This window comes from Collinsella sp. AF28-5AC, from assembly GCF_003457875.1.
Classification (GTDB): Bacteria; Actinomycetota; Coriobacteriia; order Coriobacteriales; family Coriobacteriaceae; genus Collinsella.
Map to the genome: position 1 here is coordinate 57672 of NZ_QRTA01000001.1, position 230686 is coordinate 288357.

Annotated in this window: 197 protein-coding genes, 8 tRNA genes, 1 other RNA gene and 1 pseudogene (2 of these 207 only partly in view); 173 read left to right on the plus strand and 34 right to left on the minus strand. The window is 60.9% G+C overall.

The genetic code is table 11. From position 1 onward, the window contains the following. Together rnpB and DWZ01_RS00260 are read left to right on the plus strand one after the other, a co-directional pair. Positions 1-127, plus strand: an RNA gene (gene rnpB, locus DWZ01_RS00255) — RNase P RNA component class A; it begins 235 nt to the left of the window's first position. A gap of 213 nt (positions 128-340) precedes the next feature. Continuing rightward, positions 341-979, plus strand: coding sequence for a YigZ family protein (locus DWZ01_RS00260; protein WP_199411449.1), 639 nt, complete (start codon positions 341-343; stop codon positions 977-979). A gap of 67 nt (positions 980-1046) precedes the next feature. On the opposite strand, the gene DWZ01_RS00265 is transcribed toward DWZ01_RS00260, so the two are convergent. Further along, a complete protein-coding gene (locus DWZ01_RS00265) occupies positions 1047-1565 on the minus strand; it encodes a C-GCAxxG-C-C family protein (protein ID WP_117847524.1) in 519 nt (172 codons plus the stop codon). A 158-nt stretch (positions 1566-1723) separates the two neighbouring features. Between DWZ01_RS00265 and DWZ01_RS00270 the strand changes: the two genes are divergently transcribed. The 4 genes and pseudogenes from DWZ01_RS00270 to DWZ01_RS11020 form a co-directional block, all read left to right on the plus strand. After that, positions 1724-3007: an O-acetylhomoserine aminocarboxypropyltransferase/cysteine synthase family protein gene (locus DWZ01_RS00270; protein ID WP_117758707.1), complete on the plus strand. Its 1284-nt coding sequence runs from the start codon at positions 1724-1726 to the stop codon at positions 3005-3007. A gap of 141 nt (positions 3008-3148) precedes the next feature. Next, entirely contained in the window at positions 3149-4453 is a 1305-nt protein-coding gene (locus DWZ01_RS00275; RefSeq protein ID WP_117847526.1) for an MFS transporter, read from the plus strand. A 159-nt stretch (positions 4454-4612) separates the two neighbouring features. Beyond that, the gene (locus tag DWZ01_RS00280; RefSeq protein ID WP_117758705.1) at positions 4613-5191 is read left to right on the plus strand and encodes a xanthine phosphoribosyltransferase; all 579 of its coding nucleotides are present in this window, start codon (positions 4613-4615) and stop codon (positions 5189-5191) included. A gap of 152 nt (positions 5192-5343) precedes the next feature. After that, a pseudogene (locus tag DWZ01_RS11020) lies at positions 5344-5544 on the plus strand (peptide chain release factor-like protein); the annotation flags it as partial. Positions 5545-5741: 197 nt separating this feature from the next. Here DWZ01_RS11020 and DWZ01_RS00290 read toward each other — a convergent pair. Both DWZ01_RS00290 and DWZ01_RS00295 read right to left on the minus strand, forming a co-directional pair. Further along, positions 5742-6704: a diacylglycerol kinase family protein gene (locus tag DWZ01_RS00290; RefSeq protein WP_117758704.1), complete on the minus strand. Its 963-nt coding sequence runs from the start codon at positions 6702-6704 to the stop codon at positions 5742-5744. Between the two features lie 87 nt (positions 6705-6791). Further along, complete coding sequence (locus tag DWZ01_RS00295) at positions 6792-8213, minus strand: chloride channel protein (RefSeq protein ID WP_199412352.1); 1422 nt, start codon at positions 8211-8213, stop codon at positions 6792-6794. 210 nt (positions 8214-8423) lie between these two features. Between DWZ01_RS00295 and glp the strand changes: the two genes are divergently transcribed. The 21 genes from glp to DWZ01_RS00400 all read left to right on the plus strand — a co-directional run bounded on the left by glp (position 8424) and on the right by DWZ01_RS00400 (position 29080). Next, positions 8424-9686: a gephyrin-like molybdotransferase Glp gene (glp, locus tag DWZ01_RS00300; protein ID WP_117847528.1), complete on the plus strand. Its 1263-nt coding sequence runs from the start codon at positions 8424-8426 to the stop codon at positions 9684-9686. Positions 9687-9696: 10 nt separating this feature from the next. Continuing rightward, positions 9697-10176: a molybdenum cofactor biosynthesis protein B gene (locus tag DWZ01_RS00305; RefSeq protein WP_117847529.1), complete on the plus strand. Its 480-nt coding sequence runs from the start codon at positions 9697-9699 to the stop codon at positions 10174-10176. A gap of 203 nt (positions 10177-10379) precedes the next feature. Beyond that, complete coding sequence (modA, locus tag DWZ01_RS00310; RefSeq protein ID WP_117847531.1) at positions 10380-11255, plus strand: molybdate ABC transporter substrate-binding protein; 876 nt, start codon at positions 10380-10382, stop codon at positions 11253-11255. Between the two features lie 68 nt (positions 11256-11323). Then, positions 11324-12766 carry a molybdate ABC transporter permease subunit gene (modB, locus tag DWZ01_RS00315; protein WP_233506147.1) on the plus strand — a complete coding sequence of 481 codons (1443 nt, stop codon included), beginning with the start codon at positions 11324-11326 and terminating at the stop codon, positions 12764-12766. Positions 12767-12769: 3 nt separating this feature from the next. After that, positions 12770-13840, plus strand: coding sequence for a sulfate/molybdate ABC transporter ATP-binding protein (locus tag DWZ01_RS00320; protein ID WP_117847535.1), 1071 nt, complete (start codon positions 12770-12772; stop codon positions 13838-13840). 429 nt (positions 13841-14269) lie between these two features. After that, a complete protein-coding gene (locus tag DWZ01_RS00325; protein ID WP_117847537.1) occupies positions 14270-15553 on the plus strand; it encodes a double-cubane-cluster-containing anaerobic reductase in 1284 nt (427 codons plus the stop codon). A 168-nt stretch (positions 15554-15721) separates the two neighbouring features. Further along, positions 15722-17332, plus strand: a complete 1611-nt coding sequence (locus DWZ01_RS00330) for an ABC transporter substrate-binding protein (protein ID WP_117847814.1) — start codon at positions 15722-15724, stop codon at positions 17330-17332. Between the two features lie 88 nt (positions 17333-17420). Next, positions 17421-18374, plus strand: coding sequence for an ABC transporter permease (locus DWZ01_RS00335; protein WP_117847539.1), 954 nt, complete (start codon positions 17421-17423; stop codon positions 18372-18374). After that, complete coding sequence (locus DWZ01_RS00340; protein WP_199412353.1) at positions 18371-19201, plus strand: ABC transporter permease; 831 nt, start codon at positions 18371-18373, stop codon at positions 19199-19201. The genes DWZ01_RS00335 and DWZ01_RS00340 overlap by 4 nt, the downstream gene beginning before the upstream one ends. A 3-nt stretch (positions 19202-19204) precedes the next feature. Further along, a complete protein-coding gene (locus DWZ01_RS00345; protein ID WP_117847543.1) occupies positions 19205-20200 on the plus strand; it encodes an ABC transporter ATP-binding protein in 996 nt (331 codons plus the stop codon). After that, positions 20190-20975 (plus strand): ABC transporter ATP-binding protein, encoded by a 786-nt coding sequence (locus DWZ01_RS00350; RefSeq protein ID WP_158556963.1) that lies wholly within the window; start codon positions 20190-20192, stop codon positions 20973-20975. Before DWZ01_RS00345 ends, DWZ01_RS00350 begins: the two co-directional genes overlap by 11 nt. Before the next feature lie 76 nt (positions 20976-21051). Beyond that, a complete protein-coding gene (locus DWZ01_RS00355) occupies positions 21052-22215 on the plus strand; it encodes a double-cubane-cluster-containing anaerobic reductase (protein ID WP_199412354.1) in 1164 nt (387 codons plus the stop codon). 50 nt (positions 22216-22265) lie between these two features. Then, entirely contained in the window at positions 22266-23030 is a 765-nt protein-coding gene (locus DWZ01_RS00360) for an acyl-CoA dehydratase activase (protein ID WP_117847545.1), read from the plus strand. Between the two features lie 14 nt (positions 23031-23044). Beyond that, positions 23045-24262, plus strand: coding sequence for a glycosyltransferase family 4 protein (locus DWZ01_RS00365; protein WP_117847547.1), 1218 nt, complete (start codon positions 23045-23047; stop codon positions 24260-24262). Then, positions 24255-25304 carry a selenide, water dikinase SelD gene (selD, locus tag DWZ01_RS00370; protein ID WP_117847549.1) on the plus strand — a complete coding sequence of 350 codons (1050 nt, stop codon included), beginning with the start codon at positions 24255-24257 and terminating at the stop codon, positions 25302-25304. Before DWZ01_RS00365 ends, selD begins: the two co-directional genes overlap by 8 nt. A 57-nt stretch (positions 25305-25361) precedes the next feature. Further along, entirely contained in the window at positions 25362-25988 is a 627-nt protein-coding gene (yedF, locus tag DWZ01_RS00375) for a sulfurtransferase-like selenium metabolism protein YedF (protein ID WP_035138030.1), read from the plus strand. A 19-nt stretch (positions 25989-26007) separates the two neighbouring features. After that, entirely contained in the window at positions 26008-26259 is a 252-nt protein-coding gene (locus DWZ01_RS00380) for a DUF3343 domain-containing protein (RefSeq protein ID WP_117847551.1), read from the plus strand. Continuing rightward, complete coding sequence (locus DWZ01_RS00385; protein ID WP_117847553.1) at positions 26256-27395, plus strand: aminotransferase class V-fold PLP-dependent enzyme; 1140 nt, start codon at positions 26256-26258, stop codon at positions 27393-27395. Before DWZ01_RS00380 ends, DWZ01_RS00385 begins: the two co-directional genes overlap by 4 nt. A gap of 78 nt (positions 27396-27473) precedes the next feature. Further along, complete coding sequence (gene brnQ / locus DWZ01_RS00390) at positions 27474-28832, plus strand: branched-chain amino acid transport system II carrier protein (RefSeq protein ID WP_117847555.1); 1359 nt, start codon at positions 27474-27476, stop codon at positions 28830-28832. 91 nt (positions 28833-28923) lie between these two features. After that, a tRNA-Pro gene (locus DWZ01_RS00395) sits at positions 28924-29000 on the plus strand. A gap of 6 nt (positions 29001-29006) precedes the next feature. Then, a tRNA-Gly gene (locus tag DWZ01_RS00400) sits at positions 29007-29080 on the plus strand. A gap of 304 nt (positions 29081-29384) precedes the next feature. Here the strand turns inward: DWZ01_RS00400 and DWZ01_RS00405 are convergent. The 8 genes from DWZ01_RS00405 to DWZ01_RS00440 form a co-directional block, all read right to left on the minus strand. After that, positions 29385-29891 (minus strand): hypothetical protein, encoded by a 507-nt coding sequence (locus DWZ01_RS00405; protein WP_117847557.1) that lies wholly within the window; start codon positions 29889-29891, stop codon positions 29385-29387. A gap of 114 nt (positions 29892-30005) precedes the next feature. Next, positions 30006-31679: a DnaB-like helicase C-terminal domain-containing protein gene (locus tag DWZ01_RS00410; protein WP_117847559.1), complete on the minus strand. Its 1674-nt coding sequence runs from the start codon at positions 31677-31679 to the stop codon at positions 30006-30008. A gap of 326 nt (positions 31680-32005) precedes the next feature. Next, a complete protein-coding gene (locus tag DWZ01_RS00415) occupies positions 32006-32473 on the minus strand; it encodes a hypothetical protein (RefSeq protein WP_117847561.1) in 468 nt (155 codons plus the stop codon). Between the two features lie 12 nt (positions 32474-32485). Continuing rightward, a complete protein-coding gene (locus tag DWZ01_RS00420) occupies positions 32486-32734 on the minus strand; it encodes a helix-turn-helix domain-containing protein (protein WP_117847563.1) in 249 nt (82 codons plus the stop codon). Between the two features lie 293 nt (positions 32735-33027). Then, a complete protein-coding gene (locus DWZ01_RS00425; RefSeq protein WP_117847565.1) occupies positions 33028-33471 on the minus strand; it encodes a hypothetical protein in 444 nt (147 codons plus the stop codon). 206 nt (positions 33472-33677) lie between these two features. Next, positions 33678-34961 carry a tyrosine-type recombinase/integrase gene (locus DWZ01_RS00430; protein WP_117847567.1) on the minus strand — a complete coding sequence of 428 codons (1284 nt, stop codon included), beginning with the start codon at positions 34959-34961 and terminating at the stop codon, positions 33678-33680. Positions 34962-35539: 578 nt separating this feature from the next. Continuing rightward, positions 35540-36016 carry a PIN domain-containing protein gene (locus DWZ01_RS00435; protein WP_199412356.1) on the minus strand — a complete coding sequence of 159 codons (477 nt, stop codon included), beginning with the start codon at positions 36014-36016 and terminating at the stop codon, positions 35540-35542. Then, positions 36009-36332, minus strand: coding sequence for a type II toxin-antitoxin system RelB/DinJ family antitoxin (locus DWZ01_RS00440; RefSeq protein WP_117765829.1), 324 nt, complete (start codon positions 36330-36332; stop codon positions 36009-36011). Before DWZ01_RS00440 ends, DWZ01_RS00435 begins: the two co-directional genes overlap by 8 nt. Before the next feature lie 428 nt (positions 36333-36760). Here DWZ01_RS00440 and DWZ01_RS00445 point away from each other — a divergent pair, with 428 nt between their 5' ends. The 29 genes from DWZ01_RS00445 (at position 36761) to DWZ01_RS00580 (ending at position 73502) form a co-directional block, all read left to right on the plus strand. Then, the gene (locus DWZ01_RS00445) at positions 36761-37279 is read left to right on the plus strand and encodes a 4Fe-4S dicluster domain-containing protein (RefSeq protein ID WP_022095206.1); all 519 of its coding nucleotides are present in this window, start codon (positions 36761-36763) and stop codon (positions 37277-37279) included. Positions 37280-37355: 76 nt separating this feature from the next. Next, positions 37356-39578 (plus strand): formate dehydrogenase subunit alpha, encoded by a 2223-nt coding sequence (fdhF, locus tag DWZ01_RS10975; RefSeq protein WP_117847569.1) that lies wholly within the window; start codon positions 37356-37358, stop codon positions 39576-39578. Positions 39579-39656: 78 nt separating this feature from the next. Further along, positions 39657-40274 carry a 4Fe-4S dicluster domain-containing protein gene (locus DWZ01_RS00455; protein WP_022095203.1) on the plus strand — a complete coding sequence of 206 codons (618 nt, stop codon included), beginning with the start codon at positions 39657-39659 and terminating at the stop codon, positions 40272-40274. After that, a complete protein-coding gene (hyfB, locus tag DWZ01_RS00460) occupies positions 40267-42285 on the plus strand; it encodes a hydrogenase 4 subunit B (RefSeq protein ID WP_117847571.1) in 2019 nt (672 codons plus the stop codon). Before DWZ01_RS00455 ends, hyfB begins: the two co-directional genes overlap by 8 nt. Before the next feature lie 12 nt (positions 42286-42297). Continuing rightward, on the plus strand, positions 42298-43224 hold the full coding sequence (locus DWZ01_RS00465) for a respiratory chain complex I subunit 1 family protein (RefSeq protein ID WP_117847573.1): 927 nt from the start codon (positions 42298-42300) through the stop codon (positions 43222-43224). A 15-nt stretch (positions 43225-43239) separates the two neighbouring features. After that, entirely contained in the window at positions 43240-44697 is a 1458-nt protein-coding gene (locus DWZ01_RS00470; RefSeq protein ID WP_117847575.1) for a hydrogenase 4 subunit D, read from the plus strand. A 13-nt stretch (positions 44698-44710) separates the two neighbouring features. Beyond that, a complete protein-coding gene (gene hyfE / locus DWZ01_RS00475; RefSeq protein ID WP_022095199.1) occupies positions 44711-45364 on the plus strand; it encodes a hydrogenase 4 membrane subunit in 654 nt (217 codons plus the stop codon). Between the two features lie 3 nt (positions 45365-45367). Next, positions 45368-46927 (plus strand): hydrogenase 4 subunit F, encoded by a 1560-nt coding sequence (locus tag DWZ01_RS00480; protein ID WP_117847577.1) that lies wholly within the window; start codon positions 45368-45370, stop codon positions 46925-46927. 3 nt (positions 46928-46930) lie between these two features. Continuing rightward, positions 46931-48703 carry an NADH-quinone oxidoreductase subunit C gene (locus tag DWZ01_RS00485; RefSeq protein WP_022095197.1) on the plus strand — a complete coding sequence of 591 codons (1773 nt, stop codon included), beginning with the start codon at positions 46931-46933 and terminating at the stop codon, positions 48701-48703. 1 nt (position 48704) lies between these two features. Next, positions 48705-49421: a formate hydrogenlyase complex iron-sulfur subunit gene (locus DWZ01_RS00490; protein WP_070097519.1), complete on the plus strand. Its 717-nt coding sequence runs from the start codon at positions 48705-48707 to the stop codon at positions 49419-49421. Positions 49422-49423: 2 nt separating this feature from the next. Further along, positions 49424-50206: an NADH-quinone oxidoreductase subunit B family protein gene (locus tag DWZ01_RS00495; protein WP_022095195.1), complete on the plus strand. Its 783-nt coding sequence runs from the start codon at positions 49424-49426 to the stop codon at positions 50204-50206. Beyond that, positions 50207-50788, plus strand: a complete 582-nt coding sequence (locus tag DWZ01_RS00500) for a formate hydrogenlyase maturation HycH family protein (RefSeq protein ID WP_117847579.1) — start codon at positions 50207-50209, stop codon at positions 50786-50788. Continuing rightward, the gene (gene hycI / locus DWZ01_RS00505; protein WP_117847581.1) at positions 50788-51291 is read left to right on the plus strand and encodes a hydrogenase maturation peptidase HycI; all 504 of its coding nucleotides are present in this window, start codon (positions 50788-50790) and stop codon (positions 51289-51291) included. The genes DWZ01_RS00500 and hycI overlap by 1 nt, the downstream gene beginning before the upstream one ends. Before the next feature lie 39 nt (positions 51292-51330). Then, the gene (locus tag DWZ01_RS00510; RefSeq protein WP_117847820.1) at positions 51331-52170 is read left to right on the plus strand and encodes a formate/nitrite transporter family protein; all 840 of its coding nucleotides are present in this window, start codon (positions 51331-51333) and stop codon (positions 52168-52170) included. A gap of 122 nt (positions 52171-52292) precedes the next feature. Continuing rightward, positions 52293-54410, plus strand: coding sequence for a molybdopterin-dependent oxidoreductase (locus DWZ01_RS00515; protein WP_158556964.1), 2118 nt, complete (start codon positions 52293-52295; stop codon positions 54408-54410). A gap of 52 nt (positions 54411-54462) precedes the next feature. Then, entirely contained in the window at positions 54463-55920 is a 1458-nt protein-coding gene (gene selA, locus DWZ01_RS00520; protein ID WP_199412357.1) for an L-seryl-tRNA(Sec) selenium transferase, read from the plus strand. Further along, positions 55917-57884 (plus strand): selenocysteine-specific translation elongation factor, encoded by a 1968-nt coding sequence (selB, locus tag DWZ01_RS00525; protein ID WP_117847585.1) that lies wholly within the window; start codon positions 55917-55919, stop codon positions 57882-57884. The genes selA and selB overlap by 4 nt, the downstream gene beginning before the upstream one ends. Before the next feature lie 36 nt (positions 57885-57920). Next, a tRNA-Sec gene (locus DWZ01_RS10670) sits at positions 57921-58017 on the plus strand. 155 nt (positions 58018-58172) lie between these two features. Next, a complete protein-coding gene (locus DWZ01_RS00530; RefSeq protein WP_158556965.1) occupies positions 58173-58805 on the plus strand; it encodes a molybdenum cofactor guanylyltransferase in 633 nt (210 codons plus the stop codon). Between the two features lie 15 nt (positions 58806-58820). Continuing rightward, complete coding sequence (locus DWZ01_RS00535) at positions 58821-59216, plus strand: DUF3343 domain-containing protein (RefSeq protein ID WP_117847589.1); 396 nt, start codon at positions 58821-58823, stop codon at positions 59214-59216. Positions 59217-59473: 257 nt separating this feature from the next. Next, a complete protein-coding gene (gene gdhA / locus DWZ01_RS00540; RefSeq protein WP_117847591.1) occupies positions 59474-60829 on the plus strand; it encodes an NADP-specific glutamate dehydrogenase in 1356 nt (451 codons plus the stop codon). 228 nt (positions 60830-61057) lie between these two features. After that, entirely contained in the window at positions 61058-61972 is a 915-nt protein-coding gene (locus DWZ01_RS00545) for a xanthine dehydrogenase family protein subunit M (RefSeq protein ID WP_117847593.1), read from the plus strand. After that, on the plus strand, positions 61972-64803 hold the full coding sequence (locus DWZ01_RS00550) for a molybdopterin cofactor-binding domain-containing protein (RefSeq protein WP_117847595.1): 2832 nt from the start codon (positions 61972-61974) through the stop codon (positions 64801-64803). The genes DWZ01_RS00545 and DWZ01_RS00550 overlap by 1 nt, the downstream gene beginning before the upstream one ends. Positions 64804-65230: 427 nt before the next feature. Further along, positions 65231-65314, plus strand: a tRNA-Leu gene (locus DWZ01_RS00555). Positions 65315-65402: 88 nt separating this feature from the next. Next, positions 65403-66704: a trigger factor gene (gene tig / locus DWZ01_RS00560; protein WP_233506148.1), complete on the plus strand. Its 1302-nt coding sequence runs from the start codon at positions 65403-65405 to the stop codon at positions 66702-66704. A gap of 163 nt (positions 66705-66867) precedes the next feature. After that, the gene (locus tag DWZ01_RS00565) at positions 66868-67488 is read left to right on the plus strand and encodes an ATP-dependent Clp protease proteolytic subunit (protein ID WP_022095182.1); all 621 of its coding nucleotides are present in this window, start codon (positions 66868-66870) and stop codon (positions 67486-67488) included. Position 67489: 1 nt separating this feature from the next. Beyond that, positions 67490-68896 carry an ATP-dependent Clp protease ATP-binding subunit ClpX gene (gene clpX / locus DWZ01_RS00570; RefSeq protein ID WP_117736425.1) on the plus strand — a complete coding sequence of 469 codons (1407 nt, stop codon included), beginning with the start codon at positions 67490-67492 and terminating at the stop codon, positions 68894-68896. Between the two features lie 284 nt (positions 68897-69180). Continuing rightward, entirely contained in the window at positions 69181-71877 is a 2697-nt protein-coding gene (locus DWZ01_RS00575) for a valine--tRNA ligase (RefSeq protein ID WP_117847599.1), read from the plus strand. Positions 71878-72158: 281 nt separating this feature from the next. Then, complete coding sequence (locus DWZ01_RS00580) at positions 72159-73502, plus strand: folylpolyglutamate synthase/dihydrofolate synthase family protein (protein WP_117847601.1); 1344 nt, start codon at positions 72159-72161, stop codon at positions 73500-73502. A gap of 350 nt (positions 73503-73852) precedes the next feature. Here the strand turns inward: DWZ01_RS00580 and DWZ01_RS00585 are convergent, their stop codons facing one another. The 4 genes from DWZ01_RS00585 to DWZ01_RS00600 form a co-directional block, all read right to left on the minus strand. Beyond that, a complete protein-coding gene (locus DWZ01_RS00585; RefSeq protein ID WP_117847603.1) occupies positions 73853-74941 on the minus strand; it encodes a Xaa-Pro peptidase family protein in 1089 nt (362 codons plus the stop codon). 387 nt (positions 74942-75328) lie between these two features. Then, positions 75329-75721, minus strand: coding sequence for a DUF1667 domain-containing protein (locus tag DWZ01_RS00590; protein WP_117847605.1), 393 nt, complete (start codon positions 75719-75721; stop codon positions 75329-75331). A gap of 4 nt (positions 75722-75725) precedes the next feature. Beyond that, a complete protein-coding gene (locus DWZ01_RS00595; RefSeq protein ID WP_117847607.1) occupies positions 75726-77078 on the minus strand; it encodes an NAD(P)/FAD-dependent oxidoreductase in 1353 nt (450 codons plus the stop codon). A 1-nt stretch (position 77079) separates the two neighbouring features. Then, entirely contained in the window at positions 77080-78543 is a 1464-nt protein-coding gene (locus tag DWZ01_RS00600; protein ID WP_117847609.1) for an NAD(P)/FAD-dependent oxidoreductase, read from the minus strand. Positions 78544-79028: 485 nt separating this feature from the next. On the opposite strand from DWZ01_RS00600, the gene DWZ01_RS00605 reads away from it, so the two are divergent. From DWZ01_RS00605 to DWZ01_RS00675, 15 genes are all read left to right on the plus strand, one after another. Next, a complete protein-coding gene (locus DWZ01_RS00605) occupies positions 79029-79460 on the plus strand; it encodes a zinc ribbon domain-containing protein (RefSeq protein WP_055251579.1) in 432 nt (143 codons plus the stop codon). A gap of 226 nt (positions 79461-79686) precedes the next feature. Then, positions 79687-81450, plus strand: coding sequence for a threonine--tRNA ligase (thrS, locus tag DWZ01_RS00610; protein WP_117847611.1), 1764 nt, complete (start codon positions 79687-79689; stop codon positions 81448-81450). Positions 81451-81773: 323 nt separating this feature from the next. Next, positions 81774-82364 (plus strand): hypothetical protein, encoded by a 591-nt coding sequence (locus DWZ01_RS00615; protein WP_117847613.1) that lies wholly within the window; start codon positions 81774-81776, stop codon positions 82362-82364. 88 nt (positions 82365-82452) lie between these two features. Beyond that, positions 82453-83253, plus strand: a complete 801-nt coding sequence (locus DWZ01_RS00620; RefSeq protein WP_199410718.1) for a sugar transferase — start codon at positions 82453-82455, stop codon at positions 83251-83253. 3 nt (positions 83254-83256) lie between these two features. After that, a complete protein-coding gene (locus DWZ01_RS00625) occupies positions 83257-84174 on the plus strand; it encodes a glycosyltransferase family 2 protein (protein ID WP_117564578.1) in 918 nt (305 codons plus the stop codon). A 43-nt stretch (positions 84175-84217) separates the two neighbouring features. Next, entirely contained in the window at positions 84218-85489 is a 1272-nt protein-coding gene (locus DWZ01_RS00630; protein WP_271807643.1) for a nucleotide sugar dehydrogenase, read from the plus strand. 5 nt (positions 85490-85494) lie between these two features. Next, complete coding sequence (locus tag DWZ01_RS00635; protein WP_117638202.1) at positions 85495-86787, plus strand: glycosyltransferase; 1293 nt, start codon at positions 85495-85497, stop codon at positions 86785-86787. Then, positions 86784-87734, plus strand: a complete 951-nt coding sequence (locus DWZ01_RS00640; protein ID WP_117847615.1) for a D-glucuronyl C5-epimerase family protein — start codon at positions 86784-86786, stop codon at positions 87732-87734. The genes DWZ01_RS00635 and DWZ01_RS00640 overlap by 4 nt, the downstream gene beginning before the upstream one ends. Beyond that, the gene (locus DWZ01_RS00645; RefSeq protein ID WP_117564575.1) at positions 87731-88834 is read left to right on the plus strand and encodes a glycosyltransferase family 1 protein; all 1104 of its coding nucleotides are present in this window, start codon (positions 87731-87733) and stop codon (positions 88832-88834) included. Before DWZ01_RS00640 ends, DWZ01_RS00645 begins: the two co-directional genes overlap by 4 nt. Next, a complete protein-coding gene (locus DWZ01_RS00650; RefSeq protein WP_117638204.1) occupies positions 88831-89919 on the plus strand; it encodes an EpsG family protein in 1089 nt (362 codons plus the stop codon). The genes DWZ01_RS00645 and DWZ01_RS00650 overlap by 4 nt, the downstream gene beginning before the upstream one ends. Before the next feature lie 110 nt (positions 89920-90029). After that, positions 90030-91010, plus strand: a complete 981-nt coding sequence (locus DWZ01_RS00655) for an ATP-grasp fold amidoligase family protein (protein WP_117855789.1) — start codon at positions 90030-90032, stop codon at positions 91008-91010. An 84-nt stretch (positions 91011-91094) separates the two neighbouring features. Then, complete coding sequence (locus DWZ01_RS00660; protein WP_117847617.1) at positions 91095-92561, plus strand: lipopolysaccharide biosynthesis protein; 1467 nt, start codon at positions 91095-91097, stop codon at positions 92559-92561. A 66-nt stretch (positions 92562-92627) separates the two neighbouring features. Further along, positions 92628-93668, plus strand: coding sequence for an NAD-dependent epimerase/dehydratase family protein (locus tag DWZ01_RS00665; RefSeq protein ID WP_117638206.1), 1041 nt, complete (start codon positions 92628-92630; stop codon positions 93666-93668). 151 nt (positions 93669-93819) lie between these two features. Beyond that, positions 93820-94191 carry a serine O-acetyltransferase gene (locus tag DWZ01_RS00670; protein WP_117564570.1) on the plus strand — a complete coding sequence of 124 codons (372 nt, stop codon included), beginning with the start codon at positions 93820-93822 and terminating at the stop codon, positions 94189-94191. Positions 94192-94556: 365 nt separating this feature from the next. Further along, on the plus strand, positions 94557-95693 hold the full coding sequence (locus DWZ01_RS00675) for a hypothetical protein (RefSeq protein ID WP_117847618.1): 1137 nt from the start codon (positions 94557-94559) through the stop codon (positions 95691-95693). Positions 95694-95944: 251 nt separating this feature from the next. Here the strand turns inward: DWZ01_RS00675 and DWZ01_RS00680 are convergent, their stop codons facing one another. Beyond that, positions 95945-96586, minus strand: coding sequence for a hypothetical protein (locus tag DWZ01_RS00680; protein WP_117638230.1), 642 nt, complete (start codon positions 96584-96586; stop codon positions 95945-95947). Between the two features lie 857 nt (positions 96587-97443). Between DWZ01_RS00680 and DWZ01_RS00685 the strand changes: the two genes are divergently transcribed. The 4 genes from DWZ01_RS00685 to DWZ01_RS00705 all read left to right on the plus strand — a co-directional run bounded on the left by DWZ01_RS00685 (position 97444) and on the right by DWZ01_RS00705 (position 100963). Further along, positions 97444-97956 (plus strand): hypothetical protein, encoded by a 513-nt coding sequence (locus DWZ01_RS00685; RefSeq protein ID WP_117638229.1) that lies wholly within the window; start codon positions 97444-97446, stop codon positions 97954-97956. Continuing rightward, positions 97943-98842, plus strand: a complete 900-nt coding sequence (locus DWZ01_RS00690; protein ID WP_117638228.1) for a hypothetical protein — start codon at positions 97943-97945, stop codon at positions 98840-98842. Before DWZ01_RS00685 ends, DWZ01_RS00690 begins: the two co-directional genes overlap by 14 nt. A gap of 716 nt (positions 98843-99558) precedes the next feature. Continuing rightward, entirely contained in the window at positions 99559-99759 is a 201-nt protein-coding gene (locus DWZ01_RS11025) for a DUF2188 domain-containing protein (RefSeq protein ID WP_233503229.1), read from the plus strand. Between the two features lie 271 nt (positions 99760-100030). Next, positions 100031-100963 (plus strand): Abi family protein, encoded by a 933-nt coding sequence (locus DWZ01_RS00705; protein WP_117638225.1) that lies wholly within the window; start codon positions 100031-100033, stop codon positions 100961-100963. A gap of 272 nt (positions 100964-101235) precedes the next feature. Here DWZ01_RS00705 and DWZ01_RS10755 read toward each other — a convergent pair whose 3' ends face one another. Then, a complete protein-coding gene (locus tag DWZ01_RS10755) occupies positions 101236-101439 on the minus strand; it encodes a hypothetical protein (protein WP_117638224.1) in 204 nt (67 codons plus the stop codon). A gap of 75 nt (positions 101440-101514) precedes the next feature. Here DWZ01_RS10755 and DWZ01_RS00715 point away from each other — a divergent pair, with 75 nt between their 5' ends. The 12 genes from DWZ01_RS00715 (at position 101515) to DWZ01_RS00770 (ending at position 118817) form a co-directional block, all read left to right on the plus strand. Then, a complete protein-coding gene (locus DWZ01_RS00715; protein WP_117638223.1) occupies positions 101515-102924 on the plus strand; it encodes a hypothetical protein in 1410 nt (469 codons plus the stop codon). 507 nt (positions 102925-103431) lie between these two features. Continuing rightward, entirely contained in the window at positions 103432-105027 is a 1596-nt protein-coding gene (locus DWZ01_RS00720; protein ID WP_117847621.1) for an SIR2 family protein, read from the plus strand. A 1126-nt stretch (positions 105028-106153) separates the two neighbouring features. Then, on the plus strand, positions 106154-106540 hold the full coding sequence (locus tag DWZ01_RS00725) for a helix-turn-helix transcriptional regulator (protein ID WP_117847623.1): 387 nt from the start codon (positions 106154-106156) through the stop codon (positions 106538-106540). A gap of 155 nt (positions 106541-106695) precedes the next feature. Continuing rightward, entirely contained in the window at positions 106696-108834 is a 2139-nt protein-coding gene (locus tag DWZ01_RS00730; RefSeq protein ID WP_117847625.1) for a DUF4118 domain-containing protein, read from the plus strand. Then, complete coding sequence (locus tag DWZ01_RS00735; protein ID WP_117847627.1) at positions 108831-109736, plus strand: hypothetical protein; 906 nt, start codon at positions 108831-108833, stop codon at positions 109734-109736. The genes DWZ01_RS00730 and DWZ01_RS00735 overlap by 4 nt, the downstream gene beginning before the upstream one ends. After that, positions 109733-111613, plus strand: coding sequence for a DUF2194 domain-containing protein (locus DWZ01_RS00740; RefSeq protein ID WP_117847629.1), 1881 nt, complete (start codon positions 109733-109735; stop codon positions 111611-111613). The genes DWZ01_RS00735 and DWZ01_RS00740 overlap by 4 nt, the downstream gene beginning before the upstream one ends. Further along, on the plus strand, positions 111610-113037 hold the full coding sequence (gene pelF / locus DWZ01_RS00745) for a GT4 family glycosyltransferase PelF (RefSeq protein WP_117847631.1): 1428 nt from the start codon (positions 111610-111612) through the stop codon (positions 113035-113037). Before DWZ01_RS00740 ends, pelF begins: the two co-directional genes overlap by 4 nt. Before the next feature lie 3 nt (positions 113038-113040). Further along, positions 113041-114585 (plus strand): exopolysaccharide Pel transporter PelG, encoded by a 1545-nt coding sequence (gene pelG, locus DWZ01_RS00750; RefSeq protein ID WP_117847633.1) that lies wholly within the window; start codon positions 113041-113043, stop codon positions 114583-114585. Beyond that, positions 114575-116344, plus strand: a complete 1770-nt coding sequence (locus DWZ01_RS00755) for a CotH kinase family protein (protein WP_117847635.1) — start codon at positions 114575-114577, stop codon at positions 116342-116344. Before pelG ends, DWZ01_RS00755 begins: the two co-directional genes overlap by 11 nt. Further along, positions 116331-117122 carry a polyphosphate polymerase domain-containing protein gene (locus DWZ01_RS00760; RefSeq protein WP_117847637.1) on the plus strand — a complete coding sequence of 264 codons (792 nt, stop codon included), beginning with the start codon at positions 116331-116333 and terminating at the stop codon, positions 117120-117122. The genes DWZ01_RS00755 and DWZ01_RS00760 overlap by 14 nt, the downstream gene beginning before the upstream one ends. 3 nt (positions 117123-117125) lie before the next feature. Further along, entirely contained in the window at positions 117126-117791 is a 666-nt protein-coding gene (locus DWZ01_RS00765; RefSeq protein WP_117716032.1) for a DUF4956 domain-containing protein, read from the plus strand. 39 nt (positions 117792-117830) lie between these two features. Beyond that, a complete protein-coding gene (locus DWZ01_RS00770) occupies positions 117831-118817 on the plus strand; it encodes a PLP-dependent transferase (RefSeq protein WP_199412358.1) in 987 nt (328 codons plus the stop codon). A 223-nt stretch (positions 118818-119040) separates the two neighbouring features. Here the strand turns inward: DWZ01_RS00770 and DWZ01_RS00775 are convergent, their stop codons facing one another. Further along, positions 119041-119388, minus strand: coding sequence for a winged helix-turn-helix domain-containing protein (locus DWZ01_RS00775; RefSeq protein ID WP_117646599.1), 348 nt, complete (start codon positions 119386-119388; stop codon positions 119041-119043). 193 nt (positions 119389-119581) lie between these two features. Here DWZ01_RS00775 and DWZ01_RS00780 point away from each other — a divergent pair, with 193 nt between their 5' ends. After that, positions 119582-121093 (plus strand): IMP dehydrogenase, encoded by a 1512-nt coding sequence (locus DWZ01_RS00780; RefSeq protein WP_089571691.1) that lies wholly within the window; start codon positions 119582-119584, stop codon positions 121091-121093. Positions 121094-121463: 370 nt separating this feature from the next. Then, entirely contained in the window at positions 121464-124040 is a 2577-nt protein-coding gene (leuS, locus tag DWZ01_RS00785; protein WP_117646598.1) for a leucine--tRNA ligase, read from the plus strand. 104 nt (positions 124041-124144) lie between these two features. On the opposite strand, the gene DWZ01_RS00790 is transcribed toward leuS, so the two are convergent. Beyond that, a complete protein-coding gene (locus DWZ01_RS00790) occupies positions 124145-124717 on the minus strand; it encodes a hypothetical protein (protein WP_117646597.1) in 573 nt (190 codons plus the stop codon). 370 nt (positions 124718-125087) lie between these two features. Between DWZ01_RS00790 and rimP the strand changes: the two genes are divergently transcribed. The 25 genes from rimP (at position 125088) to ffh (ending at position 152068) form a co-directional block, all read left to right on the plus strand. Further along, positions 125088-125582 carry a ribosome maturation factor RimP gene (gene rimP, locus DWZ01_RS00795; protein ID WP_117646596.1) on the plus strand — a complete coding sequence of 165 codons (495 nt, stop codon included), beginning with the start codon at positions 125088-125090 and terminating at the stop codon, positions 125580-125582. 1 nt (position 125583) lies between these two features. Beyond that, a complete protein-coding gene (gene nusA / locus DWZ01_RS00800; protein WP_006234042.1) occupies positions 125584-126831 on the plus strand; it encodes a transcription termination factor NusA in 1248 nt (415 codons plus the stop codon). 91 nt (positions 126832-126922) lie between these two features. Beyond that, positions 126923-129637, plus strand: a complete 2715-nt coding sequence (infB, locus tag DWZ01_RS00805) for a translation initiation factor IF-2 (RefSeq protein WP_117847640.1) — start codon at positions 126923-126925, stop codon at positions 129635-129637. An 11-nt stretch (positions 129638-129648) separates the two neighbouring features. Continuing rightward, the gene (rbfA, locus tag DWZ01_RS00810) at positions 129649-130059 is read left to right on the plus strand and encodes a 30S ribosome-binding factor RbfA (RefSeq protein ID WP_117769586.1); all 411 of its coding nucleotides are present in this window, start codon (positions 129649-129651) and stop codon (positions 130057-130059) included. Further along, positions 130052-131095, plus strand: coding sequence for a bifunctional oligoribonuclease/PAP phosphatase NrnA (locus tag DWZ01_RS00815; RefSeq protein WP_117769587.1), 1044 nt, complete (start codon positions 130052-130054; stop codon positions 131093-131095). The genes rbfA and DWZ01_RS00815 overlap by 8 nt, the downstream gene beginning before the upstream one ends. 15 nt (positions 131096-131110) lie before the next feature. Then, a complete protein-coding gene (gene truB, locus DWZ01_RS00820; protein ID WP_117769588.1) occupies positions 131111-132043 on the plus strand; it encodes a tRNA pseudouridine(55) synthase TruB in 933 nt (310 codons plus the stop codon). Continuing rightward, entirely contained in the window at positions 132040-133044 is a 1005-nt protein-coding gene (ribF, locus tag DWZ01_RS00825) for a riboflavin biosynthesis protein RibF (RefSeq protein ID WP_117847642.1), read from the plus strand. Before truB ends, ribF begins: the two co-directional genes overlap by 4 nt. Beyond that, positions 133037-135151 (plus strand): DNA primase, encoded by a 2115-nt coding sequence (gene dnaG, locus DWZ01_RS00830; RefSeq protein ID WP_117847644.1) that lies wholly within the window; start codon positions 133037-133039, stop codon positions 135149-135151. Before ribF ends, dnaG begins: the two co-directional genes overlap by 8 nt. Before the next feature lie 110 nt (positions 135152-135261). Then, complete coding sequence (gene rpoD, locus DWZ01_RS00835; RefSeq protein WP_117847646.1) at positions 135262-136608, plus strand: RNA polymerase sigma factor RpoD; 1347 nt, start codon at positions 135262-135264, stop codon at positions 136606-136608. 188 nt (positions 136609-136796) lie between these two features. Next, a tRNA-Asn gene (locus DWZ01_RS00840) sits at positions 136797-136871 on the plus strand. A gap of 34 nt (positions 136872-136905) precedes the next feature. Next, a tRNA-Asn gene (locus DWZ01_RS00845) sits at positions 136906-136980 on the plus strand. 161 nt (positions 136981-137141) lie between these two features. Beyond that, a complete protein-coding gene (locus DWZ01_RS00850) occupies positions 137142-137531 on the plus strand; it encodes an Asp23/Gls24 family envelope stress response protein (protein WP_187361832.1) in 390 nt (129 codons plus the stop codon). A 27-nt stretch (positions 137532-137558) separates the two neighbouring features. Continuing rightward, the gene (locus DWZ01_RS00855) at positions 137559-139220 is read left to right on the plus strand and encodes a DAK2 domain-containing protein (RefSeq protein ID WP_117847648.1); all 1662 of its coding nucleotides are present in this window, start codon (positions 137559-137561) and stop codon (positions 139218-139220) included. 10 nt (positions 139221-139230) lie between these two features. After that, positions 139231-141408, plus strand: a complete 2178-nt coding sequence (gene recG / locus DWZ01_RS00860) for an ATP-dependent DNA helicase RecG (RefSeq protein WP_117847650.1) — start codon at positions 139231-139233, stop codon at positions 141406-141408. Continuing rightward, the gene (rsmD, locus tag DWZ01_RS00865) at positions 141405-142061 is read left to right on the plus strand and encodes a 16S rRNA (guanine(966)-N(2))-methyltransferase RsmD (protein WP_117847652.1); all 657 of its coding nucleotides are present in this window, start codon (positions 141405-141407) and stop codon (positions 142059-142061) included. The genes recG and rsmD overlap by 4 nt, the downstream gene beginning before the upstream one ends. Continuing rightward, a complete protein-coding gene (coaD, locus tag DWZ01_RS00870; protein WP_117847654.1) occupies positions 142054-142551 on the plus strand; it encodes a pantetheine-phosphate adenylyltransferase in 498 nt (165 codons plus the stop codon). The genes rsmD and coaD overlap by 8 nt, the downstream gene beginning before the upstream one ends. A gap of 68 nt (positions 142552-142619) precedes the next feature. Beyond that, positions 142620-143117, plus strand: a complete 498-nt coding sequence (locus tag DWZ01_RS00875) for an ATPase (protein ID WP_040358176.1) — start codon at positions 142620-142622, stop codon at positions 143115-143117. Then, on the plus strand, positions 143117-143671 hold the full coding sequence (locus DWZ01_RS00880; RefSeq protein ID WP_117847656.1) for a DUF177 domain-containing protein: 555 nt from the start codon (positions 143117-143119) through the stop codon (positions 143669-143671). The genes DWZ01_RS00875 and DWZ01_RS00880 overlap by 1 nt, the downstream gene beginning before the upstream one ends. A 64-nt stretch (positions 143672-143735) precedes the next feature. Beyond that, positions 143736-143915, plus strand: coding sequence for a 50S ribosomal protein L32 (rpmF, locus tag DWZ01_RS00885; protein ID WP_022094017.1), 180 nt, complete (start codon positions 143736-143738; stop codon positions 143913-143915). An 87-nt stretch (positions 143916-144002) separates the two neighbouring features. Continuing rightward, positions 144003-145022: a phosphate acyltransferase PlsX gene (gene plsX, locus DWZ01_RS00890; RefSeq protein ID WP_117847658.1), complete on the plus strand. Its 1020-nt coding sequence runs from the start codon at positions 144003-144005 to the stop codon at positions 145020-145022. A 124-nt stretch (positions 145023-145146) separates the two neighbouring features. After that, the gene (locus DWZ01_RS00895) at positions 145147-145389 is read left to right on the plus strand and encodes an acyl carrier protein (RefSeq protein WP_117847660.1); all 243 of its coding nucleotides are present in this window, start codon (positions 145147-145149) and stop codon (positions 145387-145389) included. A gap of 3 nt (positions 145390-145392) precedes the next feature. Then, the gene (gene rnc, locus DWZ01_RS00900) at positions 145393-146118 is read left to right on the plus strand and encodes a ribonuclease III (RefSeq protein WP_117847662.1); all 726 of its coding nucleotides are present in this window, start codon (positions 145393-145395) and stop codon (positions 146116-146118) included. Positions 146119-146128: 10 nt separating this feature from the next. After that, entirely contained in the window at positions 146129-149665 is a 3537-nt protein-coding gene (smc, locus tag DWZ01_RS00905; RefSeq protein ID WP_117847664.1) for a chromosome segregation protein SMC, read from the plus strand. Further along, positions 149665-150582: a signal recognition particle-docking protein FtsY gene (gene ftsY, locus DWZ01_RS00910; RefSeq protein WP_117769597.1), complete on the plus strand. Its 918-nt coding sequence runs from the start codon at positions 149665-149667 to the stop codon at positions 150580-150582. Before smc ends, ftsY begins: the two co-directional genes overlap by 1 nt. A gap of 10 nt (positions 150583-150592) precedes the next feature. Continuing rightward, positions 150593-152068 carry a signal recognition particle protein gene (ffh, locus tag DWZ01_RS00915; protein WP_117769598.1) on the plus strand — a complete coding sequence of 492 codons (1476 nt, stop codon included), beginning with the start codon at positions 150593-150595 and terminating at the stop codon, positions 152066-152068. Between the two features lie 120 nt (positions 152069-152188). Here ffh and DWZ01_RS00920 read toward each other — a convergent pair whose 3' ends face one another. Then, on the minus strand, positions 152189-152953 hold the full coding sequence (locus tag DWZ01_RS00920) for a DUF134 domain-containing protein (protein WP_117769599.1): 765 nt from the start codon (positions 152951-152953) through the stop codon (positions 152189-152191). 166 nt (positions 152954-153119) lie between these two features. Between DWZ01_RS00920 and thyA the strand changes: the two genes are divergently transcribed. The 4 genes from thyA (at position 153120) to DWZ01_RS00940 (ending at position 156995) form a co-directional block, all read left to right on the plus strand. Further along, a complete protein-coding gene (thyA, locus tag DWZ01_RS00925) occupies positions 153120-153968 on the plus strand; it encodes a thymidylate synthase (RefSeq protein WP_006234017.1) in 849 nt (282 codons plus the stop codon). A gap of 9 nt (positions 153969-153977) precedes the next feature. Continuing rightward, the gene (locus tag DWZ01_RS00930) at positions 153978-154496 is read left to right on the plus strand and encodes a dihydrofolate reductase (protein ID WP_117769600.1); all 519 of its coding nucleotides are present in this window, start codon (positions 153978-153980) and stop codon (positions 154494-154496) included. A 109-nt stretch (positions 154497-154605) separates the two neighbouring features. Then, positions 154606-155520 (plus strand): RNA methyltransferase, encoded by a 915-nt coding sequence (locus DWZ01_RS00935; RefSeq protein WP_117769601.1) that lies wholly within the window; start codon positions 154606-154608, stop codon positions 155518-155520. Between the two features lie 125 nt (positions 155521-155645). After that, positions 155646-156995, plus strand: coding sequence for an MATE family efflux transporter (locus DWZ01_RS00940; RefSeq protein WP_117769602.1), 1350 nt, complete (start codon positions 155646-155648; stop codon positions 156993-156995). An 83-nt stretch (positions 156996-157078) separates the two neighbouring features. Here the strand turns inward: DWZ01_RS00940 and DWZ01_RS00945 are convergent, their stop codons facing one another. Further along, entirely contained in the window at positions 157079-157564 is a 486-nt protein-coding gene (locus tag DWZ01_RS00945) for a cob(I)yrinic acid a,c-diamide adenosyltransferase (RefSeq protein ID WP_117847666.1), read from the minus strand. 92 nt (positions 157565-157656) lie between these two features. Between DWZ01_RS00945 and ftsH the strand changes: the two genes are divergently transcribed. Together ftsH and DWZ01_RS00955 are read left to right on the plus strand one after the other, a co-directional pair. Beyond that, positions 157657-159549: an ATP-dependent zinc metalloprotease FtsH gene (ftsH, locus tag DWZ01_RS00950; protein ID WP_171021520.1), complete on the plus strand. Its 1893-nt coding sequence runs from the start codon at positions 157657-157659 to the stop codon at positions 159547-159549. 81 nt (positions 159550-159630) lie between these two features. After that, positions 159631-160086 carry a DUF523 domain-containing protein gene (locus tag DWZ01_RS00955; protein WP_117769604.1) on the plus strand — a complete coding sequence of 152 codons (456 nt, stop codon included), beginning with the start codon at positions 159631-159633 and terminating at the stop codon, positions 160084-160086. 48 nt (positions 160087-160134) lie between these two features. Here DWZ01_RS00955 and DWZ01_RS00960 read toward each other — a convergent pair whose 3' ends face one another. Further along, complete coding sequence (locus DWZ01_RS00960; protein WP_117847668.1) at positions 160135-161217, minus strand: iron-containing alcohol dehydrogenase family protein; 1083 nt, start codon at positions 161215-161217, stop codon at positions 160135-160137. Between the two features lie 510 nt (positions 161218-161727). Here DWZ01_RS00960 and ileS point away from each other — a divergent pair. The 25 genes from ileS (at position 161728) to DWZ01_RS01085 (ending at position 187598) form a co-directional block, all read left to right on the plus strand. Next, entirely contained in the window at positions 161728-164505 is a 2778-nt protein-coding gene (ileS, locus tag DWZ01_RS00965; protein ID WP_369831643.1) for an isoleucine--tRNA ligase, read from the plus strand. A 433-nt stretch (positions 164506-164938) separates the two neighbouring features. After that, entirely contained in the window at positions 164939-165478 is a 540-nt protein-coding gene (gene lspA / locus DWZ01_RS00970) for a signal peptidase II (RefSeq protein ID WP_233504582.1), read from the plus strand. Beyond that, complete coding sequence (locus DWZ01_RS00975; protein ID WP_117769608.1) at positions 165478-166491, plus strand: RluA family pseudouridine synthase; 1014 nt, start codon at positions 165478-165480, stop codon at positions 166489-166491. Before lspA ends, DWZ01_RS00975 begins: the two co-directional genes overlap by 1 nt. A gap of 82 nt (positions 166492-166573) precedes the next feature. Next, the gene (locus DWZ01_RS00980; protein WP_022094595.1) at positions 166574-167869 is read left to right on the plus strand and encodes a glycosyltransferase family 2 protein; all 1296 of its coding nucleotides are present in this window, start codon (positions 166574-166576) and stop codon (positions 167867-167869) included. Positions 167870-167937: 68 nt separating this feature from the next. Further along, the gene (locus DWZ01_RS00985; RefSeq protein WP_117769609.1) at positions 167938-168360 is read left to right on the plus strand and encodes a prepilin peptidase; all 423 of its coding nucleotides are present in this window, start codon (positions 167938-167940) and stop codon (positions 168358-168360) included. Between the two features lie 31 nt (positions 168361-168391). After that, positions 168392-169639 carry a deoxyguanosinetriphosphate triphosphohydrolase family protein gene (locus DWZ01_RS00990; RefSeq protein WP_117769610.1) on the plus strand — a complete coding sequence of 416 codons (1248 nt, stop codon included), beginning with the start codon at positions 168392-168394 and terminating at the stop codon, positions 169637-169639. A 61-nt stretch (positions 169640-169700) separates the two neighbouring features. Then, on the plus strand, positions 169701-171050 hold the full coding sequence (locus DWZ01_RS00995) for a replication-associated recombination protein A (protein WP_199411340.1): 1350 nt from the start codon (positions 169701-169703) through the stop codon (positions 171048-171050). A gap of 95 nt (positions 171051-171145) precedes the next feature. Next, complete coding sequence (locus DWZ01_RS01000) at positions 171146-171736, plus strand: hypothetical protein (RefSeq protein WP_117769612.1); 591 nt, start codon at positions 171146-171148, stop codon at positions 171734-171736. Beyond that, complete coding sequence (locus tag DWZ01_RS01005) at positions 171729-172106, plus strand: hypothetical protein (protein ID WP_022094590.1); 378 nt, start codon at positions 171729-171731, stop codon at positions 172104-172106. The genes DWZ01_RS01000 and DWZ01_RS01005 overlap by 8 nt, the downstream gene beginning before the upstream one ends. Position 172107: 1 nt before the next feature. After that, complete coding sequence (locus tag DWZ01_RS01010) at positions 172108-172899, plus strand: RNA polymerase sigma factor SigF (RefSeq protein ID WP_117564127.1); 792 nt, start codon at positions 172108-172110, stop codon at positions 172897-172899. Next, positions 172896-174302, plus strand: a complete 1407-nt coding sequence (locus DWZ01_RS01015; RefSeq protein ID WP_117847670.1) for an AI-2E family transporter — start codon at positions 172896-172898, stop codon at positions 174300-174302. The genes DWZ01_RS01010 and DWZ01_RS01015 overlap by 4 nt, the downstream gene beginning before the upstream one ends. A gap of 152 nt (positions 174303-174454) precedes the next feature. Further along, the gene (alaS, locus tag DWZ01_RS01020) at positions 174455-177112 is read left to right on the plus strand and encodes an alanine--tRNA ligase (RefSeq protein ID WP_117847672.1); all 2658 of its coding nucleotides are present in this window, start codon (positions 174455-174457) and stop codon (positions 177110-177112) included. A gap of 9 nt (positions 177113-177121) precedes the next feature. Continuing rightward, entirely contained in the window at positions 177122-177550 is a 429-nt protein-coding gene (gene ruvX / locus DWZ01_RS01025; RefSeq protein WP_117583450.1) for a Holliday junction resolvase RuvX, read from the plus strand. Further along, positions 177543-178934: an endolytic transglycosylase MltG gene (gene mltG, locus DWZ01_RS01030; RefSeq protein WP_233506149.1), complete on the plus strand. Its 1392-nt coding sequence runs from the start codon at positions 177543-177545 to the stop codon at positions 178932-178934. The genes ruvX and mltG overlap by 8 nt, the downstream gene beginning before the upstream one ends. 2 nt (positions 178935-178936) lie before the next feature. Next, positions 178937-179434, plus strand: a complete 498-nt coding sequence (locus DWZ01_RS01035) for a YqeG family HAD IIIA-type phosphatase (protein WP_117847676.1) — start codon at positions 178937-178939, stop codon at positions 179432-179434. 8 nt (positions 179435-179442) lie between these two features. Further along, positions 179443-179976 carry a shikimate kinase gene (locus DWZ01_RS01040; protein WP_099431675.1) on the plus strand — a complete coding sequence of 178 codons (534 nt, stop codon included), beginning with the start codon at positions 179443-179445 and terminating at the stop codon, positions 179974-179976. Then, the gene (locus DWZ01_RS01045) at positions 179973-181082 is read left to right on the plus strand and encodes a hypothetical protein (protein ID WP_117847678.1); all 1110 of its coding nucleotides are present in this window, start codon (positions 179973-179975) and stop codon (positions 181080-181082) included. The genes DWZ01_RS01040 and DWZ01_RS01045 overlap by 4 nt, the downstream gene beginning before the upstream one ends. Positions 181083-181213: 131 nt before the next feature. Continuing rightward, the gene (locus DWZ01_RS01050) at positions 181214-182344 is read left to right on the plus strand and encodes a Xaa-Pro peptidase family protein (RefSeq protein WP_117842478.1); all 1131 of its coding nucleotides are present in this window, start codon (positions 181214-181216) and stop codon (positions 182342-182344) included. A gap of 159 nt (positions 182345-182503) precedes the next feature. Further along, entirely contained in the window at positions 182504-183067 is a 564-nt protein-coding gene (gene efp / locus DWZ01_RS01055) for an elongation factor P (RefSeq protein ID WP_006233983.1), read from the plus strand. Positions 183068-183091: 24 nt separating this feature from the next. Continuing rightward, positions 183092-183454 (plus strand): Asp23/Gls24 family envelope stress response protein, encoded by a 363-nt coding sequence (locus DWZ01_RS01060; RefSeq protein WP_117842477.1) that lies wholly within the window; start codon positions 183092-183094, stop codon positions 183452-183454. Between the two features lie 3 nt (positions 183455-183457). Further along, on the plus strand, positions 183458-184042 hold the full coding sequence (gene nusB, locus DWZ01_RS01065) for a transcription antitermination factor NusB (protein ID WP_117847680.1): 585 nt from the start codon (positions 183458-183460) through the stop codon (positions 184040-184042). Between the two features lie 2 nt (positions 184043-184044). Then, positions 184045-184284: an exodeoxyribonuclease VII small subunit gene (locus DWZ01_RS01070; RefSeq protein ID WP_006233978.1), complete on the plus strand. Its 240-nt coding sequence runs from the start codon at positions 184045-184047 to the stop codon at positions 184282-184284. Positions 184285-184319: 35 nt separating this feature from the next. After that, positions 184320-185123, plus strand: coding sequence for a TlyA family RNA methyltransferase (locus DWZ01_RS01075; protein ID WP_117847823.1), 804 nt, complete (start codon positions 184320-184322; stop codon positions 185121-185123). Beyond that, on the plus strand, positions 185120-185980 hold the full coding sequence (locus DWZ01_RS01080; protein WP_035138200.1) for an NAD(+)/NADH kinase: 861 nt from the start codon (positions 185120-185122) through the stop codon (positions 185978-185980). The genes DWZ01_RS01075 and DWZ01_RS01080 overlap by 4 nt, the downstream gene beginning before the upstream one ends. Continuing rightward, positions 185970-187598, plus strand: a complete 1629-nt coding sequence (locus tag DWZ01_RS01085) for a DNA repair protein RecN (RefSeq protein ID WP_117847682.1) — start codon at positions 185970-185972, stop codon at positions 187596-187598. The genes DWZ01_RS01080 and DWZ01_RS01085 overlap by 11 nt, the downstream gene beginning before the upstream one ends. Before the next feature lie 59 nt (positions 187599-187657). Here the strand turns inward: DWZ01_RS01085 and DWZ01_RS01090 are convergent, their stop codons facing one another. Then, positions 187658-188515, minus strand: a complete 858-nt coding sequence (locus tag DWZ01_RS01090) for a MurR/RpiR family transcriptional regulator (RefSeq protein WP_117806188.1) — start codon at positions 188513-188515, stop codon at positions 187658-187660. A gap of 272 nt (positions 188516-188787) precedes the next feature. Here DWZ01_RS01090 and DWZ01_RS01095 point away from each other — a divergent pair, with 272 nt between their 5' ends. From DWZ01_RS01095 to DWZ01_RS01140, 10 genes are all read left to right on the plus strand, one after another. Beyond that, positions 188788-190791: a fructose-specific PTS transporter subunit EIIC gene (locus DWZ01_RS01095; RefSeq protein WP_117847684.1), complete on the plus strand. Its 2004-nt coding sequence runs from the start codon at positions 188788-188790 to the stop codon at positions 190789-190791. A 505-nt stretch (positions 190792-191296) separates the two neighbouring features. Then, the gene (locus DWZ01_RS01100; RefSeq protein WP_022094575.1) at positions 191297-191560 is read left to right on the plus strand and encodes an HPr family phosphocarrier protein; all 264 of its coding nucleotides are present in this window, start codon (positions 191297-191299) and stop codon (positions 191558-191560) included. A gap of 133 nt (positions 191561-191693) precedes the next feature. Then, positions 191694-193397: a phosphoenolpyruvate--protein phosphotransferase gene (ptsP, locus tag DWZ01_RS01105; protein WP_117847687.1), complete on the plus strand. Its 1704-nt coding sequence runs from the start codon at positions 191694-191696 to the stop codon at positions 193395-193397. Positions 193398-193471: 74 nt separating this feature from the next. Further along, complete coding sequence (locus DWZ01_RS01110) at positions 193472-194404, plus strand: 1-phosphofructokinase family hexose kinase (protein WP_006233969.1); 933 nt, start codon at positions 193472-193474, stop codon at positions 194402-194404. Between the two features lie 188 nt (positions 194405-194592). Then, the gene (locus DWZ01_RS01115) at positions 194593-195525 is read left to right on the plus strand and encodes a 1-phosphofructokinase family hexose kinase (RefSeq protein ID WP_117847689.1); all 933 of its coding nucleotides are present in this window, start codon (positions 194593-194595) and stop codon (positions 195523-195525) included. A 164-nt stretch (positions 195526-195689) separates the two neighbouring features. Next, entirely contained in the window at positions 195690-197084 is a 1395-nt protein-coding gene (locus tag DWZ01_RS01120) for a CCA tRNA nucleotidyltransferase (RefSeq protein ID WP_117847691.1), read from the plus strand. Between the two features lie 127 nt (positions 197085-197211). Then, a tRNA-Glu gene (locus tag DWZ01_RS01125) sits at positions 197212-197288 on the plus strand. Positions 197289-197310: 22 nt separating this feature from the next. Further along, positions 197311-197387: transfer RNA gene (locus DWZ01_RS01130), tRNA-Glu, on the plus strand. Between the two features lie 150 nt (positions 197388-197537). After that, complete coding sequence (locus DWZ01_RS01135) at positions 197538-198845, plus strand: lysylphosphatidylglycerol synthase transmembrane domain-containing protein (RefSeq protein ID WP_117842470.1); 1308 nt, start codon at positions 197538-197540, stop codon at positions 198843-198845. Between the two features lie 116 nt (positions 198846-198961). Beyond that, on the plus strand, positions 198962-199573 hold the full coding sequence (locus DWZ01_RS01140) for a TetR/AcrR family transcriptional regulator (RefSeq protein WP_158556966.1): 612 nt from the start codon (positions 198962-198964) through the stop codon (positions 199571-199573). Positions 199574-199685: 112 nt separating this feature from the next. Here DWZ01_RS01140 and DWZ01_RS01145 read toward each other — a convergent pair whose 3' ends face one another. The 5 genes from DWZ01_RS01145 to DWZ01_RS01165 form a co-directional block, all read right to left on the minus strand. Further along, on the minus strand, positions 199686-200951 hold the full coding sequence (locus DWZ01_RS01145; protein ID WP_233504584.1) for an ABC transporter ATP-binding protein: 1266 nt from the start codon (positions 200949-200951) through the stop codon (positions 199686-199688). 51 nt (positions 200952-201002) lie between these two features. Beyond that, positions 201003-202025 (minus strand): iron ABC transporter permease, encoded by a 1023-nt coding sequence (locus DWZ01_RS01150; RefSeq protein ID WP_117769627.1) that lies wholly within the window; start codon positions 202023-202025, stop codon positions 201003-201005. A gap of 22 nt (positions 202026-202047) precedes the next feature. Then, complete coding sequence (locus tag DWZ01_RS01155) at positions 202048-203619, minus strand: ABC transporter substrate-binding protein (protein ID WP_147332602.1); 1572 nt, start codon at positions 203617-203619, stop codon at positions 202048-202050. Between the two features lie 4 nt (positions 203620-203623). Further along, positions 203624-204157, minus strand: a complete 534-nt coding sequence (locus DWZ01_RS01160; RefSeq protein ID WP_117769629.1) for a hypothetical protein — start codon at positions 204155-204157, stop codon at positions 203624-203626. 145 nt (positions 204158-204302) lie between these two features. Further along, entirely contained in the window at positions 204303-205229 is a 927-nt protein-coding gene (locus DWZ01_RS01165; RefSeq protein ID WP_117847695.1) for a sirohydrochlorin cobaltochelatase, read from the minus strand. A gap of 458 nt (positions 205230-205687) precedes the next feature. On the opposite strand from DWZ01_RS01165, the gene cobM reads away from it, so the two are divergent. From cobM to cobK, 17 genes are read left to right on the plus strand one after another with little or no spacing between them, the layout of a single operon-like run. Then, on the plus strand, positions 205688-206479 hold the full coding sequence (gene cobM / locus DWZ01_RS01170) for a precorrin-4 C(11)-methyltransferase (protein WP_117769631.1): 792 nt from the start codon (positions 205688-205690) through the stop codon (positions 206477-206479). 1 nt (position 206480) lies between these two features. Further along, the gene (gene cbiD, locus DWZ01_RS01175) at positions 206481-207665 is read left to right on the plus strand and encodes a cobalt-precorrin-5B (C(1))-methyltransferase CbiD (protein ID WP_233504585.1); all 1185 of its coding nucleotides are present in this window, start codon (positions 206481-206483) and stop codon (positions 207663-207665) included. Between the two features lie 55 nt (positions 207666-207720). Continuing rightward, positions 207721-207891 carry a hypothetical protein gene (locus DWZ01_RS01180; RefSeq protein WP_199411341.1) on the plus strand — a complete coding sequence of 57 codons (171 nt, stop codon included), beginning with the start codon at positions 207721-207723 and terminating at the stop codon, positions 207889-207891. 42 nt (positions 207892-207933) lie between these two features. Further along, the gene (locus DWZ01_RS01185) at positions 207934-209025 is read left to right on the plus strand and encodes a cobalt-precorrin 5A hydrolase (protein WP_233506150.1); all 1092 of its coding nucleotides are present in this window, start codon (positions 207934-207936) and stop codon (positions 209023-209025) included. Continuing rightward, on the plus strand, positions 209025-209768 hold the full coding sequence (cobJ, locus tag DWZ01_RS01190) for a precorrin-3B C(17)-methyltransferase (RefSeq protein ID WP_117769633.1): 744 nt from the start codon (positions 209025-209027) through the stop codon (positions 209766-209768). Before DWZ01_RS01185 ends, cobJ begins: the two co-directional genes overlap by 1 nt. After that, entirely contained in the window at positions 209756-211105 is a 1350-nt protein-coding gene (gene cbiE / locus DWZ01_RS01195; protein WP_117769634.1) for a precorrin-6y C5,15-methyltransferase (decarboxylating) subunit CbiE, read from the plus strand. Before cobJ ends, cbiE begins: the two co-directional genes overlap by 13 nt. Further along, positions 211102-212484, plus strand: a complete 1383-nt coding sequence (locus DWZ01_RS01200; protein WP_233504586.1) for a cobyrinate a,c-diamide synthase — start codon at positions 211102-211104, stop codon at positions 212482-212484. Before cbiE ends, DWZ01_RS01200 begins: the two co-directional genes overlap by 4 nt. Next, positions 212477-213619 carry a nicotinate-nucleotide--dimethylbenzimidazole phosphoribosyltransferase gene (locus DWZ01_RS01205; RefSeq protein ID WP_084591835.1) on the plus strand — a complete coding sequence of 381 codons (1143 nt, stop codon included), beginning with the start codon at positions 212477-212479 and terminating at the stop codon, positions 213617-213619. The genes DWZ01_RS01200 and DWZ01_RS01205 overlap by 8 nt, the downstream gene beginning before the upstream one ends. After that, positions 213616-214164, plus strand: coding sequence for a bifunctional adenosylcobinamide kinase/adenosylcobinamide-phosphate guanylyltransferase (locus DWZ01_RS01210; RefSeq protein ID WP_035138231.1), 549 nt, complete (start codon positions 213616-213618; stop codon positions 214162-214164). The genes DWZ01_RS01205 and DWZ01_RS01210 overlap by 4 nt, the downstream gene beginning before the upstream one ends. Continuing rightward, a complete protein-coding gene (locus DWZ01_RS01215) occupies positions 214119-214928 on the plus strand; it encodes an adenosylcobinamide-GDP ribazoletransferase (RefSeq protein WP_233506151.1) in 810 nt (269 codons plus the stop codon). Before DWZ01_RS01210 ends, DWZ01_RS01215 begins: the two co-directional genes overlap by 46 nt. Then, positions 214925-215926: a histidine phosphatase family protein gene (locus DWZ01_RS01220; protein WP_117769635.1), complete on the plus strand. Its 1002-nt coding sequence runs from the start codon at positions 214925-214927 to the stop codon at positions 215924-215926. The genes DWZ01_RS01215 and DWZ01_RS01220 overlap by 4 nt, the downstream gene beginning before the upstream one ends. Continuing rightward, positions 215926-216900 (plus strand): adenosylcobinamide-phosphate synthase CbiB, encoded by a 975-nt coding sequence (gene cbiB / locus DWZ01_RS01225; RefSeq protein ID WP_117769636.1) that lies wholly within the window; start codon positions 215926-215928, stop codon positions 216898-216900. Before DWZ01_RS01220 ends, cbiB begins: the two co-directional genes overlap by 1 nt. Beyond that, on the plus strand, positions 216897-218120 hold the full coding sequence (locus DWZ01_RS01230; protein WP_158556967.1) for a histidinol-phosphate transaminase: 1224 nt from the start codon (positions 216897-216899) through the stop codon (positions 218118-218120). The genes cbiB and DWZ01_RS01230 overlap by 4 nt, the downstream gene beginning before the upstream one ends. Next, entirely contained in the window at positions 218113-219612 is a 1500-nt protein-coding gene (locus tag DWZ01_RS01235; RefSeq protein ID WP_233504587.1) for a cobyric acid synthase, read from the plus strand. The genes DWZ01_RS01230 and DWZ01_RS01235 overlap by 8 nt, the downstream gene beginning before the upstream one ends. Further along, entirely contained in the window at positions 219609-220124 is a 516-nt protein-coding gene (locus DWZ01_RS01240) for a cob(I)yrinic acid a,c-diamide adenosyltransferase (protein ID WP_117769639.1), read from the plus strand. Before DWZ01_RS01235 ends, DWZ01_RS01240 begins: the two co-directional genes overlap by 4 nt. Beyond that, positions 220125-220766, plus strand: a complete 642-nt coding sequence (locus DWZ01_RS01245) for a precorrin-8X methylmutase (protein WP_117769640.1) — start codon at positions 220125-220127, stop codon at positions 220764-220766. It abuts the gene before it with no gap. Beyond that, positions 220763-221536, plus strand: coding sequence for a precorrin-6A reductase (gene cobK / locus DWZ01_RS01250; RefSeq protein ID WP_117769641.1), 774 nt, complete (start codon positions 220763-220765; stop codon positions 221534-221536). Before DWZ01_RS01245 ends, cobK begins: the two co-directional genes overlap by 4 nt. A 211-nt stretch (positions 221537-221747) precedes the next feature. Here the strand turns inward: cobK and DWZ01_RS01255 are convergent, their stop codons facing one another. From DWZ01_RS01255 to metK, 6 genes are all read right to left on the minus strand, one after another. Beyond that, the gene (locus DWZ01_RS01255; RefSeq protein WP_117769642.1) at positions 221748-222962 is read right to left on the minus strand and encodes an ABC transporter permease; all 1215 of its coding nucleotides are present in this window, start codon (positions 222960-222962) and stop codon (positions 221748-221750) included. Beyond that, entirely contained in the window at positions 222959-223732 is a 774-nt protein-coding gene (locus DWZ01_RS01260; RefSeq protein ID WP_117769643.1) for an ABC transporter ATP-binding protein, read from the minus strand. Before DWZ01_RS01260 ends, DWZ01_RS01255 begins: the two co-directional genes overlap by 4 nt. Next, positions 223732-225168: an efflux RND transporter periplasmic adaptor subunit gene (locus DWZ01_RS01265; protein WP_158556886.1), complete on the minus strand. Its 1437-nt coding sequence runs from the start codon at positions 225166-225168 to the stop codon at positions 223732-223734. Before DWZ01_RS01265 ends, DWZ01_RS01260 begins: the two co-directional genes overlap by 1 nt. 132 nt (positions 225169-225300) lie before the next feature. Further along, the gene (locus DWZ01_RS01270) at positions 225301-227016 is read right to left on the minus strand and encodes a L,D-transpeptidase (RefSeq protein WP_158556968.1); all 1716 of its coding nucleotides are present in this window, start codon (positions 227014-227016) and stop codon (positions 225301-225303) included. 149 nt (positions 227017-227165) lie between these two features. After that, on the minus strand, positions 227166-228773 hold the full coding sequence (gene sdaAA, locus DWZ01_RS01275) for an L-serine ammonia-lyase, iron-sulfur-dependent, subunit alpha (protein WP_117629348.1): 1608 nt from the start codon (positions 228771-228773) through the stop codon (positions 227166-227168). Positions 228774-229084: 311 nt separating this feature from the next. Next, entirely contained in the window at positions 229085-230365 is a 1281-nt protein-coding gene (gene metK, locus DWZ01_RS01280) for a methionine adenosyltransferase (RefSeq protein WP_117629349.1), read from the minus strand. A gap of 220 nt (positions 230366-230585) precedes the next feature. Between metK and gltX the strand changes: the two genes are divergently transcribed. Then, positions 230586-230686, plus strand: partial view of a glutamate--tRNA ligase gene (gltX, locus tag DWZ01_RS01285; RefSeq protein WP_117847701.1) — the 5' end (the start) only. It continues 1375 nt past the right edge of the window; 101 of the gene's 1476 nt are visible here — the first part of the coding sequence; the start codon lies at positions 230586-230588; its stop codon lies beyond the right edge, outside the window.

The window sequence follows — 230686 nt, forward strand, 5'->3', positions numbered from 1 at the left end:
CGCGAATAGGAACGCTATGGGCCGGCCCGGTCCGCGTTCGGGTAGCGTGCGTGGAGCTGCATGGTAACGTGCAGACAAGATAAATGACCGTTCACGACAGAACCCGGCTTATCGGCCCACTCGGCACTTTGTTGACGCTGCGAACCCGTCAGCGCGGCAATCTGCCTTTCAAGCCTTCGGGCATGACCATAAGGTCAATGCCCTCGGCTTTCAAGGCACCTTGCTCGCGCTGACGGGTTCTCGCTTTCGTTGACGGAATCATCGGCGTTGTCATTCTTTTTACTAGGGTTATCGTATTATTGAGGCTGTTTGTTGCTGCGCTTTATTTTGTTGAGGGGCTTTGTTGGACAGCTATTTTACTTTGCAATCGAATATTGAGGCTACGGGCGAGTTCGTTGACCGCAAGAGCCGGTTTATTGCCCAGCTGGTCCATATTGAGTCCGAGGATGAGGCGAATGCCTTTATCGAGATGGTTCGCAAGCGTCATTATGACGCTCGGCATAATGTTCCCGCGTGGATTTTGGTCGATGGACGCGAGCGCCAGAGCGATGATGGTGAGCCGAGCCGCACGAGCGGTATGCCGACGCTCGAGGTGCTGCGTGGCGCGGGGCTCAAAAATGTTTGCTGCGTAGTGACGCGCTATTTTGGTGGCACGCTGTTGGGGCCTGGTGGCTTGGTGCGCGCCTATACCGCGGCGACGCAGACGGCGGTGGCCGCGGCTCAGGAGGCCGGGCAGATCGTCGAGATGACAAGCGTCGTGCCGGTTGACGTGTATGTGGCCTATCCACAGTATGAGCAGGTGCTTCGCTTGGCCCAGGATTCGGGTGCCAAGGTTTCGGATACCGATTACGCGGATACCGTTACACTTCACTTGGTGTTTAAGGCGGGGGAGCAGGAGCCATTTTGCGCCAAGATGCGCGAGCTTATGGCGGGACGCGAGGAGATCGAGGTCGGCGCTCCCGAATTTGCCGAGTTCTGACGGCGACGGCCGGCGTGCTTTTGGATGGATCCCAAGCGCGCCGGCCGTCGTTTTATGTTGATGCCGTCTACTCGGCGAGCTGCTTTAGCACATCGCAGGCGATCTCGATGGCATCGTCGATGCAACCGGGGCAGCTGCGGAGCGGACCCTTATCCGATCCGATGCCCTTGAGCGTGCCGCAGACGGTCGTCGTGTTCTTCTCGCCAAAACGCTTGGCGATTTCGCGCGACAGCTTGTAGGTCTGGCCCTTGGTCTTGGGGTTTTCCATGCCGTCGCTCATCACGAAGCCCATGATGGCCACGGCGCCCGAGATGGCGCCGCAGGTTTCGGTCATGCCGCCCATGCCGGCGCCAAAGCCCTCGGTGAGGGTAAAGGCGATCTGAGGGTCGAGTCCGACGGCAGGTGCGAGCGTGCAGGCGACGGCCTGCGCGCAGTTAAAGCCACGGGCGTGGTATTCGGCAGCTTGAGCCTGACAGGCGGTGATGTCGAGCTGGGCCGTATCGATTTGCTTCATCGTTGTCTCCTTGGTCACGGTGTACCCGCTTATGGTACCCGTGACGGTGCGTGTAATCATCGAGAGCTTCATGGATGCCTCATTTTTATCTATCGAGCAAATGTCCAAGGCTTGAGATAAATGCCCCGGATCAATTTGTCCCATAACCTACCTTGTGGATGGGTTGAGAGGGGTGCGGGGTAGCGGTATCGTGAACCGAATAAAACGTAACCCAGGCAAGGGAGCAAGATATGAGCGAGCAGACCATCGGTACCACATGTGTTCAGGGCGGCTATCACCCGGGAGATGCGGAGCCGCGCCAGGTGCCCATCTACCAGTCCACCACGTGGAAGTACGACACGTCGGAGCACATGGGCAAGCTGTTTGACCTAGAGGAGTCGGGCTATTTCTACAGCCGTCTGCAGAACCCTACGTGCGATTTGGTTGCCGCCAAGATCTGCGAGATGGAGGGCGGCACTGCCGCGATGCTCACGAGCTCGGGCATGGCGGCGAATTTCCTCGCGATCTTTAACGTAGCCGGTGCCGGCGATCACGTGGTCGCGAGCTCTGCCATCTACGGCGGTACCTACAACCTGCTCGCCCATACTATGGAGCGCATGGGTCTGACCTGCACGTTTGTTGCTCCCGACTGCACCGACGAGGAGCTCGAGGCAGCCTTTGAACCCAATACTAAGCTCGTCTTTGGCGAGACGATCGCCAACCCCGCCCTTGCCGTGCTCGATATTGAGCGCTTTGCCAAGGCCGCGCACGACCACGGCGTACCGCTGATGGTCGACAACACCTTCCCGACGCCCGTGATGTGCCGTCCCTTTGAGTGGGGCGCCGACATCGTCACGCACTCCACTACTAAGTACATGGATGGCCATGCGGCCTACCTGGGTGGCGTGATCGTCGATCATGGCCAGTTTGACTGGATGGCCCATGCGGACAAGTTCCCGGGTCTTACCACGCCCGATGAGAGCTACCACGGCGTGACCTATGCCGAGAAGTTCGGTCGCGAGGGTGCCTTCATTACCAAGGCAACCGCTCAGCTTATGCGCGATCTTGGTCCCATGCAGAACCCGCATGCGGCGTTTTTCTTGAACAGCTCGCTCGAGAGCCTGCATGTGCGCATGCCGCGTCATTGTGAGAACGGCCTGGCCGTTGCCAAGTTCCTGCAGAGTCATCCCAAGGTACGCTTCGTGAGCTATCCGGGCCTGGAGGGCGACAAGTACTATGATCTCGCTCAGAAGTACATGCCCAACGGTACCTGCGGCGTTGTGAGCTTTGGCTTTAACGGTGGCCGTGCGGCGGCCGAGACCTTTATGAAGAGCCTCAAGCTCGCCCAGATCGCCACGCACGTGGCCGACGCCCGCACTTGCTGCCTGCATCCCGCTAATGCCACGCATCGCCAGATGAACGATGAGGAACTCATTGCCTGTGGCATTTCCGCCGACATGGTGCGCTTGTCGTGCGGCCTCGAGGACACGGCCGATCTGATTGCCGACCTTGAGCAGGCACTCGAGCAGTGCTAGGCTAGCGTGCGTGCGAGGCGTGGGATGGCTTTTCGGCTGACGACGTCCTCATAGTTCCGATTCCGTAGGCGGGACCCCGATCGTGTCCGTTTGTAGGCGATTGGGGTCCCGTTTTTGCGTTGCACGATAGAAAGGATATACATGGAGAAAACTGCCGAGCAGCTGCGCCGCGAACACATTGCCCTAGAGGGCGACACCCACGGTAAGAATAAATGGGCGATTCTGTTCACCGTGCTCGTCATGACCTTTATGGCGTGTCTGGATGCGAGCATCGTGACGGTGGCGCTCCCAGTGATGCAAAAGGAGCTGGGGGTGGGTCTCGACCGCATTCAGCTCGTGAGCTCGGTGTATCTGCTCGCGACGTGCGTCGCCATGCTGCCGTTTGGCCGCTTGGGTGATGTGCGCGGCAAGGTGAATGTGTTCCAGCTTGGTGTAATCGTCTTTACGGGTGGCTCGTTGCTTTGCGGGCTTTCGGCTTCGCTCGAGGTGCTTATCTTGGCGCGTTTCGTGCAGGGCATTGGCTGTGCCGCCGCGATGGCCAACAATATGGGCATCATCACCGAGTCGTTTCCGGCGCGTGAGCGCGGCCGTGCCATGGGCATTCTGGCGACCTTTGTGGCTCTTGGCATGATGTGCGGCCCCGTGCTCGGCGGCGTGCTGGTGGCGAGCTTTCCCTGGGAGAGCATCTTCCTTATCAATCTGCCCATTGGCGTAATCTCGTTTATCGTGGGACTCTATACGCTGCCGCATGTGAAGCCGGAGGCTGGCGAACGCCCTATGCCGTTGACAGAGGCGGCGCGTCGCTGCTTTGCGAGCTCGGCTTTCACGATTAACCTGGCTTGCATGCTTATCGTGTTCGTGGGTATCGGTGCCTCCGAGTTTGTGCTGCCGTTCTACTTTCAGGATGCCCACGGCTTTAGCTCCGATATCTCCGGCCTGTTGTTTTTGGCGATGCCGGTCGTGAATGCCTTTGTGGGCCCGCTTTCGGGCTCGGTGTCCGACCGTGTTGGTTGTGAAGCGCCCACGGCCGTTGGCCTGGGCGTGTACGTGTGCGGTCTCTTTGCGGTGAGCACGCTTGACGAGCACTCTTCCGTCTTGATGATTGTGTGCTGCGTCGCGTTTATGTCGTGCGGCACGTCGATCTTCCAGAGTCCCAATAATTCGCTGTATATGGGTTCGGCTCCGCGTGAGGCGCTTGGCTTTGCGGGCAGCTTGAGCAGCTTGGCGCGCTATGCGGGCATAGCGCTGGGTATTACGGCGGCGTCGCGCATCCTGTATGGACAGACGAGCGCGGCGATGGGCAAGACGGTCACGAGCTATGTGGCGGGTCGTCCGGACGTGTTCCTCTTTGGCTTCCGTTTGGTATTCTACGTGCTGATGGCCGTTGCTACCGTGGGCTTTGCGCTCACATTGGTACGTTTGGTGAGGATGCGCGCCCGTCATTAGCGTGTAGTGGCAGGCTTGCCACGAATCGGACCTATCTACTGGTCTTGCAGCTTTATGGTGCGATGTGGCTTGTGGGGCGGGCGGGGGTCGGTCCGTGGTAGACTATCGAACAACGTTTATTAATCGCGCGGTATCGTTGCCGCGAGAAGGGGTTGCGCCATGCAGGAGCTTGAGGATCGTATTCGCCATGACGGCATCGTAAAGGCCGGTAATGTCCTTAAGGTTGATGCCTTCCTCAACCACCAGTGCGACGTTGAGCTGTTCGACCACATGGGTGCCGAGTGGGCCCGTCTGTTCGAGGGTGTCGAGATCAACAAGATCCTGACGATCGAGGCTTCGGGCATTGGCATGGCTTGCATCGCAGCTCAGCATTTTGGCGGCGTGCCGGTGGTCTTTGCCAAGAAGGCACAGTCCATCAACCTCGACGGCGAGCAGTATGCCACGACCATCTACTCCTTTACCAAGCAGAAGGAGTACCCGGTTATCGTGGGCAAGCGCTTCTTGTCCGAGGGCGACAAGGTCCTGATTATCGACGACTTTTTGGCCAACGGCTGCGCGCTTGAGGGTCTCATCAAGATCTGTGAGGCTGCGGGCGCCGAGGTTGCCGGCATAGGCATTGCCGTGGAGAAGGGCTTCCAGGGCGGTGGCGATAAGCTCCGCGAGCGCGGCTTCCGCGTTGAGAGCCTGGCCCGTATCGCCGAAATGGACTGCGAGAACGGCGAGATCACGTTCGCCTAGGCGCGCAGCACAAGCGATTGGTATGCGATGTGACAAAGGGACTGTCCCTTTGTCACATTTTTTGTATGAGGGGAGGTTTTGATATGGATGAGAACAAGATGGGATGGCGCGAGTATGCGCGCTATGCCGAGATGTCGGTCGAGGAGTTGGCACGCGATTGCGCGGTACAGGTGTTTCGCGCGACGGGTCCGGGCGGACAGGGCGTGAACACGACGGACTCGGCGGTACGCATGAAGCATGGGCCCACGGGGATTGTCGTGACGGCGCGTGAGAGCCGCAGTCAGTTTCAGAATCGCAGCTGCTGTCTGCGTAAGCTGAGGGCAGAGCTTGAGCGTCGCGGGCGTCCACCGCGCCGACGCGTCAAGACCAAGGTGCCTCAGCGATCGCGCCAGCGCAGGCTTAACGACAAGCACTTCAACGCGATTAAAAAGCCAACCGTCGCAAGCCGGGCGGGGAGGAATGATCCCCTCAATACGTTGCGGTGAAATAGGGACTGTTTTGGGGGTGCGGCTGCATAAACAGTCCCTATTTCACCGCAACTTAGGGATGGCTAGTGGGTGGGGCGCCAGACGTGGAGGGCTCCGCCGAGGACGTCGACCTCGATGCGCGAGGCGACGATGGGCTCGCCGTCGGCCTGAATGGGGTAGTCGGGCTCCTCAAAGGTGAGCGCGGCGTGACGGCAACGACGCATGCGAACCGGCGGCAACTTGGTATGGTGGCCGTCCTTGGCCGAAAGGAACATAGGCAGGGCTACCGCGCGAGGGACGGGGCCGCAGGCGTAGCAGACGTCGAGCATGCCGTCGCAGGGGTCGGCGTCGGGACAGATGCGATAGCCCGAACCATAGGTGGGTCCCAGCTGGATGGCCATGATAATCGCGCGCACGCGCTCGGCGGGCGCGCCATCAAAGCTGATGGTCATGGGGTAGTTGCGGTAGCGCAGACCAAACTGCTCAAGTCCCGAGAGGGTGTAGAGCGGAGCGCCCGTCAAGCCGGTCTTTTTGCGCAGCTCGGTGGTGCCCAGGCCAATGGCGGCATCGATGCCGACCGAAAGCGTCTGATCGTAGTACTCAACGGCAGCCTCGCCGCTGCCGCTCGCAGGGCTCCACGAGCGAATGCGCCCGATGTCCTGACGCTGCAGCTCGCAGGTGAGCAGCGCGCCAAAATCTTTGCCGGAGAAATCGTCGATGCCGAGCGTCTGGGCAAAATCGTTGCCGGAGCCCACGGGCAGGACGGCAAGAGCGGGGCGTGCGTCCTCCTTTTGCGTCATAAGCCCGTTGACGACCTCGTGGATTACGCCGTCACCGCCAAGCGCGATAACGGTGCGATAGCCCTGAGCCTGGGCGGCCAGCTCCTTGGCGTGTCCCATGCGCTCGGTCAGCACCAGGTCAAACTGGGATGCGCGTGCAGTCATGTCCAAAAAGCGCTGCAGGCGCTCAGCGACTTCGCGCGCCGCACCCGACTGGGCGGTGGGGTTGGCGATGATGAGCGTGCGACCAAAATCAGTTGCGTGCATGGGGCGACTCCTGGCGTATGACGTGACGGTGCGGTCGCGCTCAGGTCGAATTGCCCCCGATTGTGGCTGCACGGCGAATACTAACGTCTACTCTATCAGGTCGTTGTGACGCTCGATAGCCTCTGCCACCGTGCCGCCCTCGTCCACAATAAGCGAGCGGCGCTTGGGTGAGATGATGCGCTGGGCGGGATACACGCCGCGGTGGCCGCCGGCGAGATAGCTGATAAACGCCACGATGACAAAGAACCCGGCGGCCGTGCCGTGGAACAGGTCGATGGCCATCATACAGGTGGTGATGGGCACGTTAAGGCCGGCGCAGAAGACGCCGAGCATGCCCAGCGCCGCCAGAAAGCTGGGGTCGATTCCGACGAGGCGGCCGATCCAGCCACCGAGTGCCGCACCGATGCCAAACAGGGGCGTGACCTCGCCGCCTTGGAAGCCCGCGCCCAGGGTAAGCGCTGTGACGACCAACTTGATGGCTGCGTCCGCCAGGGTGGTGTTGCCCGCAAATCCGGCGCCGGAAAGCCACGTGGAAAGGCCGGCGTAGTTCCAGGCGTCGAGGAGGGCATAGGCGGCCAAAACCACGAGCGCGCCCACGAGTGCGCGAGCAAGGTAATTGGTGATAAAGCGACCGTACAGGCTCTTGACGGTTCGAACCGACCAGGCAAAGAGGCGTGCCGTCAGACCGAAGATAATGGCGCTGATAACAACGATGACGACCGTTTTGGGCGTCATGGTGGGAACGCTGGCGATGACATTCGCCTCGTACTCGGTACCCAGGGCAAGCGATGTAAAGTAGCCGGTAAACGAGGCGACCAGGCAGTAGATCCCCGCGGTGTAGTCGATTTTGCCGATAAAGCACATCTCCATGCCAAAGAACGCGCCGGCAAGGGGCGAGCCGAACACGGCGCCAAAGGCCGACGAGATGCCGGCGAGCATGAGGTCGTGGTGGTCATGCTTTTTGAGGTGGGCGAGGCTCGAGATGTTGCTGGCGATGGTGCCGCCAATCTGCACCGCGGCTCCCTCGCGACCGGCCGATCCGCCCGTTAGGTGCGTGAGAGTGGAGCAGACGAAGGTGAGGACGGCCATGCGCATATGGATGAGGCGGGTGCCCAAGGCGGAATCGATGACCAGGTTGTTGCCGCGTTTGGCGGCAAGGCCGTGGTTTTTGTACACCCATGCGGTGGCCACACCCACAACGGGAAGCAGCGCGTAAATCCATGCATGGTGCTCGCGATAGTCGGTCGCGATATTCAACGAGGCCAAAAACGCCCAAGCGGCAACGCCCATGGCGAGCGAGACGATGACGACGAGCACGAGCAACTTGGCGCTCGCGAGTAGGTTACGGGCGTTGCGGCGCGTGTCGGCAGCCAAGAGATGCTCGGAGCGGGTGAGCTGTTGCCTGCCGGCCGTGATCACGTCGTTAAGGGAGAAAAAGCCGCCGTCGTCGAGCGGTTGGGAATGATCCTGCGCCTCGTTTGCGCTTTCGGGTTTGTCGTTATGAGCCATACGTTCCTCTTTTAGGTTGCAACGCAAGCATTATAAAACGCGGTAAACGCGACGAGCCGGTGGGTTGGTTTCTATTCTGTTTCGCGGCCTGCAACCGACAGGTGTATTTGCGGGTACAGGCCGAGTCGCGGTCGTGCGTCGGGGGATTATACTGAGACAAGCATAAAGAACCGGCGCCACTGTTGTACGCCGTAGCATTAAGAGGTGCACATGGCAGAGAAACTCATTCCGCTGGAGGACGCGCAGTCGATTGTTCTGTCGCACGTTGCTCCGACCGATCTCGTCGAGATTCCCGTGTGGCAGGCCGCCGGTCTTCCTTTGGCCGAGGACGCGGTGGCCGATATCGACATTTCGCCATTTGCTAACAGCGCCATGGACGGGTATGCCGTGCGCGCGGCGGACTTGGCGCAGGCATCTGGCGAGGCGCCGGTGACGCTCGACGTTATCGGACACGAGGCCGCGGGCCATGTGTTTGAGGGCACAATCGGCACGGGCGAGACAGTCCGCATCATGACGGGCGCGCCGGTACCCGAAGGTGCCGATGCCGTGGTGAAGTACGAGATCGTCGACGTGCTTGATGGCGACGGCAACGAGGGCTCGCACGTTCGCTTCTCGGCGCCGGCCAAGGTAGGGGAGAACGTTCGCTCTGCCGCCGAGGAGGCCCATGCCGGCGACGTCGTGATGCGCGCTGGCGAGGTTGTGGCTCCGGCGGGCGCGGGCCTGCTGGCAAGCGCCGGATACGCGAGCGTGAAGGTGCACGCTGCCCCACGTGTGGGCATTATCTCCCTGGGGACGGAACTGGTCGCACCGAGGAACGTGCCGGCGCGCGGGCAGATTCGCGACTCCAATTCGTCGGCGTTGATGGCCGAAGCGCTCGATGCCGGCGCCGAGCCCGTGTTCTACGGCATCGCGCCCGACGATGAGCAGGCGATTGCCGAGCTGGTTCATCGTGCCGTGCAGGAGTGCGATTTTGTCATTACGAGCGGTGGCGCCTCGGCGGGCGACTACGACTACGTGACGGCACTGGTTAAGCGCGAGGGCGAGGTGCTGTTTGACCGCATCTCGATGCGTCCGGGCAAGGCCATCACGTTTGGCTTGCTCGGAGGTAAGCCCTACCTGGGGCTTTCAGGTAATCCGGCCGCGGCGTATGTGGGCTTTGAGATGCTCGCCCGTCCGGCGATCCGCAAGATGCGCGGCTTTGCCGAGGGTGCGCGTCCCGTGCAGCAGGCGACGCTCACGCACGGCGTGAAAAAGCGACAGCCCCGCCGCTTCTTCGATCGCGCCACGGTTTTGCGCGACCCCGAGACCGGTGAGCTGTTGGTGACCGAGGCCAAGTCGCAGAATTCGGCGCTGCTCGGCACGATGCAGCGGGCCAACTGCCTGCTGCGTATTGACGAAGGACCGTGCGACCTTGCGGCGGGCGATGTCGTGGACGTTGTGCGCGTCGACCTGCCCGAGGGCGCCGTGTTGTAGGAGGAATGCTATGGAGCTGAAGATATCGATCGTGACGTGCTCGGATACGCGCGATCTTGCCCAGGACGAGGCTGGAGCCGCACTCGAGGAACTTATCGAGACGCAGGGCTGGACGGTCGCCTCACATGTGGTCGTGCGCGACGACGCCAGCGAGATCGGTGATGCCATTGTGGAAGCCGCCGATGAGTGCCACGCCAATGTCGTGCTCACCTGCGGTGGCACGGGGCTTTCGATGCGCGATGTGACGCCCGAGGCGACGCGTGCCGTCTGCGACCGCGATGTGCCGGGTATTGCAGAGGCAATTCGTGCGTACTCGATGACCAAGACGCGCCGCGCTATGCTCTCGCGTGCTATTTGCATGCAACGAGGTCATACACTTGTCGTAAACTTTCCCGGTTCTACGAAGGCCGCCCGCGAAAGCTGGGAGGCCATAGCAGACCAGCTGGAGCACGCGGCTCAGATGACAGCGGGCGGCGGACATACCAACTAAGCTATTTACCTGCGGTGGGGCGACCTTATCGGTCGCTCCGCTTTTGTTTTCCGCCGAATCGACGCCGAGGTGTACGGTAACTCGAAACTATATTCTCAGGCGAGAATAATTTCTCACTAACATTATTCGCGCATAAGTATAATCTGATTGCAGATTAAAGCCCGCGGTGGGGTACCCGGGCACAAGGTCCGAAAGGGTTGAATATGTTCGATATGGTTTCTCGCCGCGGATTCGTCTCGCTTTCTGCTGTCGCCGCCGCCGGCCTTGGCCTTGTTGGCTGCTCGGGCAACAAGACGTCCGACCCCGCTGGTTCCGATGCCGGCTCCGCCAAGTCTTCCTCTAAGAAGAAAGCTGTCGAGCTGCAGGTCTTTGCCGCCAACTCGCTCGAGAAGGCTCTGCCCGAGGTTCAGGAGCTTTACACCGAGCAGACCGGCACCACGTTTGCCGACACGCAGTTTAAGGCGTCTGGCGACCTTGTCGAGCAAATGCGCGCCGGTGCCGCCGTCGACGTGCTTATCACGGCCTCCAAGGGCACCATGGACGACGCCGAGGCCGCCGAGCTCGTCGACACCGACACGCGTGAGGACATGTTCGTCAACGACCTCGTGATTATTCGCGCCGAGGGCTCCGACACCAAGGTCCAGGCCATCGCCGACGTCGCGAATCTGGACGGCAAGATCGCCATCGGCGACGCCAAGACCGTTCCCGCCGGCAAGTACGCCAACCAGGCCCTGGCCTCCGTGTGCCTCTACACCGGCACCGAGGGCGACGACGGCGAGTATGCTCCCGAGATCGCCGACAAGGTCGCACTGGCCGACAAGGTCGGCACTGCTGCCGCCTATGTGTCCACAGGCGACTGCGTGGCCGGTTTTGTCTACAGCTCCGATATCTTCCGCTACGACGGCATCGAGGAGGCCTTCGTGTGCCCCGAGGACTCGCACAAGCCCATCGTGTATCCCGGCGTTGTCGCCGATAGCTCCGAGCATGCCGACGAGGCCAAGGCGTTCATCGACTTCTGCCTGACCAACAAGAAAGCCCAGAAGATTTGGGCCAAGTACGGCTTTGAGCTTTCCGAGTAGTGCGGCTTGGCGCGATAATTCCATCGTTTTGTGTTTCACTCCGTCCTTGTATTCGCTTGGAGCTTTTCGTGCTTAATAGATTCCGCATGCTTGTCGCCTGTGCTTTGACCTTCGCGCTTTGCTGGGTGCCGGGATTTGCGTTTGCTGGGGACGCCGAGGACGGGGCCCAGGTTGCCGCGACCGCTCATGGGCTTTCCTATGGGATCGAGGGTTTTGAGCGGTTGGCCAAGGGGACCGCTCGTTCCATGGAGGGCCAGCCTGAGGGCTACCGGTTTCCCGTTGACGAGGACGTGGACCTTGTAGTGGTGCCCGCTGCCGATCGCGTTGTGGTGTGGATATCGCCCAAGGCGGTCGAGAAGTATGGATTGGATCCGCAGGATAACGAGTGCGTATCGGGTCTCAAGGCCCTCGTCTGTAAGTTCGACAGCGCAAACTGCATGGGAGGTGCGCAGCTAGGGGACGTGGATCTTCCTTGGTATGTCACGGCGGAAACAACGTTTGATGCCGGCGGGTATACCTATGGCTTTGACGAGCGCGGTGCGGATGGGGACCGCTATGTGGTGATTGCATCAGCCTCGGGTGATGCCAAGGGCGGCGCGCGTTGGCTTGATAGCGCTCAAATGGTAGAGGCATCGTCTGTCGTGTTGCGGGATGAGCAGGGCCCCTTGGCCTCTCTGGCCTCCTTATTGGGCGGCATCGACTATCGCCCGTTTTGGGTGTCCATAAAAACGAGCGGCCTTGCCCTGGTGATCGCGTTTGCGCTGGGCCTGTTTGCCGCGTGGAAGACCATGGGTACCACGAGCCGCGTGAAGGGTTTGCTCGATTCGGTCTTTACCATCCCTATGGTGCTGCCGCCCACGGTCTGCGGCTTTTTGCTCCTCATGCTGTTTGGCCGCTCGACCGGGGTGGGCCAGTGGCTGATCGCACACGGCATCTCGATCGTCTTTACCTGGCCCGCGGCGGTCATTTCGGCCGTCGTTGTGTCGTTTCCGCTGGTCTACCGCACGGCGCTCGGAGCCTTCGAGAGCCTCGACACGCAGATGCTCGATGCGGCGCGAACCCTGGGATGGTCCGAACGTCGCATCTTTGCCAAGCTTATGATGCCGCTTGGCTGGCCCTCGATTGCCGCCGGCACGGTGCTCGCCTTTGCCCGCGCGATGGGCGAGTTTGGCTGCACCCTGTTCTTTGCGGGCAACTACGCCGGTATTACGCAGACCATTCCCATTGCGATTTACTTTAAGTGGATGGGTGGCAATACGTCGGTGGCGCTCTTTTGGGTCGTGGTCGTAATTGCGTTCAGCTTCCTGGTCATCCTGTTCATCAATATGTACACGGCGCATTCGCAAAAGTACCGCGAGCGCGGCCTGTCCCGCGCGGAGCGCAAGCAGGCCAAGCAGCTGGGCGGCCAGACCGATTCGCTCGACCCAGTCGGCGGCGATGCACTGCGTATCGATCGCGAGGCGTTGGCCGAGCTTATGCGCGATGACACGGTCGCAAAGGGAGGTCGATAAGCCATGTCGCTTGTTCTGGATATCAAAACGCGCTATCCGGGGTTCACTCTCGACATGCAGCTTGAGGCCGGCGAGGAGCGCGTGGCCCTGCTGGGCGCCTCGGGTTGTGGCAAGAGCTGTACGCTGCGCTGCATTGCCGGCGTGGAGACGCCCGACGAGGGCAAGATCGTCGTCAACGGCGTGACCTTTTTTGACTCGTCGGCGGGCATCAACCTGTCGCCCCAGGAGCGCAAATGCGCCCTGCTGTTCCAAAACTATCAGCTCTTTCCCAACATGACGGTGGCCGATAACGTGTGCGCCGGCGTAAAGGATGCGGGCGACGCCGCGGCGCGTAAAAAACTTGCCGAGCGCTACCTGGGCATTTTCGGTCTGGCCGACTTTGCCGACCGCTATCCCGCGCGACTCTCGGGCGGTCAGCAGCAACGTGTGGCGCTTGCCCGTATGGTGGCGGCGCATCCGGGCATCTTTATGTTCGACGAGCCCATGAGCGCGCTCGATTCCTATCTTAAGAGCGCACTCGAGCAGAACATGCTCGACCTGTTCGACGTCTGTAACCGCACCGTGCTCTACGTGAGCCACGACATCGACGAGGCGTGCCGCCTGTGCGGGCGCATCTGCGTGATGCACGACGGGCATGTTGAGGAGATCGGCTCCATCGAGGACGTGGTCCGCCGTCCGCAGACGCTGGCGGCACTGCGCCTGACGGGCTGCAAGAACACAAGCCGGGCGCGCAAGATCGGCGATGAAGAAGTTGAGGCCCTCGACTGGGGCATGACCTTTAACGTGGGTCGCGAGGTTCCCGATGACGTGGCATATCTGGGTATTCGTGCGAGCTACTTCCATGTGGACAACCGTGCCGAGCGGGGTCGCAATAGCTACGATTTGCACGTGGCGCGCGTGAGCGATTCGCGTTTTGAGCGGCTGGTGCTGTTGGATGCGCCGCGGGCCGATGCGCCCACGCGTCTGCAGTGGAAGGTCAACAAAGTGGGCGTGCCTGTCGACGAGCTGCCGCAAGCAGACGAGACGCTTCGCATGCATTTTGATGCCAGCAGGATCCATTTGGTTTGTCGATAGCGCCGGGTAATGCCGTCGGGGATATAAGCCTCGGCGGCTGTGTCTTGCCGCTCGCCGAATGAGGAATGACAAACTCTTATCAATCAAGATAATTATTTATTAAACGACGGCACACGAGGCTGTCGTACGAATGTCAACGGTGTTCGTCTGGACGATGACCGCTGATATAGTTGACCTTGACTGGTTAAGGAGGGTGCGCACATGCCGCAGACGACATACATTCGCCGCGTTGCCGCGCGCGCCCTGTATATGGCTCGGAGTCGCATATGAGCAGGTATGTTCACGGCTCCGGGAGAGACGACGCACAACTAAATAATCGACCGCAAAGCAGGTTCCCTAAAATTCCGGGTTTGAGCACGGCCGGGCAATCGCCGTCCGTCGTGCATCGATACCGCTGTTATCCATTTTTGGTTCGAGAGGGGAACCGTCATGGCTGAAGAATTCGATTTTCATCCGATGTGGGAGAGCCTCGGCATGAATCTTGCCGATCACGACATGCTGCTGGGCGCCGTGGGCCAGATGTACGGCGATATGTTCCTGACGCAGAACAACCGTCCCAAGTCCACGTCCTACCTGGACTTTGTGGCCACCAACATCCACAGCGGCCGTATTAAGGAGATGCTCGATAAGAAGGAGGCCGGCGAGGCCACCAAGATCGTCGGTTCGTTCTGCGTGTACGTGCCCGAGGAGATCGTACTTGCCTGCGACGGCATCCCCGTGGGCCTGTGCTCGGGTGCCGACTGGGCAACGGACAAGGTCGAGGAGCACCTGCCGCGCAACACCTGTCCGCTTATCAAGAGCTTTGCCGGCTTTAAGCTGGGCGAGGTCTGCCCCTACATTGAGTCGAGTGACTTGGTGGTGGGCGAGAACACCTGCGATGGCAAGAAGAAGGCCTACGAGTTCTTTGCCACGCAAAAGAACATGTACGTCATGGATATTCCCAACGTGCACGATGAGTCCGCACTCGTGACCTGGAAGGCCGAGGTCAAGAAGCTCGCCGCCAAGATCGAGGAAGAGTGTGGCGTCAAGATTACGCCCGAGCGTCTGAAGGCCGCCATCCACGCCGTCAATGAGAAGCGTCGCGCCCTGCAGCGCCTCGCTGCCACGCGCGCTGCCGACCCGGCGCCCATCAGCGGTCTCGACAGCCTGCTGACCGTTCAGGCCGCCTTTATGGACGACACGCCGCGTCTGACCGGAGCCATTAACGATATGGCGGCTGAGTGCGAGCAGCGTGTCGAGGCCGGCGAGGGCGTGGCGCCCAAGGGGACTAAGCGCATCCTGTACACCGGTACGCCCATGGCCGTGCCCAACTGGAAGCTGTTCAACCTCATCGAAAAGGCCGGCGGCGTCGTGGTGGGCGAGGAGTCCTGCACGGGCTCGCGCTACTACAAGGACCTGGTCGACGAGTCCGGCGAGACGGTCGACGAGATGCTTGACGCCATCGCCGAGCGCTACTTTAAGATCAACTGCGCCGTCTTTACGCCCAACGACCAGCGTATGAAGGACATTGTCCAGATGGCCAAGGACCTGCATGCCGATGGCATCGTCGACGTGGCCCTGCAGTTCTGCACGCTCTACGAGATGGAGTCCTTCACCGTGGAGAAGGCCGCCGAGGAGGCAGGCATTCCGTTTATGCACATCACGACCGACTACGCCGGTGAGGACGCCGGTCAGCTCCAGACCCGCATCGAGGCCTTCCTCGAGACGATTTAGCCGCACCGCCGGGTGTTCCTATCCACGCGATAGGGATTTCTCTGCTGCCATGCCGGTCGGTGTCCGGATGCACCGCAGGGCGCCGATCGGCTTCGCATAACTGCCGGGGCGGGGATTTTCGCCGTCCCGGCAGATTCTGTCCGTTTGTTCAGACACGAAAGGAACTCAATGAATAACGACCTTTTCAAGGCGGGCGTTTCCCGTCGCGGTTTTCTGACCGGCTCCGCTGCCCTGTGCGTCATGGCGGGCCTCGGCCTCACCGGCTGCGGCGGTTCGGGCGCCGAGAGCGGTAGCGCCGCTGCCTCCGGCCAGGATGTGGAGTATCGCGACGAGCTGCAGATCGCGCTCCCGGCGAGCCCGGACGGTCTCGATCCGCACACCACGTCGTCGCTTGTGACCATGGACATCATCTGCAACGTCGTCGAGCCGCTCTTTGGCCTCGATAGCGACTACGAGCCCCAGCCCGTGCTGGCCAAGGGCTATGAGGTCTCCGACGACGGCCTGACCTACACCATCAAGCTGCGCGAGGGCGTCACCTTCCACAACGGCAAGGAGTTTGGCTCCGAGGACGTCGTGGCTTCGATGAACCGCTGGCTCACCGTCAACGACCGCGCCGCGAGCCTGCTGCCCGGCGCCACCTTCGCCGCCACGGGCGACCACGAGGTCACCTGCACGCTGACCGAGCCCGCCATCGACTTTCTGATCATCTTGGGCAACCACTCCCAGTATCCGGGCATCTTCCCCTCCGAGGTCATCGAGGCCGCGGGCGATACCGGCGTGACCGAGTACGTGGGTACCGGTGCCTACAAGCTTGTGGAGTGGAAGCAGGACCAGTACATCCATCTCACCCGCTACGAGGACTATGTCGCCGCCCACGGCAAGGCTTCGGGCTACACCGGCAAGGTCTCCGCGCCCACCAAGGACATCTACTATCAGTTCGTGACCGAGGCCTCCACGCGCGTGAGCGGGTTTGAGACCGGCGAGTACGATATCGCCGGCGAGATTCCCACCGAGAACTACCACGACTTCGACGGCAACGACGACGTTAAGCTCTACACCCATAACGCCGGCGTTCTGACCGCCTTCCTCAACATGAACGAGGGCGTCTTCGCCGACGAGGAGATCCGCAAGTGCGCCCTCATGGCTATCGACTGCGAGGCGGCCGCTCTTGCCGCCTATGGCGAGAAGGAGCTCTTCAACATCGATCCCAACCTTGGCAACCCCGAGAACGCTCAGTGGGCGACCGACGCGGGCAAGAAGTACTTTAACCAGGCCGACGCCAAGGCCGCCAAGAAGGCCCTGGCCAAGACCTCCTATGCCGGTGAGACGGTCAAGCTGCTGACCACCCCCGACTACAAGGATATGTACAACGCCACCGTCGCGCTGCAGGAGCAGCTCGAGAAGGCCGGCTTCACCGCCGAGGTCGACAGTTACGAGTTCGCGACCTTCATGGACATCCGCTCCGGCAAGCCCGAGCAGTGGGACCTTTTTGTGGCCTCCACCAACTACAAGCCCATCCCGGCCCAGTCCCTCTCGGTCTCCAAGGCCTTCTATGGCCTGTCCGACGAGAAGGCGCTCAAGCTCGTGGCCGAGACCCGCACCGCCAAGGACACCGACGCCGCGGCCAAGAAGTGGGCCGAGGCTCAGGAGCGCCTCTATGAGATCGCCGTCATCGAGCCGCTTTGCCACTACGCTTCCATCACGGGCACCCAGGCAGACGTCGAGGATGTCGAGGTGCTCGACGGCGCCATCATCTGGAACGCCAAGCGTCCGGAGTAATGCAATAGATGGCGTGGCGGCTTGAGGGGTCTGGTCCCCTGTGGCCGCCATGCCCTGTCCACGTTCAGAGGGGAAATAGACGCCTCGCATGTTGAAGTACACGCTCAAACGTATAGGCGCGATGGTTCCGGTGATGCTCATCATCTCGGTCGTCGTGTTTTTGATTATCTATCTCACACCGGGTGACCCGGCCTCTTCGATGCTCGGCATGGAGGCTTCGGCCGACCAGATCGAGCGCGTCAACGATAGCCTGGGACTCAACGAGCCGCTGCCGCAGCGCTACGTTGAGTGGATGGGCGGCGTGCTTACCGGCGACCTGGGCAATTCGTATTTTATGCGCCAGCCCGTCACGCAGGCGATCGCCGAGCACTTTGGCCCCACGCTATCGCTCGCGCTTCTGGCACAGCTCATCGCGCTGTTGATTGCACTGCCCTGCGGCGTCGTCGCTGCCCTCAAACATGGGTCGCGCACCGACGCGGTCTTGCGTGTCGTTGCTCTTTTGGGCGTGGCGATACCCGGCTTTTTGATGGCGCTCATGCTTATGTGGCTGTTTGCCGTCACGTTGCGTGTGTTCCCGGTGGCCGGCTATGCGCCGCTATCGAAGGGCTGGTTCAGCCATTTACGCTATCTTGCGTTGCCGGCCATATCGCTTGGATGCGTGCAGGCGGCCCTGCTCATGCGCATGACCCGTTCGAGCGTGATCGAGGCCATGCAGCTCGACTGCGTCAAGACGGCGCGTGCCAAGGGCGTCTCCGAGGCTCGCGTGGTGCTGGCCCATGCCCTGCGCAACGCAGCGCTGCCGATTCTCACCTCGGTCGGCTATTCTTTTGGCGCCCTGATTACGGGTGCCGTGGTGACTGAGGCCATTTTTAACATCCCCGGTTTGGGCCAGCTGGTCACGAGCTCTATCGAGCGTCGCGACTATCCGGTGATTCAGGGCGTGCTTCTGGTCATCGCCTTGTTGAATTCGGTGATCAATTTGGCCGTCGACCTTGCCTATGGCGCTTTTGACCCGCGCGCTCGCAAATGGGGCGATGCATGATGGCAAACTTTAAGAAGGCTCTTGCCAACAAGGGGTTTGTGGTCGGCGGCTGCATTTTCCTGGCGATTGCGCTGATCGCGCTCGTCGGTCCGCTGGTGTGGACGGTTGATCCCAATGCACAGGAGATGACGTTGCGACTTTCGGCACCTTCGCCCGCGCATCCCTTTGGCTGCGATGACTTTGGCCGCGACCTGCTTGCCCGCGTCATCGCGGGCGCGCGCGTGTCGCTTGGCGTTGGCATTGCCGTCACGCTCGCGACGAGTGCGCTCGGCTTGGTGATCGGCGCCTATGCGTGCTACAACGAAAGGCTCGATCATATTCTCATGCGCATCTGCGATGGCCTTATGTCCATTCCGGGCGTGCTTTTGGCCATCGCGCTCATGGCGATGATGGGGGCGAGCGCGTGGAACGTTATCATCGCGCTCTCCATCGTCTATACGCCCAGCATGGCGCGCATCGTGCGCTCGCGTGCGATGGTGGTCAAGGAGGAGCCCTTTGTGGAGGCCCTGCGCGTGCAGGGCGCCTCGACCGCGCGCATCGTGTGGCTGCATATCGTGCCCAACGTTATGGCGCCCTTCCTGGTGCAGGCGACCTTCGTCTTTGCCGAGGCCGTGCTCTCGGAGGCCGCCCTCTCGTTTCTGGGCCTGGGTATCAAGGCACCCGATGCCAGCTGGGGAAACATCCTTCAGGCGGGCAAGAACGTGATGCGCAAAGCCTGGTGGATGATTTTCTTCCCGGCAGCGGCCATCATCGCAAGCGTGCTTTCGCTCAATCTGGCCGGCGACGGCCTGCGCGACGCCCTCGACCCCAAGACCAAGGAGGGCTAGCCCATGGCTCAGCATCTTTTGGACGTGCGCGACCTCTGCATCTCGTTTGTGGGCCGCGATGGCAACGCGTTGGAAGCCGTCAACAAACTCAACCTACATATCGATGCCGGCGAGATCGTTGGTGTTGTCGGCGAGTCCGGCTGCGGTAAGTCGGTGTTTGCCCAGAGTGTCATGCGCCTATTGGAGCATGAACAGAAGATGGCCTATGAGGGCCAGATTGTGTTTGATGGCGAGGATCTGCTGGCACGTCCGCTCAAGACGATACGCAAGGTGCGCGGCTGCGACATCGCCATGATTTTCCAGGACCCTTTGAGCTCGCTTAACCCCGTCATGACGGTCGGGGCCCAGGTCGTCGAGGCCGTGCGGGCCCACCGTAAGGTGAGCCGACGCGAAGCCCGCAACGAGGCTCTATCGCTGTTGGAGCGTGTGGGAATTCGAGATGCCGCGGCCCGCTTCGACATGTATCCGAGCGATTTTAGCGGCGGCATGCGCCAGCGCGTGATGATCGCCATGGCGCTCGCCGGACACCCGCGCCTGCTGATCGCCGATGAGCCCACCACGGCACTCGACACGACGACTCAAAAACAGATTTTGGACCTTCTGCGCGACCTCAACAGTTCCGAGGGCATGGCGGTGCTTTTTATCAGCCATGATTTGGGTGTCGTCACGAGTATCTGCTCGCGCGTACACGTCATGTATCTGGGCCAAATCGTAGAAGAGATCGACGCCTGCGGCCTTATGAAGCGCCCGAGCCACCCGTATGCCCAGGGGCTCATCGCGAGCATTCCGCCGCTCGAAGGCGAGCGAGTTGACACGCTGGCGGATATTCCGGGCACAGTGCCGCCGCTTACGGCAATACCCTGTGGATGCCGCTTTGCGCCTCGTTGCGCCCGGGCGGACGAGCGTTGCCGCGCGCAGGAGCCCCCGCTGTTTGCCGTGAATGCGTGCGACCGGTCTAAATGCTGGCTTGTCGAGAAAGGGGAGTGCCATGGCTGTTGATAGCGAAGCCCTGCTTTGCGTCTCACATCTGACTAAAACGTATCCCATGCCGGGCTCAGGTTTTAAGCGTCAGGCCTTTACCGCCGTGGACGATCTGTCGTTTGAGATCGCGCCGGGCGAGGTCTATGGCCTGGTTGGCGAATCCGGATCGGGCAAGTCGACGACTGGACGCCTGATCTGTGGTCTCGAGCGTGCGGATTCCGGCTCGATTGTCTATCGCGGGCACGACCTCGCCACGATGTCGGAGCGCGAACGCAAGCCGTTTCGCCGCGAGATCCAGCTGGTATTCCAGGATAGCTCCACGGCTTTTGACCCACGTAACCGTGTCGGCCGCATTTTGGAGGAGCCGCTGATTATCGCCGGCGTGCGCGATGCGGATGAGCGCCATGAGCGCGCGCTCTCGGCCCTGGCCTCGGTCGGTCTTCTGGCAGAGCATTATGACCGCTATCCGCATGACCTTTCGGGGGGACAGCGTCAGCGACTCAATCTGGCGCGGGCGCTTATTTGCGAGCCGCGTCTTGTGGTATGCGACGAGCCGGTCTCGGCGCTTGACGTGTCCGTGCAGGCCCAAGTGCTCAACTTGCTTCGCGACCTGCAGCGCACGACGGGCGTGGCGCTGCTGTTTATCACGCATGATATGCGTGTGGTTCGGCATATGTCCGACCGGATTGGCGTGCTCTACCACGGTCGTCTTGTCGAGGAAGGCGCGGCCGAGGACGTGATCGCGCACCCGAGCGATCCGTATACGCAGGAGCTTATCGACGCCATTCCCTAGAGGATGCTTCCTTTTGGGTATGGCGTGGGTTTGTTGTTTAATTGTCGGTATATCGGTGCAAGAGAGGGGAACTACTATGGTCGATATCGAGGAGCAGCCGTTGCCGCGCACGTTTGAGGAGTTCAACGAGCAACGCAAGGCGGCGTTTATTCGCGTCAAGGATTACAAACAGGCGGGCAATCGCCTGATCGGTTTTCTGTGCAGCTACACGCCGCTCGAGATTATCGATGCCGCGGGGGCTGCGAGCGTGGCGCTGTGCGGCACGTCCGACGAGGTGATTCCCGAGGCCGAGAAGGTGCTGCCGGCAAATCTCTGCCCGCTCATCAAGTCGACGTACGGCTTTGCCTTCTCGCAAAAGTGCCCGTTTACGTACTTTAGCGACATGATCATCGGCGAGACCACCTGCGACGGCAAGAAGAAGATGTACGAGCTACTCAACGAGCTCAAGCGCACGCACATTCTGCACCTGCCGCAGGGTCGCGACCGCGCCTACGAGCGTGAAGGCTGGTACGAGGAGTGCCGCCTGCTCAAGGAAGAGCTCGAGAACTTCTACGACATCACGATCACCGATGACGACCTGCGCGCCGCTGTCCGTCGTCGCAATCGCTTGCGTGCGGCCCAGCTCGAGATGTTCGCACTGCAGGCCAACCAGCCGGCGGTCATGAGCGGCGTCGACCTGATGAGCACCATGTTCGCCGGTACGTTCAGCTTTGATATCGAGGCCTATACGCAGCAGCTGGAGCAAAAGGTTGCCAAGCTGCGCGAGGCCTACGACGCGGGCGAGCGCCCGGTTGCGGCGGATGCCAAGCGCATTCTGATCACCGGCTGTCCGGTGGGCGGTGTGATCAACAAGATCGGCCGTACTATCGAGTCCAACGGCGGTGTGGTCGTGTGCATGGACGACTGCTCGGGCGAGCGCACGGCGGCCATGATGATCGACCCGGAGGCTCCCGATATCCTGCACGCCATCGCCGACCGCTACCTGGACATCAACTGCTCGGTCATGACGCCCAACGACAGCCGCATGGGGAACACGCTTGCCATGTGCGAGAAGTATCATGTCGATGGCGTGGTAGAGAGCGTGCTACAGGCCTGCCACACCTTTAACGTGGAGAGTGCGCGCATGCAGGAAGCTGTCGAGGGTGCGGGTATTCCGTATATGAAGATCGAGACCGACTACAGCAACGGTGACATGGGCCAGATCGAGACTCGCATCGCCGCCTTTATCGAGACCCTGTAGGACAAATGCGGCAAAGGGATAGCTGCTTTGCCGCATAGAAGGAGGATGCCGTGGTTGGCATTGGTATCGACATCGGTTCGACGGCCGCGAAGGCTGCGGTGGTGGACACGGATGGCGCCATTGCGTGGACCTGCGTCATACCGACGGGATATTCGTCGGTTGATGCGGCCGAGCGCCTGCGCGTGGAACTCGCGGCCGCCGGCTATGACGTGGCTGCCGACGACGTGCGTGTGATCGCGACCGGCTACGGCCGTGTCGCCGTGCCCTATGCGCATAAGGTCGTGACCGAGATCACCTGCCACGGTACCGGTGCCGTGCGTCTGTTTGGCGACCACGGTACCGTAATCGATGTTGGTGGTCAGGACACCAAGGTCATCCAGCTTAAAGGTGGTCGCGTGGCCAAGTTCGCCATGAACGACAAGTGCGCTGCCGGCACGGGGCGCTTTTTGGAGATCATGGCCGACCGTCTGGGCATTTCCCAGCAGCAGATGGCCGACCTGGCGCGTTCCGGCGAGCCCACCAAGATTTCCAGCATGTGCACGGTGTTTGCCGAAAGCGAGGTCATAAGCCTGATCGGTCGCGGTGAGCCGCGCGAGAACATTGCGCGTGGCGTGATCGACAGCGTGGTCTCGCGTGTGGCGACCATGGCCGGGCAGGCCGCGGGCGCCCCGTACTACCTGACCGGTGGCCTGTGCGAGAACGCCTTCGTAGTGGAGCGGTTGGGCGAGCTACTGGGGTCGCCGGTGACCACCTCGCCCCAGGCTCGCTTTGCCGGAGCGATCGGCGCGGCTGTCCGCGCCGCCGCCTTGGCCTAGGGGTGTACCGCGACATGCGCATCCTCAATATCTCGGCACAAAAACCAGATAGCACCGGTAGCGGCACCTACCTTGCCGCGCTCGTGCGCGAACAGATCGAGACGGGTCATCGCGCCGCCGTGCTTTGCGGCGCGGCACCGGGTGATACCCAAGGCGAGCTGGACCGGCGTGCTGCCGTGTTTGCCGTACCGTTCGAGTCGCCCGAGCTGCCGTTTCCCATCTGCGGTATGTCCGATGTCATGCCCTATCCCTCCACACGCTATCGTGACCTGACGCCTTCGATGCTCAAGGCGTTTGAGCGGGCATTTGCTGCTGCAATCGATCGGGCGGTGGCTGAGTTTCGGCCCGATCTGGTGCTCTGCCATCACCTGTATCTGGTGACCGCATTGGCGCGCGAGTGCGTCCGGGGCGTGCCGGTTGTTGCCGTGTGCCATTCGACCGACCTGCGGCAGCTGCGTTCGCATGCGCTCGAGCGCGATCGCATCGTACGTGCGGTTCGTCGGCTCGATGCCGTCTTTGCGCTCCATGCTGAGCAGGCTGAGCAGATTGGCCTGGTGTGCGGCGTCGATGCCGATCGCATCCACGTGATTGGGACGGGCTACGACCATCGCGTCTTCTGCCGCGACGCAAGCGTGGCGAGGCAGCCGGGATCGCTTGTGTACGTGGGCAAGATTTGCTTTAAAAAGGGCGTCGAGTCGCTGGTTCGAGCCGTGTCATTGCCGATTGACGATGACGTCCGCCCATCTGGCTTGGTACTTGTGGGCGGCCGCGGGGACGATGCCGAGTACGCGCGTATCGAGCGCTTGGCCGCGGCCTCGGATGTGCCGGTGACGCTGGCGGGGCGCCTGGATAGCGATGGGCTCGTGCGTGCCTACCGCAGTTCCGACGTCTTTGTGCTGCCTTCGTTTTACGAGGGTCTGCCGCTCGTGACGATCGAGGCCCTCGCGTGCGGCTGCAAAGTTGTGGCGACCGATTTGCCCGGCGTTCGTCCCTGGATGGAGGCGATGCTTCCCGGTGCTCCCGTGACGTGGGTGGCGTCGCCGCGTATGACGGATGTCGACACGCCCGTGGCGGCCGATCTTCCGTTGTTTGAGCGCGCACTGGCAGATGCTATCGCGCGGGCGCTTGCGGCGCCGCCTTCGACGTTCGAGCCGTCGGCGGTCTCTTGGAAAGCGTGCCTGGCGCGTATACTTAAAGTCGTTGATTTGTTGGAAGGGGGTTCGTATGGCTAAGGACACCATGAGGCTCACGTCCATGACGGCCGCGAGCGGTTGAGCCGCTAAGTTGGCTCCTGGAGCCCTCGCCCAGGTCCTGGGCGATTTACCCAATGTGCATAACGACAACTTGCTCGTGGGGTTCGATACCTCCGACGATGCGAGCGTCTTCCGCGTAGGGGAGAACCTGGGGCTCGTGCAGTCCATTGACTTCTTCCCGCCGATGGTCGACGACCCGTTCCTGTTTGGCCAGATTGCCGCGGCAAACTCGCTGTCGGATATCTACGCCATGGGCGGGCGGCCGAGCCATGCCATGAACCTGCTGTGCATTCCCAGTTGCCTGGGCGTTGAGGTTGCCGGTCAGATTCTGGCGGGCGGCGCCGACAAGTGCGTCGAGGCGGGTTGCTCCATCGCGGGCGGCCACACCATCAACGACGACGAGCCCAAGTACGGCCTGTCCGTGAGCGGTTTTGTGCCACTCGACCGCATGCTCGCCAACAGCGGCGCACACGTGGGCGATGTTCTGCTGCTGACCAAGGCGATCGGCTCGGGCATCATCACCACGGCCATTAAGGGCGAGCTCATCGAGCAGGACGAGGCCGCAGCCATGTTTGACTCGATGCGCACCCTCAACGAGGCCCCGATTCGTCTGGCCGAGGGACTCGAGCTTCACGGCTGTACCGATGTCACGGGCTTTGGCCTGATCGGGCACGCGTGCGAGATGGCCGAGGGCTCGGGTGTGCAGATTGAGCTTACGTCGGGAGCGGTACCGCTCTTTGACCAGGTGCTCGACATGGCGCGCCTGGGCATTATTCCCGCGGGCTCCTACCGCAACCAGGACTTCTTTGACCCGCGTGCGGCTGCCGACGAGGACCTGGAGCCGGGCATGTTGGATGCGCTGTACGATCCGCAGACCTCGGGCGGCTTGCTTATTGCGGCGCCCGCGGTGGACGTGGATGAGCTTGCGCGTCGTTTGCATGCCGAGGGGCGCGTTGCCGCCGTTGTCGGGCGCGTGTGCGAGGCGGAGCCGGGCGGTCCTGCGGTCCGCGTTGTCCGTTAACGACACGTTTATTGAGCCATGTACCGTTCTAAAACGATTTATTCGAAAGGAAAAGCTATGTCTACCAAAATTGAAGTCAATGCCATGGGCGATGCCTGCCCGCTGCCCGTCGTCAAGACGCTCAAAGCCCTGAAGCAGCTCGATGGCGAGGGCACCGTCGTGACCTCGGTCGATAACGAGACCGCCGTCAAGAACATCTCCAAGATGGCGCAGGAGAAGGGCTGCACGGCCTCGGTCGAGAAGGTTTCTGACGCCGAGTGGCACGTGACCGTGGCGACCTCTGGCGCCGTTGCCGTGGCCGATCCCGAGCAGGATGGCGCTGCCTTCTGTGATGCCAGCGCCGGCAAGGGCAAGCTCGTCATTTCCGTCTACACCGATTGCATGGGCCGTGGCGACGACGAGCTGGGCCACAAGCTCATGAAGGCCTTCATCTTTGCCGTGACGCAGCAGGAGGAGCTGCCCGCGACCATGCTGTTCTACAACGGCGGCGCCAAGCTCACCGTCGAGGGCTCGCCGGTGCTCGATGACCTGAAGGGTCTGGCCGAGCAGGGTGTCGAGATTCTCACCTGTGGCACCTGCCTCGACCACTATGGCATTAAGGACCAGCTTGCAGTAGGCGAGGTCACAAACATGTACGTGATCGTGGAGAAGATGGAGCAGGCCGTGCGCGTCGTGCGCCCGTAGCGTTTTGGTTGGAGTTGCCATGAGGGAGAAGCGCCCGGCGCTTGTCATCACGTTTCCCACCACGGCGGCCGCCATGGGCTGCGAGTCCCTATGCATCGAGCGCGGCCTTCCCGGGCGAACGATTCCCGTGCCCGGGGAGGTCGCTGCCGGCTGCGGTCTTGCGTGGAAGGCGTTGCCTGCCGATGAAGAACTGCTGCGCGGCGAGCTTGCCGCGGCGGGCGTTCCCACCGAGGGCTTTACCGTGATCGATATGTGGGAGGTCGTGCGATGATCTACCTGGATAACGCGGCGACGACCATGCATAAGCCGCAGACAGTCATCGATGCCGTGACGCAGGCGATGTGCTCGCTCGGTAATGCCGGGCGCGGCGCCACGTCGGGTGCGCTCGACGCGGCGCGTACCATCCACGGCTGCCGTGCCAAGCTCGCGCGCCTTTTGGGTTGCCCGAGGGCGGACCATGTGTGCTTTACGCCCAACTCCACGGCGGCGCTCAACACCGCCATCAACGGGGTGGTGTGCCCCGGCGACCGCGTGGTCACGACGGTGCTCGAGCACAACTCGGTGCTACGTCCGCTCAACCGCCTTGCGGCAGAGCAGGGCGTGACCGTTGAGCATGCGGGCTGCGACGCGAACGGCGTGCTCGACTACGACGAGCTCGAGCAGCTGGTCACGCCGGGCACGCGTGCCGTGGTGGTGACGCACGCCTCCAATGTGACCGGCAACGCGATCGACATCGCGCGCGTGGCCGCCATGGCCCATGTGGCCGGCGCGCTCGTGATCGTCGATGCCTCGCAGTCTGCCGGTACGGCGAAGATTGACATGGATACCATGGGGCTCGACGTCGTGTGCTTTACCGGCCACAAGGGGCTCATGGGACCCCAAGGCACCGGCGGCCTGGCCGTGGCGGAGGGCATTGACGTGGCTCCGTGGGCCATGGGCGGCACGGGCGTGCGCAGCTTCGACCCACTGCAGCCGCTCGAGTGGCCCACGCGCCTTGAGGCGGGCACGCTCAACGGTCACGGCATCGCGGGACTTTCCGCAGGCCTCGACTTTATCGAGGCCCAGGGTGGGGTCGAGGCGATTGCTGCCCACGAGCGTGCGCTCGCTAATCGCTTCCTTGTCGGTGTGCGCGAGATTCCGGGGATTAAGCTCTACGGTGCCTTTGACCAGCCGACGCGCTCTGCGATTGTGTCGCTCAACGTGGGCGATATCGATTCTGCCGAGATCTCGGATGCGCTCATGCAAGGGTGGGGGATTGCGACGCGCCCCGGCGCCCATTGCGCCCCGCTCATGCACCGTGCGCTGGGAACCGAGCGCCAGGGCGTCGTCCGCTTCTCATTTGGGTATTTCAACACGACCGAAGAAGTCGACACGGCTATCGATGCTCTGTGCGATTTAGCCTGCTAAAGCTGCTAGAGCGTATATACTTGCGGGACGGGTGTTTTTGCCCGTCCCATTTTATGTTTCAACCCGAAAGGTGTGTCTATGGTCTCATCCGCCCCGCGCGGTCTGCGCTCCGACCATGTCGTTACCGTCGGCATTGCGCTGTTCTCGATGCTCTTTGGCGCCGGTAACCTCATTATTCCGCCGCTGCTGGCGCTGCAGGCAGGTTCTGCCACGCCGGTTGCCATGATCGGCTTTTTGATTGCCGCTATCGGTCTGCCCGTCATGGGCTTTATCGCCGTCGCGCTCGCCGGAACGGCGCGCGAGCTTGCCGGCCGCGTGCACCCCAAGTTTGGTGAATTCTTTGTCGCGGCGGTCTACCTTGCCATCGGTCCGTGCCTGGCCATTCCGCGCACAAGCTCTACGGCGTTCGAAATGCTGGTGCCGCTGCTACCCGAGGGCGTTTCGCTCGGCACAGCACGTCTGGTGTTTGCCATCGGGTTCTTCGTCGTCGCGTTTGTGCTCACGCTGCGCCCGGGTGTCATCACACGCGTGCTCGGCCGCATTACGGGCCCCGCGCTCATTGCGCTTATCGTGCTGGTCGTGGGTGCTGCCGTGATCTCGCCGCTGGGACCGGCTGCCGCGCCTCAGGCTCCCTACGATGCAGGCGCCGCCGTGCAGGGCTTTCTGACTGGCTATCAGACCATGGACCTGCTCGCGTCGCTCGCCTTCGGCATCATCATCGCCGAGACCATCCACGAGTTGGGTGTTACCGATGACAAGCGCGTGGCCTTCGAGATTTCGCGTTCCGGTGTGATCGCCGGCGTGCTCATGGCCATCATCTACTGCGGCTTGGGCCTTGCCGGTATGCAGCTCGGTACCGTGATGCCCGACGCTACCAACGGCGCAGCCATCCTCGCTCGTTCGGCCTCCATGCACTTTGGGCTTGCCGGCACGGTCGTGGTCTTCGCCATCTTCTTCCTCGCCTGCATGAACGTGTGCATCGGCCTCATCAGCTGCTGCTCGCGTTACTTCTGCGAGACGTATGTGGTCGAAGGGGGAGCGGAGGCCTCCGAGGAGGACATGCGCCGTCCCTTTGCGGTTCTCGCCTTTGTGTTCGCGGCATTTTCGTGCGTGCTCTCCAACGTGGGCCTCGACGTCATTCTTATGTTCTCGGTACCTATGCTCAACGCCCTGTATCCCGTTGCCATCGTGCTGGTACTGATGGGCCTGGTGCACGGCTTTTGCGACGCTCATCCGCAGGTGTGGGTCTGGGTCGGCGGCGTGGTCGCGGTGCAGAGTGTGATCACCTCGGTCCGCGACGCATTCTTTGCGGGCGCGTGGTTGCCGTTCGATGCGCTGCCGCTGGCAGATATCGGCGCTGCGTGGGCGCCGGTTGCTGTGGTCGCGTTTGTGATTGGTCTGGTTCATAGCCAGTTTGTCGCACATTCGAGGAGCTAGGGTTTCTGCGCTTGCACAGGCGGGGAGTCTCCCCTATAATTTCCTTCGCTTTGGGACACGCAAGGTTTAGACCTTAGCTGCTCAACACCTTCGGGACGTGGCGCAGTTTGGTAGCGCGCCTGCTTTGGGAGCAGGATGTCGCAGGTTCAAATCCTGTCGTCCCGACCATATCTTGCGGGCGTAGTTCAATGGTAGAACCCCAGCCTTCCAAGCTGATGACGCGGGTTCGATTCCCGTCGCCCGCTCCAGAAAAACAGCAGGTCAGAGGTATTAAAGCTTCTGGCCTGCTTTTTTAGTCGCAATGAATAGTCGCAAAATAGTCGCAAAATACTATTTGATTGCGCTTTGATTGCGACCGTTCCAGCCCTGTCCAAGCGCCCCCTTTTTCGCTTGCCCGTGCGCCCTGCGGTGCTGTCGGTTTCGCCTTTTCCGTGCCATGAAAAAAGCCGCCCACGGTGATTGTGGACGGCTCTGAGCGCCTTGTTTCGGTCTTGTGCTGTCGTGGTCGCTGGTCGGCGCTGTGCGCCGTTTTGGGGCTTCTGGTTGGCTCTGCTAGCGCTCGCGGTTCAGCTTCCGCGCCCGCTCCTTCTCCCTTTGGCATTCCCTCTTTTCTGCCGTGTAGCGCCTGCGGGCTTTCATAAAGTCCACGCGCTCCGTCATAGCGTCAGCCTTGGCGATCTCGTAGCACGTTGGGCACAGCCCCATGTTGTACGCGCGTGTGCTGGTTTCCCTTAGCCTGTGCCGCCCACAGTTGGGGCACAGACCGCCCAGCCTTGGGCGCATGGTCATGTATACGCCCATCTCATCGGCTTTCGACCTTATCGCGCCCTCCGTCCTGCCCATCGCCATTGCTAGGAAAACGTACCCGTCTGCGGCGTGGGCTATCAGGTAGCGCTTATCTTCGTCCGTCCACGCCTTGCCGCTCTTTTGCGCGTCACTGCGCTTGTTTTCCCGCTTCACAATGTCGTATACGGTCGGGTTGTCGGTCGTGCCGCCCTTGTTTTGGCGCTTCTTGCTTTTTGGCGGGCTTCCAGCGTCCTTTTTGGCGTTTCCTTCCATCCCGCTACCTCCTTGGGCGTTTCATCCGCAGGGCTACAGCCCCGCTAGTATGGTCGGGGAGAGAGGAATGGGGCACACGCGGATGGTAGTCCGTGGGCGGTTCGATGCGATCCGTTACCGCCCCTCCCTTACCTTGCCCGCGTCCTCTTGTTTCGCTTCCTTCACCTCGGCAAAGCAGTTGTACGCGGGCAAATATTTGAGTTCCAAAGTGCACGGTTTATAGCTCTTGTTCTTCACTATGTGCAGCGTGACCGATTTAACGCTTTTCTCGCCTTGCTCCGCTCTCATCTCGGTTATCGTCTCCACATCGTACGAAAGCCGCGTGCTGCCGTTTACGTTCATCATGTCTGGTTTGTTGGTTCGTACGGCTTCCTTGCTCATGCTGCTGATCACTATTATGGGTATCTTCAATTCCATTGCCGCGTTAGATAGCAGATCAAGTATTTGGACGGTTTTCTGTTGTTCATCGCCGCTGCCGTTTTTCGGTGCGATTTTCAGCCTTTGCAAGAAGTCGACCACGCACAGACGCACGTTGCCCAATGCGTACAGATAGGTAAGCAACAGTTCGACCTCATCGCCCTGCGGGTGGTTGCCTATAAGGTGGTTCTTTTCCAGCTCTTCATAGGAATAATAGCCTTTGAGCATTTCGCGGGCTTCGTCCATGTCTTTGTATCCGTACTCGTCTACGTACGGTCTTAGATCCAGCAGGTTCTCTAGCATCTGGGAATGGTTTTCACAGGCATTGGGCCTACAGTCCTCGCCCAGTATTTCGCTAATCTCATTGCGCGTTCTGTCGGTCGGTTTCATGAATCTAAACCGTGGAACGCTCTCAAACATCGTCCTTTTAACCTCATCGGCTGCTTTCAGGTAATCGCCCACAGTGCCGTCCATGATCTCTTTGATAGCTTTCAGGCACTCCTTTAATTCGCGTTTATGGCTAGCGGGGTTCTTCCTGTAGCGCTTAACGGCGTTCATGAGCTGGTTTAGCCGTATAAGTTTGTCGTTCGGAACGTCATTGTATGCAAACCGCTCTATGCCAAGCTCCTTTTCCTTTAGCAGGGATACGCAACTTGCCAAGCGTGCCCGCACGTCTGGTTCGCTCGTGTCCAAGCCCCAGTAGAGAACTTGCTCGTCTCCCCAGTCGTTTGCTTTATCACTGATAGCCTTTTGGCATATGAACAGGGATTGCGCCGTCTTTCCCGTACTGGGCGGTGCCATGATTATGTGCACGCCCGCAGCTAGACCGCCGCCCAGCTTTTCATCCAGCGATGCTATGCCCGTCTTGAATCTGGGTATGGCGTTTTTCGCCGCCGTTCTGATAATGCCTGTCGCGTCCGATAACATTTCGTCAATTTCCCGTAGCAGTTCGAGCGATTCGGTCGTTTCGCTTTCGGGTTCATCCTCATCGCCCTCGGTCGCGCCCGTCTCCTGTTCTGTCCCTCCATCGCTCTGCTTCTCGTCCTCGGGTTGCTGGTCGTGTTCGGTGGCGCTCTCCTGCTTCTCATCGTGGTCGGCGTTGGGCGTTTCGACCTGCCGCGCGGCTTCTTCTTCGTCTATCAACCGCAAACACTCCCTTTCGATTTCCCTCTGCTGTTCCCGCTCTCCACTCCTTTTCAATCTTTCTTGTTCGTAGTCCTCGCAATTCAGGGTGAACAGGTACCATTCCTGCTCGGCTATATCCACTCGCGTTTTAAGGTCGGTAATCCCCATAGCCGTGAGCCGTTCGCCCATATCATCGTAAAACGCGTATTTTTCTCTACGTGATCGCTCCCTTTCCGTTTCATCCATTCGGGCATATCGCCCCCTCTCGTGCCATGCGCTGATACCTTCAGACCGTCCACGTGATTCGCCGTCATGAGTGGTCGGTAGTGGTCGCGCGGTTTTTTATTTTTGAAAGTAGGAGTAGGGGTGCTATCGTCCCACCGCGAATAAAGCGGTGGGCGTATAGCAGCCCCCTTCTTCTCTTCTTATGGGTTGGTTGCAGTGAATAACCTACAAACGGCTGCAAAGGTAACCTTTGCGTGAATAACCTTTGATTTGTAGGTTGTTCGGGTTGAATAACCTATATGGGGCGTTAGGTTATTTGCATTGAATAACCTATAGACCTAGCGTTATCACGCTTGACCGTTTTGTATCCGCTCTATCAGTTCTTCAACTGCGGTCTGCTCTTGGTCTGATCTGCCCGTGCCGCTGTCCTGTTTGTGTATGCACCGCTTCTTGCCTTTGGGCTTGCCCTTGCCTTGCTGCGGTAGCGGCGTGTCGGGCATTAGGTAGTATTCGCTCGCCCTGCCCTTGTGTCCTGCGCTCTTTAGCTCCAAGCCGCGAACATTGCGCCCCTTGGCTGGGTCTGTTTTCTTCAATCTGGTTATCGCTGACGTTACGCCGCCCTCTGAGCAGTTGGCGAACGCTGCCAACTCACTGCGGCTGCGCCACGCGTATTTTCTGCCGTTCTCGTCAGTTTTCGCCCATTGGGCTAGCGCTATGAGTATCAGTATCTCCTTGGCTGAGAAATTGTTGTGTGCCCACGCCCTCGCCCATGCTTCAAATACCTTTGAAAACGGCTCATTTGTATTTGCCGCCATAGATCTGACCCATTAGGCGGCTGTGTCGATGCCGATATATTCGAGCAGCGCCGCCTTGTTGATGCGCCACATTTTCATGACCTTGGCTGCTTTGATCTGTCCACGGTCGCATGCTCGGCAAACCGAGCGCTCGCTGCAATCCAGCAGGGTTGCCGCCTGCTTGACGGTCAGAACGAGCGCGTCAGAGTTCAAGATTTCCTCTAGCGTCTCGGCGCTGCGGGCTTTCTCTTGGCTGGTTGTGGTCTTGGTATCCGCGTCCATCTCTTTAACCTCTTTCGTTTGTGGACGGTCTTACAAGTCGAAAGATACCCGTAGGGGAGAAGCGCCGCCGCGCACGTCTGGGCGGCTTCCGTTGCGCTTTCGGTGCAATGGCTGAGCGCCTTATTTTCCATAGGGGCGTATAGCTCTCTGTAGAAGCGATGCGAATTGTATAAGGCGGCTGTAGCCCTGCGGCTGCTGCCACGTTGCGCGAATTGTGCAATGGCAGTTATTTTCGCTTTGGTCGGAAGATGCACAGACTGTTCATATTTTCAGCTATGGAGAGCTAATGGGTGCTATGAGCCGTCGCCATGCTCCTGCAACCTCTCGACCATCCGCTCTACAAGCTCTAGGTCGCTGTCGGTCAGACTGTCGAGCATTTGAGCGATATTCATAACGGCTATCTCGCGCGGGGTGGTCGGTGACCCCAACGTGTTCGCTTCTTCCAGCTCGCCAATGAACCGCTCGGTAACTTCGTTGGGCGATCTGGGCGGCGTGGCGCTAATCTCGGCTACGGCTTCCAGTATTCGGTAGATATGTTCTCGGTCTTTCTCTGATAGCCCCTGTAGCCTGCCTAGCCGCCTGCTTAGCGTTGAGCCGTCTTTGCCAATACAATCCGCTACAGCGGTTTGCGATACGCCGTAATGCTTGAATAGAGCCTGTAGCGCTGTCTTGACCGCGCCGTTGGGCAGAAAAGCCATTGCATCTGCCATTTGCTCTTTCAGGCGCTCGTCAATCATGGGCGCTAGACCTCCAAGTGCCGCGCGTGTCCCAGCGATGCGCTAGAATGGCGGCGTATACATTTCCCGTTTGCAGTGCGGGGAGTTACGAAAAAGGGGCGTTCGGCTTTCGAGCGCCCCGACCTGTCTATATTCTATTCCCGCTCGGCGATAGCGCTAGATGGTTGGTGTGGCTGGGCTATCGCTTTCAAATTTCTCTTACCTTCCTAGTCCTCGGTTCCCGTCCTGTTCAGCTCGATAACTGAGCCGTCCTTGGCGTGCTGGGCAACGTCTGCCATGTATGCCTGCTCAACCACAGCCGCGCCGCGCTTCTTGGCTTCTCTGTCGGCGCTCGCGTATATGTTCAGCGTCATAGCTGCGTTGGCGTGTCCCATCATGCTCGCCACGGTCTTAATATCCGTGCCTGCCGTAACCGCCGCCGTTGCGAACGTGTGGCGCAAGTCATGGAACGTTGGGCGGTTGCCCTCCGTGCCTATAAGCTCCAGAGCGTCAGCCGCGATCCTCCACCTATGCGAAAGATAGTGGGGCTGCATAAACGAGCCGTCAGCGCCGCCCGTCACGTACATGTTTTCATCGAACGGAACGCCCAACTCTAGGCACTCGGCTTTGGCGTTGGCTAGGCGTGCCGTGAGCATGTCGGCGATGATAGAGGGGGCGTACAGCTCGCGCCTGCTGCCGCCCGTCTTGGGTTCCTTTACGTACCACTTTGAGCCGTCACGCCCTATGGTGCGCTCGATGCTTACGGTTCCCTCGTCCAGATCAACGCACTTCCACGTCAGTCCGCATATCTCGCCCTCGCGCAATCCCATATACATTGCAAGGGCGAACCCAACGTTTAAGGGCTTGTCGGGGTCTAGGGCGATGAACTGCGCTACCTTGGCGCGTCCCTTTGCGTCTAGCGCGTTGGGGTTCCTATGTGCCTGCTTGGGGTTCTTAACGCCGCGTGTGGGGTCTTTAACGAGCCTGTCGCGGTCTACCGCCTGCCGCATAGCAGAGCGCAGGTTGGTTAGGCACTTCTTCACCGTGGCGGGTGAGTACTTCTTGCCCAGTTTCGTAACCCATGCCGCCACATCGTCTGGGGTCAGCTCGTCCAGCTCGATTTTCCCGATGCTGGGCGCGATATAGCTTTTGAGTATGCGCCTTAGCTCGTTGGCTGATGAACGCTCGATGCTGTTCGCTCGTTCCTCCACGTACTTCCCGAAATACTCGGCTACCGTCTCGCCGCTGTGGGGGTCTTTTACAGTCTGCTCGTTGAGCTGTTGGCGGATTGCTTCGGCTTCTTGGTTCGCCGCCTTTTCGACCTGCTTAGAGCGCCCGTTGTCGCGTCCCTCGGTTTTGAGCGTGACGGTCTTTTTCTTCCATTTGCCGTTTTCGTCCTTGTAAGGGTACTGGGCTTTCCATTTGTAGTCGGTCGTGCCGTCTTTGCGCACATAGTCGTGTTTGATTAGCGAATAGGTGGCGAACGTTTCCGCAGGTAGCAGGGTATCCATGTCTCTCCTTTTTGGTCGCAATATTGGTCGCAAAATAGTCGCAAAATGGCGTTGACTGAACTATAAAACATAGACTTTTTAGACGCAATAGACGGAAAAACAGCAGGTAGAGCATCCGCGTTTTCGCAGGTAGACAGCACAGTGCAAAATGTCGCAACACTTCCAAGCTGATGACGCGGGTTCGATTCCCGTCGCCCGCTCCACAAGATAGCTTAACGGCTCTGATTCCCTTTGGGATCAGAGCCGTTTTCGTAAACGTGCCGGGCGACGGGAATCGAACCCGGCAGGGTGCGAAGCTGAGAAAATGCGTGAGCATTTTCCAGCGCAGCACGCAAGGGCCAATGGCCCGCAGCGAAACAAGGGTTTGCGAAGCAAGCCCTTGGACTTCCCGTCGCCCGCTCCATAGGATAGATGAATGGCTCTGGTTCCTTTTTGGGACCAGAGCTATTTTCGTAAGTGCGCGTGGTGACGGGAATCGATGCCGCCCCACGCCCACAAATCCGCGATGAAATAGTTCCTGTTTAGGCTTTTGATGGCCATTCAAGAACTATTTCACCGCAACTTAGGAGGGGGTGGGGTTAGCTGCGGGGGCGGTGGCGGAGCTTGTCGATGGTGGAGTCGGTGCTGTGACTGCGGGCTTCGGCGGCGCGGTCGCGAGCGTCGGCCGCGGTTTGGCGCTTGCGGCGGTAATCGATCATGCCTTGGATGATGGGCTTGCCAAAGCTCACGACATCATCGTTGTAGATGGCAGTTCGGGCTGCGAGGAGGCAGTCGGTAAAGTCCATATGGGTCTTGCCAAAGAGTTTGATGGCAAGGGCGACAACGGTGGGCTCGTCGACCATGACGTCATCGAGCAGCCTTTTCATGGCCGCAGCAATCTCAACGCGGGGAACCTTATAGACGTCACGCAGCGTGACCACGACGCGCGTGATGATTTCGGGGTAGACGCGAGCGGTGCGCGTGGCGATGACCTTGGCGGCACGCGGTGACAGAACTTCGTCGTCGTCAAGTAGGTAGCGCAGGATGACGGTCTCGTCGATGATGGTGCTACTCATGGATATCTACTTCCTCGGGACCCAAAATCGAATCGTCGCTTTCTGTAGCAAGGTACTCAATCCAGGCATTGCGCTCCTCGGAGCGGCGATTGGGATCTCCATATGCTTTGAGCGATCCATAGGCGGCGGTGCCGTCCTTTGAGCGCACGGCGACCGGCTGAAAGGGGAGCTTGCGCATCAAAATACTCTGCGCGACAAAAAGGCGAACGGCCTCGGCAAGCGATGTGCCCATGGCGTCGTAGAGGCGCTCGGCATGCTGTTTGTCCTCTTCGCGAATGCGCACCTGCAGGATGGCTCGTTTTTGCGTCGATGACATCACTGGCCTCCCTTAATGAGCATGCAATATGAATGGTCAAATACAGTATTGGCTATAATAGCCAATCTTATAACCACTACTTTATTGCACTAGAGTAATCGATTGTGAACAACATTACAAACGTACAACATTCACCAGAAACGAGCGTGAAATCTTTCTTGGGCGTACGCATGTAATACACTCACCTTTATAGCTTCTAGAGAATAATTCCAACCTGCCAAAACCCCTGCAATACACCCGTATTGCAGGGCCTATGCTCAAGTTTGCCCCCTGCAACTGCGTATATTTAACCTGTATATCGTTGGAGGAATTCTATCGAAGTGCCTGTTTCGCCGCATGCACTCGATACGCCGATGCCGGACCACGGGCGGTCCGGGGCTACGTCGACAGGATCTCTCCGACATGGGATTCAGGAGGGAGTGAACAACATGGGCAATAAACGAGTCGTGGCTGATTCTTCACGCTGCATTGGGTGCCAAACCTGTATGGCGGCGTGCATCGAAGCACACGATATTCCCGGCAACATCGCCGCACCTCGCTTGCGCGTAACGCGCACCTACGAGATTTCCGCGCCGGTGGCATGTCACCACTGCGAGGATGCCCCGTGCGCCAAGGCCTGCCCCACGGGCGCCTTGTTCTTTGATCCAAAGAACCATCGCATCGGCGTCAACGAGGACAACTGCATCGGCTGCAAGAGCTGCGTCATGGCCTGCCCCTTTGGCGCCGTGAGCGTGGCGACCACGCAGGTCCCCGTCTTGATGGGCGACGTGCGCGTGGGTTCGCAGACTAAGAGTTTCGTGCTCAAGTGCGACCTGTGCGTGGACCGTCCCGGCGGTCCGGCGTGTGCCGAGGCGTGTCCGACCAAGGGCCTCACCCTGGTAGACGAGGAGCGTCTGGCGGAGCTGACTGCCGAGCGTGCCCGCGCCACCATCGAAAACGAGGCGTAGGCGGGCGGCCATACAAGCCCAACGATTGTCAAATACGTACCGATTAATCGGTAGCAGAGAAAGGAAGGAGGGTGTCATGGAGAAGCATAAAGTGATCTGCCCGTATTGCGGCGCCGGTTGCCAGTTTAACCTCTTGGTCCAAAACGGCCAGGTCGTGGGTACCGAACCGCTCAACGGCATCACCAATCAGGGCGAGCTGTGTCTTAAGGGCATGAGCGGCTACGACTTCATCAACGACACCAAGATCTTGACTCCTCGCGTACTGCACCCGATGATCCGCCGCACTAAGGGCGCGGATCTTGAGCGCGTAAGCTGGGACGAGGCACTGGATTTCACCGCATCTAAGATGCAGGCCATAATTGACGAATATGGTCCTAACGCTGTCATGACCACCGGCTCTTCGCGAGGCGGCGGCAATGAGGCGAACTACGTCATGCAGAAGTTTACGCGTGCGTGCATCGGCACCCACAGCGTGGACAACTGCGCCCGTACTTGACACGGCCCTACTGTCCTCGGTCTGATGGACACGGTTGGTTCAGGTTGCATGTCATGCTCCATCCCCGGTATGGAGGATGCGGGCTGCATTTTCCTCTTCGGCTATAACCCTGCCGATTCGCACCCCATCGTCGCAAGGCGTATCGTGCGAGCCAAAGAAAAGGGTTGCAAGATCATCGTCGCCGACCCGCGCCATATCGAAACCGCGCGTATCGCCGATCTCTACCTTCCGATCAAGAACGGTTGCAATGTTGCGTTCCTCAACGCCTTTGCCAACTGCTTGGTCAACGATGGCCTCTACGACAAGGAATTCGTCGCCGAGCACACGAACGGCTTTGACGAGTGGTGGGAGACCATCAAGAACTACACTCCCGAATCCGTACAGGACATCACGGGTGTCGAGCCCGCGTTGATCCACCAAGCTGCCGAGATGTACGCCACGGCGAAGCCCTCTGCCATCATTGGCTGGGGCATGGGCGTATGCCAGCAGAAGCAGAACCTGAAGACGGTGCACACCATCGCCTCCATCGCCTGCGTTGCCGGCCAGATCGGCAAACCCAACTCCGGCCTCGCGCCCGTGCGTGGCCAGAATAACGTCCAGGGCTCCTGCGATATGGGCATGCTGCCCAACCTGTACCCTGGCTACCAGAAGGTCACCGACCCGGCAGTGCGTGCCAAGTTTGCCAAGGCTTGGGGCGTGCCCGAGGAAAAGCTCCCGCTCGAGGAGGGCTACAAGCTCACCGACCTGGGCCACCTGGTCGACGAGGGCAAGGTGCACTGCTTCTACAACTACGGCGAGGACCCGGTGCAGACCGAGCCCGATTCGGCCGGCATGCGCAAGACGCTCTCCGAGCTGGATCTGTTCATTTGCCAGGACATCTTTATGACGCAGACGACCATGCTCGCCGACGTCATCCTGCCCGCTACCTCTTGGGGCGAGCACGAGGGTGTCTTTACCGCATCCGACCGTAGCTTCCAGCACTTTGACGCGGCCGTTCCGCCCAAGGGCGAGTGCCGTCACGACTGGGAGATCTTCGCGGACCTGTCCACGCGTATGGGCTATCCCATGCACTACGACAACACCGAGCAGATCTGGAACGAGTGCATTAGCCTGTGCCCCAACTTTGTGGGCGCGACCTACGAGAAGATGGCTCCCGAGGGCGGCTACGCCCAGTGGCCCGTCAAGAGCACCGATGTGGACGACCACGGTACGCCTGACATGTTCGCTGGTGGCAAGTTCACCACCAAGGACGGCCGCGCCAACCTGATGGCGCACGACTGGGAGGCGCCCTCCGAGCTTCCCGACGATGAGTACCCGCTCATCCTGTGCACCGTCCGCGAGGTCGGCCACTACAGCTGCCGCTCGATGACCGGCAACTGCAAGACGCTGGCGCTGCTTGCCGACGAGCCCGGTTTTGTCCGCATGAATCCCGCGGACGCCCAGGCGCGCGGCATCAAGAACGGCGACATCGTCTCGATTCACAGCCGCCGCGGCCAGGTATACAGCCGCGCCGACGTGAGCGACCGTATCAACAAGGGCACGGTCTATATGACCTATCAGTGGTGGATCGGCAAGTGCAACGAGCTGACCATGCACAAGGTCGACCCGGTCTCGCATACGCCCGAGGACAAGTTCTCCGCCTGCCAGGTCGACGCCATTGCCGACCAGGTCTGGGCAGAGGGCGAGGTCGAGCGTCAGTACACCGAGCTCAAGCAGGCTCTGGTGGACGCTGCCGCTCCCCAGGACGTTGAGCCCGGCGCCGCCAAGTTCGACGACGAGACGCACGTGAATCAAATCGTGTAGTCCCGTTCTCGTTGGCTTTTTGGGCCGGGCGTCCCGTACGTTCGGGTGCCCGGCCCGTTATTTTGAAAGGAAGTGGGGATGAACCGCTTCATCGACATCAACCCGGAGAGGTGCATCGGCTGCGGAACATGCCAGTCCGCCTGTGCCGACGCCCACCGGATGCAGGGTCTTCAGGATACGCCGCGCCTGGCGCTCGTGAAGACCGGCGGTATTTCGGCCGCCCTTGCCTGCCACCATTGCGAGGGTGCCCCCTGCGCCGAGGTTTGCCCGGTGAATGCCATCGAGCACGATGGCGATCGCATCCACGTCAAGGAGCAGGAGTGCATCGGGTGCAGGCTGTGCGCCATCGCGTGCCCCTTCGGAGCCATCCATCCCGATGGCACGTCTATCGCCGGTGTCGCAGGCATGTGCGACCCGACGCCTTCGTATCCTAAGTCCCTGAGCAGCCTGCTTACGTGGGCTCCCGGCCAGTACACCTGCGCTGTCAAGTGCGACCTGTGCGCCTTCGATCCGGACGGCCCGCATTGTGTGGCGGCGTGCCCCACCAAGGCGCTGACCGTCATGGGCGGCGCGGCCGATCGCGAGCTCGACGAGGCCAAGCGCCTGCGCTCGATCGAAAACGGTCCGGTCGTCGACGTTACCGCTGTGGCCCAGGGCCTGTCCGAGAAAGCAGAAGGGAGCGTAAACAATGGATAGCATGACGCTGTTTATCGCATCGCTTGCCGTCTCGTGCATCGGTGCGCTCGCCTCGGTTCTGCTGATCAAGGCCGATAACGCCGCCAAGACCGCCGGCTGCCTTATCGGCGCCGTCGCCGCGGTGCTTTCGTTTGTTGCCGGTATCCAGGCCGTGCTGGGCGATGTCACGTCGGTCGACACCATCGTGTTCTTCCCGTTTGCCCATTTCCAGCTGCTGCTCAATCAACTGTCCGGCCTGTTCGTGGCGCTCATCTCGGTGCTCGCGTTTGCCGGTTCGATCTACGGTCTCAACTACTTTGATGAGTACCCGGGCAAAAAGGGCCGCGCCGGCTTCTTCTTTAACACCTTCGTGGCGTCCATGATGCTCGTCATCACCGCCGACAACGTGTTTTGGTTCTTGGTCGCCTTTGAGCTCATGTCGCTGACCTCGTACTTCCTGGTCGTGATCGAGGAGAACGAGAACTCCATCCACGGCGGTTGGCTCTACTTTGTGATCGCGCATGTGGGCTTTGTGCTCATCATGGCGAGCTTCCTCACCATGACCAACTTCGCCGGTGGCTCGTTTGCCTTTGCGGATTTCCGCGCCACGCAGTTTAGCCCCGCGGTCGCATCCGTGTGCTTCGTGCTCGCCTTCTTTGGCTTTGGCGCCAAGGCCGGTATCATCCCGCTGCACGGCTGGCTGCCCAAGGCACATCCCGAGGCGCCGTCCAACGTGTCTGCCCTCATGTCCGGCGGCATGATCAAGATCGGTATCTTCGGCATCCTCAAGGTTGGTCTCGACCTGCTCTCCGCCTCGGGCGTTCAGGTCTGGTGGGGCCTTATGGTCATGGTCTTCGGTGCGATCTCGTCGGTCCTCGGCGTGGCCTTCGCCCTGCAGGAGCATGACATCAAGCGCCTGCTGGCCTATCACTCCGTCGAGAACATCGGCATCATTCTGCTCGGCGTCGGCGCTTCCATGGCCGCCATGGCGCTCAACTCGGTCGGCATCGCCGTCCTGGCTCTGATGGCCGCCCTCTACCACACGTTTAACCACGCGATGTTTAAGGGCGAGCTGTTCTTGGGCGCCGGTGCGCTGCTGTACTCCACGGGTACGCGCAATATGGAGAAGATGGGCGGCCTGTTCCGTCGTATGCCGGCAACGGCCATCTGCTTCCTCATTGGCGCGCTTGCCATTTCGGCTATCCCGCCCTTCAACGGCTTTGTGTCCGAGTGGTTTACCTACCAGTCGCTCTTTAATGCCGCCATGCAGGGCGACAAGGCCGTCATGATCGTGGCCGTGTTCGCTGCCGTCGCGCTTGCCATTACCGGCGCGCTGGCTGTCACGTGCTTTGTCAAGGCCTATGGCGTCTCCTTTGCCTCCGCACCCCGCTCCGAGGCCGCGGCCAATGCCAAGGAGGTTCCCGCCCCCATGGTGTTTGCGCAGGGCCTGCTCGCGGCCATCTGCGTCGTGCTGGGCATTGGCGCTCCCGTGATCGCGCCCGTGCTGGTCGATGTCGCCGCGTCCGTGCTGCATCCGTACGGTGGCGTGTTTGCCGCCGAGGGCATGGAGCTCATGAACCAGTACTCCGGCGCTGCCACCTCCACGCCCGCGATCGCCATTGCGCTCGTGGTGCTCGTCGGCCTTGCCTGCGGTTATCGCAAGCTCAAGACCGTCGGCAAGGTGCAGAAGTCCCAGCCGTGGGCATGCGGCTATGCTCCCAACGAGCATATGCCCGTCGTGGCCACGACCTTTGCCTCCGAGGTGTCCTGGTTTATGCAGCCGCTCTACACGCTGCGTGACCGTTGCACGGCCGTCTGCTGGTCCATCGCGCACTTCTTCCAGAAGCTCACCGGTGTGGCCGAGGCTGTGGAGCCCGTACCCGACAAGGTTCTCGTCGATGCCCCGCATAAGGGTGTCGAGAAGCTCGCCGACCTCGCGACTAAGCTCGAGGGCGGCAACTACAGCATCTATATCTGCTACATCGTCGCGGCACTCGTGGTGTTCCTCGTGCTCGCCGTGCAAATGGGTTAAGGAGGGGAGAGCATGAACAACATCGTACTTGCCGTTCTGCAGGGCGTGGTCGTCATGGCCGTCGCGCCGTTCTTCTCCGGTCTCGGCCGCGTGATCCGCGCCAAGATGCACAACCGTCGCGGCCCCAGCATCATGCAGGACTACCGCGACCTGGCCAAGCTCTTTGCGCGCCCCGAGTCCCAGTGCGAGGACGCGAGCTTTGCGCTGCGCATTATGCCGCCGCTGTTCTTCGCCGTCGCCTTTATGCTCGCGATGGGCCTGCCACTCTTTACGGCACAAAGCCCCATCCCGGTCTTTGGTGACGCCATCACCATCATGTACAGCCTGGCGCTCGCCCGCTTCTTCTTCGCCCTCTGCGGCGTGGATTCGTCCAACGCCTACGCCGGTATCGGTGGCGTTCGCGAGCTGCTCATGAGCGTGCTCATCGAGCCGTCCATGCTACTGGCGCTGTTTGCCGCCGCCCTGGTGTGCGGCTCCACCGACATCGCCACCATGGGTCAGCACATCATGACGGGCGCCGTCGACGCGCCGGTCGCCGTGATCCTCGCCGGCATCGCCTTTGCGATTGCCTGCTACATGGAACTCGGCAAGCTGCCGTTTGATCAGGCCGAGGCCGAGCAAGAGCTTCAGGAAGGACCGCTCGCCGAGCTTTCCGGCCCGTCGCTCGCCATGGCCAAGCTTGCCATGTCCATGAAACAGGTCCTGGTCGTCGCCTGGTTCTGCGCGATCTTCATCCCCTGGGGCGAGCCTGCGACCGTGGGCGTCGCCGCCGTTCTGGGCGCGGTCATCTTCCTTGTTAAGTGCCTGATCGACTTTGTCGTGTGCGGCGTGATCGAGAACTCTTGCTCGCGTTCGCGCTTTAAGGTGCTTGGCAATCAGACCTGGGCTGTCGTGGGCATCGCCGTTCTGGCGTTTGTCTTCGTGGTCGTCGGCGTGTAGGAGAAGGGAGAAACAATGTCATTTGCAGTCAGTCTGTCCCTTCTCGGCTTGGTCGCTATCGCGGCCCCGATGGTGGCCTCGGTGCTCGTCGCCCTGTTCCCCCGTCCGTACGCCAAGTGGTTCAGCGTTTTGGGTGCCGCCGTCTCGACGGTCTGCACCATCGCCCTCGCCGCGAATTTCGCTGGCGCCGGCATGCCCGACACGCAGGTCCCCCTGATCTCGTTTGGGCAGACCCTCGTTATGGGATTCACCTTCGATCGCATGAGCACGCTGCTCGCGCCCGCCTTTGTGGGTATCGGCCTGCTTGTCGTGATCTATTCGATTCCCTATATGAGCGAGAATAACCGTGAGCATCCCGACGCACCGCGTCGTCGCTTCTACGCGTACCTCGCGACCTTTATCGGCGCCATGGCCGGCCTCGTGTACAGCTCGACCCTCTTGGGCCAGCTCGTGTTCTTTGAGATCACGGGTGCGTGCTCTTGGGGCCTCATTAGCTACTACATGACGCCTACGGCCAAGAAGGCCGGCATGAAGGCCCTCATCATCACGCATATCGGTGCGCTCGGCCTGTATCTGGGCGCCGCCATCGTGTTTGCCCACACCGGCACCTTCGCCATCACCGCGATTGCCGGCCTCGACACCAAGCTCAAGGCTATCGTCCTTTTGCTCGTGCTGTTTGCGGCCTGGGCCAAGTCCGCACAGGTCCCCATGTACATGTGGCTGCCTTCGGCCATGGAAGCGCCGACGCCTGTTTCGGCCTACCTGCATGGTGCCTCGATGGTTAAGGTCGGCGTGTGCGTGTTCGCGCGTGCACTCGTCTCTGCCGGCGAGATCCCCGAGATTGTGGGTTGGGTCGCCATTATCGACGCCATGGTCACCATGCTCTTTGGCTTCCTTATGTACCTGCCGCAAAAGGACATGAAGCGTCTGCTGGCCTTCTCCACGATCGCCCAGCTCTCCTATGTGTTCTTTGGTCTGGGCCTTTCGGTCTTTGGCAGCCAGCTGGCCTTCGATGGCGCCGTCTGCCACATCTTTAACCACGCTTTCGCCAAGACGCTGTTCTTCCTGATCGCCGGTTCGTTCTCCTTTACGCTCGGCACGCGTATGCTGCCCAAGCTTCGCGGCATCGTAAAGAAGTACCCGATCTCAGGCGTGGGCTTCGGTGTCGCGGCACTCGCTATTGCCGGCGTGCCGCCCATGAACACGTTCTTCTCGAAGTTCCAGATCATCGCCGGCGGCTTTTCTGTAGGTGCCGGCAACGTCGCGATCCTGGTGCTCGTGTGCATCATGGTCGCCGAGACCGTCGCTACCTTCGCCTGGTTCCTCAAGTGGATGGGCTATTGCCTGCCCGGCGAGCCGAGCGAAGAGGTCGCTGCGGGAGCCCCGCTTCCCCGTGCGATGGCGTTCGTGTTCATCGTGCTCATCATCATGGTCATCGTCAGCGGCCCGCTTTCGGCCAGCTGGATCGGTTAGGAGGTAGAACGACATGGGTTATTCGATCGTCAACATCCTTGGCGGCCTTCTGATCGTCACGTCCACCATGGTGGTCGTCTCCAAGAACATCAAACATGCCATCAACTGGTATGCGGTGCAGTCGCTGGTGCTCGTGGGGCTGCTCGCTACGCTCGGTGCCACCACCGGTGCGCAGGAGCTGCTTATGTGGGCCGGATCTGCCTTTATCACCAAGGTCGTCCTGGTCCCTTATATCCTCAACCGCGCATACAAGAAGATGGGCGAGCCGAGCGACGCATCACTCAAGGCCGGCCTTAAGCCCGCGTGGGCCATCTGCATCATCGCCGTGGAGGTCGCGATTTGCTTTGCCGTCGTGACGCAGATCAGCCTTCCCACGGCCGAGGTCGCAACGCCTGCGCTCGCTATTAGCTTCGCTCACTTCTTTGTGGGCCTCACCTGCATCATCTCGCAGCGCAACATCATGAAGCAGATCTTTGGTTACTGCCTTATGGAAAACGGCAGCCACGTGACGCTCGCGCTTTTGGCCCCCACCGCTCCCGAGATCATCGAGATCGGTATCGCCACCGACGCCATCTTTGCCGTCATCATCATGTCCATCGTCGTGCGTCGCATTTGGGACGACTCCCACTCGCTCGATGCGCGCGACCTGTCCGAGCTGAGGGGGTAGTCCATGGAAACGTTGATTCTCGCCCTGCTCGCGACTCCTTTGGTGTTCTCGCTGGTTATGGCGTTTTTGCCCAAGAACACGTCCTATAACGTGTTTGCCGGTCTCAACCTGGTCTCCGTCGCAGCCGTCCTGGTGCTGTCGATTATGACGGCCGGTGACGTCCTTATGAGCGGCGAAACCGCGAGCGCTCTTGGCCTGTGGTTCCACCTCGATTCGCTGGGCGCCATCTTTGTGCTGCTCATCGGCTTTATCGGTTTTCTTACGGGGCTGTTCTCGCTGCCCTATGTAAAGGCCGATATCGAGGAGGGCTCCATGCCCGCCGAGCGCGCCAAGCAGTATTTTGCACTGTTTAGTCTGTTCGTGTTTACCATGCTGCTCGCGTGCCTGTCCAACAACATGATCCTCACGTGGGCCGCCGTGGAAGCAACCACGCTTTCCACCGTGTTCCTGGTGGGTATCTACAAGAACAAGACGGCCCTCGAGGCTTCTTGGAAGTATGCGATGGTCTGCACCGCCGGCGTGGCCTTCGGCCTGTTCGGTACGCTGCTGATCTACGCCAACGCCGCCGACGTGATTCCCAACGCCCACGAGGCCGCATTCCTGTCGTGCGTGCTGCCGTATGCCGACCAGTTCGACCCGACGCTCATGCGCCTCGCCTTTGCGTTTATCGTGATCGGCTTTGGCACCAAGGCCGGCCTGTTCCCCATGCACACTTGGCTGCCCGATGCCCACTCCCAGGCCCCGAGCCCTGTCTCGGCCCTGCTCTCGGGCGTGCTGCTTAAGTGCGCCATGCTTGTGATCATGCGCTTCTACGGCTTTACTATCCAGGCCGTGGGCGCCGAGTATCCGCAGCTTTTGCTGTTGATCGTCGGCACGCTGTCCATTTTGGTGGCGGCACTTTCTATGTTCCGCCAGGACGACCTCAAGCGCCGCTTTGCGTATTCGTCTGTGGAGAACGTGGGCGTTATCGCCCTGTGCCTGGGTATCGGCGGCCCGCTGGGTATCGCCGCGGCCCTGCTGCACTGCGTGTTCCACGGCTTTACCAAGACGCTTGCCTTCTGCGTGTCCGGCAACATCCAGCACGCCTTTGGCACGCGTAGCCTGGCCAAGATCCAGGGCGTCGTCGAGGTTGCCCCCGCAACCGCCGCGCTCGCCATCCTGGCGCTGCTCGGTCTTGGCGCCTTCCCGCCCTTTGGCATGTTTATCTCCGAGTTCCTGACTTTTGTCGCCGGTGTTACCGCCGGTCCCATGTGGCTGGTCGTCGTGGTCGCCCTCGGTCTTACCGTGGCCATCTCCGCGCTCACCCGCATCGCACTCAAGTCGGTATTCGGTCATGCGCCCCAGGGCATGGGCAAGCATGAGGCCCCGGCGCTCATGCTTATCCCCGAAATCATCCTGGCTGTCATGATCTTGTGGTTTGGCATCGCCACCCCGCTGCCTCTCGTGCACGGTGTGGAGACCGCGACCGGCATCGTGCTCGAGCAGAGCACCGAGGAACTTCACGCGACGCCGATGTACCGCGCTGTGTTCGGTACCGAGACCGCTCAGAGCGAGGTGGAGTAACGAATGATTGAAACTGAGAACAAGGTGTATGCCCGTCGCTGCGAGAGCCATGTCGAGGCCCTGCGCCGCGCCGTTCCGGGCTGCATCGAGAAGGTCGAGTGGCAGTGCGAGGACCAGCTGACGATTACCGTCAAGCAGGACAAGCTGCCCGAGGCCGTCCACTACCTGTATTACGAGCGCTACGGCTGGATTCCCGTGATCATCGGCAACGATGAGCGCAGTCTGTGCGGCCGTTACGCCGTGTACTACGTCATCTCCATGGAGGGGGAGGACCCCGGCTGGGTGACCGTGCGTACCGAGGTCGATCCCGCCAAGATGACGTTCCCGTCCGTGACGCCGTTCGTCCCCGCCTGCGTGTGGGGCGAGCGCGAGCTTCGCGACATGTTCGGCCTGATTCCCGAGGGTCTGCCCGACCGTCGCCGCCTAGTGCTTCCCGACGATTGGCCCAGCGGCCTGTACCCGCTGCGCAAGGACTCCATGGACTACCGCTTCCGTCCCGCTCCCGCGAGCGACATGGAAAATTACGAGTTTTTGGCCGACACCAAGGGCAAGGAGACCACGCTCGTCCCCATGGGCCCGCTGCACATTACCTCCGATGAGCCCGGCCACTTCCGCCTGTTCGTCGAGGGCGAGACGATCGTCGACGCCGACTACCGTCTGTTCTACGTGCACCGCGGCATGGAGAAGGTCGCCGAGACGCGCCTGAACTATGACGCCGTGACGTTCCTCGCCGACCGCATCTGCGGCATCTGCGGCTGCGCCCACTCGGTGGCCTATGCCGAGGCCGTCGAGCGCGCCCAGGGCATTCATGTCCCGCCGCGCGCCCAGTACATCCGCGCTATCATGCTCGAGGTCGAGCGCCTGCACTCGCATCTGCTCAACATCGGCCTGGCGTCGCACTACACAGGCTTCGACTCCGGCTTCCAGCAGTTCTTCCGCGTCCGCGAGAAGTCCATGGACCTGGCCGAGAAGCTCTCCGGTCACCGCAAGACCTACGGCCTCAACGTGATCGGCGGCGTGCGTCGCGACATTTTGGCCGAGCAGAAGCTCTCCACGCTCACGACCATCCACCAGCTGCGCTCCGAGGTTCAGGAGCTCGTCGACGTCTTGCTCTCCACGCCCAACTTTATTGAGCGTACGAGTGGCATCGGCATCTTGGACCGCAAGATCGCACGCGACTTCTCGCCGGTCGGTCCGCTCATGCGTGGCTCGGGCTATGCCCGCGACGTGCGTTTTGACCATCCCTTCGACGGCTACGCCGATCCGGACGTTCAAAAGATGCACGCCGCCACGGCCGACACCTGCGATGCCTTCGGCCGTACCGCCGTTCGCATCCAGGAGGTCTACGATTCGATCGACATGATCGAGACCATGCTCGAGAACTGCCCGTCGGGCCCCATCCTCACCACGGATTGGGAGTACACCCCGCACAAGTACGCCATCGGCGCCACCGAGGCGCCGCGCGGCGAGGACGTGCACTGGGCCATGCTCGGCAACAACCAGAAGTGCTACCGCTGGCGCGCCAAGGCCGCCACGTACAGCAACTGGCCGGTCCTGCGCTACATGTTCCGCGGCAACACCGTGGGCGACGCGGCGCTGATCGTCGGCTCGCTCGACCCGTGCTACTCCTGCACCGACCGCGTGACGGTGACCGATGTCGCCGCCAAGCGCGACCACGTGCTCGACAAGGAGCAGTTCGAGAACGTCTGGCGCGACAAGTCGCCGCTTGCGGGCGAGGGCACCATGGCCGCTCCGCTCGATGAGGAGGCGCTCTAATATGCTGAAGCTTTGGAAGGTTAACGCCAAGGCCGGCGACGCGACGGTCAAGTACCCGTTTGCGCCGTTCCCCACCAACAAGGACATGCGCGGCAAGCCCGAGCACAATGCCGAGCTCTGCATCGCCTGCGGTGCCTGCGGCGTGGCGTGCCCGGCCGATGCCATTCGCATGGACACCGACCTTGCGGCCGATACCATCACCTGGTCGATCGACTACGGCCGCTGCATCTTTTGCGGCCGCTGCGAGGAAGCCTGCCCCATGGAGGCCATCAAGCTCACCGAGGAGTTTGAGCTTGCCGTCATGAGCAAGGACGACCTCACCAGCAAGAGCGTCTATACGCTCGAGCACTGCTCGCGCTGCGGCAAGCCGTTTGCCCCGCACAAGGAGATCGACTACGCAAAGCGCCTGCTGCAAAAGGCCGGCGGCATGGAGGCCGAGCAGGCTGCCCGTACCGTCGGTATGTGCCAGGAGTGCAAGCGCGAGCTCGACGCCCTGCGCGCCGCCTCGGCCGTAAAGACCGGCAACGCTGCCGGCATGGCTGCCAACGAGACGCTTGCGTCCGGTGAGCCCCAGGGCCCCGGCATGGAGTATCTGGGCGGCCACGGCGTGAACCCGGAGTATATCGACCGCGAGCTCAACCCCGATGCGCCCGAGATTCCCGCCGGTCCGGCGCCGGTCGAGGGCATCATCATGGATTTTGAAACGAAGGAGGAGTAACCATGGCCGAACCCACGCTTTTGCCCGAGCGGCTCCAGTACCGCCCGACCAAGATCGAGCTCGACGAGAGCATCGAGAAGGCCAAGGCGACCCTTCTTAAGAAGATCAAGCGCTCGGTGTACGTCTACCGTGTTGACTGCGGCGGCTGCAACGGCTGCGAGATCGAGATCTTCGGTTCCATCACGCCCGTCTTCGACGTCGAGCGCTTTGGCATCAAGGTCGTGCCCTCGCCCCGTCACGCCGATGTGCTGCTGTACACCGGCGCCGTAACGCGTGCCATGCGCATGCCGGCCCTGCGCGCCTTTGAGGCCGCACCCGATCCCAAGATCGTGGTGTCCTATGGCGCGTGCGGCTGCACCGGCGGCATCTTCTACGACAACTACTGCGTCTGGGGTGGCACGGACAAGATCTTGCCGGTCGATGTCTATATCCCCGGCTGCCCGCCCAGCCCCGCGCAGACCATCTACGGCTTTGCCATGGCACTTGGCCTGCTGGACCAAAAGCTCCATGCCGAGACCACGGTGGAGGCCGCCGGCGAGCAGGCCGATATCCTGCACCCCGGCGTGCCGTACAAGCTGCGCGTTGCCATCGAGCGCGAGGCTCGCGCCATGAGCGGCTACCGTTACGGCCGCGACTTGGCCAACGAGTTTATGGATACGCTCGAGGGCGCGCCCAAGGGCGATATCCGCGGTGCCATGGCGCTGCTCATCGACAAGCAGGATGATCCTCGCCGCGTTGAGGTGTACTCGGCGTTACAGGATCTGGTACTGGCCGGAGGTCGCTAGATGGAGCTCACGGACCGCTCTGGTTACTTTGCGGGCCCCGGCATGCTCGGCGGCTCTTTTGGCGATGCCTCGCGCGCAAGCGACGAGGCCGCCGAGGGCGTCGCCGACCCCTGCCTGGGCCATACGCCCGACCAGGTGGTCTTCTATGAGCTCACGCGTAAGTTTGTGGAGACCGAGGAAGACGTTCCCCAGGAGGCCTGCGACGTGCTGTACTACACGCTCGCCGTGGGCCACCACACCGGCGTGCTCGACTGCTTTGAGCCGCGCCTGTCGGTGCCGGTGAACGTGTTCTATACGCTTATCGACGCGCTGCCGGAGGGGGAGGCCAAGACCAAGTTCGAGGCCATCCGCTCCTTTGGCGAGTGCCAGCTCGACAAGGCGGCGGTGCCGTCGCTGCTCGAGGCCTGTGACACGCTGCTCGACGATCGCGGTTTTCGCGGTTCGGCCAAGGCCGGCATCTCGGTGTTCGATGACGACTTTGGCCTGCATGCCCAGCAGGTTGCGTTCTTAATGAAGTTTCGCGATCTGGTTGAGCGCGTGCGCGATGTGTCGGGCGTGTATCTGACGGGGAGGTTGCAGTAATGGGTCGCGTTGTGGATGGCCGTGTGAACGACGCCCCGTTTGCGGGCATTGTGCTCACGGCGGGAAGCGTGCTGCGCGCCGACGATGCCGCTGGCCCCGTGCTCTCCAAAAAGATGGAGGACACGCCCATCGCCGGTTGGTACACCATCGACGGTGGTCAGACGCCCGAGGACGACATCATCGAGGTCAAGCGCGAGCGTCCGCCGCGCCTAGTGTTGGTCGATGCCGCCGACATGGCGCTGCCCGTCGGTGCCATCCGCCTGCTCGATAAGACCGACGTCGCGCGCAAGTCGATGTTCACCACGCATTCGCTTCCCTTGTCGATTCTGATCGAAGAGATTGAGCAATCGTGCGAAGATATCGTCTTCATAGGGATTCAGCCGGGCGACACGGAGTTCTACAACCCCATGTCCCCGGAAGTCTTTGACGCCGTCGACGCCGTGTACGACGCCGTGGCCGCCAACGACTTTTCCCACTTTGTCCGCTTGGGACAAGAGCAATAGGTGCGCTTGTCCCTGCTGATTAGGAAAGAAGTGATTGACATGGCAGATTCCAAGGCAGAATATCCCGCTCCCGATTGCCTGGCGCCCGCCGCGATCGAGGCCAAGACCGAGGCCGCCGGCGTGACCAAGGCCAACCTGCCGGTCGCAAAGGCCTTTCTGTTGGCAATGTTCGCCGGTGCGTTTATTGCCTTCGGTGGCCTGTTCTTTACCGTGTTCTTGAGCGACAGCACGCTGGGCTGGGGTGCCCAGCGCGTCGTGGGCGGTCTGTGCTTTTGCCTGGGCCTGGTGCTGGTACTGGTGTGCGGCGCCGAGCTGTTTACCGGTAATTCGCTTATGGTCTGCGCGCTCAAGAGCAAAAAGATCACCCTGGCTCAGATGCTCAAGGCATGGGTCGTCGTGTGGGTCGGCAATTTTGTCGGTGCCCTGTTCATCGTCTTTTTGGTGTATATGGCCGGCATTTACAAGCTCAACGGCGAGGCGGTCGCCAATTCCATGGTGAGCGTCGCCGCCGGCAAGGTGACGATCGACTGGGTGACGATCTTCTTCCGTGGCATCCTGTGCAACATCTTTGTGTGCCTGGCCGTGTGGATCGGTACCGCCGGCAAGACCGTGGTCGATAAGGTTGTGGGCATTCTGCTGCCCATCGCCGCTTTTGTGGCCTGCGGTTTTGAGCACTGCGTCGCCAACATGTACTTTTTGCCCATGGGTGCCGTGATGCACGCGTTCGGCTATGGTGCCGACGTCGCCGGCGCCGATGCACTCAACGCTGCGGGCATTGCGTTTAACTTGTCCGCCGCCACGCTGGGCAACATCGTGGGCGGCGCGGTTCTGATCGCGCTCGGCTACTGGTTTATCTACGCTAAGAAGTCCGAGGCGTAAGGTACCGTCTGTTTGACGTTGGGCCTCCCGCGGGGCGTTGCCGTGCGGGAGGCTATTTGGGTCTGGGGCTCGTTGTCGGGCTGTTGGCCTGTTGTGTTTGGCTGATGAAAGGGGTAATCGAGATGGCATCTGCTGTGAAGCGTGACGGTCGCGCCGTGGTGACCACATGCGGGGGATGCTATGCCGATTGCGCCTTTGCGGCACGCGTTGAGGACGGTCGTGTGGTGGCTGAGTTGCCGGTTGTGGGGCATCCGTGCGCGGCGCGTGCCCTGTGCGCCCGCGGGCGCCATCGCCTGGCAATGCCGTTTGACGAGCGCGACCGCATTGTGCACCCCATGCGACGCCGCCGGGATGGCTCGGGGTTCGATGCGATTACCTTGGACGAGGCGTTTGCTCAGATTGCCGAGCGCCTTTTGGGGATTGTTGACGGGCATGGTCCGCGCGCGCTGGGCATGACGCTCGGCGTTCCCTCGTTCGACCGCTACTGGGCGTATCGCTTTATGCATGCGTTGGGCTCGCCCAACGTGTACGGTGCCGATGGCGCCTGCGAGGTAAGCCGACTTACCGGTTGGGAGCACAGCCTGGGCTATAGCCCCGCCTCCGACCTGGCACATACCGACTGCATCATGTACCTGGGGCGTTCCATCGTCGATTCATCGACGATGGGGGCCGTCGATGCGCTCAACGATGCGCGCCGGCGCGGGGCGAAGATTATCGTGGTCGACCCCCGGCGCAGCGGCTCCGCCGCGCTTGCCGACCGCTGGCTGCGCGTGCGCCCGGGCTGCGATTTGGCACTACTGCTGGGCATCGCCCACGTGCTGATTGCCGAGGACTTGTACGACCACGAGTTCGTTGCCCGCTATACCACGGGTTTTGACGAGCTGGCGCAGGCGGCCCGTCCTTGGACGCCCGAGTGGGCCGAGTCGATGTGCGACGTGCCGGCCGCAGAGATTGTCGCCACGGCGCGCGATCTCGCTGCCGCCGCGCCTGCCGCTGTGGTGGATGCGGGCTTTCATGGTGGCATCGGTATCGCGTATGCCAATAGCACCCAGACCGCGCGCGCTATCTGCTTGGTCGATGTGCTGCTGGGCTGCATCGGGCATGCGGGCGGCGCGCTCAATCCGCCCACGCCGCTTGTGTTGGGCGACCTCGATCCCGCGCGCTTTGCGACGCCGCCGGTGCCGCGTGGGACCAAGCTGGGGTCCCAGCGCTATCCGCTCGTCGATCCCGAGCGCGGCCTGTGCACGACCATCGGTCAGTCGATTCTTGCCGGCGATTTGCGTGGACTCATCGTCTATGCCAGTAACCCTGGTGCGGGCTATGGCAATGCTGGGGCGTGGCTATCGATTCTGGAACAGCTTGACCTGCTCGTGACCGTTGATATTCGATGGTCCGAGACGGCGCGTGTGTCAGATTTCGTGCTGCCCGATGTGACGTATCTGGAGGCCGACCGCGGCGTGGGTACGGTCGTGGGCGCCAACGATGCGCGTGTGTTCTACCGCAACGCCGTGCTGCCTGTGCAGCATGACGACACACGTCCCGGTCGGGAGATTTTTGCCGGTCTGGCGCAGGCGTGTGGTGTGGGCGAGTACTTCCAGTTTGCGTCTGACGATCTGGCGGCTGCCCAGGTGGCGCCGTTTGGGATCGATCTGGACGAGCTCAAGGAGCGCGGCTGGGCCGATACGGGCATGGCGCTGCCGTCGCGTACGGGCGAGCCGGCGATCCCCTTGGATGGCGGCAAAATTGCGCTGGCAAGTGACGTATGGGAGCGTGCCGGCCTGGGACGCGTGCCAGGCTGGATCGCGCCGATGGTGGAACCCAGCCCGGGGATGTTTCGCCTCATTAGCGGTAACCGGCCCTTTGAGTCGCATACCTCGCGCAGACTCGCGGCGGCCGGTGCCGCCGAGGTGGGGTCGGACTTGGACGCCGTGCAGATGAACGCCGATGTCGCCGCTCGCATGGGTATCGTCGATGGCGAGGTCGTCGAGCTGGTGAGCGACATGGGCCGTGACCGCGTGCGCGTGGAGACGACGCCCTATCTGCATCCGGCGTGCATCTTCACCTCGGCCGCCCCCGGCGGGCGTTCGTCTGGCGCCGATACCGGTGGCGCTCAGGCCTTGGGCGTAGGCCCGCTCGACCATACGCCGTTGCGTTGGGACCCGTTGACGGGCGCCGCGCTCACTCAGGAAAACGCCGTTCGCGTGGAAAAGATCACGGAGCGCGAGGATAATAACGAGTAATTGACTCAGCTGATGCATTCGACTGATCCACGTTTCTTTTGAAAGGCCGTACATGAGCGATAGCCAGAACATGTCCGATGAGGTACGCGCCCGCCTGCGCGCCATTCCTTCCGTCAACGAGCTGCTTGCCGAGTGGCCGGTAGTGAAGGCGGCGGGGGAGACCTGCGACGCGGTGGTGCATGCCGCCGTGACGGCCGAGCTCGACGAGGAGCGCGCAGCCATTCGCGCCGGTGCTGCCCCGCGCTCTAAGCGCGACCTTGCCTCGGCCATCGAGTGGCGTGCGCACCGCTCCGCGTTGCCGAGCCTGCGCCCTGCCGTCAACGCCACGGGTGTGGTTATCCATACCAACCTGGGTCGAGCCCCGCTCGCGGAGTCAGCCGCCAAGGCGGTGGCCGAGGTCGCGCGCGGCTACAGCACGCTTGAGTACAGCGTGGACACCTGCTCTCGCGGGTCGCGCAAGGAACATGCCGCGCAGCTGATCCGCTCACTCACCGGTGCCGAGGACGCGCTCGTGGTCAACAACAATGCCGCCGCGGTGCTGCTGGTGCTTGCCACCCATGCCGCGGGTAAAGAGGTCATCGTCAGCCGCGGCGAGCTTGTCGAGATTGGCGGCAGCTTCCGCATCCCCGATGTCATGGCGGCTTCGGGCGCCAAACTCGTCGAGGTCGGCGCCACCAACCGCACACACCTGGCAGATTATGAGCAAGCCATTACGCCCGATACGGCCATGATCCTCAAGGTCCATCCTTCCAACTATCGCATCGAGGGCTTTCACGAGGAAGTGGGCTCTCGGGAGCTTGCCGCCCTGGCCCACAAGCATGGTCTGCTGTTCTACGAGGACCAGGGTTCGGGCGCGCTTTTGCCCGATGACATTCTGGTGCGCGGCGGTGAGGAGCCCACGCCGGCTTCGGTCGCGGCAGGGCTCGATCTGGTGTCGTGCTCGGGCGATAAGCTGCTCGGTGCCGCGCAGGCAGGCATTATCATGGGCCGTCGCGATCTGGTCCAGGCTTGCGGGTCGCATCCGCTTATGCGTGCCCTGCGCCCGGGCAAGCTCGCGCTGGCGGCGCTCGAGGCCACACTGCGCATTTACATGGACGGGGCGGATGTTGCCCATCGCGAGGTGCCGGTTCTCAACATGCTCACGCTTCCGCAGGCTCATCTGGAGCGTCGCGCACGCAAGCTGCGCGAGCTGATGGTGGCGGGCCTCGATAAGGCTGGCTGCCCGTGTGCCGTGCAGGTGGAAATCGTCGAGGAGTCGTCGACTCCCGGCGGCGGCTCGCTTCCTACCGTCGAGCTGCCTACCATGTGCGTTGCCGTGCGCCTCGTCGATGAGCGTCTTTCCGTTGACGCACTCAAGCGCTCGCTCGTCCAAGATTTCGACACGCCGGTCGTCACACGCGCCTCGCACGATCGCGTCCTGTTTGACATGCGTACACTCGTGGGCGACCGCGATATCGAGACGGCGGCATCGACGCTCGTCGCGTGCGTTGAGAAGGCGATTGCTCGATGAGTGAGGTTCAGGCGCTGGTGGAGTGTCCCGTTATCGTTGGCACGGCGGGTCACGTTGACCATGGTAAGTCGGCATTGATCGAGGCACTGACCGGCAAGAATCCCGATCGTCTGGAGGTTGAGCGCCGTCGCGGTATGACCGTGGAGCTGGGCTTTGGCGAGTTGGCGCTGCCGAGTGGCAAGATCGTCGGCCTGGTCGACGTGCCGGGCCACGCGCATTACCTGCGCGCCATGGTGCAGGGCGCCACGGGCATCGACGTTGCCGTGCTGGTGGTCTCTGCCGTCGAGGGCGTGATGCCGCAGACGCGCGAGCACGTGCACGTGCTGGAGCTGCTGGGCGTTACGCATATGGTGGTCGCGCTGACGATGTGCGACCTTGCCGATGCCGAGATGACCGAGCTTGCCGAGCTCGATGTCGATGACTTTTTGTCGGGTACCGTGTTTGCGGACGCGCCGATCGTGCCTGTGTCGTCCAAGACAGGCGAGGGGATCGAAAGGCTGCTCGCCGTGCTCGACGAGCAGGTTGCCGCTTGCTGGGATGCCTGCCGTGCCCGTGCCGAGCTCACTGATGCCGCGCCGCGTCTGCCGATTGACCGCTGCTTTACGATCAAGGGCGTCGGCACTGTCGTGACGGGAACGTTGCACGATGCGCCGGTTGCGGTGGGCGACGAGTTGATGGCTTTGCCGTCGCGTACGGTCTGTCGCGTGCGTGGGATCCAGGTGCATGGCGATACGCCGCGCGCGCTGCCTGGTCAGCGTGTGGCGCTCAACCTGGTTGGTGACGGTGTCGCGGCGCTTGACCGTGGCGAGATGCTGGGCGTGGCGGACCGCTTTGGCCAGACGTTGCGCTTTATGATGACGTTCACCTACCTGGGCCGCGAGGGCACCAAGCCGCGCGTGCTCGAGTCGGGCGCGCGTGTGCATGTGATGGCCGGCACGGCCGAGGTCATCGGCCGCATCATGCTTTTGGAGGGCGAGGCCCCCATGGCGGTGGGCGAGACCCGTACCGTGCAGGTGCGCCTGGAGGAGCCGCTGCCGCTGTGTGCCGGAGACCATGCCGTGGTGCTGTCGTATTCGCCCGTTATGCTCATCGGCGGCGGGCGCGTGCTGCTTTCGCGCTGCCGTCGCTCGCGCGAGCTTTCGACGGGGGAGCGCACGCTGCTTGCAGCGCTTGAGGCCGGCGATGCCGTCGCTGGTGTTGAGGCGTGGTTGGCGCTGCAGACGTTGCCGGTCGTGGCTGCCGACGTTGCCGCGGCGCTAGACCTTGTTTCCGGTGGGGCCGATGCCGCGCTGAACGAGTTGGTGGCGCGAGGTGCTGTGCGCGAGCTTGCGGGCTCGGGCTGTAGGCTGTATGTGAATGCTGCCGTGTTCGATGCCGCCATGGACGTGCTGGCGGCGACCCTGTCAGCCATGCATGCGGCGTCTCCCAAGGAGACGGGCTTTACGCCCGGCGCCGTTGCCCATGCTGCGTGGCCTGCCGCTGATGATGGCGTTGCCGCGGCTCTGATTGCCGAGGGCTGCTCGCGTGGTGTGTGTGCCTCGGAGGGCGCCGAGGTATTCGATCCGCATTCGGCCGCCGCGGCGGCACGCGTGGTTCGCGAAGCCTGCGAACGTATCGTTGCTTTGCTGGACGAAGCCGGCCTCGATGCGCCGACGTTGCCCGAGGCGGGCGAGCAACTGCAGCTCGATCGCGACACCATGACGCGTGCCCTGCGCGAGCTTTCGCTCAATCGCTCGATCGTTAAGGTTGAGCGCGACGTTGCCCTGTCTGCCGCCGCCGAGGCCCATGCGCGCGAGCTCGTCGCCGCCGCCATCGCCGATGCCGGTGGCGCAGCCACCACGAGCGTGCTGCGTGAGGCTCTGGGCGTGTCGCGCAAACGTGCCATCAGCATCTTGGAGCACCTGGATGCCGTACGCTTTACGGTGCTCGACAAGGATGCCGGCGGCCTGCGCTCCCTGCGCTAGATTGGCTGCTCGGTTTGGTAAAATACCGCCGCACTTGGGAACGGATGGGCTCCGGTGGGCTCCGCGGTCCTCAAAACCGTTGCGAGGCGTGCAAAACGTCTTGGATGTGTTCGATTCACATACGTTCCCGCCATACGCTACCAGCGCTTTTGTGCTCGCGGTCTTGCTGCGTGCCGCAAAGGCGCTGTTTTGTTTTTGCACGGGTTTGCCGTGCCGCCCGCTTTATCGGCGACGGTATTTGGCTTCGTGTGCCGGGTTTTGAGCATACCGATGGGGGTGGTTTGCCGTATGACTACCGTAAGACGGGCCGATCTTTCTTGTGTCGTCCAGGCGGGCGGGTTGTCGTCGCGCATGGGTTGCGATAAGGCGCGCATGGCGTTTTGCGGTGAGCCGCTCATCGAGCGCGTGCTGGGTCGGCTGGCGCCAGTTGCCGGCGAGTTGGTCGTGACGACGTCGCGTTCCAGCGAGCTTGCCTATCTTGAGGAGCGCGCGTTTGGCGGCCTGGTGCCGCGTGTGGTGGCGGACCTTGAAGGCTCGGCGGGCGCAATGCGCGGCATCGCGAGCTCGTTGGCTGCGGCTCGGCTGCCTCTCGTGGCGATAGTTGCCTGCGATATGCCGTTTGTCTCGCCGGAACTCATTGGCGCGCTTGCCAATCGTGTTGAGGCCGAGGCACTCGACGTGTGCGTGCCGTGCGAGGAGCGGGGGATTGAGCCGCTTTGTGCCGTCTGGCGCCGTGCCGCATGTGCGCCGGTTGCCCAAGAGCTGCTCTCCTGCGACCGACAGCGCATTCGCTGCCTGATCAATCGCGTTCAGGCCGGTTATATGGATGAGCCGCAGATCGTTAAGGCCGCGGGGTCGACGCTCTGCTTCGAGAACGTCAATACGCCCGAGGAGTTTGCGGCGGCCGAGTTACTCGCCTAGAGGATTGGAGTTGCGATGTCTCACGATATTTGTCCCGACACGGGGGAACCTTGTACTTGCGACGGGTCCGAACCCTGTACCTGCGGTTGCGGTGGCTGTGGACATACCGCGGAAGAGGAAGCGGCCGCCGCGGCGTATCGTGAGGCACACCGTGAAGGCCCGACCGGTGATGCCCTCGATCGCGAACGCAAAATCATCGTTTCGTTCGACAGCACCTTCGATGTGATGGAATGCGAACAGCTGTGTCTTGCCGCCGGCGTGCCTGGGCGCATCATGCCGCTGCCCGGCTCCATCACCGCCGGCTGCGGGCTGTGCTGGGCCATGCCGTTCTCGGGCGATGCCCTCGCCGCCTTCCGCGCCGCCACCGAGGGCCGCGTAACCCCCGCCGACTACCACCAGCTCGTCCTCTAATCGCCAACACCACCACAAAGGTGCCTGTCCCCAATGTGGTGGTTTGGAACACGTGGACGAAACAGCTTCGAAACACGCGATTTGTACGTCGAGTGCTCAAAAACGCTTCTACCTGCATCGTAATCAAAACGAAACATCCGCCCGTCGGCTTATGCGAAACTTTGCTGCAACAGTGCGATATTATCCATACTCGATAAAGCTCGCGGCGCATGGGGCGCCTCGAACGACACTTTTCTTTTCCATCAATTGGAGGAAGCATGAGCTACACGCAGAAAGTTCTCGACGAGCTCAAGGCCCGCTATCCCGAGCAGCCTGAGTTCATCCAGGCCGCGACCGAGATCCTCGGCACCATCCAGCCGGCGCTCGACGCCCATCCCGAGTACGAGGAGGCCGCTCTGCTTGAGCGCCTCGTCGAGCCCGAGCGCATCGTTATGTTCCGTGTCCCCTGGGTCGACGACCAGGGTAAGGTCCAGGTCAACCGCGGCTACCGCGTCGAGTTCAACTCTGCCATTGGACCCTACAAGGGCGGCCTGCGCTTTAACCCGACGGTCACCCTGGGCATGCTTAAGTTCCTGGGCCTGGAGCAGATCCTCAAGAACAGCCTGACCACCCTTCCCATGGGCGGCGGCAAGGGCGGCTCCGACTTTGACCCCAAGGGCAAGTCCAACAACGAGATCATGCACTTCTGCCAGTCCTTCATGACCGAACTCTATCGCCACATTGGCCCCAACACCGACGTTCCCGCCGGCGACCTGGGCGTTGGCGGCCGCGAGGTTGCCTACCTGTTCGGTCAGTACAAGCGCCTGACCAACGAGTGGACCGGCGTCCTTACCGGCAAGGGCCTCTCCTTTGGCGGTTCGCTCGCCCGTACCGAGGCCACCGGCTACGGCTTGGTCTACTTTGTGGACGAGTACCTCAAGAGCCGCGGCGACTCCTTCGAGGGCAAGAACGTCGTCGTTCACGGCTCCGGTAACGTCGCCATCTACGCGGTCCAGAAGGTCGCCCAGCTCGGCGGCAAGGTACTGGCCTGCTCCGACACCCACGGCTGGGTCGAGGATCCCGACGGCATCGACTACACCGTGCTCGAGCATGTCTACAACAAGAAGCGCTCCGGCCACGACAAGGGCGTTACGCTCGCTATGTACGTCGACGAGAAGCCCAATGCCACGTGGCACGAGGGCGACGGCCGCGGCGTGTGGCAGCTTCCCTGCGATATCGCGCTGCCCTGCGCTCGCGAGAACACGCTGCTGCTCGAGGACGCCCAGGCACTCGTCGCCAACGGCTGCAAGGTGGTCGGCGAGGGCGCGAACATGCCCACGACCATCGAGGCCACGACCTACTTCCAGGAGCACGGCGTCGCCTTTATGCCCGGTAAGGCTGCCAACGCCGGCGGCGTGCTCGTGTCCGGCTTGGAGATGAGCCAGAACGCCGAGCACCTGTCCTGGACCTTCGAGGAGGTCGACGGCAAGCTCGAGCAGCTCATGCGCGGCATGTTCCACAACGTGGACGACACCGCCAAGGAGTACGGCGAGGAGGGCAACTTCGTCATGGGCGCCAACATCGCCGGCTTCCTGAAGGTCGCTGACGCCATGCTCGCCCAGGGCGTCTGCTAAACCCTGCCTGACATAGCATTGATAAGGCTCCCAGTCATCTTGGCTGGGAGCCTTTTCTATCTCGGAGGACTCCTCATAACTTGCGGTGATATACGGACTGTTTTGCGTTCCAGAACGGCTAATCAGTCCGTATATCACCGCAAGTTATGTATGGGTGGGTGGATTTTGTCCTAAAACGGTGTGCGGCCCCTCGTTTGGTACACTTAAACGTACTGGACAAGTGGAGAGATGGGGGAGAACGTGCTCAAGTTCGGTACCTACGTCCGTGTTGGAAACGCGGCCGAAGCCTATGAGCTCTTACAGAAGAACCGCAACAACAAGATTGTGGGCGGCGGCATCTGGATGCGCCTTGGTTCGCGTCGCGTGGCGACGGCGATTGACCTTTCGGCCTGCGGACTCGATCAGATCGAGGAGACCGAGACCGAGTTTCGCATCGGTGCCATGTGTACCCTGCGCCAGCTCGAGCGCCATGCCAAGCTCAACGCGCTTGTCAACCATGTCTTTGAGTTCGCCGTCCACGATATCGTGGGCGTGCAGCTGCGCAATACCGCTACGGTGGGCGGCAGCATCTACGGTCGCTTTGGCTTCTCGGACGTTCTCTCCGCCTTTCTCGCGCTCGATTCCTATGTTGAGCTGACGGGGGCAGGCCGCGTGCCGCTCGCCGAGTTCGTGAACATGGGTTACGTTCGCGACGTGATCGAGCACATCGTAGTCGTTAAGCACGATTACCGTGCAAGCTACGAGGCCGTGCGCAAGGCCGCGACCGACTTCCCCTCCTTAAACGTCACTGCCGCCTGGTGGGACAACAGCTGGCATGTCACCGTGGGCGCCCGCCCGCTGCGCGCGACCCTGCTGCAGGGCGAGGCATGTGGCCTTACTGCCGAGCAGCCTTCCGAGGACGAGCTGCGCGTCCTGGCTGCATCCGTGCGTGCGCTGAGCTACGGCACCAACCTGTGGGGCTCGGCAGACTACCGCCGCTGCATCTCGGCCCCGTTGGCGATTCAGGCCGTGCGCCGCGCCGCCGGCATCGAGCTTTCGGCCGCGCTTGCCCGCGAGCTCGAGGGCGTGCAGATTCCTAAGTTCGCCACGGACGAGTATTCCTGCCGCCGCGTGCCCGGCGTCGATTCTAGCGAGGTGCGCTAATGGCTGCCAAACTCATCGATCTTTCCTTTACGCTCAACGGCCGTAAGGTCAAGGTCCAGATTGCCCCCGACACCATGCTCTTTGCACTTTTGCGCGAGCAGGGTTGCGAGTCGGTGCGCTGTGCCTGCGAAACCACCAACTGCGGCCTGTGCACGGTGTGGCTCGACGGCGACCCGGTGCTGAGTTGCTCGGTTCCCGCCGCTCGCGTCGAGGGCCACACCATCACCACGCTCGAGGGCCTCAAAGCCGAGTCCGAGGCGCTTGCCCGCGCGATGGCTGCCGAAGGCGCCGAGCAGTGCGGTTTTTGCGCCCCCGGCCTCATCATGAACGTGCTGGCGCTCGCCCGCGCCGCCAAGGAGGACCCGAGCCTCGTCGCCACGCGTGAGGAGCTCTCGCGTCAGCTTGCCGGTAACCTCTGTCGTTGCAGCGGCTACGAGAGCCAGCTGCGCGCCATCGTGCGCTTCCTCAACGAGTCTGGCGTGCAGGTGGGCTTCGAGATGCCCGAGCTGCCCGTCAACGACACGAGCTCCGACGGTGTCTCCTACAAGCAGATCACCCATAAGCAGCCCAAGAAGGACTCGAAGGCCCTGCTCGAGGGTCGTCCCGTCTACACCGGCGATATGGTGCCCGCCGGTGCGCTCATCGTCAAACTCAAGCGCAGCCCCTATGCCCGCGCCAAGATCCGCTCCATCGATACGTCGCGCGCCCTGAAAGTGCCCGGTGTGGTGGGCGTCTACACCTACGAGGACGTGCCCAAGCGCCGCTTTACCATCGCCGGCCAGAGCTATCCGCAGCCGAGTCCCTACGACCGCCTGATCCTCGAGAACCTCGTGCGCTACCAAAACGAGGAGGTGGCGATCGTCGCCGCCGAGACCGAGGAGGCCGCCGACAAGGCGCTCAAGCTCATCAAGGTCGACTACGAGGTACTCGAGCCCCTGCTCGACTTTACCCAGGCGCTCGATAACGACATCGTGGTCCACCCCGAGGGCGACGTGACCTTTATGTTCCCGCAGGGCGGCGATGTCCCGCGCAACCTGGTGTGCAGCGGTACCAGCGATTATGGCGACCTGGACGAGGCCTTTGCCCAGAGCGACATCGTCTTCACCCGCACCTACACCAGCCAGGCCACGCAGACCGCGCCCATGGAAACCTTCCGCGCCTTCGCGACGACCGACGCGTTCGGGCGTATCTCGGTGACCACCTCCACGCAGGTGCCCTTCCACGTGCGCCGCATGGTCGCGCAGTCGCTCGACATTCCGCAGTCGCAGGTGCAGGTCATTAAGCCGCGCATCGGCGGCGGCTTTGGCTCCAAGCAGACGGGCTGCTGCGAGATCTTTGTTGCGTTTGTGACCCAGCAGACCGGCCGTCCGAGTTACTGCTGCTACACCCGTGAGGAGACCATCACCGCGGGCAACTCGCGTCACCAGATGCAGATGACCGTTAAGCTGGGCGCCATGAACGACGGCACTATCACGGCCATCGACCTGCACACGCTGTCCAACGCCGGCGCCTATGGCGAGCACGCCACCACGACGATCGGCCTCTCGGGCCACAAGAGCCTGCCCATCTACAACCACGTGAAGGCGAGCCGCTTTAGCTGGGACGCCGTCTACACCAACACCAACCGCGGCGGCGCGTATCGCGGCTACGGTGCCACCCAGGGCCAGTTTGCCGTGGAGAGCGCCGTCAACGAGCTCGCCGACATGCTGCACATGGATCCCGCCGACCTGCGCCTTAAGAACATCGTGCGCGAGGGCGAGATCATGCCGCAGTACTACAACGAGAAGCTCAACGCCTGCGCGCTCGACCGCTGCCTGCTACGCGCGATGGACATGATCGGCTGGCGCGACAAGCCGCTGGCCGTCGACCTGGGCGACCGCGTGCGCGCCCTGGGCTGCGCGCTCACCATGCAGGGCTCGGGCATCTCCAACGTGGACATCGCCGGCATCGACATGCGCCTGGAAGAGGATGGCTTCATTACCATTGGCACCGGCGCCACCGATAACGGCATGGGCGTCGACACGATCCTGGCGCAGATTGCCGCCGAGGAGCTGGGCGTGGAGAGCTCGCTCATTGTGGTGCGCGGTGTGGATACCGATGTGTCGCCGTTCGACGCCGGCTCGTACGCGAGCTCGGGCACGTACGTGACGGGTCTGGCAGCCAAGAACGCCGCGACGGAGCTGCGCGAGAAAATTTGCGCCAAGGCCGCCCAGATGTGGGACGTGGACGCCGCCGACGTGGTCTTTGATGGTCAGTACGTGCGCCTGTCTGACGAGCGTGCCGCGCGCGAGCAGAACCGCTACCTCACGCTGCGTGACTTTGCCAACCTGTGCGTCAAGAACATTGCGGGCGGCGACGCGCTCACCTCGCATGCCTCTGCCTGCCTGCCCGTTTCGCCTCCGCCGTTTATGGCCGGTATTGCCGAGGTCGAGGTCGACAAGGCCACTGGCAAGGTGACTGTGGTGGACTATGCGGCGGCCGTTGACTGCGGCACCGTGATCAACGAGGCGCTCGCGCGCGTCCAGGCCGAGGGCGGCATTGCCCAGGGTATCGGTCACGCGCTCTACGAGATCGTCGAGCACGATGAGCGCGGTCGTCTGCGCACCGGCAACTTTATGAGCTACAAGCTGCCCACACGTCTGGATATCGGCAGCATCCGCGTGGCCTTTGAGCCGAGCTACGAGCCGACGGGTCCGTTTGGTGCCAAGTCGATCGGCGAGGTCGTCATCAACACGCCGCTCGCCGCCGTTGCCTCGGCCGTGGCACACGCTACCGGACATCAGGTTCGCTCGCTGCCGATCACGCCCGAGAAGGCCCTGCTGGGGGAGTAGGCGAGGAGGCGCTGTACCCGCTCATTGCCTAGCCCGGGGAAACTGCAGCCCACTTTTCAACTGAATTGTGGGCTGCAGTTTCCGTTTGAGGGCCTTGGCGGAAAGTGCATCCCGGAATAGGGGCTCAAAACGGATTGCAGTTTCCGGTTGATGGCTATAGCGGAAATTGCATCCCATTCCGAGGCCCCAAACCGGGACACGCTTTCCGGCGCATGGCCAGCATCGCCAGGCTGCCGAGTCCTACCGAAGTTGCGGTGGAATAGGGACTGTTTTGGAGGACTGGAGCCCCAAACAGTCCCTATTCCACCGCAACTTCGATGGGGCGGCGGGGGATCCGATGCGTACTCGTGGTGAGGTCGTGAGCTTGTAAAAGGTGTGCGTGCGCTTGTCGTTCGTATCTGCTATCATTCCTAGTCTGTGCGCTCATGCGGGCGTGGCGGAATTGGTAGACGCGCCAGATTTAGGTTCTGGTGGGATTCCCGTGAAGGTTCGAGTCCTTTCGCCCGCACCAACGCATCTGCGTCGGCTTCGGCCGTCGCGACTCTTTGTTGCATAAAGGTACCAGCACCTCAGATAAGCTGGGCAGTATGAGGAGGAACGTGTTGAACATCACCGCTTCTGACGTCAAGGACGCCAAGCTCACCGCTACGGTCACCATCCCGGCCGCCGACGTCGACGCCGCGATCAAGAAGGCCTACAAGGACACCGCCAAGAAGTACCGCTTCCCGGGCTTCCGCGCCGGTAAGGCTCCCCGTCCGGTCATCGACTCCGCACTTGGCGCCGAGGCTACCCTCGCTCAGGCCACCAACGACCTGATCGCTGCCAACGAGCCCGCCGTCCTCAACGAGCTGGACATCGTCCCCACCAAGAACGGTGACTACAAGGACCTCGACCTCGCCAAGGATCACGAGGACTACACCTACACCGTCGAGTTCTCCCTGCGTCCCGCCGCTGAGCTCTCCTCCTTCGACGCCGTCGAGATCGAGATGCCCCCTGCGGAGGTCACCGAGTCCGAGATCAACAACCAGGTCGAGATGCTCCTCAACTACCGTGCCACCTTCGAGGACGTCGAGGGTCGCGCCGTCGAGGCCGAGGACTACGTCACCGTCGACCTCAAGGCCGTCGAGAACGCTGACAACTTTGCCGCCGAGGGCCGCATGCTCATCGCCGGTAGCGACAGCAACCCCAAGGAGTTCAACGAGGCCCTGATCGGCGCCAACGTTGACGACGTCAAGTCCGTTACCTGGACCGACGAGGTCGAGGAGGGCGAGGAGGCCGAGACCCACACCGTCGAGGTCGCCGTCAAGGGCATCAAGGTCCGCAACACCCCCGAGCTCACCGACGAGCTCGTCAAGTCCGACTTTGGCTTCGACAGCATCGACGCCATGCGCGACGCCATCAAGATCGAGATCGAGCAGGACAAGGCTTCCCGCCTCCCGGCCGAGAAGGAGAACCGTTGCGTCTCCGCTCTCGCCGAGCGTCTGCAGCTCGAGGAGATGGACGCCGACTACGAGCAGTCCGTCTTTGAGGAGCTTGGCCAGAACTTCCTGTCCAACCTCGCTGCCCGCGGCATGACGCTGGACACCTGGCTGCCCGCTTCCGGTCTGACCATGGAGCAGTTCATCGGCGACCTGCACAAGCAGGCCAACGACGTTGCCCGTGAGTCCCTGGCCCTCGACGCCCTCGCCCGCGAGCTCAAGATTGAGGTCACCGAGGACGACATCAACGCCGAGTTCGAGAAGGCCGGTGTCAAGGACGTCGAGGCTTCCAAGGCCGAGTTCATCGCCGATGGCCGCATGCCTGCTGTCCGCGAGTCCATCCGTCGCTCTAAGGCCGTCGACCACCTGGTCGAGAACGCCAAGGTGACCGAGGTCGACGAGACTGCCAAGGACGCTGAGTAATTCTCGCCACCTTGCTCGCGAGCGCATGCGTGCGCCCGTGATGGGGTAAAGTTATACACCGGTTATCCGGTTGCTTCGTACGGTGCCAGCCAATGCATAGCATGCGGGCACCGTACGTTTATCTAGAACCAATTTGGTCCGCAAGAGAGAAATGGAGATGCGTATGATCGCTAAGTTCGATTCCGCCCTCGTGCCATACGTTATCGAGCAGACGCCGCGCGGCGAGCGCAGCTACGATATCTATTCGCGCCTGCTCAACGACCGCATCATCTTTTTGGGCGAGGAGATCAACTCCGTCAGCGCCAACCTGGTCGTTGCCCAGCTGCTGCATCTTGAGAGCCAGGATGCCGAGAAGGATATCTCGCTCTACATCAATTCGCCCGGTGGCGAGGTTTACTCCGGCCTGGCGATTCTTGACACCATGAACTTCATCAAGCCGCAGGTCTCCACCATCTGCGTGGGCATGGCCGCGTCCATGGCCGCCGTGCTGCTTTCGGCCGGCGCCAAGGGCAAGCGTTTCTGCCTGCCGCACTCCAAGGTCATGATTCACCAGCCCAGCGGCGGCGCCCAGGGCCAGCAGACCGAGATCGAGATCGTGGCCGAGGAGATTAAGAAGACCCGTCGCGAGCTCAACCAGATCCTGTCCGACGCCTCGGGCCAGCCCATCGAGAAGGTCCAGGCCGACACCGAGCGCGACAACTACCTGACCGCTGCCGAGGCCCTCGACTACGGCCTGATCGACCGTATCGTCACCTCGCGCGACCTCGCCGCGAAGGACGCCTAGGATGGCAGGAAACATGCAGGACAACTTTGACGAGAACGGCAACCCCATCCGCTGCTCCTTCTGCGGAAAAGAGCAGGGTCAGGTCCGTCGCCTCGTAAAGGGTCCGACCAACATCTTTATCTGTGACGAGTGCGTCGCCGCTTGCTCTGAGATCTTGGAGGAGTCGCTGGCTTCGGACTTTATGGACGCTGCCCGCAACGGCAAGCTGCCGGGCTTCCTCAACGATCACGGCCAGGCTGCTGGGCAGCCCGCCGTGGACCCCGAGGCCGAGGGCTTTGAGCTCGAGGACGACCGCCAGGTCATCACGCACGTGCCGACGCCGCACGAGATCTATGACGAGCTTTCGGCTTATGTCATGGGCCAAGAGGACGCCAAGCGCGCCATGTCAGTTGCCGTGTACAACCATTACCGCCGCGTCATCGAGGGCGGCGCTGCGCTTTCGGCCTTTGACGACGGTTTGGACTCGCAGCTTGACGATGACATGGACGAGGTGGAGCTCGCCAAGTCCAACATCCTGCTGCTCGGTCCCACCGGTACCGGCAAGACCCTGTTGGCCCAGACGCTCGCGCGCATCCTCGAGGTGCCGTTTGCCATCGCCGATGCCACCGCGCTCACCGAGGCTGGTTACGTTGGCGAGGACGTGGAGAACATCCTGCTCAAGCTCATCAATGCTGCCGATGGCGACATTGAGCGCGCTCAGGTGGGCATTATCTACGTGGACGAGATTGACAAGATTGCCCGCAAGGCCGAGAACCTCTCCATTACCCGCGATGTCTCGGGCGAGGGTGTGCAGCAGGCGCTGCTTAAGATTCTTGAGGGCACGGTGGCCAGCGTTCCGCCTACCGGTGGCCGCAAGCATCCCCAGCAGGAGCTGCTGCAGATCGACACGACTAACATCCTGTTTATCTGCGGCGGTGCCTTTGTGGGTCTGGACAAGATCATCGCCGACCGCGTGGGCAACAAGGGCGTGGGCTTTAACTCCGAGATCGCCGGCCCCACCTCTGTCGACGAGAACGACCTGCTGCGTCAGGTGCTCCCGCAGGACCTCAACGCCTTTGGCATGATCCCCGAGTTCGTGGGCCGTACGCCCGTTGTCACCCAGACGCAGGCGCTCGACGAGGACGACCTGGTGTCGATTCTGACCGAGCCCAAGAACGCCGTGGTGCGTCAGTACCGCAAGATGTTCCAGCTCGAGGACGTTGAGCTTGAGTTTGAGGCCGCGGCCCTGCACGAGATCGCCCGTATGGCGCTCGCCCGCAAGACCGGCGCCCGCGGCCTGCGTTCCATCTGCGAGGACGTGCTTCAGCAGACGATGTTCGACCTCCCCAGCGAGGAGGGTGTCGCCAAGGTCATCGTGACCGAAGCGGCGGTTAAGGGCGAAGAACAGCCCCAACGCATCTACGGGTAAACCTGCCAAAAACGTGCTTGCAAATAGCCTCCGACCATCCGCGGTCGGAGGCTATTTTATATATACGCAAAACACCCAACTACCTGTGTTATTCTGTGTGTTTGTTTAAGCCTCAGCGAAGTCATATCAGACTGAAGTAATCGATACCTAAGGCGCGTCCGCCTGCTTGGTTTTCGTAGATTCCGCACGAGCCGAAGAGCACTTAATGTGCTCTTCGTGCGAGCCAGGACCTGACCGAGCGAAAACCAAGCAGGCGGACACGCCGGCGGGACAGGGAGAGATATATGGAAGAGATGCCCAAGAACTACGATCCGTCGACCAACGAGCCGGCGATCCTGCAGAAGTGGCTCGACGGCGGCTACTACAAGCGCCGCGAGGGCGTGGGCGACTGCACCGTCACCATTCCGCCTCCCAACGTGACCGGCAAGCTCCACATGGGTCACGCCACCGACGACTCCATCCAGGACGCCATCATCCGTATGGCCCGCATGCGCGGCAAGTCCACGCGCTGGGTGCTCGGCACCGACCACGCCGGTATCGCTACGCAGACCAAGGTCGACAAGAAGCTCAAGAGCGAGGGTATCAGCCGCCTGGAGATCGGTCGCGACAAGTTTGTCGACGCTTGCTGGGATTGGACCCACGAGTACGGCGGCATCATCGTCGAGCAGATCAAGCGCATGGGCTGCTCCGTCGACTTCGACAACGAGCGCTTCACCATGGACGAGGACTATGCCCAGGCTGTGCGTAAGGTCTTCTGCGACTGGTACCACGACGGCCTGATCTACCGCGGCAAGCGCATCGTCAACTGGTGCCCCAACTGCACTACCGCTATCTCGGACGACGAGGCTGAGTACAAGGACGAGAAGGGCCATCTGTGGCACCTGCGCTACCCGCTGACCGAGCCGGTCAACGGCCAGGACTACATCGTCGTCGCTACCACCCGTCCCGAGACCATGCTCGGCGACACGGGCGTTGCCGTCTCCCCGAAGGACCCCGAGAAGGCCGCCTTTGTGGGCAAGACCGTCATGCTGCCGATCGTCAACCGCGAGATTCCCATCTTTGAGGATTGGCATGTCGACGCCAACTTTGGCTCCGGCTTCGTCAAGGTCACCCCGGCCCACGACCCCAACGACTACGCCATGGGTCAGGCCCACGACCTGCCGCAGATCAACATCTTCGACGAGCACGCGGTGGTCGTCGAGGGCTACGGCGAGTTCACCGGCATGAACCGCGACGAGTGCCGCGAGGCCGTCATCAAGTGGTTCGACGAGCACGGCCTGCTCGACCACGTCGAAGAGCTCGACCACTCCGTCATGCACTGCTACCGTTGCGACTCCGCACTGGAGCCGTGGCTGTCCGAGCAGTGGTTCGTGGCCGTCGATAAGCTCAAGGGGCCGGCGCTCGACGCCGTCAACTCCGGCAAGGTCACCTTCCACCCCGCGCGCTGGACGCAGACCTACACCACCTGGATGGAGAACCTCAAGGACTGGTGCATCAGCCGCCAGCTGTGGTGGGGCCACCGCATCCCCGTGTTCTACTGCGAGGACTGCGGCTGGGAGGACGCCCTCACCGAGGACACCGACGTGTGCCCCAAGTGCGGCGGTCATCACGTGCATCAGGACGAGAACGTGCTGGACACCTGGTTCAGCTCGCAGCTGTGGACCTTCGCCACGCAGGGCTGGCCGCAAAAGCCGGAGCTGCTCGAGGGGCATCACCCCACGACGGCGCTGGTCACCGCGCGCGACATCATCGCGCTGTGGGTCGCCCGCATGGTCATGAGCTCGCTGTACTTCCTGGATGAGGTGCCGTTTAAGGACGTCGTCATCTACCCGACGATCCTTGCCAAGGACGGCAGCCGCATGTCCAAGTCCAAGGGCAACGGCGTTGACCCCATGGACCTCATCGGTATGTACGGTGCTGACGCCATGCGCTACAACCTGCTCACGCTGTGCACTAACAACCAGGACGTCAAGTTCGACGCGAACATCGATAAGAAGACCAAGAAGCTCATCGACAGCCCGCGCACCGAGCAGGCCAAGAGCTTTGTGACCAAGATCTGGAACGCCAGCCGCTTCCTGCTTATGAACATGGAGGGCTACACGCCCGGCGAGCCCGTCGTTGAGACGCCGGCCGACGCCTGGATGTTCAGCCGCCTGGCCAAGGCCGTGAAGATGGTCACCGAGGGTATTGAGAACTACACCTTTGGCGACATGGCGCGCGGCGTGCAGCAGTTCTTCTGGAACGAGGTCTGTGACTGGTACGTCGAGGTCACCAAGGCTCGCCTGAAGGGCGAGGGCCGTCTGCAGGCGCAGCGCAACCTGATCTTTGTGCTTGACACGTCCATTCGCCTGATGCACCCGCTCATGCCGTTCGTGACCGAGGAGATCTGGGACAACATGCCGGCGAGCGTGCTCGATCTGGACGCCGAGGGCAACGTGGACCGCGCCGAGGCGCTCATGATCGCCAAGTGGCCCGAGCCCGCCGACTACGCCAAGTATGTTGACGAGGACGCCGAGCGCGCGTTTGAGCTGTGCCGTACCGTCGTGTCTGCCGCCCGCGCCACGCGTTCGCGTTATCGCTTGAGCCCCAAGGCCGAGCTCGACGTGGTCGTGCGCGCCGGTGCCGAGGACATCGAGAAGCTCGAGAGCTTGCGCTCCACGATTGAGCCGCTGGCAAACACTGCCTCGCTGGTCATGGGTACCGACGTCGAGAAGCCGGCTGCGAGCATTGCCGTGGTCGATAGCGGTGTCGAGGTCTTTGTGGTGCTCGAGGGCAAGGTTGACCTTTCGGCCGAGAAGGCACGCCTGGAGAAGGAGATCGCCGCGGCCCAGAAGGAGCTTGCTGGCTGCGAGAAGACCCTTGCCAACGAGGGCTTTGTGGCCAAGGCCGCGCCTGCGGTGGTCCAGAAGAAGAGGGACCGTGCAGCTGAGCTCAAGGAGATCCTGGTGGCGCTGACTGCTCAGGTTGCTGACTTCTCGTAGGTGTTACTGGGGGACGCGTCCCGATGCTTTGCTCTCCGCTGCGGACAGTCCTGCGCAAGACGGACAGCACATTAAGTGCTGTCCTTTGCGTGCGGAACTTGCGGCGAGCAAAGCATCGGGCCGCTCCTAGTTCGTTTACGTGGTTTTTTTGCATCTGGCGTGTTAGGGCCACTGGGTTGTGGCCTTGATCTTGCTGCAACCGGGTAAAGGCTGATATTGTCAACGTGACGGGCTCATTCATTTTGGTGGGCCTCTTTTTCTGTTATGGGGGACTATGGGTTATGGCTAAGCGTTCGGGGTCGTATGTCGTTCCTTTCTCGTTTGAGCTGCTTTCATTTGATGAGGCTGTTGGGCTTGCTGCTGATACGGGGCGGATTTCTGGGGATGCTGGGCCTCTGCTTGAGACGGTTGTCGATATGCTCGATGAGCTGGGGCGTCCGGATGAGTATTTCGATTGCATCCAGGTTGCCGGTACCAATGGCAAGACTTCGACCACGCGTTTTTCGGCTGCCATCTTGCGTGGTGAGGGGCTTAAGACGGCGCTGTATACGTCGCCGCAGCTTGTGCGTTACCCCGAGCGCATGGAGGTTGACGGGCGCGTTGTGAGCGACGAGGCCTTTGCCCGTGGCGTTTCTGCCGCCGTCGAGGCAGGTCGTCGTGTGAATGCGTGTCGTATTGCGGCGGGGGAGCGTGCCTATGCCATCACGCCGTTTGACCTGCTGACGGCTGCCGCACTTGTCGTGTTTGCCGAGGCCGCGGTGGATGTTGCCGTGCTCGAGGTTGGTATGGGCGGACGTTGGGACGCCACGAGTGCGACAGATCCCGTTGCCGTTGCCATTACGGGCATCGGGCTCGATCACACGCGCATTCTGGGCGACACGCTCGAGGCCATTGCGGGGGAGAAGGCCGCGGTCATCAAGCCCGGACGCCTGGTTGTTCTGGGCGAGGGCACGCATGAGCCGAGCGTTCAGCGCGTGATGGATGCGCGTTGTCGCGAGTGCGGCATTGTGCCGCTGGTGGTGAACCATGCCACGACCAAGGTGCCGGCACATGTGGGCGACACGGTTGAGTTTAGCTGTACCACGCCGCGTGCGATCTATACGTCGAGCATGGTCAAGCCGGCGTATCAGCCGCAGAATGCCGCGTGCGCGATTATGCTGTGCGAGGGGTATCTGGGTCGCGAGCTTGACCACGATGCGCTTGATGCGTCGCTTATGGGTTGCCCCACACCGGGTCGCTTTGATGTGCTGGGGACCGATCCGCTCAAGCTGATTGACGCCTGCCATAACCCCCAGAGCTGCGAGAACTTTGTGAGCGCGCTGGACGAGATCGATCCGTGCGTAGAGAATCGCCCCACGCTGCTGTGCGCTGCGCTGGCCGACAAGGACGTGGCGGGTATCGTTGACCTTTTGGTTCCGGCGTTCCCCCGTGTGGTCGTGACACAGACCGATTCCGATCGCGCCCTGCCGGCGGAGGAGCTCGCCGGCCTCGTTGATGCCGATAAGCTCGCGGGCGTATACCCGAGCGTGCCCGAGGCCCTCGCTGCCTTCGATGCCGCGGGCGAGTCCTTCGTTGCCGCCGGTACCATCACCCTAGCCGGCGAAGTAGCAGGCCTGTTGCGCTAACCCATCCCCTCATCAGTTGCGGTGAAATACGGACTGTTTTACAAGCCAGAAGCCTCAAACGGTCCGTATATCACTGCAGCTCAAAAGCAGTCAATTTGGGACGGGGCTTTTTGGCTGCCCTGTGCCCCGAGTTGACTCGCTTGCCACGAAATGGGCCTATCTACTACGTTTTAGCGAATACCCCCGACCACACCGAGAATTGCAAAATTAAAACCGCAGGTAGACGGCTTGCGGATTTTGCGAAAACGCGGGTATGGTCGCCCTATGCGGGTTAAACGTAGTAGATAGGCCGTTTTTGTGGCGCGGTATTGGTGGGATGCGGCAAAGGGACAGCGCCTTTGCCGCATTGCCTAGTCCAGACGGACCGGATCGTGGGGGTAGGCGTTGAGAATCTCGACGTCGTTCTCGGTCACCAGGGCCAGGTCCTCGATGCGGACGCCGGTGCGGCCGGGGAGGTAGATGCCCGGTTCGATGGAGAACGTCATGCCAGGCTCTACGACCTGCTCGTTGACGAGCGAGACGTCGCCCGGCTCGTGGTCCTGCAGACCAATCGAGTGGCCCAGGCGATGTGTGAAGTATTTGCCATAGCCTGCGTCCTCAATCACGTCGCGCGCGGCACGGTCCAGGTCGCACATGCGCACGCCCGGTGCGATGAGTGCTTCGGCGGCCTCGTTGGCACGGCGTACGATATCGTAGATGTGTGTTGTCTCCTCGTCCGGCTCGCCCCAAAAGAACGTGCGCGTCATGTCCGAGCAGTAGTTGCGATGCCGTCCGCCAATGTCGAACAGCACCACGTCGCCACGCTTGAGCACGGTATCGTCGGGTTCGTGATGCGGGTCGCCGGCGTTGGCACCAAAGCTCACGATCGGCGGAAAGCTAAAGCCCTCGCAGCCGTGCTTGCGATACAGGCCGAGCATTTGGTCAGCAATTTCGCGTTCCGTCACACCCCCGTGGACGAGCTTAATCGCGTCGGCCATCACGGCGTCGTTGGCGGCAGAGGACACGCGCATGAGCTCCTGTTCGGCGGCGTCTTTGTAGGTGCGCGCGGCAGTGACGGCAAAGTCACCCAGGAAAAACTCGCTTGCGGCGTGGCGCTCCATGAGCGGCATCAAAAAGCCGGAGCGCATGACGGTGTCGATGCCGAGCGGTTTGGTCGGATCGACCTCGCGAGCGATGGCGTCGGCCACGACATCGGTATCGGTGTGATAGGCGACGCGGGCATTGTCGTACTCGGGCAGTTGATGCAGTGCGTTGACCAGGATCACCGGCTCGGCATCGCGCACGAGCAGCACGCCGCAAAAACGCTCGAACATATCGGCATAAAAGCCGGTCAGGTAATAGATCGACCATGGGTCGTTTACGAGCAGCTGTGCGCCGGGGTGCTGAGCCTCGAGCGCATCGAGCACGCGCGCCACACGCTGGTCATCGACATGTGCCATGAAACATCCTTTCGCTAGGTTGCCACCATGGTATCCCCAATGCCAGGGTAGTCAATTTGCGACGGGCTATTTTAGCTGCGTCCAACATGCGGAATGATAGGTAAAAGTAGCCATAAGAGGTCCGTCCCAAATGGGCTGGTTTCAAAACTATGGCGGATTACGGGGCTGGACCTGTATTGCTTGACCATGGGAAAAATTGCGAAATTAAAACCGCAGGTAGACGGCTTATCAAAAATCGAAAAATGCCTGTATGGATGGGGGTCTCCGAATCAGCCCCGTAAACCGGGGTAGTTTTGAAATGGCACAAATCCGATAGCAGCCAAGAGGGCGCTTTTGCAACCGAAAAGAAGGGAGCGGGGTAGCTAAAAGAGCCCCGTCCCAAATTAGCTAGTCGATGTCCATGCTGGCGATGAGGTCGATGTTGGTGTTGAGGAGGTTCTCTAGCACGACGTCGCCCATGCGGATGGGGGCCTCGACGACAACGCCGCGGATGAGGTCCATGGCTTGGGCGTGGAGTGCCAGCGGGATGGCTTCGGCCGTGCGCACGGGGAGCAGGGCTTCGTCGCCGCCGGAGACGGCCACGGTCGTCGTGAGCACGCGCATGGGGCAGGTTAGCTCCTGATGTGCGAACGTATCACCGCGCGGGCAGTTGTTGCCGGTCACGGAGCGAACTTCCACCACAGCGCCTTTGGCGTCGCGCTCAACCTCTACGGTTAGGAGGCACTCGGATGGGCATGTCGTGCAGTTGAACTGCAGCGTTTCAATCGCGTTTGTGCTCATGACTCTACGCCTCCTCAACGGGGTCGACGGACAGGACAATCTCGTTAACACCCAGGTCGAGTGCGCGCTGAATTACCTTTGCCGGTAGTGGGAAGCTCTCCATTACGCTCGGTTTAAACGGGCGGACCTTGCCTGCAAACATCTCCTCGTCGCCTGCCAGAATGCGCACGCGGGCGGCGTCGACCGGCCGGCGCACGCGGAAGCTGAGCTTGGTGAGCGCCACGGCCGTAATGCGTCCCGGCAGCGCGTATCCCGCAATGCCGGCAGGGGAGACGGTGAGCTCGCAGTCCGCAGCGACGCCCGCGCCGGTTTCCAGCGCGTGCGCCGCTGCAGCTGCGCCAGCCCTCTCGGACTCGGTCGTCACGTTGTCGGCCAGGTCGTGCACGTGCAGCACGTTGCCGCAGGCAAAGATGCCTGGTACGCCCGTCTGCAGGCTCTGGTCCACCACGGCGCCTCGCGTGCGCGGGTCAAGCTCTACACCCGCGGCAACCGAAAGCTCGTTCTCGGGAATCAGGCCCACCGAGAGCAGCAGTGTGTCGCACGAAACGATGCGCTCGGTTCCCGGAATGGGTGCCAGGTGCTCATCGACCTGACTTACCTCGACGGCCTCCACGCGGTCGTGCCCGATCACGCGCGTGACCGTGGTAGACAGATGCAGCGGAATGCCAAAGTCGTCCAGACAATTTTTCACATTGCGGCGCAGGCCGTTGGCGTACGGCATGAGCTCGTACACGCCCTCGACCGAAATCCCCTCGAGCGTGCAGCGGCGCGCCATGATCAGCCCGATGTCACCCGAGCCCAAAATGACGGCGCGCGAGCCGGGTTTGAGGTTCTCGATATTGATGTATCGCTGCGCCAGGCCGGCCGTAAACACGCCGGCGGGTCGGCTGCCGGGAATCTTGATCTCGCTACGGGTGCGCTCGCGGCAACCCATGGCAAGGACGACCGCGCGCCCGGTGAGCTGCAGCATGCCGGTGGGGCTCATGAGCGTGACGGTGTGGGCCGCGGCGTCTTCCGTGGACTCGTCCGAATCAATCCCAAGCACCATGCTATTCAAGAACAGCGCGATGTCGATCGCGCGCACCTGGTCGATAAAGCGCTGTGCGTACTCGGGGCCGGTGAGCTCCTGCTTAAAGTGCGAAAGGCCAAAGCCGGGGTGGATGCACTGGCGCAGGATGCCGCCTAAGTGCTGCTCACGCTCCACGATGGCCACGCGCGCGCCGGCCTTATGCGCCGAAAGCGCGGCCGCCATGCCGGCGGGCCCGCCGCCGATAACGACCACGTCGAATGCCTGCGTCGACACCGACGCTACGGCTCCTGCCTCTGCGCGTTCGTCGCGCATATCAAGCGTCGCCATCCTAGCGCACCCCCTTCAGCGGTCCCTCAACCAGCCACGAGCCAGTGTCCTCCAGCAGCACCTCGCTGGGGTCGCAGCCCAGCTCGCGGGCTAGAATCGCCACCACGCGGCTCTGGCAAAAGCCGCTCTGGCAGCGGCCCATGCCGGCGCGGCAGCGGCGCTTGACGCCCTCGACCGAAACCGCGCCCGGGCGGCGCCTGATCGCGGCTACAATCTCGGCCTCGGGCACCGTCTCGCAGCGGCAGACAATCTGCCCCCACGCGGGGTCGGAATCAATAAGTTCTTCCTTGCGCGCAAGCGGCGCGCGGTCAAAGTCGTCCAGCGCTTGGCGAATCGGGTTCCAGTCGTCCCGTTCGCGCAGGTCCACGCCAGCATCGCGCAGGACCTGCTCCATGCGCTCGGCAATGGCCGGCGCGCTCGCCACGCCCGGCGACTGAATGCCTGCGGCCTGGAACAGCCCCGGCACCACGGCCGACTGCCCAATAAAAAAGTCGTTCGTCCCCTTAATGACGGGGCGCCCGCCGGCAAATGCACGCACCACGCGACGCGTGTCCAGATCGGGCACCAGCTTGCGCGCACCGGTCAGGAGCGCGTTGACGTCATCCGCATAGGTCTGCGTGTCGCCCGGCTCGCGCACGGCGGCGGTCGCGGTAATCACGGTGTTGCCGTGTACGGTACCCGTGACGATAACGCCCTTGGACACCGGCGTGGGCACGGGGTAGAGCGGCATGAGCGCACGCGGTTCCTTGTCCAGCACCACGATGTTGCCCTGGCGCCAGACCATCTGGAACTCCTCGGCACCGGCCATATGCGAGATGTCCGCGGCTCCGTTGCCTGCGGCGTTGATCAGGTAACGGCAGTGCACGTCTCCAGCGGGCGTTGCCAGCGTAAAGCGCACGGCCCCGTCGGTAGCCTCGCCGCCAGCAACCTCAATCGCTTCCACCGGCGCAGACCGCATAAATGTCACGCCGCTGGCGACGGCGTTCTCCAGCGCGGCAATGGCGACCTCAAAGGGATCGACAAAGCTAGTCGAGGGGCACCATAGCGCGCACGTGGCCAGGGCACTCGCGCGCGGTTCCAGCTCGTGGATGCGCTCGGGGCCGATAATCGACAGCTCGGGCACGCCGTTGGCTATGCCATTCTGGCGCAGCTTCTCCAGATGCGTGCGGTCCTCGTCGCTAAACCCCAGCACCATCGAACCGGTGCGGCGGAACAAAAAGCCGAGCTCCTGGGCCCACGTGCTATACAGCTCGCAGCCGCGGGCGTTGACCTGCGCCTTTACGGTGCCCGGGGCCGGATCGTAGCCGGCGTGCACCAGACCGCCGTTGGCCTTCGATGCGCCCAGTGCGATATCGTTTGCTGCCTCGACCACGCAAATGGATAGGTCATAACGCGCGAGCTGCCTCGCGATGGCGCACCCGGTAATGCCCGCGCCCACAATTGCGATATCAAACGCTTCTGCCACGGTGCCTCCCAGACAAGTTGACAGGCTGTCAATAAAACCATCCTACGGTCTGCGCGCCCCCAGCGCGGCGGCAATGCGGCGAACAGCCCGGCAACACCCGCCAACGGCAGGCGAGGGGAGACTCAGTAACGTCGATAACCTCGTCTGCCGCCCCTGGTGTCAGAGTTTTGTCTCGTTCTGTAACATCTGGGACTGTTTTTGCCGAGTAACTGTTACAGATTGAGACATTCGGTTTGAACGGTTTTCTTTGTCTCGATCTGTAACAGCAAGAGGGGTTTTGGGGCCTAAGATGTTACAGATCGAGATTGAAGTCGGGGAGGGACCCCTGTGTCTCGATCTGTAACACCTAGACCCGGATTCCGCTCCCACCTGTTACAGATTGAGATGTTTGTGTCCGCGCCAGCCCCGCCACTAGCCGTGGTCCCATATAAACAAACCCCGTGGTAAACTTGACCGGACTGTTAATATCCCGAAAGGTACCCGTAATGTCCAAGTACATCTCCGAGCTCATGTCGCCGCAGCTTATGGGCGTCGTCTATGCCTTCGTTGGCTTTATCATCGCCCTGTATGTGCTGTCGGTCGTCTATGTGTTCATCGACGCTCGTCGCCGCGGCGCCAGCGCCTACGTGGCATGGGGCATCATCGCCCTCATCCCGTTTGTAGGCCTCATCGCCTACCTGGTCTTGCGCCCGCACTCCTACGCGTCCGACCGCGAGGAGCAGGAGCTGGACATGGCCCTGCGCGAGCGCCAGCTTGCCCAGTACGGCACCTGCCCGCAGTGCGGCGCGCCCATCGAGAAGGACTTCGTCGTCTGCCCGGTGTGCGATACCCAGGTTCGCAACGTATGCCCCAGCTGCCATCGCCCGCTCGATGCGCACTGGAAGGTCTGCCCCTACTGCCGAACTCGCATCCAGTAACGCATCCATCGCTGGGCCGGCCGCAAGCCACGGGCACACCGCAAGCCATGCGCGCCCCACACCCCGCCCCCACACGATGAAGCATGCGTAGAAAATCGCCCGCCGTGCCATTAAGGTGCGGCGGGCGCTTGTATACCAAGGCAACCTGCCTATAATGATGCAAGTCAAAAACGCCGAGCGCATCGCACGCACTTGCATCAGGCATCCGAGAGGAGAAAACATACCCATGAAGGCACTCTACAATGACGGTTCGGTGGCCGAGCTCCCGCAGGACGAGGTCACGCACGTCATCCGCCACTCCGCCGCGCACATCATGGCGCAGGCCATCAAGCGCCTGTACCCCGAGGCCGACTTTGCCTACGGTCCCGCGACCGACAACGGCTTCTATTACGACGTCGACCTGCCCGAGGGCGTCAAGATCAGCGAGGACGATTTCCCCGCGATCGAGGCCGAGATGAAAAAGATTGTCAAGGAGAACCTCAAGTTCTCCGTGTACGAGAAGCCCCGCGCCGAGGCCATCGCCCTTATGGAGGAGCGCGGCGAGAAGTACAAGGTCGAGCACATCGGCGACCTGGACGACGACGCCCGCATTACCTTCTACCAGCAGGGCGACTACATCGACATGTGCGTCGGCCCCCACATCTGCTACACCAAGGCCCTCAAGGCCTTTAAGCTCACCGGCGTCTCGGGCGCCTACTGGAAGGGCGACAAGGACAACAAGATGCTCACCCGCATCAACGGCGTCGCCTTTGCCACCAAGGAAGAGCTCGACGAGCACATGCACATGCTGGAGGAGGCCAGGAAGCGCGACCACCGCAAGATCGGTCGCGAGATGGACCTCTTTATGATGCGCGACGAGGCCCCCGGCTTCCCGTTCTTCCTGCCCAACGGCATGATCCTTAAGAACGCGCTGCTGGACTACTGGCGCGAGATCCACCACAAGGCCGGCTACGTGGAGATCTCCACGCCGCTCATCATGAACAAGCAGCTGTGGAAGACCTCGGGTCACTGGGACCACTACAAGGACAACATGTACTCCACCGTCATCGACGACGAAGAGTACTGCATTAAGCCCATGAACTGCCCGGGCGGCGTGCTGGTGTACGCCTCCAAGCCGCATTCCTATCGCGAGCTGCCCATTCGCGCCGGCGAGATTGGCCTGGTGCACCGCCACGAGCTGCGCGGCGCCCTGCACGGCCTGTTCCGCGTGCGCTGCTTTAACCAGGACGACGCCCACCTGTTTGTGCGTCCCGACCAGCTGACCGACGAGATCGTGGGTGTGGTCAACCTCATTGACTCCGTGTACCAGAAGTTTGGCTTTAAGTACCACGTTGAGCTTTCCACCCGCCCCGAGGACTCCATGGGTTCGGACGAGGACTGGGCTCGCGCCGAGGAGGGCCTGCGCACCGCTCTGGAGAAGCTGGGCATGGACTACGAGGTCAACGAGGGCGACGGCGCCTTCTACGGCCCCAAGATCGACTTCCACCTGGAGGACTCGCTCGGCCGCACTTGGCAGTGCGGTACCGTCCAGCTCGACTTTCAGATGCCGCTCAACTTTGACCTGGAGTACGTAGACGCCGACGGCACCAAGAAGCGCCCCATCATGCTGCACCGCGTGTGCTTTGGCTCCATCGAGCGCTTCATCGGTATTCTGATTGAGCACTTTGCTGGCAAGTTCCCCACCTGGCTGGCCCCCGTGCAGGTCAAGGCGCTTCCGGTTTCCGAGAAGAGCCGCGACTACGCCCACGAGGTGTGCGCCAAGCTGGAGGAGGCCGGCATCCGCGTGGTCTGCGACGACCGTGACGAGAAGATTGGCTACAAGATCCGCGAGGCCCGCAGCATCGACCGCGTGCCCTACATGCTTATCCTGGGCGAGAAGGAGGTCGAGGCCGGCAACATCTCCGTCCGCGATCGCTCCAACGAGACCGTTCAGATGAGCGTTGACGAGTTTGTTGCCAAGGTACTCGAGGAGATTAAAACCCGCGCCTAAGGCAACCCAACAGAAACAACGAAAGGCGACCGTCCACAAAGGGCGGTCGCCTTTTTTAATGCCAAAACGAGAAAAAGTCGCTGGTAGAGCGCCTTTTTTGTTGTGCAAAAAGGTACAGGTTTTTGTAGAGGGCTATGGAGATGTGTCCTTTCGCGCCGCAATTTGTGCAATCTGGGAAAACAGTCCGAATTAACTTGTATAATGGCTAGCGTCGAAAGATACAAAAACCTGTACTTTTGCGACTGCGCCTAGCTGCGAGCGAGAAGATGTTCTAAACGCCCCGGTATTTGCGTGCGTCGCAAAGCCAGAAAAGGGGGCGAGAGATGGAGCAGACAACGCGGCGCCAAGAGCAACTGCCGGGCGCATTCAACGGCGCAACTACCAACAGCCAGCATGGCCGCGTCCGCTGGTATCTGGTCCACACCCCCAACGGTAAAGAGCGCGAGACCTGCGAAAAGGTCCGCCGTATTATCCCGCACGATCTGATGCAGGACGCTTTTGTGATGCAAAAGGAGTTCTGGTTTAAGCGGGACGGCGCCTGGTCGCTCCAAACCAAACCCATGTACAAGGAATATTTCTTCGTCGCCACGCACGATGCCGCAGCGCTCGATAGGGCTTTGGCTCAACTGAGCTTTGGCTGCCGCATTGCCGGCAGCAGGGAGCGGGCCTATGCGCCTATGCCGGACGATGCGCAGGAGTGGTACCGCAGCGTGCTGGACGACGACGGAGTGGTGCGCAACAGCGTGGCGCGCATAGAAGATGGCGTGCTGCACATAGAGCAGGGTCCACTTGTGGGGCAAGAGGCCCGCGTTAAAAAGGTCGACCGTCATAAGCGCTGGTGCCTGGTGGACGTGGGCGAAGGCGTCTCCGCTTTTAGGGAGCTGCTTCCGCTGGACGTTCCCAGCAAAACGTAAGGGATACGTTGCACCGGCAATTTATTTGGTTTTTGAATTTGTGGATTTGGGGGGGGGGGTTCCTGGGGACAGGAACGAAAGTTTTATTGTGACTGCTAAAGAAGTAACAGAGAATAATGCGCCCGTGGGGGCGACGCTCATTGCTCGGGCCATGGACCGGCGCAAGGGCACGGCGGGTGCTGGGGTCGGCTCCGCTGCAAACACGGGTGCGGTGAGCCTCCCGGGCTCGCCCGAGTTCGCTGCAGAGTCCCGTGCGCTCGACACGCGATCGCTTGGCTACCGCTTCGTGAAGCGCACGTTCGACATCGCGTTCAGTGCGTGCGTCTGCGTCGTGGCTCTTATCCCTGGCACGGTTCTTTGCGCGTTCATTGCGGCCGACACCAAGGGTGCTCCCATCTATGCGCACGAGCGGGCTGGGCGCTTCGGTCGCCCCATCCGCGTGCTCAAGTTCCGCTCCATGGTCGCCGACGCCAACGACGTGGAGAAGTACCTCAGCCCCGAGCAGATCGAGGAGTGGCACCGCGAGCGGAAGGTCACAAACGATCCCCGCATCACCAAGCTAGGCCGCGTCCTGCGCAAGACTTCCCTGGACGAGCTGCCCCAGTTCTTCAACGTGCTCGCGGGCCAGCTCTCCGTCATCGGCCCTCGCGCCATCACCTACGAGGAGCTCGGGAACTTTACGCACGAGCAACAGGTGCAGGTGCTTGCCGTCCCGCAGGGCATTACCGGTGCCTGGCAGTCGGGCCCGCGCAACCTCGCGACCTTCGAGAACGGCCTGCGCCAGGAGTTCGAGCTTGCCTACGCGAAGGGTGCCAGCCTCAAGGCAGACTGGAAGGTCTTCTTCAAGACCTTTGGCGTCATGTTCGGCAAGAAGAAGACGGGGAGGTAGCGCATGAGTGCTGACAAACCCCTCGTCTCGATCGTGGTGCCGACCTACAAGCGCTCTGACAGGATTCGCGTGGCCCTGGACTCAATCGCCGCGCAGGACTACGGCGCGGAGAACATCGAACTGATTGTAGTGAGCGACAATCGGCCGGAGTGGCCGGAAAGCGCCGAGACCGACGCGGCGGTCGCCCCCTATGCCGCGAGCCTTCCGCACTTTAGGCTGCTGCACACCTCCGGCCAGACCGGCGGCGGGGCGGCGCGCAACTACGCCTGCCGCCAGGCGACGGGCGAGTACCTCACGTTCCTCGACGATGACGACGAGTTCCTGCCTGACAAGGTGTCCACCCAGGTCGCCTTCATGCAGGAAAACTCCCTCGACATGAGCTGGCAGGATGTCTCGTGGTATGACGAACGTGGCCGGCTTGTGGAGCACCGCAGGCTCGACCATTGCGAGGACTTCTCCACCGAGGGTCTGCTGCGCGCGCACCTCCTAACGCCGATAAGCCCAACGGCCATCTATATGCTCAGGCGCGACCTGTTCGACCGCACTGAGGGTTTCGGCGAGGTGGCGACCGGCCAAGACTGGTGGCTGATGCTGCGCTGCATAGAGGCTGGCGCCCACATGGGCTACATGCCCGAGGTGCACGTGAGGCAGTACCTCCATTCCGGCGAGAGGCTCTCGCTTGGCAAGAACAAGGTAAACGGCGAGGTCGCAAGGCACGAGGTGGTGCGCGGCTACTACCCGCGCCTCAGCAAGAAGGATGTGCGCTACATCGAATTTCGCCACAACGCCGTGCTCGCCTTCGCTATGAAGCGCAGCAACCAGCCAGGCCAGGCTGTGATTTACGCCTTAAAGGCCATTGCCTCATCGCCCGCCGCCTGCGTCTCTGAGGCGCTGAAGTTCTTCGGCAAGGCGAAATCCTAACTATTTCATATGTGTGCCTGCTCTTAACGAAAGGTTGAATGATATGTCCGAAAAAATGAAGATAGCAGTCGCCGGCACCGGCTATGTGGGGCTCTCGTTGGCCGTTCTGCTCTCGCAGCACAACGAGGTGCGCGCGCTCGACATCGTCTCCGAGAAGGTAGAGAAGATTAACGCTTTTCAGTCGCCCATCCAGGACGACGAGATTGAGCTCTTCCTGGCCGAGGCTAAGGCGGGCACGAGGAAGCTCGACCTGCATGCAACCGTGGACGTCGCCGAGGCCTATACAGGCGCGGATTTCGCCATCGTGGCCACGCCAACGAACTACGACTCGGACCGCAACTTTTTCGACACCTCGTCTGTTGAAGCCGCAATTTCGGCAATCCGCTCGGTGAACCCGACGGCCTGGATTGTCATCAAGTCGACCATCCCTGTGGGTTACACTTCGTCGCTTCGCGAGACGCTTGGCGACAGCCGCATCATCTTCAGCCCCGAGTTCCTTCGAGAGAGCAAGGCGCTCTACGATAATTTGCACCCTAGCCGCATCGTTGTGGGCGCGCCCAAGGACGACGAGGAAGCTGTGAAGGCCGCAAAGACGTTTGCTGGGCTGCTCGCCCAAGGCGTCGGCCCCGCCGAGCTTGAGCGCACCAACCCTGATGGCACGACGGGCATCCCGCAGCTCGTTCTTGGTACCACCGAGGCGGAGGCCGTGAAGCTGTTCGCCAACACCTACCTGGCACTTCGCGTGGCGTACTTCAATGAGCTGGACACTTACTGCGAGATGAGGGGACTCAACACCAAGGACGTCATCGATGGCGTGTGCCTAGAGCCCCGCATTGGCTCCCACTACAACAACCCCTCCTTCGGCTACGGCGGCTACTGCCTGCCCAAGGACACCAAGCAGTTGCTGGCCAACTATAAGGACGTGCCTCAGAACCTTATCGAGGCCATCGTCGATGCCAACCGCACTCGCAAGGACTACATTGCAGACGAGGTACTGCAACTGCTGTGGGACAAGGTATACGAAGGCAAGGAGAAGCCCGTGGCGGGCGTGTACCGCCTGACCATGAAGTCGAACTCCGACAATTTCCGCGCCAGTTCCATCCAGGGCGTTATGAAGCGCGTGAAGGCCAAGGGAGTGCCGGTCGTTGTCTACGAGCCAACGCTGGACGCGCCGGAATTCTTCGGTTCCGAGGTGACGCATGACCTTGAGAAGTTCAAGGCCGAGTGCGACGTGATCATTGCCAACCGGTGGAGCGACGATCTGGCCGATGTTGCCGGCAAGGTGTATACCCGCGACCTATTCAAGAGGGATTAGTATTTGTGGCGATTACTGCTGATAAAAAAAAGAGACGGCTGCTCCTTCTGACGAGGAGGTTCCCCTTTAACCGCGGCGAGGTCGCCGCTGAGTCCTATCTCGAGAACGAGATAGGCGTTCTTTCGACCTATTTCGACGAGGTGCTCGCCGTGGGGACCGAGGCGCAGCCGGGTGACGCGCCCACCTGCGCGCTGCCGGGCAATGTGACGCCCCTGGCCTTGGGTTGCGGTAATACCTCCAAGGACAAGGCTTTGCTTGCAGTCAAAGGGATCGCGTTTCCCCTTTTGGGCGGTGCGGACGTTCGTGAGGCCTATGCCACAGAATCCGTTCATGGAATCGGAAAGCGCGTGTTTCGGGGCTACTTTGCCGCGAGGGCGAAGGCAAAGGCGGACGTGCTTGCGGAGGAACTGGTCCGCTTTGGCTTTGAGCCCACGCACATATACAGCTTTTGGCTTTACGACACCGCTTTGGTCGCTGCTTGGCTGACCGGCACGTACCCATGTGCACGCGCCGTTGCGCGTGCACATGGGTACGATCTGTATGCAGATCGTACCGATGTGCATTATTTGCCCTTCCGGGGATACCTCCTATCCAAGCTTTCCGGAGTGCTTCCCTGCTCGAAAGACGGGGAGGAATACATAAACGCGAACTGGCCGGGCCATGAGGGCAAGGTGACGACCTCCTATCTCGGAACGCGGGAGATGCCAGACAAGTCCGGCGAGCCGTTGACCTGCCCGTTGCGGGTCGTCTCGTGCTCGCGTATTGTCGACGTTAAGCGCGTGCCTCTTCTTGCTAAGGCTGTCACCCTTCTTGATGCCGAAGGGCTTCGCGTCGAATGGACCCATTACGGCGACGGCCCACAGCTCGAGGAGGCGAGGGCCGCCTGCTCGTTGCTGACGCACTCCACCGCGAAGTTCGCGGGGGCTTTGCCGAACGACGCGCTTTTGGGGGAGTACGCAGCGAAGCATTTCGACGTCTTCGTGAACGTCTCGTCAAGCGAGGGCCTGCCGCTTTCGATCATGGAGGCCTGCGGATTCGGCATTCCCGTCATCGCCACGGACGTTGGCGGAACCCACGAGATAGTAAGCGATGGCGTCAACGGCTTTCTCCTACCTAGCGACTGTGGACCGGAAGATGTCGCCGCGGCCATAAAGCGATTCGTCTTTTTGGGCAAGGCCGAAGGGTCTTCTATGAGGCGCGCTGCAAGGGCCGTTTGGGAGAGGGACTTCCGTTTGGAGGCCAACGTGGAGGGGCTTGTGCGCTCGCTCGGAGTCGATTACAGAAACGAAGGTGAATGATGGGCCAGATTGCGCAGAAGATGACCATGCTCAAAAGGTGGAGCAAAATGCTCACTGGCAAGACGGCTGTGGCCGTAGAGCAGAGCATGGGCAGGGCCTATAATGTCGGACAGTTGTCCGGGTACTACAACGATTTGACCGGCAAGGTCACTGGCAGTACTCTGCTCGACGAGGGCGGTGTCCCTGTTAGCGTCATCGCCGGTGGGGCGCGGGTGCATTTCCCCATCGCCATTTTCCAATACGGTTTGGGCTGTTACGACTTGAGCATTCTCAGGTCGGATGAAGTTGAGCGCTTTCTCGACGCACTAAGGGTATGCTCGGATTGGGCGATCGGCGCCCAGCGGGATGACGGCTCTTGGGACGCATTTGGTCCGATAGGCAGCGCTAAGTACTCCGTCTCCTCGATGGCCCAAGGCGAGGGGTGCTCGATGCTGCTGAGGGCCCATGCGGCTTTCGGGGACGAGTGCTATAGAGTTGCGGCGCTGAAAGCTGCCGTGTTCATGCTTATCGACATGGACAATGGCGGCGTGTCGTCGCATGACGGGGGAGAACTGTTCCTGGAGGAGTACCCTCAACGCCCCAGGCGCAGTGTCATGAACGGTTGGGTGTTTAGCCTTTTCGGTCTCTATGACGCATCGTTGGTCGACGCGCGCTTCGCCGGGCCATTCAAGCACTCTGCGGAGACGTTGGCTTGCCATTTGGATGACTACGACGCCGGCTTCTGGTCTTATTACGACATGGAAAAGCGTATCGCCTCTCCCGCCTACCATCATCTACATATAGCGCAGCTCCGCGCAATGGCGGATCTTTCAGGCGACGCAAGGTTCGCGGTGAAGGCCGAGGTATACGAGCGCTATCAGGAATCTCCGGCCAACCGCAGGAAGGCGATTGCTAAAAAGGCGCTGCAGAAGCTGATCGAGAAATCCGATGCGGTGATCGTCCAATGAAGAAGGCCCTCTATATCGTGACCTCGATGGACACCGGCGGGGCCGAGACGGTATTCATGAAGTATTACCGGGCTTTGGACAAGTCGCGCTATCAGCTCGACTTCTGTGTGTCGTCCGACGTGCCGGGCTTTTACGACGCCGAAATCGAGTCGATGGGCGGCAGAATTGTGCACACAGTCAAGAAGACCGAGGCCGGGCCGGTCGCTTCGTTCAAGCGGCTCATGCAGATAGCCCGGGACGGCGGTTATTGCTGTGCTGTCAGGTCGTCTCAGCACAGTCTTTCCTGTCTTGATTTGCTCGCCATGAGATTCGGAGGCGTGTCCAGAACCATATTCAGGTCAAGCAACACGGGTACAGTTTCGAACAGCAAAAAGGAGACCCTGCTGCACAATCTTTTCAAGCCCCTTGTCAGGGTTGCGGCGACCGACTTCGCCGCCCCGTCTACCGAGGCGGGCGTCTACATGTTCGGCAAGGCGGGGGTATCGGGGCCGCGTTTCCATCTCATGAAGAACGCGCTCAACCTCGAGGACTACGCCTATGACGCTTCGACACGGGACGATGTTAAGCGCGAACTGGGCGTTCCTGCCGAGTCCTATGTCGTCGGGCACGTCGGGAGGTTCAGTGAGCAGAAGAACCACCTCTTCCTTGTCGATGTTTTTGCTGAAATCGCCCGGAGAAGGCCAGACGCCGTCCTCATTCTCGTCGGCAAAGGCGAGACACGCACGGCCGTTGAGAGGCGCGTTGCCGAGCTCGGATTGACCGATAGGGTGGTGTTTGCCGGGGTTAGGAGCGATGTCCGCCGTCTCTATTCGGCTATGGACGTCTTCATCTTCCCCTCTGTCTACGAAGGCCTGCCGAACGTCGTCGTCGAGGCGCAGGCAAACGGACTCCCTTGCGTGATTAGCGACTCCATCACGCGGGAGGTTGGCATTTGCGAGAACGTCGTTTACAAAAGTCTGGGCGACGCTCTGGACGAATGGGCCGACGCCGCGCTCTCCGCGGATCGCATAGGGTCAAGCGCCAGTGCGAGGGATTTGAAAGGCTCGGGCTATGAAATCAATTCGGAGCTTCCCGGTTTCGTGAGGCTGGTATTCGGATGAACTTTATCGAAACATCGCTTTTCTACTTTCTTGTCGTTTTGCTTTCAGCGGCGCTTGCGCGCATGTCGGAAAACGGCAAAAGTAAGGCTGGGCTGGTCGCTGCCGTGGTTCTTCTTACCGCCGTCGGGGGCTTGAGGTCGTATGCGGTTGGGCAGGATACCCTGGGTTATAAAGAGGGAATCGAGTACTTCTACGCGTATGGGACCACGATGTGGAACCATACGTTCAGCGTTCCGTACGGTGTCTTCACAAGTGCGGTGCTCCATATCTGTAACAATTACTCGTTCTTGCTCGTCGTCGAGTCGCTGATCACCAACGCCTTTTTTGCTTTCAGGCTTTGGGATTTTAGACGAACGGCATCGCTCTCGTTTGCGATGTTCGTCTATACGGCAACGGTGTTCCCGCTGTCTATGTGTCTGACGTGCCAGATGATTGCAGTCTCGCTGGTTTTCTACGCAACCAGGTTTTTAGAACAGAATAAGCCGTTGCTTTTTTGCGCTTGGTGGGCTGTTGGCGCTCTTTTGCACGCGTCCGCCCTGATAGGGGTCCTATTCCTCATCTACTACCTATTTTCCAACAAAAGCAAGAGCCGATCGCAGTTCGCCGCGAAGATGCTTGCATCGGTTGCCCTGCTGTTCCTGGCAGCTTATGCGGGCTCTAAGCTCGTCGACCGGTATGCGCGTTACTCCGTGAACGAATCGAGCATCGGGTTGATGGTTTTTGCGCAGGCGACCGTCCTCGCGATCGCATATTTCGTCAGCCGCGAAACTGCGAATGTTGCCCCGGTTGAGAGCGACGGAACGTCGCGGCTCAAAGCCAACCGGATGCCGCTCGTGTTTTACGCTTTAGGCATTTTGGCTTCGGCGTCCTCTTATGTGATTGCCAACGCCGGCCGCATAGCCTATTACTTCACCGTATTAGGCCCCGTGATTTTCGGAGGCTTCGTGAAGGACGCTCGGAAAATAAAAGCCCGTTTTTGTCTTGGCTGTTTTCTAGTTGTCTGGTTCCTTTTCTACGCCTTTTATGCCTATCTGCTTCATACCGGGCTTGGTATCGAGTCTTATTCGTTCGTCTGGATGGGGTAAATAGTGCCCGAAACCGTTTCGGGCATATACGAGCAAAGTCTACGTTGGTGGTTTGCATACGCCCAGGGCTTGTTCCATGTGTAGCGCAGAGAATTAAAAAGTAAAACGCTTTGTTTAAGCTCGGACTTAAGGAAATTGTATATATGGAAAGCAAAATTAAAAAATACCTAAGTGACCCGTGGATGGCCTACTGTGCCTTTACGTCGAAGGGTCTAACGAAATGGGTTTCCGACAGGACGCACCTTCGATTGATGCATCGCGCCAAGTTGGGCATGTGGCCTAGCATAGACTCGCCGGTGACCTTCACTGAGAAGATGCAGTGGCTGAAGCTTAACGATCACAACCCTGCGTACACGACCATGGTCGACAAGTACCGCGCTAAGGACCTCATTGCCTCGCGTGTGGGCTCCGAGCACGTGGTCAAGACGTTGGGCGCCTGGAATTCCGCTGATGACATCGATGTGAGTGGGCTACCGGAGAAGTTCGTACTCAAAACGAATCACGACTGCGGCGGCGTGCTCATCTGCACTGACAAGGGACACTTCGATCTCAACAGTGCCAAGGACTTTTTTCGGGGTCATTTGAAGCAGAATTATTTTTACGGGTGCAGGGAATGGCCTTACAAGAACGTGAAGCCCGTCGTGTTCGCCGAGGAGTTCTTGGAGAGCGAGGGCGATAATGCCCGTGATGAAGACGATAACTGGGAAGGCATCGACGAGTTCGACTTCTTCTGCTTTGACGGGGAACCCCGGCTGATTTCTTATTGCCACGGGGACAAGAACGATTCTGAGAAGAGGTACAACGATTTCTACGACACTGAGTGGAATCTGCTGCCTTTGGCGATGGGATACGCGAGTTCCGAAGAGACGATCCCTGCCCCGGAGCAGCTCAGCGAGATGCTCGAGCTATCAAGGAAACTGAGTGACGGTGTACCTTTCTTGAGGGTCGACCTCTTCATCTGCAAGGGGCGCGTTCTCGTCGGCGAGCTGACTTTCTACCCGTGGGGCGGGTTTACGCCTTTCAGCCCCGCTGAGGCGGAGAGGACGTTGGGGCAAATGGTTTCTTTGCCCCAACGTGAAAACGAGGAATGATGGCAAACGAAAGCTGCATTCAGTGCGTGCGCATGGATAATCAGCCAGTAAGCGCGCTCCGGCGTTTCTTCATGGAGGTTTAGTATGTCCGACACAAAAGACCTCCGGGCGAGGTCGGCAAGCGCGGCAAAGTGGTCTCTGGCAACCGAGATTATCGCCAAAATCATCTCGCCTATCTCGCAGCTCGTCTTAGCGAGGCTGCTGGCGCCAGAGGCGTTTGGCATGGTGGCGACCGTCACCATGGTAGTGAGCTTTGTCGACATGTTCGCGGACGCCGGGTTCCAGAAGTACCTGGTGCAACACAGCTTCCGAGACAAAAAAGACCTGCATGCCAACGCTAACGTGGCCTTTTGGACGAACTTCGGCATATCGGTGGTCCTGTGGTGTCTCATTGCCATATTCAACGATCCGGTGGCCACCTTCGTGGGCAATCCGTCGCTGGGCTTTCCCTTGGCCGTGGCCTGCCTCTCTCTCCCGTTGACGTCGTTTTCGAGCATTCAGATGGCGTTGTTCCACCGTAATCTCGATTTCAAGTCGCTTATGCCGGTGAGACTGACGTCGACCTTACTTAACTTCGGCTCGACGCTTGTACTGGCGTTTATGGGATTTGGTTACTGGTCACTTATCGTTGGCACTTTGGCGGCGAATATTGTAAATGCAGTGGGGCTGACTCTGCTGTCTGAGTGGAAGCCGCGTTTTTTCTACTCCTTCAACATGCTGAAGGCTATGTTCTCATTCAGCGGATGGACGCTTTTGGAGTCGTTCACCATATGGCTTTCCTCTTGGGCGGGCACCTTTATCGTGGGGCATTTCCTGGGTGCGGCTGAGTTGGGATATTACAAGACGCCAGTCACCTTTGTGAGCGGGTGCTTCGGGATTATCACGAACGCTACGACGCCCATCTTGTTCTCGTCACTTTCGCGCCTTCAGTTTGATCGGGAAGAATACGTTGCTTATCTGCGACGCTTCCAGTTCATGGTGGCATTGTTCCTGTTGCCGTTGTCTGCGGGTATCTTCGTATTCCGCGAGCCTTTGGTGGCCCTGTTGCTCGGCGATCAGTGGGGCGAGGCGACGCTCATGTTCGGGTTGTATGGGCTGGTGCAGGGGCCGATGGTGCTGCTCTCATACTACAGCAGCGAGATGTATCGCTCTCTTGGTAAACCGCGCGTGTCTACGCTTGTGCAGGTGATGTACCTCGTGTTGATGACGCCGCTTATGACCGTGGCGGCTATGCAAGGGTTCGATGCCGTCGTGTGGGCTGATGCGGGATTGAGAATCCTTTTGATTGCTATCAACCAAGTGGTCACATATTTCGTGGTTGGCCTTTCGTTTGGGCGCACTATGTTGTCGCTCAAGGAGCCCATTTTCTGCACATCGATGATGTGCGCATTTGCATGGGTGACGTATGGACTCGCATCTAGCAACTGGCTTGGCGTCGGGTTGGACATTGTAGGGTGCGTCGTTGTCTATTTCGCGATTTGCTTTGCTTTGCCCAAGAGTAGGAGGGTGCTGCTGAAGCTGGTCAAGGGCGGCGGCTTTAAAACGTTTTGAGGTCTGTAATTAACTTGTTGGGAGTTCCATCTCAGGACTTCCTTAAAACGAAAGAGTGGGGTATATATGCAGGATAGAAAAGTCCTCGTCACTGGCGCCGCCGGCTTCATCGGGGCGTTTCTGGTGAAGCGGCTGCTCGAAACCACCGACGACGCGATCATCGGTCTGGACAACGTGAACAGCTACTACGACCCTGGCATCAAGGAGGCTCGCCTGCGAATGCTGGCGGAGGTGGACAAGGCGGGGCGTTTCGCCTTCGTGCGCGGCGACCTGTGCGATGCCGCGTTGATAGAGCGCCTGTTCGCTGAGAACGGCTTCGACGTTGTGGTGAACTTGGCCGCCCAGGCCGGTGTGCGATACTCCATCGAGAACCCCAAGGCCTACATAGACAGCAACCTGGTAGGGTTCTTCAATATATTGGAGGCTTGCAGGCGCCACCCGGTGAAGCATCTTGTCTACGCGAGCTCTTCCTCCGTCTACGGCGGCAACGAGAAAGTGCCTTTCTCGGAGGACGACCGTGTAGACTCTCCGGTGAGCCTGTACGCCGCCACAAAGAAGTCCAACGAGCTAATGGCCGCGGCCTACTCCAAGCTTTACTCCATCCCAGCCACGGGCCTGCGCTTCTTTACGGTGTATGGGCCCATGGGAAGGCCCGACATGGCATACTTCGGCTTCACCGAGAAGTTGCGTCGTGGCGATACGATTAAGATTTTCAACATGGGCGATTGTAAGCGCGACTTTACGTACGTGGACGATATTGTGGAGGGCGTGCGCAGGGTCATGGACGGCGCTCCTGAGGTCAAGATCGGTGTTGATGGTTTGCCAATGGCCGCTCATCGCGTGTATAACATCGGCAATTCGAATCCCGAGAACTTGCTGATCTTCGTTGATACGCTGCAGCGTGTGCTGGTTGAGGAGGGCGTGCTCCCCGCCGATTACGATTTCGAGGCGCATAAGCAGCTCGTTCCTATGCAGCCTGGTGACGTGCCTGTAACCTATGCGGATACTGGCGCCTTGGAGCGCGATTTTGGTTACAAACCCGCAACGCCGCTCGAGGACGGTCTTCGTGAATTCGCGAAGTGGTATCGCGAGTTCTACGGGAATTAGCTGGGTGATAGCAATGTCGAATGTATACAGCAGTGACCGTATTCGCTTTGGGGGGGGGTCTATTCTCTCAAACCATGCTTTGAGGTTTGTTTGGCTACTTCGAAAGTGCCAGAATTCGCACAATCCTTTATGGCATCTTTTTCGAAAGAGGATGGCTTGCAAATATGGTCTCGAGATCGCGCCTGCCACCTCGATTGGCGAAGGCTTGTATCTGGGTCACGCTTTTGGCATTACGGTAAACCCGAATGCCGTTATCGGTCGCAACTGCAATATGCACAAAGGTGTGACAATTGGTCGGGAAAACCGCGGCAAACGAAAAGGTGCGCCTGTTCTTGGCGATTGCGTTTGGCTTGGTGTCAACTCAACTATTGTTGGTGGCGTTCGTTTAGGCAACGACGTTCTCGTTGCACCGAACACTTATGTTAACTGCGACGTACCAAGCCATTCGATTGTGATTGGGCACCCATGCAAAATCATTTCTCGAGATGGGGCAACAGACGAATATATAAACAACAGGGTCTGAATAATAAAATCGGTTTTACATGTCTTATCCAGGATAGAGGGGGGGGATCGTCTTCGCTAATTACAGCGAGTTAGCGACTCAGTGAGCTTTGGCGCGCTCTGATGCGAGCGGAAGGTGAAGCAAACTGGAACGGGTAGTAGATTCCCAGAAGCTATATGCAACGTGAGTGTCAAAGATAGCGCGTCTTAACGCATAACCCTGCATTCCTCCTTTCACCGACTGGCAAAACGATTTACACCTAATTGTCGACATTACCCACGCGATTTATCTTTGCCCCCGCATCGATCTCGCTAAACTAATAACTGCTGCTACCAGGGCATTTTCTGGTGCACATTCTATTGGCTCCTGCGAAGATCGGAGCGGGTATGTTTGCTGCCAAGTCCCACACCAGCCGTCATCACATCGCGATCGCTGCCATGGCCTGCCTATGCGTTTTGCTGGGCGGGCCTTCTTATGCCGCGGGCGCGGAGAGCCTCATCATCGCGGGCGCGACGTACTGCGAGCCGGGCGCGTCGGGCCCCGGCTGGGCCTGGACCGATGCCGACCACCTGGAGCTTGACGGCTACGCGGGTGGGGCCATCGGCGCCGACGGCGACCTGGTGCTGACGCTTGCCGGGCAAAACTCCGTGACGGAGTCGCATGCGCCCGATGCGGACATCACGCTGTGCGGCATGGAGGTGTGGGGCAACCTGACGCTTCGCGGTACCGGGACCCTGACGGCGACGGGCTCGCAGTGCGGGATCCACGTCTCGCAGGCGCTCGTGGTGGACGGCTGCGCCGTCGATGTCCGGGCGGACGGGGCCGATATTACGGACGAGGCGTTCGCCGGCGTGATCGCAGGCGACATGGCCGTGCGCGGCGGCGGGCGCATCGTTGCCGCGGGCGCCGGGTCCGGAGCGGGCGTGCGCGCCTACGGCGTGTATCTGCAGGATGCGGGCCTTGGCGCTGGCGCGGCCGGCTGTCGGCTTTCCGTCGATGCCTCGTGGCTCGATGCGACCGGTGCCGACGGCGGTGTTGCGTGCACGGGCGGGTCGCTTGTGTCTGCGCGGTTCGTGGCGCCTGCGGGAGGGGCCTTCGGTGCCGGCGGCGTGGCGAATGCTTCCGGCGACATGGCGCCGCATGTGGTGATCGAGCCCCAGGGCGCCACGGCGCCGCCGGGGGAGACCGACGGGCGCGAGGTGCCCGGCGGCGCGGGCGAGCCGGCCGGCGGTGCCGGTCCTGCCGTTGAGCGGCCCGGTGCCGGGTCCGCGACGGATCCCGTCCTAAAGCCCGCGGCTGCGACGCCCAAGACAATCACGACAACCAAAACGACCGTGACCAAGACCATGGCGTCCACGCCATCCAAGGCCAAGACTGCTGGCGTCTCCACCGTCACGCTCCCCAAGACCGCCGACGGCAACTGGATCGCCGCCTCCCTGGCGCTATTCCTGCTGGGAACAGCGCTTGTGTTTGTTAACGTCGTGATTGCGGTTCTAGGTAGGCCAAAGCGTAACGGCGATTGACCGAAGTGCCATACACTTTCTAGGTAGGGGCAATTGCAACGTGTATGACGCATAGCAGGGGCGCGCCGGCTATTCAAAGAAGCTCGGAAGCCTCTATGCGTCTGTGCAAAAGCGCGTGAACGAGCTCATCTCTTGAGCCCCCAAGAAATTCGCGAGCGCATCAACTCGGGCGTGGTCACTCTGCTGGCCGCGCCCCTCTGCATCGCGCTGCTGCTGGTTTTACCATTTCTGATTTGGGATAGGCACCTTCGCTAGCTCCATGCAAGTGAATTGTGGTCCCACGTGGATTCTTTGGGCCCGATCGCGAGCGCGGGCCCGAAGGCTGTAGTAGCTGGCCCATGCCTGGCGCGACGGATCGCAGACGCTTTCCTGGCTGCCGCCGTCCCATAGGTGGACACGTCCATGCGCGCCTTGGCCTGGGACGAGGCGCTGGTCTGGGTTACGTGGAAGGTCGTCGCGGTGCCCGCGGGGGCGTCGTTCCACGAGACGGTGAAGGTGACGCCGTTTTGGCTTGCGGTTGCGGAGTGGGCGTAGCCGGTTTGTGACGTGGTGGAGATTGCGGCGGGTGTGGGGTTGGTCTGGGTGCTGAGGGATGGGGCGGGGGTGCCGGTTGCGGCGGTGGTGCCGGTATTGGTGGCGTAAGCGCTTTCCGTGTTGGCTGCGCTGGTGCCGGTGGATGTTGCGGTGCTGTCCTCTACGGTATCTGCTGTCGTGCTTGTGTTGGTGCCGTCTTCGGCCTTGCCTGCGTCGCTGCTCGTTGCGTCGGCTTGCGCCTGCTGCCCGGCGGTTTCTTGAGGCTGCATAGCTTCTGCGATGGCTGCCATAGGCAACGTCGCGCCGACCATGGACGTGCACGCGATCGCGCAGAGCAGGTAGTAAAGGGATCGTTTCATAGCGGAGCCTCTCGGTGAGCAGCCAATAGGGTCCGAAGGCAGCTCCAGGCCAGCACTCCGCACATATTTTGTTGGGGATTATTTTACGGGAACCCCAGTCAACATCAGCGAACTTTCTGGGGAATGTTGGGGAGGGGAGAGGGCTGTGGATCCGCTTTAGTCCTCGGCGGGGCTGTTGCTCGTGTTGGGTTGGCTATACGCGATGCGGTAGCTTCAACATGATGTCGTCTTGCGATTCTTCGAGACTCGACACCGAGACCTTCCAGGAAAAGTCCGTGAGGTTGCTGCCTAGGTTGATTGCGGCTGACGACCGGGCAATAAGCGAGTGTCTCAACATGTTGGTCAAGCAAAATCTTTTGTTAATTTAGAACTGACATTCGATATGAATTCGTTTTGTCAGGCGATAAAGTGCGGAGCCCCATTTGTATTTATGCAGGTCAAAAGGTCTGGCTCTAGGGGGATTTGGTGGCCCGCAAGTTGCCGATTATTTTTACTGAAAAAATTGCTGCATCTACCTGTTAAAACACAACATCTTGTGATCTCGATCAAAAAACAATACAGGATATGGAATGAGTGAAGGGCTAAAATTGAAACAACGTGAAACGTCGTTTCCCCATTACAACTTAATTGTACGGAAGGAGCCGGATGGTATAGCTGTCAAAAATGAGGCCATGTAGATGGTCGGTTTAGTTTCTTTAGGGGCGTGTGCGCCTGTCGGTCAATGGCAGTATGCGCCCCCTTTTGCCCAAATCATTTACAAATAGCTTTTCTTCAGCAACCTGACACTTGCGTGGCAGGACGGTTAAGTTTGCCAAAAATTGCGAAGGATGGCTTTGATTCTTGGAGGTGCGTAATTATTGGTCAGTAACTGTTTTGATGATTTGCTCGGGAAGATCTCTGCTTACGATTTCTTTAACGTGCTCATACCGGGTGCGCTCGTAACATACTCCATAAGCGAGATGCCGTTGGGTTGTTATGTTGACAGCTCCGATTGGCTGGCGTTGTTTGTGATGAGTTATGTTCTCGGCCTCATTGCTTCGCGAATTGGTTCTCTCTGTATTGAGCCGTTGGTTCGCAACCTGAAACCTATCAGAAAACGGGACTATTCTGCCTTTGCGTATGCTCAGAAAAACGACCCAAAGGTCGAGCAACTCTTAATGATTTCAAACATGTATCGCAGCCTGGCGGGGGCCGGTGTCCTGCTCGTCATTATTCTGCTTGCATCATTGTTGCCGGAATCTCATCGGCTTCCAGCGGCGCTGTGCTCTTTTATCGCCTTATTTATTGCCTCCTGGATCAAACAGGAGCGGTATGTAGAAAAGCGAATCAACTTCAATCTTGAGGAACGTGATAAGCATGAGCGAGATTAAGTCCCTGTCCGTTGGCAACGGCGACATGTTTTATGTCAACCACAATTCTGATAACTTCAGCATGATCGATTGCAATATTACCGATGAGCGTAAGTCGGAAATCCTTGATGAGGTCAAAAAGCTCGCAGGGAAAAAGGGCGTCGTTCGTTTTATCAGTACGCACCCGGACCAAGATCATATTCAGGGTATTGAGTATCTTGATGAGCTTAAGCTCATTCCGAATTTTTATTGCGTCGACAATAATGTCTCCAAGTCCACGGAGACCGAGAGTTTTAAAAAGTACAAAGAGCTGAAGGGCTCGCCGTGCGCTTACAAAATATACAAGGGGTGTAAGCGCAAATGGATGAACGTTTCTGATGGTGAGCGCGGTTCTGCTGGGATTAGCGTCCTCTGGCCCGATGTGAATAATGAGACCTTCCGGGATGCTTTGCGGGATGCCGAAAGCTCTGATAAACCCAATAATATTAGTCCTGCGATTGTCTACTCTCTTGAGGAAGGAGTCCGTGCGCTTTGGCTTGGTGACATGGAGAATGACTACATGGTGGCGATTGAAGACGACATCGCACTTTCGCCTGTGGACATTCTTTTTGCACCGCATCATGGACGGAAGTCTGGTCGCGTCCCTAAGACATGGCTGGATAAGTTGGAGCCTCGGTTGATTGTTGTAGGAGAAGCCCCGTCAGACGAGCTTGATTATTACTCGAATTACAACACTCTGACACAGAACAGCGCTGGCGACATTTTGTTCTGTTGCGAGGCCGGTAAGACTCACGTTTACGTTGGATCTCCTTCTTATAGCGTCAATTTCTTGGGTGAAGACCCTAATGCTCCGCGAGTGAAGGGTGCGCTGCGTTATTTGGGCTCTTTTGATTGTGGTGATCGTTAGTCCTGCTGTCGTTTCGTTCATTCGTGGCCTGCCCACGCTTTTACCGGACAGGCCTAGATGTGTCCTTTCATCTCATTGAGATGGTGCAGGATATTGTCCTGTGATACAAAAGCTCTACGGGAGCTTTAAGGGTGACGCTTTCGACAAGAGAGTGTTGCCCTTTTTTCATGAGTGTAATGATGTGTATTTAGGCGTTTTGTTAACAAGGTTACGCGGGATGCCCTGGAATGCCTCGGCGGTCGAGCTTAGATTTGAGGCACCGTAAAAGACGTTGCCGTGCGGGGAATGTCAGGTGCTGTCAACGATGTCGCTCTCTCGCGCCGTGAGCATGCGGAAAAACAGCAAGAGCCAGCTGGCGTAGATGCCCGTCCCGTACGCTAAAGACTCTTCCAATGAATTGCCCTGCTCGCCGGGTAGATCATGGTAGTAGCTGGCTGCGTTTATATAGAGGCGTCCGTTTACCAGGTTTCCGATGTACGCCTCTTTGGGTGCGAACTTCAGTGCCCCAAAGCTCTTTCGCCAGGGTGTGAAGGGCGACCAGAAAGCCAGGTGGATCAACGGTCCTGCTGTGTGCGCTTCGTTTTATGTCCGCACCAGTGCTTACACTTTTGAAAACGGCACGAGGGCGTCTGTCACATATCTCATGCTGTAGACGCATCGGCAAGTTCAGAGTTAAAGGCGAGGTAAGTATGAAAGGCAGAAATCAGCACGTTACGATGCGCTCGGATGGCAATTGGCAGATTAAGGGCGAGGGGGCATGTCGCGCTTCCTTCGTTACGACGACCCAGAGCGAGGCAATAAAGCTCGGTCGGCGCATTTGCTCCAATCAAGAGTCGGAGTTGATCGTCCATCGTCGCGATGGCAGAATCCGCGCAAGGGATTCCCATGGCCACGACCCCTTCCCACCGAGGGGATAAGGGGTCGGCTCCATGCCGACAACGGCCCGTAATATCGCGTCCGTTGTCGCTAAATGACTTCTTCATTGTGGCGAAATAGGAGCTTGGGGCTATTTTACCTGAATTGGTTGTTTGGTCTCTTCAAAGGGTTGATTTGGGGGATTCGTGGTATTGGATTGACGGACCCCGAGTTCTCCCTTAAAGTAATCGTTGTGATGAGGCCTTGCGACGGTACGTCCGGCTTGGTCCGTGGGAACCGCCGAAAGGCGGTTTTCGCGTTTAAGGGGTCCAAATGGATAAACCATTTAAATCTATTGATGAGCAGATTGCTATTCTTGAAGGCCGTGGACTCGAATGCGATAACAATACTCGTTTAGTTTTGGAGCGCGAGGGATACTATCCGGTTATTAACGGCTACAAGGATTTATTTCTCGACCAGCGCGGAGATTCTTGCCACGAGCTATTCGTAAAAGGTACGAAGTTTTCTGATATCTATCGTTTATTCGAATTCGATCGAACGTTGCGCCTGCTGATGTTTGAGTATTTTAACAAGGCGGAAGCAGTTCTTAAAACCGTCTGCTCTTATCGATTTGCCATGGCTCATAAAGATAGCCCAGAAGCATACCTTGATAGAGATTCCTATCGTGCTGATGCCGGCTATCGAAAAAAGATCGACACGCTTATCGGTGATTTCGAGAAGGTGCTATGTAGGTCTAAAAAATGGAACAGTGATTATAAAAGGGACTACATTCGTCATTATGAAAATAATCACGACAATACGCCGGTATGGATTCTTATGAATTACCTAATGCTTGGCCAAGCATTCAAGTTTTTCGAGTTTCAACCAGAAAGCATGAGAAATTCCATTGCCAAGTCGTTTTCTGACCTTTATTTCGAGACACATGAAGTCCATAAGCGCATCAGCCCACGAAGGCTAAGACTTGCGTACGATCATATTAAAGATTTTCGAAATATCTGTGCGCATGACGAGCGTCTATTCTGCGCCAGGGTATCTCCGTCTCACGATGTCAATCTAGTAGGGGTTTTAAGCGATCTTGAGCTAGTGCTGACTGAGGATGACTATAAGATTTTACGCCGAAATATACTGCTTGATGCACTTAAGTTGAGCGACGAGCTCAGCAACGATGCCAGCGCAAAAGTGCTTTTCGCTATGGGCGTTAACGATTTGCCGAGCGTGTTTCCTAAGGAAATATTGGGGTCGTAATCGACGCGAGCGATGAATTTACCCTACAAGTTGGATGCGCATGAGATCGCGCAGAGCAGGTAGTAAAGGGGTCGTTTCATAGCGGAGCCTCTCGGTGAGCAGCCAATAGGGTCCAAAGGCAGCTCCAGGCCAGCACTCCGCACATATTTTGTTGAGGTTTATTTTACGGGAACACCAGTCAACATCAGCGAGCTTTCTGGGGAATGTTGGGGAGGGGACGGATGGTGGGCCCGCTTTGGTCCCCGGCGGCGCTCTGACCCGTGCTGGGTTGACTATACGCGATGCGGCAGCTTCAACATGAGGCCGTCTTGCGCCTCTTCGAGACTTGTTACCGAGACCTTCCAGGAAAAGCCAGTGAGGCTGCTGCTCAGGTCAAGCTCTGCATGGGCGTATTCTTCGATTTTGTAGTCTTGGTTTTTCGCCGGGTTTCTTAATTGAAGGCATTTGATCCGGGGAGCGTAAAACAACAGTTTCAAATATTGTCGCTTCCTGTTCAATTTTGTCTATCTACAATTAATCGCAAGCGTATGACTTGAGGAGATTGTTTACAGGTGGAATCGGTCACTATTCTTTGGATTGTCTTTTATGTCTTTACCGGTTTGGTGAGCGTTCAGCTTGTCCGCTTTGCTGGGCCCTTGGCGATTGGAGGGCAATACACCGTCGAAGAACTGTACCCCTCCGATGAGTCGGGCAGGTTGAACGTTGCCTACCGAATTCTCGCTCCAACAATTTGTTGCCAGCTCCCCGTGTTTATTGTGGCTGCGATTTGCGATGCGTTTTCAGTTCCAGGTCCTTCGCTGCGATACATGCCCACCCTTTTCTATTGGTTGTTTCTTGGGGTAATCAAGCATGCAAGGGGTAAATTGCGGTACCGGACCCTTCCTTTCTCATTCGAGGCGTTCATGTCTCTTTTGCTGTCCGTCGCATTCGATCACTTTGTTATCGATGGCTATCTCGGAGGACAGGGGCTAGATGTGCTTGATACTTCGAGTATTGCCTTTGAGTTTGAGCTGGCATTATTTGGTGTTGTGACCTTTTGGATTTCCACCTTTTTTAAGCGTTATCAAATTAAGCGTAGCCGTGTGCGCTCATATGTCATTCCGTCATATGTTGTTCCGTCGTACTCCGTATTTAATTACTCTTCAATTGATACGGGCGAAGCCAGGCTATTCGCATACGAGCGTGAATATGGTGATCTTTTACCTCAGCGTTTTTCGAATGATCTCCTGTTGAGAAGTGTTTTCTTCGCAATTATGGCTATAGAGGATGGGAATCGTCCTGAGTTCATCCGAACGATCGAGCGTATGGCCGCTCATTTCCATTTGGCAAATACTACGGGGATAATGCAGCAGAAGAGCGAGACTCCTCTGTCTGATAGGGATAGCGTTAAACTCGCAATTCCCTATATTGAGAGCATGTGGGACCAGTTCCTTGTTGAATTCGGTCGTTCTGCTGAGGGATCCGGGGGAGACGGTCTGCGAATTTTCATGGGCTATTACACCTACGACTACTTGATGTTGTCGCGGACTATCCGCAATCACTTTGCGCCATTTTATGGGGACTATTGTGGAACGAGATTACTTAATGCTAATCACGTATTTTGCGATGTTCTGGAATTTGAGGAAAGGCAACGTTACGGATTGCTTCCAAAGACGGTTTCTGCGACTGGATCGATATGCGCCACTGAGCTTGGATGGCTTTCTGGGGAGTACTGTTATTGGGCCGATTACAATACGGTTGTATCCTGCCTGAATGAAAATGATGGCAATGGCGTTAAACTGGTCAGCAAAAATGATGTGAATAAAACCCAGATAACCGAGACGACCTTAAGGCTTAAGGAGCAAGGTGTTTCCGTTCTTGAGGCCAAGTATGTGCCCGGCGCTTCGGCGACCATCGTGTGCATCGGCGATTCCTCGAAGATTTCGAGTACTGTCGGTAGTGACTGGATGGTTGTTAGCTAGGTGAATCATCTTTGCCTTTCCGCATATTGATTGCGCATTCTCGTGCACGGACGCGAAAATGCTTCGCATTAGTTTCAACGCGAAGAGTATTTGCTACATGATTAACTTTTTTGGATGCGCAATTACTGCGCATCTAGGTTAACATCCAGTTAGTGATGCAGTTGTCGTGGGCTCTACGTGAGGCGATGACAAAGGAGGGTCGTTGTTTGGTTGTTATCGGCAACGGCCCTTTGATTTTAGGAGTTACTTTGGCGATGGAATTATAGACTTTCGCTCAACTTATCGAACTCCTAGAGAGTCATGGCGTTCTAACTGATGCCGCTGCGCTAGATTGCCTGAGGCGCGAAATGAATATTTGCTCGTCGGAACACTGCTGAATATTGGGTCACCTGTGCGGTTCGAATTTTCAATTGTCGAGCAGCTTTGTCTCCGATGAAGTCTTGCAATTCTAGTAAAATCCAAACATATGTTCTATACTTATGGAAGTAGCTTGTTTGGAGGCGCTAGATGGAAGTCGGAAGAGATGACATTGTAGAAAGCGTTGTACGTTTGATAAATGGGGTGGGGCGTAGCCCATATTTATTCGTCGGCTCGGGCTTTTCCCGTAGATACATGGGTACCGACGATTGGGTTGGTTTGTTAAGGCACCTCTGTTCCCGTCTTTCCGATGATCCCTTTCGGCTTGACTCGTACCTGGCACGTTGTCCAGATGAGTCTGACAATAGCGCATTGCCCTCTGCCGCGACGATGCTTGATAAGGATATGCGCATAGCTGTTCTTGAGGACCCTCGCTTCGCTTCTTTTAGAAACGATCATGTGGAGGACATTCGTCAGCGTAAATCTATTTTAAAGATCATGGCGGCCGAGAGGTTATCCTCGTTCAAACCTGAATATATGACGCATGAGCTTGATATCTTGAGAGAGGTTGGCAGGCGGCGTATCTCTGGAGTTATAACAACCAACTATGACTGTCTCCTGGAGTCGCTATTTCCCGAGTTTAAAGTTTTTGTTGGCCAAGACGATCTCGTCTTTCACAGAACTTTTGAAATGGGTGAAATCTATAAGATCCACGGTTCTATGGATAATCCTGAATCTATGGTTCTTGAGGAGGCAGATTACGTAAAACTCGCCGAAACACAGGATTACTTGGCTGCCAAGTTGTTAACTATTTTTATGGAATACCCAATTATTTTTATCGGTTATTCCCTTAACGACCCCGATATCCAAGCTATCCTCATGTCGATTTCGCGCTGCCTCGGTTCTAACAATCTTGCGTTGCTTAGAAAGCGCTTTATCTTCCTTACTAGGGGAGAAAACGCAACCTCAACTCATTCGTTTACCTTTCCAGGTATTGGCGAGATAAGCATGACCGAGATTAGGACGAACGATTTTGGTGCAGTGTATGAAGCAATTGGACAATCCAAATGCTCCTTCTCGCCCAGGATCATTCGTGAGCTTCGCAGGAGCATCTACGCCTTGGCTGATGAGGGCGATCCGAATGACTCTCTGGTAGTTGAAGCGAGTTTTAGCGACCTCGAGAGACTTCCGGAGGGACAGCATCTTGTGCTGGGTATCGGTGTTGCGAATGCTTCTTTAGGGCACGGGCATATGGTCAAAGCCGAACTTCTATATCGTGATGTTGTGTTTGATGACGAACATGTTGCTCCTAAGCTTGCCGTCGAGGAATACCTTCCTTCGCTGCTTGCTTCTAACTCGGGTGGTTTGCCCATGTATAAGTATTTAAGCGCGTATTCAGGGGAAGTTCTTAATCCAAGGATGCTAAAGGAAATAGATGAGAAGAAGGATTTAGATGCTTTTCTAAACAACAGCCTACGAAAGGCAAAAGGTAGCTATCATCATTCGGGAATTAGACACTCGGTTCAGTCTGTTATAGCTAACGAAGGCTTTGAGGAAGCATTTAAAAAGCTTGTGCTACTTGAAGAAGATGAGATCGATCTAAATAAGTTGCTTGAATATCTGAGGGCGCTCATCACGGACGATCGCAAGATAATCCACGGTAATAGCGAGCTGAAACGGCTTATTAGAATGTATGATTTCCTTAAGTACAAGAAGGCCTTCGACATATCGGCTACTAGTGAGTAATCCCACCTAGCGTCTATGAAGAAGGCCATCTTTGTAAACTATGGCATCTGAGCGTATAGTGCGAACACCACGTGCAAATGCATACTTAATATAACGCTTTCTGCTTGAAATCACAATGGTGTCTGTTTCGACCCGCCAATCAAGGGAAGATAGTGTAGAGTATCTTCCTGCAATACAAAAGCTCTTTGGGAGCTTTAAGGGTGACGCTTTCAAATTGAGAGTGTTGCCCTTTTTTCATGTATGCAATGTGTGACGTACTAGCCAAGCACCATCCCGGCAATGGAATGATCGAGCATGGGCGGCTTCTACTGGTTGACGTGATCGTGGTCAAACAAGTGATATCGATTAGAATTAAATCAATTGCGCTGGAAGCCTTCGGGCGACACCTGAAGAGGGTTGATGCGTCGGTCCTCTTTTTTTGTTTGGATGTAAGATTCGGCCAGGCAAAACAAGGATCTCATTTGGGGAGAACAAATATCCGGCGGTTTTCCGCTTCGGGACGCGCGGTTTAAGGGTGCTTTTCGGAAGTGCGGGGAAAAATCGGAAACCTCCGAGCATAAACCGAATTTCGGCAACAAAACCGCAGGTCGCGGAAGGCTAAAACAGGGGTCTGGTCTGTCGATCTCGGTTTTTCACCGCACTTCCGGAAACGCCCGACGGAAGCATGCGGCAAATTTTGGAACCCTCGAGCACATCGTCCTTTTCATGAAAAGAACCCGCAGGTAGAAGCGTTGCCACTATCCAGTGTGGTTGACGTGTCTAGAATATGCCGCACACTTCCGGATTTTGCATAAGCTCGACTGGTTTGTTTATCGATTGGGGCAGAGGAATCTTGTCTGGACCTCGTTATATGTATTTAAATGGATGAACTTAACCTATAAGTTAAGTTCATCTAGAAATGGGAGGTGCCCTTTGGCAGAAGGATATGATCTTGTCGAATATAGAGACCTCAAGGGTCGACCGTTTTGGGAATTGACGGCTTCTCCCGACAACTCTCAATTCCAGAAAATGTTGTCAGACCCTAAGCGGAAATTAACCGCTCGAACAATGATCGGCCAGAATAGCACGTCAACTTCTGGAATCTGAGCCTTGACTTTTATACTTGGCTTTCGAAACGGAGAACACAATGAATAAAGTAGATTTATCTGATTTTTACGCCGAGACAGAAACTAGTGAAGCACGCGCTTATGAACATGCACTAGATATTGAGTTTATTGTTCATCGCGAAATGAAACGTTTGGGATTGAGTAAAAGTGAGCTGGCAAATCGTATGGGCATAAGCCTTCAGTCGCTTTCTAAGCTCTTGAATTCTCAACCTAATATGACTCTAAAGACGATTGCAAAGTTCGAACTTGCTTTGGGCATTAAGATCGTTCCGCAGGTTATCGTCAGCTATTCCAAAGAACTGCCGTTTCTTTCATCCAACTATTCCGTGCGAGAGCAATGTACATCGCCTGGCATTCTCCCCGCAGAGCTGTCAGCAGATTGCGATGTGCCTTTTCAGAGCGAATAGCAGCCTCTCAATGAGCCTGGGTCGGACGAGTTGCCACTCCCACATTCCCTAAAAAAGTTCTTAAAACAGCCTTAAAGGCGCTCCAGCTCGTGTTGACAGCGTAAAATACGCATGTTTGACTATGACAAAAGTGGATTTTAGGGGAGGGGTGCGCCATGGAAGTGCTGGTTGTTGGCAACACCGCATATGTTGACGATGACTTTTGTGCCAAGGCGTTCCCCGGGGACCATGTGCAGGTTGTAGCCGCGCAGGACACGCGCCGCGACGAGTCGTCGCCCCATGCCTCGTGGAAAGAGCTGCTCCAGCACTTGGAGCAGGCCTATGAGTTCGACCGCGTGGTCTACCTTTCTAATTACCTTACCCCGCATATCGATAGCGTGGGCGATATCGAGCTGCTGCGTTCGGTCTTTCGCGCGTGCATGGGTCGCCGGATCCAGCTGTTGTATATAGCAGGGCCCGCAGGTGCCGAGGGTGCCGCCGATGCCGCGGGGCGAACGGGCAAGGGCATTATCGCGCGCGCAGCCAACGACCTGTGCCGCTACTACGCTGCTCGCGAGGGCGTTCAGACCAAGATCCTGCGCGTGCCCTTCCTGTATACCGCGTCTGCCGCGCTGGAGGACCCGTTTTTGGTGCCGCTGTTCGACGCGTGCTCAACCGGATCGGTCGCTCTACAGGGCGCGGAGGATGCGGCGTTTCCTCTGCTGTGTGCCGAGGAGCTTGCGGTGCTGGTGCGCCGTATCTTCGACAGCTGGGATGGTAACTTTGAGACGCTCGACGTTGCCGATGCCTTCCATCACACGGCGGGTGAAGTGGGCGAGGCTCTTCAGGCGCTGTTCCCAGGGCTTTCAGCTGCCTATGGCGATTCTGCTGGTTACGTCCTGCCCGTCAGCGACGTCGCTCGCGTGCGCTATGGCTGGTTTCAGCGCTACGACTTGCTGCGCGATCTTTCGACCATTCAAGCGCGTTGGGATGCTGGCCGCGCAAAGAAGGTCAACCCCTTGCGCGCGGCCATCGACCGCATTCAAATGCGCACGCTGCCTGTCAAATGCCTGGAGACGGCAGCCGCCTGGGTGCTCTTTGAAGTGCTGGAGCGCTTGTTCTCCCAATCGACCCAGCTCAACGTGCTCGATTATCGCCTGCTCTACGTGGTGCTGATCGGCACGCTGTATGGCTTGGACTTTGGCCTGGTTGCGGCGCTGCTGGCGTCGGTGGGTTTGGCTGCGAGTTACTTTACTCTGTACGGCTATACCTTCCAGGGCCTGTTCTACGAGCCGTCCAACTGGCTGCCGTTTATTGCGTACTTTGTTGTGGGTGCCGTGTGCGGCTATGTGCAGCTGCGCAACAGCGAAGCCATTAGGGCGGAGCGCGATCAAAACGAGCTCGTGCGCAACCGCAATACGTTCCTTACGCAGCTCTATCACGACGCGATCGAGGACAAGCGTGCGTACAGGCGCCAGATCGTGGGTCGCCACGACAGCTTTGGCAAGATCTTTGCCGTGACGCAGGAGCTCGACGTGCTCAACCCTCGCGACATCTATCGCAAGTGCTGCGAGCTTCTGGGCGAGATCCTCGAGAACGATTCGGTGGCGATCTACCATGTTTCGGGCGGGGCATTTGCACGCCTGGTGGCGGCAAGTCCCGCGATTGCCGAAGATGCCGCACGTTCGCTCACGCTTGAGCAGCTTGCACCTCTTTTGAGCGACGGGGGTCGTTCGAACCTGTGGGTGAACCGCGAACTGATGCCGGGGCTTCCCATGTTTGGATATACGATCGAGCGCGATGGGGCACCCGCCGTGTTGATCTTTGTGCGTCGCGCGGCCGAAAACCAAATGACCCTCTATTACCAAAACCTGTTCCGCATCTTGTGTGGCCTGGTCGAAAGCGCGCTGGGCCGTGCCTTTGACTATGAGGCGGTGGCACAGGATAAACGCTGCGTTGACGGCACTTGCGTGCTCAAGCAGGCTGCCTTTGGCCAAGAGCTCGCGGCCGAGCAGGCGCTGGCAGATGGCAAGATGGGGAGTTTTTTGCTCCTGCGCGTGGTACCAGGCATGGAGCCTATCGGCGAGCTGGTGGGCGCGATTGGGTCGGCGATCCGCGAGAGCGATGCGGCGGGCCTGATCGACGGCGACGTGCTCTACCTGCTTATGCGCCAGGCAAAGGCATGCGATCTGCCCATTATCCGCGAGCGCCTGAGCGAAAAGCAGATTGAGGTGGAGCCCGTCGACGGCGAGGATATCGTGGCGCTGTTGCAGCACATCTCTTACACCGGTGACGGTGAGGGGGGTGCCGCTTGATCTCGCTTGTCGTTGCTGCCGTCTTGCTGCTGATTCATGCGCTGGTTTGCCTGGTGCTGTGGACGCTCATGAAGTTGGGCCTGCTGCCGGTGCGCGGGCACATGCTGCCTGTGATAGTGCTGGTGCCGCTGTGGGGCCCGTTGCTGGTGGTTCTGCTATCGGTCTGCAGCGCGGTGTTTGGCGAGGGACTGAATGAGTCTGCGCTGGAGTCGCTGCGCTTCAACGACGACCTGCATCGCAGCATCTTAGTGCACGAACGTGATGCCGATGCAGGCGTGATCCCGCTCGAGGAGGCGCTCATCGTCAACGACCCGGCAGACCGGCGCCGCCTAATGCTCTCCATGCTCACCGAGGAGCCCGACGCGTACCTGGCGCAGCTGCAGGCGGCTAAGCTTAACGACGACGTTGAGGTGGCTCACTATGCCGCGACGGCGGTGGCGCAGATCTCCAAGGAGTCCGACCTTAAACTGCAGCAGCTGGAGCGTGCCTTTAAGACGGACCCGAGCGCGCAAAACCTCAACGAATACTGCGATTTTCTTGGTGAATACTTGGGCTCGGGCTTGGCTGAGGGGCGCGTGGCTCAGATTCAACGCCAACAGTACGCGCGCTTGCTTGCGCGTCGCTGCGAGCGCGAGGACACCCTTGAGCTTCGCATTCGATACGCGACGGCGCTGGCCGATGTCGGACAGATCGACGAGGCGCAGGCCGTGACCGACCAGCTGGTGCTCGACGTGCCCGAGGAGCAGGAGGTTTGGATGCTTTGCCTGCGCCTGGCGGTGATGCGCCGCGACGGTGACGAGGTCCACCGCGTGATCGATGCGATTGACAAACAGCATGTATACTTGAGCGCCGCCAACCGCGAGGAACTGGCGTTTTGGCGCAACGGAGAGGAGGCCCGATGAGCGTGGTGCAGCATATCCGCGACCGTGCGGGCCATTTTCGCTGGATGGGGCTGCTTGTGGTGTGGGCGGTCTTTATTGCCATGGCGGCCGTGCTGCTGGTGGAGCGCGCCGGCGTGCAGTACAGTGCGGGCCAGCATAAGCTGGGGATGCTTGCCGCCAACGATGCGGTGCCGGCTTCCTCCGCAATATTTGGCCAAAAGCCCACGTGCCTGGTCATTACCGATTCCGACCAAGCTGGCGTCGAGGACGTAAAGGAGCAGTTTGACCAGATCCTGCTCGACATGAAGATCGCGCACCGCGACGTGGACCTTGCCCTGGACGGCGTGGATGCCATTCCCTCGCTGACCTCCTTCGATCGCGTGATTTTGCTCATGCCGTCGCTCGATGGGCTCGGTACGCACCTGAGTGACATTATGAGTTGGGTGAGTGCCGGTGGTTCGCTTATGCTCGCCATGCCTCCGGATAACTCGAGCTATCTGCAAGTAATTGCCCCCAAGCTTGGCATTGAATCGGCCGGATATGACTATGTAAAAGCCGAAAGCATTGTGCCGAGCGAGGACTTTATGCTGGGCGGGGGAGAGCGCTACGAGCTCTCGGACCCCTTCGATTCGTCGCTTTCGGTTTCGCTGCGCGAGACGGCTCGTGTGTGGGCTAAGACCGGCGATGCGGGCGCCCCGCTCATTTGGTCGAATGACTGCGGTAGCGGGCGCACCGTGGTATGCAATATCGGTATCTATGACAAGGTTATGCGCGGTTTTTACGCCGCGGCGATCAGCCTGCTGGGCGATGCCACGGCCTATCCGGTCATCAACAGTGCCGTTTTCTACCTAGACGACTTTCCCAGCCCCGTGCCCTCGGGCGATGGCACCTACATCAAGCGCGACTACGGGCTTTCCATTGCCGATTTTTACACCAAGGTTTGGTGGCCCGATCTGCAAAAGCTCGCGCAAAAATATGGCATTCGCTTTACCGGCGTGATGATCGAAAACTACGAGGACGCGGTCAACCAGACCGAGCCCGCGCGCCAGGCCGATACCACGCAGTTCCGCTACTTTGGCGGCATGCTGCTGCAGATGGGCGGAGAGCTGGGCTTTCACGGCTACAACCATCAGCCTCTGGCGCTCTGGGATACCGACTATGGCAAGCTGTACGACTACAAGACGTGGAAGAACGAGGAAACGCTCGTCGCGTCGCTCAACGAGCTCATCGCCTTTCAGGACGAGGTGCTGCCCAACGCGCACGGCTCGGTCTATGTGCCACCGTCGAATATCCTTTCGGCCCGTGCGCGCAAGCTTATTGGCACCGACGTTCCGCGCATTAAGACCATCGCCAGTACGTATTTTGAGGATGGCACCGTCTTGCCCTATGTGCAGGAGTTTGGCGTGGCGAGCGATGGCATTGTGGAGCAGCCACGTATTGTCTCGGGCGGCATGGTCAACGATTCCTATATGCGTCTGGCAGCCGTGTCCGAGCTCAACATGCACTACGTGAGTACGCACTTTATGCACCCGGATGATCTGCTCGATCCCGATCGCGGCGCCAAGGAGGGCTGGGAGGTCTACAAGGGCGGTCTGACCAACTACCTGGAGTGGCTTACCAAGTCTGCGCCCGACCTGCGGCGCCAGACCGGTTCGGAATGCTCGGGCGCCATCCAGCGCTTTTCGTCCGTGACGGTGAGCGTGGATACAAGTGCGGATGCCTGGACGCTCAGCCTGGGCAATTTCCACGACGAGGCGTGGCTCGTGTTCCGCGCCAACAACGGTGAGCCCGGTGCAGTCACGGGTGGCGAGATTACGCATCTGACGGGCGACCTGTACCTGGTCAAAGCCACGGACAAGACGGTGACCATTGCACGCAAGGAGGGTGGCGACAAATGAGAATCTGCTTGGTACTCGAGGGTTGCTACCCCTATGTGCACGGCGGCGTGTCCACCTGGATGCACGGCTACATACAGGCCATGCCCGAGCACGAGTTTGTGCTGTGGGTGATTGGCGCGCATGCTGTCGACCGCGGCAAGTTTGTCTACGAGCTGCCCGGCAACGTGGTCGAGGTGCACGAGGTGTTTCTGGACGACGCCCTGCGCCTATCGGGCGAGCAAGAAGAGGCCGACTTTAACGCCCGCGAGCGCGAGGCGCTGCGCCGCCTGGTGTCGCTCTCCAATCCGGACTGGGACGTGCTATTCGATATCTTCCAGCGCCGTCGCGTGCATCCGCTCTCGTTTTTGCAGAGTCGCGCCTTTATGGATATCTTTCGCGACGTGTGCCTGGCCGAGTACCCATACACGCCCTTTGCCGATGCATTCCACACCATGCGCTCCATGCTGCTGCCCGTGCTCTACCTTCTGGGCAGCGAGGTGCCGGTGGCCGATGTGTACCACGCCATCTCGACCGGCTACGGTGGCCTGCTCGCCTGCCTGGGCTCAAGCGTTCACCATGCGCCGGTGCTGCTGACCGAGCATGGCATCTATACTCGCGAACGCGAGGAAGAGATCATTCGCGCTGACTGGGTGGTGCCGTCGTTTAAGGACCGCTGGATCCGCTTTTTCTACCTGCTTTCGGAGGAGATCTACCGTCGCGCCTTCCGCGTGACCAGTTTGTTCCATAACGCCCGTAAGACGCAGATCGACATGGGCTGCGATGCGGACAAGTGCCTGGTCATCCCCAACGGCATCCAGTTCGATCGCTTTAAGGACATTCCCTTAAAGCCCGATGACGGCTGGGTGGACATTGGCGCGGTGGTGCGCCTGGCGCCCATCAAGGACGTCAAGACCATGATCTATGCCTTCTTTGAGCTGCACGAGCGCCTGCCCCGCGTGCGCCTGCACATCATGGGTGGCGTGGATGACGAGGAGTACGGCGCCGAGTGTCACGCGCTGGTCGATACCCTGGGCGTGCGCGACTTGATCTTTACCGGCCGCGTCAACGTGGTTGAGTACATGGAAAAGCTTGACTTTACCATTTTGACGAGCATCTCCGAGGGCCAGCCGCTCAGCGTGCTGGAGTCGCTTGCAGCGCGCCGTCCCTGCGTGACGACCGAGGTGGGCTGCTGCCGCGAGCTGCTCGAAGGCGCCCCGGGCGACGACTTTGGCGTGGCGGGTTTTGTGACGCCGCCTATGTATCGCAAGGGCTTGGCTGATGCCATGGAGCGCATGTGCGTGAGCCGGGCCCGTCGTATTGAGATGGGGGAGCGTGGCCAGCGTCGCGTTGCCACGTACTTTTTGCACGAGCAGATGCTCGCCAACTATCGCGCGCTGTACGACGAGACGGCGCAAGCGTTTGACCTGCCCAGAGAGGGGGAGTAGCCGGTGGCCGGAATCGGTTTTGAGCTCAAACGCCTGTTTAGGCGCAAGGGTCTGTTTGCCACGATGCGCGCCTATGGCTACGCTGGCATTGTGTGCACGGGCCCCATGCTGCTGGGCGTGCTGCTCCAGGTGGGTATCTTGGTGCTGTGCGGTCTGTGGGGTGTGGGCCGCGCCAACCAGGATCTGCTGGTGTGCATGGTGACCTATACGCTGCTGGCATCGCTCACGCTCACAAGCTTTTTCTCCATGCCGGTCACGCGCTTTTTGGCCGACATGCTCTTTGCCGAGCGCGAGGATGAGATCCTGCCTTCGTTTTGGGGGTCTAATGCCATCATGCTCGTTGCGGGCACGGTGCTCTACGGCGTCTTTTTGCTGTTCTCGGGCGCCACGCTGCTGCAGGGGCTGCTGTGCCTGTGGCTGTTCAACATTATGATCGTCAACTGGAATGGCATGAGCTACCTCACGGCCATCAAAGATTACCGCGGTATCCTGTGCAGCTTTGCGGCTGCCATTGGTGTGGCGTGCCTGTGCGCCCTGGCCGCGCTGGCACTGGGGCTGCCGCCGGTCGAGGGCCTGTTGGCGTCAATCGCCCTAGGCTACGGCGTCATTCTCGCCTGGGATGTGGTACTGCTGTACCGGTATTTTCCGCAGAACGACCGCAGCCCCTGGCTCTTTTTGCGCTGGCTCGATCAGTTTATGCCGCTGGCGCTCACGGGCCTGTTTACCAACCTGGGGCTCTTTGCGCACCTGGTGATTATTTGGGCAGGGCCCATTGGCGTGTGGGTCAAAGGCCTGTTTTACGGCGCGCCCTATCATGATGTGCCGGCGTTGCTTGCGTTTTTGACCATTCTGGTCACGACCGTCAACTTTGTGGTGTCGGTCGAGGTCAATTTCTATCCGCGCTACCGTGACTACTACAGCCTGTTTAACGACGGCGGCGTGGTGGGCGATATTGTGGTGGCCGAGGAGGAGATGCTCTCCACGCTCAACAGCGAACTGCGCTTTTGCGCGCTCAAGCAGCTGTTTGTGACCGCGGCGGTCATCTCGCTCGAGACCACAGTGCTCTCGGCCCTGCCGCTGGGCTTTAACAATCTTATGCACGGGTATTTTCGCACGTTATGCGTAGGCTACGGCCTGTATGCCGTGGGCAACACGATCCTGCTTATCTTGCTGTACTTTACCGACTACAAGGGAGCCGTTCTGGCCTCGGGCCTGTTTGCCGGTGTGGCAGGGCTGGCGACCGCCGTGTCGTTGCTTTTGCCGCAGCAGTTTTACGGCTTTGGCTTTTTGTTGGGTGCGGTGGTGTTTTTTATCGTGGCGCTGCTGCGGCTCGATACCTATACCGCCAACTTACCGTATCGTATCCTGAGTCAGCAGCCCATTGTGGCGACCGACAAAACGGGTCGTTTTACACAGCTGGGCCGCTTGCTCGACCGTGCCGAGCAGCGCTATGAGGAGTGCCGCTGCAAGGGCGTGCCGCACGGCGCGTTTCAGCGCGCAGTAGTTCGCGTGTATCGCAACCATTGGGGAGGTTCTGATGATCGATAAGTTGATGTCTCGCCGCTGTCTGATCGAGGCGGCTGCCGGCGCGCTGCTGCTTTCGGGCTGCTCATCTCAGGACGAATCCTCGACAAATAAGGTAAAAAAGCAGGACAAGATTAAAAAGGCCGAGGCCTCCGACCAGTCCAAGCATCTGCGCGATAAGGACGAGCTGTACGAGGTCTATGATGACTCGGGCATTGTGACCATGTATCTGACGGTCTCTCGCGGCAACAGCTCCGAGAACACGGACCATAGCTGGGCCGAGATCAACACGTACTCGGTGTATGACTATGCCGACATGGGCGTGACGCGCTATCAGGTTATGGGCCTGCTGCAGGCGGGCGACGAAGACGGCCCGGTGGCCGGCGAGGTTGGCTATGGCGAGGAAGCGCCCAATGCCACCGTGCAGGTGCGCGGCCAGACATCGAGCTCCTACACGCAAAAGAATTACAAGGTGGAGCTCAAAAAGGGCAAGGGCACCTGGCGCCAACAGCGCGCGATTGCGCTCAACAAGCACATGGGCGAGGGTATGCGTTTTCGCAACAAGATGGCCTACGACCTTATCCGCGGGATTCCCCAGATGATGGGCCTGCGTACGCAGTTTGTGCATCTGTGGGTGTGCGACCAGACCGAAAAGTCCAACGATACCTTTGAGGACTACGGCCTGTTTACGCAGGTGGAGCAGCTCAACAAGACGGCGCTTAAGGCACATGGCCTGGATAAGAGCGGGTACCTGTACAAGGTGAACAGCTTTGATTTCCATCGCTACGAGGACACCATTAAGCTTGCCGACGATCCCGACTACAACCAGGCAAACTTCGAGGGCATGCTCGAGATTAAGGGCGATTCGGACCACACCAAGCTCATCGAGATGCTCGATGCGCTCAACGACGAATCGCAAAAGATCGATAACGTGCTCGACACCTACTTTGATACCGAGAATCTGGTCTATTGGCTGGCGTTTCAGATCCTGACGGGCAACTGCGATACGCAGAACCGTAACTGCTATCTGTACAGCCCGCTTAACTCCAAGGTCTGGTATATCCTGGATTGGGATAACGACGGCATGCTGCGTAAGCTGGAGCTTTCTCTTACCGGGTTCTCGGACTATGCGAGCTGGGAGCGCGGCGTAAGCAACTACTGGGGCAACGTGCTATTCAATCGTGCGCTGCGCAGTAAGGCGTTTCGCAGTGAGCTCGACCGCGCCGTAAAGGACCTGCGCTCGTATATGACCGAGGCGCGCCTGGCCAAGATGATCAAACATTATCGCGAGGTTACCGAATCGCTGGTCTTTGCTTCGCCCGATACCGACAATCTGCCTGTCACCAAGGACCAATACGAGCAGATCGCCGCGGCGATTCCCTCCGAGATCGAGGAGAACTATAAGAGCTACTGCGAGAGCTATAAAAAGCCCATGCCGTTCTACATTGGCGTGCCGCAGATCGATAACGGTAAGCTGCGTATGAACTGGGATGCGTCCTACGACTTTAAAGCGCGTGACATTCGCTATACCGTGGAGCTGGCGCGCGACTATGCCATAAGCGACGTGCTTTTTAAGGCCGAGGACGTGCTACTTCCCGAGGTGACCTGTGATGCGCCCGATGCCGGCCAGTATTTTGTGCGCGTGCGCGCCACCAACTCCGACGGCTATACGCAAGATGCGTTTGACTACTATGTGACCGACGACGGCAAGCACTACGGCATGAAGTGTTTTTACGTGCAGGACGGCGGTAAGGTCGTGGAGGATACGTATGAGGAGGGCTAGCGCGCTGCTTGAGCGCTTGGCAGCTCCGCCTGTGCGTGCCACGCAGGAGCGTTACCGCCACGAGCTCAAATATCTCATTAACGAGGGCGAGCACGCCGCGCTTGCCTGTCGCATGGCGCCTGTGTTTAAGCTGGACAAGCATGCGCAGGCGGGCGGTTATACCATTCGCAGCCTGTACTTTGACGACTACTGCAACTCGGCCTACGAGGAAAAAGACGCCGGTATTCTCATGCGCAAAAAGTATCGCGTGCGCATCTATAACGGCAGCGACAAGGTGATTAAGCTCGAGCGCAAAAAGAAGTACGGCAGCTGGATCTACAAGGAGGACGCGCCGCTCACGCGTGACGAGTTCGAGCAGATTCTGGCTGGCGACTACGACTTTTTGCTGAGGAGCCCCTATCCGCTCTGTCGCGAGTTCTACATCGAGTGCATCTGTAATATGATGCGCCCGCGGACCATCGTGGACTACGAGCGCGAGCCGTGGGTGATGGACGAGGGCACCGTGCGCATTACCTTTGATAGCAACGTGCGTGCGGCGGTGGGGAGCTTTGACATCTTTGACGCGACGTTGCCCGCGTTGCCCGTGCTGGAGCCCGGCAAGCTGGTGATGGAGGTCAAGTTTACCGAGTTTTGCCCGCAGCTGGTGCGCGATATGGTGCCGCCGGGTGCGGCCGAACTCACGGCGGTCTCTAAGTACTGCCTGTGTTATGACAAGACCGCCTACCTGCGCGGTTTTAACTACTGGGAATCGGATTTTGGGAACCGAGGGGATATTTAGACCATGAGCACCAGGGACTTTTTTAAGAACTCCGTCTTGGAGGCGTTTGGCCAGGTCGACCCTGCCAAGATCGGCCTTTCGCTGCTCGTGGCGCTCGCCATGGGCATCCTGATCTACTACGTGTACAAGCGCTTTTTTACTGGCGTGGTCTATTCGCGCAGTTTTGCCGTGACGCTCGTGGGCATGTGCGTGCTCACCTGCATGGTCACGCTCGCGATCTCGACAAACGTGGTCATCTCGCTTGGTATGGTCGGTGCTCTGTCTATCGTCCGCTACCGTACGGCGGTCAAGGACCCGCTCGACCTGCTGTATCTGTTTTGGTCCATTACCACGGGCATTACGGCGGGAGCCGGTATGTATGCGCTCGTGGGGCTCACGGCGGTGGTGATCGTGGTGATGATTGCCGGCTTTGCGAGCCATCAGGACAAGGCGCGCGTGTACATGATGGTCATTCACTACACGGGGCAGACCACCGGCGATGATATCGTGCGTGCATTTGGGCGCACCAAGTTCACCGTCAAATCCAAGACGATGCGCGGTGACAAGGTCGAAATGGCCGTCGAGGTGTTCTCGGACGGTGTGGATATGCCCTATGCCGACGCCATCCGCGCACTCGATGGCGTGGAAGATCTAACGCTCATCCAATACAACGGCGAATATCACGGCTAGTTTGGTTCAGTTTTATTTAAGGGGCGGTGTCGCTTGGACGTGCGGCAGCTTGAAGAGACCTGGGCCGTGAGGGCCGGCGCACGTGAAACGTGTCTTGTTGCGGCCTCGCATGTGCCGGCGGCGCTGTCGATGCTGGGGATTGTGCAGCCCGGCGATCGCTTGGTGGCCTTTGCGGACGACTTTGCCGATGCATTTGCCTGCGGCTTTGATGGCTGCGATGTTGCGCTGGTGGGGGAGCCCGCGGCTGCGGCGTTTGCTGCTGCGTCCGAAGGCTTTGATGCTTCGTTTGATGCCGAGGGGCCGCACCTGTGGTGGTTCGTCAACTCCATCGGCGGGTTTGGTCTGCGTGTGCCCGACCTTCGCGCTCTGGGCCGCGCCGCTCGTGAGCCGCATGCGCTGCTCGTGGTTGATAACACTGTGTCAGGCGTCTTTGGGTGCAACCCGCTGCGTCTGGGCGCCGTGCTTTCGCTCGAGGCGCTCGACCGTGTGTGTGCCGGCGTTGCGCCGCGCAAACTCGTCGCCGCTTCGGTGGCGCGCTCGCAGCTTAAGCGCCATCGCGTGGATGCCGCCGCCGAGTGTGCGTATGCGCTTCTTGCGGATTGCGGTGCGTCTGCACTCGACCTTTCTGTTAATGAGGCTTGCATGCTGGAGCGGGGGCTGTCTTCGCTCGACGCTCGCATGCAGGCCCACTTCGACCGCGCCCGTGCGCTGGCCGAGTATCTGGCCGCCAACGAGATGGTACGCAACGTGCGCTATCCCGGGCTGACCTCGCATCCCGACCATGCCATCGCGACCGGCATCCTGGAGCACGGTTTTGGCCCGGCAGTAGAGTTTGACCTGATGGACTGCATCGCGGGTGAATTTTTTAGCATACTGCCGGACGAATTCCGCACATCACCCGCCGGCGGCTCAACAACGCGCCTTTCGGCCCCGCGCGGTAAGCAGGGGAGCGCCATCCGCCTCTTCGCCGGTACAGACGACCCTCTGCAGGTGGCTGCCACTCTCGATAACGCCCTTAGCAAGTAGCTAATCGGGGTCTGTGTCACGAAAACGGCCTATTTACTACGTTTAAGCAATAGGGGTCGACCGCACCCGCCTATTTTGAAAATTACCAAGCTGTTTACCAGCGGTTTTATTTTCATAATGTCCGGTATGGTCGTGGGTATTCAACTAAACGTAGTAGATGGGCCCGTTTTGTGGCGCGAGCCTCGACCCGAGGGCGCTGTGGGCTAAAAACGGCCTAAAAGGACTACTCTGCATTGATGCTGGCGATGAGGTCGTTGGCCTTTGCGGCAATTACTTGGTTGATGTCGGCCTGCAGCTCCTCGTAGACCGCTATGGCTCGCTCGCCGGCGGGGGTGAGCGATGATCCGCGGGCGCCGTCGCGCTCGATGAGCTTGCAGCCCAGCTGTCCTTCCGCCTCGTTCACAATGCGCCAGGCTTTGGAATACGCCATGCCCATGCTCTTGGCGGCGCGGTTGAGCGAGTGCTCGCGGGCGATGCCCTGCAGCAGCAAGACACAGCCATGGCCGAACACGCCCGGCAGGTCTTTGTCGCACGCTTGAATGACCAGCTTTGCCGTCGTCTTGTACTCCATGTGCTCCACGTCTCCCCACTAAAGTGTTTGCTGGGTAAACGCAAAGCCTGCGTCAAACCCTCGTGTGCTCTTCTTAAATCATGCATTGTAGCAGTCAAAGTGCGTTAAGATACTTCCCCAGTATTGGGCGCCCAAGGTTGGGCTGGGTCCTACGAGGCCTGCAGCCGACCGGTCGCATGGAAAAAGGAGAAACATGGCTACGTTCTTTCCCGGTGAGTCCCACACGTTTTCGGAGTATCTGCTGGTCCCTGGCTACTCGTCCTCGCAGTGCATCCCCAACAACGTCTCTCTTAAGACGCCGCTAACCCGCTTTAAGCGCGGTGAGAAGCCGGCAATCACCCTGAACATCCCCATGGTTTCCGCCATCATGCAGTCCGTCTCGGGCGTCGACATGGGTGTCGCGCTCGCTACCGAGGGTGGCCTGTCCTTCATTTACGGTTCTCAGACCCCTGAGTCCGAGGCTGCTATGGTTAAGGCCGTTAAGGATCACAAGGCTGGTTTCGTTCAGTCCGATTCCACGCTGACCCCCGACATGACCATGGAGCAGGTCATCGAGCTCAAGGAGAAGACCGGCCACTCCACCATGCCGGTCACCGACGATGGCACTCCCAAGGGCAAGCTCCTGGGCATCGTCACCAGCCGTGACTATCGCCCCAGCCGCGATGACCACCAGAAGAAGGTCTCCGAGTTCATGACCCCGCGTGAGCAGCTTATCGTGGGCGACAAGAACATCAGCCTCAAGGTTGCCAACGACGTCATCTGGGACAACAAGCTCAACGCTCTGCCTATCGTCGACGACAACGATCACCTTATGGGCATCGTCTTCCGCAAGGACTACGACAGCCACAAGACCAACCCCAACGAGCTGCTCGATAACGACAAGCGCTATATGGTCGGCGCCGGTATCAACACCCGCGACTATGCCGAGCGCGTGCCGCTGCTCATCGAGGCTGGCGCCGATGTCCTGTGCATCGACTCCTCCGAGGGCTTCAGTGAGTGGCAGAAGCGCACCATCGAGTGGATTCGCGCCAACTACGGCGAGGACGTCAAGGTCGGTGCCGGTAACGTCGTCGACGCCGAGGGCTTCCGCTTCTTGGCCGACTGCGGTGCCGACTTCATCAAGGTCGGTATCGGCGGCGGTTCCATCTGCATCACTCGCGAGACCAAGGGTATCGGTCGTGGCCAGGCCACCGCGCTGATCGACGTCTGCCGCGCCCGTGACGAGTACTACGAGGAGACCGGTGTTTACGTGCCCGTGTGCTCCGACGGCGGTATCGTATACGACTACCACATGACGCTCGCCCTTGCTATGGGTGCCGACTTTATGATGCTGGGTCGCTACTTCGCCCGCTTCGATGAGAGCCCGACCGAGCGCGTCAACGTCAACGGCCAGTACATGAAGGAGTACTGGGGCGAGGGTTCTGCGCGTGCTCGCAACTGGCAGCGCTACGACCTGGGCGGCGCGGCGAAGCTCAGCTTCGTCGAGGGCGTTGACTCCTACGTTCCCTATGCCGGTTCCCTCAAGGACGGCGTGGGCGGCACGCTCTACAAGGTCAAGTCCACGATGTGCAACTGCGGCGCCCTCTCGATCCCCGAGCTCCAGGAAAAGGCACGCCTGACCCTGGTCAGCTCCACCTCCATCGTCGAAGGCGGCGCCCACGACGTTGTGGTTAAGGACTCCCAGCAGTCCGTATCTTATCGATAAGCGGCTTTCCCAGGCACCGCACCTTGCCGTTCAAACCGTCGCTCGCGTACCAAAGTACGCCTCGCTCCTCTTTCACGGCAATCTGCGGCACTTGGAAAACCCGTTCGTTCTAGAACGGGTTGCACATAAAGGTTGAGTATCAACCACGTTATTTAGATAAAGCGAGATGCCTGCAAGTCGCAGACATCTCGCTTGTTGTATTTGCTATCATCAGTCAAGTTAACCTTAGGGTCGGGCGGCTTAGCTTTGTTCGCTACAAGTTCCGCACGCAAAGAAGAGCACTTAATGTGCTCTTCGTCTTGCGCAGGACTGTCCGCAGTAGCGAATAAAGCTAAGCCGACCGACCCCATTAAAGATTAAAGGAGCTGATATGTGCGATTGCACAGATCATAAGGATGAGATCCCTGCCTACGACGCGCAGGCCATTGAGTCCAAGTGGATGAAGGCCTGGGAGGACTCCAACCTTTTTGCCGTCGACACCGACGCCAGCAAGCCCAAGAAGTACGTGCTCGAGATGTTCCCGTATCCGTCGGGCGATCTGCACATGGGCCACGCGCGCAACTATACCATCGGCGATGCCATGGCCCGTCAGGCCCGCATGCGCGGCTACGATGTTCTGCACCCCATCGGCTTTGACGCCTTTGGCCTGCCTGCCGAGAACGCCGCCATCAAGCACAACACGCAGGCTGCCGCCTGGACGTATAAGAACATGGACCAGGCGCTCGCCACGATGAAGCGCATGGGCTTCTCCTACGATCTGGATCGCATGGTCAAGACCTGCAGCCCCGATTATTACCGTTGGGGTCAGTGGATCTTTGAGAAGTTGTGGGAAAAGGGCCTGGTCTACCGTAAGAAGAACCCGGTCAACTGGTGCCCCACCTGCAAGACCGTTCTGGCCAACGAGCAGGTCACCGAGGGCAAGTGCTGGCGCTGCGGCACCGAGCCCGAGAAGCGCGACCTTGAGCAGTGGTACTTCAAGATCACTGAGTACTCCCAGGAGCTGCTCGATGATCTGGAGAAGCTCCCCGGCTGGCCCGAGCGCGTCAAGCAGATGCAGGCCAACTGGATCGGTCGCTCCGAGGGCGCCGAGGTCGACTTTACCCTGTGCGACAAGGATGGCGAGCCCATCGAGGGCGACGAGGGCAAGATCACCGTCTTCACCACGCGTGCCGATACGCTCTTCGGTGTCTCCTTCTTTGTCCTGGCCCCCGAGTACGCTCGTCTGCACGAGCTCGTCGAGGGTACGGAGTACGAGGAGGCCGTGACCAAGATCGTCGAGGACTCCAAGCATATCTCCGCCGTCGAGCGTGCCCAGGGCACCCTCGAGAAGCACGGTGCCTTTACCGGCCGATACGTGGTGAACCCGGTCAACGGCGAGAAGGTCCCCGTGTGGGTTGCCGACTACGTCGTTGCCGACTACGGCACCGGCGCCGTCATGGCCGTTCCCTGCGGCGACCAGCGCGACTTTGAGTTCGCCCGCAAGTACGACCTGCCTATTGTGCCGATTATCCTGGACGATGACGACCGCGCTGCCGTCGAGGCCAGCGGCGAGACCATTGATACCTTCCATGCCGAGACCGTCGACTGGGATTGCGCCCATGCTGCCGAGGGCACGCTCGTTCAGTCCGGCAAGTACACCGGCATGCGTGGCGGCAAGCACTCCGAGGGCGAGGCTGCGATTGTGGCCGACCTTGAGGCCATGGGCTGCGGCCGTCGCAAGGTCGAGTTCCGTCTGCGCGACTGGCTCATCAGCCGCCAGCGCTATTGGGGCAACCCCATCCCGGCTATCCACTGCGAGCACTGCGGCATCGTGCCCGTGCCCGAGGATCAGCTGCCGGTAACGCTGCCCGAGAACCTGGACCTGGGCGCCGGCGAGACCCTCGCCGAGTGCAAGGAGTTCTACGAGACCACCTGCCCGGTCTGCGGCCGCCCGGCCAAGCGCGAGACCGATACCATGGACACCTTCACTTGCTCCAGCTGGTATTACCTGCGCTATACGGACCCGCACAACACCGAGCTGCCCTTCTCCCGCGAGGCTGCCGATCGTTGGATGCCTGTCGATAACTACATCGGCGGCATCGAGCACGCCATTCTGCACCTGCTCTACAGCCGCTTCTTTACCAAGGCACTGCGCGACCTGGGCCTGCTGAGTGTGGACGAGCCCTTCACCAACCTGCTGTGCCAGGGCATGGTCAAGGACGAGAACGGCGACACCATGTCCAAGTCCAAGGGCAACGTCGTGCCCCCGAGCTCGGTCATCGAGCCCTACGGCGCCGACACCATGCGTCTGGCGATCCTGTTTATCGCCCCGCCCGAGAAGGACTTCGACTGGGACCCCAAGGCCGTTGAGGGCGCCAACCGCTTCATCAAGCGCGCCTGGCGTATCGTTTGGCAGCTCGTCCAGTCCGGCGACGCCAACGTGGCCTTCGACAAGTCCGCGCTCGACGAGGTCGCGATGAAGCTCTATCGCGAGCGTCACCGCACCATCGCCAAGTGCACCGAGGACTTCGATCGCGGCCAGTTCAACACCGCCATCTCGGCCGTCATGGAGCTCGTCAACGCGGCGAGCGCCTACCTCAACGCCACCGAGGGTGCCGCCCGCGACAAGGCGCTGTGCTACGGCGTGGCTAAGGATATCGTGAGCGTCCTTGCCCCCATCTGCCCGTTCTGGGCCGATGAACTGTGGCACGAGGCCCTCGGCTGCGAGGGCAACGCCTACACCGCCGCCTGGCCCGAGTTCGACTTGGCCGAGTCCATCGAGGACACGGTGCAGATCGTCGTCCAGGTGCTCGGCAAGGTCCGTGGCCGCATCGACGTCGCCCGCGACGCCTCCAACGAGGAGATGCAGGCTGCCGCCGAGGCCGCCGTCGCCAAGTGGCTCGAGGGTAAGACGGTCGTCAAGGCCATCTGCGTGCCCGGCAAGCTGGTCAACCTGGTGGTCAAGTAAGCACTGCGCACTTAACTGACGCATAAAAGACGAGGGGCGATCCGGTTGGGTCGTCCCTCGTTTTGTGTTGTATGACCTGCTTAGTCAGTGCGTCGCACCGTCTTCTACGGGATGTGTACCAGGTCCCTAAAGTAAACATTGCCCGTTTGCTCCTCGATCATCCAAATGTTGAGGTAGATGTCGTTGAGGTCGTTGTTCACATTAAAGTCCGGGTCGTCGAAGGTGCCTACAAAGGTGAGCATGGCGCGCGTTTCCTCGCCTGCTGCGACCTGCTGGCGCATGCGCACATCGCGGACCACGCCGTTGACGTAGGCATAGGAGTCCACATCGCCAAACATCATGTCGACACCGGTGTTGTTGGTTACCGTAAAGACGAGCGCGGCGTCGCCGTAGCCGTCGGTGTCCTTGCCCACGCAGGTAACATGGACGTTCTCGTCTGCCTCAAGGTCGATAGGGAACTGTTCTTGAGGGTCGGGACCTAAGCCCTGGGGATCGTCGATGTCTTCGTCTATTTTGTCGAAGCTTACCGGGGGTTCGGTTTTCTCGATGGCTTTGGTGCTGCCACGATCCGGTTCGCATGTTCCGGTTTTGCCATCGATGTTGTTGCAGCCCGTCAGAGCGAACGAGCAGGCAGCGACGACGAGCGCGGTCGCGCAGAGGGTGCCTAGGCGTTCCATGGATCCTCCTTGCCGTAGAGATGCTGGAAGGTTGTGCGGTCAATGCGTGCGGCAGGCTTTCTCGCTACAGAATGCCTCTCGGCTCTAGTCTGGCCGATGTGCGCCCAGGGATGGAATGCCCATAGGGCCCGATTCGGTCGGCACGCTGGGACGCATGGCCCGTTTTGGGGCTGTTGAGGTTGCTCCGCATGGGGCTCTTCGGTCAATTGTCCTCTTCTTGTGGAGAACCTGTGCGCACGCTGACCTGCAGATTCGTACTGTGCTTGCGCGTTTCCGCAGCTATTGGTATAGTTTGCTTGCAAATGAAGTTGTAATTGAAAGAAGTGGGGTTTCGGCCCCGCTTCTTTTTTGTATGGATGGAGGTGCCGCAATGGTCAAGACCAAGACCGAGCAGGCGATCATCGACGCGCTCGAGGCCGTCGCTCCCCAGCACGATGTCGACATCGTCGACGTCGAGCTCGTGGGCGCCACCAAGGCCCCCTGCGTGCGCGTGCGTATCGAGGGTGCCGAGGGCCAGAGCCTGTCGCTCAACGACGTCACGGCCAACACCAAGTGGGTCGGCGATGTGATTGAGGAGCTCGACCCTATCTCTTCGAGCTATACGCTTGAGGTGTCGAGCCCGGGCATGGCGCGCCCGCTGCGCCGCCCGTGCGACTTTGTCCGCTTTGTTGGCGAGAACTGTGAGCTCACCTCCACCGCTACCGAGGGCCGTCGCAAGTACGCCGGCAAGATTGCCGCCGCCACCGAGACGAACGTGACCCTCGAGCTCGAGGACGGCGAGTCCGTTACCCTCGATTTCTCTGATGTTAAAAAGTGCAAGTTGAAGCCCACCTATGACTTCAAGCCCGCGAAGGAAGGAAAGTAAGATGGCAGCATCCGACATGATGTCCGCCCTGATGGAGCTTTGCCAGGAGAAGCACATCGACCAGCTCTACCTGATCGACCGCCTGGAGCAGTCGCTTGCCAAGAGCTATGCCGAGATCCTGCATCTTGAGTGGGGCGCCAAGGTGACCATCGACCGCACCACCGGCAAGATCTACGTCTACCGCCTGGAGCCGATCGACGATTCCATGGACGAGGAGGGCAACTTCACCGAGTTCGAGGAGATCGACGTCACCCCCAAGAACACGAGCCGCATCGCCGCCCAGCACGCTAAGGCCGAGATCAACGCCATCGTGCGCAACTCCGCCCGCGAGCAGATCTACGAGGAGTTCTCCGGCCGCATCGGTGACCTCATCAGCGGTACCGTGCTGCAGTCCACGCCCGACTTCACGATCGTCAAGATCCGCGAGGGCGTCGAGGCCGAGCTGCCGCACTTCGATCAGCGTCGCTACGAGAACGAGCGCAACGAGCGTCCGATGGGCGAGCGCTACCTGCACAACCAGCATATCAAGGCCGTGATCATCGACGTTCGCGACCCCAACTCCAACCTGCAGCCGGTTCGTGGCGAGCACAGCCGTCCGCCGATTGTCATCTCCCGTACCCACCCCGAGCTCATGCGTCGTCTGTTTGAGCAGGAGGTGCCCGAGATCTATGAGGGCACCGTCCAGATCAAGTCGATCGCCCGCGAGCCCGGCCAGCGCTCCAAGGTCGCCGTCCACTCGCTCGACGACCGTCTGGATCCCGTGGGCGCCTGTGTCGGCCCCAAGGGCAGCCGTGTTCGCGCTGTCGTGGGCGAGCTCCGTGGCGAGCGCGTCGACGTCATCCTTTGGGATGCCGATCCTGCCGTCTACGTCGCCAACGCCCTGTCGCCCGCCAAGGTCACCCGCGTCCTCATCGACGAGGAGAAGGCCTACGCCGGCGTCATCGTGCCCGACGACCAGCTGTCCCTCGCCATCGGCAAGGAGGGCCAGAACGCCCGCCTCGCCGCGCGCCTGACCGGCTGGCACATCGACATCAAGTCCGAGACGCTTGCCGCCGACATCCTCAAGAACGTTCCCGTTCACGAGGAGCCCGCCGCCGACCTGATCGGTGACGAGGAGGACGAGGACGTCCGCCGCTGCGAGTACGTGTCCGAGGACGGCATCCAGTGCCGCAACCAGGCTCGTCCCGGCTCCCGTTTCTGCGGTGTCCACGACACCGACGCCTTCGATGATGCGGAGGACCTGATCTAGCGCGCGGTTGCGCCGGGCGGGTCCCGGCGCGTCTCCCACGCTCGTTCAGTCTCTAGGCACTCAAGGTGCCAGAAAGGGTAGGTGAAGTCATATGGCAAAAGTCCGTGTGTCCACCCTGGCCAAAGAGTTCGGCATGACCTCCAAGGAATTGATGGGTCATCTCGCCGATATGAAGATTCCCGCTAAGTCCGCTTCCTCCACCTTGGAGGACGCTTATGTCGCCATGGTCCGCAAGCAGCTCGCCTCGGTGATCGAGGCCCGCGCTCAGGAAGTCGAGGCCGCCAAGCAGGCCGAGGAGCAGGCAGCTGCTGCCGAGGAGGCCGCACGCGCCGCCGAGGCCGAGCGCGAGCGCATCGCCGCCGAGAAGGCACGCGAGGAGGAGCGCCGCCAGTTTGCCGCAGCCCAGGCTGCCGAGGAGGCTGCCCGCGCCGAGGCCGAGGCCAAGAAGAAGGCCGAGCAGGAGCGCCTTGCTCGCGAGAAGGAGGAGGCTGCCCGCGAGGCCCAGCGCCGCGCCGTTCCCGCTTCCGACTCCGGTTCGCGCTTCCGTTCGCTGCTCGACCAGATCGCCGCACAGGAGACCGTGCTCAAGGAGAAGAAGGACGCCGAGGACAAGGCCAAGGCCGAGCGCGCCGCAGAGCGCGGTAACCGTCGTGGCGGCAACAACGACCGCCGCGGTGGCCGTCGTAACGATCGCAACGCCTCAGACAACAACTCCGAGCGCAACGCCTCCGAGAGCCGTCCGCACAGCCATCGCACCAACGCCAGCAACAACGTCGCTGCCGGCATGGACTTCCCCAACCCCGATAAGCAGGGCAAGGGCAAGAAGCGCAAGGGCGGTCACAACAACGAAGAGGACCACTACAGCCGCATGGCTCGCGAGGCCGAGGAGTACAGCCGCGAGAAGGTGCTCGAGGAGGCTCGAGCTGCCGTCGAGGAGGCCTCTCGTGAGTCCACCGGTCGCCGCAAGAAGCGCAAGGAGAAGCGCGAGCGCGAGGCTGCCAAGGCTCAGGAGGAGCGCAAGATAGAGGAGGCGCTGGCCCAGGGCGTGAACCCCGAGGACCTCGACGCCATCAAGGTCTCCCAGGGCGTTACCGTCCAGGAGCTTGCCGAGGCGCTCGACGTTCCGGCCAACGACATCATTAAGCGCCTGTTCCTGCTGGGTACGCCGCTCACGATGACGCAGTCCATGTCCGACGACCTCGTCGAGCTCGTTGCCGACGACCTGGGCCGTCAGATCAAGATCATCACCCCCGAGGAGGAGAACACCTTCTCGTTCTACGACGATCCCGCCGACCTTAAGCCGCGTGCCCCGGTCGTCACCGTCATGGGCCACGTCGACCACGGCAAGACGAGCCTCCTCGACGCCATCCGTCACACCGGCGTTGCTGCCGGCGAGGCGGGCGGCATTACGCAGGCCATCGGCGCTTCGCAGGTCATGATCAACGACCGCAAGATCACCTTCATCGATACCCCGGGTCACGCTACCTTTACGGCCATGCGTGCCCGTGGCGCCAAGGTGACCGACATCGTCATCCTGATCGTCGCCGCCGACGACGGCGTCATGCCCCAGACGGTCGAGTCGATCAACCACGCCAAGGCCGCCGGCGTACCCATCGTCGTTGCCGTCAACAAGATCGATAAGCCGGGCGCCAACCCCGACCGCGTGCGCCAGGAGCTCACCGAGTACGGCGTCATCCCCGAGGAGTGGGGCGGACAGAACATGTTCGTCAACATCTCGGCCAAGCAGAAGATCGGTATCGATGACCTTCTGGAGACCGTGCTGCTCCAGGCCGACGTGCTCGAGCTTAAGGCCAACCCGGACACCTTTGCCTCCGGCAATGTCCTCGAGGCCAAGCTCGACAAGGGCCGCGGCTCGGTCGCTACCGTGCTCGTGACCCGCGGTACCTTGCACGTGGGCGATATGCTGGTCGCCGGCCTTACCTACGGCCGCGTCCGTGCTATGCTCGACCCCAAGGGTCGCGCCGTCACCGAGGCCGGTCCCTCCGACGCCGTCGAGATTTTGGGCCTGCAGTCTGTGCCCAACGCCGGCGACGAGTTCCGCGTGTTCGAGGACGAGCGCGAGGCTCGCGCCCTTGCCGACGAGCGTTCGCTCAAGGCCCGTATCGAGGAGCAGAGCCGCGTCAAGCACGTCACGCTCGAGAACCTCTTCGAGACCATTGCCGACGCCGAGGTCAAGGAGCTCAACCTGATCATCAAGGCCGACGTCCAGGGTTCCATCGAGGCCCTTCAGGACTCGCTCGACAAGATGGATCAGTCCGAGGTTCGCATCAACACGATCCACTCCGCCGTTGGCGCCATCAACGAGACCGACGTCGTCCTGGCCGACGCCTCTAACGCCATCATCATCGGCTTTGGCGTCCGTCCCGACGGTAAGGCCCGCTCCGCCGCCGAGCGCGAGGGCGTCGAGATCCGTTGCTACGACGTCATCTACAAGTGCCTCGAGGAGCTCGACGCCGCCCGTATCGGCATGCTCAAGCCCACCGAGGTCGAGGTCTCCACGGGTACCGCGACCGTCCTGGACACCTTCAAGGTGCCCAAAGTCGGTATCGCCGCCGGTGTCCGCGTGGAGGAGGGCGAGATCGCCGCGACCGATTCCGTGCGCCTGGTGCGTGACGGCATTGTGGTCTTCAACGGCAAGATTGCCTCGATGCGCCACTACAAGGACGAGGCCAAGAGCCTCAAGAGCGGTTCCGAGGGCGGCATTGGCCTGGAGAACTTCCAGGACATCAAGCCCGGCGACCAGATCGAGGGTTACCGCATCGACCAGGTTGCCCGTACCGAGTAGGGGGTAGCGCTATGAAGCAAACGCAGGCAACCCGCCGTTTGGGCGAGCAGCTCCGCGAGAAGCTCGGTTATATCCTGCTCTTTGAGGTTTCCGATCCGCGACTCGACCTGGTCACCCTGACCGCGGTCGAGGTCGCGGTGGACCGTTCGTTCGCGCGCGTGTACGTGTCGTGCGATGCGAGCCGCTACGATGAGGTCATGGAGGCGCTCGCCAGCGCCAAGGGCCGCATCCGCAGTCTGTTGGCTCGCTCGCTTGATTGGCGCGTCACGCCCGAGCTCGATTTTCGTATCGATCGCTCGACCGACGAGGCCGAGCGCATCACGCGTGCGCTGGAAAACGTTCCGGCCACGCTTGCGATCGAAAAGGATGAGGACGGCTACCCGATAGCGGATGTCGCCCAGGAGGCAGCTTTAGATGACTAATTCCGCCGACCTCGCCTCGTGCGAGTCTGCAGATATTAAACGACGCATCCTCGAGCTCATCGAGGATGCGTCCTCCATTGCGATCTCGGGTCACACCTCTCCCGACGGCGATGCCCTGGGCTCCGTGTTGGGCCTGGGCCTTTCGCTTATGAAGGTGTTCCCCGACAAGGACATCGCCCTGCTGCTGGCAGACGACGATCCCGTTCCGCGCATCTACCGTTTTATGGAGGGTGCCGATCTGCTGGTGCCGGCCTCTGCCTACACCGGCAACCCGGACCTGTTCATCTCGGTGGACGTGCCGGTCGTCGAGCGCCTCAATAATTCTGCCGAGGTGCTGCGTCGTTCGGCCCACGTGGCGTGTTTTGACCATCACCCGGCGCGTGAGGAGTTTGCCGAGGTCAGCCTTAGGTGTGTCAATGCCGCTGCTTGCGCCATGATCATCGACCGCTTTTTGGCCGATTGTGGCATTACCGCAAGCGACAGCATCGCGACTTGCCTGCTGTGTGGCCTGGTCACCGACACCGGTCGTTTTCAGTATCAGAACGCCGATGCTGCCGCGTTTCATGCTGCCTCTCGCCTGGTGGCGCACGGTGCCGATCCGGCACGCGTCGCGCTCGAGGTCTATCAGAGCATGCGTGTCGAGTTCTTGCACCTCAAGTCCATCGTCATGGGTCGCATCAAGACGGTCGCGCACGGGCGCGTGGCGTATAGCTATGCGTACGAAAGTGACCTTAAGGAATGCGGCGTCACCTCTGATGAGTGCGACGGCCTGGTCGATGTGGTGCGCTCAGTGATGGGCGTCGAGGTCTGCCTGTTCCTTAAGGGCATCGAGGGCGATACCAAGGTGCGCGGTAACCTGCGCTCCAAGGGCGAACTTGATGTTTCCGAGATTGCGGCCAATTTTGGCGGAGGTGGGCACCACGCTGCCGCCGGCTTTACCAACGCCGGAACGATTTCCGAGACGCTCACCGCGGCACTTCCCATGCTGGCCGAGCTGGTAGGGGAGGATCCCGCTTCGGTGACCGTCGAGCTCTAACTTTTTGGATGGTACATGGCTCGTCGTACACCTTCTCAACTTAATATGCTGCTCGCCGTCGATAAGCCGGTGGGCTGCACGTCCCACGACGTGGTTTCGCAATGCCGACGCGCCCTCCATGAGCGGCGCGTCGGTCATGCCGGAACGCTCGACCCCATGGCATCGGGTGTCATGGTGGTGGGCGTGGGGCAGGCCACGCGTCTGCTGGGCATGCTCACGCTCGATACCAAAAGCTACGTCGCCGACATCTCGTTTGGCGTCGAGACCAATACCGATGATGCGGAGGGCGAGGCCGTCCGCACGGTGCCCGTTGCCGACGACTTGCGCGATCCGGCCTATGCCCGCGAGCGTCTGTGTGCCATGTTGGGTCCGCAGATGCAGGTGCCGCCGGCGTTTTCGGCCATTTCGGTCAACGGCGTGCGCGCCTATAAGGCTGCGCGCGAGGGCAATGCCGTGTCGCTGCCCCCGCGTCCGGTCGAGGTATACTCCGCCGATCTGATTGCCGTGAGCGGTGATGCCGACGCTTGCGTTTGGACCGTGGCGTTTTCGGTGAGCAAGGGCACCTATATCCGTGCGCTCGCTCGCGACCTGGGTCGTGCCTGCGACAACGCGGCGCACATTTCCGCGCTGCGCCGTACGGCCTCCGGCGTTGTTTCCATTGGCGCCTGTCATACGGTCGAGGAGCTTTCTGCCGAGTCCGCTGACGGTTTTGCCCTGGATCCCATTGCGGCACTGGGTGCCACGCGCGTCGACTTGCCGGGCGACCTTGCCGACGATCTGCTGTGCGGACGTCGTATTCCTATTGAGCGTGCGCTTGCGGGCTTCGATGCATCGAAGGCGCCGTTTGCGCTGGTGCTCGATGGCGGGCTCAAGGCGCTCGCCCGTATCGAGGGTGGTCGCTTTGTAATGGAGCACGTCTTTCCGCAGGCGATTGGCGGTGTTCGATGATGCTGACCTCCCACGAGCTCGCGCGTATTTTTTTCGCGGGCGAGTCGGATGAGGCCCGCATCGTCGCCGATGCATTTGATGATTGCGCGTGCCTGGGCGCCGCGTCGATCGCCATCGGCGTGTTCGATGGCGTGCATAGGGGGCATCGCGAACTGATCGACGCGGTCGTTCGCGATGCGCGTAACCATGGCTGCAAGGCTGTCGTGGTCACCTTCGATCCCGACCCGGACGTGGTGCTGAGCCCCTCGCCTGCTCAAAAACTGATGACGACGGCCGACCGTCTGCATGCCCTGGCTCTCACCGGGGTCGATGCGGTCGTGGCTGTTCCCTTTACGCCTTCGGTGGCGGCACTCGACCACGCGGGCTTTCTTAAACTGCTGTCGCATGTGGTCGATATCCGCTCGATTCGCGTGGGCAGCGACTTTAGGCTGGGCCGCGGCGGTGCCTCGGGCGTTGCCGAGATGAAAGAATGGGGAGCCGAGCGCGACGTTGACGTCTATGGCCACGAGTTGCTGTGCGTCGATGGACAGACGGTCTGCGCCACCCGTATTCGCCAGGAGCTTCGCCAGGGACATGTTGAGCTTGCCGCCGAGCTGCTCGGCCGCCCGTACATGCTGCGAGGTGTTGTTGCCGGAGGTCGTCACCAGGGCTCCGACATGGGTTTTCCCACGGCAAATATTCAGGTGCCCGAGGGCATCCAGGTTCCTGCCGATGGCGTCTACGAGGGCCTGGTGCTGGTCGACGATACCGTGTGGCCTGCTGCCGTCAATGTGGGCCTGCCGCCGACGTATGCCGACGATGCCGCCTCGGCTCATCTCGAGGCCAACTTGATCGGGTATACAGGCGACCTGTACGGCGCCTCGGTGTCGCTGGCTTTTACGCGCTGGCTGCGCCCGTCGCGCGTGTTCGATTCGCTGGACGAGCTTATCGCGACCGTCGAGGGTAATATTGACGATATCCGTCATCATTTGGGTGATCAGGGGGTGAGCATCTGTGATTAGCGATGAGGAAAAAGACCAGGTACGCGCTGCGTCCGATCTGGTTGCCATCGTGCAGGAAACGGTTGAGCTCAAGCCCCGCGGCCATGAGTTTTGGGGTTGCTGCCCCTTCCATGGCGAAAAGACCCCTTCGTTTCACATTATCCCTGCCACGCAGGTGTGGCACTGCTTTGGCTGTGGCGAGGGCGGCGACGTCTTCACCTACATCATGAAGCGCGAGAACCTGAGCTTTCCCGAGTCGATTCGCTACCTGGCCGACCGTGCCGGCATTGAGCTGCACGATACCGGCGCTTATCGCGAGCGCGGCACCAAGCGCGCCCGCATCTACGACCTATGTGCGGAAACCGCCCAGTTCTATCACACCATGCTTATGCGCGGTAAGGACAGCCGTCCGCGCGAGTACTTCGCCAGTCGCGGTATGGGCGGCGATGTCTGCCGCCGCTACTGCCTGGGCTTTGCACCGGGTCGCAATGCGCTGGTGTCGCATCTGTCGCAGGCGGGCTTTACCCCGCAGGAGATGATCGACGCCAATGTGGCCGTGAGCCGTGGTCGCGGGCAGCTTGCCGACCGTTTTTACGACCGCGTGATGTTTCCCATTTTTGACGAGCAGGGTCATAACATCGCCTTTGGCGGGCGCATTATGGGCGACGGCCAGCCTAAGTACCTCAACACCGCCGAGACGAGCGTGTTCCATAAAAAGCGAAACCTCTATGGCTTTAACTGGGCCAAGGAGTTTATCGTCGCGCAGGATACCGCCATCGTGGTGGAGGGATATACCGACTGTATCGCCTGCTGGGAGGCGGGGATTAAAAACGTCGTCGCCACGCTGGGCACGGCGCTGACGGAACATCACGTCAAGACGCTCACCCGCTTTGCCAAGCGCATTGTATATATGTTCGATGGCGACGCCGCCGGTCAAAAGGCCGCACGCCGCGCGATTCAGTTTATCGAGCAGGATTCGATGGACCTGCGCTGCGTGGTGCTTCCCGACGGCAACGACCCCATGGAGTTCATCACCGCGCATGGTGGCGAGGCTCTGCAGGCGCGCATCGATGCCGCCGAACCCCTCATGGACTTTGTGTACCGCTCACTGCAGGAGTCGAGCGACATTACCACGCCGGGCGGTCGTGCCAAGGCGCTCGAGGATGCACTGACGCTCATCTATCCGCTGCGCGATAGCTACATGATCGATACGTACTTTATCCAGATTGCCGACCTGCTGGGTTTGGATCTGGAGACGGTGCGCTCGAGCTCGGGCCGTGTGTTTCGCGATGTTGCCAAGCGCGAGGACGCCGAGCGTCGTCGCGAGCAGAACTACGAGCGCCAGCGGGCGCAGGCCGAGCGTGCAGGCAGCGCGGGCGGTCGGGCGTCTGGTTCGCAGGGGGCGCCTCGCGGCGCTTGGGCGTCGGGGGCGACGCCGCCGGTGTCCGCACCGGTCGAGGAAGAACCGTACGACTATGTGCCGCTCGAGGCCTACGGGGCCGCGCCGGTCGAGGCTGTCGACGATATGCCGCCGATTGATGTGCCGGTTGGTATGGATGGCGCGGCACCGGTCGCCGATATAATGGGCGCACCCGCGTCGCCGACGATGCCGATCGTGCTGACCGACCTAGAGCGAAAGTCTTTGGCGGGGGAGCGCGAGCTGCTGACGATGCTCACGAGCTACCCCGACCTGTTCCGCACGTATGCCGATCGCATCTGCTCGATCGAGTGGGTGGATCCGCGTCACGAGTCCATCGCGTGGGCCGTGCTCGCGACGCCGCCGGGCACCGACCCCACGGCGTGCATGGATGCGGCGCGCGCCGTGTGTCCCGAGGCAGCGTCGCTTGTTAGTGCCGGGCGCATTTCGTCGACGAGTAAGCACCCCACCGAGACGAACATCGTGTTTATGCTCGACACCCTCGAGCTCTACACCATCAAGCGCCGCATGCGCGCCGCACAGGCCAAGCTTCGCCAGGACCGGTCGCTCGACGATGAGGCACGCCGTGTGCTGACGATGCAGGCGATGCAAGATTCTCAGCGCCAGCGTGAGCTCCAAAAGTCGATCGGCGGCGTGGCGGATCCGTTCCGTTTGATCGGTTTGGAGACTGCGGGCGCCGAGCAGGCCTAGATGTTGTGGTCAACCAGCGTATTTGCGCCTATATCCAGTCTGAATTTTGGGTATAGACGTGTAGGTGTGTGCTAAAGTAATGAGTCCTGTGGACTATGAAGGGAGAATCTGTGCCAAATAAGAGTGAGAGCACGGGTACTGGGCTGGAATCCTACGTTGCAAAGCTCATGGGCAGCGGCTCAAACAGGACTTCGGTAACCGAGGACGAGATTCAGGTCGCCCTGAAGGATATCGATGTATCTGACGAGCAACTCAACGCGGTGTATTCCGCGCTGCGCAACAGCGGCATCCAGATTATCTCCGCGAGCGGAAACGACGACGCTCCCATGGGCGTCGAAGATGACGATAACGATAGCGATACCGATGATTTCGATGACGACGAGCACGATTCCGGTTCACTCGACGATCACGAGCTTAAGATGGCCCGTCAGGCCGACGCCGAGATGGGTTCTTCCAAGAGCAAGAAGAAGCGCACCGTGCGTACGTCCCGTTCGCGCTCGCGCGTGCGCGGCATCGATGCCTCCACGGTGATGCTGACCGGCGACCCGGTTCGTATGTACCTTAAGGAGATCGGTAAGGTCGACCTGCTGACCGCCTCCGAAGAGGTCGATCTGGCCATGAAGATCGAGGCCGGTCTCGATGCCACCGAGAAGCTCGAGGCCGCCGAGGCGGGCGAGATCGAGCTTACCCGCGCCGAGATGCGTCGCCTGACCCGTATCGAGAACGTGGGTCTCGAGGCCAAGCAGGCGCTCATCAGCGCCAACCTGCGTCTGGTCGTCTCCATCGCCAAGCGCTACGTCGGTCGCGGCATGCTGTTCTTGGACCTGATCCAGGAGGGCAACCTCGGTCTGATCCGCGCCGTCGAGAAGTTCGACTACCAGAAGGGCTTTAAGTTCTCCACGTACGCCACGTGGTGGATCCGTCAGGCCATCACGCGCGCTATCGCCGACCAGGCCCGTACCATCCGTATTCCCGTGCACATGGTCGAGACCATCAACAAACTCGTTCGCGTGCAGCGCCAGCTTCTCCAGGACCTGGGTCGCGATCCGACCCCCGAGGAGATCGGTGCCGAGATGGACATGAGTGCCGACCGCGTCCGCGAGATCCAGAAGATTTCGCAGGAGCCCGTGTCGCTCGAGACCCCTATCGGCGAGGAAGAGGATTCCCAGCTGGGCGACTTCATCGAGGACTCCCAGGCTATCGTTCCGCCCGATGCCGCCAGCTTCTCCATGCTGCAGGAGCAGCTCACCCAGGTGCTCGACTCGCTTGCCGATCGTGAGCGCAAGGTTATCGAGCTGCGCTTTGGCCTTGTTGACGGACATCCCCGTACGCTCGAGGAAGTCGGCCGCGAGTTTGGCGTCACGCGTGAGCGCATCCGCCAGATCGAGTCCAAGACTCTGGCCAAGCTTCGCCACCCGAGCCGTAGCAGTAAGCTGAAGGACTATATCGAGAGCTAGTCAAGCAAGAGGCGCCCTCAAGCACATCCGCTTGGGGGCGCTTTCATGTAGACATTGGGGACGTTCTTGAATGACTGGTCGTTTAAGAACGTCCCCAATGACTGGGTCGGAAAAATTCTCAAAAAAGCTCTTGCCCTAAGCTGATTCGTCCGTATAATAAACTTCGTTGCTTGAGAGCACGCACCTATTCCTCGGTAGCTCAATGGTAGAGCACGCGGCTGTTAACCGCGCTGTTGTAGGTTCGAGTCCTACCCGGGGAGCCAGAATTTTCCAGCCCTTTCCGTTGGGCTTTTTAATTCCTCGGTAGCTCAATGGTAGAGCACGCGGCTGTTAACCGCGCTGTTGTAGGTTCGAGTCCTACCCGGGGAGCCAGGTTGTAAAACCCGTCGCTTATGTGGCGGGTTTTTTCATGCCGCGATCGCCTGGCGCGAACGTTACCGTATCAACATTTCGTGTCGAGGATGTAATCCCGTGACCCGCCACCTCAACATGGCGCGGTCGTTGTAGAATATTGCAATGATTGCTCCCACGACATGGTGCCGCGAGCACCAGATAAGGAGATTCTTGTGTCTGAGACCATTAACGGCAGCCTGAGCGTCTCGAACGACGTTATTGCCGATATTGCCGGTTATGCCGCGATGACGTGCTATGGCGTCGTCGGCATGGCTGAGCAGCTCCAGGGCGCCGAGAGCGTGCGCCTGCTTGCCGGTCAGCGCCTCCGCAAGGGCGTGCTTGTCTCCGCCGACGAGAACGGCCTTACGGTCGATCTTCACGTCGTGCTCGAGAACGGCGTCAACATGAAGTCCGTCTGCCACAATCTTTCGAGCTCCGTTGCCTTCACCCTGCAGGAGATCGCCCAGATCGATCCCGCCAGCCTTAAGATCGGCATCCACATCGACGCGCTCAAGAGCCGTCTGAACTAGCATCCGAAAACGGAGATTCAAATACCCATGATTGCAAAGACCATTCGCACCTGTTTTCCGATCGCTGCGGCTGCCGTTTCCGACAAGGCCGAGGAGATCAACAAGCTCAACGTCTTCCCCGTGCCCGACGGCGACACCGGTACCAACATGTCGCTCACGCTCGCCTCGGTGACCAAGGAGCTTTCCGCCCTTCCCGCCGATGCCGATATGGAGGCCATCGCCGGCGCCATCACCCACGGCTCCCTGATGGGCGCTCGCGGCAACTCCGGCGTCATCACCTCGCAGATTCTGCGCGGCGTGGCCGAGGGTCTCGTCTCCGCCGATGAGCCTATCACGTCCGCCAACATCGCCTTCGCCTTCCGCCGCGCCGTCAAGGTCGCCTTCCAGGCTGTCCGTAAGCCCATCGAGGGCACGATTCTCACGGTCCTGCGAGATGTTTCGACCAAGGCCGACGAGTGCGAAAAGAAGAAGTTCTCGGCCGAGGACGCGCTCGATGCCATCGTCGTCGAGGCCTACCAGTCCGTCGCCCGCACGCCCGACCTGCTGCCCGTTCTGAAGGAGAACGGCGTGGTCGACTCCGGCGCCTTTGGCTTTGCCATCTTCCTGGAGAACTTTGTTGCCGCCGCGCTTGGCCGCAGCACCGTTGTCGAGGATTTCTCCGCCACGTTTGATTCAGCCGGCTCTGCCCGCGACGCGGCCCTTGGTCGCGTTGAGATTGAGGCCAACGACGACTGGGAGGGCTCGGAGTTCCGCTACTGCAATGAGTTCCTCTTTAAGGCCGACGCCCCGTTTGACGAGGACGAGTGCCTTAAGTTCCTGGGCTCCATGGGCGACTGCGAGCTGCTCGTGGGTGCCTACCCCGACTACAAGATTCACGTGCACTCCAACACGCCTAACCTGGTGCTCGAGCACATGCTGCAGCTTGGTCAGATCTACGAGGTCTTTATCCACAACATGGAGATGGAGGCCCACGACCGTACCGCCAAGATTCATGAGGACCAGGAAAAGGCCGCTGAGCCTGCCAAGGCGTTGGGCTTTGTCGCCGTTGCCGCCGGTTCGGGCGAGGCCGACATCCTCAAGTCCCTCGGCGTTGACGTGATTGTCTCCGGTGGCCAGACCATGAACCCCTCGACTGCCGACCTGCTGGGCGCCGTCGACCAGGTCAACGCGACCTCGGTCATCATCCTGCCCAATAACGGCAACATCCGCATGGCTGCCGAGGCTGCCGCTTCTGCTTGCACCGACAAGAAGGTCTCCGTCGTTCCCACCAAGACCGTCCCGCAGGCGTTCTCTGCGCTGTTCGCAGTCCTGCCCGATTCCGAGCTCGAGGACGCCGTCGCCGCCATGGTCGACGCCATCAGCGAGGTTCGGGATGGCGAGGTCACCCGTGCCGTGCGCGATTCCAGCGCCTCTGACGGCTCTCCAATTCACTCCGGTGACGTCATGGGTATCATTGCCGGCTCCATCGACGTGGTCGGCTCCGATGTGAAACAGGTCACGCTCGACTGCATCAACCGCATGCAGGAGGAAGAGGAGGGCGACGCGCTGACGATTCTGGCCGGCGAGGAGCTGTCCGATGAGGCCTTCCAGGAGATCGTCGACGCCATCGAGGAGGCTCAGCCCGACCTGGAGATTGACGCCCATCGTGGTGAGCAGCCGCTCTATCCCGTGATCTTCTCGATCGAGTAGGCATCTACCCATGTCCGAGCCGTGCTCCGTGCCGCGCGTCTCGGAGCGCTTTGCCCAGAGCAATGCGCTCGACGAGGATATCGCGCGACTCAAATATGTTTCGGGTAAACGTGAGGAGGCCCTTCGCCGTCTGGGAATTCGGACGGTGGGGGACCTCCTCCTCCATATCCCTCACCGATATCTCGACTTTACGCGCTCCTGGTCCATCGAGATGGCGCCCATCGGTACCGTGTGCACGATTGTCGCCACGGTCGATCGTATCGTTCAAAAGCAGCCCCGCCCGCGTATGCAGGTGACCGAGGTCTCGCTGGTGGACGAGACGGGCGTGCTGCAGGTCGCCTTTTTCCGTCAGCCCTGGATTGCCCAGCAGTTTAAGCAGGGCGACCGCCTGGCCGTGATGGGTAAGGTCGAGTTTGCCTACGGCTTTAAGCAGATGGCCTCGCCGCATTTCGAAAAGCTCGAGGATGGGCGTGCCGCGGGCACCATACTGCCGGTCCATTATGTGAGCGATGGCGTGAGCCAGGCGTGGATGCGCCGCATCGTAAGCGGCGCGCTCGAGGTTGTCGGCAATCCCTTCGACCCGATTCCCGCACGCTTACGCGTCAAGCGCCACCTGATGAGCAATGCTCGTGCGCTGCGCTCAATTCACTTTCCATCGAGCATGGCCGAGCGCGATATCGCGCGCGCACGGCTTGCCTACGAGGAGTGCCTCTACCTTCAGCTGGCGCTGCGTCTGCGCAACGACGGTGGCATGGTCGAGGTCGTTCCCTACGCCCACACCGCGGGCGAGCATCTGGCCGCGCTTAAGCAGGCCCTCCCGTTTTCGCTGAGCGACGAGCAGGAGGCCGCGTTCCAAGACATCCTGCACGACATGTGCGATGGCGGGCGCGTGATGAACCGCCTGCTGCTGGGCGACGTCGGAACCGGCAAGACCGCCGTCGCCGCCTGCGCGCTGGCCGTTGCGGCCGATAGCGGCACCCAGTCCTGCGTTATGGCGCCAACGGGTGTGCTAGCGCGCCAATATGCCGATAAGACCGGCCCCTTGCTCTCGCAGGCCGGCATGTCCTGGGCGCTCCTGACGGGTGCCACGCCGGCGGCAGAGCGTGAGCAGATCCATGTGCAGCTGGAATCGGGCGAGCTCGACGTCCTCTTTGGAACCCACGCGGTCCTTTCGGATAACGTGGCGTTTAAGCATCTGTCGCTTGTCGTTATCGACGAGCAGCACCGCTTTGGTGTGGGCCAGCGCAATGCCCTGCGTGCCAAGGGCCCGGGTGCCGACCTGCTCGTTATGACGGCGACGCCGATTCCGCGCACGCTGGCGCTCTCGGTCTACGGCGACCTTGACACGAGCATCATCCGCCATCGGCCTGTTCCGGGGGCGGGCGTTACGACGCGTGTGCTCACCGAGTCGAGCCGCGACCTGGCCTACGGCGCCATTCGCGAGGCGCATGAAAAGGGCCAGCAGGCTTACGTGATCTGCCCGCTTGTGGAGCCGAGCGACTCGGCCGATGAGCTTGAGGATGTCCCCGGTATCGCCCGCGACGATGAGGGCCGCGTGACCGTCCCCGTGCCGCTGCACGATACGGCAACCGAGCTCGACCGGCTGCGCCTGGCGTTGCCGGGACTTACTATCGAGCGCCTTCATGGCCGCATGCCGGCGGGGGAGAAGGACCGCGTGATCGATGCCTTCAAGCGCGGTGAGATCGACGTGCTCGTTTCGACCACGGTGGTCGAGGTGGGCGTCGACGTGCCCAACGCCACCGTCATGGTCATCGAGAACGGTGAGCGCTTTGGCTTGGCGGCCCTGCACCAGTTGCGCGGCCGTGTGGGCCGCGGCAGCGTGTCGGGCACCTGCCTGGTCATGACGCACTCCAAGGGCAACGGCGGCGCGTCGGCGGCACAAGACCGCCTCCAGTCGCTCGAAAAGACCTCAGACGGCTTTACGCTCGCCCAGATGGACCTGCGTTTGCGCCATGAGGGCGAAATCCTGGGCTACCGTCAGCATGGCGGCGTGACCCTGCGCTTTGTGGACCTGGACGCCGACGAGGATCTTATCGAATGGGCCCATTTGGACGCGGTCGAGCTCTTGCGGTATGCTTGCAACCTTTACTCTGTGGCGACGCGTCCCTTGCGCGAGGCGGTCGCCATGCGTTATCGACATATCTTTAAGGAGGTCAGCGGAGGATGAGAATCATCGGCGGCGAATGGCGCGGTCGTAAGATCGAGGAGCCCCGTGGTCGCGATGTCACCCGCCCCACGACTGATCGCGTGCGCGAGGCGTGCGCATCTATGGTCATGTCGGCATTCGATTTCGATTTGGACGAGGTTCGTGTGCTGGACGCCTTTGGCGGCTCCGGTGCCTTAGGGTTAGAGATGCTCTCTCGTGGGGCCCGCTCGCTCACGACGTTTGAGATCGATCGCAACGCCGCGCGGCTCATTACCAAGAATATCGAGTCGCTCTGCCGTGACCGTGCGCGTTGGCGTGTGGTCACGGGCGACATGCTGGCAAGTGCCTCGCGCGGTCGTGTACCGGGCGGCCCCTTTGATTTGGTCCTGCTCGACCCGCCCTATGCTTTTGGTGCCGAGCCGGTCGAGGAAATGCTGCAGAACCTGGCTCAGCAGGGTCTGCTTGCGCCTGGCGCTTATGCCCTGTTTGAGCATGCCTCCGCCGATGCGGGCGCGCATCCGGCAGGCTTTGAGACTGTACGTGAGAAGCGCTACGGCATTACCTCGGTCGACCTGCTTCGTTGGGTCGGCGATGACGACGGTGAGGACGATAGTGCCGTCACCGATGCCGATAACAACGATGCCACGACGTTTCAGGAGGACGCCCATGAATGACACCATCAACCGCGTGATCGTCCCGGGCACCTTCGATCCCATCACGTTTGGCCATATCGATGTGATCCGCCGCGCCCGCCGCATCTTTCCCAGTGTGATCGTCGCTGTTGCAGAGTCGCAGGGTAAAAACGGTGTGGGCACCACGTTTATGCTCGATGAGCGCGTGGCGCTGGCCCGCGAGGCGCTCGGTGATATCGACGGCGTCGAAGTCCTGCCCTTTACCGGCCTCTTGGTCGACTTCGCTCGTGAGCAGGGGGCGGGGGCCGTGGTCAAGGGCCTGCGCGCCATGACCGACTTTGAGTATGAGCTGCAGCAGGCCGACCTCAATTATCGCTTGGATAGCGAGCTGGAGTCCATCTTTGTCATGAGTGCTCCGCAGTACGGTTACATCTCGAGCTCGGTCGTTCGCCAGATCGCCTCGCTCGGCAGCGATGTATCGACGTTTGTGCCGCCCAACGTGGTCGAAGCGCTCAGACATCGCTTTTCGTGACGTTTTTTATTGCCTGGTGGCATGTGGTAAACTAGCACGATGATATGTTACCTATGAAAGGAGACCGGATGCCGGGCGAGAATTTTCCTGGCGATAGGATCGTCAGCTTGGTCGATGAGCTCGAAGGGCTGATCGAGGAAGCCAAGCCGCCTTTCGGCAAGAACGCTCAGTTCAAGGTCATCGACGCCGACGTGTTCTTCAATATCCTCGACGAGATCCGCATGAGCTATCCCGAGGAGTGGCAGAAGTCCCGCCGTATCCTTAAGGAGCGCGAGGAGCTTATGGCTTCCGCCGCCGCTCAGGCCGATTCCATCATCGCCGACGCTCAGCAGCAGGCCCTCACCATTGCCGGTGAGCAGGAGATCGTCCGCCTTGCGCAGCAGCAGGCCGACGACATCCGCGATCGTGCCCAGCAGTACGAGCGCGAGACGCGTTATGCTGCCGAGGACTACGCGGAGCAGGTCTTTACGCACCTGGAGGAGAACCTCAAGAGCCTGACTGGCACCGTTACCCGTTGCCGTCAGCAGCTCAACGAGGGTGCCGCCCAACAGAATGGTCAGTGGTAATGGCTGAGTTCCCGAGCGTTACCGTCGATCTTTCCGAGCAGCTCGAGTTTCCTGGAGATTCGTATCCGCTGACCGGTAAGGTCGATGTCGCCACCTACACGGTGGGCGAGAAGGAGTACCAGCTTCAGGACGGCATCGACTACGACGTTGTCTTTACCAATGCCGGTACCGGTGTCTTGCTCACGGGCATGGTCCGCGCGCACGCCACCGGCGAGTGCGACCGTTGCCTGGAGCCCGCCTCGTTTGATATCGCCGGCGAGATCGAGGAGTTCTACCTCTTTGAGGAGCCCGAGGATCCCGAGGCCTACGAGGACGGCTACGAGCTCCTGTGTGAGGACCGCATCGTCGATCTGGGTGAGCCCATCAACGACGCGGTCGTCATGGACACGCCGTTTGTGGTGCTCTGCAAGCCCGATTGCCGCGGTCTGTGCCCCACATGCGGTTGCAATCTCAACGTCGAGCAATGCGATTGCGCCGCCCAGGCAGAGGCAGAATGGGCCGCTGCCACGGAAAATCCATTTGCAGCATTGAAGAATCTCAAGCTTGATGAGTAAAACTGTGGTAGTATCGCTACTTGCGCGTAATCGCCACACTGGATAGTTCATAAGGAAGGTCACTATGCCCGTACCTAAACAAAAGCAGGGTCGTATCCGCACTCACACCCGCCGTTCCGCCAACATGAAGATCTCGGCTGCGGCTCAGTCCACGTGCCCCCGTTGCGGCGCTGTCAAGCTTCCGCACCACGTGTGCCCCAGCTGCGGTTTCTACAAGGACCGCGAGGTTATCGTTACCGAGTAACGGTATACTCTGGATGCGATGCCGTTCCAAATGGAACCACAATGGCCGGCTCAATGAGTCGGCCATTTTTGTATAAGGAGCATGTATATGAGTAACGTTCGCGTTTGTGTAGACGTTGTGGGCGGAGACGAGAAACCTCAGGTTGTTCTCGATGGTATCGAGGCTGCACTTGCCGCCGATCCCGATATCGAGGTCTTGGCAGCTGGCCCCGCCGAAATCGTCAATCCCTTTGCCGCTTCCCATGCACGTGTTGAGGCCCTTGAAGCACCTGACGTTATCGCCATGGATGACGATCCCATTCGCGCCGTGATGACCAAGCGTAAGTCGTCGATCGTGCTTTCTTGCCGCGCCATTAAGAAGGGCAACGCGGATGCGTTCTTCTCCGCCGGCTCGACCGGTGCCATGACCGCCGCTGCCACCGCCTACGTGACGCCGTTTAGGTATCAGGCCGAAGGCAAGAAGCAGCCGGTGCGCCCCTGTCTGACCAATGCGCTGCCCAATCGCGCCGGCGGTCTGACGGTGCTGTGCGATATGGGCGCCAACCCCGATGTCGAGGTCGATGACATGGTGCGTTTTGCTCAGATGGGTAGCGCCTATGCTCGCGTCGTCCTGGGCATCGAGCATCCCCGCGTGGGCCTGCTTGCCAACGGCACCGAGGACGAGAAGGGCTCCAACTTTACCAAGGCCTGCTTCCCGGCCATGAAAGCCGCCGTTCCCGGCTTTGTTGGTAACTGCGAGGGCACTGACCTCACCTCAGGCAACTTCGATGTCGTCGTTGCCGATGGTATGTCGGGCAATATCGCTCTCAAAGCTACCGAGGGCGCTGCCAAGTTTTTGCTGCAGGAGCTCAAGGGCGCCTTTATGGCCTCGCTCGGCACCAAGATCGCCGCACTGCTCATTAAAAAGCAGATGCGCGAGATAAAGGCCAAGCTCTCTGGCGACGCCAAGGGCGGCGCGATTCTTTTGGGCCTGCGTGGCGTGGTCCTGATCGGCCATGGCGCTACCTCGGTCGAGGCTGTTAAAAACGGTACGCTCGCGGCGGCCGAAGCCGTTCGCGCCGGGCTGGTCGAGAATGTCGCCAACTCTATGGACGGTATCGTTTTATAAGAGCGAGTTAGAGCGCTGTTATGTGCTTCGCGGCGCACGTCGTGGGGTAGAATCAGAACCGTGTCTTGGTACCGCCCGGGCGGTACCATTCTTTTGGTATTCATGCACTATGAGAGGAAGCGCTATGGACCGCTCCGAAATCTTCGACAAGATCGCCGAGGTCGCTGCTGACGTTCTGGGCGTCGATGTTGCCGAAATTAGCGAGGAGACCACCTTTGACGACCTCGATGCCAACTCGCTCGAGCGCCTGCAGCTGGTTACGGCTATCGAGGACGAGTTCAACCTCGAGATCGATGACGAGACTCTGCTCTCGCTCAACTCTGTCGCCGACGCCGTCGACGCGATCGAAAACGCCAGGGAGGCCTAGGTCTTGGCTTTATCCGAACGACTTACGCGTGCCCAGGAAATCCTGGGCCACGAGTTCAACAATAAGGTGCTGCTGCGCGCGGCCCTTACGCATCCCTCGGCAGTCGAGGGCCAGCCGGTTTCTGCCAGCTATGAGCGCCTTGAGTTCTTGGGCGATTCCATTTTGGGTGCTGTGGTCGCACGCTCCCTGTTTGAGTCCTATCCGGAGTTTGACGAGGGCAAGCTCACGCGCCTGAAGGTGTCGCTTGTCTCGGGCGCTACGCTGTCCGAGGTTTCTCACGAGCTGGGCATTGACGACATCATCATCTTTGGTGCCTCCGAGACCGGTACCGGTGCGCGCGGCCTGCATTCGGCGCTCGAGAACGTCTATGAGTCGCTCGTGGGCGCGCTGTACCTGGATGCCGGCTGGGATGCGGCGGCGGAGTTCATTCACCGTACGCTTAAGCCGCATTTGGCTTCCGAGCGTGCCGAGCATCCTGCGAACCCCAAGTCGTTTTTGCAGGAGTGCGTGCAAGCCGACGGTCACGAGCCCCCGGCGTATAAGCTCGTTGGCTCCGAGGGCCCGGCGCATGCGCCCACCTTTACCGCCGTGGTGTTGATCGATGGTATTCGTCAGGGTCGCGGCTCCGGCTCCTCAAAGAAGGAAGCCGAGGGAGCCGCTGCACTCGATGCACTTGACCGCATGGGCTACACCACCAACGGCGTGATTCTCAACAAGAAGCCTGTTTAAGCGAGGAACCGTGTATCTCAAGTCCCTCACGCTCAAGGGGTTCAAGTCGTTTGCCGACCGCGCCCATATGACGTTTGAGCCGGGCCTGACCGTCATCGTCGGTCCAAACGGCTCGGGAAAATCGAACATCTCTGACTCGATTCTGTGGGTCCTGGGCGAGCAGAGCGCCAAGCAGCTGCGCGGCCAGGCCATGGAGGATGTCATCTTCTCGGGCTCATCAGCGCGCAGGCCGGTGGGTGTCGCCGAGGTCACGCTGGTGCTCGATAACTCGGACCATATGCTGCCCGTCGATTTTGAGGAGGTCGCCATCACCCGTCGCATGTATCGCTCGGGCGAAAGCGAGTACCTCATCAACTCGAGTCCGTGCCGCCTGATGGACATTCAGGACATCCTGCACGATTCGGGCCTGGGCAAGGATACGCATTCCATCATCAGCCAGGGCAAGCTCGACGCCATTTTGCAGAGCCGCCCCGAGGAGCGTCGCGCCCTCATCGAGGAGGCCGCCGGCATCTCCAAGCACAAGCGCCGCAAGGAGCGTGCGCTCAAAAAGATTAAGTCAATGGACGAGCACCTGACGCGTGCCCGCGACATCAATAAGGAAATCGCCCGTCAGCTGCGACCGCTGGAGCGTCAGGTCGACCGCGCGCGCAAGTACAAAGAGCTGTCCTCGCGCGCGAACGAGCTTACGCAGATGCTGGCCGTCGACGAGCTGCGTTCGCTGCAATCGCAGTGGAACGACCTGGAGAGCCGCTCTAAGGAGGGCGCCGCCGAGCTGGAGCTCGCGCAGTACCGCCTAGGCGAAAAGGAGCGCGAGCTCGAGAAGCTCCAGGTTATGCTCGAGGAAAAGGGCCTGTTTGTGGGCGACCTGGGCGAGCAACGCCGTCACATGCAAGATGTGGTCGGTCGCATTAACTCCGACATGCGCCTGCTCGAGGAAAAGGGCCACAACATGGTGTCGCGCCTGTCTGACATGCGCGGGCAGATCTCGAGCTCCGAGCATCAGCGTCGTCGCGTGGTCGAGGAGCTCGAGGACGCGCGTGCCCAGCTTGAGGAAGTGACCGGTGCGCACATGCTGGCCCAGGAGGACGTTGACGCCGCTGGTCCTGCCGCCGCTGAGCTCCACGAGCGGCGCGTGGCGCTCGACAATCAGATTTCGCAGTTTACGCGTGAGCAACGCGATGTGCAACGCGTGGCCGATAACGCCGCGCTCGAGCTCGCCAAGGTGAAGGATTCCTTGAGCAATGCCGAGGTCGAGGACAACATGTATGCCTCGCGCCTGGAGCAGATTGACGAGCAGCTCGAGGAGGTCACGGCCTCGCTCGAGAGTCGTCGCGACCGCGCAGAGGAGCTTGAGGGTGCTCTTGAGGAAGCGCGCCAGGCCCAGGCCGATGCGCGTGAGGCCACCGAGACGGCACGCGCGGCTCTGAAGGACCTGCGTGCCCGCGAGAGCGATGCGCGCAACAAGTTATCCGAGGTGCGCTCGGAGCTTTCCAGCCAAAAGAAACTCGATGCCCGCATGGCCGACAGCTCGCCGCTCGTGAGCCGTCTGGTGGGTGCGCTGGGCGATGATGTCACGGGTCGTCTGGGCGACGTGCTCGAGGCCCCGCGCGAGCTTGAGGGCTTGGTTGAGCAATTGCTCGCCGGCGATATCGATGCACTGCTGTTCGACGATACGTCCGCGCTTGAGCGTGCCGGTCGTGCCGCTCTGGACCAGAAGAAGGCCTCGGGCGAGGCGCTGCTGGTGGCGCGCGGCGTGAGCGGCTCTACCGCCGCTGAGGGCGCTGCCGGTACCCGTCTGGTTGATCATCTGTCCGTGCGCGCAGGCTACGGTCCCGTCGTCGAGGCGTTGCTCGGCGGATATTACGTAGTGGACGATCTTGCTGCCGCGCTGTCGGCGCCGGTCGTTGACGGCGTGACTTACGTGACCCCCGATGGCGCCCGCGTCGCCTGCGGCGGCCTGGTGCGCGTGGGCCTCGATGCCGGCGAGGCTTCGGGTGCGCTGGAGCGCAAGCGTCGCATTCGCGAGCTGGAGGGCCTGGAGCCCGATCTGGCTGCCGTGTTTGAGCATGTGTCGGATCAAGTCGTCGAGGCCAATGCGGCCGTTGAGGAAGCGCGTGCCGCTGAGGGCGATGCCGCCGGCGAGATCGCCCGTCTTGAGGGCGAGCGCCGCTCGCTGCTCTCCGAGATCGGCCGCTTGGAGCAAAGCGCCAACAATGCCGAGGTCGAGCGCGTGCGCATCTCCAAGCGCCGCGAGCAGGCCTCCGAAGCCGTTCGCGCTGCGCGCCCGCGCGTTGACGAGCTCACCCGTTCGCGTGACGAGGCTCGCGCGCAGGCAAGCAATCTGGGGTTGCAGATTGCCGAGGCCAACGACGAACTCGACCGCGTTCGCCGTGACGATTCCGAGGCTGCCGGCAAGCTCGCCGACGCCAAGGTTCGCCTAGCCCAGACGAGCGAACGCCTGCGTTCGCTGAAGGGCCGCGTGCCCGATCTGGAGCATCGTCTTGAGGGCATCGACCGCCGTATCCGCGGAACACGCCAGGCCTCGCGCTCGCTCGAATTGCTGCGCCTGCGCGTCGATCCCATGCACGAACGCTATTCGGCCCTGCTGGAGCGCGCGTCGGATTGGGCCTCGCGTCTGCGTGACCAGGCTTCGCTCGAGGAGGCTGACTCGGCCTCGCTTAAGAAGACCATTGAGGACGCCAAGGCCGAGGTCTCCCGCGCCAAGGAGCGGGTCGATGCCGCCACCGCGACGCAAAACGAGTTCAAGGTCGCTCGCGGCAAGCTTGAGGTGCAGGTAGAGGCGGCTATCAAGGCCATTACCGCCGATGGCACCACGGTGCTCGAGGAGGCGCTCATGCTTCCTGCGCCCACCGACCGTGACGCTGCCGAGCGTGAGCTCAACCAGCTCGTGCGCCAGATCAACAACCTGGGCCCTGTGAACCAGGTTGCCATGGAGGAGTACGAGCAGCTCAAGCGCCGCGCCGATTACATCGAGGAGCAGCTGGCCGATCTGGAGAGCGCGCGCAAGGCGCTCACCAAGATCACCGTGGCCATTGACCGTAAGATGCGCAAGGCCTTCCTGGTGACCTTCGAGAAGGTCGATGCGAACTTCCGCGAGATCTTCGCCATGCTGTTTCCGGGTGGCCAGGCACATCTGGAGATGACCGACCCTGAGCATCCGGCCGAGACGGGCATCGAGGTCGTGGCGCAGCCGCGTGGCAAGCGCATCACCAAGATGATGCTCATGTCGGGCGGCGAGAAGAGCCTGACGGCGCTCGCCTTGCTCTTTGCTGTCTATCGCACGCGTACGGTGCCGTTCTATGTGCTGGACGAGGTCGAGGCGGCGCTCGATGACGCCAACCTGTCCAAGCTCATCGGCGCACTCGACGTGTTGCGTTCCGATACGCAGCTCTTGGTTATCTCGCATCAGCGCCGTACTATGGAGGACGCTGACGTCCTCTACGGCGTCTCGATGCAAGCCGACGGCGTCAGTCGCGTCGTCTCGCAAAAACTCGATCGCGAAACCGGAAAGGTCGTGAATGCATAATGGGATTCTTCGATGCTCTCTCGCGCGGACTTGAGCGCAGCCGCGAGGCCCTCAACGAGGTCTTCTACTTTGGCGGCGAGGTCGACGAGGATTTTTGGGAGGACCTAGAGGACACCCTCGTCATGGGTGACATGGGTGCCGAGGTCGCGATCCAGGTGTCCGATGACCTGCGCGATGCCGCGGCCAAGAAGAACCTTAAGACCGCCCCGCAGCTCCGTCGCGCCCTGGCCGAGCAGCTCGAGCAGCATTTTGTGCCCGTCGAGCGCGATCCGTTCGCCGACACGCCGAGTTGCGTGCTGTTTGTGGGCATTAACGGTGCCGGCAAGACCACGACGGTCGGCAAGATCGCGAGCGCCATGTCTGCCCGCGGCAAGAACGTCGTGATCGGCTCAGCCGACACCTTCCGCGCCGCCGCCATTGAGCAGCTCGATGTGTGGGGCCAGCGCGCCGGCGTTCCCGTCATCAAGCGCGACCGCGGCTCCGACCCGGCGAGCGTTTGCTACGACGTGCTCGACGAGGCCGACAAGCGCGGCAGCGACCTGGTGCTTATCGACACCGCCGGTCGTCTGCACACGAGCCCCGAGCTCATGCGCGAGCTTGCCAAGGTGGTCAACGTGACGCGTAAGCGCGCCGCCAATATGGCCGCCGGCCCCATGCCCGTCTCGGTCGTCCTCGTAATCGATGCCGCAACAGGCCAAAACGGCCTGAACCAGGCGCTCGAGTTTAACGAGGCGCTGGGCCTGGACGGTATTATCATGACAAAGCTCGACGGCACGGCAAAGGGCGGTATCGCCATGGCCGTGGCCGAGAAGCTCAAGCTTCCCATCCTGCGCATCGGCGTGGGCGAGCAGGTCGATGACCTGCAGGAGTTTAATGCCAAAGATTTCTGCCGCGCCCTGGTGGGCGAGTCCAATTAAGGAGTGACTAGTGTTTGATTCCCTGAGCGATCGCCTCAACGACACATTTGACCGCCTGCGCGGCAAGGGCAAGCTGACCGAGGCCGATATCACCTCGGCCATGCGCGACATTCGCATGGCGCTGCTCGAGGCCGACGTCAACTTCAAGGTCGTCAAGGAGTTCGTCGCCAAGACCAAGGAGCGCTGCATGACCGCCGAGGTCATGGAGTCGCTGTCGCCGGCGCAAAACGTCGTCAAGATCGTGCTCGATGAGCTCACCGATATGCTCGGTTCCACCGAGAGCAAGCTCGTCTTTAGCAACCGCATCCCCAATGTCATCATGCTCGTGGGCCTGCAGGGCTCCGGTAAGACCACGGCGGCCGTAAAGCTGGCATACCTGCTCAAGAAGCAGGGTCGCTCGCCGCTGCTCGCCGCGTGCGACGTCTATCGTCCCGCCGCTGCCGACCAGCTTGCCACGCTCGGTGGCGAGATCGGCGTGCCGGTCTTCCGCGGTGACGGCGCGCACCCGGTCGATATCGCCAAGGGCGCCATCCAGGAGGCCGTTGACCACCTGCGCGACGTGGTTATCGTCGATACCGCCGGTCGCCTGCAGATCGACGAGCAGATGATGCAGGAGGCCGTGGACATCAAGAAGGCCGTCAAGCCCGATCAGGTGCTGATGGTTGTCGATGCCATGACCGGTCAGGATATCGTCAACGTCGTCTCGACCTTCGCCGAGCGCACCGACTTTGACGGCGTGATCATCTCCAAGCTCGACGGCGATGCCCGTGGCGGCGGTGCGCTTTCCGTGCGCCAGGTGACCGGCAAGCCCATCAAGTTCGTGAGCATGGGCGAGAAGCCCGATTCGCTGGAGCCGTTCTATCCCGATCGTATGGCCAAGCGCATTCTTGGCATGGGCGACGTTGTCGGCATTATCGAGAAGGCCCAGGAGGCGGCCGACGCCGAGCAGCTCGAGGCTGCCGAGCGAATGCTGCGCGAGGGCTTCACCATGAACGATATGCTCGACCAGATGAAGGCCGTCAAGAAGATGGGCGGCATGAAGGGCATCCTGGGCATGCTCCCCGGCGGCCAGCGTGCGCTCAACCAGATGGGTGGCAACCTGGACGAGGGCATCTTCGATAAGAACGAGGCCATTATCATGTCGATGACCAAGGAGGAGCGCCTGCGTCCCTCCATAATCAACGGTCAACGTCGCGCGCGTATCGCCAAGGGCGCCGGCGTAACCCCCACCGAAGTCAATACCCTTATGAAGCAGTGGGGCGAGATGAATAAGATGATGGGCCGCATGCGCACGATAGCCAATCAGGCACAGGCCGGCGGCAAGAAGGGCAAAAAGGGTAGGAAGGGCAAGAAAATGCGCATGCCCAATATCCCTGGCCTGGACGCTATGGGTCTGGGCGGCATGGGCGGCCTGGGTACGGGCGGTCCCAAGTCCGATATGGAGCTGCTGCGCCAGATGGAAGCGCAGATGCGCAATAAGAAATAGGGCTGTAATTCCAGCTTGATATGGCAAAGGCCACTCGGAAGCTACCGGGTGGCCTTTGTTGTTGGCTTTGATTGTTGGGTTGCGTTCGGCGTCGCGCCCCGAGCTCGCGGTGTCGTGCCGTTAGTGGCAGCTGCAGCCCTCGTGGCCCTCGTGCTCGTGATGGTCGTGGCAGCTGCAGGACTCGCCGTGTTCGTGGGCGTGGTCGTGGTCATGGCCGTGGCAGCCGCACGTGGCCTCGCCGTTCTGTGCGAGCGTGCCGGCGATAAGGGCCTCGACGCAAGCGTCGCAGCTGCCCTGGGCACCTGCGTATACCGTGATGCAGGCTTGGGCAAGCGCATTGATAGCGCCGCCGCCGATGCCGCCGCAGATGAGCGTGTCCACGCCACCGTTGGCGAGCAGGCCCGCAAGGGCACCGTGGCCGGTGCCGCCGGTGCCCACGACCTGTTCGTTGAGCACCTTGCCGTCCTGAATGTCGTAGATCTTGAACTGCTCGCTGCGGCCAAAGTGCATAAAGATGTTGCCGTTGTCGTACGTGGTTGCCACCCTCATGGTGTCGACCTCCTTTGCTGGCCATGCGGCCGTCGCTGTGGTGATGGGGGAGTACGCGATATTGCCGCCCTCGATGATGAGCGCTCGTCCGTTGACCAGCGCGTTTGCCACCTTGCGATGCGCGCGGCTGCAGATTGCCGCCACCGTGGCGCGAGCAATGCCCATCTGCTGTGCGACGGCCTCTTGGTTAAGGCCTTCCAGGTCGCACAGGCGCAGCGCCTCGAGTTCGTCGACCGTCATGTCGATGGCATCGCCGCTCGCCAGGCCATCGGGGGTAAAACCGCGATATTCGGGGATGATTCCGACGCGGCGCAGTTTTTCGCGTCTTCCTGCCATGCGCACTCCTTATCTGACATATGTCAACAATAGGATAACTCGATGCTCATTGAGCGCAAGGAATTTCTGGCATATGTCAGAAAATGAGGGCTTATGTTAGGGCTGTGGGGCCGCGTGCGCCTGGGCTACAATGAATCTCGCTTGTAGGCGACTGACAGGAGGGTCAATGAGCAAGGCTGATCAACAGTTTGTAGCCATGTGCCGCGATATTCTGGACCATGGCACCACCACCGAGGGCCAAAAGGTCCGCCCGGTGTGGGAGGACGGCACCCCTGCCTATACCATTAAAAACTTTGGTGTCACGGCGCGCTATGACCTGCGCGAAGAGTTCCCGGCACTTACCCTGCGCCGTACGGCGCTTAAGTCTGCTATGGACGAGATCCTATGGATCTATCAAAAGAAGTCCAATAACGTGCATGACCTCAACAGTCATATTTGGGATGAGTGGGCTGACGAGACCGGCTCTATCGGCAAGGCCTACGGCTACCAGATTGGCCAGAAGAGCCATTACGCCGAGGGCGACTTCGATCAGATGGACCGCGTGCTGTACGACCTCAAGCATACGCCGTACAGCCGTCGTATTATGACGAACACGTACGTGTTCAGCGATCTATCCGAGATGCATCTGTATCCGTGCGCCTACAGCGTGACCTATAACGTCACTCAGCGTCCGCAGGACGACAAACCGACGCTCAACATGATTCTCAACCAGCGTAGCCAGGACATTTTGGCCGCGAACAATTGGAATGTGTGCCAGTACGCAATTCTGTTGATGATGGTTGCGCAGTCGGTCGATATGATTCCCGGCGAGCTGCTGCACGTGATCGCCGATGCCCACATTTACGACCGCCATGTCGATATCGTCCGCGAGCTTATCGAGCGTCCGCAGTTTGCCGCGCCCAAGGTAACGCTCAACCCCGATGTGCATGACTTCTATGCGTTTACGACCGATGACCTGATCGTCGAGGGCTACGAGCACGGCCCGCAGGTCAAGAACATTCCCATTGCGGTGTAGGTGGCGCTCATGACGTGTAAGCTTTCTGCCATCGTCGCCGTGTGCGATGACTGGGGTATTGGGTGCGAGGGCGACATGGTGGTGTCCAACCGTGCCGACATGCGTCATTTTGTGGCGCGCACCAAAGGTTGCCCGGTCATTATGGGACGCAAGACGCTGTTGAGTTTTCCCGGCGGACGACCGCTCAAGAATCGCCGCAACATTGTGCTCACGCGCGACCAAGGCTTTGCGCCCGAGGGCGTCGACGTGGTGCATAGCGTTGATGAAGCGCTCGCCGTGGTAGCCGATGAACCCGTTGCGTGGGTGATTGGCGGCGGCGAGGTGTATCGGCAGTTTTTGCCGTATTGCGTGGAGGCCGAGGTCACGCACAACCATTGCATCCATGCCGTGGACACGTACTTTCCCGATCTGGATGCCGATCCCGCGTGGGAGATTGCGCGACGTGGTGGTGTTGCTACGATTGCCGCGGGCGAGGGTGACGAGGGTCTCGATTATGAGTTCGTGACGTATCGTCGCGTTGATGTGTAAACCCGTTTATCCCTTCGGTATTATCGGGTTGGAATGAGTGGCGGGGTAGCGCATGGCGTTGCCCCGATATTTGTATAGGTGCTGCAAAGAAAGGTGCGGGCTGGCTGCTATGACTGATGCCGTTGAGGTGCTGCAAATCGATTCGCTCGAGGACGAGCGGCTCGATGCCTACGTGCGACTGACCGAGCGCGAGCTGCGCTGCGTGTTGGAGCCGCAAAAGGGCATCTTTATCGCCGAGAGTGCCAAGGTTATCGAGCGCGCGGTTCGCGCCGGATACGAGCCGGTGAGCTTTCTTTTGGGCGAACGCTGGCTCGACCAGATGATGCCGCTGTTTGAGCGCCTGGTTGTGCGCGAGGGCGCGGGCCCGGTTCCCGTGTTCGTGGCCTCGATGGAGCTTATGGAGCAGCTGACGGGCTTTAACGTGACACGCGGTGCGCTCGCGGCATTCCGCCGTCCACGTCAGATTCCGGTAGCCGAGTTCTTGGGTGGCGTCGTCGAGGCGGCGGGGGAGCGCCCGGTGCGCGTGTGCGTGCTCGAGGGCATTGTCGACCACACCAACGTCGGCGCGATTTTCCGCTCGGCGGCTGCGCTGAACGTCGATGGCATTTTGGTGAGCCCTACGTGCTGCGATCCGCTGTACCGTCGCTCGGCCCGTGTGAGCATGGGCACGGTGTTCCAGGTGCCCTGGACACGCATTGGCAGCGAGGCGCGCGTATGGCCGCATGATGGGCTGGCGGCGCTACACGATGCCGGCTTTTCGTGTGCCGCCATGGCATTGACGGATGATTCGGTGTCGTTGGACGATTCCGCGCTGCAGGAGATTGACCGCCTGGCAATCTTTATGGGCACCGAGGGTGCTGGCTTGGGCGCCAAGACCATTGCGGGCTGTGACCGAGCCGTGCGAATTCCGATGGCGCACGGGGTCGATTCGCTCAACGTGGCCGCGGCAAGTGCTGTCGCCTTTTGGCAGCTGTGTCCGCATGTGAGCAATGAGTATCACTACCAGCCGGGTTTGTATCACTAAACAGATATTTCGCACCGGGCTGTGGTTCGGGGCGTTTCGGCCGACGCTGGTCGGTGCTAAGCTGGTGTCGGCTTTGGTCTTAAATTGCCGTTTTGTTGTATGACGTACGCTAGTGGGGAGGGCGTGTGGCTAAGAAATCTACGGCTATCGATGTAACGCAGGGTGTCATTTGGCAGCAGCTGCTGTCGCTGTGCGTTCCCATTTTCTTTAGTTCGTTCTTTCAGCAGGCATACACGCTTATCGGTACCTATATCGTCGGTCAGTTTGGCGGCAAGCTCGCGCTGGGTGGCATTCAGGCCACGATGGTGCTCACCGAGCTCTGCATTGGTTTTTGCGTCGGTGTGGGTGCTGGCTGTGCCGTTATTACCGGTCAGTTTTTTGGCCAGCACGATGACGAGCGCCTGAGCCGATCGGTCCACACGGCCATGACGCTCGCGCTGGTGGGCGGTATCGCTTTCTCGATTCTTGGCATAGTGTTCGTTGAGCCCATGCTGGTGCTTATGAATACGCCGCATGAACTATTGGCCGAGGGCGTGGCCTATGCCCGTTGCTATTTTGCCGCCATGGTTGCGGCGCTGCTGCTCAATATGGGAACGGCATTGCTGCGCGCCGTGGGCGACACGCGCGGGCCCGCTGTGATCATCGCTTCCGGCTGCCTTGTTAATGCGGTGCTGGATGTCATCTTCGTTGCCGTACTTCATATGGAGGCTCTGGGCTGCGGCATCGCGGTGGCGCTGACCATTTGCTCCAATGCCACGATGATCGTGATTCGTATGATGCACGCACCGGGTGCGTGGCGGCTTTCACTGTCCAAACTCGGCATTGATCCTGGTATTTGTAAGAGCATGATTTCGTGTGGTCTGCCGCTTGGCTTTCAGTCTGCTGCGTATTCGATTTCCAACGTTTTGATTCAGGTGTCGGTCAACTCGTTTGGTGCCGATGTCACCACGGCTTGGGGTCTTTCGGGCCGCCTGGATGGCATTGTCTGGATGGTTACCGAGGCGCTTGGCGTGTCGATTACCACGTTCTCGGCACAGAACTTTGGCGCGCGCAACTACGAGCGTATGCGAAAGGGCTACCATACGTCGCTCGTGCTGTCGTTTATGCTCATTGGTGGCCTGTCTGCCGTGCTGCTGGTGTTCTCGGGTCCGTTGTCGCGCCTGTTTGTCGACGATGCTTCGATTTCGGCGTACACCACGACGATTCTTCACTTTATCGCGCCGTTCTACGCGATCTTCTCGATTATCGAAAACGCGTCGGGCTCCATTCGCGGCGCCGGCGTGAGTCTGCAGCCTATGATGCTCACCATCTTTGGCACCGTTGTCTTGAGGGTGATTTGGGTGTTTGCGATCATGCCCTTCGATCCGTCGCTCGAGCATCTACTGCTGGTCTACCCCGTAACCTGGCTCATTACGGCCACGATGTTCACCATCTACCACCACAGCGGCAACTGGCTAGGCCGCGCCATCGCCTAATGATCCCTTGGGGCGGAGGGAAACGGATCATTGCTCTCCGTCGTGATGTCGATGTCCGTTTTCCTCCGTCCCCTTCGGTTTCATTAGTATTTAATGCCTTGGCGGGCCAGGAGGCCTTCGTCGAAGTAGTGTTTGACGGGGCGCATTTCTGTGACCAGGTCGGCGAGGTCCGCGAGGGGCAGCAGGCCGCGGCAGGTCAGTATGAGCTCTGTGGTGTCGGGTTTCATCGCGATTAGTTCCTCGACATCCTCTCGCGCCACAAAGCCGCGGCGCATGGCCTCGCCGAGTTCGTCCAAAATCAGAACGTCGACCTGTGAGATCTGCTCGCGTGCGAGCTCCATGATCTGTGCGGCGCAAGCCTCGGGCGTGTCGCGGTCGGCCTGTGCAATTCGTAACCCTAGGCGTGGTGCCGCATCATGCTCGGCGCAGTGCAGCTTCTTGGCAATCTGCAGCATGAGTACGTCGAGCCCATAACCTGTGGCGCGCATCGCCAATCCCAGCGCAGCCGTGGTTTTGCCCTTGCCATCGCCCGTATAGATCTGAACCTTGCCGACTTCGAGTGATGCCATCTCTATCCTTTCGTGCCCGGCGTCGGTTTATCGCCGGCCGGGTTGGGTATTCTAGTTAGCATTATCAACCCCAGTAGATGGAGTTCAAGCAGATGGAGATGGATGACAACAAGCGTAGACGGAATATGATCCTCTACGTGCTCATCGCCTTCGTCGTCTACCTCGTGCTCTCGACCGTTCTGTTCCCTAACATCGGTCACACGCAGCAGATTACGAAGACCGATTACTCGACGTTTGTCAAAGCGCTCGATAAGAAGAGTGTCGACAAGGTCGAGTACAACACGGACGATTACTCGATTTATTACACCAAGAAGGGCGAGGACGAGAACATCGCCTATAAGACGACCGGTGTGCCGAACGATGCGGGCTTTACCGATCGCGTGCTTGAGTCTGGCGCTTCGCTGGAGTCGGTCGTTCCCGATAAAAACTCGGGTTTGATGACCTACTACCTGCTCACGCTCATTCTTCCCATGGCGATTTTCTTCCTCATCGGTTGGTGGCTCAACCGCCGCATGAAGAAGGCTATGGGCGATGACGGCCCGTCGATGAACTTTGGCGGCGGCGGTTTTGGCGGCGGCGGACTGGGTAAGTCCGGCGCGCGCGTGATCGCCTCCAAGGACGTGGGCGTGACCTTTAAGGACGTCGCCGGCCAGGAAGAGGCCAAGGAGTCCCTCAAGGAGGTCGTCGACTTTCTGGAGAAGCCGCAGCGCTACGAGGAGATTGGCGCCAAGCTGCCGCGCGGTGCTCTCCTTGTTGGCCCTCCGGGTACCGGTAAGACCCTGCTAGCCAAGGCTGTTGCCGGCGAGGCTGGTGTTCCGTTCTTTAGCATTTCGGGTTCTGAGTTCGTCGAGATGTTCGTCGGCCGTGGCGCCGCCAAGGTGCGTGACCTTTTTAAGCAGGCCAAGGAAAAGGCCCCGTGCATCGTGTTTATCGACGAGATCGATACCATCGGTAAGAAGCGCGATGGCGGCGGTTTTAGCGGCAACGACGAGCGTGAGCAGACGCTCAATCAGTTGCTGACCGAGATGGATGGCTTCGATAACCACAAGGGTATCGTTGTCCTTGCCGCAACCAATCGCCCCGACAGTCTCGATCCGGCGCTGCTGCGCCCCGGTCGTTTTGACCGCCGCATCCCCGTCGAGTTGCCCGATCTGACCGGCCGTAAGAACATCCTTGAGCTTCACGCCAAGAGTGTGAAGACCGAGCCGCCGATTGACCTGACCGCGATTGCCCGCGCCACGCCCGGTGCCTCGGGCGCCGACCTGGCCAATATCATCAACGAGGGCGCCCTGCGCGCCGTTCGCGAGGGTCGCAAGCGTGCAACCCAGGACGACTTCGAGGAGTCGGTGGAGGTCGTCATTGCCGGCCAACAGCGTAAGTCCACGGTGCTTTCCGACCACGAGAAGCAGGTCGTTTCCTACCACGAGATCGGCCATGCTATCGTCGCTGCCCGCCAAAAGGGTTCCGCGCCGGTTACCAAGATCACCATCGTGCCGCGCACGAGCGGTGCTCTTGGCTATACCATGCAGGTCGAGGAGGACGAGCGCTTCCTGACGACACGCCAGGAGGTCTTGGACAAGCTCGCCGTCTACTGCGGCGGCCGTGCGGCCGAGGAACTCATCTTTGGCGAGATGACGACCGGTGCCGCCAACGATATCGAACAGGCCACCAAGCTTGCCCGTAATATGGTGACGCGCTTTGGTATGTCCGACGAGTTTGGCATGATGGCGCTCGGTACCGTGCAGAACGCGTATCTCAATCAGGACACGTCGCTCACCTGCGCCCCTGGTACGGCCGAGCGTGTGGACGCGATTGTCGCTAAGCTGATCGAGGACGCGCACGATCGCGCCCTGCAGATCCTCAAGGAAAACAAGTTCAAGCTCCATGAGCTGGCTCGTTATCTGTACAAGAAGGAGACCATCACGGGTGAGGAGTTCATGAACCTCCTCACGCGCGAGAATCCGCTGATGCCCAAGCAACAGTAAAGCCGCGGTCGAGCCAGTAAACGTCGACGCCCCATTTGAGCAGCTTTCTCAAATGGGGCGTTTTGCTTGAGAGGGATGGAAATGAAGATCGTGGTGAGTGCCTGTTTGATGGGCGAGAGCTGCAAGTATAATGGGCTCGACAACTATCATCGCGAGTTGGTCGAGGCCTGCGAGCGTACAGGGACCGAGGTCCTCTTGGTGTGCCCTGAGGTCTTTGGGGGCCTGCCCACGCCGCGCAAGCCGTCCGAGATTGTGAACGGCGAGGTCTGTACCTGCGAGGGCGTGTCCGTTGACCTGGAATTTCGCCTAGGCGCCCAACGTGCGCTCGACATGTGCGAGCAGGCGGGTGGGCCGGAAGAGATCGTCGCGTGCATCCTGCAGGACCGTAGTCCCTCGTGCGGCGCGAGCCTCATCTACGACGGAACATTCAGTGGCACCCTCACGGCGGGCAACGGCGTCTTCGTTGATTTACTGCTCCGCCACGGTTATCGCGTGATCCCGGTTAGCGAGTTCGACCCCAGCATGCTGGAGCAATAAAAAACCACCACAAGGGCACTGCTCCCTTGTGGTGGTTTTGGGCTAGACCTAGAGCGTGTGGCCGTAGGCGTTGGCGGCCTTGATGGCAGCGGCGAACTTCTTGTCGGTGAAGGGCTCCGGGTTGCCCTGCTTCCACTCGTTGGTGGCGTGTGCGTACTTGCACAGAGCAGGGATATCGGCCTCGGAAAGCCCGACCTGCTCAAGCGTCACGGGCAGGCCCATCTGCTTGTTAAAGGCGGCGTAGCGCTCAAGGTTCTCGGTGTCGCCCGTGTAGGCGAACAACACCAGCACGCCCAGGCTTACGACTTCGCCGTGCAGGTAGGTGCCCTCACGCGGAATGCTGCAGGTGGCGTTGTAGAACGCGTGCGCCACGCTCGAGTTGTAGTAGTAATCGTTCTGGTTGGTCAGGTTCGAGACATAGCCCGTGTTGACCACGATGTCGAGCGCGATCTGCTTGACGGCCTCGCTCGACAGATTCTGACGAACGTCCTCAAGACCCTGAACACCGTAGGTAAACAGCGGCTCGGAACAGGTGTGGGCAAGAGCCAGGCCAAGGCCGGCGGTGTGCTCCAGGTCGCCGGCGCTCGTGGCGTACTCGACTTCGGGCTGCTTGGACAGGGCGTCGCCCACGCCGGCCCAGAAGTACTCCGCCGGAGCCTCGGCGATGATCCTGGGATTGATGAAGATGTGCGCCGGTCGGTTGGGGTACGAATAGCCCTCGAGCGATCCATCGTCGTTGTAGACGACGGCAATGGCGGTCGCGGCGGAACAGTTAGAGCAAATCGTCGGCACCGTAAAGACAATCTTCTTGAGCTCGATTGCCGCTGTCTTGACGGTGTCGAGTGCCTTGCCGCCGCCACAGGCGATAAGCACGTCTGCCTGCTGGCAAGCGGGGGAGTTCACGACCTTGGCGATATTGGCGCGCGTACTGTTGGTGCCGTAGACGCGCGTCTCCAGAATCTCGACGTCGGTACCTTCAAGCGCCGCCTCGATGCCCGGCAGCGCCGCAGCTAGGGCTCGCTTGCCGCCAATGATGGCGACCTTGGTCGCTCCGTACTCTGCCAGTGCGGCGGGCAGCTCGGTAAAGCAATCCTCGCCGACGGTATAATCACTCATTCCAATCGTGCGCATGGCAACCTTCTTTCTTTCGATAAAGTGCTTTCAGGTATTTTGCTCCTAGAGAAGGTCCACAGCCGCGAGAAATTTCGAACGTATAAAACCAGTGTTGAGGGTTTTTCGCCGGCGCGGAACGTGCTAGCATACTCCGCATAAGCGTTGATGGGGACGAGTAGTCGGCCGTCCGCATGTTACAGAGAGCGGGGAGCGCTGAGAACCCGTGCATGCGACCGATGAAAATCACCCCGGAGCTGCGGTCCCAACGGACGCGTCGCACAGGCTCGTCTTAGTAGATATCGCCGAGATGGTCGTCGATACAGGCCAGCCGAGTAACGGATGCGAGCGCGCGAATACGCGGGCGAGGGCATCTAAGCTGGGTGGTTAAACGAAGAGCTTTTGCGGGCGTACAGTCCGTTTTGTGGCGCTTCGTCCCAGCTTGTAGGGACGGGCGCTTTTTTGGTGCCCAACGGGCGTGCGCGCCCACGACATGAAAGGGGTACCGTGGCAAACGAGTACAAGCAGACGATGAATCTGCCCAAGACCGGTTTTCCCATGCGTGCCGGTCTTTCCAAGTCCGAGCCCAAGCGACTCAAGGACTGGCAGGACAACAAGGTCTACGAGCAGGTTCTGAAGAAGAACGAGGGTCACAAGAAGTTCGTGCTGCACGACGGCCCTCCGTACGCCAACGGCCCGATCCACATCGGCCACGCCATGAACAAGATCTCCAAGGACATGATCAACCGTTACTGGATGATGCAGGGCTATGAGGTTCCCTATGTCCCCGGTTGGGACTGCCATGGCCAGCCGATCGAGCATAAGGTCGAGGAGAAGCTCGGCACCGAGAAGTTCAACCAGACCTCCACGGCTAAGATCCGCGAGCTTTGCAACAAGTTCGCTGTCGAGAACATCGAGCTGCAGAAGGCCGGCTTCCGTCGCCTGGGCGTGCTCGGCGATTGGGACAACCCCTATCTGACGCTCTATCACCAGCATGACGCCGCCGACATCGAGGTTTTCAAGGCCATGTTCGACAAGGGCATGATCTATCGCGGTCACAAGCCCGTCCACTGGTGCAAGCACTGCCATACCGCACTTGCTGAGGCCGAGATTGAGTACTCCGACGAGACGAGCCCGTCCATCTTCGTGCGCTTTGAGATGACCTCCAAGCCCGCCGGCCTCGAGAACTTCGACGGCCCGGTTGACTTTATCATCTGGACGACCACGCCGTGGACCATCCCCTCCGACCAGGCAGTTTCTCTCAAGCCCGGTGCCGCCTACGTCGCCGTTGAGCACGACGGCCGCGCCGAGGTCATGCTCGAGGACCTGGCTCCCAAGTGCTGCGAGGAGTTTGGCTGGGAGTACACCCCGGTTGTGGTCGACGGCAAGCCCTATGTGGTTCCCGCCGAGACCTTCCATCACATTCACTATAAGCAGCCGATCTTTGACGGTGTTGAGGGCGTGGCACTGTTGGCCGATTACGTCGGTGTCGATGACGGTACCGGTATCGTCCACAACTCGCCCGGTCACGGCGTCGACGACTACTTCGCCTGCCTCAAGGAGGGCATCACCGACATTTGCATGCCGGTCGATGACGACGGCAAGTTCTACACCGGCGAGGAGTTTGGCACCGGCGGCCCCTTCAGCGGCATGGATACCGACGAGGCCAACCCGCACATCATCGAGTTCCTGCGCGAGCGCGGCACCCTGGTCCTCGAGAAGAAGATCACGCACAGCTATCCGCACTGCTGGCGCTGCAAGCACCCGGTGCTCTTCCGTGCTACCGACCAGTGGTTCGTCTCGATGGACAAGACCGGTCTGCGCGAGCAGGCTGGCAAAGAGGTCCGCGAGAACGTCAAGTGGTATCCGGCTCACGCCGCCAACCGCATCGGCGCCATGGTCGAGCAGCGTCCCGACTGGTGCATCAGCCGTCAGCGCAACTGGGGCGTGCCTATCCCCAGCTACACTTGCGCCGACTGCGGCGAGAAGGTCATGAACGACGCCACGCTCGACGCCGTCATCAAGCTCTTCCACGAGAAGGGCTCCGACGCCTGGTTCACCGACGCTCCCGAGAGTTACCTGGGCGAGGCTTGCGTTTGCCCCAAGTGTGGCGGCCATCACCTCAAGGCTGATAAGGACATTCTCGACGTGTGGTGGGACTCCGGCGTGTCCTGGAAGGCCGTCTGCGAGTATCGACCCGAGCTTGAGTACCCGGCTGACGTGTATCTCGAGGGCTCCGACCAGCATCGCGGTTGGTTCCAGAGCTCGCTGCTCACCTCGGTGGGTGCCAACGGCCATGCTCCGTACAAGGCGGTCGTCTCGCAGGGCTTCACGCTCGATGGCCAGGGCCGCAAGATGTCCAAGTCGCTCGGCAACGTCATCGACCCCAACAAGGTCTGCGACGAGATGGGCGCTGACATCATCCGTCTGTGGGTTGCCTCCGTCGACACCAGCTCCGACGTCTCCATCGACCATGAGATTCTCGCTCGTACGTCCGATGCCTACCGTCGTTTCCGCAACACGCTGCGCTTCCTGCTCTCTGAGCTCGAGGGTCAGTTTGAGCCCGAGACCGACGGCGTCGCCTTTGCCGACTTGCTGCCGCTCGACAAGCTCATGGTTGCCCGCCTGACTCAGGTCCAGGCCGAGGTCGACGATGCTTACGCCAGCTACGAGTTCCCGCGCGCCTACCGTGCGCTCTACGACTTCGTGGTTACTGAGCTCTCCAACGTGTACCTCGACGCCCTGAAGGACCGTCTGTACTGCGACAAGCCCGGCTCGCTCGAGCGCCGCAGCGCCCAGACCGTGCTGGCCGAGCTCTTCTCGATGCTCATGCGCGACCTGCAGCCGATCCTGTCCTACACGGTCGACGAGGCCATGGCCTATGCGCCCGCCGGCTGCGTCGATCACCAGAAGTACGCCGCGCTACTCGATTGGTACAAGTCGCCCATCACGGTCGACGAGGCCAATGAGTTCGAGGGCGTGCTCGAGGCTTCGCTCGAGCTCCGTAGCGCCGTGACCAAGGCCCTTGAGGATGCCCGTTCTGCCGGCACCTTCACTAAGAGCCAGCAGGTCCGCGTCAAGGCGGTCGTTCCTGCCGAGATGTACGCGCTGCTGACCGGCGACAAGGCCGTCGACCTGGCTGAGTTCTACATCGTTTCCGATGTTGAGCTGACCCCGGGCGAGGAACTCTCCGTTGCCATCGAGGCAGCCGAGGGCGAGTGCTGCGACCGTTGCTGGAACTACCGCACCACCGTCGGCGAGTACAACGGCCACGCACATATTTGCAAGCGCTGCGCCGATGTTTTGTAGGTTACGGCGTTCGTAGAACGCCGTAACCTACCGACGCTGCAAACGCCCCTAAGCGGCAATCTGACGTTCAATCGTCGGTCGCGTACCAAAGTACGCTTCCCTCCTCTTTGACGTCACCTTGCTCGCTTAGGGACGTTTTCGCTGTTGGTGACGATAACGCGGCGTTTCCATTGCTGGAGCTAGAGGCTTTCTTTCGACTTGCGTTTTTAGTCGAAAGCTATTAAGCGACATTCCGTTATTCGGAATGTCGCTTTCGTTTTTAGCTGGTTATTTCGCTTGCGTTGGTGGATATGTCGTGCGTTCTGCGTATGGCAATATAAGATAGTTCTTTGTATTAAACGTAATTCGATGTTCTTGAGGGTAGGGGATTGATTTGGGTCGTGCTGGGGGTATGACGCCGCCTTTGCGTTGGCGGTTGGGTGTTGCTGGTGGTGTGGCACTGGTTGTGCTGCTCGTTGACCAGCTGACCAAGCTTGCGGTTCGTGCCGTGGGCGACGCTTTACATGTGACCGTCATCCCCGGTGTCATCGACTTTATTTTTGTCCGCAATATCGGTGCTGCCTTTAGCATGGGCGAGGGGCATGGCATCGCGTTTGCCGTGCTGGCGTTGGCGGTTATTATCGCTATCGCCGTGTACCTCGTTCGTGCATCCCAGCTCGCCCATCTTGAGGTTGTGGGCATGGCTATGGTCGCGGGCGGCGCTATCGGCAACGCGATCGATCGCCTTGTCTTTGGCTTCGTGACCGATTTTATTGCCACCACCTTCATCGACTTCCCCGTCTTTAACGTGGCCGATATCGGCATCACCTTAGGTGTCGTGCTTGCCCTCATCGGCTACATGTTCTTGAGCCCTGCGGCCCGCGAAGTCGATGCGACTGCCGAGCTCAATGCTCGTGATGAGGCCCGCGCCAAGCGCAAAGCCAAGCAGCGTGGGGAGCGTGCCCGCAAGATTCGTGAAAGGAATGAGCGTTAATGGCCGACATCCATATTCTTGTTGCCAACGATTGCTCTGGCCAGCGTCTTGACGCCTTTCTGGGTGCCAACGACGGCTGCCCCACGCGCTCTGCCTGCGCGCATCTGATCGAGGGCGGCGCCGTAATCGTGAACGGCGAGACCTGCCTATCAAAAAAATATGCTGTGCGCTCCGGTGACCGCATCTCGGTCGACCTGCCCGAGCCGCATGATCCCACTGATGTGATTCCCGAGGCCATCCCCCTCGATATCCGTTACGAGGACGACTACCTCATCGTGCTCTCCAAGCAGCGCGGCCTGGTGTGCCATCCCGCCCATGGCCACGAGAGCGGCACGCTTGCGAACGCTCTGGTCTACCACTGCGGCATTGACCATCTGGGTACCGTGCAGGGTGAGGACCGCCCCGGCATCGTGCATCGTTTAGATCGCGATACCTCGGGCCTCATGCTTGCGGCAAAAGACGACGACACGCAGCGCGCACTCCAAAATCTCATTCGCACGCGCACGCTCGATCGTCGCTATATCACGCTCGTTCACGGACATATCGCTATGGATGAGGGCACCATTAACACCGGCATTGCCCGTTCTACGCGTGACCGTGTCAAGATGGCGGTTTCGGACGATCCTTTCGCGCGCCAGGCCATTACGACCTTTAAGGTCCTCGAGCGCTTCGATTCCACGCGTTTTGACGACGGCTATACGCTCGTCGAGTGCCACCTGTTTACGGGCCGCACACATCAGATTCGCGTGCATATGCGCCATATCAACCACGCCTGCGTGGGCGATCCGCTCTACGGCAAGTGCGATGCACGCGCCGATCAGGGTCTGACCAGGCAATTCCTTCATTCCTGGCGTGTTGCATTCGACCATCCCGTGACGGGGGAGCGCATTGAGTGCCGCGACGAGCTGCCGTGGGATCTCGCCGCGGTTCTTGACGACCTGGCCCCGCGCTCGCTTGGCCGCACCGCTGCCGGCGACGAAATCGTTCCGCAGCTCGGTCTGCTCGAAGCCTAGCCAGTATTAGGTGGTTTCTTGAACTCGGTAAGCCTGCGGTAAGATATACGGTTGTTTACGTAACGCGTTCTCGGGAGCCTGCATGCTCGCCTTTTTACAAACCAACACACCCATCGTGATCTTCAACCAGATTGTTGTCACGCTGCTCACGGTCTGCTTTCTGTACCAGGTGGTCTTCTTTGTCATTGGCGCTCTTCGTGGCGAGGTCGCGCCTCCCAAGGCCAAAAAACTTCACCGCTATGCCTTCTTCATTGCTGCGCATAACGAGGAAGCCGTAATTGCCAATCTCGTACGCTCCATCAAGGACCAGGACTATCCGTCCGAGCTTATCGAGGTCTTTGTCGTTGCCGACGCCTGCACCGACAACACCGCGCAGCTCGCACGCGAGGCCGGTGCCATTGTTTACGAGCGCAATGACCTGGCCCGAAAGGGCAAGAGCTGGGTCATGGACTTTGGTTTCGATCGCATTCTCAACGAGTATCCCGACACGTTTGAGGGCTACTTTATCTTCGATGCCGATAACGTCATCTCCCGCGATTATGTCTCCAAGATGAACGATGCCTTTGACCAGGGCTTCCATGTGGTCACGAGCTATCGTAACTCCAAGAATTTTGGCAGCTCGTGGATCTCGGCAGCTAATGCTACTTGGTACCTGCGCGAGGCGCGCTTTCTCAATAACGCGCGCAACATCTGCAAGACTTCTTGCGCTGTCTCTGGTTCGGGCTACCTCATCTCCGCCAGCGTTATCGAGGGCATGCACGGTTGGCAGTTCCATACGCTGACCGAGGATATTCAGTTCACCACGTTCTGCGCCATTCACGGCATTCGCATCGGTTATGCGCCTGCGGAGTTCTTTGACGAGCAACCCGTGACGTTCAAGGCATCCTGGAAGCAGCGTATGCGCTGGACCAAGGGCTTTTACCAGGTGTTCTTTACCTACGGCAAACATCTGGTCAAGTCGACGTTCCGCTATCATCGATTTGCCGCCTACGACATGTTCATGACGATCGCCCCGGGTATGCTGCTATCGCTGATCTCGATGCTCGCTAATGCGACGTTCTTGATTGTGGGTGGCCTTTCGCATGGTTTCTTGGCTACCGAAGTCGAGATGCAGGCGTGCGCCGCTTCGCTCATTATGACCTTCGCCATGATGTATCAGACCTTCTTTATCCTGGCGCTGCTCACGACTATCTTTGAGTACAAGCACATTCACTGCGCGCAAAAGTGGCGTCTGGTGACTAACCTGTTTACCTTCCCGATCTTTATGTTCAGCTATATCCCCATCACGGTGGCCGCGTTGTTCCTGAAGGTCGACTGGGTGCCGACGCAGCACGCCGTCAACGTTACCCTTGACGAGGTCATGCAAGGCGCCAAATAACCACCACCAAAACCACCGCAAAGGTGTGGTGGTTTTTGCTTTTGCGATGCAGCTCGAGGAGGCGTCCGATGGTCTATATCCCGTTTTGGATTTGCATCTTTGCCGGCATGGCAATTGATGCCCGAGAGCGACGGTTTCCCAATGGGCTTGCCGGCGCATGTGCCGTGGCGGCGTTGGCGGGTGTTTTGCTCGACCTCGGTTTGAACACAGCGCTTGACCACGCGGGTCTTGCCGTCATTGTGTATCTTGCTCTCGTGCTGACTGAGTCCCTCTGGCGTCGTCTTCGCCAAATCCCGGGCATCGGCATGGGGGATGCCAAGGCGCTCTTCGCGCTTTGCACGCTCGACCCTATGGGTGGCATCGTTGCATTTGCCGTCGCACTCCTGGCCCTGGCCCTCTCCTGTCTCTTCACAAAATCGCGCTCCCTGCCATTGCTCCCGTTTTTAGTGCCGATTTTTGCCATAATCGAGGTCGTGGGCTGCACTTTGTAACCGATTGCGCATCCTTCTTAAGGAGCATGCCATGGCAACTATTCAAGAAACGGCCGTCATTAAGGCGCGCATGGACCGTATTCCCTCGGCGTTGTCGCCCGAACTTGTCGAGCGCATTGCCACCGATCGTGCTTCGGGCTATGTTAACCCGTATCGTTGCAACGACGATCAGGTCATTCGTCGTATTGATCGCGCTGCCGACAAAGGCACGCTTATGCGTCCGGCATTTATGCGCGATACCGAAAAGATTCTTCATCTTCCTGCGTACACGCGTTATGCAGGCAAAACGCAGGTCTTTAGCTTCCGTAGCAATGATGATCTGTCGCGCCGCGGTTTGCACGTGCAGCTTGTCTCGCGCATTGCGCGCGATATCGGTCGCGCCCTGGGGCTCAACTGCGATCTGATCGAGGCGATTGGCCTGGGCCACGACTTGGGACACACGCCCTTTGGCCATGCCGGTGAGCGATTCCTCAATGATATTTACCTCGAGCGCACGGGTCGTTACTTTTTCCATAACGTGCAGTCGGTCCGTGTGCTCGATGCGCTGTACGGCCGTAACGTGTCGCTTCAGACGCTCGATGGCGTGCTATGCCACAACGGCGAATATGAGCAGCGTGTGTTTGAGCTTTCGGACATGGGCTCCTTTGACCAGTTCGATCAGACGGTTGAGGACTGTATCGCCACGGGCTATAGCGCGATTGAGCACCTGCGTCCCATGACGCTCGAGGGCTGCGTGGTTCGCATCTCGGATATCCTTGCCTACGTTGGGCGCGATCGACAAGACGCCATTGCGGCAGGCCTTCTGTCGCCCGACGCTTTTGACGACGGTCGGGGCGGGGCCTATAACAGCTGGATCCTCACGCACGCTTCCATCGACATCGTTGAGCATAGCTACGGTAAACCGCGTATCGAGATGAGTGAGGACCTGTTTGAGGAGATCCGCCGGGCCAAGCGCGAGAACTACGAGAAGATCTACAGCAAGGGCGGTATCGAGGGCGATTCCGAGGCGGAGCTGCGTGAGGCATTCGAAAAGCTTTACGACCGTTGCCTGCAGGATATAAACGAAGGCGACGAGTCTTCGTATATCTTTAAGCACCACATTTCGCGCATTGAGCAGCAGCTTTCCTACTACGATCGCACCTATGCCTGGCAGGACGACAAGGATCAAGCCGTGGTGGATTATATCGCGAGTATGACGGACGGTTATTTCTGCGAGCTGACGAGTAAGCTGTTCCCTGGTTTAAAGTTTCCGCACCGTACCTATATTAACGAACGGTAGTTCGTATCCTTTCGGTATACTGGTTAGTTGAAAACGTTTTTGATTGATGCACGGGATGGCTATGGACGACCTTTTTTCTGCCTCGACGCGCGAGCGTTCCTTTAAAAATGCGCCGCTCGCGGTGCGCATGCGGCCCAATTCGCTCGACGAGTATGTGGGCCAGCAAAAGGCCGTCGGTAAGGGCTCGTGGTTGCGTGCCGCAATTGAGCACGACGTGCTGTCGAGTGTGATTCTGTACGGGCCGGCCGGTACGGGCAAGACGACGCTGGCACATATTATCGCCAACCATACCAAGAGTGAGTTTGTCGAAGTCAGCGCCGTGACGGGCACCGTAAAGGATCTTCGCCGCGTGATTGACGAGGCCAAGACGCGTCTGAATACGTACGACCGTCGCACCATCCTGTTTATCGACGAGATTCATCGCTTTTCGAAGTCACAACAGGATGCATTGCTGCATGCGGTTGAGAACCGTACCGTTATTATGATTGGCGCCACGACGGAGAATCCGTACTTCGAGGTCAACTCGGCATTGCTCTCGCGCGGTCGCGTGGTGGAGCTTGAGCATCTTAAAGACGAGGACATTGCCACGCTGATCGAGCGTGCACTCGAGGCTCCGCAGGGTTTGAACGGCAAGTTCTTGGTCGATGAGGATACGGTTAAGACCATCTGCACGCTGGCAGCGGGTGACGCTCGCTCGGCGCTCACGACGCTCGAACTGGCGAGCGAGATTGCCGTCACGCGTCCCGATACCGAGGGAACGCCGGCGCCGGCGGCGGGGGAGCGCTATCCCATCACCGTGGATGACGTAAAAATTGCCAACCCGCGTCGTGGCTTTTCGTACGACAAAAACGGCGACATGCACTACGACATTATCAGTGCGTTTATTAAGTCTATGCGCGGTAGCGACCCCGATGCCACGATCTATTGGCTCGCGCGCATGATTGATGCGGGTGAAGATCCCAAGTTTATCGCTCGCCGTATTATGATTCAGGCTTCTGAGGACGTTGGCAACGCCGATCCGCAGGCGCTTTTGGTGGCGCATGCCGCGTTTAAGTCTGCCGAGGTCATTGGCTATCCCGAGTGCCGTATTAACCTGGCTCAGGCTGCGCTCTATGTGTGCTTGGCTCCTAAATCCAACGCGTGTGAGGCTTCGATCGATGCGGCGCTGGCCGATATCCACTCTAGTGGGCTTCGCGAGGTGCCGAGTTATCTGCGCGATCGCCATCGCCCAGGCAGCGACGACTACGGTGTGTATAAATACCCGCACGATTATCCCGAAGGCTGGGTCGATCAGCGCTATTTGCCCGAAGGGCTGGAGCGTGGCGCGTTCTGGCAGCCTGCGGGCCGCGGCTGGGAAGAGTGGCGCGTAGAGCAAAGCGAACGCGACCGTAGCGGTAACGCGCCCAAGTAGGTCCTTGGCACCTCGCACATTCCCTTTGGGTATCTTCCCCCTTCTTTGGGGTACCATGAAAGGCGTCTGTATTTCGATTCCTTCGGGAGGCTTGTATGAGTCCCATTCAAATCGCCCTGCTGGTGCTTGCCTTTGCCGGCGTGTGGGCTATTGTTGAGCTCGCGCTTACCCTGCGCAAGACCCGCAACGTTGTCGACTCGCTCGATAAGACCGTGAACGACCTCAATAACACCATCGCCGAGGCGCAGCCGGTGGTGGCAAAACTCGACGGCGCTGTCGACGAGCTTACGCCGGCACTTGCCCAGATGGAGCCGCTGCTTAAGTCGAGTAAGACGGCAGTTGATGCCCTTACCTCCAACCTCGTAGAAGTCGAGGCGGTCGTCCGCGATATTTCCGAGGTCACCGGCAGCATGGCCGAGGCCAGCAATGCCGTGTCGAGTGTGACCGACTCCGCTGCCGGTGCCGTGCAGAAACTCTTTAACAAGGTGAAGACTCCCGCGGCCGACGCCGAGCGCAAGCTTTCCGCTGCCGAAGAAGCCGAGCAGCCGACCGAGCGTGTCCTGATTGGCGAAGCCGGGGACGATGTCGCTGCTGGTGACAATGATGCACAGAAGCCTGCTGCTAAAGCAGCCCAGTATTACACCTACACGCCCGCCGAGACCTCTGAGGAGTCCTGCGATGAGTAGCGAAGCAACCTGCCCCATCACGCTGACCGTTGCCGGCGACCCGCGTCTCGCTCGCCTTGTGCGCATGACGGCAGCCAACGTTGGTGCCCTGTGTTCCATGTCTGTCGATCGCATCGAGGACATCCGCATGGCTGCCGAGGAAGCCTTTATTTTTGGCTGCACGGCTGTTGATTCCGATGACATCTCAATCAAATTCGATGTCGATGAATCTCACGTTGGCATGACCTTTACCTTTGGCGATCAGGCCACTGTCGACGAGGATGACCAGGCTGCTGTTTATGCCGAGCTTATTTTGGCGAGCGTGTGCGACTCCTACGAAAAGACTGCGGCGCCCCTGACGCTTTCCCTCGATCTCAAGGCGGATATCTAATATGACCGAACGTTCCCGGAGCGGCAAGACCGCTTGGGACAAGGAGAAAACCCGCGAGCTGTTTCGTCGCTACAAGGAGACCGGTGATCCGGACGCCCGCGAGCAGCTCGTCATGTCCCATATGAACCTGGTAAGGTTCCTTGCCAACAAATTTAAGAATCGCGGCGAGCCGCTCGACGACCTGATGCAGGTTGGCTATTTGGGCCTGCTCAAGGCAATCGACCGCTTTGACCCTGAGCGCGGACTCGAGTTCACCACGTTTGCCACGCCCACCATCTTGGGCGAGATCAAGCGTCACTTCCGTGACAAGGGCTGGAGCGTGCGCGTGCCTCGTCGCCTGCAGGAGCTTTCTGCCAAGGTTAACCAGGCTACCGACAAGCTTACCAACGAGTTGCAGCGCTCGCCCAAGGTCGAAGAAATCGCTGAGTACCTGGACGTGACCGTCGACGAGGTCCTGGAGGCCATGGAATCGTCGTCGGCCTATACGTCGGTGCCCATCGAGGCTCCCGGAGCGTCCGATTCCGACGATGCGCCCTCGATTCTTGACCGTTACGCCGACGACGACAACGAGCTCGACTTTACCGATGACCGCCTGGTGATCGAGGAAGCCATCCGCGATTTCTCGCCGCGCGAGCGTGAGGTTATCGAGCTGCGCTTTGTGAAGGGCATGACCCAGATCGAGATCGCCAAGAAGCTGGGCATCTCGCAGGTGCAGGTCTCGCGCCTGCTGCGCCGCACCCTCAAGAAGATTCAGGATAAGATCGACCCCGACGGAGTGATGGTTCGTTCATGAGTGAGCATCCCCAACAAACCGATCGCGCGCTGCGCGACACCCGCATTCTGACGCTGCGCATTTGGGCTGTTGTCGGCTGCATTGTTATTGCTGCTGTCATCTTTAACCTTATGGGCATCCTGGCACCGGTTATTGAGTTCCTTGCCGTTGGCTCCATCATTGCTTTTGTGATGTCCCCGATCACCAACTGGCTCGAGCACCATGGCGTGAATCGCGGCATCGGTTCGCTTATCGCGCTTATTGTTGTTGTTGCCGTACTCGTCGGTGTCGTTTGCATCTTGTCGCCGATCCTCTTTGGTCAGATCATGGAAGTCCTGAGCCGTCTGCCTGAGCAGCTTCGTGTTGCGGGTGGCGACCTCAACGAGATGGTCTCGCATGTCAAGACGCTCAACAACACGCCGCTCATGGAGTATTTGGACGATAATCTTTCGTCGCTGGTCGCCGTGGCATCGAAGTATGTGTCTCAGATCGCTGCCGAGCTTGGCCGCGGTGTGTTCCCGCTCATCACCAATACGGCCTCGCAGCTGTTCGTGATCTTCCTTGGTCTGGTGCTTGCCTACTGGATGGCCTGTGACTACCCTCGCATGCACCACGAGATTTGCACCATCATCGGTCAGGAGAAGGAGACCTCGTACCGCTTTATGGTCGCCATCCTTTCTCGTTCTGTCGGCGGCTACATGCGCGGTATGGTTGTGACGTCCATCTGCGGTGGCTTCCTCGCCTTTATCGGTTTTATGATCATCGGCCATCCGTATGCCGCGCTCATGGCTATCTTTACGGGGATCATGCATTTGGTTCCGGTCGTCGGTCCCTGGGTGAGCGCAGCAATCGCCACAGTGCTCGGTTTCATGTTCAGCCCCATGTTGGCGTTGTGGACGCTCATCGTGACGATGGTCGCGCAAAACGTCACCGATAACGTGATTTCGCCCAAGGTCATGCAGAGCTCGGTGCAGGTGCATCCCATCATGAGCCTCACGGCGCTCGTTATTGGGTCGGCGCTCATGGGTCCCATTGGCATGATCATTGCCATTCCGCTGTGCGCAGCCCTCAAGGGCATTTTCGTCTACTACTTTGAGAACGAGACCGGCCGCCAGCTTGTGGCCTATGACGGCGCCGTGTTTAAGGGCACGCCGTACCGCGATGCCGATGGCAACCCGGTCGCCGCCTACGACGCGCTCGGCGACGACACCTTCATCTACGAGTCCGAGCTCATCGGCAACGAGACCGCGCCCGAGGCCAAGGCTATGCCCAAGCCCGAGCTCGATAATCCCTGGATCAAGCTCTCGGGTCTGCAACCCGATGCCACGGGCTTTTTCAAGAACCCCTTCGCCAAGGATGACGATTCCGATACGGACGATACCAAAACCGGCATCGACGGCTCCATGGACGATGACGACAAGTAGCGGGGTAATTCGGGTTAACATTCATACGCGCTAACATGCAATTTCGCTGAAGGGCCGGCATTGTGCCGGCCCTCTTTTTTGCACAGGCGCGGTGGGATGGTAATATCGTTACGTTTGAACTGTTTCGATGTGAAACCGAGGAGATTCCCTCTATGAGTGCTGACTACCCGTCAATGACTACGGCCGAGATTCGCTCTAAGTTCCTCAACTTCTTTGAGGAGCGCGGTCTTAAGCTCTATCCTTCTTCGTCCCTCGTCCCCGACGATCCTTCGCTGCTGCTTGCCAACGCCGGCATGAACCAGTTTAAGGAGTACTACCAGGGCAAGAAGACCATGAAGGAGATCGGCGCGATCTCCTGCCAGAAGTGCGTCCGCACCAACGACATCGACTGCATCGGCGAGGACGGCCGTCACCTGTCCTTCTTTGAGATGCTCGGCGACTTCTCCTTTGGCGGCGTCTCCAAGCAGCAGGCCTGCGCTTGGGCCTTTGAGCTCATCACCAAGGAGTTCAAGCTTCCGCTCGACCGCCTGTACTTTACCGTCTTTACCGAGGACGACGAGACCCACGACGTGTGGCGCTCTCTGGGCGTTGCCGAGGATCACATCTCCCGCCTGGGCGAGGACGACAACTTCTGGGCCGCTGGCCCCACCGGCCCCTGCGGTCCGTGCTCCGAGATCTACTTTGACATGGGCGAGGAGGTCGGTTGCGGCAGCCCCGACTGCAAGCCTGGCTGCGACTGCGACCGCTTCCTTGAGTTCTGGAACCTCGTGTTTACCCAGTACGACCGCCAGGAGGACGGCTCCATGCCGGAGCTGCCGCACCGCAACCTCGATACGGGCATGGGTCTGGAGCGCATGGCCGCCATCATGCAGCACAAGACCGCTAACTACGACGGCGATCTGATGCAGCACCTCATCAAACTCGGCGAGGAGATCAGCGGCAAGACCTATGACGCCGACGATTACTCCGGCGCCAGCCGCTCCCTGCGCATCATCGCCGACCACTCCCGTGCCGTCGACTTTATGATCTCGGACGGCATCCTGCCCGGTAACGAGGGCCGCGAGTACGTCCTGCGCCGCCTGCTCCGTCGTGCCGTGTTCCACGGTCGTCTGCTGGGCATCGAGGGCGCCTTCCTGACCAAGTTTATCGACGAGGTCAACGCTCAGATGGGCGAGGCTTATCCCGAGCTGCTCAAGAACGTCGCGCTCGTTAAGGGCATCGTCGCCTCCGAGGAGGAGCGTTTCTCAACGACGCTCGACAACGGCCGCGTTTACCTGGACGAGGCCCTGGCCGCGCTCGCCGACGGCGCTGTCCTTCCGGGCGATGTTGCCTTTAAGCTTCACGACACCTTTGGTTTCCCCATTGACCTGACTGTCGAGATCGCCGGCACCGCCGGTCACGACGTCGACATGGATGGCTTTACCGCTTGCATGGAGGACCAGAAGGCCCGTGCCCGCGCCAACGCCAAGGGCGATGCCTGGGGCAGCTTCAACGACGTGTGGGTCGAGCTTTCCGACAAGGTTGCCGCGACCGAGTTCGACGGCTATGACAACGACGTCATCGATGGCGCCAAGGTTGTCGCCATCGTGCGCAACGGCGAGTCCGTCGAGTCCGCCGCTGCGGGCGAGGACGTCGAGGTTGTGCTCGACCGCACCCCGTTCTACGCCGAGATGGGCGGCCAGCAGGGCGACGCCGGCGAGCTTTCCGCCGAGGGCGTTGCGCTGACCATTTCCGATACCAAGAACCACAACGGCCTGTATGCCCACGTCGCCCACGTCGCCGAGGGCACGCTGACCGTCGGTGCTACCGTGACCGCCGCGCTCGACGCCGAGCGCCGTGGCTTCCTGCGTCGCAACCACACCGCCACGCACCTGCTCGACGCCGCGCTTAAGCAGGTCCTGGGCGAGCATGTCTCCCAGGCTGGCTCGTTGGTGACGCCCGAGCACCTGCGCTTTGACTTCACGCACTTCGAGGCCCTGTCCTCCGAGCAGCTCAAGGCTGTCGAGGACCTGGTCAACCAGCAGATCTTCGCTTCCAAGCCGGTCGTGACCCGCGTCATGGGCATCGACGAGGCCAAGGCTGCCGGTGCTGTCGCCCTGTTTGGCGAGAAGTACGGCGACGTCGTCCGCGTTGTCTCCGTGGGCGCCGAGGATCAGCCGTTCTCCCGTGAGCTCTGCGGTGGCACGCATGCCGCCAACACTGCCGAGATCGGCCTGTTCAAGATTATTTCCGAGTCCTCCACGGGCTCGAACGTCCGTCGTATCGAGGCCGTGACCTCTAAGGGCGCCCTCGATTACATGGCCGACCGCCTGGCGCTCGTTGACGCCGCTGCCGCTGCACTCAAGTGCCGCGTCGACGAGGTTCCCGCCCGCGTGGAGAACCTGCAGGCCGAGCTGCGCGAGACCGCCGGCAAGCTCAAGAAGGCTCTGACCGGTGGCTCTTCCGACGCCATCTCCGGCGCCATCGAGGGTGCCGTCGAGCTCGATGGCTACAAGCTCGTCGTCGCTGAGCTCCAGGGCCTTGAGGCTGCTGACCTGCGAAACGTCTGGGATACCGTGCACCAGAAGGTTGCCGGCCCCGTCGCCTGCGTCGTCGCTAGCGTGACCGAAAAGGGCACCCCGGCCCTGCTCGCCGCCGGCTCCGATGACGCCGTCAAGGCCGGTTTCCACGCCGGTAACGTGATCAAGCAGATCGCGGGCCTGGTCGACGGTCGCGGTGGCGGTCGTCCCAACATGGCCCAGGCTGGCGGCAAGAACGCTGCCGGTATCGCCGATGCCCTCGCGGCTGCCAAGACCGCGCTCGGCGCTTAAGTAGTCGCTGTGGTCGCGCTCGCGCTGGACATAGGGGAGACCCGGATTGGCATTGCCGTCTCGAGCCGTGATGGCAAGATGGCAATGCCCGTCAAGGTGCTCCCGGCTGCCGAGGTCACTGGCATGGCCAAGACGTTCCGTTACTTGGTTGAGGACTATGAGCCCGATATCCTGGTAAGCGGACGTCCCTTGACTATGGCCGGTGAGCCCGGCCCCCAGGCCGAGCGCGTTGCCGCCGTTGCGCAAAAGATTGCCCAAGAGCTCGATCTTCCGCTTGAGTTTGAGGATGAGCGCCTGTCCTCGCAAGAGGCAAAGCGTATCCTGCGCGAGCAGGGACTCAACGAAAAGCAGATGAGGGGCAAGATTGACATGATCGCCGCCAGCCTGTTCTTGCAGACGTGGCTCGATCGCAAAAACGAGGAGGTTTCGCATGCCTAGCGCTTCCGATCCGCGCCAGCCGAATCGCCAGGGGCAGCCTACGCCGCGCCCTGTATCGTCCGGCCAGCGTCCGATGCAACCGACGCAGCGTGCGGCTCAGCCTGCTGCTCGTCCTGCACAGCCCTCCTCTCGTGCAGCACAATCTGCTCAGCGTCCTGCCCAACTGCCCGCTGCCCGCGCAGCCCGGCCCGCAAGCGGTACCCGCTTTAAGCAGCAGGCGCCCACGCAGCGTGCGCAGGCGCCTCAATCGCATACGCGTACACATCATGCTCACGGCACACACGGCGTTGCTCCGGCCACGCGCTCGAGCTATAACACGCATGCCCGCCGTGGCGTCCAAAAGAAAAGCTCTCCGGTGCCTATGATTATCGGTGGCGTCATCGCCGTGCTTGCACTTGTCGCGATCGTTTTCTTTGTCGTGCCAGCCGTCAAGGGCTTCTTTGCCGGCGAGGATGCGAAAGTTGCTGCTGGCCAGCAAGTTACTATCACGATTCCCGATGGCGCCTCGGGTGATACCATCGCTTCGATTCTCTCCGAGAACCATATCGTCGAAGACCCCAAGGATTATTACGCGGCGGTCAAAAAGCTCAATGCCGATATGTCGCTTAAGCCTGGCGCCTACTCGTTTACCACGCTCATGGACGCGACCAAGGTTGTTCAGCAGCTCATGGAAGGCCCCAATGCGGGCTCCGATGCGCTGACTATCCCTGAGGGACTAACGGTCGACCAGGTCGCCGATCGCGTGGCCGCGGCATACGACAGCATCTCCAAGGAAGACTTCCTCAATCAGGCAAAAGCCTCCAACTATGTGAAGGACTATAGCTTCCTTGAGGGCGCTGCAAACGATTCGCTCGAGGGCTTCCTATTCCCCAAGACCTATTCGTTGGGTAAGGACCCGTCTGCCGATGATGCGATTCGCGCCATGCTTGACCAGTTCAACGCCGAGTACAAGTCGCTTGACTTTGCCAGCTGCGAGGCCAAGATCAAGGAGCGCTATGGCGTGGAGATGTCCGATTACAACATCGTTAACCTTGCCTCGATCGTCGAGCGCGAGGGCCTCAACGCCGATCAGCGCGCGCATGTGGCATCGGTTTTCTATAACCGTCTGGCGGGCAAGCTCGATGGCCTGCGTTACCTCAATAGCGATGCGACCATGATGTATGTAACCGGCGGCGAGGTTACCGCCGACGACCTGCAGAGCGATAGCCCGTATAACACCTATAAGCACGAGGGCCTGCCGCCCACGCCCATCTGCTCTCCGTCGCTCGAAGCGCTCAAGGCTACCCTTGAGCCGACCGACTCCGATGACCTGTATTTCTACATTACACAGGACGAGGAGTATTTCTCGAAGACCTACGAAGAGCACCAACAGTCTTGGAATTGATCATGAGGATTTTTAGCCCCAAACGATATGTTGCCTCGGTCGACCGCATCGATCTCGATACCCTGTGGGCCGACGGCAAGCGCGCCATTCTACTCGACCGCGACAACACCCTGGTGCCGCGCGATTCCGAGCAGGTACCCGCTGCGGTCTCCGCTTGGCTCGAGGCCGCCCATGCCAAGGGCTTTAAGCTGTGCATGGTGTCCAACAACTGGCATCGCGACCAGGTCATGAGCTCTGCACGCGAGCTGGGACTCGAGGCCATTAGCCACGCCATGAAGCCCGCCCCGTTTGCCTTGAAGGCGGGTCTTAAGCGCCTCGGCGCCACGGCAGACGAGGCGGTGCTGATCGGCGATCAGCTGTACACGGACGTGTGGAGCGGTAATTTTGCCGGCGTTGACACTATTCTGGTCAAGCCGCAGGCAACCCAGGACCTGTGGTACACGCAGATCTTCCGTATCTTTGAGCGCCGGGCCCTGCGCGACCTTCCCTGCGAGGAATAGGTTTCGCCATGTCTCAGCACATCAAACACGGCTGCGACCATATCTTCTTTATCGGCTTTTTGGGCGCGGGCAAGTCGACGCTTGCGCGCAATGTGGGCACTATGTTCAAGCGTCGATTCATCGATACCGATCGCTTGGTTGTGCGTCGATGCGGCAAGTCGGTGACCGAGATATTTGAGACCGAGGGCGAGGATCGTTTTCGCGAGCTCGAGACCTCGGCACTCCGTTCGCTTCAAAGCGAGCGCAGCCTGCTGGTATCGTGCGGGGGCGGCATCGTCGAGACGCCGGTGAACATTGAGCTGATGCACGAGATGGGTACCTGTGTGTACCTCGAAGGCGACTTTGAGGACTCGTTGCGCCAGATTCGTCGCTCCGATACCCGGCCCGATTTCCGCTCGCCCGAGCACGCTGCGCGCCTGTTTGAGCATCGCCGTCCGCTGTATCGCCAGGCGGCCGATATTACCCTTGATATTCGCAACAAGTCCTTCGAGGACGTTTCCTACCTTTGTGCCGAGATGCTTTTGGAGCGTGGACTGCTATGATTCGCCGTCAACTTATCAATTTCCAAAACCGCAGTGTCGATGTCCGCGTCGGATTGGGGGCGTTCGAGGAGCTGTCGCGCATGTTTGCCTCGGCTGTGGGCAAGCCTAAGCGTGCGATGGTGGTTTGGAACGACGCCACATCCGAGCGTTTTGGCGAGGTTGTCGAGCATGCACTTGTTGACGCCGGTTTTGCCGTGTCGCCGCTCGTCCTCGAGGTTTCGCCTGCCGGTGCTACGCTGGTCGATGCCGATACCGTCTTTGGCGCGCTGTCGGCTAACGGCATTACCTGCGATGATCTCGTTGTCGCTGTCGGCGACACGGCGACCTGCTCGGTTGTTTGCTGGTGCGCCAATCAGTGGTGCGGTCGCACCGAGTGCGCCTTGCTGCCGACGACGTTCGACGCCATGCTCACGGTCGCGACGACCATGAAGCCGCTTGTCGCCTCGTCGGCGCATGCGCTTCCCGCTATCGCGTTCCGTCCCGAGCCGGGCTTGGTCGTGTGTGACCTCGACCTTGTACGCGCGGCGGACCCCGAGGACCTCAAGCTCGGCTATGCGGTACTTGTTGGCACCATGCTTTCGAGCAGCAAGTCCCGCTGGAATCAGTTTACCGAGACCATTCCCGAGATTCTCGCGGGCGAGGAGGTCGCGCTCGTCAATGCCGTTCAGTGGTCTCAGACTGCCCGCAAGGACGTACTGATGGCCACGAACCCGAGCGCCCGCCATGCGCTCGATTTTGGCAAGACGGGGGAGCGTACCCTGCGCGCCTGCTTGGGCGATGCCGCTTCGCAGGTCCCTGCCTACCAGCTGTTGTCCGAGGGCATGCGCTTTGAGGCACGCCTTGCCCATGATGCCTGCGACTTCGATATCGATTACGTCTTTGAGGTCGATGACTGCCTGGAGGACTTTGGTATCGAGGAGCTTGCCTTCGATCTGGAGCCTGCCGCATATATCGAGGAGTTCCGCAGGCAGCAGTTTGTCCGCTCGAACCGCAGCATGTTGCCGCTGCCCGCGGCGCTCGGCGCCATTCGTCTAACGAGCGTTGAGGACGAGGTTCTCGACCGCCATGCTCACGCATACTTGGCTTCTCGCAACGAACTTCTCTAGGATTTATTGACATCCATCGTCTTTCGTATCATGTTGAGGGGCGGGTTTCCAATCGGTTGCGAATCGCTCGCGATTCCGTACGTTGATTGAGCCCGTCCCGTCTTTATGAAGACAACAAGAAAGGAATCTGCATGTCAGAGTTTGCTGCCGGTCCTGCCGGTCGTATCGAGCGTGTCCGTGCCCTGATGGTTGAGCGCGGCTACGACGCTATCGTGGTGCGCGACGAGGCCAACCTTCGTTGGCTTACGGGCGTCAAGGGCGTCTTCGATTACACCTTCGAGTTCCCGCACGCTGCGTTTATTACGGCTGACCAGTGCCTGTTCCATACCGACTCGCGCTATCTCAACAGCTTTGAGGAGAACACGCCCGCCGGCAGCCCCTGGGTCTACGACATGGACGAGGGCACCATCCCCGGCTGGGTCGCCGGCAAGATCGCGGCCAACAAGTGCCGCGTCTGCGCTGTCGAGGACGACATGCAGATCAATTTCTACCAGGGTATTCAGCGTGGCCTGGAGGACCGCTCCGTTGCCTGCATGCTGCCGCTGATGCATGACGACATCCGTAAGATGCGCGCCATCAAGGACGCCGAGGAGATCGAGCTCATGCGCCACGCGCAGTCGATCACCGACGCCGCCTTCCAGCACATGCTCGGCTATATTAAGCCCGGTATGACTGAGAAACAGGTCCGCAACGAGCTCGAGAACTTTATGTTCGCTAACGGTGCCGATAGCCTGGCCTTTGGCTCCATCGTCGCGAGCGGTCCCAACACCGCCAACCCGCATGCCGTCCCGAGCGACCGCGTGATCGAGAAGGGCGACTTCGTTCTCATGGATTATGGCGCGGGTTACTGCGACTATCGCTCCGACATGACTCGTACCGTCGTGATGGGCGAGCCCACGTCCGAACAGCTCGACCTGTACGCGCTCGTGCGCCGTACGCACGAGGAATGCGTCGCCGCCATCCATCCGGGCGTCGAGGGCAACGACATTTTCAAGCTTTCCAAGAAGATCATCGGCGATGCCGGCTATGGTGATTACTACAACCATGGTCTGGGCCACGGCGTGGGCATTGACATCCACGAGCTGCCCAACTTCAACCGCAGCAAGAATATCATCGAGGTCGGCTCGGTTATCACCATGGAGCCCGGCGTCTACCTGCCCGGCGTGGGCGGCGTGCGTCTGGAGGACTACGGCGTGGTCACCGAGAACGGCTACGAGCCCTTCACCAAGACGCCGCATGACCTTCACGTCATCGATTGCTAGCTCATTTCGATAGATTTTTGGGGCGGGACGTCCGGATCGATTCGGACGCCCCGCGTTCTCTTTTTATGCGCTCGCTGCAGGCGCCGTCTGCAAGTGTATAATTTCGGTCGTATGTAATTTGGACGCCTGTGCGTTCTGCCCATAAGAAGAAAGGTCGCTATGCCTACCATTTCTACCGCCGACTTCAAGAACGGCCTCGGTCTCCGTATTAAGGACAAGGTTTATACCATCGTCGAGTTCCAGCACGTCAAGCCGGGCAAGGGTGGTGCTTTTGTGCGCTACAAGACTCGCGATATCAAGAGCGGTCGTGTCGTTGAGAACACCTGCAACGCCGGCACCAAGTTCGAGAGCGTCATGCTCACCACCCGTGAGTTCCAGTACCTCTACAACGACGGCACCGACTACATCTTCATGGACAACGAGTCCTACGAGCAGGTTCCCGTTCCCGAGGACATGGTGGGCGAGAACTCCAAGTGGCTGCGTGAGAACGACATCTGCCAGCTGCTCTTCGCCGACGACGAGCTCATGGGCGTGACCCCGCCGATGTTCATCGAGACCACCATCGTCCAGACCGACCCGGGCTTTAAGGGCGACACCGTCCAGGGTTCCACCAAGCCGGCCACGATCGACACCGGCGCTGTCATCCAGGTCCCCATGTACCTCAACGAGGGCGAGGTCATTAAGGTTGACACCCGCGACGGCAAGTTCGTCTCCCGCGTCTAGCAACCAACTCTTCTAGGAGGACTCATGCCCCAGGAAATCAAGATTGACGGCATCGGCATTTCACCCGATGTTCTGACCGCCATCGTCTCGCGCGCCGTGTCGGATGTCGAGGGCATCGCCTCCGTTGGCGTCAAGGACCTTGCCACCAACCTTGTCTCCATGATGCTCTCGTCCAAGGCCCCGGCTTCCGAGCCGGCGGTCGAGGCCGAGGTCGTCGGCGACAAGCTCGCACTCACCGTGCGTGTCGTGGTGTTCTTTGGCTATCCGTTCAAGAAACTCGCCGAGGCCGTTCGCGTCGCCGTGGTCACCGCCATCGATGCCCAGGTGGGCGTTGAGGTCGAGCGCGTTGACGTTTGCATCGACGGCCTCGTTTTCCCCAAGGAGTAACCTTTGAGCCTTAAGGTTTATCGCGGGCGCACGCTTGCCCGCAGTCAGGCGCTGCAGCTGCTGTTCCAGGCCGAGGCCACGGACAGCCCGCTCGAGCGCGTCCTCGAGGGCGATTTCCTGATCTCGAAGGGTCCCCTCGACCCCTATGCGCTGGAGCTGTGCCGCGGTGCTTACGAGCATATCGACCGCATCGACTGCGCCCTGCGCGCCGTCGCCAAGAACTGGGATCTTATGCGCATGCCCGGCGCCGACCGCAATCTGCTGCGTATCGCCGTCTATGAGATGCGTTTCCTCACCGACGAGGAGGTCTCGGACGCCATCGTGATCAACGAGGCCGTCGAGCTCGCCAAGGCCTATGGCACCGACCAGTCCGCGTCGTTCGTCAACGGCGTGCTGGGCAAGATCGCTCGCAGCGAGGAGCTGCCGGGCGAGGACTTGTACCAAGAGCTGCTCGCCGAGGATCGCGCTCGCGAGGAGGCCCAGACTGCCGAGGCTGCCGCTAAAGTTGCGGTTGCCCAGGCTGAGGCTGGTGTGCTGGCCGAGGGCGCGGACGCCGCCGAGACTGATGTCGACTCCGTCGAGGAGTAGCCATGCCAGAGGGTTCCGTCCGCAACTTTGATGAGATTTCGGACCGTCTGGACCAGATCATCGCTACCGTTCGCTCCAAGGATACGTCCTTGGAGCGTTCACTCGATCTGTTTGACGAGGCGATTGAGCTGGGCTCCCGCGCGGTCGATATGGTCGACAAGTTTGAGCTGACGCCGCGTGAGGCCGACAAGCTCGAGCAGGAATACGATGAGGATGCGGCAAACGAATCCCAGGATAGCTAGGCCGCATCTCCGGATACGAATGGTTGATGGCATTCATGAAACGCGTGCGTCTTGATGACGAACTGATTTCACAGGGCATCTGCGCCGATCGCGCGGATGCCCTTCGCACTCTTATGGCCGGCTTGGTCTCGAGTGGCGGCGAGCGCTTGACTTCGCCGGGCCTTAAGGTGACCCCGGGCCTGCCGCTGCACGTGAAGGGGCGCATTCCCTATGTTGGCCGCGGCGGGCTTAAGCTCGAAGGCGCGCTCGATGCGTTTGGCATCAATCCGACGGGCCTTGCCTGTCTGGATGTGGGCTGCTCTACCGGCGGCTTTACCGATTGCCTGCTCAAGCGCGGAGCTGCGACCGTTGTCTCGGTGGACGTGGGCCGTGCCCAGTTTGATTGGTCGCTGCGTCAGGACGATCGCGTGACGCTGCATGAGCGCACAAACGTGACGCAGCTGCCTGAGCTTGGCTATGCCGGCGCCATCGACCTGACTGTGTGTGATGTCTCGTTTACCAGCATCGCGAATATCATCGACGCCGTGCTGGCGTGCCTGAAGCCTTCGGGTTCGTTCTGCACGCTCGTAAAGCCCCAGTTTGAGGCGCCGGCTGCGCTGGTGGGCGAGGGCGGTATCGTGACCGACCCCGCCGTCCGCCGCGATACGCTCGTGGCGGCGATTGAGCTTTTTGCCGCCAAGGGCCTGTTCCCGCTTGACGTGTGCGTGTCGCCCATCCATGGCGCTAAGGGCAACGTTGAGTTTTTCTTGTACGGCACAAGGTTTGTCCCCGGGGAGCGCGCCGACGATGAGCTGCAATCCCAGGTATCGGCTTTGAGCGAGAAAGCTGCAACGCTATGAAGGTCTTTCTGGTTCCCAATTACTACAAGCAAGAGGCCGTCGAGAGCGGTCTGATGCTCGAGCTTTGGCTGACGCGCCAGGGCTATGAGGTCGCATGGGCTGCCGACCAGCGATCCAAGATTCAGAGCACGCCTGATATTGACGGCTCCGATCTGGTCATTACGCTCGGTGGCGACGGCACGCTGCTGCGCGCTGCCCGCATCCTCAACCATCGCGAGATTCCTATCCTCGGTCTTTCCTATGGTCACCTGGGCTTTTTGACGGCCGCTAGCCCCGAGGAGCGTGACATTTTGCAGGTTGTGAGTGATGCCCTGTCCGGTGAGCTGCACGTGAGCCGTCGCGCCACCATCGCCGCGGATATCGTGTCCGTGCGCGAAGACGGTACGAAGGATGTCGTTCGCACCTTCGCCCTCAACGACATGGCGCTTACCCGCGGTCCGCTGTCCGATATGGTCGAGTTTGACATCACGGTTTCCGGCCACCATATCGATCGCCTGCGTGGCGACGGCGTGGTCGTGTCCACGGCGACCGGCTCTACGGGCTATGCGCTTTCGGCCGGCGGCCCCATCGTGAGCCCCGATTACACGGGCATGGTCTGCGTACCCATTGCGCCGCACACTATTCAGGCCCGTGCCTTCTTGACTTCGCCGAGTGATGTCGTCGAAATCTTTATGTCTGACGACCGCCCGAGCGTTCCGGCGATCGCTATCGATGGACAGTTTATTACCTGCGATGGCACCGTCGAGAGTGTGGCGGTGCGTCGCGGTCCCGGAGATGTGCTGCTGCTCGACTACGGCCCTGAGAGCTTTTATAACTCGGTGAGCCGCGTATTCTACGGAGTCCGTCATGATCGATGAGCTGCAGGTTTCTAACATTGCACTCATTCGTGAGGCGACACTGGTGCCGAGTGCCGGCCTGACTGTCCTGACAGGCGAGACCGGCGCCGGCAAGACTGCGCTGCTCTCGGCCCTTAAGCTTATTTTGGGCGAGCGTGCGGATTCGTCGACGGTGCGCGAGGGCGAGGCGCTGGCGAGCGTCGAGGCACGCCTGTTTGACGGCCCGCACGACACGGAGGGCTTCACGGTCCAGCGCAGCCTTTCTGCCGAGGGCCGCAGCCGCGTGAAGATTGACGGCTGCATCGCCAGCGTGCGCGAGCTTTCAGAGCGCGTCGGCGTGATGATGGATCTGTGCGGCCAGCACGAGCACCAGCGCTTGCTCGATCCGGCGCATCACGTTGCGATGGTCGATGCATGGGCAGGGCGCCCGGCACTCGAGACGCTGGATGCGTACCGCGCCTGCTTTAAGGCATCGCGCGCTGCCGCCAAAGAGCTTCGCCGTGTGGAGGAAGCCTCACGTGCGCAGGGGAGCCGCGTCGAGGAGGCGCGCTTTGCCCTCGAGCGCATCGGCGAGGTCGACCCCAAGCCGGGCGAGTACGAGGAACTCGAGGAGCTGCTGCCGCGCTCCGAACATGCCGAGGTACTGGTTGCCACGGCTAACGATGCCCATGCATCGCTTGCCTCTGAAGGGGGAGCGCTCGATGCCGTGAACAGCGCCGTGGCAGAGCTTTCCCGAATGGCTGCCGTCGATCGCAAACTGGGCGACATTGCCGACGCGCTTTCGGATGCCTGTATCTCCCTTGAGGATTGCGCGAACGAGCTTCGTGCCTATCGTGATGGCGTCGCCTTCGACCCGCGCGAGCTTGCTCGCATGCGTGAGCGGTATTCCGACCTCAAGGGCCTGTTGCGTCAGTGGGGTCCCACCATGGACGATGTTTTTGCCATGCGCGATCGCTCGCAAGAGCTGCTGTCCCTGGTCGATGATGGCGATGAACAGATCAAAAAGGCGCGTGAGGCACTCGGGAGCGCTGAGCGCGAGTTGTTTGCCGCTGCCAAGGCACTTAAGCGCGCTCGCAATACGGCGGCCCCGCGCTTCTGCCACGAGGTTGGCCGCCAGATGGCTCGCCTGGAGATGGGCGGCGCCGAGCTCGTCTGGGAGTCGCGCGATCTTCCCCGTGCTGAGTGGACGCCCCTTGGTCCTTCGAGCTACGAGCTGCTATACCGCAGCGGTGCCGGCTTGACGCCGCGCCCCCTGCGTCGAATTGCGTCGGGCGGCGAGCTCAGCCGCGTCATGCTGGCGAGTAAGGTGGTTTTGGGTAACGCCGACGGTGTCGATACGCTCGTGTTCGATGAGGTCGATGCCGGTGTCGGCGGCTCCACGGCGCGTGCGCTCGCGGGCGTGCTGGCAGATCTCGCCGCTACGCATCAGGTGATTGTCGTAACCCACTTGGCGCAGGTCGCCGTCATGGCTGACAAGCATTATGTCGTCAGCAAGGAACCGGGCGTGGTTCCCCAGACGCATTTGGACGAGGTAACCGGCGAAGCGCGTACCGCCGAGATCGCCCGCATGTTGAGCGGCGATCAATCGGAGGCGAGCTTAGCGCACGCCAAGCAGATGCTCGAAGAAGCTCGAGGTTAGGTCGTATCAGCGGTGTTGGTGGGACAAAATAGACTGAAATTTTTGTCCCACTACGCGTTTTACTCAACGACCTTATCCGGCTGGATGAGCTCCTCGTAGTAGCTGATATGTTCGCGAGCGTCTTCAATCTCAGGCAGCAGGAAGTTGTAGATGACTTCGATGATCATCGTGGCGCTGATCTTAGAGAACGCAAAGTCGCCCGTCGTCAGCAGCGCTTCGTGGTTGACGGTATTAAAAGTGTAGTCTGCCAGGCGCGCGAGCGGGGATTTGCTGTCGCTGCTGATGACGACTACGGTTGCGCCGCAGTCGCGAGCCGCTTTTGCCATGCGATTCAAACGGCGCGACTTGCCCGAGTTCGAAATCAGTACGATAACGTCACCCGGGCGTAACGTGAGCGCAAAACCAATCGAGGTCTCGCTTATGGTGCTCGCCATGCAGCGCAGGCCCAGCTGCGAAAACTTAAATGTCGCATCGAGCGCAACCGCGTTCGTATTGCCCACAGCTGCAAACTCAATAACCCCTGCATGCTTAAGGGCATGTACAACAGCCGCCAGCGTATCGTGGTCGATTCCGTCGATGGTCGCATTAAGCTCGCTCACCTTGGCAGCCAGGATGTTCTTGAGACTCTGCTCCATATTGTCGAGCGAGACCTCGTCAGTCAGGCCTTCGTTGCGCTGGCTTTCCAAATCCCTCGCCAGCGAAAACTGAAAGCTGCGGAAGCTGCCAAAGCCAAGCTTGCGGCAGAAGCGCGAAACGGTCGCCTCGGACGTGGCGGCGGCGCGTGAGAGCTGAGCGGCCGTGAGGCGCGGCGCCTCGGACTGGTGCTCCAATATATAGTCGACAATGCGCTGCTCGGACTCGCTGTATCCCTGATGGGTACTAATGAGGGAAAGTGCGCTCTTGCTACTATCGGTCATGGATGGCTCCTGGTTGGCATGAAAATCTAACTTGATTTGCAATGCCATAGTATACGGGCATTTTCAATTACAAGATACACCTTGCCGTTTCAAGAGTTGATGGTAAACTTTCACCTACCGTTTACGGTTATGAAAGAACCTTTCACCGGAGAATTGCGCCCTGTCTCTTCTCACGCGGACGGTAGGTTGGTATCTTTCAGTTGTGGAAAAGCGCGCAAGGACGCGCGTGTAGGGGAGCGCCTGCGGGCGCAGTACTCAAGAAGGAGGGACACATGGCTAAGTTTGACATCATCGCCGCCACCGGTTGCCCGACCGGTATCGCGCACACCTTCATGGCGAAGGAGGCGCTAGAGAAGGCAGCTGCCGAGCGCGGTCTGACCATTAAGGTCGAGACCCATGGCCAGGTCGGTGTCGAGAACGAGCTCACCAAGAGCGAGATCGCTGGCGCCAAGGCCGTTGTCGTCGCAGCCGATAAGGATGTCCAGGCTGAGCGTTTCGCCGGCAAGCCCATGGTTTCCGTTGGTGTTTCCAAGGCCCTGTCTGTTGAGGCCGCCGGTAAGCTGATTGACCGCGCGCTCGCCGCCAAGAGCGACGGCACGGTTGCAGCCGCTGCCGATGTCGAGGACGAGGTCGAGGAGAAGGAGTCTATCGGCCACGTCATCTATAAGCACCTTATGAACGGTGTCAGCCATATGCTGGTCTTCGTCGTTGCTGGTGGTGTTCTGACCGCCGTTTCGTTCCTGTGGGGCATTACGTCCTTCGATTCGACGGCGTCTGATTACAACAGCTTCGCTGCTATGCTCAAGATCATCGGCGGCATTGCCATGAACCTCATGGTTCCCGTGCTTTCCGCCTACATCGCCGAGTCCATCGGCAAACGCCCGGCGCTCGTCCCCGGTTTTGTTGCCGGTATGATCGCCATCCAGGGCCTGCCTGTTAACGCCGAGACCGGCATGATCGACGCCGGTGGCGCCGGCGTGGGCTTCGGCTTCCTGGGCGGCATCGTCGGCGGCTTCCTCGCCGGCTATGTCATCCTGCTGCTCGAGAAGGTCTTTGCCGGTCTGCCCAAGAACCTAGACGGCCTCAAGGCCATCTTCCTGTACCCGCTGTTCTCGACGGCTATCGTCGGCCTGGTCATGCTCGGCATTTCGGGCCCCATGGCTGCCATCAACACCGCCATGATGGACTTCCTCAAGGGCCTGTCCGCCTCTGGCGCCGTTGTCCTGGGTCTTGCCATCGGCTGCATGTGCGCCTTTGACATGGGTGGCCCGGTCAACAAGGCTGCTTACGTCACCGGTACTGCTATGCTCACCGAGGCACTGGCTGCCGGCGTTGGCACCGATACCTACAACTTCGGCACCAACTTCATGGCTGCCGTCTCTGCCGCCTGCATCGTTCCGCCGCTGATCACTACCTTCGCTGTCGTTGTCGGCAAGAAGTACTTCAGCCAGGAGGATCACGACGCCGGTATCGTCAACCTCATTCTTGGTTGCACCCACATCACCGAGGGCGCCATTCCGTTCATGACCAAGAACATCTGGCCGGTCATGCCCATCATGATGCTCGGTTCCTCCATCGCCTCGATCCTGACCATTATGTTCAACGTCCACGATCCGGCGCCCCACGGTGGCTTCCTGGTCCTGCCCGTTGTCGAGAACGGTCCGCTGTGGGTCCTCGCGATCCTCATCGGCGCTGTGGTCGGTGGCATCCTGTTCGTGGCCTTCAAGAAGTACGACTTCGAGAAGAATCAGAAGGCCGCTCCTGTAGCCAAGCCGGTTGAGGCTTCCAAGGCCGCTGCCGTTGAGGCCCCTAAGGCCGAGGCTGCCGACTTCGTGAAGGTTGAGAATGTCTTTGTCGCCGAGGACTTCGCTTCTCGTGACGAGGCTCTGAGCTTCGTTTCCAACCAGGCTGTCAAGGCCGGTATCGCCAGCGACGCCGACGCTGTGATGAACGCCTTCCTGGCCCGCGAGGCCGAGGGCACCACGGGCATGATGGAGGGCTTCGCCATCCCGCATGCCAAGTCCGACGCCATTACCGAGGCTGCCGTCATCGTCGTCAAGGACGAGTCCGGCGTGACCGGTTGGGACACCATGGACGGCGCTCCCGTCAACGTGGCTATCGCCCTGCTCATCCCCGGCGCCCAGGCTGGCACCACGCACCTCAAGATCCTGTCCAAGGTCGCCGAGGCGCTCATGGACGAGGACTTCCGTACCACCGTCAAGGGTTCCACCGACGCCGTCGAGATCGCCAAGACGATCAACGCCCGCCTGGTCTAATTCCACGGTACGCGAATAACATCGCCCCCTGTAACAAAGGCGAGGACTCCCTACGGGTCCTCGCCTTTTTTCATGCCACCCGGCACTTAGGGACGTTCCTTTCCTGCCGGCACCCCGGGACACTCCTTAGTCCCCAACAGGGCATTAATAGCCCTCATCGACTGAATCACCCACGCGAACAATAATTCAGCCAGAATTCCTTTTGCACGATATTTCTTGGACGGAAGCATTTTCCCGCAGCTCGCCTGCCGGGCGGGGCGGTTAAGTTTGTCGCGAGTTCCGCACGCAAAGGAAAGCACTTAATGTGCTTTCCGTCTTGCGCAGGACTGTAGAGCAGCAAACTTAACCGCCCCGCCCGGCAGGCGAGCGGACAGAACAGACAACTGTCCAACAATTCGTGCGAAACACAATGAAAAACCGTTTGATGTGAGTTAATATAAACAACGTCGTGAATCTGACTCCTGCCACATGCATGACAGGGGTTAAACACAAAAAGGAGTCAATTATGGTTTCTGAGAAGGCTACTCTCGTCAATCCGCAGGGTCTGCACATGCGTCCGGCTGGTCTGTTCGCCTCCACCATGGGCAAGTACGCCTGTGACGTGACGGTCGTCACCCCCGAGAAGGAGGTCAACGGCAAGTCCCCGATGGCCCTCATGGCTGCTGGTATCCCCTGCGGCACCGAGGTCGAGGTCAAGTGCGACGGCGCTGACGAGGCCGAGGCTCTGGCTGCTGCCATCGAGCTCATCAAGAGCGGTCTTGGCGAGTAGAACTCATACGGGTCGCATGTTGAACAACTAAGTTCATATTTGGGGGCGCAGTGACCTGTTGTAAGGTAGCTGCGCTCTTTTGTCATGGATATGGCAAAACGCTTTATCACATGACACGGAGAGAGGAATGGGAATGTATCAGGGAGTCAACGCTTCCGAGGGCATCGGTATCGGCACCGTCATGGTCGCCGTCGATCCCGACTTGACGTTTGAGCCGCACGAGGTTGCTGATTCGGCAGCAGAGAAGGAGCGCTATCAGTCCGCTCTTTCGGTCTTCTGCGAGAAGACCCAGGCTCAGGCCGACCACATGAAGGAGACGGTGGGCGAGGCCGAGGCCGAGATCATGAGCGGACACATTGTCCTGGCTCAGGACCCGGGCATGACCGACGCCATCAACGCCGCCATTGACGGCGGTACCTGCGCCGAGCAGGCGCTCATGGACACCTCGACCATGTTCGAGAACATGTTCCTGTCCATGGACGACGAGATGTTCCGTCTGCGCGCGGCCGACATCGCCGACATCCGCACCGGTATTCTGGCCGAGCTGCTGGGCAAGGAGGTCGTCGACCTCTCCGTCCTGCCCGAGAACACCGTCGTTGTCGTGCACGACCTCACGCCGTCCATGACCGCCACGATCGATAAGGCCCACGTTGCCGGTATCGTCACCGAGACCGGTGGCCGCACGTCGCACTCCGCGATTATTGCGCGCGCCCTCGAGATCCCGGCTGTCCTTTCGGTTTCCAACAGCTGCACCGCGCTGCGCAACGGTATGACCGTTGTCGTCGACGGCGGCAAGGGTATCGTCGAGGCCGATCCCGACGAGGAGACGCTCGCCGCTTACACTGCCAAGGCCGAGGCTTTCGCTGCCGAGAAGGCAGCCCTCGAGGCCTTCCGTGGCAAGCCGTCCATGACTGCCGATGGCATCAAGAAGATCATCGCCTGCAACATCGGTAACCCCGATGACGTGCCCAACGCGCTCGATCACGACGCCGAGGCCATCGGTCTGTTCCGCTCCGAGTTCCTGTTCATGGACTCTGCTGAGCTTCCTTCCGAGGAGGAGCAGTTCAACGCCTATCGTAAGGTCGCCAGCGCGCTCAAGGGTGCTCCGGTCATCATCCGCACGCTCGATGTGGGCGGCGACAAGGAGATTCCGTATCTGCACATGGTCAAGGAAGATAACCCCTTCATGGGCTTCCGCGCCGTGCGTTACTGCCTGGCCAATCCCGACCAGTACAAGGTCCAGCTCCGCGCTCTGCTGCGCGCAAGCGCCTTCGGTGACGTCAAGATCATGATCCCGCTCGTCACCTGCGTCGAGGAGGTCTTGGCTGTCAAGGAGCTCGTCGAGCAGTGCAAGGCCGAGCTGACCGAAGAGGGTCGCAAGTTCAACGAGAACATCGAGGTCGGCATCATGGTCGAGACGCCCGCCGCTTCGCTGCTCGCAGACCGTCTGGCCGAGGTCGCCGACTTCTTCTCCATCGGCACCAACGACCTGATCGGCTACACCATGTGCGCCGACCGTGGCAACGACACCATCTCCAACCTGTACCAGGTGTACTATCCCGCCGTGCTCCGCTCGCTCAAGAACATCATCGAGAGCGGCGTTAAGGCCGGCATCATGGTCGGTATGTGCGGCGAGGCCGCTGCCGATCCGCTGCTCGAGCCGCTGCTGATCAGCTGGGGCCTGGAGGAGTTCTCGATGAGCGCTCCGTCCATCCTGCGCGCCCGCAAGACCATCAGCCAGTGGACCAAGGCCGAGTGCGACGAGCTCGCCGAGAAGGCGCTCGCCTGCAACACCGCCGCCGAGGTCAAGGCACTGCTCGAGTCCGCAGCTCGCTAATTTGGTATCAGAGGTAACCGCGTGGTTGGAATGGGCCGGCCACGCGGCCCTCACATATACAGGGGGTACTGTAAATGTTCTACACGCTAACCGCTAACCCGGCTGTCGACATGACGGTTTCGAGTTCTCCGCTCGAGCCCGACGAGAACGTCCGCACCGGCTCGGCCAGCTACACGGCTAACGGCAAGGGCCTCGACGTGTCCTTCGCCTTTAAGAAGATGGGCGTCGACACCGTCGCGCTCGGCTTCTTCGCTGGCTTCACGGGCAAGTTCATCGTCGAGGAGGTCATGAACCTGGGTTGCCTCTGCCGCCCGGTCTGGACCGACGGTATCACGCGCATCAACACCTACGTCAACGATGGCCAGCACGAGTACGGCATCCTGAACCCTGGCGCTCCTATTACGCCGCAGCACCAGGAGGAGCTCTACAACATCCTGGACACCGCGGGCGATCTTGAGTGCCTGATCGTCTCCGGCTCCGTGCCTCCCAAAGCTACGCCCGACTTCCTGGCTCAGGTCATGGAGCACGCTCAGGCTCGTGGCGCCGACGTCGTCCTGGACCTGTCCTCCGACAAGCTCAAGGAGCTCGCTCACAAGAAGCCGCTGCTCATCAAGCCGAACCATCACGAGATGAAGGCCATCTTCGGCGTGCCGGTCGACACCGACGACGAGGTTCGCGTTGCCATGAAGATGGCTCACGACGCTGGCGTTCAGAACGTGCTGCTTACCCGTGGTAGCCGCGGCGACGCTTACTTCTCCAACGGCGAGGACATCTGGTACGCCAAGCGTGAGTTCAACATCAAGCTGGTTTCTTCCGTCTGCGCCGGCGACTGCACCCTCGCTGCGTTCCTGCACAAGTGGTACAGGGATCGCGACAACGTCGAGGAGGCCATGAAGCTCGCTATGGCCACTGGCGCCAACGTTGCCGAGTCCGTCGGCATCGGCGACTTCGGTCACGTCGACGAGTACAGCAAGCGCGTTGCTGTCCGCAAGCTCGATCGTCAGTAATCGAAACGCGACATATTCGTGCGCATGCGGCGCCCCGGTTTCGGCCGGGGCGCCTTTTTGTTCCGGCATGGGGGAGAGGTGTCCCGCCGTACTTCATCGCTTCCACACCGTTCACCGAGTTGTCCTAGCCTTTTACCGATGCGTGGAATATACTTTCATTAACACGTTGCTTCGTGAAAGGAACATTCATGATTTACACGCTCACTGCAAATCCCGCCATTGACTACAACATCGCCTGCGACGGCCTTGCTGCCAACACCGTCACGCGTACCCGTAACGCCGTCTACACGCCCAACGGCAAGGGCCTCAACGTCTCGTTTACGCTTGACCACTACGGTGTCGACACCACGATCCTGGGTTTCTTCGCCGGCTTCTCGGGCGAGTTTATCGTTAAGGGCGCCGAGGCCCTGGGCGTGCCCGTCAAGCCCGTGTGGACCGACGGCATCACGCGCGTCAACGTGTTCCTCAATGCCGGCCCTGACACCGAGTACAACATGGTCAACGCCGGTGCCGCCATCAACGAGGCCAACGAGCGGGAGATGTTTGAGCTCATCGATTCGCTCGATGACATGACCTGCCTGGTCATCAGCGGCTCGCTGCCTCCCAACACTTCCGAGGGCTTCCTGGCCGAGGTCCTGCGCCGCGTCAAGGCCAAGGAGGCCGAGTTCGTCCTCGATATCTCGAGCCATCAGCTGGCAGACCTCATTGCCATGGAGCCGCTGCTGATCAAGCCCAATGACGACGAGCTGCTCGATATCTTTGGCATCAAGGTGAGCGGTGGCGACGACGAGTCCGTCAAGGGCGCTATGGCCGAGCTGCATGCCAAGGGCGCCAAGAACGTGCTGCTGACCCTCGGTGGCGCCGGCGCGTACTTCTCCAACGGCGAGCACATCTGGTTTGCCAATCGCACCTTCGACGTCAAGCTGCTGTCGACGGTGTGCGCGGGCGATTCCTCGTTGGCCGCCTTCCTGTCCGTGTGGCACGACGCCCCCGAGCGTGTTGAGGATGCCTTGCGTCTTTCGATGGCCACCGGCGCCAACGTGGTCGAGTGCCCCGGTCTGGGCGATTTTGCCAAGGTGGACGAATATAAGAAGCACATCGAGGTTCGCCAGGTCTGCTAGTTCCGGCACCTTTCCTGAATAGTTTGATTATTTCGCATCCGTCTTAGACTAGGACGGATGCGTTTTTGTTTATCGGACTTGCGTGTGCAGTGGAGGCTGTTTCTTGCTAGACTTCTTGCAGACGCAATCGATAGCCAATTTGATAGTCGCAGGAGGCCACAGGTATGTGCAATGTTTCGCTCAACGGTACGCAACCGTCCGATGCGTCCCTGCGCGTCCTGCGCGCGCTTGAGGCGGCTGGTCTTGAGGCTTGGTACGTGGGCGGTTGGGTGCGCGACGCCCTGATGGGGTGCCCCAGCCACGATGTTGATATGTGCTGTAGCGGCCTGTGGCAGGAGTCCAAAGCGGCGCTCGAGGCCGTCGGCATCGCGGTTGTGGAGTCGGGCATTAAATTTGGCGGAATCACGGCTATTTCCGATGGCGAGCGTATCGAGGTCACCACGTACCGTCTGGATGGCTTCTATACCGATGGGCGACATCCCCAGAGCGTGGAGCGTGCCGCCTCGCTCGAGGACGATCTGGCGCGCCGAGACTTTACCGTCAACGCCATGGCCTGGCATCCCGAGCGCGGGCTTGTCGACCGCTACGACGGCCAGAGTGACTTGGAGCGCAAGCTGATTCGCGCTGTCGGCGATCCCAAGCGTCGCTTTAACGAGGACGCCCTGCGCATGCTGCGTGCGGTACGCTTTGCCTGCCGCCTGGACTTTATGATTGAGCCCGAGACTAAGCGCGCGCTTGCCGAGTGTGCGCTGCTGCTCGATGCCGTGGCGCGTGAGCGTGTGGGTATTGAGCTCGAGGGCATTCTTTCGACCGGTCATGGGGGAGACGCGATGCTCCGCTACCCCGAGCTCATTTGCGCCGCCGTACCCGAGTTGGCAGCGGGTCGCGGCTTTGATCAGCGAAGTGTCTATCATGCGTTTAACGTCTACGAGCATATCGCCCGCGTGCTGACGGTGGCAGGGGAGCTGGCGCTGTGCGACGGCGTCGCGCCCTCGTCGAGCCTTATGTGGGCGGCGTTTTTGCACGATGTGTCCAAGCCCGAGTGCTTTACGGTCGATCACGCCGGCAGCGGACACTTCTACGGTCATCCCGAGCTCGGCGCCAAGAAAGCGCGCGCCATTATGGATCGCCTGGCGCTCTCGCACGACCTGGTGCGCGACGTGTGCCTGCTCATCAAATATCACGACAAGCCACTGCGCCCCGAGCGCTCCTGCCTGCTCAATATGATGCGCGCGCTTTCGGGCGAGGGCGTCGACACGCCGCGTCTGATGGACGAGCTCATGGATCTTAAGCGTGCCGACACACTTGGCAAGGCCCCGTCGTGCTTTTATTACGTCGAGACGATTGAGGAGATGCGCGCGATGGCGCACGAGCTGCTGAAGGCGGGGGAGCCCTATACGCTCAAGATGCTCGCCATTAACGGCGGCGACCTGATCCGCGCCGGAGTCAAGCCCGGGCCGGAACTGGGGCAGCTTCTCAACTCCGCCCTCGACGCCGTGATCGAAGACAACATTCCCAACGAGCGCGAAGCTCTTTTGGTCCATCTCAACTTGAATTAGCTATCAAGTTTACCTGCGTGTTCCATAATCTGCCGACAATTTTTCGGCAATTTGGAATTTCTTCTTGCGCTGACGTTTTTCGTCCCGTAATATGTTTTCTCGCAGCACGGCAGTGCAGATGTCATGTGGCCCGTTCGTCTAGCGGTTTAGGACGCCGCCCTCTCAAGGCGGAGATCACCAGTTCGAATCTGGTACGGGCTACCACTTCTTTTCTGCTGAGGCTTCTGGCCCGTTCGTCTAGCGGTTTAGGACGCCGCCCTCTCAAGGCGGAGATCACCAGTTCGAATCTGGTACGGGCTACCACGCATCTGATACCCGGACTTCCCATGGAAGGCCGGGTTTTTTATTTTCAGACTACCGTCTGCAATTCCCGTTTGAACCAGAGCTTTGCGTTCTGCTTATGGCCCTTACGGGTACAATATCCAAGATATTTTGACTGTTAGAAGGAGCCTCATGACTGAGTCCTCTCAGCATACGTCTAAGCCCCAGGTCGAGGTTGAGGCCTCGGGCGGCGATGACAATAAGAGCGCACGCCGCGGCGCCATCTTTATTGGCGTCGTGCTGGTGGGTTATATCGTCTATCTGGTGGTAACCGGGCAGATGGGGCAGTTCTGGGCCGCTATGTCGAGCGTCCAGGCGTCATGGCTCTTTGTCGCGTGTCTTTGCATGTTCATGTATCTGTTCTTTGGCATTGTGGCCTATGCGATCGCCGTCTGGCTCGACCCCAATTCACCCGTCGGCATTCGCGACCTGATCTCGGTCGAGGCGAGCGGCATCTTTTTTGGCAATCTCACGCCCATGATGATGGGCTCGACTCCCGCCCAGATCTACCGTCTGACCAAAGCGGGCCAAAATGTCGGCGAGGCCGGAGCCACGCAGTTCACGCGCTTTATCGTGTACCAGTTTGGCCTCGTTGCCTGGGGTGCTATCCTACTGCTTGCCCGCATGCCGTTTTTTGCCGAGCGCTATGGCGACATGACGCTGCTGTGCGTCTTTAGCTTTGGTGGGCACTGCTGCATCTTGCTGGGCATCTTCGCCGTCGCGCTCATGCCTAAGACCGTCACGCGCGTCGCTCATTGCATCATCAATTGGCTCGAGCGCATAGGTGTCTCGGCCACTAAGATCGAGGGATGGCGCACGTTTGTCGACGGCGAGATCTACTCCTTCTCCGAGAAGTTCAAGCTTTCGGCCGGACATTTTTCTTCCATGCTGCTCACCGTGTTTATCACCATGCTGCAGCTCGCGTTTTTCTATCTGGTTCCGTATTTCCTGATGCTTGCCTTTGGCCATCACGAGGTCGACTTTTTCTCGGTCATGGCCGCGAGTGCCTTTGTCCAGCTGCTGAGCTCTGCGGTTCCCTTGCCCGGTGGAACTGGTGGCGCTGAGGGCGGCTTTGCATTGTTCTTGGGTCATTTCTTTGGGTCGGCTTCGACCGCCGGCTATCTGCTGTGGCGCCTCATTACGTTTATTGCGCCGACCATTTTGGCTGCGCCCCTGCTGGGACTTAAGAGCGCCCACAACGAGAGCATCCATGCGCGCTGGGATCGCGTGATGCGCAAACTCGGCCGCACGTCTCAGACGCCCTCTGCGCCCACTAAGCCGCACCCCACGAATGCGGTTACCGTTGATCCCAAGAAGCACGCTCAGAAGGCTTCTGGGACCGCTAAGCCGGCTCATAAAGCCTATGTGCGCCAGACGGGCGACGGTATTCGCGTATCTCCGTCGGCACTCAATAAGAAGAAGCACCCTAAGTCGCAGTAGGGCAGTCGTGCGTTCTTCATGATGCGGGGCATATTTGTGCTGTATGGGGGATAATCCTCTTACGTAGATTATCTCTCATCTGTTGATGAATGCCCGTATATCGAAGGGACACGCCCATGGCCACCAGCAAACCGCGTATTGATCGCCGCATCGTTCGCAGCCGCAATGCCATCCTTTCCGCTTTCGAGCGCCTGCTCATGGAAAAGCCGCTGGCAGACATTACGGTGAGTGCCATCGCGCGCGAGGCCAATGTCGACCGCAAGACCTTTTACGTTCACTTTGGTACGGTTGACGGCCTGCTCGATGCCATTGCCGTCGATGTGGTGGAGATGATTGTCGACTCGGTCGAGAAAACGCTTGCTTCAATGGACGGTGACACCAACGAGCGCGCCCTGGGCGCGGCGGCGACCTTCTTTAAAACCGTTAATGAGGCACTGTGCAACAACTTGGTACTCAATCGTCAGCTGATCGAGAACATTCCGCTCGATGATTTTATGGCTCGTCTTCGTGCGCCGCTCGAGCACGAGATTGCCGAGCGCGATCTGCTGCCCCACGGTCTCAAGGACGAGATGTTCGACTACTATCTGGCGTTTTTGCTGTCGGGTATTATCGGTATCTATCGCACATGGGCACTGTCTGACGGCTCGGTTCCTATCGTGCGTGTCTCTGAGGTCGCCAACGACCTAACTCTCAATGGTCTGTCGAGTCTGGAATCTCGCTTGGATTAGGCCTAGTTGGGCTCGTCGGCGTGGAAATGCCTGTTCACGAGGTTCTCTGGTGCCTTGTAGACCTCGTCGGCGTAGGAGCTGTAGCCTGAGGATCTTTAAAAGAAAGTCCAGTTTATCCTTCCCACTCCAATTTGGAATCTTCCGATGCGCCTTCGCGCGCTCGCATGACCTCGATACCATGTGAGCGTGCGAAGTCGACGAGCTCTGCGTTGCGGGCGTTTAGGGTGCCGAAGGCGGCGGGGCACACGATAAGGCGCGCGCAGTGGACGAGGAGCTCTTTGGCGCGGGCTATGGTTTTATCCCCAATCGGCTCGAAGGCACGCTCGGCCACGCATTCCGTCGCCAGGTCGCGCGCGAGCTCGCAGTCGATGTCCCCTTCGTGCAGAATGCCCGCGTAGAATGCCTTGCCCTGCCGGATGAGCTGGCGAAACACAGCTGACCCCGTACCTGCGCCGGCGATGACGAACGTGTGCGCATCGCCGTGTGGGCGCCCAATTTCCACGCTGCCGAAGCGCTCGTTGAAGGTGCCATGTTGAAGGCCGTAGAGCTCGCCAATCGTCTCGCGCGTGAATATGTCCTCGGGTGCGCCGGCGCGGAAGACCCGGCCGTCCTTCACGCAAATCACCTTGTCGGCGCTTTTCTGCGCGAGCTCGAGTTCGTGGATGGACATGATGACAGCCACATTCCGCGATTTCGCAAGGTGGCGAAGTATTCGCAGCAGGTCGATCTGGTAGCGGATATCGAGATACGACGTGGGCTCGTCGAGCACGAGCACACGCGGATCCTGCGCGATGGCGCGTGCGAGCATGACGCGCTGGCGTTGCCCGTCGCTTATCTGCATGAAGTCGCGCTCGGCGAGCTCTTCCACATGTGCGGTTTTCATGGCCTCATCGACCCGACTATGGTCGTCGGGCGAGAGTGTGCCCATTCGCCCGGTGTAGGGATGCCTTCCCGCCTCCACGATATCGCGGCAGGTGAGGAGCTCGGTCCGGGGGCGATCTGTCAGCATAACGGCAAGGTTCCTTGCGAACTCCGCCGTCTTCCATCGGGAAATCTCCCGCCCGTCGAGCTCGACCGCGCCGGCAAGCGGTGCCAGATGGCGTGTGATGGTTTTCAAGATGGTCGACTTGCCCGAGCCGTTCGGCCCGATGAGTGCCACGACGTCGCCCGCGCGAACCTCCAGATCGACGCCTTCGACTACGACCTTCTTGTCGTAGCCCGCCGACAGGTCGCTTATGCGGAAAAGCGGCGCTCCATCAGCCTGCGTTTCGACCGGGGTTTCGAGGTTCGACTCCGCTCGAAGGAGGCGTTCCGCGCGCAGTTCCGCACGAGCCGAAAGTGCCTTCTGGCGCTTTCGTGCGAGCTCAGGACTGGCCAAGCATGGAATGTTCCTTCCGAGCGTTTTGGGCCGCGGCACGAATTCCCCCATCTACCTCACCCGTTTCTTCAACATGAGCGCGATAACCACCGGCGCGCCGAAGATGGCGGTGACGGCGCTGATGGAAAGCTCGACGGGAGAGAACAGCGTGCGCGCGATCAAATCGCAGCCCGCGCAGAAGATGGCGCCTCCCAAGAAGCACGCAGGAATCACGCGGATGGGCTTCGACGACTTCAGCGCCGACTTCACGAGATGCGGAACCGCGATGCCTACGAACGACACCGGACCAGCGAACGCGGTCACGCAGGCGGAGAGAATGCTCGCTAGAAGGACGAGCACCACGCGGAAGCGTGCGACGTTCACGCCGACGCTTTTCGCGTAGGCTTCTCCCAGCTGGAAGGCGGAAAGGGGCTTCGATATCGCGAATACGCATGCGCTCACGGTGATCACCACGACCGCGATGACCGCGATGTCGTCCCAGCTCGAACCCGAGAAGCTGCCCAAAGACCAGTTGTGCAGGTTCACGATGGACTGGTCGTCGGCGAAGGCGATGAGGAAGTTCGTCCCCGCCGAGCAGATGTATCCCACCATGACGCCCGCTACGATGAGCATGGCCATGGAACTTATGCGCCGTGCGATGAGGAGTACGAAGCCGATGGTGATAAGCGAGCCCAGAAACGCTGCGGCCACCATGGCCGGCGAGGACATGGCCTGGTTCGCGCCCAGAAGTACGATCATCGTAAGCGCGACGACGAACTTTGCGCCTGAGGAGACGCCCAAGATGAACGGGTCGGCGATGGGGTTGTTGAAAAACGTCTGCAGCAGGAACCCGGAGAGCGAAAGTGCCCCGCCGAGAAGCACGGCTGAAAGCACGCGCGGCAGGCGAATCTCCCAGATGACCTGGCTTTCCATGGAATTGGCCGCGCCGCCCGAAAGGATGCCGGGGATGTGGTCTGCGGGCACGAGCACGCTCCCGATGCACAGGTTGGTCCCGACGAGCACGATGAGGGCAACAGCGAGCAGCGCCGTCACGACGCGACACCGCGCGGCGCGCCCCGATTCGTCGTATGCCATGGAAAGTCGGCTTCTCATGGTGCTAGCCGAGCTTCCTCAGATAATGGAAGTCGCTCGCGTCATCGCCGGCGAACGCCCCGTGCAGCTCGTCGATAATGTCGGCGGTAGAAGTCATCTGCTGGTACATGTCGGCGCTTGTGACCCAGACGTTGCCGTTCTTCACGGCTTTGAACTGCGACAATAGCGCGTTTTTGCCTACGAAGTCGTTCAAGGTGGCAACCGATTCGTCGATGGTGCCGTTGTAGACGATGATGTCGGCATCCTTCGCCGTCGCGTAGAAGCGCTCCATTTCGAGCGTTACTGACGAACCTGACGTCGACGCCGTCTGCGCGTCATCGAGCGCGTAGCTGCCGCCTGCAAGCTCGATCATCTGCGCCACGTAGTCGCCTGCCCGCCGCGTGACGGCGGCCCCGTTCGAGTTAATGTAGAAATACGCCACGGTTTTACCTGAAGACGCGAGCCCCGACGTTTGCTCGACGCGGGCCTTCTGCTCGTTGAACAGGCGTGCGGCCTCGTCTTCCTTGTCGAACAGGACGCCGAAAAGCTTAATCCACTCGACGCGCCCGAGTGCTTCGGGCTCGCTCGACGACTGTTCGGTGAGCACGACGAGCCCGAGCTTCTGCAGCTTTTCCTTCACATCGGGCGTGTGGTTGATCATGGTGTTCTCGATGGCGAGCGTGCAGCCCGAGGCCGATATTCGCTCGTAGTCGGGCGCGCTGTACTTGCCGCCGTAGGCGATCGCTCCACTTTCGAGCGCGCTTTTGAAGCCCGCGACCGAGCAATCGTCGGCCTTCGTGCCCGACATTAAGATATTGTCGTTCGCATCGAGCGCGTCGACCAGGCACATCGTTGCCGACGACACGAGGTACACCTTGTCGGCGGGGCGCCTTATGACCGCGATGTCGGGGCTCAACCCATCAGGTACCTTCGCATCCTGCGGCACCACGAGGAAGCGCTCCCCGTTCGAAATGCAGATAAGCCGCAGGCCGCCTTCGTACTCGTCGACAGTGAAGTGCTTGGCGTATTCAAGCTGAAGCGCCCCCGTCGGCTCCCAGCCGCAGCCCAAATCGGCGTTGTGGAAGTCGGCCGCGGCGCTTGAAGCCGTTCCCGCAGGGGAGCCGCCGCTTGCATCGTTGCCCGATTTCTCCTTCATGGTGGATGAGTCGAAGTGGAGCGTGTAGTCGATGGTGTGCGGCGTCGACATGGCGACGGTCTCGGCCGACACGGCGATGTCCTCGTCGAGTGTGACGGGTATCTCGAACGTGGAGTTGCCGCCGTCGTTTACGGGCGCGTAGTCCACGCCGTCGGCGGTCATCTTGTCGTAGTTCGAACTCGACCAGGTGATGGTCGCGGTGTAGGTGTCGCCATCCTTCACAATTGTGGTTGGTGAGGCGATGCTTGCGCGCCCTGACCCGCCGGAAAGCGAGACGCTCACCGTGTATTCCTGAGAGCCCGCCGTGGCACCGGTCGCGTTCGGGCTCGCACTGCACCCCGCGAAGGGAAGCGCGAGCAGGGCGACGAGAACGCAGGCGATTACGCGCGCCGCGATGCTGCGGCACTTCCTGTTTTCCCCCTTGGGAAGAATCGACCGCATGGCGTTACTTCAGTGCGTCGGCGCGCAGATCGACGCCGGCGGATTCGAACACGAGCGTGCGGTCGTACCACCGCTCCCTTTTAATGCTCCACGCGGCGCAGGCGGTGTCCTCGTCGAGCGCTTCAACGGGCACGTCGTAGGTGTACTTGCCTTCCGCGTTTTCCACATAGGGGATGAAGTCGGCCTCGCTCGCGGCGGCAGCCTCGTCGCCCGTGCCCATGAAGAGCTTGCCGTAGCCCGTGCCGGAAAGTGTCATCACGCAGTGCATGGAGCCGTTTTCCACGATGAGCTGGGCGTCCACAATCCTGAACATGTTCGAGCTGGAATCTACGGTGATTGGATAGGTGCCGTCAGCCACCTTGTCGGCGGTAATGGGGGCAGCGCTTGCGCCCTCGGGCGCATCGGCCGCCTGTTCGGTCTTTTCCTGGGAATCGGCATCGCTTGCCATTGCGCTGTCGATTGAATTTCCGCCGCAGCCGGCGAGCGAGAACGCGAAAAGCGCCGCCGACAGGGCGAAGACGAGGGTTTTCTTCAACATGGAGGGGTTCCTTTCAATCGCTTCGACCGCCCGCGCCGTGCGGTGGGCGGGCGGGATGCGAATGCAACGGGCATGCGTCGTCAGTCGGGGAAAGGCGCATGCCCGTTGCACGGGGACGCGACCGGCGCCCCCGTGCGCGGCGAGTTTACAGCTTGGCGATGGCGTCGTCCACGTGCGAGACGTAGATGTCGTCGACCGCGACGTTCTGTCCCAGACCCTGGAGTAGGCACGTCACTTCGAAGCCGGCGGCCACGAACTTCGAAGCCCAGCTGTCGGGGTCGGTCTCGTCTGCCATGTCGTTGTTCGCGTGGTCGCCCGCGACCACCATGAACGGCGCGAGCACGGCCTTCTTGTAGCCTGCGGCGCTCGCGGCGGCGATAACATCCTCGCAGGTCGGTTCAGCCTCGACGGTGCCGACGAAGAACTGCGTCAAGCCCTCGTTCTTGAACACTTCCTGCATCTTGGCATAGTCGGCGTTGGAATCGGCTTCGGTGCCGTGGCCCATGAGGCACAGCGCCGTCTTGCCGTCGTCGAAGGACGCCATGTTCTCCTTAATGGCTGCGGCCACCTTCTTATAGTCATCGTCGGAGGTGAGCAGCGGGTCGCCGAGCGAGATTTTGTCGAACTTGTCGGCGTACTTGTCGAGCTCGTCTTTCACGTCGGTGTATTCCAGGCCACCCATGAGATGCGTCGGCTGCACGACGATTTCCTTCACGCCGTCTTTCACGCAGCGGTCGAGCGCCTCGGTCATGTTGTCGATCGTGATGCCGTCGCGCTTCTTCAGCTTGTCGATGATGATCTGCGCGGTGAAGGCGCGGCGGATGTCGTAGTCCTGCCAGTACTTCTCGCGAATAGCGTCTTCGATGGCGCCGATGGTGATGTGGCGCGAGTCGTTGTAGCTCGTGCCGAAGCTCGTGACGAGGATGACCGGCTTCACGGCCTTCTCCTTTTCGCTCGATTTCTCGGAACTTGCGGAGGTGCTGGAGCAGCCCGCGAGCGCGACTCCGGCGAGCGCGACGGCTCCGGTTGCTGCGGCGCCCATGAAGCCGCGGCGTGACATCTGGTCGGACATGGTTTTTCCTTTCCTCGGTTTGCCGGTCCCCCGGCGACAGTTGCTTGTCGGCACAAGCGAAAGAAAAGCGCACCCCTCGGGGTTCACAAGGAGCTAACGCCACGGCGATGCCGTGAGGAAAAGGCGAAGCAGTCTGGCTTGGGGCGCGAGGCGGTTCGCCCGCGCGTCCTATACAGTAATGTCCCTTGCCCAGGATTCCCACCTGGTTCCCTCCGCAAGCCAGCGCGGGCTGTGCGGGCGCCGCGCCGGTCATTTCCTTTTATCCGATTGTCATATGCTCGTTGCCGAAACTTTTACTATGATAGTGGGCACTTGTGAACGTGTCAAAGCCAGGGCGGGCGGCATTGCGCCTCCTGCCTGCGTATTTGCGCCGATTGCCGCCGCAGGCGCCGTGTTTTGTCCGCTGCGCGAATGGCGGCGTAAACGGTTGCGATGAGAAACGGGAAGGGAAGGCTCGGATGATTCATATCGTTGGCGCAGGCTCGGGCGCCGCCGACCTTATCACGCTGCGCGGGGCGCGCCTTCTGCGCGCGGCCGACGTGGTCGTTTGGGCGGGGAGCCTTGTGAACCCCGAGCTGCTCGCCGAGTGCAAGGAATCCTGCGTCGTCTACGACAGCGCGCACATGACCTTGGAGGAAGTGCTCGACGTGATGTGCGCGGCGGATGCACGGGGCGAGGAAGTGGTGCGCCTGCACACGGGCGATCCGTGCCTGTACGGCGCCATCCAGGAGCAGATGGACGCGCTCGACGCGAGCGGCGTGGACTACGAGGTGGTGCCCGGCGTGTCGAGCTTTTGCGGTGCCGCGGCGGCGCTTCGCCAGGAATACACGCTGCCGGGAATCAGCCAGTCGGTCGTGATCACGCGGCTTTCCGGGCGCACCCCCATGCCCGCGGGCGAGGGCATGCGCACCATGGCGGAAAGCGGCTCGACTATGGTCATCTTCTTGAGCTCGGGTATGCTCGCCGAGCTTTCCGCCGAGCTTTTGGCCGCGGGCCGCAGCTCCGACGAGCCGGCGGCGCTCGTGTACAAGGCGACCTGGCCTGAGGAGCGCGTGGTGCGCTGCACAGTGGGCACGCTCGCCGATGCGGGTGCGCGAGAGGGCATCGACCGCACGGCGCTCGTGGTGGTGGGCCGCGTGCTCGGAGCTCGCGGCGGGCTTGCGCACGACGGCGCGCAAGCGGAGCCGTACGAGCGCAGCAAGCTTTACGACCCTTCGTTTGCCACGGGGTATCGGAAGGCGAGCAGCTAGCGTGGCCTTCGAGCACTACATATATACCGGGACGACCTGCCTGCGCTGCGGCTATACCACGGGGAGCTGCGCCACGCTCGCGGCGAAGGCGGCCTGCGAGATGCTCTTATCACGAAAGCCCGTCGGCCACGTGTCGATCGTCACCCCCGGCGGGCTGCCCGTCGAGACGGACGTGGTCGATGCATGCATCGGCGAGGGGTGCGCCCAGTGCGCCGTGCAAAAGGACGCAGGCGACGATGCCGATGTGACCGACGGCGTGCTCGTGTACGCGCGCGTGGAACATGCGGGGTCGGGCACGGGCGCTGCGGGCAGCAAGGGCGTGCCCACGCGCGAATCGGAAGTTTCCGTCGATGGCGGCGTGGGCGTGGGGCGCGTGACGTTGCCCGGGCTCGAGCAGCCGGTGGGGGCGGCCGCCATCAACGCGACGCCGCGCGCGATGATCACTTCGGCGGTGCGCGAGGTGTGCGCCGCGCACGGCTTTTCTGGAAATATTGCTGTGACGATTTCGGTACCCGAGGGTGTTGCCCTTGCCGAAAAGACCTTCAACCCGCACCTGGGGATAGAGGGCGGCATCTCCATCCTGGGCACGACGGGCATCGTCGAGCCGCGCAGCCTCGCTGCCTTGCGCGACAGCATCGAGCTCGAGATCCGGCAGCATGCGGCTATGGGGCGGCGCGGAGTCGTACTCACGCCCGGCAACTACGGCGAGCAGTTCATCTCGGGGCATTTTCACCTAAACGGAGCGCCGGTGGTCTTCATCTCCAACTTTGTGGGCGATGCGATTGATTGCTGCGTTCGCGAGGGATTTACCAATGTTCTTCTTGTGGGACACATCGGCAAGCTGGTGAAGGTCGCTGGCGGCATCATGGACACCCATTCGCGTACCGCCGACTGCCGCGCGGAGATTCTGGCCGCCCACGCGGCCTTGGCCGGCGCGGGCGCGAAGACCGTGCGCGAGATCATGTCGTCGGTCACGACCACGGCGGCGCTCGAGGTAATCGAGGCCGCCGGCGTGGGGGACGCTGCGCGCGCCTCGCTCGCTGCGGCAATCGAGGACAGGTTGCGCCGCCGCGCGGCGGGCGCATGCGACATCGCCGCGGTCGTGTTCGACGCGGAGCGCCGTGAGCTTTTCCGCACGTCGGGCGCCGATGCAGTTATCGGGGAATTGGGGGCGACGTATGAGTAAAGGCGTGCTGTATGGGGTGGGCCGCGCAATCGGCTGGCCAGGGACGAAGGTGGCTATGAAGGCGCGCCGCTCGCTTGCGGACACGAAGCGTATCCTTCGCGAGGAGGGCACCTTCGACGGTGCCGAGCTCGTAGAGGACTGTGGGCTTCCGGGCGAGCGCGTGTACCGCTCGCTCGACGATGTGCCCGATCGGGGCAGCTACTTCTCGACGATGGTGGTGCGCTAGATGAGGGTTTCCTGCATAGCGTTCACTGAGAGGGGGTATGCGTTGGCGGAGCGCACCGCACGCGCGCTTTCCGATTGCGCGCAGACAGGTGAAGATGACCCTGGCTGGGACGTTTCCGTTTCGCGCGGGTTCGGCGAGGGGAAGGCCGACCTGCGCGCATGGACGGCGCTCACGTGGGAAGCGTCGGACGCGCTTCTGTTCGTGGGCGCGGCGGGCATCGCCGTGCGGGCGATCGCGCCGCATGTCGCCTCGAAGGTAAACGATCCCGCGGTTGTGGCGATCGACGAGGCGGGGCGCTTTGCCGTCCCGCTTTTGTCGGGGCATTTGGGCGGTGCGAACGAGCTTGCGCAAACTGTGGCACGCGCGGCAGGGGCCATCCCCGTCATCACCACGGCGACCGACGTCCGCGGCGTGTGGGCGGTGGATACGTGGGCGCGCTGTGCGGGGCTCCCCGTTTCGAATCCCGAGGCCATCAAGCGAGTGTCGGCGCGGCTGCTTTCTGGCGGGCGCGTGGCGCTCTATTCCGACATGCCGATTTCGGGACAACCGCCTGAGGGAGTTGACATTGCGTCCGACCGCGCTCGGGCCGATATCGTCGTGTCGCCGTTTGCTGGCGCGAATGAAGGTGCGTCCGTTCGCGTGGCGGAGACAACGGGCAAGGTCGTGCCCGCCGGTGAGACGGGGAAGCCGGCGGGCGTGCGGGCGCAGGCGCCTGCGCCCGAGCCGCTTCGCCTTGTCGTGCCCTGCATCGTTGCGGGCATTGGGTGCCGTCGCGGTGCGTGCGCCGAAGCGATCGAGGAGGCGTTTCTTCTCGCGTGCGGGCAGGCGGGTATCTCGCCTTCGGCCGTGCGCAAGGCGGCGACGATTGACGTGAAGGCGCACGAGGAGGGTCTGCTCGCCTTCTGCCGCGCGCGCAACATTCCGCTTGCGACGTATTCCGCAGATGAGTTGTCGCAAGTCGAAGGCAGCGTTTCGCCATCTGATTTCGTGCGCGCGACGGTGGGGGTTGACAACGTGTGCGAGCGCGCGGCGCTCGCGGACGGGGGCAAACTTATCTTCCCGAAGCTCGCTCATGGCGGCGTGACCGTCGCGTTTTCCAAGGTAACTATCGAACTATCGTTTAAGGAGCGGTGATGGGAAAGCTCTTCGTGGTGGGGATCGGCCCGGGCGGCCCCGACGGCATGACGATTGCGGCCCGGCGCGCGCTCGAGGCGGCCGACATCGTTGTGGGGTACACGAAATACGTGGAGCTCGCGCTCGCCGCCGTGCCCGACGCGGCGCATCTCGCGACGCCGATGATGCACGAGGTCGAACGGTGCCGCCTGGCGCTTTCGCGCGCGCAGAGCGGAGAAGCCGTGGCGCTCGTGTGCAGCGGTGACGCGGGCGTGTACGGCATGGCGAGCCCCGTGCTGGAGCTTGCGGAGGACTACCCCGATGTAGACGTGGAAGTTATCGCCGGGGCCACCGCGGCTCAGAGCGGGTCGGCGGTGCTCGGCGCCCCGCTTGCCCACGACTTCGCGGTCGTGTCGCTCTCCGACCTGCTCACGCCGTGGGAGGTCATCGAGCGCAGGCTCGCCGCCGTGGCGAGCGCCGACTTCTGCATCTGTTTGTACAACCCGCGCAGCAGAAAGCGCGCCGACAGGCTCTCACGCGCGGCGAAGATTATGCTCGAATGGAAGGCCCCCGACACGCTCTGCGGCTGGGTACGCAACATCGGGCGCGAGGGGCAGCAGTCGGGCATGTGCAGGCTCTCCGAGCTGGGGGAGATCGACGCCGACATGTTCACCACCGTGTTCGTCGGCAACGCGGACACGAAGCTCGTAGGCGGCCGTATGGTCACGCCGCGCGGGTATCGGGAGATTCCATGCGAAAGGTAACGATCATCGGGGCGGGGCCCGGAAACCCCGACTTGCTCTCGCGCGCGGCGCTCGACGCGATCGACATCGCCGATGTGGTCATCGGCGCTCATCGCGCGCTTGCCGGCATCGACGTGCCGCCCGACGTGGTGAGATGCGAGCTCGTGAAGACGGCGGACATCGTCGCCGCGCTCACCGATGCGGCGTCGTGGCAGCGCGCCGTGGTCGTGATGACGGGCGATGTGGGGCTGTTCAGCGGCGCGCGCCGCCTGGTGGAGGCGCTCTCCGGCAACGCGCAGGTGGACGTGCGCGTCATTCCCGGCATAAGCTCAGCGTCGTATCTCGCCGCGCGCCTCGCGCGTCCATGGCAGGATTGGCGCTTTGCGAGCGCTCACGGCGTGGCGTGCGACATCGTGGCCGAGGGCGAGCGCGCAGGTGAGCTCTTCCTCGTCACGTCGGGCGGGGAAGACCCCTCGCGGCTTTCCGGCGAGCTTGTGCAGGCGGGCTTCGGGGACGCGCGCGTGACGGTGGCCGAGCGCCTGTCGTACCCCGACGAGCGCATCATCTGTGCGACCGCAAGTGAAATCGCAGGTCAGACGTTCGACGACTTGAACGTGATGCTTATCGATTTCGCAGGCGGCGCCGGGTCGCCTGCGGGCTCTAGCGCAGCCTCCGAGGCGCCGGCCGGCGCGTCTGCGCCCGCGGCGACTTCTTCCGTGGTGGACTCTGCGGGCGCATCCCGCGCCGCGAGCTCCCGCTGGCCGTACGCTTCCTCGGGCATTCCCGACGAGCTCTTCATCCGCGGTGACGTTCCCATGACCAAGCAGGAGGTGCGAGCCGTCGCGCTCGCGAAGCTGCGCCTTACCGCGACCGACACCGTGTGGGACGTCGGCGCCGGCACGGGGAGCGTGTCGATCGAGGCGGCGCTCGTCGCGCGAGCGGGGTCGGTATGGGCGGTCGAGCGCAACGCGACCGGCGTGCGGCTCATCCGAGAGAACGCGGATGCATTCGGGTGCGGCAACGTGTATGCGGTCCCCGGCGTCGCTCCCGAAGCGCTCGCGAAACTGCCCGTCCCCGACGCCGTGTTCGTCGGCGGGAGCGCGGGCGAGCTTCCCTCCATCGTGGAGGCGGCGCTCGAGAAGAATTCGCAGGTTCGCCTGTGTGTGCCATGCGTCACCATTGAGACACTCACTGAGGCGTGCGCGCTCCTCTCGGGTTCGCGCTTTAAGGGGTTCGAGGCGTGCCAGGTGTCGGCCGCCCGTGCCGAGGCTGTAGGCTCGCATCATCTTATGAAGGCGCAAAACCCCGTGTTCCTCGTCAGCGCGCGTGGTGCAGGTGGGGAAGGCGGTGCCCGGTGAGCACGTCCATCCCGCGCTTCATGGTCGCTGCGCCCTCGAGCGGGAGCGGCAAGACGGTCGTAACGTGTGCGCTCCTGCGCGCGCTCGCGCGCCGCGGCCTTGCATGCGCGGCCTTCAAATGCGGCCCCGACTACATTGACCCGCTCTTTCATCGCCGCGTCGTGGGTGCGCGCTCGGGCAACTTAGACGGTTTCTTCACCGACGCCCCGACGCTGCGCGCCCTGCTCGCACGCGGCGCCGCGGGCGCGGATGTCGCGGTGCTCGAGGGGGTCATGGGCTTCTACGACGGCATGGCGCCCGGCGTGGCCTACGCGAGCAGCTACCAGGTTGCGCGCGACACGGAAACGCCGGTCGTTTTAGTGGTGAACGGGCGCGGGGCGTCTTTATCGCTCGCCGCCGTAATCCGCGGCATCGCCGAGTTCCTGCCTTGTGCGAACGTGCGCGGCGTCGTGCTGAACAAGACGAGCGCCGCTGCCTGCGCCTACGCGAAGCCTGCGATCGAGAAGCACACGGGCGTCGCGGTTTTGGGTAATATCCCCGCCGACGAGGCGTTCTCGCTCGAAAGCCGGCATCTGGGGCTTGTGACCGCCGACGAAGTCAAGCAGCTCTCCGCGCGCATCGACAAGATGGCCGAGCTGGTGGAAAAGAGCGTCGACGTCGACCGCTTGCTCGAAATAGCGGCGACGGCACCCGATATCCGCGAGGAACCATACCGGTTGGAGCCGATCGCGGGAGCGCGGCCCATCGTCGCCGTCGCGCGTGACGAGGCGTTCTCGTTCTACTACGAGGAGAACCTGCGCGCGCTCGAGGACCTGGGTTGCGAGCTGGCCTTTTTCAGCCCTCTGTGTGATAGCGAGTTGCCCCGGGGGACAAGCGCCCTCTATCTGGGGGGCGGCTACCCGGAGCTCCATGCGCGGCAGCTCTCCGAGAACGCGCCGATGCGCGAGGCGGTGCGGCGCGCGGTGGAATCCGGCATGCCGACGGTCGCCGAATGCGGTGGGTTTCTGTATCTGCAGCGCGAAATCGCCGATAGCGAGGGGCGGCGCTGGCCTGTTGCGGGCGCCCTTGAGGGCGCAAGCGAGAACGGGGGAAGGCTGTCCCATTTCGGGTACGTGGAGCTCACTTCTCAACGCGACGGGCTCTACGGGCCGCGCGGCACACGCATCCGCGCGCACGAGTTCCACTACTGGCAGTCCACCTGCCCGGGCGGCGACTTCTGGGCGCAGAAGCCCCGGCGCGACAAGGGCTGGCCGTGCATGACGACCACCCCGTCCCTGGTTGCGGGCTTCCCGCATGTGTACTATCCTGCGAACCCCGACGTTGTGCGCGCGTTTGCATCTGCCGCAGCGTCGTTCGCAGAGAGGAGACGGCATGGCTGAAGCAACCGAAACCGCGCTTGCCTGCATCCGCGAGGAAGTCGAGCGCGCGTTCTCGTCGGCGCCGGGCGCCGTGCTCGAAGCCGCGCTCTCCCGGATCGCGCCCGCAGACGAGTGCGCCCGCGCCGCCGCGTACGCCGCGTGGGACTCCATCGCGCACCCCTTGGGGGGATTGGGCGACTTTGAAGACGCCGTCGCGTGTATCGCCGCAGCTCAGGGGAGCGCCGAGGTGGCCGAGTTTCCCCGTGCGCTCGCGGTATTCTTCTCCGACAATGGGGTCGTTGCCGAAGGCGTGTCGCAAAGCGGACAAGACGTGACGCGAGCCGTCGCGCGCAACATGTGCGAGGGGGCCACGAGTGCCTGCCGCATGGCGGCGTTCGCGGGTGCCGAGGTCGTGCCCGTCGACGTGGGTATGGCCCGGGGCATAGAAGACGCGCGCATGGTGCTCGCGAACGTGCGGCGGGGGAGCGGTAATATCGCGCACGGTTCCGCTATGTCTCGCGATGGGGCCGTGCGCGCGATCGAAGTCGGAATCGCCGTCGCGTGCGGGCTTGCCCGCGCCGGCGTGCGCCTTCTCGCCGCGGGCGAGATGGGCATCGGCAACACGACCACCTCGGCGGCGGTGGCCGCAGTGCTCCTCCGGGCGGACGCACGGAGCCTCGTCGGGCGCGGCGCGGGGCTCTCGGACGCCTCGTTCGCGCGCAAGCGCGACGTGGTCGAGCGCGCTATCGACGCGAACTCTCCCGATCCCGCCGACCCGATCGACGTGCTCTCGAAGGTGGGCGGCTTCGACATCGCGGCGATGTGCGGCTTCTACCTGGGGGCCGCGGCCTCGAAGGCGCCGGCGCTCCTCGACGGGGTCATATCCTGCACGGCGGCCCTGTGCGCGGCGCGCCTTTGCCCTAACGCCTTGGGCTACCTCGTGGGCACCCACGCATCAAGCGAACCCGCAAGCCAGGAGCTCCTTCGCGAGATCGGCATTAAGGCACCCCTCGACGCAGGCATGCACTTGGGCGAGGGCGCGGGCGCCATGGCGTATCTGCCCCTTCTGGATTCGGCGCTGCGCGTGTACCGGGATGGGAAGACGTTCACGGCGACTGGCATGGCTGCTTACGAGCATTTCGAGGCCGGGAAATGACGGTGACGCTCGTCATCGGCGCCGCCGCGAGCGGCAAGAGCGCCTACGCCGAGTCCCTGTGCCTCGGGCACGATGGCCCTCGCGTGTACCTGGCAACGATGGAGCCCTTCGGGGAAGAGGGCGCCCGCCGCATCGCGCGCCATCGGGCGCTGCGCGAGGGCAAGGGGTTTTCCACCCTCGAGCGCACGCGTGACGTGGGCGCCGCAGTGTCCGGGCTTCCGCGCGGCTGCACGCTTCTTTTGGAGGACGTGGGCAACCTGGTTGCAAACGAGCTTTTCGCGGAAGGCGGCTTGTCCCCACGTGACCCCGACGCTGCGGCGCGCGAGGTGCTCGGAGGCATCGAACGGCTCGCTCAGGCCGCTGCGTATACGGTGGTGGTCACCGTCGACGTGTTCGCCGATGGGATGCGCTACGATGAGGGGACCGAGGCATGGAGGCGCGCGCTCGCGCGCGTGAACGCGGGCGTGGCGGCGCTGGCCGACCGCGCAGTCGAAGTGGTATGCGGGATTCCCGTGTGGATGAAAGGCGAAGGACCTACAAGGTGAAGATAGCAGAGGCAATCGGCGCGGCGTTCGGAACGTTCTCGCGCATCCCCGTCCCGAAATCGGCCTGGACCGATTTCGGATCAACCCATGCGCTTGCCGCGTTTCCCCTGGTGGGCCTTGCGGAAGGCTTCCTCATGACGGCGTGGGGGCACGTGGCGAACCTGCTCGGCGTGCCCGCGACCATCGTCGCGGCTGTGCTCGTGGCGCTGCCTGTGGCGGTGACGGGAGGCATTCACCTAGACGGGCTCTGCGACACCTCCGATGCGCTTGCAAGTTGGACCCCGCGCGAGCGAAAGCTCGAGATCATGCACGACCCGCGGGCAGGCGCCTTCGGGGTCATCGGTGTTGTCATGTACCTTATTCTGCAGTTTTCCCTGTTCACCGCGCTGCCGCTTACGGCGGGGGCGTTCCTCGCGCTTCTGTGCTCGCTCGTGTTCTCCCGCGCGCTTTCGGGGCTCGCCGTAGAATGCTGGCCTGCCGCGCGGGCGGACGGCATGGCCGCGGGACTCTCGCCTGCTAAGAAGCGCGCGGCGATCGTCGTGCCGCTTTGCGCTTTCGCTGCGGCTTCGGCTGCAGGGATGGTCGCGTGCGCTCGGGCCGTCGGCGCCCTTATGGCGGTGGCGGGGCTTTTGGCGCTCGCGTGGTACCGTCATGTTGCCCTGTCCCGCTTCGGCGGGGTGACGGGGGATTTGGCCGGATGGTTTCTGCAATGGGCCGAGCTCGCGATGCTTGCCATGCTGGTGGCGGGGGGTATGCTCCTATGATGCTCGTGGTAGGTGGCGCGCATTCGGGGAAGAGGACCTTCGCGCGCGAAAAGCTCGGGTTCGCGGCGGACGATTTCGTCGACGCGGCGCAGCTTGCGGAGGGCGGCGTGCCCGCGGCTTTTGCCGGCCGCGTCGCGTACCGTGCTGAGGAACTCGTACGCGCGCTCGACGCTGACCGGGCGCTCGAGCGGCTGATCGGCTTCGACGCAGTGATTCTGTCCTTGGTGGGCTCGGGGGTCGTCCCCATGCGTGCGGAAGACGCCCAATGGCGCGAGCGTGCGGGGCGCCTGGGATGCGCGCTCGCTGCGCGCGCCGACGTCGTCGTGCGCATGACGTGCGGGATTCCCCAGGTCATCAAAGGAAACCTTGCCGATGCGCCTCGAGGGACGCAGGGCGCAGGCGCGCCTTTGGAAGTCATCTTCGTGCGCCATGGTGCCACGGCGGGCACGGAAGACCATCGCTACAGCGGGGCGGGCACCGACGAGCCCCTGTCGAGCGCGGGCGAGCGCGCTTTGCGCGACCTCGCGTGCGATCGTGACGTGTTCCGTGTTATCACGAGCGGCATGGCCCGCACCGACCAGACGGCACGCATTCTCTTCCCGAACGCGGAGCTTATGGCGTGCCCCGGTCTGCGCGAGATGGATTTCGGCGACTTCGAGGGGCGAAGCGCCGCCGAGCTTAAAGAGGATGCGCGTTACCGCGTCTGGGTAGACTCCTGGTGTGAGACGCGCTGCCCGCATGGCGAGGGCAAGAGCGATTTCACCCGCCGCGTCGTCGCGGCGTTTCGGGAGGCGTGCGATTCGGAGCGCGCCCAGGGGAGTGGGCGCGCCGTCTTCGTCGTTCACGCGGGTACCGTGAAAGCGCTGCTCTCCGAGCTAGCTGTCCCGAAAATGGGATACTTCGACGTGCATACCGAGCCGGGCGGCGCATGGGCCGCCACCTGGGATGGGCGCTGCCTTCGCGACGTTCGCCCCGCTTCGGGGGGCGATGCCCGGTGATGACGATTCTTGCCGTCGCCGCCGGGTTCGCGGCCGACCTTGCCTTCGGCGACCCGCGCTGGCTTCCCCATCCCGTCGTCGCCATGGGGCACGCGATCACATGGGCCGAAGGCCGCCTGCGGGGCGCATTCCCGCAAACGTCCGCGGGCACGCGTGCCGCAGGGCTTGTGCTCGCCGTGGCGCTTCCGCTTGCGTGTGGGCTTTTGACCTGGGGTATCCTACATCTTTGCGGCATGGTTCACTCCGGCTTGCGCTTCGTGGCCGAGGCATGGGCGAGCTATCAGATTCTCGCGACATGCGAGCTGCGCCGCCAGAGCCTGGCCGTGGCCCGCGCGTTCTCGAAGGGCGGCCTTGTCGCGGCGCGCGAAGCCGTCGGGCTCATCGTGGGACGCGACACGTCTGTTCTCGACGAGCAGGGCGTCGCGCGCGCCGCCGTGGAAACGGTGGCGGAGAACGCGAGCGACGGCGTCATCGCGCCGCTTTTCTACCTTATGATCGGGGGTGCGCCCTTGGGCATGGCGTACAAGGCGGTGAACACGCTCGACAGCATGGTGGGCTACAAAAACGAGCGCTACATCGACTTCGGCTGCGCCTCGGCGCGCCTCGACGATGCGGTGAACTGGATTCCCTCGCGCTTATCGGCCCTGCTCATGATCGCCGTGTGCCCGATCGTTGGGCTTGACGCGTGCGGGGCGGCGCGCATCTGGCGCCGCGACAGGCGTCGCCATGCGAGCCCCAACTCGGCGCAGACCGAGTCAGCGTGTGCGGGCGCGCTCGGGCTGCGCCTGGCAGGACCCGCGGTGTATTTCGGCAAGCTCGTTGAGAAACCGACGATAGGCGACGCATCCCGCGAAATCGAGTGGGGCGACATCGCCCGGGCGACAAGGCTCATGCTCGCCGCGTCCGTATGCGCGCTCGTCGTCTTCGGCGCCGCGCGCGCGGCGGTCGTGCTCGCCGTGGGGGCGATGTCATGAGGGAAGACCACGCTGCGTCCCGGGCTGCCGGGGGAATCCTGCGCGCCCGTACGCATGGGGGCAGTGCGCAATCGCTTGGCATCGCTTGCGAAGGGGGCGCCTCCGACTTCATCGATTTCTCGGTGAACGTGAATCCGGCAGGCCCCTCGCCGCGCGCTGTCGCCGCAGCCTGCAAGGCGCTTTCTCGAATCGACGCCTACCCCGATAGGGAAAGCCTCGCCCTTGTTCGCGCCCTAGCGCGCGCCCAGGGCATTCCCGAAGATACTATCGTCTGCGGCGCGGGCGCGTCCGATATCATCTGGCGGCTCGCCGCGGCGGTGCGCCCGAAACGCCTCGTCGTGTGCGCGCCGACGTTCTCTGAATATGCGGAGGCGGCATCGTACTACGGCGCATGCGTGCAGGAGTTCCCGCTCTCCGATGCGGACGACTTCGACGTGCCCGCCTCCTTCGCCCACGCGATCGAGGGGCCGGGAGACGTGGCGTACCTCTGCAATCCGAACAACCCGACGGGGCGCCTCGTCGACCCCCGCGTGATCGATGCCGCGGCTTGCCGCTGCGAGCAGACGGGCGCGCTGCTCGTCGTGGATGAGTGCTTCCTCGGATTCGCGCCCGACGCCCGCGAAAGGAGCGTGGCCGCACGCGCCGCGTGTTCGCGCCATGTGGCCGTGCTCTCCGCGTTCACCAAGCTCTACGGAATGGCGGGGTTGCGGTTGGGATATCTGATCAGTGGAAACGCCCAACTCATCGAGGGGATTCGCCGGGCGGGGCAGGCGTGGCCCGTCTCCTCGGTCGCCGAGGCCGCGGGCATCGCCGCCCTGGAAGACGTCGAATACGTCTCGCGCACGCGCGATGTATTGGCGGGCGAGCGAGCGTGGCTTTCCCACGAGCTCTCCTCGCTCGGGCTTTCCGTCGTGCCGTCGGATGCGAACTTCCTTTTAGTCCGCACGCCGGCGAAAGACTTCCCCGAGCGCCTGTATAAACAGGGGGTTTTGGTCCGCACGTGCGACTCGTTTTCGGTACTGTCCCGTTCCTGGTGCCGCGTCGCGGTGCGCACGCGCAAGGAGAACGCCCGGCTTGTGATGGCGTTCAGTCGCGCGCTTCGGGCGGAAGGCGCATCGGGCGAAGGCGAACCCGACGAACGGGGCGGCGCTTCTTGCAGCGGCGCTATGGCGGGCGCGGATGGCCGAGGCTCGGAGAAGGAGGTCGATACCCGTGGGTAGGGCGAAGCCCATCATGATCCAGGGCACCATGTCGAACGCGGGGAAGAGCCTGCTTGCGGCGGGGCTGTGCCGTGCGCTTTCGCAGGACGGCCTGCGCGTGGCTCCCTTCAAGAGCCAGAACATGGCGCTCAACAGCGGTGTCACGGCCGACGGGCTCGAGATGGGGCGCGCCCAGATCATGCAGGCCGAGGCGTGCGGCATCGCGCCCGACGTGCGCATGAACCCCATCCTGCTCAAGCCCGAAAGCGACCACCGAAGCCAGCTCATCGTGGCCGGCAAGGCGCAGGGAGCCTTTGCTGCGAGGGACTACTTCGCGCGAAAGAAGGCGCTCATGCCGCAGATTTTGGAGGCGTTCGATTCGCTCGCGGAGGAAAACGACGTCATCGTCATCGAGGGCGCCGGCAGCCCCGTCGAAATCAACCTTGCCGAAAACGACATCGTCAACATGGGGCTCGCGCGCGCCGTGTCCTCCCCCGTGCTGCTCGCGGGCGACATCGACCCAGGCGGGGTGTTTGCCCAGCTCTACGGTACGGTCGCGCTCCTTGCGCCCGAGGACCGCGCGCTTTTGCGGGGGCTTGTGGTGAACAAGTTCCGCGGCGATGTGGAAATCCTGCGCCCGGGTTTGGCCCCGCTCGAGAAGATGTGCGGGGTTCCCGTCGTGGGGGTCGTGCCGTATCTTAAGCTCGACCTGGACGACGAGGACTCGCTTGCGCCGCGCCTATCTGCCCGCGAGGCGCGCGGCGTCATCGACGTCGCCGTCGTGCGCCTTCCGCACCTGTCGAACTTCACCGACTTCGACCCGCTTTCGCGCGTGCCCGGCGTGGGCGTGCGCTACGTTTCCTCGACGACCGATCTGGGCCGGCCCGACCTTGTGGTGCTCCCCGGCTCGAAGACCACGCTTGACGACGCGCGCTGGCTTGCGGCTAGCGGCATCGGAGCCTGTGTACGCGCGCTTTCGGGCGCGGGCACGCCGGTGCTCGGCATATGCGGAGGCTACCAGCTTTTGGGAGACGAGCTTTCCGACCCGCACGGCAGGGAAGGCGTTGGCACCGCGCGCGGGCTCGGGCTCATCCCTGCAAGTACGGTGTTCAAGGAAGAAAAGCACCTCGCCCAGTCGGAGCTGCGCATCACGGGTGCCCAAGGCGCGTTCTCGGTGTGGAACGGCATGACGGCGCGCGGGTACGAGATTCACGACGGCGAAACGACCGTCTCCTGCGCCCCTGCGGGCACGATTGGCGGCAAACCAGAAGGCGCGGCCTGCGGAAACGTGTTCGGAACCTATCTCCACGGCCTGTTCGACGAACCGGGGGTGGCACTCGCCCTCGCGCGCTCGCTCGCGCGCATGCGCGGCCTGCCCGAGAGCGTCGTGGGTGCTGAGGGCGCGGTGTCCGCGGCCGATCACCGTGCGCGCGAGTTCGACCGCCTGGCCGACTCCGTGCGCGGGGCGCTCGACATGGAGTATGTCTACCGCATTATCGAGGAGGGCGTATGATCCACGTGTATCATGGCGACGGCAAAGGCAAGACCACGGCGGCGATGGGCCTCGCCCTTCGCATGCTCGCCGCGGGCCGCCGCGTCGTCGTCGTGCAGTTCCTGAAAGACGGCGAAAGCGGGGAGGTGCGCCTGCTCGCCGAGCATTTCGGCGTGCCCGTGTTCGCGGGGAAGGCGTCGGACAAGTTTACCTGGTCCATGACGTCGGAAGAACTTGTCGCGACGCGCGAGCTGCACGATGGGAACCTCGCTTCCGCGCTCGCCGAGCTCGAGGGCGCGCAGGAGGGGCTGCTCGTGCTCGACGAGGCGCTCGACGCACTTTCGAAGGGGCTTGTCGACGAGGCACTCGTGGACCGCGCGCTCGATATGTCCGCGCGCGGCATCGAAGTGGCGCTCACCGGGCGCGCACCTTCCCGCAAGATCGTGGACAAGGCCGACTACATAACCGAGATGCGGTGCGAGAAACACCCCTACGCTCAGGGGATATGTGCAAGGGAAGGAGTGGAGTACTAGATGGATTCCAAGGAGATGGCGCCCGGCGACATCGAGCGGCGCAGCTTCGAGATCATCACCGAAGAGCTCGGCGGCCGGACGTTCCCGCCGCTCGAAGAGCCTGTCGTGAAGCGCGTCATCCACACCACTGCCGACTTCTCGTACGCCGATTCACTCGTGTTCACCCATGACGCCGCGCACTGTGCGCTCGACGCACTACGCGCAGGGGCCACGGTGCTCACCGACACGAACATGGCGCTCGCAGGCATAAGCAAGCCCGCGCTCGCGAAGCTCGGCTGCAAGGCCGTGTGCTACATGGCCGACCCTGATGTCGCCTCGGCTGCGCGCGCCGCGGGCACGACTCGCGCCGTTGCGAGCATGGACAAAGCTTGCGGCATCGAGGGTCCGTTCATCGTGGCCGTCGGCAACGCTCCCACAGCACTTCTGCGCCTCGCTGAGCTCATGGACGCGGGGAAGATCGCGCCCGCGCTCGTCGTTGGGGTGCCGGTCGGGTTTGTGAACGTGGTCGAGGCGAAAGAGGAGCTACTCGCGCGACGCGTGCCGGCCATCGTCGCGAGGGGTCGCAAGGGCGGCTCGACCGTGGCGGCCGCCATTATGAACGCGCTGCTCTACCAGATCACGCGCCCAGGCGGCCCGAAGTGACGGCGCCCGCATCCGCGCCGGCGCTGCGCATCTTCGCCGGCACCACCGAGGGCCGCCTTCTGTGCGAATGGGCGAGCGGGGCGGGCATCCCCGCCCGTGCCTACGCGGCAACCGAGTACGGAGGCGAGCTTTTGGGCGAGCTTCCGGGCATCGAGGTGCATGCGGGCAGGCTCGACGAGGCCGACATGGAGCGCGAGCTTTCCGGCGCGCGCATCGTCGTCGACGCCACGCACCCCTTCGCTACGCTCGCAAGCGGCAACATCCGGGCCGCTTCGCTCGCTGTGGGTGCACGATGCCTGCGCCTTGCGCGCCCGGTCGAGGCGCTGCCCAAAGGCGTCGTGTCGGTCGCGTCGATCGCCTGTGCGGCGCGCTTTCTCTCCGAGAACCCGGGTCGCGCGCTTCTCACGACGGGGAGCAAGGAGCTTGCTCCCTACACACGCGTTGCCGATTTCGCGGAGCGCTTCTTCGTGCGTGTGCTCCCGCTGCCCGGTGCTATAACGAAGTGCATCGACGCGGGGTTCTCGCCGTCGCACGTCATCGGCATGCAGGGGCCCTTCACCCGCGAGCTCAACGAGGCGATGCTTCGGCAGGTGGGCGCCCAGTGGCTTGTGACCAAGGACTCGGGAACCGTAGGCGGCACGGCCGAGAAGATCGCCTCCGCGCGCGGCGTGGGAGCGCACTGTATCGTGGTCGCCCGTCCCGCCGAGGGAGGCGGAGCCCTTTCGCTTCGGGAAGTGGAAGACGCGCTCTTACGGGAGCTCGCGCGCTAGGCGCTCGCCACGCCTGCGCGCCCTCTCGCCCGCGAGGAGGAGCGCCCCGAGCAAGCTCGACCCGTACAAGCCCGTCATCCGCCAAAAGCTCGAGGACGACGCCCGGAACCGGCGCAAGCAGCCCTTCAATAAGTTGCGGTGAAATAGTGTCTGTTTTTGCTGCTAGATAGCATATTCAGTCCCTAATTCACCGCAACTTGTTGGTGGTGACTTACTGGTAGCGTAGGCACTCCACCGGGTTGAGCTTTGCCGCGCGTCGAGCGGGGTAGAAGCCAAAGATTACGCCGATGCCGACGGAGACGGCGAAGGCCAGCAGCACCGTGGCGATTGAAAAACTCGGTGTGATTTGCCCGCTGGCACCGAGCTCGCCAAGAATCCCGGATCCGGAGGCAAACATCGCAAGAGCCCAGGCCAGCAGATAGCCAATCAGGACACCCAACAGTCCGCCGGTGACGCACAGCGCCGAGGACTCGGCCAAAAACTGGGCGGTAATATCGCGACGACTGGCGCCCAGAGCGCGGCGGATGCCGATCTCGCGGATGCGCTCAGTCACGTTGGTGAGCATCATATTCATAATGCCGATACCGCCGACAAGCAGCGAGATGCTGGCGACAGCACCCATGATGAGCGAGAACGCGCCCATAAAGGAGTTGAGTGCATCGATGGCGCTTTTCATGGATGTCGCCGATACACTGTCGTACTCATCCTCCTCCGCGATGCCCTTTATCGCGTGCACCTTGGACTCGATGGTCTTGCAGAGCTCATCCATGTCCGTGCCCTCGGCGGCAAGTGCCGTCACGCTGGGGAATGAAGGATTCTCGTCACCAAACAGGCCGGAGATGGTTTCGCGTGGCATATACAGCGTGAGCGAGCCCATGGAGTCGCTGCCACCATCTATCACGCCTACAATCTGCACCTCGCCGTTGGACACCTTGATGGTTTTCCCCAGCGCATCCTGTTCGTTGCCGTAAAGCTGATCGGCGCCGTTGCGGCTGATGAGCGCCACGCGCGAGCCTGACTGGGACTCGGCCTGGGAATAGGTGCGCCCCGCAACGAGCTTGCTGGCCCCCACGGCGTCTAGCATGTCGCTATCGACACCTTGTGCCATGACGGTATAGCTTTTATCGCCGGTCTTGTACTCGGTATACGCGCTGTCGACAATGCCGATCTGCTCTATCTGCGGCACCAGTTTTTGAAGCTTCTCGATGTCCGACTCGGTGAGTTCTTGCGACGAATAGATTTGCACCATGCGTGCCGCATTGAGACCCAGACTGTTGACCAGGCTGTTTTGGATGCCGCCGATGAGCGAAGTCATGGCGATTACCGAGGCGATGCCGATGACAATGCCCAGGATGGTGAGCAGGCTGCGCCCCTTGTTGGCTTCGAGCGAGTGAAGGGCTTCCTGGATGAGATCGCGGGCGCTCATGCCACCACTCCTTTCGGCGGGTTGGCGGGGGCGGAAATCATGGGCAGGCTATCTACGGCGCTGCGTAGGGTCCGCGGTGCATGTGGAATATACGCGCCGTCGTGAATGCGACCGTCGCGGATGGTCACGGCACGGTCGGCCTCGGCGGCGATGCCGGGGTCGTGTGTGATAAGCACGATGGTTTTGCCGCGCTTCTGGAGCTTATGGAAGGTCTCCATCACAAGCGCTCCGGTGGCGGAGTCTAGGTTTCCCGTTGGCTCATCGGCCAGGATGATGGGCGGGTCATTGACGAGGGCGCGCGCGATGGCGACACGCTGCATCTGGCCGCCCGAGAGCTCGGATATGCGGTGGTCCCAGTGGTCGACGGGCAGCGTGACGGCCTGCAGCGCGTGCACGGCGCGCATTTCGCGCTGGCTACGGGACACATTGGTGTAGGCCAGCGGCAGCATCACATTTTCGATAACCGACAGGCGCGGCAGCAGGTTGAAGCTCTGAAAGACAAAGCCAATGCTCAGGGCGCGAACTTCGGTGAGCTCGTCATCATCGAGCTCGGCCACGTTGAGCCCTTGCAGGTAGTAGTCGCCCGCCGTCGGCTTATCCAGGCAGCCTAGGATGTTCATGAGCGTTGATTTTCCCGAGCCCGAAGGGCCGGTAATGGCGACGAACTCGCCGGGATTTACCGCCAGGCTCACGTTATGCAGGATGTGGGCGCAACCTGCCTCGCTCTCAAAGATGCGGTGCACGTTGCGGATGTCGATAACGGGACGCATTACATGCCCTCGTCGGCAGACATACTGCCCGAATCCGCGCCGTAGCCGCCGTCAGCCGTTGCGTCCGCTCCGGTGTCCATGACGAGGGTGTCGCCATCGCGCAACTTGGTAACCGGCACGTTGGGGTTGATCTCGTTGCCCTGGTCGTCGCGCTTGACCTGTGTCTTGCCGACTACGGCTTCGTTGTCGTTTTGCGTCACGACTGTCACCTTCACGCGACGGGTTTGCTTGCCCTCGTCATCAGTCGCCACGTTGACGTAATAGTGTTCGCCGTCTTCGGTCATGAGCGCCATCGTCGGCACCATCACCACGTCGTCGAGCTGCTCGGTCACCACTGATACCTCGGCCGTCATGCCCGGCTTCAGGCGCGCGTCGGGCGCCTCTATGAGAATGTCGACGTTAAAGGTTACGCTGCTGCCGTCACCGTTGGCGGCGTCAGAGTTTGCCACCGAGGCGATAGCCGTGACGGTGCCCTGGCTCACGATATCGGGAAACGCGGGATACGTGACGTTGGCGCTCTGCCCAACGGCGATCTTGGCGATGTCCTTTTCGCCCACCTGCACGGTCACCTTCATCTTGGATAGGTCGGCGATCTGCATGCACTGTTTGCCGCCGCTCGTATCGCTTTCGCCCATGATCATGCCGCCTGTTACCGTGGCGCCCACCTTGGCGTTGAGCTCCACGATACTACCCGAGCTCGGGGCCGTGACCGTGCGACTGGCGGCCTTGGCGTTCGCCTGGTCGAGGTTTGCCTGGGCCGATGCCAGGCTGCGCTGCGCGGCCGATACGGCGTTCGTGTCCGCTGATGCGGCGGAGACGCCAGCCGCTGCGGAAGCTCCATCGACGTCCGTCGTTGGGGTGGTCTGCGCGGCGGTTGCGGCTTTCTGCGCGTTGGCGAGGTCTTCCTGGGCGGCTGCAACTGCACGCTGCGCCTCGGCAACGTTGCGATCGAGCTCGTCGTTTTTAATGGTCATAAGCACGTCGCCCTCGTTGACGGATTGGCCTGCCTGCACGTTGATCGAATCGACCGTACCGTCGACAGAAGGGGAGACCACTGAGGACGAAATGGGTTTGAGCTGGCCTTTCGCCTCGACCGTTGTGGTAAACGTGCCCTCGGTCACCATGTCGGTCACCGGCCCGTTGTTGCCTGCGGGCCGTGCGTTGATGGCTAAGGTCACGACAACGGCGATGAGCACAATGGCGGCCACGACGCCGGCCGCAATGCCGCGTCGGATGAGCTTTTTGCGTCGATGTTCGGCACGTTTTGCCTTGAGCTTGGCATATGCCTCTTCATCGGAAATCTCGGTCGCATCGTTCGCGCGTCCGCTCTGCTTATCGGCATGTACGTTTGTAATCAGAGGAATCGTTTCGGTGGCACCTTCGGGCGTGCGCTCGGTATCATCTGGGCCCGGGGTGATCGTGGGGACATTCGGCATAGCGTCTCCTTTATAGAAAGAACCTCGATAATTATATGCGCCCACCGGTTGGGGCGGGCGCATAGAACGGTTTCTTTCGGAACTGTTAGATTGGTCGCAGCGGTTCCACGTTGTATGAATGTGCGCGTTGCACTACGAGTGCACGACCACGCACAGGCCGACTTTGATGCAGTCGTGAAGTGCCTTGGCGTCTGCCAGGCGCAGGTTGATGCAGCCGTGGCTGCCGCACCATTTGTACGACTCGGCGTTATCGAAGCTCTTGTCGTTTTGCCAGGTGGCATCATGGAAGCCGATCATGTTGCCCTCAAACGGCATCCAGTAGCTTACCGGGCTCTCGTATTTGGGCTTGCCGGTCTCGGGGTCCTTGGCACCGATAAGCTTGCTGGCGCCATTGTTGCTGTTGATCTGCCATACGCCCTCGGGGGTGGCGTCCTCTCCCGGCTTGCCAGAAATAAAGTTGGCCTCCCAAACGATATTACCGTTCTCGTCATAGTAGCGCGCGTGCTGCTCGGACAGATCGACGTCGATATACGCCTTCCAGTCGGGCTCTCCCTTTGCGGTAAAGGTGTCGGCCTTCTGGGAGTACTTGATCTCGATTTCGCCGGTCTGCTTGTTGTTAATGGCGTCCTCGACCTGCTTGGCGAGCGAGCTGCTGTCGATGGACCAACCAAAGTCACCGCCTTCGACGGCACACTGCTTGCCATCGGCGCGCGTCCACCAGCGAGTGGAGCCCACGGTATTAAAGCCGTTGGCGAGCTCGGCTGCCCAACTGCTGATCTGCGACGTATCGAGCGTGGGGTTGGCCGGATCGGCAAAGCTGATCCACTGCAATACGGAGCTGCCATCAACCTTGCCGGCATCCTCGCCGTTGAGCTTGAGGGTCACGTTGACGCCCAAGAAGTTGTTGGCGGCATCGCATGCGGCCTGAATCTGATCATCGGTCAGCGTTCCATTGAGCGGCTCATAGGCATCGTTGCCGAGCTTGGAAAGATCTACGGTCTCGGCCAGCGAGGCAAGCTCGAGCTCGGCATACTTAATGACATGCTCGCGGTTGAGTTTTTCGTTGGAGCGCGCCTTCTCGACGGTAAACTTGCCGGCCTGCTCGTCATAGGAGCTATTGGCCTCGAACGCGCCCGAACGCCCCTCGTTAAACTCGTCGATGGCGGCGCCCAGATCCTTCTCAAACTGCTTTTGGTCAAAGGTGTCGGAGAGCATGGACAGGTCGACGTCTTGATCAAGATCGACTTCGTTGGAGCTAGCGGTTGTTTTGGTCTTGCCGCTTAAGGATTCTACAAGGCGAACCGGCCATACAATGGCTTCGTTGCGGCTGATAATCTCTTTTGCGGCAGCTTCGCCGTCGACAATGGGCTCATCGGACTCGGGCTGATAGGTCCAGCTAAAATCATCGCCTGTCACGGTGAGCTTATAGTGCTTCCAAGCCGAGTTGACCTTGGTGGCGGCAGACGAAGCGTTGGAGAACGAGACATCGACGCCGGCGATAGTGGTGTTGGGGTAGGCTACCTGCGAAAACGCTACAACGCCTACGATATAGACAATGACGATAAGACCCAGAACGACAAAGAGCGTCGTCTTTTTGCCCGACTTATTGTTCTCGGCGGGTTTGCGTGCGGGGCCGCGATCGCCTCGAGCGTGCGTGGGGGGCTGCTTGGGCGCATTGCCATTTGCCTGGCGCTGCTGATGCTGCTTGTTCGGACGTTGGGAAACGTTTGCCGCACCTCGCTGCTGACCGCGGCTCGGCGCGATAGGACGCGGCGACTGAACGCCGCCGGTGTGCCTGCTCGGCTGCTGCGGATCGGGAATCAGTTGAGTTCGATCGTTTTGCGACATCGTATGCATATCCTTCGGATTTCGCCTTGCGGCTCATCGTGTTTTTACTGGGCTTGCATTATAGCGATTACCCAGTTGTTTGTGGTATGGAAACGGTGGCATTCAAAAGAGGTGGGACATTTGTCCCACCTTCGAGTCTTTCTTTGTCGCTATCCGCACTCACCGCATTTTGCACAGGCCGAAAGTGCGGCCGGAGCCTGCGCGATGCCACCCTTTGCCGTCTCGCGCAGCGTGGCCGGCAACGCGTGGCCCACGGAGAGCATGACGTGCGCCATCTGGTCAAACGGCACCAGGCTCTTGATACCGGCAAGTGCAAGCTGCGCCGAGCTAAATGCCGCGGCCACGCCGATGGCATTGCGGTTTTGGCACGGCACCTCCACGAGGCCGCCCACCGGGTCGCAGACCAGGCCCAGCAGGTTGCTCAGGGCGATGGAGCTGGCGTCGAGTGCCTGCTCAGGCGTGCCTCCGAGCATCTGCACCAGCGCGGCGGCGGCCATGGCGGCCGCGCTTCCCACCTCGGCTTGGCATCCGCCCTCGGCGCCGGCGACGCAGGCGCTCGTGGTGAGGTTGAGGCCGATGGCGGCGGCGCAGTAGAGGGCGTCCATGACTTGCTCATCGTCCAGTTGCAGATGGTCGGCGAGCGCCAGCACGCAGCCGGGCACGACGCCTGCGGAGCCGGCCGTGGGGGCGGCGACGATCACTCCCATTGTGGCGGAGCGCTCAAGGACGGCCATGGCGCGGGCCACGGCATCGGTCTGGACGGCGCCCATCAGGCTTACGCTCAAGTCGTTGCGGCCGGTGGCATCAACGAGCTTGGCCTCGCCGCCGATAAGCCCGCCGAGCGAGCGCTGAGGATTGGCGATGGGGGCCGTGGTCTCCTCGCGCATGACGTCGAGCACGCGGCGCATGGCGGCGACGGCGTGGGCCTCGCCGGTCAGGCGCGCCTCGCGAACGGCCATGACGGCGCCGATGTTGAGGCCGAGTTCGGCGCAGGCGTCGAGCAACTGCGCACCATCGTCAAAGATTTCCTTGGCCGAAACGCCGGGGGAGAGCGACGAGGCCGAGCCCGGGAGCTCGATAAAGGTGGCGTAGTTTACATTGTCGAGCTTGCGCAGCATGGGGATGACGGTGTCGTCGGGGGCGCCATCGGTTTCAAAGACGGAGTATGCCTGGCCGCCCACCTCGGTGCGGTAGGTGCGGCAGAAAGCGATGTTTACATGTGCGTAGGCGAGCAGGTTCGTGAGCGCGGCGAGCACACCGGGGACGTCCTGGTGGGCCACGAAGAGCGTGGAATACATGCCCGAGATATCGACGCCGACGCCGTTGATGCGGCTGATGCGCATCTTGCCGCCGCCCAGGCTCTCACCGCGGACCTGTGCCGTGGCGCCCGTATCGTCGGCCATGTCGATGTCGACGGTGTTGGGATGGATGGAGGCGTCGTCGCCCTTAATTTCAAAGTGGTAGTCGAGGCCCTGCTCGCGTGCGAGGTCGAAGGCCTGCTTGATGTTCTCGTCATCGGTGTCGAGGCCCAGAATGCCCGCGACGAGAGCGCGGTCGGTGCCGTGGCCGCGGTAGGTGTGGGCGAAGGAGTTCCACAGGCCAAAGGTGACTTTGGTGATGCGGCCTTCCAGCAGGCTGGCGGCAACTTGTGCGCAGCGCAGGGCGCCGGCGGTGTGCGATGAGCTGGGGCCGACCATGACGGGGCCCAAGATCTCGAATGCCGAGGTCGTAGCTAGTGTTTGTGGCTTGCCTGCCATATGCGCTCCTGTTCTATCCCGTCGTCCCGAGGGGCGGGGCATAAGGTCGCCTGCTCGGACAGTCCTGACTCGCACGGAGAGCACATTAAGTGCTCTCCGGCTCGTGCGGAACTCGCGATCGACCTTATGCCCCGCCCCTCGGGACTAAGGATACATGGTAGAGGCGCTCGTGCTGCAAAATTCATGAGCTGGTGACCTATTCTGCGTCCCAGGTCGGCTCATCTTCACCACCGGTTAATAAAAAAGAGGTACCGGTTGGTCCGGTACCTCTTTTGGTGCGTTTCGATTTGGCTGTAGCTTTTGCCGCTAGCTTACAGGCCGCAGGCTGCTTTGAGTTCTTCGACTCGGTCGGTATTCTCCCAGGTGAAGTCGGCGTCTTCGCGGCCGAAGTGGCCGTAGGCTGCCGTCTTCTCGTAGATCGGTCGACGCAGGTCCAGGTCGCGGATGATTGCGCCCGGGCGCAGGTCGAAGGTCTTCTCGACGGCCTCGACGATCTTGTCCTCGGCAACATGCGCGGTACCGAAGGTGTCGACCATGATTGAGAGGGGCTTGGAAACGCCGATGGCGTAGGCGAGCTCGACTTCACAGCGGTCGGCCAGACCGGCGGCGACCACGTTCTTGGCGACCCAGCGCGCGGCATACGCGGCGGAACGGTCGACCTTGGTGCAGTCCTTGCCGCTAAAGGCGCCACCGCCGTGACGGCCGTAGCCGCCGTAGGTGTCGACGATGATCTTGCGGCCGGTGAGGCCCGTGTCGCCCATGGGGCCGCCCACGACAAAGCGACCGGTGGGGTTCACGTAGATCTCCGCGTTGTCCCACGGCATGTTCTCGGCGGCCATGACCGGGGTGATGACGTGTTCGATGAGGTCGGCCTTGATCTTGCCCATGTCCTCAATCTCGGCGGCGTGCTGCGTGGAGATGACGATGGTCGTGACCTCCACGGGCTTGCCTTCCTCGTAGCGCACCGTGACCTGGGTCTTGCCGTCGGGGCGCAGGTAGGGCAGGGTTCCGTCATGGCGCACGGCAGCCAGGCGCTCGGCCAGGCGGCTTGCCAGGTAGTGCGGCATGGGCATGAGGGTCTTGGTCTCGTTGGAGGCATAACCGAACATCATGCCCTGGTCGCCGGCGCCGATCAGGTCGATCGGGTCGGTGGTAGCGCCGGTCTGGGTCTCGAAGGACTCGTCGACGCCCTGGGCGATATCGGGCGACTGCTCGTGGATGAGGCTCATAACGCCGCAGGTGTCGCAGTCAAAACCGAACTTGGCACGGTTGTAGCCAATGCGGCGGATAACGCCGCGGGCGATTTCCTGTACGTCGACGTAGGCCTGGGTGCGAATTTCGCCGGCAACGATGATGGTGCCGGTGGTCACGAGGGTCTCGCAGGCGCAGCGGACGTTCTCCACGTTGGCAGGCACGCCGTTGGGGGCGATGTAGCCCTGCTCCTGGAGCTCTATTTCTTTGGCGAGGATTGCGTCGAGGACGGCGTCACTGATCTGGTCAGCGATCTTATCGGGATGACCTTCGGTCACCGACTCCGACGTAAAAACAAAGGACCCGTGTTGGGGTGGAATGGAACGAAGTTCTTCTGACATGATTGTCCTTTCAAAAACGTGTTCCGGCGACCGTTACCATTCCGCCGGGCTCTCTATGCAAGGGCACATCATAGCGCGTAAATCAAACATTCACACCCTTTCCGCACCTACTCATTTAAGTCTGTCCCCAATGAGTGGGTCGGTGCCCTTTGTGCGGAGGTTGCTTTGTTGCTTTATACTGGTGCGGTTAGACATCCATCCTGCAATCGAGGAGATTTCCATGGCATCAGACGTTCGCGTCCGCTTTGCACCCTCACCGACGGGCAAGCTGCACATCGGCGGCGCCCGCACCGCTATCTATAACTGGGCTTTCGCCCGTGC

Bases quoted from the DNA above. Each gene is read 5' to 3' on its own strand.
- DWZ01_RS00445 (WP_022095206.1), top strand. From the start codon at position 36,761: ATGGGCAATAAACGAGTCGTGGCTGATTCTTCACGCTGCATTGGGTGC.
- hyfE (WP_022095199.1), top strand. From the start codon at position 44,711: ATGGGTTATTCGATCGTCAACATCCTTGGCGGCCTTCTGATCGTCACG.
- DWZ01_RS00815 (WP_117769587.1), top strand. From the start codon at position 130,052: ATGACTAATTCCGCCGACCTCGCCTCGTGCGAGTCTGCAGATATTAAA.
- DWZ01_RS00605 (WP_055251579.1), top strand. From the start codon at position 79,029: ATGTCCAAGTACATCTCCGAGCTCATGTCGCCGCAGCTTATGGGCGTC.
- DWZ01_RS00640 (WP_117847615.1), top strand. From the start codon at position 86,784: ATGATGGGCCAGATTGCGCAGAAGATGACCATGCTCAAAAGGTGGAGC.
- DWZ01_RS01150 (WP_117769627.1), bottom strand. From the start codon at position 202,025: ATGGCATACGACGAATCGGGGCGCGCCGCGCGGTGTCGCGTCGTGACG.
- DWZ01_RS00320 (WP_117847535.1), top strand. From the start codon at position 12,770: ATGTCGCTTGTTCTGGATATCAAAACGCGCTATCCGGGGTTCACTCTC.
- DWZ01_RS01045 (WP_117847678.1), top strand. From the start codon at position 179,973: ATGATTCGCCGTCAACTTATCAATTTCCAAAACCGCAGTGTCGATGTC.
- DWZ01_RS01265 (WP_158556886.1), bottom strand. From the start codon at position 225,168: ATGCCGAATGTCCCCACGATCACCCCGGGCCCAGATGATACCGAGCGC.
- DWZ01_RS00935 (WP_117769601.1), top strand. From the start codon at position 154,606: ATGACTGATGCCGTTGAGGTGCTGCAAATCGATTCGCTCGAGGACGAG.
- DWZ01_RS00920 (WP_117769599.1), bottom strand. From the start codon at position 152,953: ATGGCAGGAAGACGCGAAAAACTGCGCCGCGTCGGAATCATCCCCGAA.
- DWZ01_RS01255 (WP_117769642.1), bottom strand. From the start codon at position 222,962: ATGAGCGCCCGCGATCTCATCCAGGAAGCCCTTCACTCGCTCGAAGCC.
- DWZ01_RS00455 (WP_022095203.1), top strand. From the start codon at position 39,657: ATGAACCGCTTCATCGACATCAACCCGGAGAGGTGCATCGGCTGCGGA.
- DWZ01_RS00980 (WP_022094595.1), top strand. From the start codon at position 166,574: ATGCTCGCCTTTTTACAAACCAACACACCCATCGTGATCTTCAACCAG.
- cbiE (WP_117769634.1), top strand. From the start codon at position 209,756: ATGCGAAAGGTAACGATCATCGGGGCGGGGCCCGGAAACCCCGACTTG.
- DWZ01_RS00415 (WP_117847561.1), bottom strand. From the start codon at position 32,473: ATGGCGGCAAATACAAATGAGCCGTTTTCAAAGGTATTTGAAGCATGG.
- selA (WP_199412357.1), top strand. From the start codon at position 54,463: ATGAGCGATAGCCAGAACATGTCCGATGAGGTACGCGCCCGCCTGCGC.
- DWZ01_RS00690 (WP_117638228.1), top strand. From the start codon at position 97,943: ATGAGCGAGATTAAGTCCCTGTCCGTTGGCAACGGCGACATGTTTTAT.
- truB (WP_117769588.1), top strand. From the start codon at position 131,111: ATGGCTCGTCGTACACCTTCTCAACTTAATATGCTGCTCGCCGTCGAT.
- DWZ01_RS01090 (WP_117806188.1), bottom strand. From the start codon at position 188,515: ATGACCGATAGTAGCAAGAGCGCACTTTCCCTCATTAGTACCCATCAG.
- rimP (WP_117646596.1), top strand. From the start codon at position 125,088: ATGGTCAAGACCAAGACCGAGCAGGCGATCATCGACGCGCTCGAGGCC.
- glp (WP_117847528.1), top strand. From the start codon at position 8,424: ATGGCAGAGAAACTCATTCCGCTGGAGGACGCGCAGTCGATTGTTCTG.
- DWZ01_RS00875 (WP_040358176.1), top strand. From the start codon at position 142,620: ATGCCGGGCGAGAATTTTCCTGGCGATAGGATCGTCAGCTTGGTCGAT.
- DWZ01_RS00325 (WP_117847537.1), top strand. From the start codon at position 14,270: ATGGCTGAAGAATTCGATTTTCATCCGATGTGGGAGAGCCTCGGCATG.
- DWZ01_RS00660 (WP_117847617.1), top strand. From the start codon at position 91,095: ATGTCCGACACAAAAGACCTCCGGGCGAGGTCGGCAAGCGCGGCAAAG.
- DWZ01_RS00280 (WP_117758705.1), top strand. From the start codon at position 4,613: ATGCAGGAGCTTGAGGATCGTATTCGCCATGACGGCATCGTAAAGGCC.
- DWZ01_RS01120 (WP_117847691.1), top strand. From the start codon at position 195,690: ATGTGCAATGTTTCGCTCAACGGTACGCAACCGTCCGATGCGTCCCTG.
- DWZ01_RS01040 (WP_099431675.1), top strand. From the start codon at position 179,443: ATGTCTCAGCACATCAAACACGGCTGCGACCATATCTTCTTTATCGGC.
- DWZ01_RS01215 (WP_233506151.1), top strand. From the start codon at position 214,119: ATGCGGGATTCCCGTGTGGATGAAAGGCGAAGGACCTACAAGGTGAAG.
- infB (WP_117847640.1), top strand. From the start codon at position 126,923: ATGGCAAAAGTCCGTGTGTCCACCCTGGCCAAAGAGTTCGGCATGACC.
- DWZ01_RS01085 (WP_117847682.1), top strand. From the start codon at position 185,970: ATGATCGATGAGCTGCAGGTTTCTAACATTGCACTCATTCGTGAGGCG.
- leuS (WP_117646598.1), top strand. From the start codon at position 121,464: ATGTGCGATTGCACAGATCATAAGGATGAGATCCCTGCCTACGACGCG.
- DWZ01_RS01205 (WP_084591835.1), top strand. From the start codon at position 212,477: ATGGCTGAAGCAACCGAAACCGCGCTTGCCTGCATCCGCGAGGAAGTC.
- cobM (WP_117769631.1), top strand. From the start codon at position 205,688: ATGATTCATATCGTTGGCGCAGGCTCGGGCGCCGCCGACCTTATCACG.
- DWZ01_RS00480 (WP_117847577.1), top strand. From the start codon at position 45,368: ATGGAAACGTTGATTCTCGCCCTGCTCGCGACTCCTTTGGTGTTCTCG.
- DWZ01_RS00615 (WP_117847613.1), top strand. From the start codon at position 81,774: ATGGAGCAGACAACGCGGCGCCAAGAGCAACTGCCGGGCGCATTCAAC.
- ileS (WP_369831643.1), top strand. From the start codon at position 161,728: ATGAATCTGCCCAAGACCGGTTTTCCCATGCGTGCCGGTCTTTCCAAG.
- DWZ01_RS00405 (WP_117847557.1), bottom strand. From the start codon at position 29,891: ATGGAAGGAAACGCCAAAAAGGACGCTGGAAGCCCGCCAAAAAGCAAG.
- DWZ01_RS00780 (WP_089571691.1), top strand. From the start codon at position 119,582: ATGGCTACGTTCTTTCCCGGTGAGTCCCACACGTTTTCGGAGTATCTG.
- alaS (WP_117847672.1), top strand. From the start codon at position 174,455: ATGAGTGCTGACTACCCGTCAATGACTACGGCCGAGATTCGCTCTAAG.
- ftsY (WP_117769597.1), top strand. From the start codon at position 149,665: ATGGGATTCTTCGATGCTCTCTCGCGCGGACTTGAGCGCAGCCGCGAG.
- DWZ01_RS00330 (WP_117847814.1), top strand. From the start codon at position 15,722: ATGAATAACGACCTTTTCAAGGCGGGCGTTTCCCGTCGCGGTTTTCTG.
- DWZ01_RS01140 (WP_158556966.1), top strand. From the start codon at position 198,962: ATGGCCACCAGCAAACCGCGTATTGATCGCCGCATCGTTCGCAGCCGC.
- DWZ01_RS00630 (WP_271807643.1), top strand. From the start codon at position 84,218: ATGTCCGAAAAAATGAAGATAGCAGTCGCCGGCACCGGCTATGTGGGG.
- DWZ01_RS00850 (WP_187361832.1), top strand. From the start codon at position 137,142: ATGGTGCCGCGAGCACCAGATAAGGAGATTCTTGTGTCTGAGACCATT.
- DWZ01_RS00960 (WP_117847668.1), bottom strand. From the start codon at position 161,217: ATGCGCACGATTGGAATGAGTGATTATACCGTCGGCGAGGATTGCTTT.
- DWZ01_RS00340 (WP_199412353.1), top strand. From the start codon at position 18,371: ATGATGGCAAACTTTAAGAAGGCTCTTGCCAACAAGGGGTTTGTGGTC.
- DWZ01_RS00275 (WP_117847526.1), top strand. From the start codon at position 3,149: ATGGAGAAAACTGCCGAGCAGCTGCGCCGCGAACACATTGCCCTAGAG.
- DWZ01_RS00510 (WP_117847820.1), top strand. From the start codon at position 51,331: ATGGCAGATTCCAAGGCAGAATATCCCGCTCCCGATTGCCTGGCGCCC.
- cbiB (WP_117769636.1), top strand. From the start codon at position 215,926: ATGACGATTCTTGCCGTCGCCGCCGGGTTCGCGGCCGACCTTGCCTTC.
- DWZ01_RS00585 (WP_117847603.1), bottom strand. From the start codon at position 74,941: ATGGCACATGTCGATGACCAGCGTGTGGCGCGCGTGCTCGATGCGCTC.
- DWZ01_RS00425 (WP_117847565.1), bottom strand. From the start codon at position 33,471: ATGATTGACGAGCGCCTGAAAGAGCAAATGGCAGATGCAATGGCTTTT.
- sdaAA (WP_117629348.1), bottom strand. From the start codon at position 228,773: ATGGCAGGCAAGCCACAAACACTAGCTACGACCTCGGCATTCGAGATC.
- DWZ01_RS00410 (WP_117847559.1), bottom strand. From the start codon at position 31,679: ATGGATGAAACGGAAAGGGAGCGATCACGTAGAGAAAAATACGCGTTT.
- DWZ01_RS00955 (WP_117769604.1), top strand. From the start codon at position 159,631: ATGAAGATCGTGGTGAGTGCCTGTTTGATGGGCGAGAGCTGCAAGTAT.
- DWZ01_RS01245 (WP_117769640.1), top strand. From the start codon at position 220,125: ATGGATTCCAAGGAGATGGCGCCCGGCGACATCGAGCGGCGCAGCTTC.
- ftsH (WP_171021520.1), top strand. From the start codon at position 157,657: ATGGAGATGGATGACAACAAGCGTAGACGGAATATGATCCTCTACGTG.
- rbfA (WP_117769586.1), top strand. From the start codon at position 129,649: ATGAAGCAAACGCAGGCAACCCGCCGTTTGGGCGAGCAGCTCCGCGAG.
- mltG (WP_233506149.1), top strand. From the start codon at position 177,543: ATGCCTAGCGCTTCCGATCCGCGCCAGCCGAATCGCCAGGGGCAGCCT.
- DWZ01_RS00675 (WP_117847618.1), top strand. From the start codon at position 94,557: ATGTTTGCTGCCAAGTCCCACACCAGCCGTCATCACATCGCGATCGCT.
- DWZ01_RS00470 (WP_117847575.1), top strand. From the start codon at position 43,240: ATGTCATTTGCAGTCAGTCTGTCCCTTCTCGGCTTGGTCGCTATCGCG.
- DWZ01_RS00575 (WP_117847599.1), top strand. From the start codon at position 69,181: ATGGAAGAGATGCCCAAGAACTACGATCCGTCGACCAACGAGCCGGCG.
- DWZ01_RS01240 (WP_117769639.1), top strand. From the start codon at position 219,609: ATGATCCACGTGTATCATGGCGACGGCAAAGGCAAGACCACGGCGGCG.
- DWZ01_RS00765 (WP_117716032.1), top strand. From the start codon at position 117,126: ATGAGCACCAGGGACTTTTTTAAGAACTCCGTCTTGGAGGCGTTTGGC.
- clpX (WP_117736425.1), top strand. From the start codon at position 67,490: ATGGCAGGAAACATGCAGGACAACTTTGACGAGAACGGCAACCCCATC.
- DWZ01_RS01010 (WP_117564127.1), top strand. From the start codon at position 172,108: ATGACCGAACGTTCCCGGAGCGGCAAGACCGCTTGGGACAAGGAGAAA.
- yedF (WP_035138030.1), top strand. From the start codon at position 25,362: ATGTCTACCAAAATTGAAGTCAATGCCATGGGCGATGCCTGCCCGCTG.
- DWZ01_RS01160 (WP_117769629.1), bottom strand. From the start codon at position 204,157: ATGTTGAAGAAAACCCTCGTCTTCGCCCTGTCGGCGGCGCTTTTCGCG.
- DWZ01_RS01060 (WP_117842477.1), top strand. From the start codon at position 183,092: ATGCCCCAGGAAATCAAGATTGACGGCATCGGCATTTCACCCGATGTT.
- DWZ01_RS00650 (WP_117638204.1), top strand. From the start codon at position 88,831: ATGAACTTTATCGAAACATCGCTTTTCTACTTTCTTGTCGTTTTGCTT.
- DWZ01_RS00265 (WP_117847524.1), bottom strand. From the start codon at position 1,565: ATGAAGCTCTCGATGATTACACGCACCGTCACGGGTACCATAAGCGGG.
- DWZ01_RS00535 (WP_117847589.1), top strand. From the start codon at position 58,821: ATGTCTCACGATATTTGTCCCGACACGGGGGAACCTTGTACTTGCGAC.
- DWZ01_RS01270 (WP_158556968.1), bottom strand. From the start codon at position 227,016: ATGTCGCAAAACGATCGAACTCAACTGATTCCCGATCCGCAGCAGCCG.
- DWZ01_RS00730 (WP_117847625.1), top strand. From the start codon at position 106,696: ATGGAAGTGCTGGTTGTTGGCAACACCGCATATGTTGACGATGACTTT.
- cobJ (WP_117769633.1), top strand. From the start codon at position 209,025: ATGGGAAAGCTCTTCGTGGTGGGGATCGGCCCGGGCGGCCCCGACGGC.
- DWZ01_RS00775 (WP_117646599.1), bottom strand. From the start codon at position 119,388: ATGGAGTACAAGACGACGGCAAAGCTGGTCATTCAAGCGTGCGACAAA.
- DWZ01_RS00985 (WP_117769609.1), top strand. From the start codon at position 167,938: ATGGTCTATATCCCGTTTTGGATTTGCATCTTTGCCGGCATGGCAATT.
- DWZ01_RS01050 (WP_117842478.1), top strand. From the start codon at position 181,214: ATGTCAGAGTTTGCTGCCGGTCCTGCCGGTCGTATCGAGCGTGTCCGT.
- DWZ01_RS00440 (WP_117765829.1), bottom strand. From the start codon at position 36,332: ATGTCATCGACGCAAAAACGAGCCATCCTGCAGGTGCGCATTCGCGAA.
- DWZ01_RS00350 (WP_158556963.1), top strand. From the start codon at position 20,190: ATGGCTGTTGATAGCGAAGCCCTGCTTTGCGTCTCACATCTGACTAAA.
- DWZ01_RS00305 (WP_117847529.1), top strand. From the start codon at position 9,697: ATGGAGCTGAAGATATCGATCGTGACGTGCTCGGATACGCGCGATCTT.
- modA (WP_117847531.1), top strand. From the start codon at position 10,380: ATGTTCGATATGGTTTCTCGCCGCGGATTCGTCTCGCTTTCTGCTGTC.
- DWZ01_RS00550 (WP_117847595.1), top strand. From the start codon at position 61,972: ATGGCTGCCAAACTCATCGATCTTTCCTTTACGCTCAACGGCCGTAAG.
- DWZ01_RS00385 (WP_117847553.1), top strand. From the start codon at position 26,256: ATGATCTACCTGGATAACGCGGCGACGACCATGCATAAGCCGCAGACA.
- DWZ01_RS00435 (WP_199412356.1), bottom strand. From the start codon at position 36,016: ATGAGTAGCACCATCATCGACGAGACCGTCATCCTGCGCTACCTACTT.
- DWZ01_RS01210 (WP_035138231.1), top strand. From the start codon at position 213,616: ATGACGGTGACGCTCGTCATCGGCGCCGCCGCGAGCGGCAAGAGCGCC.
- DWZ01_RS00515 (WP_158556964.1), top strand. From the start codon at position 52,293: ATGGCATCTGCTGTGAAGCGTGACGGTCGCGCCGTGGTGACCACATGC.
- DWZ01_RS00365 (WP_117847547.1), top strand. From the start codon at position 23,045: ATGCGCATCCTCAATATCTCGGCACAAAAACCAGATAGCACCGGTAGC.
- DWZ01_RS00420 (WP_117847563.1), bottom strand. From the start codon at position 32,734: ATGGACGCGGATACCAAGACCACAACCAGCCAAGAGAAAGCCCGCAGC.
- recG (WP_117847650.1), top strand. From the start codon at position 139,231: ATGTCCGAGCCGTGCTCCGTGCCGCGCGTCTCGGAGCGCTTTGCCCAG.
- DWZ01_RS01110 (WP_006233969.1), top strand. From the start codon at position 193,472: ATGTTCTACACGCTAACCGCTAACCCGGCTGTCGACATGACGGTTTCG.
- DWZ01_RS00680 (WP_117638230.1), bottom strand. From the start codon at position 96,586: ATGAAACGATCCCTTTACTACCTGCTCTGCGCGATCGCGTGCACGTCC.
- DWZ01_RS00720 (WP_117847621.1), top strand. From the start codon at position 103,432: ATGGAAGTCGGAAGAGATGACATTGTAGAAAGCGTTGTACGTTTGATA.
- DWZ01_RS00345 (WP_117847543.1), top strand. From the start codon at position 19,205: ATGGCTCAGCATCTTTTGGACGTGCGCGACCTCTGCATCTCGTTTGTG.
- DWZ01_RS00945 (WP_117847666.1), bottom strand. From the start codon at position 157,564: ATGGCATCACTCGAAGTCGGCAAGGTTCAGATCTATACGGGCGATGGC.
- metK (WP_117629349.1), bottom strand. From the start codon at position 230,365: ATGTCAGAAGAACTTCGTTCCATTCCACCCCAACACGGGTCCTTTGTT.
- DWZ01_RS11025 (WP_233503229.1), top strand. From the start codon at position 99,559: ATGCGCTCGGATGGCAATTGGCAGATTAAGGGCGAGGGGGCATGTCGC.
- DWZ01_RS00355 (WP_199412354.1), top strand. From the start codon at position 21,052: ATGGTCGATATCGAGGAGCAGCCGTTGCCGCGCACGTTTGAGGAGTTC.
- DWZ01_RS00930 (WP_117769600.1), top strand. From the start codon at position 153,978: ATGACGTGTAAGCTTTCTGCCATCGTCGCCGTGTGCGATGACTGGGGT.
- DWZ01_RS00895 (WP_117847660.1), top strand. From the start codon at position 145,147: ATGGACCGCTCCGAAATCTTCGACAAGATCGCCGAGGTCGCTGCTGAC.
- coaD (WP_117847654.1), top strand. From the start codon at position 142,054: ATGAATGACACCATCAACCGCGTGATCGTCCCGGGCACCTTCGATCCC.
- DWZ01_RS00270 (WP_117758707.1), top strand. From the start codon at position 1,724: ATGAGCGAGCAGACCATCGGTACCACATGTGTTCAGGGCGGCTATCAC.
- hyfB (WP_117847571.1), top strand. From the start codon at position 40,267: ATGGATAGCATGACGCTGTTTATCGCATCGCTTGCCGTCTCGTGCATC.
- DWZ01_RS01230 (WP_158556967.1), top strand. From the start codon at position 216,897: ATGAGGGAAGACCACGCTGCGTCCCGGGCTGCCGGGGGAATCCTGCGC.
- DWZ01_RS00490 (WP_070097519.1), top strand. From the start codon at position 48,705: ATGCTGAAGCTTTGGAAGGTTAACGCCAAGGCCGGCGACGCGACGGTC.
- DWZ01_RS00580 (WP_117847601.1), top strand. From the start codon at position 72,159: ATGGCTAAGCGTTCGGGGTCGTATGTCGTTCCTTTCTCGTTTGAGCTG.
- brnQ (WP_117847555.1), top strand. From the start codon at position 27,474: ATGGTCTCATCCGCCCCGCGCGGTCTGCGCTCCGACCATGTCGTTACC.
- DWZ01_RS00975 (WP_117769608.1), top strand. From the start codon at position 165,478: ATGGCCGACATCCATATTCTTGTTGCCAACGATTGCTCTGGCCAGCGT.
- DWZ01_RS01070 (WP_006233978.1), top strand. From the start codon at position 184,045: ATGCCAGAGGGTTCCGTCCGCAACTTTGATGAGATTTCGGACCGTCTG.
- DWZ01_RS00665 (WP_117638206.1), top strand. From the start codon at position 92,628: ATGCAGGATAGAAAAGTCCTCGTCACTGGCGCCGCCGGCTTCATCGGG.
- pelF (WP_117847631.1), top strand. From the start codon at position 111,610: ATGAGAATCTGCTTGGTACTCGAGGGTTGCTACCCCTATGTGCACGGC.
- DWZ01_RS01165 (WP_117847695.1), bottom strand. From the start codon at position 205,229: ATGTCCGACCAGATGTCACGCCGCGGCTTCATGGGCGCCGCAGCAACC.
- DWZ01_RS00855 (WP_117847648.1), top strand. From the start codon at position 137,559: ATGATTGCAAAGACCATTCGCACCTGTTTTCCGATCGCTGCGGCTGCC.
- DWZ01_RS00430 (WP_117847567.1), bottom strand. From the start codon at position 34,961: ATGGATACCCTGCTACCTGCGGAAACGTTCGCCACCTATTCGCTAATC.
- DWZ01_RS00335 (WP_117847539.1), top strand. From the start codon at position 17,421: ATGTTGAAGTACACGCTCAAACGTATAGGCGCGATGGTTCCGGTGATG.
- DWZ01_RS00545 (WP_117847593.1), top strand. From the start codon at position 61,058: ATGGGGGAGAACGTGCTCAAGTTCGGTACCTACGTCCGTGTTGGAAAC.
- DWZ01_RS01260 (WP_117769643.1), bottom strand. From the start codon at position 223,732: ATGCGTCCCGTTATCGACATCCGCAACGTGCACCGCATCTTTGAGAGC.
- DWZ01_RS00760 (WP_117847637.1), top strand. From the start codon at position 116,331: ATGAGGAGGGCTAGCGCGCTGCTTGAGCGCTTGGCAGCTCCGCCTGTG.
- DWZ01_RS00790 (WP_117646597.1), bottom strand. From the start codon at position 124,717: ATGGAACGCCTAGGCACCCTCTGCGCGACCGCGCTCGTCGTCGCTGCC.
- DWZ01_RS01220 (WP_117769635.1), top strand. From the start codon at position 214,925: ATGATGCTCGTGGTAGGTGGCGCGCATTCGGGGAAGAGGACCTTCGCG.
- DWZ01_RS00485 (WP_022095197.1), top strand. From the start codon at position 46,931: ATGATTGAAACTGAGAACAAGGTGTATGCCCGTCGCTGCGAGAGCCAT.
- DWZ01_RS00590 (WP_117847605.1), bottom strand. From the start codon at position 75,721: ATGAGCACAAACGCGATTGAAACGCTGCAGTTCAACTGCACGACATGC.
- DWZ01_RS00295 (WP_199412352.1), bottom strand. From the start codon at position 8,213: ATGGCTCATAACGACAAACCCGAAAGCGCAAACGAGGCGCAGGATCAT.
- DWZ01_RS00990 (WP_117769610.1), top strand. From the start codon at position 168,392: ATGGCAACTATTCAAGAAACGGCCGTCATTAAGGCGCGCATGGACCGT.
- thrS (WP_117847611.1), top strand. From the start codon at position 79,687: ATGAAGGCACTCTACAATGACGGTTCGGTGGCCGAGCTCCCGCAGGAC.
- DWZ01_RS00465 (WP_117847573.1), top strand. From the start codon at position 42,298: ATGAACAACATCGTACTTGCCGTTCTGCAGGGCGTGGTCGTCATGGCC.
- gdhA (WP_117847591.1), top strand. From the start codon at position 59,474: ATGAGCTACACGCAGAAAGTTCTCGACGAGCTCAAGGCCCGCTATCCC.
- hycI (WP_117847581.1), top strand. From the start codon at position 50,788: ATGGGTCGCGTTGTGGATGGCCGTGTGAACGACGCCCCGTTTGCGGGC.
- DWZ01_RS01075 (WP_117847823.1), top strand. From the start codon at position 184,320: ATGAAACGCGTGCGTCTTGATGACGAACTGATTTCACAGGGCATCTGC.
- DWZ01_RS01035 (WP_117847676.1), top strand. From the start codon at position 178,937: ATGAGGATTTTTAGCCCCAAACGATATGTTGCCTCGGTCGACCGCATC.
- ribF (WP_117847642.1), top strand. From the start codon at position 132,040: ATGATGCTGACCTCCCACGAGCTCGCGCGTATTTTTTTCGCGGGCGAG.
- DWZ01_RS00595 (WP_117847607.1), bottom strand. From the start codon at position 77,078: ATGGCGACGCTTGATATGCGCGACGAACGCGCAGAGGCAGGAGCCGTA.
- DWZ01_RS00495 (WP_022095195.1), top strand. From the start codon at position 49,424: ATGGCCGAACCCACGCTTTTGCCCGAGCGGCTCCAGTACCGCCCGACC.
- DWZ01_RS01095 (WP_117847684.1), top strand. From the start codon at position 188,788: ATGGCTAAGTTTGACATCATCGCCGCCACCGGTTGCCCGACCGGTATC.
- DWZ01_RS00565 (WP_022095182.1), top strand. From the start codon at position 66,868: ATGATCGCTAAGTTCGATTCCGCCCTCGTGCCATACGTTATCGAGCAG.
- DWZ01_RS00380 (WP_117847551.1), top strand. From the start codon at position 26,008: ATGAGGGAGAAGCGCCCGGCGCTTGTCATCACGTTTCCCACCACGGCG.
- rpmF (WP_022094017.1), top strand. From the start codon at position 143,736: ATGCCCGTACCTAAACAAAAGCAGGGTCGTATCCGCACTCACACCCGC.
- DWZ01_RS00500 (WP_117847579.1), top strand. From the start codon at position 50,207: ATGGAGCTCACGGACCGCTCTGGTTACTTTGCGGGCCCCGGCATGCTC.
- DWZ01_RS01080 (WP_035138200.1), top strand. From the start codon at position 185,120: ATGAAGGTCTTTCTGGTTCCCAATTACTACAAGCAAGAGGCCGTCGAG.
- thyA (WP_006234017.1), top strand. From the start codon at position 153,120: ATGAGCAAGGCTGATCAACAGTTTGTAGCCATGTGCCGCGATATTCTG.
- nusA (WP_006234042.1), top strand. From the start codon at position 125,584: ATGGCAGCATCCGACATGATGTCCGCCCTGATGGAGCTTTGCCAGGAG.
- DWZ01_RS01005 (WP_022094590.1), top strand. From the start codon at position 171,729: ATGAGTAGCGAAGCAACCTGCCCCATCACGCTGACCGTTGCCGGCGAC.
- DWZ01_RS00625 (WP_117564578.1), top strand. From the start codon at position 83,257: ATGAGTGCTGACAAACCCCTCGTCTCGATCGTGGTGCCGACCTACAAG.
- DWZ01_RS00290 (WP_117758704.1), bottom strand. From the start codon at position 6,704: ATGCACGCAACTGATTTTGGTCGCACGCTCATCATCGCCAACCCCACC.
- DWZ01_RS00705 (WP_117638225.1), top strand. From the start codon at position 100,031: ATGGATAAACCATTTAAATCTATTGATGAGCAGATTGCTATTCTTGAA.
- DWZ01_RS01015 (WP_117847670.1), top strand. From the start codon at position 172,896: ATGAGTGAGCATCCCCAACAAACCGATCGCGCGCTGCGCGACACCCGC.
- DWZ01_RS00995 (WP_199411340.1), top strand. From the start codon at position 169,701: ATGGACGACCTTTTTTCTGCCTCGACGCGCGAGCGTTCCTTTAAAAAT.
- DWZ01_RS00880 (WP_117847656.1), top strand. From the start codon at position 143,117: ATGGCTGAGTTCCCGAGCGTTACCGTCGATCTTTCCGAGCAGCTCGAG.
- DWZ01_RS01100 (WP_022094575.1), top strand. From the start codon at position 191,297: ATGGTTTCTGAGAAGGCTACTCTCGTCAATCCGCAGGGTCTGCACATG.
- DWZ01_RS00740 (WP_117847629.1), top strand. From the start codon at position 109,733: ATGAGCGTGGTGCAGCATATCCGCGACCGTGCGGGCCATTTTCGCTGG.
- DWZ01_RS00645 (WP_117564575.1), top strand. From the start codon at position 87,731: ATGAAGAAGGCCCTCTATATCGTGACCTCGATGGACACCGGCGGGGCC.
- DWZ01_RS01000 (WP_117769612.1), top strand. From the start codon at position 171,146: ATGAGTCCCATTCAAATCGCCCTGCTGGTGCTTGCCTTTGCCGGCGTG.
- DWZ01_RS00530 (WP_158556965.1), top strand. From the start codon at position 58,173: ATGACTACCGTAAGACGGGCCGATCTTTCTTGTGTCGTCCAGGCGGGC.
- DWZ01_RS01135 (WP_117842470.1), top strand. From the start codon at position 197,538: ATGACTGAGTCCTCTCAGCATACGTCTAAGCCCCAGGTCGAGGTTGAG.
- DWZ01_RS01115 (WP_117847689.1), top strand. From the start codon at position 194,593: ATGATTTACACGCTCACTGCAAATCCCGCCATTGACTACAACATCGCC.
- plsX (WP_117847658.1), top strand. From the start codon at position 144,003: ATGAGTAACGTTCGCGTTTGTGTAGACGTTGTGGGCGGAGACGAGAAA.
- ptsP (WP_117847687.1), top strand. From the start codon at position 191,694: ATGTATCAGGGAGTCAACGCTTCCGAGGGCATCGGTATCGGCACCGTC.
- DWZ01_RS01155 (WP_147332602.1), bottom strand. From the start codon at position 203,619: ATGCGGTCGATTCTTCCCAAGGGGGAAAACAGGAAGTGCCGCAGCATC.
- DWZ01_RS00755 (WP_117847635.1), top strand. From the start codon at position 114,575: ATGATCGATAAGTTGATGTCTCGCCGCTGTCTGATCGAGGCGGCTGCC.
- DWZ01_RS01180 (WP_199411341.1), top strand. From the start codon at position 207,721: ATGAAGGCGCGCCGCTCGCTTGCGGACACGAAGCGTATCCTTCGCGAG.
- efp (WP_006233983.1), top strand. From the start codon at position 182,504: ATGCCTACCATTTCTACCGCCGACTTCAAGAACGGCCTCGGTCTCCGT.
- rsmD (WP_117847652.1), top strand. From the start codon at position 141,405: ATGAGAATCATCGGCGGCGAATGGCGCGGTCGTAAGATCGAGGAGCCC.
- DWZ01_RS00670 (WP_117564570.1), top strand. From the start codon at position 93,820: ATGGCTTGCAAATATGGTCTCGAGATCGCGCCTGCCACCTCGATTGGC.
- DWZ01_RS00725 (WP_117847623.1), top strand. From the start codon at position 106,154: ATGAATAAAGTAGATTTATCTGATTTTTACGCCGAGACAGAAACTAGT.
- selB (WP_117847585.1), top strand. From the start codon at position 55,917: ATGAGTGAGGTTCAGGCGCTGGTGGAGTGTCCCGTTATCGTTGGCACG.